The following is a 163,791-nucleotide window of genomic DNA, read 5'->3' as shown; positions in this document are numbered from 1 at the left end:
CGCCCGTGGGCGCTCTCCCGGGGGGCGGGGGGGCCCGCGGGGGCCCGACCCCCGGGGGGGGGGGGGCCCGGGCCGGGGGGGGGGGGCGGGGCGGGCGGGGGGGGGGGGGGGGGGCCCCCCCCCCCCCCCCCGACCGGGAAGGACGCGACGCCCTCAGACCGCCGCCCGCCGGTACTTGCGGACCGCCAGCGTCCGGAAGACCACGGTGATCACCACGGACCAGATCAGCGAGGCCCAGACCGGGTGCTGCATCGGCCAGGCGTCGGACGGCGACACCCCCGGGTTGCCGAACAGCACGCGGCACGCCTGCACGGTCGCGCTGAAGGGGTTCCAGTCCGCGATCGGCTGGAGCCAGGACACCATCTGGCTGGAGTCCACGAAGGCGTTGGAGATGAAGGTCACCGGGAAGAGCCAGATAAGGCCACCGGAGGTCGCCGCCTCGGGGGTGCGTACGGTCAGCCCGATGAGGGCGCCGATCCAGGAGAAGGCGTAGCCGAGCAGCAGGAGCAGGCCGAACGCGCCCAGGGCCTTCCAGATGCCCTCGTGGATGCGCCAGCCGACGAGCAGGGCCACGACCACCAGCACCATCACCGTGAGGGTGGTCTGCACGAGGTCGGCGATGGTCCGCCCGGTGAGAACCGCGCCCCGCGCCATCGGCAGGGAGCGGAACCGGTCGATGAGGCCCTTGTGCATGTCGTCGGCGATGCCCGCGCCCGCTCCCGCCGTGGCGAAGGTGACGGTCTGGGCGAAGATGCCGGCCATGAGGAAGTTGCGGTAGACCTCCGGGGAGGTCGAGCCGCCCACGTTCATCGAGCCGCCGAAGACGTAGCTGAACAGCACCACGAACATGATGGGCTGGATCAGCCCGAAGAGAACCACCTCGGGGATGCGGGTCATCCGGATGAGGTTCCTCTTGGCGATCACGAGGGAGTCGCCGACCGACTGGACGATGCCGCCGGACGGGCGGGGAGCCAGGCTCGTCCGGGCGTCTTCCGTGCGGGTGGTCACCGATGGTCCTCCTTCTTCGTGTTCCCGGACGCGTTCTTCGGGTTCCCGGGCGTGTTCTTCGGGTTCCCGGGCGCGGGGGAGGCCGCCGTCGAGCCGCCTCCTCCGTCGCGCCTCGGTCCGTTCTCCCCTTCGCCGTTCCCGTTCCCGTTGCCGCTCTCCCCCTCGGCCGCGTGGCCGGTGAGCGAGATGAAGACGTCGTCCAGGGTGGGGCGGCGCAGCCCGATGTCGTCGATCTCGACGTTCCGGCCGTCCAGGTCCCGGATGACCTCGGCGAGGAGTTTGGCGCCGCCGGTGACCGGGATGGTGAGTTTGCGCATGTGCCGTACGACGGTGACCTCACCCCTGCCGTACCGGGCGAGCGCCTCGCGGGCGGGTTCGATCTCCTCCGGCGTGTGGACGACGACTTCGACACGTTCGCCGCCGGTACGGGCCTTGAGCTGGTCGGATGTGCCGCGCTCGATGACCTTGCCGTGGTCGATGACGCAGATGTCGTGGGCGAGGTGGTCGGCTTCTTCGAGGTACTGCGTGGTCAGCAGCAGAGTCGTTCCGCCGCCGACGAGTTCCTCGATGACCTCCCAGAGCTGCTGGCGGTTGCGGGGGTCGAGCCCGGTGGTCGGCTCGTCCATGAACATGACCGGCGGCCGGACCACGAGGGCCGCCGCGAGGTCGAGGCGGCGTCGCATGCCGCCCGAGTACGTCTTGGTGGTCCGGTCGGCCGCGTCGGTGAGGTGGAACCGCTCCAGCAGTTCGTCCGCCCGCTTCTTCGCGTCGCGGGCGCGCATCTGGTAGAGCCGGGCGACCATCTGCAGGTTCTCGCGGCCGGTCAGGTACTCGTCGACCGCGGCGAACTGCCCGGACAGCCCGATGGAGCGGCGTACCTCGTTGGGCTTGGCCAGTACGTCGATGCCCGCGACCTCGGCCCGGCCGCTGTCGGGCCGCAGCAGGGTGGTGAGGACGCGTACCGCGGTGGTCTTGCCCGCGCCGTTGGGGCCGAGGAGGCCGAGGACCGTTCCCTCGGGGACGTCGAGATCGACGCCGTCCAGCGCTCGCACGTCGCCGAAGGTCTTGACCAGGCCTTCGGCGTGGATCGCACCTGGCACAGGAGGTACCCCCGTCTGCTGTGGGACCGTCTGCTGTCGGACGGACCGGTTGTCCGTTCACATGCCTACGGTGCGCATCCTAGGGTGTTCGGGAGAATTCACACCCGAGGAGAACAGCCGGGCGCGGCCCTGCCCGGAGGCGGCCCCGCCTCACTCGACGATGAGGTGCCCGGCGGCACGGAGGACGGTGGCGACCTCCGCGCAGTGTTCGGGGCCCTTGGTCTCCAGGTGGAGTTCGACCTCGGCCTCGGTGAGGCCGAGGCGCGGTTCGGTCCGTACGTGGCTGATGTCGAGCACGTTCGCGTCGGCGCCGGAGAGGGTGGCCAGCAGGGCGGCCAGCGCGCCGGGCCGGTCGACCATCCGCACCCGCAGGCTCAGGTAGCGGCCGGCCGCGGCCATGCCGTGGCGGAGGGTGCGCTGCATGAGCAGGGGGTCCACGTTTCCGCCGGAGAGCACGGCGACGACCGGGCCCCGGAAGGACCTCGGGTCGCTGAGGATCGCGGCGACGGGGCTGGCGCCCGCGGGTTCGACGACGAGCTTGGCCCGTTCCAGGCAGAGCAGCAGGGCGCTGGACAGTTCGTCCTCGGTGACGGTGCGGACCTCGTCCACCAGCTCCCGGATCAGGCCGAACGGTACGTCGCCGGGGCGGCCGACCTTGATGCCGTCGGCCATCGTCTGCGGCGTCGTCTCCAGGGCGACCGGGTGTCCGGCGGCGAGGGAGGGCGGGTACGCGGCGGCGCCCGCCGCCTGCACCCCGATGATCTTCACGTCGGGACGGAGCGCCTTGACGGCGACGGCGATGCCGGCGGCCAGTCCGCCGCCGCCGATGCCGACGACGATGGTGCGGACCTCGGGGCACTGTTCGAGGATCTCCAGGCCGACGGTGCCCTGGCCCGCGATGATGTCGGGGTGGTCGAAGGGGTGGATGAAGACCGCTCCGGCCCGCTCCGCGTACTCCTGGGCGGCGGCGAGGGTCTCGTCCACGACCTGGCCGTGCAGCCGTACCTCGGCGCCGTACTCGCGGGTCGCGGCGACCTTGGGGAGGGGGGCGCCGACCGGCATGAAGACCGTGGAGCGTACGCCGAGCAGCGAGGAGGCGAGTGCGACACCCTGCGCATGGTTTCCGGCACTCGCGGCGACGACTCCGCCCGCCCGCTCCTCCGGGGTGAGGCCCGCGATGCGTACGTAGGCTCCGCGCAGCTTGAAGGAGCCGGTGCGCTGGAGGTTCTCGCACTTGAACTGGACGGGGGCGCCGACGAGCTCCGACAGATGGCGGCTTCCCTCCATCACGGTCGTTCTGGCCACACCGGACAGTATTTTCTGGGCGCCCCGGACGTCGTCGAGGATCAGCGGCGGGTGGGGTGCGGACGTACGGAAGCTCATGACCGCCAGTCTCGCAGCTCGCCGCAGTGCCGCCCGCCGAGTGGTCGGGCGGCCCGGCCGCCCCGGCACCCCGCCTGTTCTCGGATGGTCGGATATGCCCACCGTGGACACAGCCGCCCGCCTCGCCGCGTACTGTGTCCTCCACCCATCCGACACCGCACGAAGAGAGCTATTGGCCATGCCCCCTCAGGACATGACGAATGCTGCGTCTCCTTCCGGGGACGACGTCTCCCCTCCACAGGGTTCCGACCCCGTCGTCCTCGACGCGCTCCAGCACCAGGTGGCGGTCTTCGCCCGGCGTGCCGAGCAGACCCGTCTCGGTGGCGTCGGGAAGGTCCGCAACTCGATGGACCGGGCCGCCTACCTGCTGCTGAACCGGCTGGACCGGGAAGGCCCGATGGGCGTGAAGGCGCTGGCCGCGGGCATGGGGATCGACTCCTCGACGGTGACCCGCCAGGTCGCCCCGCTCGTGGACACGGGGCTGGTCAAGCGGACCTCGCACCCGGAGGACGGCCGGGCGGTCGTGCTCCAGTTGTCGCCGCGCGGACAGGCCCGCCTGGACGAGGTGCGCGCCTCCCGTCGCGATCTGATGTCGCAGGTCACGGACGACTGGAGCGAGGAGGAGCGGGCGACCTTCTGCGCCCTGCTGACGCGCTTCAACGGTGCTCTCGCGGTCCGGCAGGCGGCCCACCAGCAGCAGGGCGACTGACCGGGAACTACCCTGGAACCACAGGCCCACGTGAGAAACGAGGAGGCCACCATGACCAGGAAAGTCGCCGACTGCCGTAAGTATCCGAGTGTGTCGGGCTGCTCCTTGACCATCTCCGGCGAGGAGAACGAGGTCGTCCGGGCGGCGGCCGAGCACGCCGTCTCGGTGCACGAGCACAAGGACGGCCCCGAACTGCGTGAGCAGATCAGGGCCTCACTGGACGACGAGGTCGCGAAGTCCGCCGTCTGACCGGTGGAAAGCCGCTCGGACCCGAGAGCCTGCCGGACGTTCTGCGGTGTCTGCGGGTGTCCGGGGGTAACGGGCCGGGGTGCCGGGGAAGGCTCCCCGGCACCGGTCGTAGCGGCGGGCGTCGTACCGGCGGGCGTCGCACACGAGGGCGGAGGGGCGGGCAACAGCCCTCCTCCGCACCGACGTTCGGCGTCAGCCGAGCGCCTGGGCGAGGTCGGCCAGCAGGTCGTCGCCGTTCTCGATGCCCACGGACAGCCTCACCAGGTCGGCGGGGACCTCCAGCGGGGAGCCGGCGGCGGAGGCGTGGGTCATCCGGCCCGGGTGCTCCAGGAGCGACTCGACGCCCCCCAGCGACTCACCGAGGGTGAACAGCTTCGCGCGGTTGCAGACCTTCACGGCCGCCTCCTCGCCACCGCGCACGCGGAAGGAGACCATTCCGCCGAACGCCCGCATCTGCTTGGCGGCGACCTCGTGGCCCGGGTGGTCCGGCAGTCCGGGGTAGAGGACCTGCGTCACCTCGGGGTGCCGGGTGAGCAGTTCGGCGACCCGGCCGGCGTTCTCGGTGTGCCGGTCCATGCGCACGGCGAGGGTCTTGATGCCGCGCAGGACCAGCCAGGCGTCGAACGGACCGGCGACCGCGCCCATCGCGTTCTGGTGGAAGGCCAACTCCTCGGCGAGACCGGCGTCGTCGACGATCAGTGCGCCACCGACCACGTCGGAGTGGCCGCCCATGTACTTGGTGGTGGAGTGCACCACGACGTCCGCGCCCAGCGCCAACGGCTGCTGGAGATAGGGGCTGGCGAAGGTGTTGTCGACGACCAGCCGGGCACCGGCCTGGCGGGCCACGTCCGCGACGGCCGCGATGTCGGTGATGCCGAGCAGCGGGTTGGAGGGCGTCTCGACCCAGACCGCCTTGGTGCGCGGGGTGATCGCGGCGCGTACGGCGGACACGTCCGAGGTGTCGGCCACCGAGAACTCCACGCCCCAGCGCGACGCGACCTTGGCGAACAGCCGGAAGGTGCCGCCGTAGGCGTCGTTCGGGATCACCACGTGGTCGCCGGGGGTGAGCAGCGTGCGGAGCAGGCAGTCCTCGGCGGCGAGTCCGGAGGCGAAGGCCAGTCCGCGGCGGCCTCCTTCCAGCGCCGCCAGGTTCTCCTCCAGGGCGGTGCGCGTCGGGTTGGCGCTGCGGCTGTACTCGTATCCCCCGCGCAGTCCGCCGACACCGTCCTGCTTGTACGTGGACACCTGGTAGATGGGCGGAACGACGGCGCCGGTGAGCGGATCGGCGGTGTTTCCCGCGTGGATCGCGAGGGTCTCGAAGCTGTGCTGGTCGGTCATGAGGCCCGAGCGTAGTTCGTCGCGGGGGCCCGCACCGGACGCTCGGCCGTACGGGGACAATGGGTCCATGGAGATTCTGTGGTTGCTGCTCGTGCTCTGCATGATCACAGCGGTGCTCGGCCCGTTCCTGTGGCGCCGCCGGGGCGGCGGTATCCGGCTCGCGACGCCCGGATCGCCGGACGCGGCCGACCCGGAGACGTACGGCTTCGTGCGGCAGGAGTCGCTGGACGGGCGGCTGCCCGGCCCCGACCGGGATCTGGTCGACGTGCTCCGCGTGGTGCAGGCCACCCAGGACTGGCGGGCGGCGGCCCAACTGCTCGCCGGTACGCCGGAGGAGGGCGAGATCCGGTGGCAGCGGGTACAGGCGTTCGCAGGGGCAGCCGCGCTCGAACTCGGCGAACGGCCCGGTGCCGGCGGTGCCTGGCTGCGCTCGTGGCGTACCGAGGCGCCGGAGGACCCGGGGGCGGCGGCGGTGCACGCGGATTTCCTGGTGCAGCGGGCGTGGCGGTCCTCCGCGGTGGGCAGCGAGGACTTCCGGCTGCTGCTGGACGAGGCGCGCGCGGTCGCCGGTGAGGCGTCGGCGCTCGCTCCGGGCGACCCCGTTCCGTACCTCACGCAGCTGGCGGTGGCGCGTGGACTGGGTTACGCCCCCGAGGAGTTCGACCGGCTCTGGGCACAGGTCGTCGACCGCGCCCCGGCGCACTTCGGCGCGCACCTGGCGGCGCTGCACTACTGGTCCACGAAGTGGCACGGCTCGCGCGAGCTGGCCGACCGGTTCGCCACCTCCGCCGCCGCACTCGCCCCGCAGGGCTCACTGCTGGCCGCGCTGCCGCTGTTCGCGCTCTACGACAACCTGCCCGAGGTGAACCTGACGCCGGGCTTCTACCGGAGCGCGGCGGTGACGAAGGCCGTCGAGGGGGCGCTGTACGCGGTGCACTCGGCGCGCCAGGACGACCCGATGCTCGCCCATGCCCGGCATCTGCTGGTGCTGTTCCTGGTCCGGATGGAGCGCTGGTCCGAGGCGATGCACCAGTTCGTCCGCATCGACGGGTACGTCGGGGCGCTGCCCTGGACCGAGGACGCCGACCCGGCGGGCGCCTACGCGGTCTGCCGGGCACTCGCGGTGGCCGGCTACGAGGCGAACGGCGGCAGCCCGGCGCGACTGCTCGGGTAGGAACCGTCCTCTCTCCCGCGGGTCCCCGCGCCCGTCGGGTCCGTGGCGATCGCCGGGCCGTGTCCCCCACGCCCTCCAGGTCACCGCTGGGACACGATCCACTTGCCCCCACAACCTATGGACCTCGCACTTTGTCGTTGTTCGTGGTCTGTCACATGCATCCGCTGATGCCTGATTCCCGTGGGGGGAACCATTCCGTGGGCGCAACCCTGCGCGCGCTGCGCGCCCTCGTCCTGCTCGCCGGCTTCTACGTCTTCGGGCTGCTGCTCCTCGCGGCGATCCTCGGCGTCGACGTGTCCCTCGCCCTGGCCGGCCTGCGCGGCCCGGGGCTGGTGGAGCTGTACGTCCTCTCGGCGCTGGTGGCCGCGCCGATCGTCCAGGGCTTCCTGATGCTCCGGACACCGCACGGCGAGGACCCCGTCGGACTGGAGGTCTCCGACGCCGACGAGCCGGCGCTCTGGCGTACGGTGCGTGAGCTCGCCGACGCCGTGGGGACCCGGGCCCCGAACCGGATCGTGCTCACCGGCGAGGTCGGCGCCGCCGTCTCGGAGCGCTCGCGCTTCCTCGGCATGCTGCCGGGCCCGCGCGCCCTCCACCTCGGCCTCCCGCTCGTCCAGGGGCTCAGCGAGGCGCAGCTGCGCTCGGTACTCGCCCACGAGCTGGGCCACTACGCGCACGCCGACACCCGGCTGGCCGGGATCACCGTCCGGGGCCGTACCCAGGTGCTGCGTACCATCGCCCGGTTCGAGGAACGTGCCGACCGGACGGCGGACCGCGAGCGCGCACGGCTGCGGGAGAAGTCCGAACGCGCCGTCGCCGAGGGCGAGCAGGGCACGGACGTCGCCCCGGGGCGGGCGGGCGTCACCTACCGCACGATGGCGAAGGTGTACGGGCTGTACGCCCGGTTCTACTTCTGGGCGACGCTCGCGGGCGCCCGCCGCCAGGAATTCGCGGCGGACGCGGCGGCGGCCCGGATCACGGGCCGCGACGCCACCGTGTCGGCGCTGCGCGAGATCCCTGGGCTGAGCGCCGCCCACGGCTTCTACCTCGACCGGTACGCGACGCTCGGGCTGGCTGCGGACCTGCTGCCGCCGCGCGGCGAGGTGTTCGGCGGCTTCGACCGGATGCTGGCGGCGCGCGAACTGGAACTCGCCTCGATGCGCGCCGGGCTGCCCGCCGACGCCGCCTCCCGCTACGACGCGCACCCGCCGGTCCAGGAGCGCGTGCGCCGCATCGAGGCGCTGGCCCCCGACGGTCGCACCGACGAGGGCAAGGGTGCCGCGTCCGGGCTGCTCGCCGGCATGGACCGGACGCTGGCGGACCTGGAGGACGTGGTGCTGTCCGACACGGTGCGCTCGCTGCCGCGCGCGGCCGGCTGGCAGGAGCTGCTGGACGCTTCCATGGACGCGCGGCTGCGCTCGGCGGACTCCCCCGTGCACCGCGCACTGGCCATGTACACGCAGGCGCCGCCGACGCTCGGCGCGCTGCTGAAGGTGATCGAGGACGGCCGGCTCTGGAAACTCGCGCGGCGGTTGCCGCTCTCGGAGCAGGCCGCCGCCGCCCAGGGGCGGGCCTTCCGCGAGTTCGCGCGGCCCGCCCTCCTCGCCGGCGTGAAGGCGATGGCGCTGGCTGAGCTCTCCGCCGAGTCCCGGCTGACCTGGAAGTTCTCCTGGTCGGAGCCGGCCGCGCCGCGTGTCCTCCCGCTTCCGGGCGGCTCCGAGCCCGACGTCGAGGCCGCCGTGAAGGCGGCGGTGGCCGACATCCCCGACACCGCTGCGCTGCGTGCCCTGCTCGCCCCGGTGCCTTCGGCCGCGACCTCGCCGGACGCCCCGGACTCGCCGGACTCGCCGGACCTGCCGGACGCACCGGACCTGCCGGACGCACCGGACTCGCCGGCTGCCGGTACCGCCGGTTGAGCGGCCCCGGTCCCCGGACGGCCGGATCCCGGACTCTGATCACCTATGGATTCACAGAGAGACATGACGTGACAACACTGCTCTGGGTCGTCCTGGCCCTCATCGTCCTCCTCGCCCTGGCCATCGTGCTCTTCTTCGGCAAGGCGATCGCGACGGGAGCCGTCGAGGGCTGGCGCGAGGCGAACGCGAAGGCCGAGGCGGACGCCGACGCGTACGAGCTGCCCGAGGAGTGCGCGGCGCTCGGTCTGCTCCCCCGCGACCAGCTGGACAGGACCGCGCCCGGCCCGGAGCCCGAGGTGGTGACCGCCGCGCTCACCGCCGCGGTGGCCGGCGACTGGAAGCCGGCCGCCGAGCTGATGCGGGAGACGGCCGAGGCCAAGGACTGGGAGCGCCGCTCCGGGTTCGCGTACACGCTGGGCGACAAGGCGGCGGAGGACGACGCGTGGCTGCTGGCGTGGGAGACCGCCCGCCCCGAGGACCCGGACGCGGCGGTGGTGCGGGCGCGCAGCACCGTCTCGCTGGCCTGGAACATCCGGGGCGCGAAACGGGCCGAGTACACGACGGGCGAGCAGTTCCAGGGGTTCCACACCGTCCTGGCCCGCTCCCGCGAGGAGATAGCCCGCGCCGCCGCGCTGAACCCCGCCGACCCCACTCCGTACATCACCGAGATCTGGACCGGGCTGGGGCTGGGCTACCCGCACGCGGAGATGGACCGGCTCTGGGCGGAGATCACGGCCCGTGCACCCCACCACTACGAGGCGCATTTCTCGGCGCTCCAGTACTGGTGCCAGAAGTGGCGCGGCTCGGAGGAGCTGGCCCACGCCTTCGCCGCCGAGGCCGCCTCGAACGCGCCGCTGGGCAGCCTGCTGAAGGTGTTCCCGCTGATCGCGCACTTCGAGCACGACGACACCTCCGACGGCGGCTTCACGAAGACACCCGAGGTGCTCGCACGCGTGGACGCCGCGCTCGTGGACGCCGCAGCCGCCGACCCCGACCACCCACGCCTTGCGGAGGTCCGTCACGTGCTGGCGTACTTCCTCTCGTTCCAGGACCGCGACGAGGCGGCGGTGGAGCAGTTCAAGCTGGTGGACGGGTACGTCGGCTCGCTTCCGTGGTCGTACCGGGGGGACCCGGCGGCGAGCTACTGCCACCTGCGCGACCTGTCCGTGAAGGCGGCGGCACGGGCCTCCTGAGCCGCCCGGCCGTGAGGAATGCGAGGCGGTACCAAGGCGTTGTCCCGATACCGCCCCGCAGAAGGAGGACCGATCATGCTGTTCGGCCGTACACCCGTGCTCCCCACCCCCGAGCAGGCCCTGAAGGGCAGCCCGACCCCGACGTTCACGGTGCCCGACCGTCACATCGTGCTCGGCAACCCGCTGCAGGGCCCGTATCCGGAGGGCCTGGAGGTCGCCGACTTCGCGCTGGGCTGTTTCTGGGGCGCCGAGCGCAAGTTCTGGCAGACCGAGGGCGTCTGGACGACGCTCGTCGGCTACCAGGGCGGCTACACGGAGAACCCCACGTACGAGGAGACCTGCAGCGGCCAGACCGGTCACACGGAAGCGGTCCGCGTGGTCTTCGACCCCGAGGTCGTCCCGTACACCGAACTGCTGAAGCTGTTCTGGGAGTCGCACAACCCGACCCAGGGCTTCCGCCAGGGCAATGACGTCGGTACGCAGTACCGCTCGGCGCTCTACACCCACTCCGCCGGGCAGGCCGAGGCCGCCGCCGCGTCCCGCGAGGCGTACCAGAAGGTCCTGACGGGCTCCGGATACGGGCAGATCACCACGGAGATCCTGCCCGCCGAGGGCCGCACCTTCTGGCCGGCCGAGGGCTACCACCAGCAGTACCTGGAGAAGAACCCGGGCGGCTACTGCGGCATCGGCGGCACCGGAGTCTCCTGCCCGATCGGCGTGGCCCGCGCGGGCAGCTGATCGGAACCGTGCCGGCCCAGGGGCGAACCTCGGTCCGGCACGGCGGAACACCCCGGCGAGGGGCGCCCACCACGGGCGCCCCTCGCCGTCGTTCGGGAGAGCGCCGTTCCGGAAGAGTGCCGTTCCGGGAGAGCGCCGTTCCCGGCGGGCCGGCCGGAACGGATCAGGTGGTGCCGGTGAGCGCGGCGAAGCCGGCGACGAGGCCGACGAGGACCAGCACCCCGAGCAGGCAGAGGAACAGCACCAGCCAGCCCGTCAGGATGGACGCCAGGGCGACCCCGCGCCCGACGCCGCCCAGGCGCTTGCCCCGGAAGCGGGCCACGTGTCCGACTGGGATGGCGATCAGCGCGCACAGGACCGCGAGGGCGATGAAGACAGCCGGGTTCATCAGCGCGATGCCGGTGGCGAAGTTCCCGATGGCACCGACGGCGCCCAGCGCGAAGAACCCGCTGACCGTCGCCGCCCGGTTCCTGGGCGCGGGCGGGGAGGAATCCTCCGGCGCCTGTGCCTGACCCGACACCGATGCCGGTTTCCCAACCTCCGCCGGTATGCCGTCCACGCTGTTGTCCATGTGTCCCGTCCCCCGTGATCTCCGCGCTCGCCCGCCACGGAATTTTACGGTGCCGTCCAGGGCGACCGGCGGCGCGGACGAGCGGACGCCCCGTCAGGCGGCCAGCCGCACCTGCGTCCTGGGTATCGAGCGGGAGGGGACGAGCCCGGTCGTCCGGGCCCCGGCACGGAACGCGCTCCGGCGGGCCAGCTCCGACGCCGCCCGGCCGAGCACGTCGGCGATGCCGAGCCCCAGGGCGTGCGCGGCGGAGGCGAGCACCTCGGAGGACGCCTCCTTGCGGCCCCGCTCCAGCTCGGAGAGGTACGCGAAGGAGATCCGCGCCGCGTCCGCGACATCCTTCAGCGTCCGCTCCTGGGCGAGGCGCTCCTGGCGCAGCACCTCGCCGACGAGGTCGCGCAGGAGCGGCTCCCGGGTCGCGTCCGACGCGGGAGTCCGGGTCGCGGGAGCCGGGCCCGCGGACGGCCGGGTCGCCGGGACCGGTCGCAGGGTTATCACCCGGGCGCCACGCGGGAGGTGGCGCAGGCCGGGTTCGTGCGGGCTGGTGTCCCTCGCTCGGTTCGTCATCGCTCAAGCGTAGGAGCGGCGCCGCGCCCGTGGGGCGTACAGCGCTGTGCCCTCGGCGGATCTGCTGACGGAGAAACAGTGCAACCCCCGGGCCCCGTCGCACCGTCGGCGGACGCCCCCGCCGCCCCGCGGCCCGAGTACCGGGGCCGGTTCCACGCACACGCAGGCGCTGAACCGGCCCCCGGCCGAGAGACGGTCGTCCGTCACCCATCACCAGACAGCCGTGTCACCCGTCACCCGACAGCCCTCAGATGAGGCCCTGGGCCAGCATCGCCTCGGCGACGAGTTCGAAGCCGGCGATGTTGGCGCCGACCACGTAGTTGCCCGGGCTGCCGTAGCGCTCGGCGGTGGTGTGGCAGGAGTCGTGGATGTGCCGCATGATCTCCTCCAGGCGCGCCTCGGTGTGGGCGAAGCTCCACGAGTCGCGCGAGGCGTTCTGCTGCATCTCCAGCGCGCTGGTGGCCACGCCGCCGGCGTTCGCGGCCTTGCCGGGGCCGAAGGCGACGCCGGCCTCCTGGAAGACGCGGACGGCCTCCGGGGTGGTCGGCATGTTGGCGCCTTCGGCGACCGCCTTCACGCCGTTGCGCACGAGCGCGCGGGCGTCCTCCTCGTGCAGCTCGTTCTGCGTGGCGCAGGGCAGCGCGACGTCGACCGGCACGGTCCACAGGCCGGTGCCCGCCACGAAGGTGGCGGAGCCGCCGCGGCGCTCGGCGTAGTCGGAGACCCGGCCCCGGTCCTGCTCCTTGATCTCCTTGAGCAGGTCGAGGTCGATGCCCTTCTCGTCCACGACGTACCCGCTGGAGTCGGAGCAGGTGACGACGGTGGCGCCGAGCTGCTGGGCCTTCTCGACGGCATAGATGGCGACGTTGCCGGAGCCGGAGACGGCGATGCGCTGGCCCTCCAGCGACTCGCCCCGGACGCGCAGCATCTCGGAGGTGAACATGACGCAGCCGTAGCCGGTGGCCTCGGTACGCGCCTGCGCGCCGCCCCAGCCGAGGCCCTTGCCGGTGAGGACGCCGGACTCGTAGCGGTTGGTGATCCGCTTGTACTGGCCGAAGAGGTAGCCGATCTCGCGCCCGCCGACGCCGATGTCACCGGCGGGGACGTCGGTGTACTCGCCCAGGTGGCGGTGGAGTTCGGTCATGAAGGACTGGCAGAAGCGCATGATCTCGGCGTCCGAACGGCCCTTGGGGTCGAAGTCGGAGCCGCCCTTGCCGCCGCCGATCGGCATGCCGGTGAGGGCGTTCTTGAAGATCTGCTCGAAGCCGAGGAACTTGACGATGCCGAGGTTGACCGAGGGGTGGAAGCGCAGTCCGCCCTTGTACGGGCCGAGCGAGCTGGAGAACTCGACGCGGAAGCCCCGGTTGACGTGGATGTCGCCGTTGTCGTCCGACCACGGCACGCGGAAGATGAGCTGACGCTCGGGCTCGCACAGCCGCTCGACGATCCGGGCGTCCACGAACTCGGGGCGCGCGGCGAGCACCGGGCCGAGGGTCTCCAGGACCTCCCGGACGGCCTGGTGGAACTCCTTCTCGCCCTGGTTGCGGCGGAGGACCTCCGCGTAGAGCGGCTCGATGACGCGGCTCTCGGCAGACGACGAGAGAGCGGATTCAGAAGATACCGACATCTGATCAAGACCTTCCATGGAGCAGGGGCAGATACGTGCGCGCCCGTCCCGAGAGCGCACCCGGCCCTCACCACCCGCCCGCGTGCGGACACGTACGGGGGACGAACAGAACCGGTGTATGGCTCAAGTGTCCTCTCGGAAGGCACGCCCCCTCCGGATCATCCACATAGTGGCCACCGTCCGGCGGTCGCACCGGGCCGTCCGAGCCGCCGAACGACCGTACGGACCCGAAGGATCACCGGCCTCCTCCGGCGTGCACGGCCACCCGTCGATGTGGGCGGGATCACATCGCGGCGGGCGCGGAGGAGCGCGTCAGGCCGCGTGCGAAGAGGGCGCGTACGCCGTCGTCGTAGGCCGGACCGGGCACGAACCGCCCGTGCACCCACGGCGAGCCGGTGCCGTCCACCACGATCTCGCCGACAGCCCCGGCTCCGCGCAGAAGCCTCCGGCGGGCGCCCCGGCCACCCGTCCGCGCCCCCTCCCCGCACCCATCCGCGCGCCCTCCCGAGTCACCGCTTCGCTTCCCGTCTCCGCGGGAACGTACCCGCACACGCGGACGCGCCGGCCACCCGGAGGTGGTCGGCGCGTCCGTGGTGCGGGCCGGGCGGGTCAGGCGGCGGCGTTCTCCGTGATGGTGACCTTGCCCTTGCGGATGGTGGCGAGGCGCGGGGCCTTGCGGGCGAGGGAGCTGTCGTGGGTGACCATGACGAAGGTCAGCCCCAGCTCCTTCCAGAGCCCTTCGAGCAGCGCCATGATCTCGTCGCGCATCGACTCGTCGAGGTTGCCGGTCGGCTCGTCCGCGAGGAGCACCTTGGGCTTCTTGACGAGCGCGCGGGCGATGGCGACGCGCTGCTGCTGCCCGCCGGACATCTCGCTCGGCAGGTGGGTGGGGCGGTCACCGAGGCCGACCGACTCCAGCGCCTCGATGGCCCGCTCGCGGCGGAGCTTGGCGCCGATGCCGAGCGGGACCAGGGCGGTCTCGACGTTCTCGGCGGCGGTGAGCGTGGGGATCAGGTTGAAGCTCTGGAAGACGAAGCCGATGGACTCGGCCCTGACCTTGGTGAGCTTGGCCTCGGAGAGCTTGGCGAGGTCGACGCCGTCGAGCTCGATGGTGCCCTCGGTCGGCCGGTCGAGGCCGCCGAGCATCTGGAGGAGGGTGGACTTGCCGCCGCCGGTGGGGCCCTGGATGACGAGCCGGCCACCGTCCTCGATGGTCAGGTCGACCCCGGCGAGCGCGTCGACCTTGGTCTTTCCCCGCAGGTAGCGCTTGGTGACGCCTCTGAGCTGGTACACGTGTGGACTCCTGCTGTACGTACGGAAGGTGAGGTCGTGGAGCCGGTGACTACTCGACGCGGCGCAGGGCGTCGGCCGGGCGCAGCCGGGAGGCGCGCCAGCCGCCGAACGCGCCGGCGATGAGCCCGCCCGCCACGGCCAGTACGACAGCGATCACGATGGTGGAGAGGGAGACCGGCGCGGTCAGCGCGATGTCCAGGGTCTTGGCGGCGGCCTGACGGCCGGGGCCGCCCATCCCGCCGCCGCCCATGCCGCCACCGCCGCCGCCACCGCCGGAGCCGAGCTCCGCGGTGAGGGTGGGGCTGATCGCGGTGACGATGTACGCGCCGGCCAGGCCGACGGCGATGCCGAGGACACCGCCCATGAGGCCGTTGACGAGCGCCTCGCCGACGACCTGGCGGGTGACCCTGCCGCTCTTCCAGCCCAGCGCCTTCAGGGTGCCGAACTCGCGGACGCGGCGGCTGACCGCGGAGGAGGTCAGCAGGCCCGCCACCACGAAGGCGGCGATCAGGACGACGATGGAGAGCCACTTGCCGACGCTGGAGGCCAGGTCGGATGCGGTGGAGAGGGAGCCGGAGACCGTGTCGGCCAGGTCGGCGGAGGTGGTGACGGTGGTACCCGAGATGTTCTTCTGGATGGTCGACTTGACGCTGTCGATGGCGGTGGAGTCCTTGGCCTTCACGTAGACCGTGGTGACCTTGGCCTTCGAGTCCGAGAGCGTCTGGGCCTGCTGGAGCGGGATGTAGACGTTCGCGGCGGCGTCACCGCTGCTGGCGGTGGAGACACCGATGATCGTGAACTTGGTGCCCGAGATGGTGACGGTCTTGTCGACCGCGAGCGACTTCTCCTTGGCGTAGGCGGCGTCGACGATCGCGACCTTGCCGTTCGTCTCGGTGGTCTTGAAGGTACGGCCCTTGGTGATCTCGGAGGAGGTCAGCGGACCGAGGTCCTGGTGCGCGACGTCGGTGCCGTACACGGTGAAGGAGTTGACGTCGAAGGAGGCGCCGCCGCCCTCGACGCGGCCCTGCGGGGCGCCACCGCCGCCGCCCTGGCCGCCGCCGTAGCCGCCCTGGCCACCGCCGGCGCCACCGGACGAGCTGTCCTGCTTGAACTCGCCGCGCTTGAACTGGCCGTCGACCTTCATGACGTTCAGGCTCAGCCCGCCGACCGCGGTCGCCACGCCGGACTGCTGCCCGACCTTGGTGACGGTGGAGTCGGCCAGGGTCTGGAAGCCCTGGACCATGACGCGGTCGGTGCTCTGCGTCGCGTCGTCGTCGCTGTCGTTGGCGTCGAAGTTGAACTTCGGGCGCTCCTGGGCACCCGTGGTGCCCTGGGCGGCGGCGGCCTTGGTCACGGTCATGTCCGTGCCGAGGCCGTAGAGCGATTCCAGGACCTTGTCCTGGGCCTTGCCCATCCCGGCGGTGACCGAGCTGACGACGATGACCAGCGCAATGCCGAGGGCGAGCCCCGAGGCGACGACGAGCGCCGCCTTTCTGCGACGGCGCAGCTCGCGCCGGAGGTAGGTGAAGAACATGCCGCGAACCTATGGACCGGGCGTGATGGTGGGTTAAGGCCCTCATGAGAGCAGGATGAGAACCTGTCGGGCCGGGAACTCCCGGGCCGGTACCCAAGCTTCGCGAAGCACCAGGAACCCCCGCCAACGCCCGAGGGCGGTGGCACCGGCGGTCCGTGCGGACCGGGGTGCCACCGCCCTCGGGTGGGGGAGAAGCGGGGTGGCGGGGATCAGGCCGCCGAGTCGGCGGTCCACTCCGACCAGCTCATGTTCCAGCCGTTGAGACCGTTGTCGGGGGCGATGGTCTTGTCCGGGGAGTTCTTCACGATGACGACGTCGCCGACGATCGAGTGGTTGTAGAACCACGCGGCGGGCTGGTCGGCGTCGCCGGCGCCCTTGACGTCCTGGAGGCCGACGCAGCCGTGACTGGTGTTGGCCGAGCCGAAGATGCTGGAGCTGCCCCAGTAGTTGCCGTGCACGAAGGTGCCCGAGCTGGAGAGGCGCATGGCGTGCGGGACGTCCTTGATGTCGTACTCGCCCTTGCCGTCGTCGTCGGTGAAGCCGACGGTGGCGCCGTCCATCCGGGTCTCCTTGTACTTCTCGGAGATCACCATCTGACCGTTGTACGTGGGGTTGTCGGGCGAACCGGCGGAGATCGGGATCGTCCTGACCGTCTTCCCGTCCTGGGTGACGGTCATCGTGTGCGCCTTCGCGTCGACGGTGGAGACCTGGTTGCGGCCCACCTTGAACGTGACCGTCTTCTGCTGCACGCCGTAGACGCCGTCCGCGCCCTCGACACCGTCCAGCGCGAGCTTCAGCGTGACGGTGGAGCCGCTCGTCCAGTAGTCCTCGGGGCGGAGGTCGAGGCGCTGCGAGTTGAACCAGTGGCCCTCGACTTCCTGGCCGCTGCTCGACGTGACCGTGATGCCGGCCTGGACGGCCGACTTGTCGGTGATCGCCTTGTTGAAGTTGATCGAGACCGGCATGCCGACGCCGACGGTGGAACCGTCCTCGGGGGTGAAGTTCCCGATGAAGCTGTTGTCGGGCGAGACGGTCGTGAAGGAACCGTTCTCGTGGGCCTCTCGGCCCTTGGAGTCCTTCGCCGAGGCGATGACCTTGTACGTGGTCGAGCGCTCCAGCTGGGCGGCGGGCTTCCAGCTCTTCCCGTCCGCGGCGAGCGTGCCCTCCACGGCGTCCCCGTCGGCGGTCGTCATGGTGACGGTGGTCAGCGTCCCCTTGGCGACGGTGACCTTGGCCGCGTTGTTGATGCTGGCGTTGGTGGAGCCGTTCTTCGGCTCGATCGATATCTGGGCCTCGGAGACGTCCTGGGCCGCGGCCTCGTCGACCGCGGTCTGGGACTTCTGAGAACTGCCGGCACCCGTGGGACTCGAATCGTCGCCGCCGCTGCACGCCGAGAGCACCAGCACGCCGCCGAGCAGGGCGGACGCGGCCATGAGGCCCTTGCGCCGCTTGCTGTCCGTGATCACACGCTTCTCCATCGTTGCCAATTCCCCAAAATCCCCGTAACGGCACCGCCAGATGCGGGTCCCCGTCAATGTTCCAGAACCCCGGTCGGTGGCGATCCGTTCCACATCCGCACGGGATGTGGGGAACACCACTCATCGACGCGTCCCCGGCGGCCTTGGTTCCCGCCTCCGCGTGTCCGGCCCGGCGCGGTTCCGGTCCGGGCCGGCGCGCGGCCCGGAAACGGCGTCCTCACTGGTCGGACCGGTCGCCGCGGACGGCTGTCCGCGTGGTCGCCCCTTCCGTTCTCCTCGGCTGCCGGCCTCCCCCGTCCCGGCCCCGGCGCGGAGCCGGGGCCGGAGCCGGGCTATTCCTTCCCGCTCTCCGCGTCGTCGTCCTCGTCGTCGTACTCGTAGCCGTCGTCGTCATAGCCGTCGTCGTCGCCCTCGTCCTCACCGTCGTACGCGTCGTGCTCGACGGCCTCGCTGCTCCACGATGCCTGCGCGAGCTCGATCCCGGGCACGGCCCCGACCAGGTCGAACGGGTCGATCAGTGAAGCGAGCGCCTCTGCGGCGTCTGCCCGGACAAGGGACTCGGCATGCCTGCGCTCCTGGTCGGCCCCGTCGTCGTCGGGGTCGGGGAGCGCGTCCTCGTACTCGGCTGCGACCGCTTCCAGGGCGGTGCCGGTGAGGGCTTCCAGGTCGGTGACCTCCACCACCAGCTCCACCTGGAGGCGGACGAACGCGGGCTGCGGAGCGTCCTCGGCGCCCGGCTCCCGCGCGTCCCGGGCCAGGCCCCGGGCCATGTTCTGTGACGTGCTCTCGGAAGTACTCATGGGCCGGAGCGTAGGGCTCCGGTTCACGTGCGTACCAGCGACCCGCTGCGGGCGGCTCCCGTTCGCGGGGAGGTCCGCGTGCGCGGCGAGCCCCGCGTCCGCCGGAGCGGCACGTCCCCGGGGGCCGTACGCGCCGGGGCCGGCCGGTGCGCCCTGATGAAGGTCGTACCATCGGCCCACGGGGGTCAACTCAAGGTCGTCGTCAGGGGATCGAATCTGTGACCATCACTCGTCGCACACTGCTGACCGTCTCCGCCGCAGGCATCGTGCTGGGCGCGCTCTGCTTCGTACCGTCGGCGAAGACCACGGCCGACACGCACACGGACGCCGCGTCGGCGAGAACCGCGGCCACCGTACCGGTGGGGCGGACGGACGGGTCGTACGGCTCGTCGAGCCGGGAGTTCGCCCAGGCGGACTCCGGGTCCGGCACGGGGGCCACGCCGTATCTGATCGGCGGCACGGTCCTGCTGGGCCTCGGCGCGGGGTACGTCGCCCGCTCGGACCGCCGGTCCTCCTCGCCCGCGTGACATGACGGCCGCCGCCCGGCCGCCCTCCCCCGGTTCCGGAGGGCGGGCGGGCCGGGCGGGGCCGGGTGCGTCAGCCCAGCGGTCCGGTGACCCGCTCCACGGCCCGGACCAGCCCGCCGCCGCGGACGAACGCGTCCGCGGCGGCCAGGTCGGGGGCGAGGAAACGGTCCGGCCCCGGACCCTCGGCGCCCGCCTCGCGCAGCGCCTCCACGGCGGCGCGGGAGGCGAGGGCGGGGAACAGCCCTCCGGCGGCGCGCAGTTCGACGGCGCGCGCCGCCGCGTACAGCTCGACCGCGACGATCCGGGAGAGGTCGTCCACGGCGGTACGGAGCTTGCGCGCGGCCGACCAGCCCATCGAGACGTGGTCCTCCTGCATCGCGGAGGACGGGATCGAATCGGCGGACGCGGGCACGGCCAGCCGCTTCATCTCGCTGACCAGGGCCGCCTGGGTGTACTGAGCGATCATCAGACCGGAATCCACCCCCGCGTCGTCGGCGAGGAACGGCGGCAGCCCGTGCGAGCGGTTCTTGTCCAGCAGCCGGTCGGTGCGGCGCTCGCAGATGGAACCGAGGTCGGCGGCGACGATCGCCAGGAAGTCGAGGACGTACGCCACCGGGGCGCCGTGGAAGTTGCCGTTGGACTCCACCCGCCCGTCCGGCAGCACCACCGGGTTGTCGACGGCGGAGGCGAGCTCCCGGTCCGCGACCGTGGCGGCGTACGCGAGGGTGTCCCGGCCCGCGCCGTTGACCTGGGGCGCGCAGCGTACGGAGTAGGCGTCCTGCACCCGGGGCGCGTCGTCCTGGTGGTGACCGGTGAGGCCGGAACCCTCCAGCACCCGCAGCATGTTGGCGGCACTGACGCCCTGCCCGGGGTGCGGGCGGATGGCGTGCAGCTCGGGGGCGAGGACCTTCTCGGTGCCGAGCAGCGCCTCCAGCGAGAGCGCGGCGGTGATGTCGGCGCTGGTGTAGAGGGCGCGCAGGTCGGCGAGGGCCATCACCAGCATGCCGAGCATGCCGTCGGTGCCGTTGAGGAGGGCGAGGCCCTCCTTCTCGCGCAGCTCCACCGGGGCGATGCCGTGCTCGGCGAGGAGTTCGGCGGCGGGGCGCACGGCGCCGTCCGGGCCCTCGGCCTCCCCCTCGCCCATCAGCGCTAGGGCGCAGTGCGAGAGCGGGGCGAGGTCGCCCGAGCAGCCGAGCGAGCCGAACTCGTGGACGACCGGGGTGATGCCGGCGTTGAGGAGGTCGGCCATGGTCTGCGCGACCTCGGGGCGTACGCCGGTGTGGCCGGAGGCGACCGTCTTGAGCCGGAGGAACATCAGCGCGCGCACCACCTCGCGCTCCACGTGCGGGCCCATGCCCGCCGCGTGCGAGCGGACGATGTTGCGCTGGAGGCGTCCGCGCAGCTCGGGGCTGATGTGGCGGGTGGCGAGGGCGCCGAAGCCGGTGGAGACGCCGTAGACGGGTTCCGGGCGCGCGGCGAGCGCGTCGACGGTCCTGCGGGCGGCGGCGAGGGCGTCCAGGGCCTCCGGGGACAGGACCACGCGAGCGCCCTCACGCGCCACGGCCAGGACGTCCTCGGCGGTGGTTCCGGAGGTCCCCACCACGACAGTGTGCATATCCATATTCAGGACCCTACGCACTGAAACTGGCCATGTCACCAGTGCTCGGCGGGTTGACCCCTTACCGGCGGCCCGCCCCGGCCGCGGCGCGCCCCAGCCGCTTTACCGGCGGCCCGCCCCAGCCGCTCTCACGGCAGGTTCCCCCGCAGCCTCCGGCGGTCGTGGGCCGGGGTGGGCGGAGAGTCGGCGAGCCGCATCACCTCGCCGTCCCGCCCGGCCACCACCGGCCCCACCGCACGGTCGGCCTTCGCGCGGTACTGCGCGGCGTCGGCGAGCCGGAAGAGCCGCCGGGCCGAGTGGACCGGCCCGATCGGGTCGCCGGTCGAGGCGACCCCGCAGGCCACCCCGTCGCCCAGCTCCAGGGCTGCGGCGCGTTCGCACAGTTCCCCGGCCACCCGGATCACCTCGTCCGCCCCGGGCCCGACGGAGATCAGGCAGAACTCGTCGCCGCCGAGCCGGGCGGCGAGGGCGTCCGGCAGCATGGCCCCGCACCGTGAGAGCACCGAGCCGAAACGTTCCAGCAGACGGTCGCCGACCGCGTGGCCGTGGGTGTCGTTGACCGACTTGAGCCCGTTGAGGTCGCAGACCACCAGGCTGACCACGACCCCCTCGGCCCGGTGCCGCTCCACCGCCTCGTCCAGCCGGATGTCCACCGCCCGGCGATTGGCGAGGCCGGTCAGCGGATCGGTGAAGGCGAGCTTGCGCACCTCCTCCAGCCGCTCGGTCTGCGCGATGCCCGCCGCGACCACGGCCGCGAGCACCGTCGCGAAGTCGGCGTCGTCCCGGTCGAAGACGGGTGCCCCGGCCGGGCGGGCCACGTACAGCTCGCCCCAGGCCCGGCCGTGCAGCACGATCGGCGCGACCACGCAGCACCCCCGGCCGCGCCGCTGGAGCGCGGCCACCCGCTGGTGGCAGAACGGGCGGGCCCCCCGGGCCGGCGCGCCGCCGCCCGGGTGCTGCCCCTCCGCGGTCTCCACCCAGGCGTCGGGTTCACCGCCGCCCGCCCAGCGCTCGTGCAGGAACTCGGTGATCTCCGGGAACCGGTGGACGGGGTAGGCCTCCTCCTCGGGGAACTCCTCCTCCCCCTCGGCCCGCTCCCCCGCGTTCACCAGGACGCGGAGCCTGCCCCGGTCGCGCTCCCACACGGAGAGCGCGGCGAAGGAGCCGCCCAACGCCTCGCAGGCGCCCAGGGCCGCGGCCCGCCACGACTCCTTCGCGGTGTAGGCCGCCGCCATGGTCTGCGCCAGCGACACCACCGCTCGCAGTCGCACATCGTCACCATCCATCGCACCAGCTTATGTACGTATGAGCTGGTGCGATCACCCGACAAATTCCGGCCGGGCCGGTGAACGTACCCGGCCGCCCCCCGCCGCCGTCACGTTGCGTCACCCACCCGGAAGGGCGCGGCACGGCCCGGGTCACCCCAGCCCCGGCCACCGGGGCGCGCGCTTCTCGTTGAACGCGGCCACGCCCTCCGCGCGGTCGCCGGAGAAGGCCACCGACCGCCAGGCCGCGTCCTCCACCTCGAGCCCCGTCCGCAGGTCGAGCCCGTGGCCGAGCCGCAGGGCGCGCTTCGCCGCCCGCAGCCCGACGGGGGAGTTGGCGGCCATCCGCCCGGCCAGCGCCAGCGCCGCCTCCCGGTCCGTGCCCTCCGCCACCAGCTCGTCCACCAGCCCCAGGGCGTGGGCCTCGGCCGCCTCCACCCGGCGCGCGGTGAAGATCAGCTCGGCCGCCCGGGCCGCGCCCACCCGGCGGGGCAGCAGCTGGGTGCCACCGCCGCCAGGGATCACCCCGACCGACACCTCGGGCAGCCCCACCACGGCGGTTCGGTCGGCCACGATCACGTCGCAGGAGAGCGCCAGCTCGAAGCCGCCGCCGAGCGCGTAGCCGTGCACGGCGGCCACGGTCGGCATCGGCAGCTCCAGCACCCCGGTGTACGCGGCGCGCGAGACCGGCCGCTGCCGCCCCAGCTCGGCGTCGCTGAGGGAGTTGCGCTCCTTGAGGTCCGCGCCGACGCAGAAGGCGCGCGGGCTGCTGGAGGAGACGACGGTGACGCGTACGTCCGGGTCGGCGCCGAGCGCCTCGCAGGCGGCGGCGACGGACCGGGCCATCTCCGAGGAGACCGCGTTCATGGCCTTCGGGCGGTCGAGCACCAGCTCCGCGACGTACCCGGACTCCGTGTGGCGCCGTACGACGACGAACTCCCCGAACCGCTCCTCGGACGTGACACTCATGGGTTCCATCCCTCCGGTGGTGGTGTTCCGGGGGAGCTTAGGGCGTGCCGGGCGTCGCGGACCCGGTCAGGATCCGCCGGACACGCCCAGGGGGCCGGGGCGCGGCCGGGGCGAACCGGAACGGCCTCAGCGACCGCCCTCGCGCGGGGCGCGCCGGGTCAGCATCCACGGCTCGACCACGCCGAGCCCGCGTACCGGCCGCTGCCACATGGGCTGGAGCTGGAAGCGGTAGGCGGGCAGCGGCGGCTCGTCGGTGAGCGTCCGGCCCTCCTTCTCGGCGATCCGGGCCCGCTCGGCCGCGGCGGCGATCTCCTCGGCTGCCCTGGCCTCGGACTCCGGGGAGTCGCCCGTACGGATCAGCTCTTCGGCGAACGCCCCGTCCACCAGGACGGCGTCCTTCGCGGCTATCGAGGTGAGCCTGCTGGCCAGGTTGACGGTGGTGCCGAAGACATCGCCCATCCGGGTGGTGACGGTGCCGAAGGCGATGCCCACGCGCAGCGCGGGCATGGTCGTGTCGGCGGACATCGCCTCGATGAGCCGGAGCGCGATCTCGGCGGCCGTACCGGCGTCGTCGGCGGCGAAGAGCACCTCGTCGCCGAGGGTCTTCACCAGCCGGCCGCCGTGCGCGGCCACCAGGTCGGCGGCGGTCGTCTCGAAGGCCTCGACGAGTTCGCCGAGCTCCTCCTCCTCCAGCCGCCGGGTGAGCCGGGTGAACCCGACCAGGTCGGCGAAGCCCACCGCGAGCCGCCGGTCCACCATCTCCTCGTCGTCCTGGGCCTGCACGACCCGCCCGGTGGAGGCGGCCAGCTGGCGACGCCACACGTAGACGAGGAACTCCTGGAGCTCCGGCAGCAGCAGTTCGACCAGGGGGTACGTGACCTCGGTGCGGGTCATCCCCGGCTCGGGAGGCTCGGTGAGGCCCTCCAGGAAGGAGTCGATCTGCCATTCGGCGAGGCGGGCGGTGGTCTGGCCGGTGGAGCGGGCCACCTGGATGGCCATCGGCTCGCTGAGCAGCCCGGCCTCCACGAGGCCGGCGAGGCGGCGCAGCGCCAGCACGTCGGCCTCGGTGAGCGCCTTGGCCTGGCCGATGTCGGCGAAGCCCATGGCGCGCCAGAACCGCGACGCCAGGTCCATGGAGACACCGGCGGTACGGGCCGCCTGGAAGGGGGTGTACTGGCGCTCGGCGCCGAGAATCAGCTGTTCCAGCCGGATCGCCAGCGGGTCGTCGGTCGGTTCGGCCGTGTGATCGACCTCGTGATGGGGCGTGGCATGGACCGAGGGGTCCGACGGCGGCCTCGCGCCCGCGTCCGAACCCGTGTCACCGACGGTCACTGCCCGCCTCCTGCCCGTTCCCTGCGCACTGCCCCGGCGATCTGTGATCTGTCGCTGGATCGCCTCAACGATACGGCAGGTGTGCCCTGGCTCACGTCCCCGATGGCCCGGTACGGGTGCGTCGGACGTGACAACTCACGCTTTCGCACCCCGGCGCGCGCCGCGTTCACCCGTCCGGGCGGCGCGTGTTCACTCTCCGTACGCCCCCTCGCGCACATGCGCACGATCCACACACATGCGTGCGCCCTCCTCCGCTCCGGCCGTCCGCCGTCAGACCAGTCCGCCCGCCGCGCCGCGCAGGTGCACGATGTCGCCCGCCGAGACCGGCTGCTGGAGTCCGTCGCCGGTGGAGAGGACGAGACGGCCGTCGCCGTCGATCGCGACGGCCTGCCCGACCACCGAGCGGCCGCCCGGCAGCTCGGCCCTGACGGTGCGGTCGAGCGTGGCGCAGCCGGCCGCGTACGCCGCCTGGAGCCCGCTGCGGGCCGCGTCGCCGCCCGCCGCGCGCCACTCGCCGTACCACTGCTCCAGCGAGCGCAGGACGGCCCGCAGCAGGGTCTCGCGGTCGAGCGAGACGGCCTCGGCGAGGGCGAGGGAGCCGGCGGTGGGGGCGGGGAGTTCGTCGGCGCGGAGCGAGACGTTGATGCCGAGGCCGACGACGACGCCGTCCCCGGCGCGTTCGGCGAGGATGCCGCCGGCCTTGCGCTCCACGCCGTCGACGGTCACCAGCAGGTCGTTGGGCCACTTCAGCGCCATGTCCACCCCGGCGGCGCGGGCCAGGCCGGTCGCGGCGGCGACCCCGGTGAGCAGCGGCAGCCAGCCCCAGTGCTCCACCGGCACGTCGGTGGGCGTGAGGTGGACGGAGAGGAAGAGCCCGGAGCGCGGCGGGGCGGTCCAGACCCGGTCGAGCCGGCCGCGTCCGGCGTTCTGCACCTCGGCGACGAGCACCGCGCCCTCCGCGGGCGGGTTCGCCGAGGCCGCCCGGGCGGCGAGGTCGGTGTTGGTGGAGCCGGTCTCCTCGACCACGTCGAGCGAGGTCCACAGCGCGCCCGGCCGCAGCAGTCCGCGGCGGAGCGCGGTGGTGTTCAGGGGCGGCCGGTCCAGGTCCGACCAGCGGTTCGAAGGCGCATCCGGAGGTGTCATGCAAGTAACCCTAGGTGTGGCAAAGGACGCACTGCCGATCCGTGGGGCCGCCGATACGCTACGGGGCAGTAGCTGTACAGGAACGAGGGCTTCCCGCGGGTGCGTGCCGGGCCCGTCCCCGGGGGCCGGGCCCCGTCATGTCCCGTCACCAGGCAGGGAGCCGCCACCCGATGTCCGAGCCGCAGACCGACATCCACACCACCGCGGGCAAGATCGCGGACCTGCAGCGCCGTATCGGCGAAGCCACCCACGCGGGTTCCGAGCGCGCGGTCGAGAAGCAGCACGCGAAGGGCAAGCTCACCGCGCGGGAGCGGGTGGACCTGCTGCTGGACGAGGGTTCGTTCGTGGAGCTGGACGAGTTCGCCCGCCACCGGTCCACCAACTTCGGGATCGAGAAGAACCGCCCGTACGGGGACGGGGTGGTGACCGGGTACGGCACGGTCGACGGCCGCCCGGTGTGCGTGTACTCGCAGGACTTCACGATCTTCGGCGGCTCGCTGGGCGAGGTCTACGGCGAGAAGATCGTCAAGGTCATGGACTTCGCGCTGAAGACCGGCTGCCCGGTCATCGGCATCAACGACGGCGGTGGCGCCCGCATCCAGGAAGGGGTCGCGGCGCTCGGGCTGTTCGCCGAGATCTTCCGGCGCAACGTGCACGCCTCCGGTGTGGTGCCGCAGATCTCGCTGATCGTCGGCCCGTGCGCGGGCGGCGCGGTCTACTCCCCCGCGATCACCGACTTCACGGTGATGGTCGACCAGACCTCGCACATGTTCATCACCGGGCCCGACGTCATCAAGACCGTCACCGGCGAGGACGTCGGCTTCGAGGAGCTGGGCGGAGCCCGTACCCACAACACCACCTCCGGTGTGGCGCACCACCTCGCGGGCGACGAGAAGGACGCCATCGAGTACGTCAAGTCCCTTCTGTCGTACCTCCCTTCCAACAACCTCTCCGAGCCTCCGGCCTTCCCGGAGGAGGCGGACCTGGAGACGACGGACGAGGACCGCGAGCTCGACACGCTGATCCCGGACTCGGCGAACCAGCCGTACGACATGCACACCGCCATCGAGCACGTGCTGGACGACGCCGAGTTCCTGGAGACCCAGGCGCTGTTCGCGCCGAACATCATCACCGGCTTCGGCCGTGTGGAGGGCCACCCGGTGGGCGTGGTCGCCAACCAGCCGATGCAGTTCGCCGGCTGCCTGGACATCGACGCCAGTGAGAAGGCCGCACGTTTCGTCCGTACCTGCGACGCGTTCAACGTGCCGGTGCTGACCTTCGTCGACGTGCCGGGCTTCCTGCCGGGCGTGGACCAGGAGTACGGCGGCATCATCCGCCGCGGCGCCAAGCTGATCTACGCCTACGCGGAGGCGACCGTCCCGCTGATCACGGTCATCACCCGCAAGGCGTTCGGCGGGGCGTACGACGTGATGGGCTCCAAGCACCTGGGCGCCGACGTCAACCTCGCCTGGCCGACCGCCCAGATCGCCGTCATGGGCGCGCAGGGCGCGGTGAACATCCTGCACCGCCGCACCATCGCGGCCGCCGAGGACCCGGAGGCGACCCGCGCGCAGCTGATGGCGGAGTACGAGGACGCGCTGCTCAACCCGTACGTCGCGGCCGAACGCGGTTACGTGGACGCGGTGGTCATGCCCTCGGACACCCGCAAGCACGTGGTGAAGGCGCTCCGGCAGCTGCGCACCAAGCGCGAGTCCCTGCCGCCGAAGAAGCACGGCAACATCCCGCTGTAGGAAGCGCGCGGGTTCACGAGCACGGAACGGATGGGAGCCACCATGATCAGGGTCGTACGGGGCAACCCGACCCCCGAGGAACTCGCCGCCGCCCTCGCGGTGGTCCGGGCGCGCGCCGCTTCGGCGGCGGCGGTGCCGGACCCCGGGGCCCCCGCGTCGCACGCGCCGTGGTCCGACCCGGCGCGGATCGCCCGCACCGCCCGGCCGTCGCCGGGGCCGGGGGCCTGGGCGCGCACGTACTGGCCCGCCTGAGCGGCCGGGGTCCGGTCGCCGAGGGTGACCGGACCCCGGCGAACGGGTGGTTGAGTACCCGTACTCAGGCAGGACCGCGGCGGGCGGAGCAGGATCGGACGCATGCTCTGGTCCGACCCCGACGACCGCCCGCCGAAGGAACTGCGCGACGCCCAGGAGATGCTGCGGCGCGCGGGGTTCCTGCTCGCGCTGGCCATGGTGGTGGGGATGTTCGTGGTCGGCCTGCGCTGAGCCGTCGGACCGCGCTCAGAGCGTGACGGCCCACAGGACGGTCTCGCCCACGGCCACGGCGCCCACGGCGATCCAGCTCAGCACCGTGGCCCAGCGCGGGAAGCGGTGGCGGTCGGGGGCGGGTGCGCTCCGGTTGTGCCACATCCACCAGAGCGTGCCGGCGCGCACGGCGAGCGAGACGACGCTCAGCGTGAGGCGGATGGCCCGGTTGTCGGTGGCCCCGATCCCGAGGGCGAGAAGCAGGTTCGGCAGCAGGAGCCAGGCCACGGCGATCCACCTGCGCTTCCGGCTCCACCACGGCGACAGGCACAGCGCGACGCCGGCGCCGAAGGTCAGGAGGAAGACGGGGAGGGTCGCCACGGCGGCGGTCTCGTCGCCCGACGGGAGCCGGCTGAGGACGCTCACCAGGCTGCCGGCCGCCAGACCCCCCACGATCAGGCCGGGGCTGCTCCACCAGGGGGCCTCTCCGTCCGGCCGGTCCCCCGCCACGGCGGCCGTGTCGATCTCCTCCGGGGCACCTGGTCCGGCCAGGTCGAGCTGGTGGTCGGCGGCATGAGCCTTCATGGCGGTCTGCTTTCGGTGGAAGAGCACGGAAGTCGGAGGCGCCGGGGGGGGCCGGCGCACGGCCGCTGGTGGTCAGTAGGGGGCGGTGCGGTGGCGCAGTACGCGGAGTGCGGCGGCGGCGAGCAGGGCCGCGGCGGCGAGCACCAGCACGCTGGAGGCGATCTGGTAGCCCCAGTAGTCGCCGGGCTTCAGGGCGTTCATGAGGAAGCTGTCCTGCGGGAGGGCGTCGTAGAACTGGAGGCCGAGCACGCCGCCCAGGTGGAACCCGTCGACCTTGGAGAACAGGGGGAAGTCCACCAGCAGCACCGCCCGGGAGCGGACCAGCGCCCCGGCGACCAGCCAGGTGAGGACGGGCGCCGCGACGAGCGCCGGCAGGGTGCGGCGCAGGAGCGTGCCGGCCAGCGCGCCGGCCGCGACTCCGAGGAGGACGTGGGCGACGGTCACCGGGCCGATCGTGTAGTAGGCGTTCTGCCGCTCGGCGCCGTAGGTGAGCAGGCCGAGGCGGAAGCCGTGCACGGCGCTGATCCGGTACAGCACGACCGGGGGGATGGTCACCGCCGCGAGGATCGCCGCGACGACCGCCCAACGGACGGTGAACCACCGCCGGGGCGTGACCGACTGGGTCAGCGCGAGGACGACCCGCCGGCTCTCCCACTCCCGCGCGGTCAGCACGGCGGTGACGATCGCGGCGAGCAGGGCGGGCTGGAAGGCGAGGGACGCGCCGTCGTTCACGAGCTGCCCGGTCACCTGGTGGGCGTCGTGCGCGTAACGCCCGAAGTGGTACTCCTGGCCGCCGACACGGTCGCGCAGGGCTATGGCGTCGGCCCAACTGCCGTAGTGGTGGAGGACCGTGGCGCAGACCCGGACGGCCGCCAGGGCGAGGACGAGCGCGACCCACCGGTACTGCCGCAGCGCGATGAGCACGAGCGGCAGGCGGCGTCCGGGCGCGCGGGTGGGCCGGGTCGGGGCGGTGGTGGTGGCGCTCATGCGGCGTGTTCCTTGCTGAGGGCGGCCGGGGTGGCGGCGTGGCCGGGGGCGGCGGGGGTGAGGTGGGCGAGGACCAGCTCCTCCAGCGAGGGGGTCCGCGCGTCCCACCCGGTGGGCAGCGGGCCGGCGGAGCGGATGAGGGCGCTGGTGCCACGTCCGGCCGGGCGGGCCTCGACGACGGTGTGACCGCCGAGGCGGTCGGGGCCGCCGGGCACGGTCACCACCGCGTGGGAGAAGGTCAGTTCGTCGATGTCGCCGCTGAGCCGGACCGCGCCCCGGTCGAGCAGGAGCAGGTGGTCGCAGACGTCGGCCAGCTCGGAGATGATGTGCGAGGACATCACCACGGTGGTGCCGGTGTCGGCGACGTGCGCCATGAGCAGCCCCATCACCTCCTGTCGCGCCAGCACGTCGAGGTCGGCCATCGGCTCGTCCAGCAGCAGCAGGTCGGCGCGCTTGCCGAGGGCGAGGGCCAGGGCCAGCCGGGTGCGCTGGCCGCCGGAAAGGGTCCCGACCCGGTCGTCCCCCAGGGGCTCCGCGATCCGCCCGGCCAACTCCGCGTCCCAGTTGGCCTCGTTGGTCGCCGCGCCCAGGCGCAGCGTCTCGCCGACCGTGAACCGGGGGAACAGGGGGCGGTGTTGGGCCAGGTACGCGACCCGCGGGTGCCCGGCCGCCGGCGGTCCGCCCAGGACGTCCAGCGTTCCCGACGTGGGCCGCCGCATACCGGCCGCCAGCTCCAACAGGGTCGATTTCCCTGCGCCGTTGGGTCCCACCAGGGCGGATATGCCGCCTGCGGGCACGTCGAAGGTGCAGTCGTCGAGGACGTCGCGCCCCTTGCGCCCGAATCTCCGGGTGACCCCGCGGGCGGCGAGCGCTGCGTCAGGGCTGCTGGTGGGGAAGGGCATCGGATTCCTTCGGAGGGTAGAGGTCGTCCAGCACGTCGGCGAACAGGGCGGCGAGGTCGTCGCGTTCGGCGCCCTCGGCGGCGGCCCGGGCGGCCACGTCCGCGAGCGCCGCCCGCCAGGGCGAGTCGGCCGAGGACGCGCCGAGGGTGCCGGTGACGAAGGTCCCGTGCCTGCGCCGGGTCTCGACCAGCCCCTGGGACTCCAGCTCGCGGTAGGCCTTGAGCACGGTGTTGGGGTTGAGGGCGGTCGCCTCCACCACCGCCCGGGCGGTGGGCAGCCGGTCTCCCGGCTTCAGCAGACCCAGTCGGAGCGCCTGCTGGACCTGCTGGATGATCTGGACGTAGTTCGGCACGCCGCTGCGCCGGTCGATCCTGAAGGCGAACCCCATGGCGTCACCTCCCGTATGACCAATGAACTAGTTCAATGATGCATTGAAGGGTCCGGGCACGTCAAGGCGACCGGACGGCGGACGGACCCACGCACGGAGGGACGTGCGGCCCGGTGACCCGTCACCGCCGCACGAGGGGCGCCCGGGCACCACGGGCGGCACCCGCCCCGGGACCTACGATGTCCGGCATGACTGCTCAGCGCCGGCTCGTGCTCGCCTCCGCCTCCCCCGCCCGTCTCGGCCTGCTGCGGCAGGCGGGCTTCGCCCCCGAGAAGATCGTCAGCGGGGTGGACGAGGACGCCCTCTCGGCCCCGACCCCCGGCGAACTGGCACTCGTGCTGGCGCGGGCGAAGGCCGACGCGGTGGCGGCGCTCCCCGAGACGGCCGGGGCCCTGGTCGTCGGGTGCGACTCGGTGCTGGACCTGGACGGGGAGGCGCTGGGCAAGCCCGCCGACGCCGAGGAGGCCACGGCCCGCTGGCGGGCGATGCGGGGGCGCGCGGGGGTGCTGCGGACCGGCCACAGCGTGATCGACAGGGCGAGCGGCCGTACGGCGTCCGCGACCGCGTCCACCGTCGTCCGCTTCGGCGAGCCCACCGACGCCGAGATCGCCGCCTACGTGGCCACGGGCGAACCGCTGTACGTCGCGGGGGCGTTCACCCTGGACGGGCTCTCGGGCCCGTTCATCGACTCCATCGAGGGCGACCACTCCAACGTGATCGGGCTCTCGTTGCCGCTGCTGCGCCGACTTCTCGGCGAACTGGACGTCTCCATCACGGAGTTGTGGGCCTGATCACAGGCGGGGCCGGGGGCTCCGCGACAGGGGCGCGACCCTCGGGGCCGCCGGAGCCGTCCACGCCGTCACCCTCGGCTCCACGGGCCCGGCGCCCGGGGTCGTAGCCGATCAGCGTGCCGACGAGCAGCGCCAGCGCGACCATCAGGCAGCCGAAGGCGAACCAGCCGACCAGGCCCACCGCCAGGGCCCCGAGCACCCCGTGCGCAACGGCGGTGAGGATCAGCGCGAGCCGGCCCACCCGGCCCGGGGAGCGGTCGCGCACCGCGGCGGTCAGTGCGACGAGGGCGACGATCACCAGCAGCGCCGCCGAGACGCCGCCCATCACCCGGGCGCCGGTACTCATGACCCCGGACTCCAGCCCGGCCAGGGACATGTTCTGGTTCTCCGCCACGGTGGCGAGGACGGTGTTGACGATCGCCACCCCCGCGGCCTCGGCGAGGAGCACGAGCGCGGTCACGACGGCCACCGGTCTGCGCACCACGGCGCCACCCCCTGTTACCCATAGTTACGTCCGACACCGCGGACCCTACTAACGGGTAATCATCTGGACAAGAGCGTGCGCACGGTCGGGGTCCTTCGGCCGCATGGCGAGGGATTTCTTCATCCATTCGTGGGGACCCGACAAAGAAAAGCCACCGGTCGTTGCACCTACGGACAGAGACCTGAACCACACCTGGTGGCTACTGTGCGGTTAAGGATCGCGGCGTACCGTGGTCCGACAAGGGATTTTGCGACTTCGGAGGCCTCGAAATCACACTCCGTGTGGGCAAGCTCACCACTGGGGACGAGTCGTACGGCCGTGTTGGTAGTCCCTAAACTCAGCTTGTTCCTAGGAGGGAGTCATCGTGCGCAAGGTGCTCATCGCCAACCGTGGCGAAATCGCTGTCCGCGTCGCTCGGGCCTGCCGGGACGCCGGGATCGCCAGCGTCGCCGTCTACGCCGATCCGGACCGGGACGCTCTGCACGTCCGCGCGGCCGACGAGGCGTTCGCGCTGGGCGGTGACACCCCGGCGTCCAGCTACCTGGACATCGCCAAGGTGCTGCGCGCCGCCGCCGACTCGGGCGCGGACGCGATCCACCCGGGGTACGGATTCCTGTCCGAGAACGCGGAGTTCGCGCAGGCGGTGCTGGACGCCGGGCTGACCTGGATCGGCCCGCCGCCGCACGCGATCCGCGACCTCGGCGACAAGGTCGCCGCCCGGCACATCGCCCAGCGCGCCGGTGCCCCGCTCGTCGCCGGCACCCCGGACCCGGTCTCGGGCGCCGACGAGGTCGTGGCGTTCGCGCGGGAGCACGGCCTGCCCATCGCCATCAAGGCCGCCTTCGGCGGTGGCGGACGCGGCCTGAAGGTCGCCCGCACCCTCGAAGAGGTCCCGGAGCTCTACGACTCCGCCGTCCGTGAGGCCGTCGCGGCGTTCGGGCGGGGCGAGTGCTTCGTCGAGCGCTACCTCGACAAGCCGCGCCACGTCGAGACCCAGTGCCTGGCCGACCAGCACGGCAACGTCGTCGTCGTCTCCACCCGCGACTGCTCGCTCCAGCGCCGCCACCAGAAGCTGGTCGAGGAGGCCCCGGCCCCCTTCCTCACCGAGGAGCAGAACGCCCAGCTGTACGCCGCGTCGAAGGCGATCCTGAAGGAGGCCGGCTACGTCGGCGCCGGCACGGTCGAGTTCCTCGTCGGCACGGACGGCACGATCTCCTTCCTGGAGGTCAACACCCGGCTCCAGGTGGAGCACCCGGTCACCGAAGAGGTCACCGGCCTCGACCTGGTCCGCGAGATGTTCCGGATCGCCGACGGCGAGGAGCTGGGGTACGGCGACCCGGCCGTACGCGGTCACTCGTTCGAGTTCCGTATCAACGGCGAGGACCCGGGCCGGGGCTTCCTGCCCGCCCCGGGCACCGTCACCACCTTCGACGCGCCGACCGGCCCCGGTGTCCGGCTCGACGCGGGTGTCGAGTCCGGCAGCGTCATCGGCCCCGCCTGGGACTCGCTCCTGGCGAAGCTGATCGTCACCGGTGCCACCCGTGAGCAGGCGCTCCAGCGCGCCGCCCGCGCGCTCGGCGAGTTCACCGTCGAGGGCATGGCCACCGCCATCCCGTTCCACCGCGCGGTCGTGGTGGACCCGGCGTTCACCTCGGACCCGTTCCGCATCCACACGCGCTGGATCGAGACCGAGTTCGTCAACGAGATCAAGCCCTTCACCACGCCCGCCGAGGCGGACGAGGACGAGGGCAACCGGGAGATCGTCGTCGTCGAGGTCGGCGGCCGGCGCCTGGAGGTCTCGCTCCCCTCGTCGCTGGGCATGAGCCTGGCACGCACCGGCCTGGCGGCCGGCGCGAAGCCGAAGCGGCGCGCGGCGAAGAAGGCCGGCTCCGCGGCCTCGGGCGACACCCTCGCCTCCCCCATGCAGGGCACCATCGTCAAGGTGGCCGTGGAGGAGGGCCAGGAGGTCAAGGAGGGCGACCTCGTCGTCGTCCTGGAGGCCATGAAGATGGAGCAGCCGCTCAACGCGCACCGCTCCGGCACGATCAAGGGCCTCAGCGCCCAGGTCGGCAGCTCGCTGTCGTCCGGCGCCGCGATCTGCGAGATCAAGGACTGACCTGCGGGACTGCCCTCGGGCTCTCCCCTCGGGGCCCCGCCCGGTCCGTACGCCCACCCCGTACGGACCGGGCGGGGCCCCGGTGCGTTCCGGCCCCGTGCGCGGGGGCGAAGGGCCCAGGACCCGGTCCGGGGGCGGGCCCGGGCGGGGGCGGTGGCATCCTGGAGCCGAGGAGACCCGGGAGGACGACCCACCATGGCCAGCGTGACGCCGCCGAGCGCGGCACCGATTCCGGACCCCGACGGGGCAGGTCCGGGTTCGCCCGTGCCCGTCCCCGCGCCCGGACGGCCGATGCGCGCCGACGCCCGCCGCAACCACGACCGGCTGGTCGGCGAGGCCCGTACTCTCTTCGCCGAACAGGGCACCGACGCCTCGCTGGAGGACCTCGCCCGGCGCGCGGGCGTCGGGATCGGCACGCTGTACCGGCACTTCCCCACCCGGCCCGCGCTGATGAACGCGGTCTTCCAGGACGCGCTGAAGGACCTGCTCGACCGCTCGTACGCCCTGGCACGGGCCGAGCAGCCCTGCCACGCCCTGGTGGAGTGGCTCGGCTGCATCGTCCGGCACGCGGGCGAATACCGGGGACTGGCCCGGGCGCTGCTCACCGCCTCGCGGGACGACACCTCGGCCCTGGCCCCCTGTCACATACCGCTGCGGGAGGCGGGGGCCCGGCTGCTGGCACGGGCGCAGGAGAGCGGGGCCGTGCGGGCGGACGCGTCGATCGACGATCTGATGCAGCTGACCAACGCCATCGCACTGGCCGCCGAGCAGAACCCCGAGGACCCGGAGCTGGCCGACCGGTTGCTCCTGCTGACACTCCAGGGGCTCAAGAGCAGGCCGGAGGGGGCGCCGGGGGCCTGAGGCCCGGTACCGCCCCGAGATCCCCGTCGGGCCCTGCGGGCGGCGGTCCCGAACCGGCGGCGGACGGGCGCGTCCGGATCGGCTACGTCTACGTGACGGTCCGGTTCGAGTCCTTCGGGTGTCCGGCCCGCCGCCGCGCGGCACGCACGCACGCACGCACGCACGCACGCACGCCGGAGCGTCGGCGGAACGGCCCGGTGTCCCGCCCCTCAGCGCCGCCGCAGGTCCGCGACGCGGGCGCGCTCCGGGGGTCCGGGGTCTGCGAGCACCGCGGCGCCGCGCAGCTGCTGTCCCAGGCCGCCGTTCTGGGTGCGGCGCTGGCCCGGCAGCGGCATGTCGCGCCGGGGTCTGCCGTTCGGCGGGGCGCTCTCCAGGCCGGTGGGGCCGGAGTCGGCGTCGCCGCCCGCCAGGGTGATCTCCACGCCCTGGTCGGCCAGGGCCTGGATCTCGGCGGCGGCCCGCTCGTCGTGCAGCGGTGGTTCGTCGGTGACCAGCCGGGTGACCAGTTCCGTGGGAACCGTCTGGAACATGGTGTCGGCGCCCAGCTTGGTGTGGTCGGCGAGTACGACGACCTCGGCGGCGGCCTGCACCAGGGCCCGGTCGACGCTGGCCGAGAGCATGTTGGACGTGGAGAGTCCGCGCTCGGCCGTCAGCCCGCTCCCGGAGAGGAAGGCCCGGGAGACCCGCAGCCCCTGGAGGGACTGCTCGGCCCCGCTGCCCACCAGGGCGTAGTTGCTCCCGCGCAGGGTGCCGCCGGTCATCACGACCTCCACGCGGTTGGCATGGGCCAAGGCCTGGGCGACCAGCAGGGAGTTGGTGACGACGGTGAGGCCGGGCACCCGCGCGAGCCGGCGGGCCAGCTCCTGCGTGGTCGTACCGGCGCCGACGACGATGGCCTCGCCCTCACCGACCAGTGCGGCCGCCGCGTCGGCGATGGCCGTCTTCTCCGCGGACGAGAGATGGGATTTCTGCGGAAAGCCGGACTCCCGCGTAAAACCGCCCGGCAAGACCGCACCGCCGTGCCGGCGGTCGAGGAGTCCTTCTGCCTCCAGTGCCCGCACGTCCCGCCGTACGGTCACTTCGGAGGTCTGGACGACGCGGGCGAGCTCACGGAGCGATACCGCCCCGTTGGCGCGCACCATTTCGAGGATCAATTGACGACGTTCTGCAGCGAACACAGAACTGACAGTAACCTGACCCGCGCGCGTTTTCAGCGCATTGGGCCGAATTGCAGAAGTTGGCAACGAAGTGGGTCATCAAGTGATATACGCGAGCCCGATGTTGTCAGACTTGCCCGCGGAGTCGCCGTCCGTCGCCCCCGGATTGACTGGAACGTGCACACAACTGGTCGGGGAGCGGTCAGATGCGATCCGTCCGTTGCCCAACAGCCCCCGTCACGACGGCAGTTGCCGGCGCGCGGGGGCGGTCGCGCGGGGTGACTAGACCTCGCCGTCGAGCTTCCGGGTGTGCAGCTGGCGCGCGACCTCGGCGATCGAACCCGACAGGGACGGGTACACGGTGAACGCGTTCGCGATCTGTTCCACCGTCAAGTTGTTGTCGACCGCGACCGAAATCGGATGAATCAGCTCACTGGCGCGCGGCGCGACGACGCAGCCGCCGACCACGATGCCGGTGCCGGGGCGGCAGAAGATCTTGACGAAGCCGTCGCGGATGCCGAGCATCTTGGCGCGCGGGTTGCGCAGCAACGGGAGCTTGACGACCCGGGCCTCGATCCTGCCCGCGTCCACGTCGGCCTGGGTGTAGCCGACGGTGGCGATCTCCGGGTCGGTGAAGACGTTGGAGGACACGGCCTTGAGGTTCAGCGGGGCCACCGCGTCGCCGAGGAAGTGGTACATCGCGATCCGGCCCTGCATCGCGGCGACCGAGGCCAGCGCGAAGACGCCCGTGACGTCACCGGCGGCGTAGACGCCGGGGGCGCTGGTCCGGGAGACCTTGTCGGTCTTGATGTGGCCGGACTCCCTGAGGTGGACGCCCGCTTCCTCCAGGCCCATGCCCTCGGTGTTCGGGATCGCGCCGACCGCCATCAGGCAGTGCGTGCCGGAGATGACCCGGCCGTCCGCCAGGGTGACCTCGACCCGGTCGCCGACCCGCTTGGCGGCCTGGGCGCGGGAGCGGGCCATGACGTTCATGCCGCGGCGGCGGAACACGTCCTCCAGCACGGCGGCGGCGTCCGGGTCCTCGCCCGGCAGCACCCGGTCGCGGGAGGAGACGAGGGTGACCCGGGAGCCGAGCGCCTGGTAGGCACCGGCGAACTCGGCGCCGGTGACGCCGGAGCCGACCACGATGAGCTCCTCGGGGAGCTCGTCGAGGTCGTAGACCTGGGTCCAGTTGAGGATGCGCTCGCCGTCGGGCTGCGCGTCCGGGATCTCGCGGGGGTGGCCGCCGGTGGCGATCAGCACCGCGTCGGCGGTGAGCCGCTCCTCGCTGCCGTCGGCGGCGGTCACCACGACCTGGCGGGAGCCGTCGGCGGCCTGCAGGCCCTCCAGGCGTCCGCGGCCGCGCATCACCCGGGCGCCGGCCCGGGTGACGGAGGCGGTGATGTCGTGGGACTGGGCCAGCGCGAGGCGCTTGACACGGCGGTTCACCTTGCCGAGGTCGACGCCGACCACCCGGGCGGCCTGCTCCAGGGCCGGGGTGTCGTCGGCGACGATGATGCCCAGCTCCTCGTAGGAGGAGTCGAAGGTCGTCATGACCTCGGCGGTGGCGATCAGGGTCTTGGAGGGGACGCAGTCGGTGAGTACGGACGCGCCGCCGAGGCCGTCGCAGTCGACGACGGTGACGTCCGCCCCGAGCTGGGTGCCGACCAGTGCCGCCTCGTAGCCGCCGGGGCCGCCGCCGATGATCACGATCCTGGTCACGAAATGTCCGCCTCGCGTGGTGTCATCCCGCGGCCGTCTGCCGTCCCGGCCGGGGTCCGGGGGATCGCCCCGGGGGAATGCAGTACGTACTCCATTGTCCCGCACGCGCCAAAGTGCTTCGCCCCGGGTCCCTCCATCCGGGCGGCGGAGCCGTCCTCGCAGCTCGGGCGGGGTGGCCGGAACGCATCCGTGCGGCCGTGCGCCGTTCGCTCTCCCGGGCTGTTCCCGCGAGGAGTCCGGCGCGTCGCTCCGCATCTCCCGTACCCTCGGACTCATGTCGCTCTACGCCGCGTACGCCGGCAACCTCGACGCGCGGCTGATGACGCGCCGCGCACCGCATTCCCCGCTGCGCGGTACGGGCTGGCTCAACGGCTGGCGGCTGACCTTCGGCGGGGAGCAGATGGGCTGGGAAGGGGCGCTGGCGACGGTCGTCGAAGCGCCGCGCTCCCAGGTGTTCGTCGCGCTGTACGACGTCGCGCCGATGGACGAGGACTCGCTGGACCGCTGGGAGGGTGTCGGCCTCGACATCTACCGGCGGATGCGGGTGCGCGTGCACACCCTGGACGGCGAGGAGCCGGCCTGGATGTACGTGCTCAACGGCTACGAGGGGGGTCTGCCCTCCGCCCGCTACCTCGGCGAGGTGGCCGACGCGGCGGAGTCGGCCGGAGCCCCGCACGACTACGTGATGGAGCTGCGCAAGCGCCCCTGCTGACGCGTTCCGGAGCCGGCGACCGCCGGACGCCGGCACGTCGGGGACACGCCCTCGCCGCACCCGCCCGAGGAGCCTCGCCCACCCCCACGGGCCCCTTCCGTTCACCGGTCTGCCGCCTCTCGTCGTACGAAAATACGAAAGGATCGGACAGATGGTGTGCCGGTCCATCTACGCGCGTAGGGATTCAGCGGTTACCCTCGTCCGGTGAACGCATCTGTTATTCCGGACAACATCCAGGACGACCCGCACGCGGTGGCCGCCGAGGCCGCCGCCAGGCTGCGGGAGCTGACCGGCGCCGAGACCCACGACGTGGTCCTCGTGATGGGGTCCGGCTGGGGGCCCGCGGGCGATGCGCTCGGTATCCCGGACGCCGAGTTCCCGGTGACGCACCTGCCCGGATTCCCGCCCCCGGCGGTCGAGGGGCACGGCGGCACGGTCCGCTCCTACCGCATCGGCGGGAAGCGCGTGCTGGTCTTCCTCGGCCGCACCCACTTCTACGAGGGACGCGGCGTCGCCGCCGTCGCCCACGGCGTCCGTACGGCGGTGGCGGCGGGCTGCCGGACCGTCGTGCTGACGAACGGCTGCGGCGGTCTGCGCGAGGGCATGCGCCCCGGCCAGCCGGTGCTGATCGGCGACCACATCAACCTCACGGCCACCTCCCCGATCATCGGCGCCAACTTCGTCGACCTGACCGACCTGTACTCCCCCCGGCTGCGGGCGCTCTGCCAGGAGATCGACCCCTCGCTGGAAGAGGGCGTGTACGTGCAGTTCCCCGGCCCGCACTACGAGACCCCGGCCGAGATCGGCATGGTCCGTGCGATGGGCGGCGACCTGGTCGGCATGTCCACCGTGCTGGAGGCCATCGCCGCGCGCGAGGCGGGCGCGGAGGTGCTCGGCATCTCGCTGGTGACCAACCTCGCCGCGGGCCTGTCCGGCGAACCGCTCAACCACGAAGAGGTCCTGCAGGCCGGCCGTGACTCGGCCGCGCGCATGGGCGACCTGCTGGCCCGCGTGCTCGAACGCATCTGACCGGCCGGAAAACGCGTCCGGCCGGCCCGGTGGCGCTCCGCCCCGCACGACGGGACGGGCCGCCCCCGGGCCGCGCCATCCGCTCCCCCGGCACTCCCCGCACCACCGGCACCCCCGCATTCCCCGAAAGGTGGACCCCGTGCACCACGACGACCTCCTCGAACGGGCCAGGGCCTGGCAGGCCGAGGACCCGGACCCCGAGACGCGGGAGGAGCTGGGGCGGCTGATCGCCACGGACGGTCCCGAGGCCCGCGCCGACCTCGCCGCGCGCTTCGCCGGCACCCTCCAGTTCGGCACCGCCGGTCTGCGCGGGGAGCTGGGCGCCGGTCCGATGCGGATGAACCGGGCCGTGGTGATCCGGGCCGCGGCGGGTCTCGCCGCGTACCTCAAGGCCCAGGAATCGCCCGGGCAGGACGCCGGGCTCGTCGTGATCGGATACGACGCGCGCTACCGCTCGGCCGACTTCGCCCGGGACACCGCCGCCGTGATGACCGGCGCCGGGCTCCGCGCCGCCGTCCTGCCGCGCCCGCTCCCCACCCCGGTACTGGCGTTCGCCATACGGCACCTGGGTGCCGTCGCGGGCGTCGAGGTCACCGCGAGCCACAATCCGCCGCGCGACAACGGCTACAAGGTCTACCTCGGCGACGGCTCGCAGATCGTGCCCCCGGCCGACGCGGAGATCGCCGCCGCCATCGCGGCGGTCGGCCCGCTCGCCGGGGTGGACCGGCCCGAGGACGGCTGGGAGGTCCTCGGCGACGAGGTCCTGGACGCCTACCTGGCCCGTACCGACGCCGTGCTCTCCGCCGGCTCCCCGCGCACCGCCCGGACCGTCCACACGGCGCTGCACGGCGTCGGCACCTCGGTGCTGACCGCCGCGTTCGAGCGGGCCGGGTTCCCCGCGCCGGTACTCGTCGCCGAGCAGGCCGAACCCGACCCGGCGTTCCCGACCGTCGCGTTCCCCAACCCGGAGGAGCCGGGCGCGATGGACCTCGCCTTCGCGACCGCGCGCCGGACGGACCCCGATCTGATCATCGCCAACGACCCGGACGCGGACCGCTGCGCCGTCGCCGTCCCGGACCCGGCGGCCGGGGGCGGCTGGCGGATGCTGCGCGGCGACGAGGTCGGCGCGCTGCTCGCCGCGCACCTGGTGGACCGGGGCGCCGAGGGTGTCCTCGCCGCCTCGATCGTCTCCTCCTCACTGCTGGGCCGGATCGCCGAACGGGCCGGACTCGGGTACGAGGAGACGCTCACCGGCTTCAAGTGGATCGCCCGCGTGGACGGACTGCGGTACGGCTACGAAGAGGCGCTCGGCTACTGCGTCGACCCGGACGGCGTACGGGACAAGGACGGCATCACCGCCGCGCTGCTCGTCACCGAGCTGGCCTCGGTGCTCAAGGAGCGCGGCCGGACGCTGCTCGACCTGCTGGACGACCTGGCCCTCGCGCACGGGCTGCACGCGACCGACCAGCTGTCGGTCCGGGTGGAGGACCTGTCGGTCATCGCCGACGCCATGCACCGGCTCCGCGAGCAGCCGCCGACCGCGCTGGCGGGGCTGGCCGTCACCTCGGCCGAGGACCTTTCGAAGGGGTCGGCCGAGCTCCCGCCCACGGACGGGCTGCGCTACCGCCTGGACGGCGCCCGGGTGATCGTCCGCCCGAGCGGGACCGAGCCGAAGCTCAAGTGCTACCTGGAGGTCGTCGTGCCGGTCGCCTCGGCGGACGGGCTGCCGGCCGCGCGGGCCCGGGCGGCCGAACTGCTCGCCGGGATCAGGCGGGACCTCTCCGCCGCGGCCGGCATCTGACCCGCCGCCCCCGGGCGCACGTACGAGCGGAGCGGGCCGGTACCTCCACGGGGAGGCACCGGCCCGCTCTCGTACGCGTCCCGCGCGACACGCGGGCGTCACGTCGTGGCGAAGAGCACCACCAGGGCGAGACCGCCCGCGACGGCGGGGCCGATGATCTCCCACGCCCAGCGCACCGAGGCAGTCACCTCCTGGGCGCCGGCGGCACCCCGGGTGGCGGCGTCCTCCTCGGCGAGCGTGCGCAGTTCCCCGACCGCCCGGTCGGCCACCGCGGGGCGCACCTGCTTCGCCGCCGCGCCTTCGCGCCGGGCGGCGGACGACTGGCGCACCGCCCGCTTGCGGTCGCGCAGCGAGACGGGCAGCGCCCATACCTGGTACTTCTTCCCGTCCGTGGTGAACAGCTCGGTGGAGTACGCGGCGCGGACGTCCGCCATCCGCGACCACGGCAGCACGATGGTGCGGAACGGGTTGCGGATCAGGACGTGGCGGGCTCCGGCGAGTACGGCGGGGCGCAGCGTGAAGGCGACGACCAGCGGCGCGACCAGCACCGCGCCCGCGAGCGCCAGCCAGGGCGCGCGCCCCTCCCCGTTGACGAGCGCGTCGCCGAGCAGCCAGGCGAGCAGCAGGAGCAGCAGGACGCCTGTCACCGTCGCGGGGGTGGACCGGTAGGTCCGGTCGGCGTAGGTGGGCTCGCCAGGGGGCGTGGAGCTCGTCATGGCCCGATTGTGCCTGACGCCCGGGCGCGGGTGCGGAGTGGCTCCGGTGCGGGGCGGCGCGGATACGCGGTAGCTCAGGTGCGGGAGTGGCCCGGAGAGCGCGCGTACCGGGCGTGCGGGGCGCCCGCGCGGAGGCGTGTGGTGGTCCTTACCCCCCTGTACAGGCTGCTACGCGCGTAGATATGCTCCTCTGGTGACCATGCCCACCACTGCACCCGCATTCTCCGGCGCGACCGCGTCCGACGGTGCGCTGCGCCGCTTCCTGCACGGGCTGCCCGGCGTCGACGCCGTCGGCCTGGAAGCGCGCGCCGCCTCGCTCGGCACCCGGTCGATCAAGACGACGGCCAAGGCGTACGCCATCGATCTCGCCATCTCGATGATCGACCTGACGACGCTGGAAGGCGCGGACACCCCGGGCAAGGTCCGGGCGCTGTGCGCCAAGGCCCTGCATCCCGACCCGACCGACCGGACGACCCCGCGCACCGCCGCGGTCTGCGTCTATCCCGACATGGCGGCGACCGCCGTCGCCGCGCTGGCCGGCTCCGACGTGAAGGTGGCGTCCGTGGCGACGGCCTTCCCGGCCGGCCGTGCGGCGCTCGACGTCAAGCTCGCGGACGTCCGCGACGCGGTGGCGGCCGGGGCCGACGAGATCGACATGGTGATCGACCGGGGCGCGTTCCTGGCGGGCCACTACCTCAAGGTGTACGAGGAGATCACGGCCGTGAAGGCCGAGTGCGGCACCGCCCGCCTCAAGGTCATCTTCGAGACCGGCGAGCTCTCCACGTACGACAACATCCGCCGGGCCTCCTGGCTGGGGATGCTGGCCGGGGCCGACTTCATCAAGACGTCGACCGGCAAGGTCGCGACCAACGCCACCCCCGCGAACACCCTGCTGATGCTGGAGGCCGTCCGCGACTTCCGGCTCCAGACCGGCGTGCAGGTCGGGGTGAAGCCCGCGGGCGGCATCCGTACGACCAAGGACGCGGTCAAGTTCCTGGTCCTGGTCAACGAGACCGCGGGCGAGGACTGGCTGGACAACCACTGGTTCCGGTTCGGCGCCTCCGGCCTGCTGAACGACCTGCTGATGCAGCGCCAGAAGCTCAGCACCGGCCGTTACTCCGGCCCCGATTACGTGACGGTGGACTGATCCCCATGGCATCTGCATTCGAGTACGCGCCCGCCCCCGAGTCGCGGTCGGTCGTCGACATCGCGCCTTCGTACGGCCTGTTCATCGACGGCGAGTTCACCGAGGCCGCCGACGGCAAGGTCTTCAAGACCGTCTCGCCGAGCAGCGAGGAGGTCCTCTCCGAGGTCGCCCGCGCGGGCGAGGCGGACGTGGACCGCGCGGTCCGGGCGGCCAGGAAGGCGTTCGAGAAGTGGTCGGCGCTGCCGGGCTCCGAGCGCGCCAAGTACCTCTTCCGGATCGCCCGGATCGTCCAGGAGCGCAGCCGTGAGCTGGCGGTCCTGGAGACGCTGGACAACGGCAAGCCGATCCGCGAGACCCGCGACACGGACCTCCCGCTGGTCGCGGCGCACTTCTTCTACTACGCGGGCTGGGCCGACAAGCTCGACCACGCCGGTTTCGGCGCGAACCCGCGCCCGCTGGGCGTGGCCGGCCAGGTCATCCCGTGGAACTTCCCGCTGCTGATGCTGGCGTGGAAGATCGCACCGGCGCTCGCCGCGGGCAACACGGTGGTCCTCAAGCCCGCCGAGACGACCCCGCTCTCCGCCCTGTTCTTCGCGGACGTCTGCCGCCGGGCGGGGCTGCCGAAGGGCGTCGTCAACATCCTCACCGGGTACGGCGACGCGGGCGCGGCCCTCGTCGCGCACCCGGACGTGAACAAGGTCGCCTTCACCGGCTCGACCGCCGTGGGCAAGGCCATCGCCCGGCAGGTCGCGGGTACGGACAAGAAGGTCACCCTGGAGCTGGGCGGCAAGGGCGCCAACATCGTCTTCGACGACGCCCCGGTCGACCAGGCGGTCGAGGGGATCGTCACCGGCATCTTCTTCAACCAGGGCCAGGTCTGCTGCGCGGGCTCCCGCCTGCTGGTGCAGGAGTCGGTCCACGACGAGGTGCTGGACGCGCTGAAGCGGCGGCTGTCCACGCTGCGTCTCGGCGACCCGCTGGACAAGAACACCGACATCGGCGCGATCAACTCCGCCGAGCAGCTCGCCCGGATCACCGCGCTGACGGAGACGGGCGAGGCGGAGGGCGCCGAACGCTGGACCGCGCCGTGCGAACTGCCCTCCTCCGGCTACTGGTTCGCCCCGACGCTCTTCACCGGGGTCACCCAGGCCCACACGGTCGCCCGGGACGAGATCTTCGGCCCGGTGCTCTCCGTGCTGACCTTCCGCACTCCGGACGAGGCCGTCGCGAAGGCCAACAACACGCAGTACGGCCTGTCGGCGGGCATCTGGACGGAGAAGGGCTCCCGCATCCTCGCGGTGGCCAACAGGCTCCGGGCGGGCGTCGTCTGGGCCAACACGTTCAACAAGTTCGACCCCACCTCGCCGTTCGGCGGGTACAAGGAGTCGGGCTACGGCCGCGAGGGCGGCCGCCACGGCCTGGAGGCGTACCTCGATGTCTGAGCACGGATCGACCAACGGCTCCGCGTCGCGGCGTCTGAGCGTCTTCAAGACCTACAAGCTGTACGTCGGGGGCAAGTTCCCCCGTTCCGAGAGCGGCCGGGTGTACGAGGTGACCGACTCCAAGGGCACGTGGCTGGCGAACGCCCCGCAGTCGTCCCGCAAGGACGCGCGGGACGCGGTCGTCGCCGCCCGCAAGGCATTCGGCGGCTGGTCCGGTGCGACCGCCTACAACCGGGGCCAGATCCTGTACCGCGTCGCCGAGATGCTGGAGGGCCGCCGGGACCAGTTCGTCCGCGAAGTCGCGGACGCGGAGGGGCTGTCGAAGTCCAGGGCCGCCGCCGTGGTGGACGCCGCGGTGGACCGCTGGGTCTGGTACGCGGGGTGGACGGACAAGATCGGCCAGGTCGTGGGCGGGGCGAACCCGGTCGCCGGGCCCTTCTTCAACCTGTCGACGCCCGAGCCGACCGGTGTGGTCGCGGTGCTGGCGCCGCAGCGCTCGTCGTTCCTGGGGCTGGTCTCGGTGATCGCCCCGGTGATCGCCACGGGGAACACCGCCGTGGTGGTCGCCTCCGCCGACGCGCCGCTGCCCGCGCTCTCGCTGGGCGAGGTGCTGGCCACCTCGGACCTGCCGGGCGGCGTGGTGAACGTGCTCTCCGGCGCCACCGCCGAGCTGGCGGCCCCGCTCGCGGCGCACCAGGACGTCAACGCCATCGACCTCACGGGCGCCGGTGCGGATCTGGCGAAGGAGCTGGAGATCGCGGCGGCCGACAACCTGAAGCGCGTACTGCGTCCACAGCCTGTGGACGGCGACGCGGCCGAAGCCGACTGGACCGCCGACCCGGGTACGTACCGGCTGACGGCGTTCCTGGAGACCAAGACCGTCTGGCACCCCACGGGCGCGCTGGGCGTCTCCGGGTCGTCCTACTGACGGTCGCGCGCCGCTGACGGCACGGTCGTACGCGGCCGGCGGGGCCGGTCCTCACCCATGGCGGGGAGGACCGGCCCCGCCGGCGTGTCAGCGGATCAACGCGCCCCGGTGACCAGCCCGGTGACCTGGCCCACCACGGGCAGGTCACGGAGCGCCCCGCCCTGGGTGAGGTGGTCGGTGACCAGGGCGGTGGAGACCGGCTTGAAGTCGGCGACCTGCGTGCCGACGGCGTTGTCCAATGGGTCGGTCCCGGTCTTGGCCAGCGGATCGAGCTGGAGCGCGGTGACGGGGGCGAGGCTGTTCGACAGCGCGCCGGTCACCGCGGGCAGGGCGGCGTCCGTCACCGCCGACACGGCGGCCTGCGCGCTGTCGCTCGCCTCGGTCACGGCCTCGGGCGTGGCCGCCTGCGCGGACGCGGCGCCCGCGCCGAGGGCGGCGCCCAGCGCGGTGACGGTCAGCCCGGCGCGCAGCAGGACGTGCCGCGAGGGCTTGGTTCGTGCATGACGTGCCATTTTTCCCACCTGATCGACTTCGTATCGGTAGTCGTGCGTGCGCGCAGAGTAGTGGAGATGTGATGCTCGATACCAACAGGACCTCCGAGGGGTCCCCTGCTCGGGTCATGCCTCACACTTTTGTTCTGTGAGTTCCCAACCGATCCCGACGCGCGTCGTCCTGCTGACAGGACCCTCCGGCTCCGGGAAGTCCTCCCTCGCCGCCCGCACCGGTCTTCCGATGCTGCGGCTGGACGACTTCTACAAGGAGGGCAACGACCCGACCCTGCCCCAGGTCACCGGCAGCCCGGACATCGACTGGGACTCCCCGGAGTCCTGGGACGCCGAGGGCGCCGTGGCCGCCATCGCGGAGCTCTGCCGCTCGGGCCGCACCCACATACCGGTCTACGACCTCGCGACCAGCTCCCGTACGGGCACCGAGGTGCTGCACATCGACCGCTCGCCGCTCTTCGTCGCCGAGGGGATCTTCGCGGCGGACATCGTCGCGCGCTGCCAGGAACTGGGGCTGCTCGCCGACGCGATCTGCCTGCGCGGGCGCCCGTCGACCACGTTCCGCCGACGGCTGCTGCGGGATCTGCGCGAGGGCCGCAAGTCGGTGCCGTTCCTGCTGCGGCGGGGCTGGCGGCTGATGCGCTCGGAGCGCCGGATCGTAGCCCGCCAGACGGCGCTCGGCGCCCACCCGTGCGGCAAGGAGGAGGCGCTCGGCCGCCTCGCCGCCGCAGCCGCGGGCCGCTGCCGCCGCACCCCGGCGGGGAGCGGCGCGGCGTAGGACGGCGGGCGGGTGGCGGGAACGACGAACGGGGCCGTACCGGGCCCCCCAGCCCGTACGACCCCGCCGTTCCCCCCGTCGCTCGCCGTTTCCCCCCGGAGCGGCGAGCTCCGTCGTTCCCCCGTTTCCCCCGCGGGCCCCGTTTCCCCCGTGGGCCCCCGTTGTTTCCCCCGTAGCCTCAGGCCACCAGCTCGCCGAAGGACTCCTTCTCGTCACGTCCGAAGCTGAGGACCTCGTCCTCGCGCAGCCGGCGGAGCGACCGCCAGATGCTGGACTTCACCGTGCCGACACTGATGTCGAGGATGGCCGCGATCTCCGGGTCGGTGCGCCCCTCGTAGTAGCGCAGGACCAGCATGGTGCGCTGGAGTTCGGGCAGCCGGGCGAGCGCCTGCCAGAGCACCGCGCGCAGCTCCGTGCCGCGCATGGCGTCCGAGTCGCCGACCGTCTCGGGCAGCTCCTCGGTCGGGTACTCGTTGAGCTTGCGGCGACGCCAGGCACTGATGTGCAGGTTGGTCATCGTGCGGCGCAGGTAGCCGCCGACGGCCGCCTTGTCGCTGATCCTGTCCCACGCCCGGTAGGTCGAGAAGAGGGCGCTCTGCAGCAGGTCCTCGGCCTCGAACCGGTCGCCGGTCAGGTGGTAGGCGGTCGCGTACAGGGAGGCGCGGCGCTCCTGGACGTAGGCCGTGAACGCCGCTTCGGCATCCTCGACCGGCGCCTGGGGCGTCCGCTCCCCCGTGATGCCCTCCCCGTACGCGCTTCCCCCGTGTCCCCCGTACGTGCCCGGTCCGTCCCCCGTGGCGTCGGTGACCGGCGCCTGGGCCGGGTGCTGACGCCCGGTGCCGCGAACGCACCCCCGTCCGTTCACCGCACCGGACTTCTCCGGACCCCGGCCGACATCGTGGAGACGCGTGACAACTGCGCTTGAGCCGGTGCGTTGCAGTTGCAGTGCGTTCATCGTGCGCCTCCCCGTCGTGGAGTCCGTTCGAACCGTGTGCCATTGAGTCTGGCCGGGCAGTTTCTCGGCACTGTCCGCCGACTGTCACAGAGCTGTCACAGGCCTCGTGCGGTCGTAACCGTCACAACTGGGGCCGCTCACGCACAGGAAGTCGCCCCCGGCGGTCGAACTGGGGCACCACCATGGGACAGAATGGCCTGCGTGCCTTTCCTGTTGCTGATCGAGGACGACGACGCCATCCGCACGGCCCTCGAACTCTCGCTGTCACGCCAGGGCCACCGAGTGGCCACCGCGGCGACGGGAGAGGACGGCCTGAACCTCCTCCGGGAGCAGCGGCCCGACCTGGTGGTGCTGGACGTGATGCTGCCGGGGATCGACGGTTTCGAGGTCTGCCGCCGCATCCGCCGCACCGACCAGTTGCCGATCATCCTGCTGACGGCCCGCAGCGACGACATCGACGTCGTGGTGGGCCTGGAGTCGGGTGCCGACGACTACGTGGTGAAGCCCGTGCAGGGCCGGGTGCTGGACGCGCGCATCCGGGCCGTACTCCGGCGCGGGGAGCGGGAGTCGACGGATTCGGCGACCTTCGGGAACGTGGTCATCGACCGTTCCGCCATGACGGTCACCAAGGACGGGGCGGATCTCCAGCTGACCCCGACCGAGCTGCGGCTGCTCCTGGAGCTGAGCCGCAGGCCAGGACAGGCCCTGTCCCGGCAGCAGTTGCTGCGGCTGGTGTGGGAGCACGACTACCTGGGCGACTCACGGCTCGTGGACGCGTGCGTGCAGCGGCTGCGGGCGAAGGTGGAGGACGTGCCGTCCTCGCCGACGCTGATCCGTACGGTGCGCGGTGTGGGCTACCGGCTGGACTCGCCTCAGTGAGTGGACGTGCCGGGCGCGGGGTCCGTGCGGGACTCCGCTGGAGCAGCCTGCGGCTGCGGCTGGTCGTGGTGTTCGGCCTGGTGGCCCTGACGGCAGCGGTGTCCGCGTCGGGGATCGCTTACTGGCTCAACCGCGAGGCGGTGCTGACGCGTACGCAGGACGCGGCACTCGGGGACTTCCGCCGGCAGATGCAGAACCGGGCGGCGTCGCTGCCGTTGCAGCCGGCCAAGGACGATCTCCAGTCCGCCGCCGTGCAGATGGCGGACAGCGGGCCCGGGTACGCGGTGCTGCTGGAGGACGAGCGGGACGGCGGGAAGCCGATCGTCGGCTACTCCGACCTGGATTACTTCACCAAAGTGGACGTGCCGGATTCGCTGGAGCGCCAGGTCTCCGCCCAGCAGCGGCTGACCTCGGGCAACACGTACGAATACCACCTGTTCTGGCAGCGTACGAGCATCGACGGCACCCCGTACCTGGTGGCCGGGACGCGGATCATCGGCGGCGGCCCGACCGGTTACATGCTGAAGTCGCTCGACCAGGAGCGTCAGGACCTCAACTCCCTCGCCTGGTCGCTGGGGATCGCCACCACGCTGGCGCTGATCGGCGCGGCGCTGCTCGCGCAGGCGGCTGCGACGACCGTGCTGCGGCCGGTGCAGCGGCTCGGTGAGGCGGCGCGCAAACTGGGCGAGGGGAAGCTCGACACCCGGCTCGTCGTGTCCGGTACGGACGAACTCGCCGAGCTCTCCCGGACGTTCAACCGGGCGGCCGGTTCGCTGGAGAAGAAGGTCGCGGACATGAGCGCGCGGGAGGAGTCCAGCCGACGCTTCGTCGCCGACATGTCGCACGAGCTGCGCACCCCGCTCACCGCGATCACCGCGGTGGCCGAGGTGCTGGAGGACGAGGCCGACAGCCTCGACCCGATGATCGCGCCGGCCGTCCACCTGGTGGTGAGCGAGACCCGGCGGCTGAACGACCTGGTGGAGAACCTCATGGAGGTCACCCGCTTCGACGCGGGCACGGCCCGGCTGGTCCTGGACACGGTGGACGTGGCCGACCAGGTCACCGCCTGCATCGACGCGCGGGCCTGGCTGGACGCGGTGGAACTCGACGCGGAGCGCGGCATAATGGTGCGGCTCGACCCTCGGCGCCTCGACGTGATCCTGGCGAATCTGATCGGCAACGCGCTGAAGCACGGCGGTTCGCCCGTGCGGGTAGGCGTACGCACCGAGGGCGAGGAACTGGTCATCGAGGTACGCGATCACGGGCCGGGGATTCCCGAGGACGTGCTGCCGCACGTCTTCGACCGGTTCTACAAGGCGAGCGCCTCCCGCCCGCGCTCCGAGGGCAGTGGCCTCGGGCTGTCGATCGCCATGGAGAACGCGCTGATCCACGGCGGCACCATCTCGGCGGCCAACTCCCCGGACGGTGACGGCGCGGTGTTCGTCCTGCGGCTTCCCCACGCCGAGGACGAGAGTGCCACGCACGACGCGAACGACGCCGGTGACGGCGCGGACGGCGAGGAGTCATGAGGCGGTTGAGCCCTGCGGACGGGCGGCGGAACCGGGTGGGCGTGCGGCGCCCGCTCACCGGAGTGGTCCTCGCCGTGGCCGCCGCCGCGCTGGCCGCCGGGTGCGGCATCCGGTCCACCTCGGTGCCGGTCGACGCGGGGGCGGCGCCCTCCCGGGTGCCGTGCCGCACCAGCGGTACGGACTCCGGAGGGCGGGACGCCGATGATCGGGTGCGGGTGTACCTGGTCTGCGCCTCGGAGCTGGTGACGGCCGACCGGGCGATCGCCGGCACCGACCGGGGCAGCGGCCGCCTGGGCCTGGCACGGGCGCTGCTGGCCCAGATCCGGCAGTCGCCGCTCGCCTCGGAGCGGCGGGCCGGTTTCACCACCGCCGTCCCCTCGGACCTGAGCGTCGGGGAGGGCGCCCCGGACGATCCGGCGGGCGCCCTGCGGCTGAGCGCCCAGCCGGAGGACCTCTCCTCCGAGGCGCTGGCCCAGGTGGTCTGCACGTTCGCCGAGGAGAACACGCTCGCCACCGGCGGCGCGGTGCTGCTGGGCGGTCCGAGCGACGACTACGCCCCCCGCGGTTACCTCTGCACGTCGGAGACGAGGACCCGGCCGCAGAACGTACCGACCGTGAGCACGCCGTCGCCGTCGCCGCCCCGCTGAGCACTTCTCCCCGCTGGGCACTCCGGCCCGCCGAGCACTTCTCGCCGCCGGGCACTTCTCGCCGCTGGGCGCTCCGGTGGGGTACGCCGCTGGGGATGCTGGTGCGGCAGGTGGCGGCGTGGCAGGTGGGGCGCGCCGGGGGCGCGCGTCCCGTGGTCTGCGCCACTTCCAGCTGTTTGCCCGGAACCGTTCCCTCAGGACCGGGCGTCTAGGGGGGCGTGCGTCAAGGTCCCGGCGGTAAGGCCGTCACCCTGTTCCGCGTGGTGGGGTTCACGCTTCTCCTCGCGCATCTCGTGCTCGTCGGGTGGCTGACCCTGCGTCCCCTGGACGTCCCCTGGATGAGCGCCGCGAACTTCACCCCGCTGGACGGCATCAAGGCAGACCTCGCACTCGGCCCGGGAGCCGCGGTACGGCGCATCGGCGCGGGGCTGCTGCTGCTCGCGCCGCTCGGGTTTCTGCTGCCGATGGCCGACGCGCGCCTCGCCGTCTCCCCGTGGGCGTCGCTGGTCCGTACGACCGCCGCCGGGGCGCTGATATCCCTCGCCATCGAGCTCGGGCAGACCGGGGTGCCCGGACAGGTGGTCGACATCGACTCGCTGCTGCTGAACACCGTGGGCGTGCTGCTGGCGCACCTGCTGGTGGTGCCGTTGGTGCGGGCCCGGCTGCGTCGTCGGCGGCGCCGGGTCCCCGCGCCGGAGGGCGGGGAGGTGGCCGCTGGGACCCTTCAGGGCGCGACCCCGACGATTACCAGGGTCGGGGTCGCACCGTAGAGGGAGGCCCCGTCCCCGCCGGTGGAGCGACCATGGATACATCGGGAGCGCCACAGCGGCTGCTCCCCCGACGGTTCACCGAGGAGCCATCATGGCCGGATTGGTTCGCCCCGTTGACGGACGCATGATCGGTGGAGTGTGCGCGGCGCTCGCACAGCGCTTCGGCACCTCCGCGACGACCATGCGCGTCATCTTCCTGGTCTCGTGTCTGCTGCCCGGCCCGCAGTTCCTGGTCTACCTGGCGCTGTGGATCCTGCTGCCCGGGGAGAAGTCCTCGTCGGGCACCACGTCCGCGACGGCCTGGTGACGCGGGTACGACGGGGGACAGCGTCTGCGCCGGTCAACAGCACGGAACACGCGGTGGGGCACCCGGCCTGACAGGCCGGGTGCCCCACGGGCGTACGAGCGTCCCTCGGGGGGCGCCGGAGGGTCAGCCGCCGATGGGGAGGCCGTTCGCGGTCAGGCCCTTGGTCGGCAGCCCGCCGAGCAGCTGGGTGACGGGCTTGGCGGCGTCGGTGGCCTTGCCGCCGAGGAGGCTGCCGGTGGTCTCCTTGACCGGGAGGGTCTGGGCCGTGTGACCGAGGTTCGCCAGCGCGTCGGTGGAGATGGGCAGGGAGCTGCCCGCGTCGAGCGGGAGTGCCGTGGCGGCGGACGCGCTGCCGGCGGCGGCAGCGGCGAAGGCGGCGCCGAGAGCGGCGGCACCGATGATGCGGGCGGAGGAGAGCTTCATGACATTCATCCTTGGGGAAAGGGGATGCGAGCGGCTCTGCAAACTAGCCACCCCGCTCCCCGCTCCGCAAATGGCGCGACACACGGAAAAGGGCCGGGACATGTGTTCCCCGGCCCTTTTCCAAAGGCGCTCGCTCAGCTCTGTTCGACCGAGGAGACGCTGGTCGCGGCGGTCTGGTTGAACAGCCATGCGGACTTCAGTTCGGCGTATCCGGGCTTGATCACGTCGTTGATCATCGCGAGACGTTCGTCGAAAGGAATGAATGCTGATTTCATCGCATTGACGGTGAACCACTGCATGTCGTCGAGCGTGTATCCGAAAGTCTCGGTCAGCCGCTCGAATTCCTGACTCATGCTGGTCCCGCTCATCAGGCGGTTGTCGGTATTCACCGTGGCGCGGAAGTGCAACGTGCGCAGCAGCCCGATCGGATGCTCCGCGTAGGAGGAGGCGGCGCCCGTCTGGAGGTTCGAGGTGGGGCAGAGCTCCAGCGGGATGCGCTTGTCGCGGACGTAGCCGGCGAGGCGGCCGAGCTGGACCGTGCCGTCCTCGGCGACCTCGATGTCGTCGATGATCCGGACCCCGTGGCCGAGCCGGTCGGCGCCGCACCACTGGAGGGCCTGCCAGATCGACGGGAGGCCGAACGCCTCGCCCGCGTGGATGGTGAAGTGGTTGTTCTCCCGCTTGAGGTACTCGAAGGCGTCCAGGTGGCGGGTGGGAGGGAAGCCGGCCTCGGCGCCCGCGATGTCGAAGCCCACGACCCCGGAGTCCCGGTGGCGGTTGGCGAGTTCGGCGATCTCCAGCGAGCGGGCGGCGTGCCGCATCGCGGTGAGCAGGGCGCCGACCCGGATGCGCCGGCCGTCCTCGCGGGCCAGCCGTTCCCCTTCGCGGAAGCCGTCGTTGACCGCCGCCACGACCTCTTCGAGGGTGAGCCCGCCGGTCAGGTGCTGCTCGGGGGCGTACCGCACCTCGGCGTAGACGACGCCGTCCTCGGCGAGGTCCTGGGCGCACTCGGAGGCGACCCGGAAGAGCGCGTCGCGGGTCTGCATGACGGCGCAGGTGTGGGCGAAGGTCTCCAGGTAGCGCTCCAGCGAACCGGAGTCGGCCGCCTCGCGGAACCAGGTGCCCAGCTTGTCGGGGTCGGTCTCCGGCAGGCCCTCGTAACCCTGCGCCAGGGCGAGTTCGACGATGGTGCCGGGGCGCAGGCCGCCGTCGAGATGGTCGTGGAGAAGCACCTTCGGGGCGCGGCGGATCTGGTCGGCGTCAGGGACGTCACGGAGCTGGCTCGTCATCTGGGCACTCTAGCGCCTACGCGCGTAGATGACCGAGTGAAGATACGTAACAGTGATGGTGAGGACAGGTGGTGTACACCCGCGCTTCTGACAATGTTCCGTTATGGCCATGCGCGCGCTTCCCCTGCCCACCGCACGGCTCGGACGCTCCGTCCGGGCCGTGGGACCGTCCTCGGAGGTCGGTGGTGTCGTCCTGCTGCTTCCGGACGGAGCCGCCGAGTCCCGTCGCAAGCCGTCCCCGTTCACCTACGCCGGCCAGCTTCCGTTCGCGCGGGCGCTGGCGCGGGCCGGCCGGGACGACGGACTGACGGTGCACGTCCTGCACTACCGCCACCGCGGCTGGAACGCCCAGGACGCCGACCCGGCGGCGGACGCCGGGTGGGCGGCGGACGAGGTGGTACGCCGCTACGGCGACGTGCCGGTCTGCCTCGTCGGCCACGGCATGGGCGGCCGGGCGGCTCTGCGGGCGGCCGGGCACCCGGCGGTCTCCGCCGTCCTGGCGATGGCCCCCTGGCTGCCGGGGCAGGCCGGCCCCCCGGCACACACCGCGCCGGAGACGGCGGCCGAGCCGGTGAAGCAGCTCGCCGGGCGCCGGGTACTGATCGTGCACGGCACCAACGACACCCGCACCGACCCCGAACTCTCCTTCCGGCTGGCCTCCCGGGCCAAGAAGGCCAACCGGGACATCTGCCGCTTCGAGGTCCACTCGGACGGGCACGCGCTCCGCCAGCACCGGGCCGAAGTGATGGCGCTGGCCGCCGACTTCGTCCAGGGTTCGCTCTTCGACCGCTCCTACGCCCGGCCGGTCGAGGACGCGCTGGCCGCGCCGCCGCCGCTGGGGCTGCGGATGCCGCTGGCCGCCGGTTTCGGGCGGTCGCTGCGGCACTGAAGCGGGTCGCGGGACGCCGCTGCCGGTCAGGACTTCTGGTGCACGGCGAGGCGGGTGAGGCTGCGGTCGTGCGGGCGGCTGAGGAGGAGCAGGGCGCAGACGGCGCCGATCAGCGCGCAGAACATGTCCCACTGGGTGTCCCACACGTCGCCCTGGGTGGCGAGGAACGAGTCGGCGGCCTGCCCTCCGACCACGGCGGCCAGCCATTCGAGCATCTCGAAGACGGCGCTGAAGGCGAGGCAGGCGCACACGGTCAGCGGCGGGAGCCAGCGGCTGCCGCGCAGGGGCGAGGTGCGGACGAGGAGCTCCCGGACCAGGATCGCGGGCACGAATCCCTGCATGAGGTGGCCGAGGCGGTCGTACGGGTTGCGTTCCAGGCCGAACCAGTCGCGCACCCAGTCACCGGCGGGAACCTCGGCGTAGGTGTAGTGCCCGCCCACCATGAGGACGAGGGCGTGGACGGCCAGCAGGCCGCAGAGCAGGCCGCTCAGCGGGAACCGCCGGCGCAGCAGGAACAGGGCCGGCAGCCCCAGCATCACCCACACCGTTTCCAGCACCCAGGTGCCGGTTTCCTTGGCCCCCCAGGCGGACACCGCGAGAGCCACGGCGACGGCGGGCGCGAGAACGGCGGGCAGCAGGCGGCCGGTGCGACCGGAGGGCGACAGGGCGTTCGGCGAAAGGTCCTCGGACGGGTGGATGGCGGACATCGGGGGCTCCTCCGGTCTGAGGGCTGTCCCGCGGCCCCTGGCGGGTCCGGATGACGGGACAGCCCTGGGCTGTGCCGCCATCCTCCGGCGCCGCGCGGAGTCCGCACCTGAGTGCGGCTACTCAACGCCCCTGCTTTTCTACCTGGTTGGGCGAGCGGAGGGCAGCGCCGCGCGCCCCGGCACCCCAGGTCGCGCCCGGCACCCCAGGTCGTGCCCGGGGCCCCAAGTCGTACCGGGCGCGCCGGGGTTCAGTCCGGCAGCAGATGTCCGCGCCGGGAGATCAGGAACTGCTTGAAGGCGGCGACCGGTGGGGTGTCCGGGTGACCGTCCAGCCAGGCGACGCCGATCTCGCGGACCGCGCGCGGCGCGGTGACCGTCAGCTCGACGACTCCCGGGCGGGCGACGGCGGGCGGTGGCAGCAGGGCGACGCCGAGCCCGGCGGCGACCAGCCCGCGCAGGGTCTCCGCCTCCTCGCCCTCGAACGCGGTCCTGGGCACGAACCCGGCCTCCGCGCAGAGGTCGTCGGTGATCCGCCGCAGGCCGTACCCCGGTTCCAGGGTCACGAAGGTCTCGTCGGCGGCCTCGGCGAGGCGGATCCGGCGGCGGCCCGCCAGCCGGTGGTCGTCGGGGACGACCAGCCGCAGCCGCTGCTCGTCCAGCCGACGGGCCACCAGGTCGGGCGCGTCCGGGACCGGTGAGGTGAGGCAGAGGTCCAGTCTCCCCGCGCGCAGCCGCTCGATCATCGCCTCGCCGTAGTTCTGCACCAGCTGGAAGCGGACGCCCGGGTGGTCGACGCGGAAGGCGCGGATGAGAGCGGGTACGGTCTCCGATCCCATGGTGTGCAGGAACCCGAACGCGACCTTGCCGGATGCCGGGTCGGCGTCGGCCCGTACGGAGTCGGCCGCCTTCTCCACCTCGGCGAGGGCGCGTTCCGCCGAGCCGAGGAAGGTGCGTCCGGCGGGGGTGAGGGAGACGGTCCGGCCCCGGCGCGCGAACAGGGCCACGCCGAGGTCCTCTTCGAGGCGGACCATGGCCCGCGACAGTGTGGACTGGGGCACCCCGAGCTCGTGGGCGGCCCGGGTGACGTGCTCGTGGCGGGCGACCGCCTCGAAGTACGCGAGCCGGGGCGCGAGAACCGCGCGGATGTCTTCTTCGTAACTGCTCGGTGACAGTCGGGGCTGTGAGCTGCGGTCATGCACCATAGGAACGATTATCGCGGTTTCATGCATTGGACGCATCAAACACTCCGGCCTACTGTCGCGGGTATGCCTCCTGCCGATACCGGGGCATCCACCGTCATGGTGGGTGCCTCCGCACAGCCCGCTCCGCACGCCACCGCCCCGGCCGCCGCGTCGCCCTCGTCCGCGACGTCCGCCCCGGACGCCCCGGCCGCCCCGGCCGCCCCGCCCGCCGCGGCGGGCGACACGCGACTCGATCCCGGTCGCCCCGGCTACCGCCGTTTGAGCTTCGGGCTCTTCGCCGCCGGTGTCGCGACGTTCGCGCTCCTCTACTCCACCCAGGCTCTGCTGCCGTCGGTCTCCGCGTCGTTCGGCGCCACGGCCGGGCAGGCGAGCTGGACGGTCTCCGCCGCGACGGGGGCGCTGGCGTTGGCCGTGCTGCCGCTGAGCGCGCTCTCCGAGCGCTTCGGCCGCCGGCAGATGATGACCGCCTCGCTGACCATCGCCGTCACGCTCGGCATGCTGGTGCCCTTCGCCCCCTCGCTCGGCTGGCTGATCGCGCTGCGCGCGGTGCAGGGCGCGGCGCTGGCCGGGCTGCCGGCCTCCGCGATGGCCTTCCTCGCGGAGGAGGTCCGGCCCAAGGCGCTGGTCGCCGCGATCGGGCTGTTCGTGGCGGGCAACAGCATCGGCGGCATGAGCGGTCGCATCCTGACCGGCTGGATCGCCCAGCTCTGGGGCTGGCGGGTCGCGCTCGGCGCGGTCGGTCTGCTGGCGGTGGGCTGCGCCGTCGCGTTCCACCTGCTGATGCCCCGGGCACGGCATTTCGTCCCCGGCTCGCTCAACCCGAGGGCGCTGGTACGGACCGTCGGCGGACACCTGGCCGATCCACTGCTGCGCCGGCTCTTCGTCATCGGCGGGCTCTTCATGACGGTGTTCGGCGCCGTCTACACGGCCATCGGCTACCGGCTGGTGGAGGCCCCGTTCAACCTCCCGCAGGGCGTGGTCGGTTCGATCTTCCTCGTCTACCTGGTCGGTACGGTCTCCTCCGCCGCGGCGGGCCGCCTGGTCGGCCGGCTCGGCCGCCGGGGCGCGCTCTACCTCGCGGTTTCCACCACCGCCGCCGGGCTGCTGCTCTCGCTCGCCGACCAGCTGGCCGCCGTGCTGCTGGGCCTGGTCCTGATCACCGCCGGGTTCTTCGCCGGCCACGCGGTCGCCTCCTCCTCGGTGAGCCGTACGGCCACCACGGGCCGCGCCCAGGCTTCGGCGCTCTACCAGTCCTCGTACTACCTGGGCTCCAGCGCGGGCGGCACGCTCGGCGCGGTCGCCTTCCACGCGGGCGGCTGGACCGGCACGGTCGGGCTCGGACTGCTCGCGGTGCTCGGTGTCGTCTCCGTGACGCTGTACGGGTCGAAGTGCGCGCGGGCCGAGCGCAAGGCCCACCCGCAGCCCGCGGGGATGGCCGTCGCGCGCTGACCCGGCTTCCTCCCGGGGGCCGGTCTCGTGACGAGACCGCCCCGTCGGACAGCCCCGGCTCCCCTTCGAACGTCCGGCAGGTGAGCAACCTGCCGCGCGCGAAGGGGAGTCGGCGTACACGAAGAGCACAGGTGTGCCAGGAACCACACCCACCACGAGCGCCACTGCCGTAACGGTGACGGGGTCGGTGGCCGTGCGGGGAAGAAGTCGGCTGCGGCGCGTGGCGGCGCTCCCGGCCGCCGGGCTGGTGGCCGCCCCGCGCCACGTCCATGGGGACCCGGCCGGGTCGGGCGGTTGCGTCGACATGCGGCCCGCCGACGCGAAGCCATACTGGAAGCTGCCGGGGAACGGCGACGACGTCCACGTGTACGGGCGCAAGCCCGGGACCTGAGCGTTTGTGCGCTTCCCGCCCGCCTGTCCGTGCGCTGCGGTAGCTTCCTGACGGCGGGGGCGGTGTCACAGCGCGACAGGGGTAGGGCGATGAGTGATCTCAACGTGGCGAAGAGCGCGGCCGGGGACGCGGAGGCCGGGAGCGTCGAGAGCCGACTGGAGGGACACCGGGTCGAGTTGACCGGGTACTGCTACCGGATGCTCGGTTCGGCGTTCGAGGCCGAGGACGCGGTCCAGGACACCATGGTGCGCGCCTGGCGCAACTTCGAGAAGTTCGAAGGGCGTTCGTCGCTGCGCTCGTGGCTGTACCGGATCGCGACCAACGTCTGTCTGGACATGCTGACGGCGGGCAACAAGCGTGCCCGGCCCGTCGATCTGTCCGGCCCGACCCCGCTCGCGCAGGCCGCTCTCAACCCGCTGCCGGAGAACACCTGGCTGGAGCCGATGCCGGACGGCCGTGTGCTGCCGTCGGCCGCCGACCCGGCGGAGGCGGCCGTGGCGCGCGAGTCCGTGCGGCTCGCCTTCGTCGCGGCGCTCCAGCACCTGCCGCCCAAGCAGCGGGTGGTACTCATCCTGCGCGAGGTGCTCGCGTGGAAGGCGTCCGAGGTCGCCGAGCTCCTCGACACCTCCGTCGCCTCGGTGAACAGCGCCCTCCAACGGGCCCGCGCCACGCTGGCCGAGGCCGGGGAGCGCGGACCGGACACCGCCGACCCGCTCGACGAGGAGCAGCGCAAGCTGCTGGAGCGGTACGTCGCGGCCTTCGAGGGGTACGACATGAAGGCGCTCACCGCCCTCCTCCACGAGGACGCCGTGATGACCATGCCGCCGTTCGACCTCTGGCTCCGGGGGCACGACGACATCACCGGCTTCATGCTCTCGATCGGTGCGAGCTGCGCGGGTTCCCGGCTGGTCGCGACCGCCGCCAACGGCACCCCGGCCTTCGCCCACTACAAGCCGGACCCGGACGGTCCCGGGTTCGTGCCGTGGGCGGTGCAGATCATCGACATCCAGGACGGTGTGATCACGGGGATGCACTGCTTCCTGGACACCCCGCGCTGGTTCCCGCTGTTCGGGCTGCCGGACACCCTGGACGCCGACGGGAATGCAGTCGGCGGGAAGTGAGCCCCCGGGAAGCCCGCCGGCGGGCAGGCAGCCGGGGGGACGTGACCGCGCGCCTCAGGGCGCGTCGGTGATGCCCGCCGGGTCGGCCAGCCCCACCAGGTCCAGCAGGGCGCGCAGCTCGGGCGGCACGCCGCGCAGCCGCAGCGGGCCCCGGCCCGCCCGGCGGACGGTGAGGGAGAGCCGGGCGAGCGCCTCCACGACGGTGAGGCCGGGGCGGACCACCCCGGTCAGGTCGCACTCCACCGGAGCGGCGGCCTGCTCGGGGGCGGCCAGCAGCCGGTCGAGTGCGGCACAGAGCTCGGGTACGTCGGCGCGGGCGATGGGGCCCGTGACGACGAGGGTGATCGGGGGTGTGGCTTCCACACCCATGAGACCGCCCCCGACGCCACAACTCATCGGTGCGCGGCGGACGGGCTTCCCCGCACATGCATGACGGCGGCCCGCCGACACGGACCTCTCCGTGCCCGGCGGGCCGCCGTCGGGTGGACCGGACGCGCTACGCGATGCGCTCGCGCACCACGGGGGACGCGGTGAAGTCCGTACCGGCCGGGGCGATGTCGTAGGCACCCGGCAGTGCGTCGAGGGCGTAGGAGAACTTCTCCGGGGTGTCCGTGTGCAGGGTCAGCAGCGGCTGGCCGGCGGTGACGGTGTCGCCGGGCTTGGCGTGCAGCTCGACACCCGCGCCCGCCTGCACCGCGTCCTCCTTGCGGGCGCGGCCTGCGCCGAGGCGCCAGGCGGCGATACCGATGTCGTACGCGTCGAGCCGGGTCAGCACGCCGGAGGACGGGGCGGTGACGACGTGCCGCTCGCGGGCGACCGGGAGGGCCGCGTCGGGGTCGCCGCCCTGGGCGGAGATCATGCGGCGCCAGACGTCCATCGCGGAGCCGTCGGCGAGCGCCTTCTCGGGGTCGGCGTCCTTGAGGCCCGCCGCGTCGAGCATCTCGCGGGCGAGCGCCAGGGTGAGGGCCACGACGTCCTTGGGACCGCCGCCGGCCAGCACCTCGACGGACTCCCGGACCTCCAGGGCGTTGCCCGCGGTGAGGCCGAGGGGGGTGGACATGTCGGTGAGCAGGGCGACCGTGCGGACACCGCTGTCGGTGCCGAGGGCGACCATGGTGGAAGCGAGTTCGCGGGCGTCCCCGATGGTCTTCATGAAGGCGCCGCTGCCGACCTTCACGTCGAGGACCAGCGCCCCGGTGCCCTCGGCGATCTTCTTCGACATGATCGAGCTGGCGATCAGCGGGATCGCCTCGACGGTGCCGGTGACGTCGCGGAGCGCGTAGAGCTTCTTGTCGGCGGGGGCGAGGCCGTCGCCCGCCGCGCAGATGACGGCGCCGGTGGTGTCGAGGACGCTCAGCATCTCCTCGTTGGAGAGGTGGGCGCGCCAGCCGGGGATCGACTCCAGCTTGTCGAGGGTGCCGCCGGTGTGACCGAGGCCCCGGCCGCTGAGCTGCGGGACGGCCGCGCCGCAGGCGGCGACGAGCGGGGCGAGCGGCAGGGTGATCTTGTCGCCGACGCCGCCGGTGGAGTGCTTGTCGGTGGTGGGGCGGGAGAGCGCGGAGAAGTCCATCCGCTCGCCGGAGGCGATCATCGCGGCGGTCCAGCGGGCGATCTCCGTGCGGTTCATGCCGTTCAGCAGGATCGCCATGGCCAGGGCGGACATCTGCTCGTCCGCGACCTCGCCGCGGGTGTACGCGTCGATGACCCAGTCGATCTGTTCGGGGGTCAGTTCGCCGCGGTCCCGCTTGGTGCGGATGACGGAGATGGCGTCCATGGGATTCCTTCCGGCAGGGGAGCTCGATCATGAGGGCGCGGGTCGCGCCGGGCAAGAGGACGGACCCGCCCGACTCTACGCGCATAGAGGCGGGAGACGGAGGTGGCCCTCCCGACGCGCGGGAGGGCCACCGGAGTGGGGAAATGCGGTCGGCCTCAGGCCAGGTTCTGCGGGCCGAAGGCCTGGGGCAGCATCTCGTCGAGGGTGCGCAGCCCGTCCGGGGTCTCCAGGACGAGGCCGGGTCCCCCGAACTCGTACAGCAACTGGCGGCACCGGCCGCACGGCACCAGGATCTCGCCCGAGCCGTCCACGCAGGTGAAGTGCGTCAGCCGGCCGCCGCCACCGGCGACGAGCTCGGAGACCAGCCCGCACTCGGCGCACAGGCCGATGCCGTACGAGGCGTTCTCGACGTTGCAGCCGGCGACCGTGCGGCCGTCGTCGACCAAAGCAGCGGCACCGACCGGGTAGCGGGAGTACGGGGCGTACGCCCGGGACATCGCCTCCCGGGCCGCCTTCCGCAGCCCTTCCCAGTCGGCCTCGGCCGCCGGGGTCGTCACTTGCCCTGGCCCTTGAAGTACGGCACGCCGTCGGCCTTGGGCATCCGCAGCCGCTGCGCGGAGAGCGCGAGGACCAGCAGCGTCGCCACGTACGGGGCGGCGTCCACGAACTGACTGGGCACCTCGTCGGTGAGCGCGTACCAGACGAAGAGCCCGGCGGAGAAGACCGCCGAGACCGCCGCGCCGATGTACTTGCGCCGCACCAGCTGCCAGATCACCGCGGCGACCAGCAGGATCGCCAGGAAGAGCAGCACCGCGTGGACGTTCTCGGCGCCGCCGCGCAGCTTGAGGCTGTCGGTGAAGCCGAAGAGTCCGGCGCCGAGCGCCATGCCGCCGGGCATCCAGTTGCCGAAGATCATCGCGGCGAGGCCGATGTAGCCGCGCCCGCCGGTCTGGCCCTCCTGGTAGATGCCGGTGGAGACGATCGCGAGGAACGCGCCCGCCAGGCCGGCGAGCCCGCCGGAGACGGCGACGGCGATGTACTTGTACGTGTAGACGTTGACGCCGAGCGACTCGGCGGCCACCGGGTTCTCGCCGCAGGAGCGCAGGCGCAGGCCGAAGGCGGTGCGCCAGAGCACCCACCAGGTGCCCGGGACCAGCAGCAGCGCCACCACGGTCAGCAGCGACAGGTGGGTGACCACACCGCCGATGATTCCGGCGAGGTCGGAGACGAAGAACCAGTGGTGGGCCTGGAGGTCGGCCATCCAGTCGGAGAGGCCGGGGACCGTGATGTCGGTGATCTCGTCGATGCGCGGGGACTGCTTCGAGGAGCCGCCCTCCGCCTCGGCGAAGGTGTAGTTCGACAGGTAGCGGGTGACGCCCACCGCGAGGATGTTGATCGCCACACCGGAGACGATGTGGTTGACCTTGAACGTCACGGTCATCACGGCGTGCAGCAGGCCGCCGAGGGCGCCGCCCACGATGCCCATCAGGACACCGGTCCACGGGCCCCACTGGTAGCCGGCCCAGGCACCGAACCAGGTGCCGAGGATCATCATGCCTTCGAGGCCGATGTTGACGACACCGGCGCGTTCGGCCCACAGGCCGCCGAGTCCGGCGAGGCCGATCGGCACGGCGAGCTGGAGCGCGCCGGACACCTGGCCGATCGAGGTCAGGTCGTCCGCGCCACTGATGACGCGGGTCAGGGAGAAGAGCGCCAGACCGGCCGCGGCGATCAGGAGGACGACCGGCAGGCTCAGCCTGCGCCGGCCGCCGCTCTTCCCGGGCGCGGTGGTGGCGGTGGACGTCGTCGGGACGGTGCTCATGCCGCTGCTCCCTCACGGTTCTCGCGGGCCTGGGCGGCGAGTTCCTCGCCGACCTTCTGCTGCTGTCGGCGGAGCCCGTACTGGCGGACAAGTTCGTAGGAGACGACGACGGAGATCACGATCAGCCCCTGCATGATCATGGCGATCTCCTGCGGGTACCCGTACTGGTCCAGGGAGGCGGAGGTCTTCTCCAGGAAGGACATCAGCAGGGCGGCGAAGAACATGCCGACCGGGTTGTTGCGGCCGAGCAGGGCGACGGTGATGCCCATGAAGCCGACCCCGGCGGGGAAGCTGAGGTTGTACGTGTGGCTCTGGCCGAGCAGGATCGGCATGCCGACCAGACCGGCGACCGCGCCGGAGATCAGCATGGCCGTCAGCACCATCCGCTTGGCGTCGACGCCGCTGGCCCGGGCGGCGCTCTCGCTGGCGCCGGTGGCGCGCAGGTCGAAGCCGAAGCGGGTGCGGCCGAGGACGAACCAGTAGACGACGCCGAGCGCGAAGGCGACGAAGGTGAAGCCGTAGATCGTGCCGCCGTCGCCCGCGTCCAGGCCGGGGAACCAGCCGGACGAGGCGATCTCGCCGGTGTTCAGGTCGTTGGAGCCGGCCGCCTGGACACCGAAGTTGTCCGTCAGGATCAGCCAGGCGATCAGGCTGGTCGCGATGGCGTTGAGCATGATCGTGGAGACGACCTCGCTCACGCCCCGGAGGGTCTTCAGGAGGCCGGCGATGCCGGACCAGAACGCGCCGACCGCCATCGCGGTGACGAGGATCAGCAGGATGTGCAGCGGACCCGGCAGGGTCACCGAGGCACCGACCACGGCCGCGATCATCGCGGCGAGCCGGTACTGGCCGTCGACGCCGATGTTGAAGAGGTTCATCCGGAACCCGACGGCGACGGCGAGCGCGGCGAGATAGTAGGTGCCGGTCTGGTTGACGATCAGCACCTGTACGTCGACGTACTGAGCGTTGTCGAACATCAGCCGGAACGGCTCGAAGGGGCTGTTGCCGGAGAGCAGCAGCACCAGCGCGGTGAGCAGGAACGCCACCACCAGGGCGAGCGCCGGACCGGCGACGCCCAGGAGCAGCCGGTCCCTGTCGAACTTCTTCATCGGCTCTCACCGTTCTCGTCGTGCGCGATGGTGTCGTCGTGCGCGATGGTGTCGTCGTGCGCGATGTGGCCGGAGGCCGCGCCGGTCATGGCGGTGCCCAGCTCCTCCGGCGTGATGCTCGCGGGGTCGGCGTCCGCGACCAGCCGGCCCCGGTACATGACGCGCAGCGTGTCGGACAGGCCGATCAGCTCGTCCAGGTCGGCCGAGATGAGCAGCACCGCGAGGCCCTCGCGGCGCGCTTCGCGGATCTGGTCCCAGATCTGCGCCTGCGCGCCGACGTCCACACCGCGGGTGGGGTGGGCGGCGATGAGCAGCTTCGGCCGGTGGCTCATCTCACGGCCGACGATCAGCTTCTGCTGGTTGCCGCCGGAGAGGGAGGCCGCGGTGACGTCGATCCCGGGAGTGCGTACGTCGTACTCGCGCACGATCCGCTCGGTGTCGGCGCGGGCGGCCTTCAGGTCGAGGAACACGCCCCGGCTGTTGGGCTTCTCGGTGACGTGGCCGAGGACGCGGTTCTCCCACAGCGGGGACTCCAGCAGCAGCCCGTGGCGGTGGCGGTCCTCGGGGATGACGCCGAGGCCGCCCTCGCGGCGCTTGCGGGTCGAGACGTGCGAGATGTCGGCGCCGTCCAGGGTGATGGTCCCGGCGTCCGGGTCGCGCAGGCCGGTGAGCGCTTCGATCAGCTCGCTCTGGCCGTTGCCCTCGACTCCGGCGATGCCCAGGACCTCGCCCTTGTGGATGGTGAAGCCGATGCCGTCGAGGACCTCGCGGATCACGCCGTCGGAGTCGGTCGCGGTGAGCCGCAGGGCGTCGACGGTGAGCATGGGCACGTCGGTGACGGTCGACTCGCGGGTCTCCGGCGAGGGCAGTTCGCTGCCGACCATCAGCTCGGCGAGCTGCTTGGTCGTCGCGGTGCGCGGGTCGGCGGTGCCGACGGTGGTGCCCCGGCGGATGACGGTGATCTCGTCGGCGACGGAGAGCACCTCACCGAGCTTGTGCGAGATGAAGATGACGGTCAGGCCCTCGGCCTTGAGCTCGCGGAGGTTGACGAAGAGCGCGTCGACCTCCTGCGGGACGAGCACCGCGGTGGGCTCGTCGAGGATGAGGGTGCGGGCGCCCCGGTAGAGGACCTTGAGGATCTCCACCCGCTGGCGGTCGGCGACACCGAGGTCCTCGACGAGGACGTCGGGGCGGACGCTGAGACCGTAGGCGTCGGAGATCTCCAGGATCTTCTTCCGGGCCGCGCCGCCGATGCCGTGCAGTTTCTCGGCGCCGAGGACGACGTTCTCCAGGACGGAGAGGTTGTCGGCGAGCATGAAGTGCTGGTGGACCATGCCGACCCCGCGCGCGATGGCGTCGGCGGGGCTGCTGAAGGTGACGGTCTCTCCGTCGATCGCGATGGTGCCCTCGTCCGGCTTCTGCATGCCGTAGAGGATCTTCATCAGGGTCGACTTGCCGGCGCCGTTCTCGCCGATGAGCGCGTGCACGGTGCCCTTGGCGACGGTGATGTCGATGTCGTGGTTGGCGACGACGCCGGGGAAGCGCTTGGTGATGCCGCGGATTTCTACGGCAGGAGGGCTGGACGCGTTGATGACGCACTCTCCTTGGCGGGGAAGGAGCGGAGCACGGCTGCCTGGGATGACGGGGCCGTACGAGCAGGGGCCGGGGGCGAAGCTACCGCGCCCGAGGGTGCTCTACACGCGTAGCGTTGCCGAATAGAAAGATCCCGGACGGCGGAACGCGATCCGGGGCCGGGGAGGCCGGCGAGCGCCGATCTCCCTGGTCCCGGAATCATAGGGTTCCGCGTCCGGGCACGTACGGGCGCACCCGTGGGGGGCGGCGGCGTGGAGCGCGCCGCCCTCCCGGGGTGGCCGTTACGGGGTGGTCTTGACCGTGATCTTGCCGGCGATGATGTCGGCCTTGGCCTTCTCGATCGCGGCGGTGACGTCCGTCATCTTGGTGAAGGCCGGGTTGGAGGCCGCGAGGCCGACGCCGTCCGTGTCCAGGCCGGCGCGGATCTCACCGGTCTCCGGCTTGCCGTCCTTGACCGACTTGATCAGGTTGAAGACCGAGTCGGCGACGTCCTTGGTGACCGACGTCAGGATGTAGTCCTTGTAGTCGGCGAGGCCCGCCTGGTTGTACTGGTCGGAGTCGACGCCGATGGACCACTTCTTGGCCTTGGAGGTGACCTCGATCGCGCCGGAACCGGCGAGACCGGCGGCGGAGTAGATCACGTCGGCGCCGGCGTCGAGCTGGCCCTGCGCGGCGGCCTTGCCGAGGTCCGGCTTGGAGAAGCCCGTGAAGTCCGGCGGCTGGGTCAGGTACTGGACCTTGACGTTGACGCCCGCCTTGGTGTCCTTGACGCCCTGGACGTAACCGGCCTCGAACTTCTTGATCAGCGGGGTCTCGACACCACCGATGAAGCCGACCGTGTTCGTCTTGGTGACCTTGGCGGCGGCGACGCCGGCGAGGTAGGAGCCCTGCTCCTCGCTGAAGACCAGGTTCGCGGTGTTCTTGGTGGGCTTCGAGCTGTCGTCGATGATCCCGAACGTGGTGTTCGGGAACTTCGCGGCGACCTCGGCGATGGCGTTGGCGTAGACGAAGCCGACACCGATGACCGGGTTGTTGCCGCCGCGCGCGAGCTCGGTCAGGCGCTGGATCTTGTCCGCGTCGCTCTCGCCCTCGGAGGGCTCGGCCTCGACGCCCTTGTAGCCGAGCTCCTTCGTGGCCTTCTCCAGGCCCGCGTAGGCGGCGTCGTTGAACGACTGGTCGCCGCGGCCACCGATGTCGTAGGCGAGGGCGGTCTTGCCGCTGGAGGACGAGCCGCTGCTGCTGTTGCTGCTGCTGCCCTCGGAAGACGTCTTACCGCCACAAGCCGTGACGGACAGCGCGAAAGCCGCGGACGCAATGCCCACGGTGGCGATCCTGGTGATCCGGCGCACTGGGAGGCTCCTTAAAAACCTGACCGAAAGCGCCACTCCGGCGCTGGGTTCGCCGCGATCGTAACGCGCGTAGATGTCAGTTAAAGACACGTTCACCGGTCGTTATCGGATCGTCGTGAAGAGCTTTGGTCACATCGCGCCACCTGATACACCGACACATTTCGGACGGAAGTCCGTCCCGGCGGGCTCCCGCGGGCCGCTTCGGGCTCCCGCGCGCCCCGGCGAGCAACGAGGGCCCCCTATCGGGACATCGGCGGACATCGGGGAGACATCAGGGGGAAACATGCCGGGAACGACCGGAAACGGGACGTGGGACGACGCGGACCTCACGCCCCTGCGCCCGGGCCACCGCCCCGCCTCCCCCGGGCCCCGGGCCACCGCTCCGCCTCCCCCGGCCGGCATCCCGGGTCCCTACCTCGCGCCGTTGAGCAGGGCGGCGGCGGTGAACAGTTCGACCCCGACGGTGATCGCCTCTTCGTCCACGTCGAAGTCGCCCCGGTGCAGGTCCAGGCCGCGGGTGTCGCCGTGCGCCCGGACACCGAGGCGGGCCATGGCGCCCGGCACGTGCTCCAGGTACCAGGAGAAGTCCTCGCCGCCGAGGCTCTGCTCGGTGTCCTCGATCGCGTACGGTCCGCGGCGCTCGGTCATCGCGGCGTCGAGCAGCCCGATGGAGGCGGCGTCGTTGACGACGGGCGGCACGCCGCGGACGTAGTTGATGACGGTCTTGGCGCCGTGCGTCGCCGCGATCTCGTCCACCGCCGCGTGCACCAGGTCGGGGGCGTCCCGCCAGGCCTTCAGGTCGAGGCAGCGGACCGTCCCGGAGAGCTCCGCGTGCTGCGGGATCACGTTGCAGGCGTGCCCGGTGTGCAGCCGGCCCCAGGTGACGGCGAGACCCGCGCGGGCGTCGACCCGGCGGGCGAGCAGCGCGGGCACGTCCACGGCGACGCGGGCGGCGGCGGTGACCAGGTCGGTGGTGAGGTGCGGACGCGCGGTGTGCCCGCCCGCGCCGTCCAGGGCGACTTCCAGCCGGTCGCAGGCGGAGGTGATGGCCCCGATCCGCAGCCCGATCTTGCCGACGTCCACCTTGGGGTCGCAGTGCACGCCGATGATCCGGCCGACGCCCTCCAGGACCCCGGACTCGATGGCGTCGGGAGCGCCGCCGGGCAGTACCTCCTCGGCGGGCTGGAAGATCAGCCGTACCGCGTGCGGGAGTTCGCCCCGGCGGTCGAGTGCGGCGAGGACCAGACCGGCGCCGAGAACGGTGGTGGTGTGCACGTCGTGGCCGCAGGCGTGCGCGCGGTCGGGGACGGTCGAACGGTAGGGGACGCCCGTCTTGACGTCCGGGATGGGCAGCGCGTCGATGTCCGCGCGCAGGGCCAGCATCGGCGTCTCGCCGTCCCACCGCCCGACGTCACACATCAGGCCCGTGCCGGTGGCGAGCACACGGGGGGCGAGCCCGGCCTGCTCCAGCCGCGCCTTGATGGCGGCGGTGGTGCGGAACTCCTGGTTGCCGAGCTCGGGGTGCATGTGGAGATCGCGGCGGAAGGCGATCAGCTCGGCCCGGAGCTCTTCGGAGAGCGTGCCGGGCAGAGAGGCTGCCCGGACCGGTGAGCCACCGGCCGGTTCACCGTCGGCGTGGACGAGGGACGCGCGGGACTTCAACTGGTTCACCCATCGAAGGGTATGCCTACGGACCCTCCGATCGGACATGGATCAACAAATTTTCAGCACCTCGGATGAATAGGAAACGGCGCGGAAACGTGTGGGACGCACGCACGGTGGGTAGACTCCGCCGTTTTTCCCGTTTGCGCCGTACGGGTGGGTCTGCGGGCCCGTACGGCGTACGGAGGGGCGGGCTTGCAGGGGCGGTACGACGAACGGCGTACGGGCGGTGAGCCGCGTACGCCGTAGGGCCGGGTCTCCCCGCCGGGGAGCATCGGTGGGCCGGGGTCAGGGGCCCGCCGACGGGGCCGGCGGGGCGAAGGCCAGCCGGTGCACGTCCCGGGCGGTCTCGGTGACGCCCGAGAGGAAGCCCTGCGCACGCGGGGAGGCCGTGTCCCGCAGCCACCGGGGGTCGATGTCGCAGACCGCGACCTTGACCCCGGTTCCCGCCAGCGCGAGGGGCAGTGTGTGCACCACGGTGGAGGGGAAGCTCAGCACGGTACGGCCGATGGGGCCGCGCCGGGCGATGAGCTCCAGTGGCAGGTCCGGGCGGACGATCTCCAGGCCGGTGGCGGCTTCCAGGGCGTGGAGCTTGTCGGTCGCCTCGCGGCGGTGGGCGAAGTAGCGGGTGGCGCCGTGGGTACGGGCGAGGGCCGCCACCGCCTCCTGGTACGGCACCGCCTCGACCACACCGGTCTCCACCAGGGAGGTGCCGACGATGTCGGCCCCCTTGGTCAGTCGCGGCGGGCCGAAGCGGGCGCGGGTCCAGGAGAAGGTGTTGGCGGTGACCTCCACCCCGTCGGGGGCCTCGACCGGCATGGCGGTGAACACCTCGACGCGGTGCCGGTGCGAGGGGACGAACCGGCGGCGCGCGGTGGCGGTGACCGGCGCGAGCAGCAGCTCGCGCGGTCCCTTGCTCCCCTTGCGGTGCCAGCGCACGAGCCGCTCGCCGCGGGCGAGCTGGGCCACGAACTCCATCGTGGCGGTGCCGTCGTCGACCACCGTGAGGTTCCCCGTCCGCACGATGCTCAGCAGGAGCTGTACGTAGCGGGAGAACGGATCGCCGATGACGACGTGGTCGGCCCTGCGCACCAGCCCGACGAGGGCGCGCAGCGTCCTGAGCGGGGTGCCCTGTTCGCCGCGCGCCTCCTGCCAGCGCACGGTGATGCCCTCGTCGCGGGCCAGGTCGGCCATCCTGCGCAGCTGGCCGCGCGACATCGGGTCGACCGGGGGGAGGACGACGACCGTGGTGACGGCCGGCGCCTCCTCCCCCATGGCGTGGGTCCACTCCAGGACGTTCAGGAGCTGGACCGGGCTCTCGACGAAGGCGAGATTCACCGGAGGTCGTCTCAGACCGCGGCCGGCTCGGCGGCCGTCGCGCTCTCGGTCTCGGCGACGACGCCCGCGACGCGGCGGAGCTTCTTCATCGGGCCGAGCTCCGACGCGTAGACCTTCTTGACGCCGTCACCGAGGGAGGCCTCGATGGTGCGGATGTCGCGGACGAGGCGGGCCAGGCCCTGCGGCTCGACGGACGCGGCCTGGTCGGAGCCCCACATCGCGCGGTCCAGGGTGATGTGGCGCTCGACGAAGGCGGCGCCCAGCGCGACGGCGGCCAGCGTGGTCTGGAGGCCGGTCTCGTGGCCGCTGTAGCCGATCGGGACGTTGGGGTACTCGGCCTGCAGCGTGTTGATGACGCGGAGGTTGAGCTCCTCGGCGACCGACGGGTAGGTCGACGTGGCGTGGCACATGAGGATGTTGTCGCTGCCGAGGACCTCGACCGCGTGGCGGATCTGCTTCGGGGTCGACATGCCGGTGGAGAGGATGACGGTGCGGCCGGTGGCGCGCAGGGCGCGGAGCAGCTCGTCGTCGGTGAGGGAGGCGGAAGCGACCTTGTGGGCCGGGACGTCGAACTTCTCCAGGAAGGCGACGGCCTCGGTGTCCCACGGGGAGGCGAACCAGTCGATGCCGCGCTTGGCGCAGTGCTCGGCGATGGTGCGGTACTCGTCCTCGCCGAACTCGACGCGGTGGCGGTAGTCGATGTACGTCATCCGGCCCCAGGGGGTGTCGCGCTCGATGTCCCACTGGTCGCGCGGGGTGCAGATCTCCGGGGTGCGCTTCTGGAACTTGACGGCGTCGCAGCCGGCGTCGGCGGCCACGTCGATCAGGGCCAGGGCGTTGTCCAGCTCGCCGTTGTGGTTGATGCCGATCTCGCCGGTGATGTACACGGGCTGGCCGGGACCGGCGGTGCGGGTACCGAAGCTGCGCAGACGGGAGTCGCTCATGGTGAGGGTGTTCCTTACTTGGTGGTGATCGTGGGGGTGTTGACGGTGGGGGTGGTGCCTGTGGGGGTGGTGGTGGCTGTGGGTGCACCGGCCCGGGTGAGGGCCAGTTCGGGGCCGAGGAGCCAGCCCGCGATCTCGCGCACCGCCCCCTGGCCGCCGGGGGTCCGGGTGACGGCGCGTGCCGCGGTCCGTACCGAGTCGTGGGCGCTCGCGACCGCGACGGGCCAGCCCGCCAGGGCGAAGCAGGCCAGGTCGTTGACGTCGTTGCCCGCGTAGAGGACCCGGTCGGGGCTGACGCCCCGCTCGTCGCACCACTGCTTGAGCGCGAGGTCCTTGCGGTCGATGCCGTGCAGCACCGGGACCTGGAGCTTGCGGGCACGGGCGGCGACGACCGGGTTCTGCTCGGTCGACAGGATGAGGACGTCCAGCCCGGCGCGGCGCAGGGCCGCGATGCCGAGGCCGTCGCCTCGGTGGACGGCGACCGTCTCGTGGCCGTCCTGGCCGACCATGACCCGGTCGTCGGTCTGGGTGCCGTCGAAGTCGAGCACGACGGCGTCCACGTCCGCGAGGGTCGGCAGGGGGGAGGGGTCGAGGAGCGGGGCGAGCGCGCGGGCACGGGCCAGGTCGTGCGGGTCGTCGATCTCCAGCACCCGCGCCGGGTCCGTGCGGACCAGCGCGGTGTGGCCGAAGAAGCGGTGGCGGTGGGTACGGAATCCGGCCACGTCCATGGCGTACGCGGCGCCGGTCTCCAGAAGGTCCTGCGGACGGTCCTGGCGGCGGGGGCGGACGGACTTGTCGTGGTTGACGCCGTAGCTGCTCTCCTCCACCGCTTCCCCGTCGCGCCACACGAAGCCGTGGAACGGGGCGACGGTGACGGCGGTGTCGGCGCCTTCGCGGGCGACCGCGCGGGCCACCCCGTCGATGTCCTCGCGGGAGACGAACGGGCTGGTGCACTGGACGAGCAGCACCACATCGGCGGCGCGGCCGTCGAGCGCCTCGAAGGCGTCGAGCGCGTGCAGTACGGCGGCCTCGCTCGTCGCGGTGTCCCCGGAGATGTCCGCGGGGCGCCGTACGACGTGCACCCGGCCGGGTGCGCCCGCGGTCTCGCCGGCGATCCGGGCGGCCTCGGCGATGGCGGGGTCGTCGGTGGAGACGACGACGTCCGTGACCTCGGTGGAGCCGAGGCAGGCGCGGACCGCGCGGGACACCAGCGGGACGCCGCCGACCTGGGCGAGGTTCTTGGCGGGGACGCCCTTGGATCCGCCCCGGGCGGGGATCACCGCGAGGACGGTGGGTGTCGTCATGGATGCTCCTGAAGTGGTGGTCACAGTTCGCCCATCCGCCGGATCACGGGGGCGACGCGCTGGACGCCCTGCCGGTAGGCGCCGCGCGCCGCGTTGCGGACGGTCTCGCGCACCGCGCCCCTGATGCGGCCGGTGGCGACGGGGGCCGCCGCACCGGGCAGCGGACGGCCGTCGGGGCCGAGGTGGTGGCGGGCGAGGATGCCGGGGAGGTATCCCGGCGCGGTGGCGGGGGTGTAGTAGGGGGCGAGCGGCGGCAGTTCACCGGCGGCGAGCAGGGCGCCGACCTTGTCGCGGGCCCCGTCGTACGCGGTGGCGTACGTGCCGTCGGCGGCGACGCCCTGGCCCGCGAGCCACTCGGGGTCGGGGACGGGGTGCAGGCCCTCGTCGAGCCGGTCCCAGGAGGTGATGAGCCCGGAGCCGACGAAGTGGTGGTTGCCGAGCGCCTCGCGGACGCCGAGGTCGCTGAGGATCGCGGTCGGGACGGACCGGTGCAGCGATTCCAGCGCGGCGGTGGAGGAGACGGTGACGAGCAGGTCGGTGCGGTCGAGTACCTCGCCCATGTGCCCGTACACCAGGTGGAAGTTGGGGGGTGGTCCGCCGGGCAGCCGCTCGGCGAGCCGCTGGTAGGGCAGCTCCTCGATGTGCGTGGTGTGCTCGCCCGGCTTGGAGCGGAGCTTGAGCAGCACCTCGCGGTCGGGGTGCTTGCGGGCGTGCTCGACGAGCCGGCGCAGCAGGTACGTACGGTCGGCGCGGGACGCGGGTACGGAGGGCTGCGCGGCGAACACGACGGTGTGACGTCCGGCTTCGGGGGTGTGCGGGGCGCCGCCGAGGAACGGCAGGGCGGCCTCGGTGACGGCGCCCGCGTCGGCGCCGACCCCTTCGTACACGGCGCGGAAGCGTTCCGCGTCGTGGGCCGAGTTGGCGAGGACGACGTCGGCGCCGTGGCGGAGCAGGAGCCCGTCGGCGAGCTTCTCGTACACGACCCCGACGTATCCGGTGACGACCACGGGCCTGCGGGGCAGGCCGAGGGCGGCGAGGCCGTGCAGCATCGCCTGGACGCCGCCGCCGACGAGGGCGAGCACGACGACGTCGTACCTCTCCTCGCGCACGGTGTGCAGGAACTCGACGGCGGTGACCTCGCGGACCCGCCCGGCGTCGACGCCGACGTCGCCGACCTCGGCGAGCTGGCGTGCGGTGGGGGTGGCCCGGCCGCGCAGCAGCAGTCCGCTGATCTCGACCGGGCGCTCCGGGACGGAGGTGTCGCCCGCGGCGGTCAGGCGGCGCGCGGTGAGCGCGCCCCATTTCCACCGGGTGTCGGAGTCGGCGAGGACGGCCACCCGGAGCGCCGCGGGGTGCGCGGCGGCTTCTGCGGATTCGGCCTGGTCATTGGTACGTGGGGGCACGTCCTAGAAGGTAGGAAGCCATTTCGTTGAGCGGCCCAACACGACGGCAACAAAGGGTTAACAGCCCGCTGCCGCTTGGGGTCGGGGCCCCGAATCGGACGAAGTCGCGCGTTCTGCGGGGCCGTTCACGGTTCCGCCGTGCGGAGTTCACCCGGAAGACACCCGGCGGACCGGGAATGGGGCAGGCCTCCGCCTAGCGTCGTCCACGTGGTCAAGCTCTCCGTCATCGTGCCGTTCTTCAACGTCCGGGCCTACGCGCCCGACACGCTCAGAAGTCTGCGGGCCAACGCCCGCGAGGACTTCGAGTTCATCCTCGTCGACGACTGTTCGACGGACGGTACGGCGGATCTCCTGCGCCGGGCCGAGGAGACCGTCGAGGGGGTGGTCGTACGCCGGCACGCGCGGAACGCCGGTCTGGCCACGGCCCGCAACACCGGCCTGGACGCGGCCCGGGGGGAGTACATCGCCTTCCTGGACGGCGACGACTGGGTCGCGCCCGGCCACTACACCCGCCTCCTCGCCCGGACGGAGGCGCTGGGCTGCCAGTTCGTGCGCACCGACCACGTCCAGGTCACCGGGACGGCCCGCACCGTGCGCCGGGTCCCGCACGGTCCGCGCGGGGTGGTGGGCGACCCCAGGGCCGCTGTCCTGCCCGCGACCCGCACGACGTCGGTGGACTACGCCTTCGCCTGGGCCGGTCTCTACCGCCGCGAGCTGCTGGACCGGGGCCTGCTGCACTTCACGGACGGCCTGCGCACGGCCGAGGACCGGCCGTGGATCTGGCGGCTGCACCGGGAGGCGGAGTCCTTCGCCGTCCTGGGCCCCCTGAGCCACTTCTACCGGCGGGGAGTCGCCTCCTCCCTCACCCGGATCGGCGACGAACGCCGGCTGGACTTCATCCGGGCGTACGACCAGCTGCTGGCGGAGACCGCGGCGGACCGGGACGCGGAGACCCTGCTGCCGAAGGCGGTACGGACGTACTGCGCCGTCATCGCCCACCACGTCAAGGACATCGGCGCGTTCGAACCGTCCGCGGCCCGCACCCTGAAGACACTCGGCGCGACAGCGCTCGCGAACATGCCCCAGCCCCTGCTGAACGACGTCCTGAACACCATGGACACCGAACGGGCGACCGTGCTGCGCAAGTTGCGCCGTCGTCCCGCCGGAATCAAGGAGACGACCGCCGCGTGACCGTCCAGATCTTCGCCGCTTCCAGCGCGCACGGCACGGCCGTGCTCGCCGCGGCGGTCGACTCCGGCTGCTTCGGGGAAGCGGACCGCCGCATCCTGCTGCTCTGCGACACGACGGCCGTCCCGGAAGCGGCGCCGCCGCTGCGGACGCTGCCCGGGTTCGAGACGCTGCTTACCCGATTCGGCGAGGTGGTCTCGTGGAACGACACCGTCTCCCCCCTGCACCCGGGCGCGTGGACCCCCCGCCCCGACGACGTACCCCTGTGGGAGCGGCATCTGCGCCGCGCCTGGGATCTGGGGGACGAGGACGTCGAGCTGGCGCTGGAGTCGCCGCACGCCTCTCCGGCCCGGGCGATCGCCGAGATCTTCACCGACAGCCCGCTCACCGTGTACGTGGACGGCCTGACGGGATACGGCCCGACCGGCGAGAAGATCAGCCCGCTGATCGGCACCCGGGTGCGGCAGTTGCTCCACCCGGACCTCGTGCCCGGCGTCGAGCCGCTGCTCCTGGGCGAGTTCGGCGTACCCGTGCGTCCGCTGCCCACCGCGGCGTTGCGCCGAGTCCACACCGAACTGGCCCACTCCGCACCCGCGTTCACCTCCCCACGAGGGGCGGCTCTGCTGCTCCTCCCCGAGCCCGGCACGCTCCCCGCCGCCGAGGAGGAGGAGTTCCTGCTGCGGCTGGTGCGCGGTGCCACGGCTCTCGGCCACACGCACCTCGTGCTCCAGCCGCACCCCCGCACGCACGCCTTCTCCCCCGAGGCACTGCGGGCGGAGGCCGTCCGCCTCGGGGCCGGGCTGAGCGTGCCCGCCTTCGAGGTGCCCGGCGCCCCGGTCCCGGCCGAGGTCCTCTTCGCACTGCTGCGCCCCGCGCTCGTCGTCGGCCGTTCCTCGACCGCGCTGCTCGGCGCGTCGGTCCACTACGGCCTGCCCGTGGCCACGGCCGGGACCGACGCCCTCCTGGAGCGGCTCGCCCCGTACGAGAACCCCGCCAGGATTCCGGTGACGATCGTCGACGCGCTGTTGCCCGGTCTGGACGACGCCGCGGCGGTACGGAACCAGTCGCCGCCGAACCGGGAGACGGTGGCCGGGGCGCTGGGCGGTCTGCTGGAGGCCGTCGCCTTCGCGATGCGTCCGCGCGTACGCCCGGACCTCCGGCCGGCCGCCGAACGCTACCTCTCCACCCGGCTGACCCCACGGACCTGGCGCTACTTCAAGCGGCGCCGGCTCGGTGCACTCGCCCTGCCCGGCGCCGTCCCCGGCCGTCTCGCCTTCGTCCGCCGCAACGCGACGCTGCGTCGGGTGGCCCGTCGCGCCCGCGCCCTCGCGCGCCGCTGACCGGCGGTCGCCGTCCCTCCGGGCAGGCGGGTCAGCCCAGCAGGCGCGCCAGCCCGAGCCGGGTCCACAGGAGCGCGGCGCCGAAGGAGAGCGCCGCGGTCGCGGCGGTGACGGCGAGGGTCAGTGCCGCCGCGGCCGGCAGGCCGAGGCCGGTGTCGACCAGGACGTCGGTGAGGACGCCCAGGACCAGGACGTGGACCATGTACGCGCCGAACGAGGCACCCGACAGCCTGGCCAGCGCGGGGCGCAGGCGCTCGGGAACGCTCACCCGGTGCAGGGAGAAGAGCACGCCCGCGCTGAGGAGGGCGACCAGGACGCTCGCGTAGGGGATCGCGTAGTGCACGTCGTGCTGGTACCAGACGATCGCGGCCAGCGCCCCGCCCGCCAGGAGCAGCCACCACGTCCCACGCCGGCCGAACGTCCCGGCGGGCAGGGCGAGAAGCAGTGCGCCGAGGACCGCGTAGATCAGCTGGTACGGGCCGAAGCCCCAGCCGAAGTGCGGCAGTTCCAGGCCCGTGACCTTGGACAGGTCGCCGGACAGGGACGGGGCCGCGCCGAGCACGAGGAGCGCCGCGCCGAGGACCCAGGGGCGCTTGCCCGCCTTCACCAGGGCGACGAAGGCGAGGACCATGACCACGGGGATGTAGGCGTACAGGTACCAGAGGTGGTAGGCGGGCCGGACCGACGCGAACACGGCGTCGAGCGCCAGGTCGCGGAGCGGGTCGGCGTTGGTGCCGCGCACCTTGCCCCAGGCCAGGTAGAGCGCCGTCCACACCCCGAGCGGCACGATGATCCGCACGATCCGCTGCCACAGCTGCCTGCCGTCGCGGACCGGGGCGCCGACGAGGACGACCCAGCCGGCGATCGCGAAGAACAGCGGCACGGCGAAGCGGCCCGCCGAGTCCGCGACGAGACCGGCCCAGTAGGTGCCGGGTCCGTTCGAGGCCTCGCGGTCCGCGGCTTTCACGAACGCGGAGCCCGTGTGGCAGAGGATCACGCCGACGGAGCAGAGCAGCCTGATCAGGTCGATGTCGTACCGGTGTTCGCGGCGCGGGCGGGCTTCGGAACCGGGCTGCGCGGCAGCGGGCGCACTCGCTGAGGTGACGGAGGAAGACATGGTCAGGGAAGACTATGAACGCCCGGGTGCGGAGTGAACTCCGGCCGGATGAACAGTCGCTACGTCCGGGTGTCGGGAAGGTGTCGGCCGCGTGCGGGCCGTCGGCCACGCGTGGCCGACGGCCCGAGGGACGTGTGGTTTCCGGGACGTGTGGTTTCCGGGACGGGCGGCCTCCGCCGGGAGGTCAGAGGCCCAGGCTGGCGCGGGTGCGCCGCACGGTTCGGCGCAGCCGGATCGCCGCTCCCCGCGTGCCACCGCCGGGGAGCGTGAGCTTCTGCAGGCGGCGGCGCTTGAAGTAGTGCTGGGTACCGGCGCCGAGGTTCTCCCGCAGCCAGGCTTCGGCCTCGCCGCGCAGTGCGGGGTTGAGGTTGGCCTGCATGCAGTAGCCGACCGTCCGGACCAGCGGCGCGAGGGTTTTTGCTGCGGTGGACGGCAGTTCGGGCACGGGACCGTCGCCCTGCTCGTCCAGGTCGGGAACGAGGTGGTCGACGATCGTCAACGGGATGCGGTTGCTGTTCTCGTACGGGGTGATGCGGTCCAGGACCAGCCGGGTGCCGACCCGGGCGACGGGGATGCCGTAGTACACCGCGGCCGTGAACATCGCGGTGGAGAAGCAGCCCACGACGAGCGTGGGCGCGCACCGTTCGTAGAGGGTCTCGGCGAGCAGCGGGCTGTCCAGTGTGGTCAGCCGCACCCCCAGTTCGGCGGCGGCGTCGTCCAGCGCCCTGGTGTAGGCGGCCGGTGCGGTGGGGTGCGGCTTGAAGAGGATGGAGGTGTGGCCCGCCCGCGCCGCCCCGCGCACCATGCGGACGTGCAGGTCCTCCTCCTCCTCGGCGGTGAGGATGCCCAGGGCCGCGAGGTACTGCCCCAGCAGGACGGCCGTGGGCGCGTCGGCGTCGAGCGCCGCGAGCTGCCGGTCACCGTCCGCCGATCCGGCGATCTCGCCGAGCACCTTGCGGAAGGCGTCGTTGGGCACGAGCTCGGGCTCGACCCCGGACTCGGTCAGCAGGAGCGGTCGCAGTCCGGGGACGAGGTCCAGGTGGAGCACCCGCTGGATGCGGCAGGCGATGGAGCGCGGCAGCCTGTTGCGGGTCGGGCCGTAGCTCATCAGGCCGTCCGCGTAGACGTGCACGGCGCTCTCGGCGAAGATCGCGGCGATGGCACGGGCGGGGTTGACCTGGATGGATTCGACGACGAGGTCGACCGGGCCGGTGGGGTCGATGCCCCAGGCGAGGCGGAGGGCACGCTGCCAGAGCTCGGTCTCCTCGGCGCGCGGGCCCCAGGCGCTCGGGTGGAGCGGGCTGATGGCCTCGTTCCAGTCGACGACGGAGTCGAAGCGGGCGGCGATGCCCCCGTAACCGCGCATCTCTTCGAGCCGGAGGGCGGTTTCCGGGATCGCCGCGTTGTTGGAGACGAGAAGGATCCGGTGGCTGTCCTGCCCCGGTCCGAACTGTCCGGCGTCGAGAGCGGCGGCGAGGGTGGCCGCGCCGTACAGGGTCGAGACCTGGAAGATCTGGGTGCGTCGAGTGGGCATGGGTCAGGCGGCCTTCTGCTTGTCACGCAGGCGGTTGAGCACGGCGCTGCGCTTGGCGTCCATCGTCGTCAGGGTGAGGTCGAGTACCTGCTGGGGCATCCGGTGCAGTGCGGCCGTCGACTCCTGGCGCAGGCGCCGGAAGGTCGTGGGTTCGTACTCGTCCGCCTTCTGGTTGTGGAAGGCGATCATCGCGCAGTAGGTGCGGACCGCCTTGGGGAGGAAGAGCTCCGCGTCCGGGTCCTCGCGGATCTCGTCCAGCAGCGTGTCGTACGCGGGGAAGAAGTCCAGTTGGCGCGAGTCCTTGATCTGGGTCAGGGAGGTGGTGACCCCGCGCCGGTAGAAGACGCCGTAGAGGTTCAGCGCCGCGAAGGTACGGGCCCGCAGGTGCAGCTGCCAGATCCACAGCCGGTCCTCGGCGGTGCGCAGCCGGGTGTTGAAGCGGTGGCCGCCGTCCGCGAAGAGCCGCTGGTGGTAGACGCCCGCCCACACGAAGGGGTAGTCGACCATCGTCTCGAACTCGGGCGAGGCGATGCCGTCGCGCGGGTCCAGCACGGTGTCCCGGAGCCGGGCGGGTGCGCGCTTCACGATCCGGCTGGTGCCGGTGGCCTGGACGTGGTCGGTGCGGGCAAAGTCGCAGTCCAGCTCGGCCGCGGCGTGCAGCAGCCGGCCCAGGTGGCCGGGGGCGTACCAGTCGTCGCCGTCGAGGAAGGTGACGAAGTCCCCCCGGGCGGCGTCGATGCCGCTGTTGCGGGCTGCGGCGATGCCCAGGTTCTTCTCGTGCCGGACGACCTCGGCGTTCGGGAGTCTGTCGGCCCAGCGGTCGATGATGGCCGGTGTCTCGTCCGTGGAGCAGTCGTCCACCAGCAGGAACTCGATGTCAGGGCCGGTGTTCCGGGCGAGGCTGCCCAGAGTCGTGTCGGCGAAGGGGCCGACATTGTGGAACGGGACGACAACGGACAGCTTCGGCACGCGGGCCCTCTCCTTCGATCATGGTCCGTACACGCTAGGGACGGGGGCGAAGGATCAGGTGTCGCCCGGCCCAACGGAGGGCGAACTCTGGACGTCTCCTGGGGGGCGTGCCGAAAGTGGCGACGTCCGCCCGGCCGCCCGTCCGGAGGGCCGGAGAGCCGGAGAGCCGGAGGGCCGGAGAGCCGGAGGGCCGGAGAGCCGGAGGGCCGGACGGACGGGACTTCCGGTACACGCGCCTCCGCCAGGTGCGCGTCCTCCTCGCCGGGGACGCCGCGACCGGGCGCCGGACGGGGACGCGGGCGACGGGCGACGGGCGACAGGCGATGGCTCTTCGACGTGTTCCGTGGCCCGCACTTCACCCTGCCGGCGGTCGCCACCGACGCCCCGCTGCCGGTGCCGGACGACATCGTGGTCCAGGTGCACCGCGCGCCGCTCTCTCCGGCGTACGGTTCCGGACTGTTCCTGGTCCGCCCGGACGGGTACGTCGGCTGGGCGGTCACCACCGCCGAGGGCGGGCTTGGGCGCGTACGCCGCACGGCTGGGCCTCGCCCTGCCGGGACCGGCCTCCCGTTGACGCCGGGCGGGACTCAGATGCCGCTGAGCGAGAGTTTCGCGGCGAAGCCGAGGAAGAGCAGCCCCGCCGCCGAGGTGGCCGTCGCCGAAAGCCGCTTGCGGCGGCGGAAGGCGGCGGCGAGGCGGGTGCCGCCGAAGATCAGCGCGGAGAGGTAGAGGAAGCTCGCCAGCTGGAGAAGCCCGCCCAGGACGACGAACGACACCGCCGGGTAGGCGTAGTCGGGGTCGACGAACTGCACGAAGAAGGAGATCAGGAAGAGGATGGCCTTCGGGTTGAAGATGCTGACCACCAGCGCCCGGCGGTACGGCCTCTCCCGTGCCCCGTCCTCCCCGGTGCCCGTCCCGCCGGCGCCCTTCTCCCCGGCGGCCGGGGTGTCGCCGGTGAGTTCGGCGACCCTGAGGCTGCGCTCCCGCCACAGCTGCCGGGCCGCGCGGAGCATCCCGAAGGCCAGCCAGGTCAGGTAGCCGGCGCCCGCATACCTGACCACCGCGAAGAGCAGCGGCGTGGTCTGGAGCAGGGAGGCGGCGCCGAGGGCGGACAGGGTCATCAGGACCGTGTCACCGGTCCAGACCCCGGCCGCCGCGACGTATCCGGTGCGTATGCCGCGCCGGGCTGCGACGGACAGCACGTAGAGCGAGTTCGGTCCCGGCAGGAGAACGATGAGGACGAGACCGACGAGGTAGGTCGGCAGATCAGTGACACCCAGCATGGAACGGAGTTTCGCACGCGTGCTCGACGCGCTGTCCGGGGGCCGGGCCCACCCGCGGCGGTCACGAGTCCGCGCAGCCGTCGGTGGTCGGCGCCGTCCGCGTACCAGGTTCGGCAACCGTGCGGGGCGGGAACGCGTCTCCCGTAACACCGGTACGCGGGGCGTTGCGGGCCACGGGGAGGCCGAAGTGACACGCACACGAGCGACACGTCCACCCTCGACATCGACACCACCACCGGCCCCGGCTCCGCCGGTCCGTACGTACGGACGCGGCCGGCCCGCGCGGAGGCTCGCGGCGACCGCCGCCGTGCTGCTCGCCGGAGCGGTCCTGGCGACGGGGTGCGAACCGGTGGAGGTGACCGGCGGCACGAGCGCCTCGCCCGTACCCGTACCCGGATCGGCCACCGGGGCCGCCACCGCGCAGCCGTCCTCGTCGCCGCGGACTCCGACGCGGACTCCTTCGGCGGCCCGGACCTCCGACGACAAGCCGTCCGCTTCCTCCGCGCCGTCCGCCCCGGCCGCGAGCCACTCCGCCCCGGCGCCCTCGCCGTCCGCCCCGGCCCTGATGGGCATCGGCTCGGAGGGTGCGCGGGTGCGTGAACTCCAGGCCCGGCTGCGGCAGGCCGGGCACTTCGCCCGCAATCCCACCGGCTACTACGGCACCCTCACCGCGACGGCGGTGGAGGCCTTCCAGCGCGAGCGCGGCCTCGCGGTGACGGGCCGGACGGACTCCCTCACCTGGCAGCGGCTGCTGGCCGCCACGCGCACGCCCACCGCGTCCGAGCTCGACCCGCCGACCGAGCGTCCCGTGGCCGCTCCGGACCCGCGTTGCCTCAAGGGGAGGGTGCTCTGCATCAGCAAGGAGAGCCGGACCCTGGCGTGGATGATCGACGGCCGGGTGGTCTCGGTGATGGACGTGCGGTTCGGCTCGGAGTACACACCGACGCGTGAGGGTGTCTTCTCCGTCTACTGGAAGTCGCGCCACCACGTCTCCACGCTGTACGGCTCCGCGATGCCGTACGCGATGTTCTTCAGCGGCGGCCAAGCGGTGCACTACTCGGCCGACTTCGCGGCACGCGGCTACGGCGGGGCGTCCCACGGGTGCGTCAACGTCCGCGACGAGAAGAAGATCTCCGCCCTCTACGCGCAGGTGAAGGACGGCGACAAGGTGGTCATCTACCACTGACGGGCCATCAGTACGCGTCGCGCGCACGCGACGCACTCGGGCCCGGTACGACCCCACGGACCGAGGAAGAAGGGGCGAGGGAGGAAAGGGGCGCGGACGGGACCGGGGGAACGTGTCCCGCCCGCGCCGATGCGCGGAGCCGAAGGTACGGGGGGAACCCCGGCTCGATGCGCCGCCGATGACCAGTCGGCTCACTTCCTACTGCGTCAGCCATCCGAAAAACGTCACAGCTGCGGGCCGGATGTGACGGGACGCACACCAGCCACACGTCGGAGGAGCGGTCAGCCCTACCCGTGGGCGGCACGGCCGGGGGTCCAGGAACCGGGTTCGGCGGCCCCGTCGGATCCGTACTCGGCACCCTGCCCGCCGTACCCGCCCCGGTAGGCCCGCGCCTCCCGTGCGGCCTGCCCGGCCTGCCCGGCCCGCTCGGCCTGCCCAGTCCGCTCGGTCCGCCCGGCCTGCCCGGTTCGCTCGGGCCCGGGGCCGTGGCCGTGGCCCCGGCTGTTCGTGGCGTTCGTCCTCGCGCCTGCCGGCGTGGCCGTCTTCGGCGCCGACGAGGCCGGAGCCGCGGGCGGCGCTGCGGCGAGGGTGGTGGCGGCCGGACCGGTCGCGGGGGCGTTCCGCAGCGGGTAGGCGGACGACTGCCCCTGCCGGTCAGCGTCCTGGCCCCACTCGCCCTTGCCGTCACCGGCGTGGCCGGAGCCGTACCCGGTGCCGTCCGGGGCCGCCCCGTCCGGGCTGTCGCCCGCGACGGAGCCACCGGGGTACGCGGCCGTGATCCTTGCGCAGTACTCCGGAATGTTCTTCTCACCCCGGGCCAGTTCGGCGAGGCTGCGGCGCTCCCGCTCGTCCAGGTCTCCGTCCCGGTAGTCGTGGCAGTCCTCCACGGTCTCGGCGTACCTGCCGGACCCGAAGTCGCCCGAGCCGCCCGAGCCACCTGGGCCGCCGTACGTGCCCCGGTCCTGGGACCCGCCCCCGTCGCCGTGCCCACCGGCGTTGCTGCCCGAACCACCCTCCGCCCCCGTGCCGTTGCCGTCGTCCGGCCCGTCGGTGTCCGGCCCGCCGGTGTCCGGCCCGTCGGTGTCCGGGGCGGCGCCGCCGTCCGCGCCCGGGACGGTTCCGCCGGAGCCCGCGCCGGAGGGGGCGCCGGCCCCCGTCGGGGCGCCGGAAGGGGTGTGCGTCCCGGACGGGTCCAGGGTGGCGTCGTCCGGCGAGGCGGCCACCGACACGGTGCTCGCCGGGCCGTTTTCCGCGCCGCCGAACACCCCGGCCAGCGTGCCCGTACCGGCCGCCACCGCGACGCCGCCGAGCGCGCATCCCGCGAGCGAGGCCGCCAGGCCGATGCGTACCGGCCGGCCGAAGCGGGGCCGCTCCCGGCGGCGGGACGAGGAGGACGGCGTACCGAGCCGCACCGGGTCGAGCATGCCCCCGGCCGGGGCCGTACCGGCCTCCGGGACCGGCCCGACGGGCCGCCGGTGGCGCCCTGCCCCGGACGCCCCGCGCACCGGCCCCACCTGCCGGAAGGCAGCCAACGCCGCTTCCTCGCCAGGGAGTTCACCATCGACCGACGATTCCGGACGGGCCGCGCCGAGCACATCGGAGAGACTCCGTGCGGCGGAACGCGCCTGGCCTCCGGGAGGCACGACCGGTTCGCCGCGGAGCAGTCTCTCCGCCGCTTCCCTGTCGAGCCATTCGTCCCGGTCGTCGGCCATCACATGTCCTTCTGCGTCCACGGACGCGAATGCGTCACTCCGGGAACCACTCCCGCGGGCGCCGCCACACCACCTCGCCCGAGGCGCTGCGCGGGTACGGCGCCGAGTTCCGGACCGGGCCCGCCCAGACCCCCCGCACCGCACTCCGGCCCGTCGTTCATCGGCCCTCCAGGGACCGTACCGGCCCATTCCGCTTCCCGCTGCTCCCCTCCCAGCATCTCCGCCAGTCTCTTCAGCCCACGGTGCGCGGCGGTACGTACGGCACCGGGCCGCTTGCCCAGCGTCTGCGCGGCGCTCTTCGCGTCGAGGCCGACGACCACCCGCAGGACGACCGCTTCGGCCTGGTCCTGCGGGAGCCGGGCTATGAGCGCCATGGCCCGCTCGGTGCCGATGGCCTCGATGGCCTCCCCCGCGGTGTCCGAATCCGCCGGACGCCCCGTCAACTCCTCCTCGTCACCGCCGATCGCGGGCCTGCGCCCGCGCATCCGCAGATGGTCCAGGGAACGGTTGCGCGCGATCCGGGCGGCCCATCCCCGGAACCGGTCGGCGTCCCCGCTGAACCGGCTCAGATCGCGGGCGATCTGGAACCACGTCTCGGACGCCACGTCCTCCGCGTCCGCGTCCCCCACCAGCGTTCGTATGTACCCCAACAACCGTGGCTGCACGGCGCGGTACACAACACGGAAGGATTCCTCGCTCCCGCCCTGCGCCGCGAGCACCGCGGCGGTCAGCTCCGCGTCGTCCCCCAGCACTCCTCAACCGCCCTGCTGTCCCGAATCGCGGCTGGTCACCGCCGCTGCGCCACCCTGCGCGGTCAGCACGCTACGTGCTCGGCGGGTGTCGCGTCCATGGCTTGTACAAGTCGCAACAAACCGTCGGCAGGCCCCGGGTGTGACAGAAAACGCGACCACGGCGCTGAGTGGGGTACGGGGCCGCGCTGCGGCTTCGTGGAAGACGGCCGAGGCCTCTCCTGTGGGGGGTGGCGGCCCCGGCCGTCTTCCTGTCAGAAGTCGCTCTGCCCTGCGGTTGTCGGAGCCGGAGTCCGCCTCTGTGGCCAGCGGCGTGACCAACGCGCCAGCCTCGTTGCGGCTGGCCCCGATGGACGGCAGCGCCTCAAGGTGGGTGGGGCTCCTGGAGCGAGCAGTTGGCCGATGCGACCGACTCCGTGGATCCGTCAAGCATGGCCCGCATCAGGACGTCGTGGTCCATCACACGCCACGAAGCCATCCAGCCGAGCTTGCCATCGGCAACGGCCACGACGGTCACGTGGGTTGCGGCGCTCAGGCTGCCCCGCTCGAACTGCGCGTCCGCTGCGAGCCCCAGACGAGTGGGGATGTCGCTCGCACTGACCGCCTGACTCATGATCCGGACCGACCCCGTCGACCACTTCACATCCGCCGTTCGCGGCTGCATCGTCACGTCCTCTGGCACGTCCGTACCCTCGCAGGCCAGTCCGAAGAACGGGACCGCCGTGGCAGCCACGGGGGTACGGAACACCCGCTTCCCACCCCCGTGATCAGGCTGGCGACGTCTCAGCACGGGCAGGCAGACGATCACCCGACCAGGCACTCGGGTGCGGAATGCCCCGTGCTGCTCGGCCGGGACACCCGGCTGAAGGCCATCGGGTGGGTCGTCGGACGGGGCGCGGGTGGCGCGAAGCGCGCTGGACGGGTGGCGGGGCGCCCTTCGCGGTGGGCAGCCGCCAGGAGTGCGGTGATGGTGGCGGTCTCGGCGCCGGTGATCGTGGCGATCTGATCGGTGGTCAGCAGGAGCCTGTCGTGGAGGAGCGAGACGTCCTGGGTCGGCGTGAGGATGCGGCCGCTTCGGCGCGCGACGGATCGGGTGTGACGGTTCCAGGCCCAGGCGGTCGGGCAGGGCTCACTGACAATGGTGGTCCAGTTGGCGGCGACGAGGTCGAAGAGGTGGGACACGGCCACCTGGGCCTCTTCCGGGGCGAGGCGCGTTTCGGCGTAGGCGTAATAGGCCGGGCGGAGCAAGTCGTAGAAGGCGTAGAAGGCGTTGCTGAGCACTATGGGCGGGGTGGGCGGCATGGTCCGTCTCCTGCGGGTCAGGCGAAAGTCTGAGTGGAGAGGCTCGAGGATTCGGGGTTGCGTTCGCCGGGCGCCACCGTAGAGACGTTTACGGACAGGCTCAGAGGGGCGATGGGACGCTGCTGGGCCCTCGGCCAGGGAGGGATGCGCAGGTCTGGAAGCGCTTCGGTGACGGCAGGGGTATTACGGGACAGCCCCTACGCAGGTTCCGGGCACATCCGACGGCCGGAGCCGCGCACCCTGCGGCGGTGTACCGCGGAGGTTGACGGAAGTCCCGGCTGACTCCGGCTGACTCCAGCTGACACCGGCTGACTCCGGCTGACTCCGCGGTGCAGGAGATCGGGCGGGATCGAGCGGCGAGAAGCCGGTTTCCGTTGTGGCGCGGTGAGCGGAACGCATGTACAGGCCGCGCTCGGATGTCGGAGTCTGACAGGAGCGAAGCGCGCGGTCCGCACGAGTGACTCGGACGGAGTGGCCCCGGTGGCCGGTACGACGTGCGGAGAGGTAGTGCGTCCACAGGAGACGCTCGACGCAGGCGGTACCCACGACTTTGGGCGTATTCACTCAGGCGAGGGTGCGCACCGCTTCGCGGATCAGGTCGGCGACCGACTTCGGCCGGGAGATGGCCACCGCGTGCGAGGCCCCTTCGAGCTCGACGGTCGTGGCGCCGGCCCGCTGTGCGCCGAAGCGCTCCACCTCGGGGTTGATGGCCTGGTCGGCAGCGGCCACCAGCGCCCAGGAAGGCTTTGTGCGCCAGGCCGCCGTTGAGGCCTTTTCGGTGAACGCGGAGACGGCGAGCGGGCGTTGGGAGGCGGCCAGGACCTCTGTGACGGCCGGCGAGACGTCTGCGGCGAACACGGCAGGGAAGGCGTCCCGGCGGATGGTGACCTCGGCCGCCGCTCCACCGCCCTCGATCGGGTACATGCGCTCCTCCAGATGGGAGACCAGGAGCGATTCAGGGAAGCGGCCCTGGAGTTCACCCAGGCTTTCGCCCTCCTCCAGCACGTAGCCGGCCACGTAAACGAGGCCGACGACGCTCTCGGTGGCGCCGGCGACGGTGATCAGCGCACCTCCGTAGGAGTGCCCCACCAGCACGACGGGACCATCGATCTGCGCGGCGAAGGAGGCGATGTACGCGGCGTCGGAGGCCAAGCCCCGCAGAGGATTCGAGGGCGCCACGACGGGAATGCCGGCGCGCTGGAGTTCCTCGATGACCCCCATCCAGCTCGCGGCATCGGCGAACGCGCCGTGAACCAGGACGACCGTGGGCGTGGGGGCGGGCTTGGGCATGGCTGTGTTCTCTTCCTGTGGAGCAGGCGTGGGGTGCCGTGCGCGACGACGCGCGGACTGCTTGGGGAGATGGTTCGGATTGCCGACGGTCGGCGGCGCGGGTCGGTTGTCAGGCTTCCCGGCCCGAGGACTGCCATTCGCGGGGGGACACACCATAGGCCTGGCGAAATACTCGACTGAAATGCGAGCTGCTGACGAACCCCCAACTCTGCGCGACGGCCGCGACGGTCCTTCGGCGATTGAGAGACATCCGGAGTTCTCGACGGCAGGCATCGAGTCTCAGCTCCCGTATCAGAGAACTCACCGTGACGCCCTCTCCTTGGAACATTTTGTGCAGGTAGCGCACAGATATGTAGTGGGCTCGCGCGATGGATTCGGGCGACATCCCCGGATCCATCAGGTTCTCAACTATGTACGCCTTGATTCGGCCGAGTATTTGTTCGCGAACCAGTTCTTCGTCGGAATCATCGTCCTCGACCAGTTCACCCACGAGTGCCGCAATAAGATCCACCGCGTTGACAGCCAGCCGTCTATTGATTTCGGAATGGCGAAACTCCTCTCCGACGAGCGCGCCGAGGAACTGGGAGACCAGAGATGCAATCCCGGAGCCACCGCTGACATGGGTCTCGGCCAGTCGATGGAGGCTCCGACGGGAGACACCCAGGAAGTCGAAGGAGATACGGAAGACCGCGAAATCTTGGTCGAAGGGGAGTTCCCCGCGCGCACCGACCGCGACCACCAGGTCTCCGGAATCCAGCTCACGAGCGACGCCTCTGTGGAAAACCGTCTTCGATCTCTTGACGCAGAGCCCCACGTAGAGGCACTCCGTCTCGCCCGCGACCGCCGGCCAGGGAAGATCTCTGGGGTGCCCGAAGCCGGCATCTCCAGCCGGTTCCTTCTCTGACACGTACGCGTTTTTGAGCATGCCTGATATGACCGTCTCGGTCACGGTGAACTCCAGTCGTACCTACGAAGAACTGAGGAACGGGCGAAGCCGTGCGCGGGCCGCGATTCGGCCGCGGGGCCCGGCCGTCGCCGCACGGGCATCCGACGCCGCGCCACACCGACGCCGCGCGATCGGGCCCGATACGGGATGAAGAAGCGCCTACGGGGCTTCGGTCAGGAACTTGTCCACCACGGCGTTGAAGGCGGGCGGGTTCTCGAGGAACGGGAAGTGGGAACTCGCCACACTCACCGGGAAGATGTGGAGCCGCGCGTCGGGGACAGCGTCGGCGACGAACCGCTGCGAAGCGGGATCCACGTGGCTTCCGTCGCAGCCGATCACCAGGCTCGGTACGTCGATGCGGTGCAGTACGTCCCGCCAGTCCTGCGCACAGTGGTCGAAGAGGAGAGGCACGCCCGCGTGGGCGGGCGTAGACGTGATCTCCTGCGCCACGAAGGCGAGGATCTCCGGGTCGGTGTCACCGGAGAACATGCCGCGTACGAAGTCGTGACGCACCCGGTCCCCGTCCGGGCCTGCGAGTGCGGCACCGAGTTCGAGCAGTCCGGGGACGTCGAAGATCGCGCCGCAGTCGCGCTGTTCGTCCGGCGTCATCCACGGAACGGCGGCGACGGCCGCCGGCTGGTCCACGGCGATGAACCGGCGGATCCCACCGGTTCCGTACTGGTCGATGAAGCTCCACCACACGGAGACGCCCATCGACCAGCCGAGGGCGTCGAACCGTTCGAGCCCCAGATGCTCGACGAGCTCGCGGACGTCGCGAGCCAGTCGGGCGATGCGGTAGCCGTGGTGCGGCTTCTCGGACCGCCCGTGCCCCCGGAAGTCCACGGTGACGACGCGTCGCGACGGGGCGAGGCCCTCGTACTGGTACCGGAACATCTCCTGGGTCTGGCCCCAGCCGTGGAGCATGAGCAGCGGAGTGCCCTCGCCCCCGCTGTCCCGATATGACAGCCGCACGCCGTCGCTCGTCGTCATGTGTTGCACGTCCAGTGCCGCCCTTCTTCGAAGCGTCGCGCCGGGGCATCGCGGAAGGGACCTCCACGATGGGCGTCCTGATGTCCGGCAGGAGCGAAACACGCTGGTCAGCTCCCTGTGGTGACCATTGTCGGCGGGCGCAGCCCTTCACCGCCACCGCGCTCCGTAGGGATCGGCCGAGGAAAGTCACGTCACTCTGTAGCGCCCGCGTCGGTCTTTCATCGTTCTGTAGTGCCCCGCTCCCGGGCGGCGCGACCGTGCTCACGCACGCGCGTCGTCGTCCGGGGACGCGAGGAGGTCCTGGAGGCGCAGGCCCGTATGCAGGACGAGCCGGTCGGCTCCGCTGTCCAGATCGAGCCCAGTGATCTCCTGGATCTGCCGGAGCCGGTAGTAGAGGGAGGTGCGGTGAATCTGTAGTGCTTCCGCGGTCCGGGGAATCGATCCGGCATGATCGAGGAAGGTGCGCAGCGTCTCCACGAGCCGATCGCCGCCCGTGTGCCCGAGAAGGACGCGCAACGCCTTCGGCAGCAGGGACTCGTTGAGCGTGTGGTCCGGAAGCTGGAGCAGCACGGCGAACTCACCCAGTTCCTCCCAGTCCCCCGCGCCCTTCAGTCGTGGCAACCGCCGCGCCGCCCGGGCCGCTACGGCTGCCTGCTCGTAGGAGATCCATGCGTCAGCCAGTCCTGACTGACGCCCGCCCACGCCGATGACGGGGGCTGCGGCGGGGTCCAGAAAGGTGCCGAGCGCCTCCAGGATGCGGGCGGACTGGTCGGCGAGGTCCTGCGGATCCGTCGGGCGGTCGAACGCCTGGAGCAGGACCGCCCGCTCGGGGGCGACGGCCACGATGCCTTGACCCCACCGCGTCTGGCGGTACTTTTCGAGCGCTCCTTGCAGGGCGAGCTCCACCTGCCCGGGAGGCTCGGGGGAGCGGGACACCTGCACGAGGGTGACGACGGTCTCGGCGGTGTTCCGGAGCAGGCCGCTGTCCACGATCTTCTGCTGCGCGGTGGCGCGCGCCGTCGCGCCCCGGCCGAGGAGCGCCGGAAGCAGTTCCCGTTCGCCCGATTCCTCGGCGGTCGCAGCCAGGTGTTCCGCGTACATCTGGGCGGCCATGGCGGGGACGACTCGGGCGATGGCCTCGGTCGCGTGCTCCGGCAACGACCTGCCGGGTGCGACGACCATGAGCAGTCCGAGCAGGAGGCCGCGCTCGCGCAACGGCACGCAGTAGCGCGTGAGCAGCCCGAGATCGTCCCGGCCCTCGATGAAGCCGGGCGCGGTCCACTGGGCGACGCCCAGGTCGAGGATGTACCTGATGGGCTCATTGTCCGCGCGCCCCTGCAGGAGGCTGCGGATGCGTACCGGGTCCTCGTCGCCGAAGTGGCGGCTCGAACAGATCAGCCGGACCAGGGGATCGTCCAGGACGACGGACCGGCGCAGTTCTTCCGCGAGCTCGTCCACCTGCGCTTGCAGCGCTTCGCTGCCCCCGCGTGCCCGCTGGATCCGTTCCGACATGGCGTTCCTCCTGAGTACGCCCTCTTTCTACAAGGAGCGAAACCAGGAGATCAAATTTTCAACATTTTGCGGGTTGCCGCATGTGTCGAAAGGCGTAAATAAACCCTTTTGTATCGGTCTGTACGTGAGTGAAGCGCGGAGCTGCCGCCCGACCGGACGGCGCCGGAACGCCTGCGCCGGGCGATGTCGTCCTGGCGCGCCCGGGGGAACCGGGACGGGCCGCGGTCGTCCGCGAGGAGCAGCGCGACTGGGTGTGCGGCACGGGGTGCTTCCTGCTGCGTCCGGTCGCCGGGCTCGACGCCGACTACTTCGCCGCGTACCTGCGCGGCCAGGAGGCACGCGCATGGCTCGACACCCACTCGACGGGGAGCATGCAGATGAAGACCATCTCCCTCGATGTCCTCAAGGACCTGCCCGTGGTGGTGCCCGATTCGGCAACCCAGCAGGCGATCGCCGGGACGATGAGAATGCTGGACGAACACGAGCGCCTGTTGCTCGAACAGGTCGCTCTGACGCAGAACATCCGCAGCGAGGTGCTCGGCGGAGGCATCGTGCACGCGTCGTAGACCTGCGTGGTGGTGCGGTGAGCCTGTGCTCCTGGGAGCACCCGCCCGCCACTGCCAAAGCCGCTACCGTGAAGGCATGACCGCACTGCCTGACTGGATGCGCCCGCCCCGCGCGGAAGGCTGGTTCGCGGAGGACCTGGATCACCTCCCCGAGGCCCCGCGCCACACCGAGCTGATCGACGGAGTCCTCGTATTCATGATGTCGCCCCAGACCTCCTGGCATGGCCGCCTCATCACCGCCCTGACCACGACGCTCACGGCGCAGGCACCCACGGGTATCGAGGTGGAACGGGAGATGACGATCCGCCTGGACGCCCGGAACCGCCCCGAGCCGGACCTCTTGCTGACGGACCTTCCCTACGACCCGGGCCGCACCTGGTACGCACCGGAGAACGTGAGGCTCGTCGTGGAAGTGGTCTCCCCCGAGTCCGCCCACCGCGACCGTACGGTCAAGCTCCGCAAGTACGCGGAGGCCGGCATCCCGCACTACTGGCGCATCGAGCACGAGGACGGCGAACCAGCCGTCCACGTCTACGAACTCGACGGACCTACGGGCACCTACGCCCCCGCCGGTATCTTCCGGGGCTCACTCCAGCGCCCAGTGCCCTTCGGCATCAGCCTCGACCTCGACACGCTCACGCCCTCCCGGCGCAACTGACCGGGGCAACCGACCGGCGCAACTGACCGGAGCAACCCGGCCGCAGCGTACGGGACGCCGCGGCCGGGCCGGCGTCCTCACCCGTCCGGGTCCGGGACCCGCTCACCGGCAGGCCACCGCCGATTCGGCCGACCCCACGCTCCCTCACCCGCACCCCTCACGCCTGGTTGCGTGCCCGCCGTGACATGACCGCGCGCAGTACCCGGCGGCCCTCCGTCGAGTGGTCGAGGGCCCGCCGCAGTCCCGCGCCGCTGCCGGGCGAGCCGGCGGTCTCGGCGAGGATCTCCAGCAGCTCGCGCTGGCGGCGCAGTTCGCCCGCGACGAGCGGGCCCGCGTCGGCCTCGGCCCCGGCGGAGCCGATCCTCAGCAGTTCCAGGGTTTCCCGTTCGCCGCTCCCCGGCGCCCCGTCCGGACCCACCGCGTCCGCCGCGTCCGCCGCAGGGGTGTCCGTGTCCGGGGTGGACGGCCGGTCGGCCCGCCGGTGGATCTCCAGGGAGAGCAGGGAGCAGGCATCGGCCCAGACCCGCAGGGGACCGGCCTCGAAGGTCTCCGGGGCGGCGTCCAGCATCGCCCGGATGCGGGCGAGCGGTTCCCCGGGGCCGAACCCGGTGCCGGAACCGGGGCCGAACCCGGTGCCGGAACCGGGGCCGGACAGCGGGACCGAGCCGGCCGAGGGCCCCGGGGCTGCCGAGGGGGCCTGGGTGGGGATCACGGGGGCCGCCGGAGGGGCCAGAGCCGCGACGGTCTCGCGTGCGGCGGCGAGTCGGGCCGCCCACGCGGTGCCGTCCTCGCAGCTCGCCCAGAGCGGGCGCAGCGGTTCCGGGCCGTCGCCCTCCGGGGCCGGGGGCAGACAGCGGTCGAGGCAGGCGAGGCCGCTCGCGGCGAGTGCACGCGCGTCGGCGCGGGCGATGAGGTCCCACAGGTTCATGACGTACCCCCAGGTCTTCTGTGTCGCGTACAGCGCCGGACCGGCGTGAATACGTCACCCCACCCCGGCCGGAGAACGCGCGCCAGGGCGCCGTCGGAGGCGCCCCACCAGCCACAACAATCCCAGAAATCAGGAAAAATGGCTCCTGTTCGGCGCGATGTTGATGGAGGAAACCAGAAGCGGATCCCGGCGGCCGACCCGCCCCCCGGCCACCGGACGGCTTGATTCCGCACGCCTCCCCCACGCCTCCCGCACGCCTCCCGGAAGTCACCCCGAGATCTCTCGGAGACCTCCCGGAGCCACCGGGAGCTCCGGGAGGAGCAGCCTCACCCCCGCCCGTCGATCTTCCCTGCCAGCCCGGTGAACGCCGCCCAGCTCAGGGCGGGCTTCCCCGGCACCCAGAGCTTCTGCGCGGTGGCCTTCAGCGGCATCCGGATGCCCTCGGCCACCTGCGCCTGGGTCTGGGCGTTGGGGAAGTCGCCCCAGACGGCGAACCGGCCGCCCAGGATCTGGTCGGAGTACGTGGCCGGGACCGGCCGGGTGCCGCGCAGGACGAGCGGGGTCCACTGCTCGTAGATCCGCTTCCCGGTCGGGTAGACGAACTCGTTGGGCTCGCCGAGCACGTAGTAGAGGAACTCGTCGTTGAGGTTCACCACCGGGCGTCCTTCGCCCAGGTACGCCTCCGGTTCGCGGGCGCCGATCTCCTTGCCCGTCCAGTACTCGATCTCGATCCGCTTGTCCGCCTGTACGGTGCCGCCGCTGAAGAGGCCGTCGTTCCAGGCCTTCGTGGTCATCCCCTTCGGGCGGACCACGGCGGCGCGGTCGTTGAGCCAGCCGGTGGCGAGGTCCTCGATGGTGGCGCCGTCGCCGTACTTCTGCCGGGCGGCGGCCAGGAGTTGCGGGTACGAGGCGCCGGGGTCGGGGACCGTGAGCGCCTGGTACTCGTCGGCGCCCAGGTGCCAGAACTTCCCGCCGAAGAGGCCGGTGAACTCGTCGAGCAGTTCGTCGACCAGCTTCGCCGCTCCCGGCTTCGAGATGTCGAGGGACCCCTTGGACACCGCCCCGGAGACGCTGTGGAGCTGGAGGTCGGGGTGGGCCCGGAGTACGGCGCCGAGGTGTCCGGGCGAGTCGATCTCGGGGACCACCTCGATGTGCAGGCTCTTCGCCAGCGCGAGGATGTGCTTCACCTGGGCCTGGCTCAGGTGGTCCTGGGAGACCACCTCGGGATGCGAGCGGGACTCGATGCGGAACGCCTGGTCGTCGGAGAAGTGCAGGCCGAACTGGTTCATCTTGAGGTCCGCCATCTCGCGGAGCCGGTCCTCGATCCAGTCGACGCCGTACGGCTTGCGCGCGATGTCCAGGTTGAGGCCGCGCTGCGGTCGGTCGGGGCGGTCGTTGACGACGCCCTCGGGGAAGGTGCCGTCGGCGGCGACCGACTGTTTGAGGGTGCGGGTGCCCCAGAAGACGCCGGCCTCGTCGGGGCCGCTGATGGTCACCCGGCCGTCCCGCGCGGTGAGGGTGTACGACTCGGCGCCGGTCTTCGCTCCCTTGTCCAGGGAGAGCTCGACGTCACCCGAACGGGCGGCGGCCTCCCCCCTGTAGCGCAGCCGCAGCTCCTTGGCGAGCAGCCTGGCCTCGTCGGCGAGGGCGCCGCTGCCGTCGGCGACGACCACCGCCCCGGAAGAGGTGGGCTTCCAGCCGGGGCCGCGCGCGGCGGTGTGCTCGCGCACGGCCGGAATGGTGCGGGGCGCCGCGGAGAGGGCGTAGCTGCGGGTGGGTGACGGGGAGGGCGAGGAGGAACCGGCGGCGGGTGTCGACGCGTCGGGGAACGAGGGGGATATGGAGGACGCCGACGAGGCGGCGTCCCCGGTGGGCTCGGAGCCGCCGCCGTCACCCGAACCGCAGGAGACGAGAGCGAGCGCGGCAGCGGTGGTGAGGGCCGCTCCGGCGAGGGCACCGCGTGAGGGGGACATGGGGCGAAAACCTCCGGGGCGTGGGGGGGCGTGGAGGGCGGGTCACAGTGAACACAAGCGACACACAAGGCGTGAGAGGCATGAGGGATGTGTGGGGCCTACGGGATATATGGATGGCGAGGGGTCGGAGGCGTCCGAGGGCCCCGGAAACCTCGGGGGCCGTTGAGGTCTACGGCGAGGGCACACGCCGCAGAGATACGCGCACTGACGCGCCGAAACCTGCCACTGGCCCGCACTTAGCCCGATCGAGGGATGCAACGATCGGACGGGATGTCAGTCAAACGTTCCGAAACTCTCTCGTTCGGGTGGTTTCCTGGATTCCGCCGGACGGGTGTCCTCTGGTCTCGCTACCGTTGCGGCACATACGCCACTCCCTTCACTTTCGTCCCCCGTGCGACTTCGCTGCCCTTCCGGCCTTCCCTGCCTTCGCGGCCTTCCCGACCCCTCTCCAGGGTCCTGATGTTCATTCGTCCGAGGAGTTCACGCTGTCCAGGTCCAGCGAGCCCACCACCGGCGGCGTGCCGGAGCAGGTGCGGCCGACCGGCCGCCGGACGGCCCGTCCGGTCCGCGACCACGGCTCCGCACCCGCCCCACCGCCCAGGGGCCCACACCGCCAGGACCCGATGGACCAGGACGCGATGGACCAGGACCCATTCCTCCAGGGCCCCATGGCCCCGCACGGACTTACCCGGTTCAACACGGCTCCGTTCCCGGTGGCGGAGGCCGCCCTGCTGGAGTGCTGCGGCAGCACCCGCTGGGCGCACCGCGTGGCCTCGTACCGCCCGTATCCCGATCTGGACTCCTTGCTCGCCGCCTCCGACGAAGCGGGCTACGACCTGTCTCCCACGGATGTCACCGAGGCGCTCGCCGGCGAGACGGCACCCTCGCTGCGCGAGGACGCGCCCCACGCGGCGCGTCTGGCGTTGCAGGCGGCGCACGCCGCGTACGTGACCAAGTTCGATCACGCGTTCGTGCTCTGTCTGGACGGCCATCGGCCCTCCCACCACGTGGACCAGGTGCTCGCCGGGATCCGGGCCCGGCTGGCCCACGATCCGGACGAGGAACGCTCGGTCACCGCGGAGGAGATGCGGCGGCTCGCCCGGGAACGCATCATCGAGCTGGTGTCGGCGCCCTCTCCGGGCACGGCGGCGGACACGGTTCCGGGCCCGGAAACCCCTAGCCCGTCCGTGGCTGATCGATTGCCTCTTTGATCACAGCTGGGGCCCCGGCGCGAACGAACCGACAAAGCGTCGCTACCATGGCCGGGGCCGGTGGACCGTACCCGGCCGGGTCAGACCGACAGTCAAGCCGGCCGACCCCAATCCCCGCTCCCGGAGGGTTCTTCCGTGCCGGCTGGAACGCTGTACCGCGGCCGGGAAGGCATGTGGTCCTGGGTGGCTCATCGAGTCACCGGTGTCCTCATTTTCTTCTTCCTGTTCGTACACGTCCTGGACACCGCTCTCGTCCGTGTCTCCCCCGAGGCGTACGACGACGTCGTCAACACCTACAAGACCCCGATCGTCGCGCTCCTCGAGTACGGCCTGGTCGCCGCCATCCTGTTCCACGCGCTGAACGGTCTGCGGATCGTCGCCGTGGACTTCTGGTCCAAGGGCCCGCGCTTCCAGAAGCAGATGCTCTGGACCGTGCTGGGCATCTGGATCGTGCTGATGGTGGGGGCCCTGTACCCCGTCCTCGGTCACGCCGTACGTGAAATCTTCGGGAGCTGAGGCCAATGTCGACCGAGACCTCCTCCGCGATCGGTGACGTCGAAGGCGTGAGCCTGTACGACGTCGACCACCCGGCCCCGGTGATCGAGCCCCCGCGCAAGCGGACCGGCAAGACCCCCAAGTCGACGCGTGGCAACTTCGAGATGTACGCCTGGCTCTTCATGCGCCTGTCGGGCATCGTCCTGGTCGTCCTCGTCATCGGCCACCTGCTGATCCAGCTGGTGCTCGACGGCGGCGTCTCCAAGATCGGTTTCGCCTTCGTGGCGGGCCGCTGGGCTTCGCCGTTCTGGCAGGTCTGGGACCTGGCGATGCTCTGGCTCGCCATGCTCCACGGCTCCAACGGCCTCCGTACGGTCATCAATGACTACGCCGAACGGGCGAACACCCGCTTCTGGCTCAAGATGCTCCTGTACACCGCCACGGTCTTCACCGTCCTGCTGGGCACGCTGGTGATCTTCACCTTCGACCCGAACATCCGCTAGGCGCCGGGCCAGAGGGACCAGAGGAAATCATGCAGATCCACAAGTACGACACCGTCATCGTCGGTGCCGGCGGCGCCGGTATGCGCGCGGCCATCGAGTCCACGAAGCGCAGCCGGACCGCGGTACTGACGAAGCTCTACCCCACCCGCTCCCACACGGGCGCGGCGCAGGGCGGCATGGCCGCCGCGCTGGCGAACGTGGAGGAGGACAACTGGGAGTGGCACACCTTCGACACGATCAAGGGCGGCGACTACCTGGTCGACCAGGACGCCGCCGAGATCCTGGCGAAGGAGGCCATCGACGCGGTCCTCGACCTGGAGAAGATGGGCCTGCCGTTCAACCGCACGCCCGAGGGCCGTATCGACCAGCGCCGCTTCGGCGGGCACACCCGCAGCCACGGTGAGGCCCCCGTCCGCCGGTCCTGCTACGCCTCGGACCGTACGGGCCACATGATCCTCCAGACGCTGTACCAGAACTGCGTCAAGGAGGGGGTGGAGTTCTTCAACGAGTTCTACGTCCTGGACCTCCTGCTCCAGGAGGACCCCGAGACCGGTGTGAAGAAGTCCGCCGGCGTCGTGGCGTACGAGCTCTCCACGGGCGAGATCCACGTCTTCCAGGCGAAGGCGATCATCTTCGCCTCCGGCGGCACCGGCAAGTTCTTCAAGGTGACGTCGAACGCGCACACCCTGACCGGTGACGGCCAGGCCGCCGCGTGGCGCCGCGGGCTCCCGCTGGAGGACATGGAGTTCTTCCAGTTCCACCCGACGGGCATCTGGCGCATGGGCATCCTGCTGACGGAGGGCGCCCGCGGTGAGGGCGGCATCCTCCGCAACAAGGACGGCGAGCGCTTCATGGAGAAGTACGCGCCGGTCATGAAGGACCTCGCGTCCCGTGACGTCGTGTCCCGCTCCATCTACACGGAGATCCGTGAGGGCCGCGGCTGCGGTCCCGAGGGCGACCACGTCTACCTCGACCTCACGCACCTCCCGCCGGAGCAGCTGGACGCGAAGCTCCCGGACATCACGGAGTTCGCGCGGACGTACCTCGGTATCGAGCCCTACACGGACCCGATCCCGATCCAGCCGACCGCGCACTACGCCATGGGCGGCATCCCGACCAACGTCATGGGCGAGGTGCTCGCGGACAACACCACCGTCGTCCCCGGCCTGTACGCCGCGGGCGAGGTCGCGTGCGTGTCCGTGCACGGTGCCAACCGTCTGGGCACCAACTCGCTGCTCGACATCAACGTCTTCGGACGCCGCTCGGGCATCGCCGCCGCCGAGTACTCCGCGGAGAACGACTTCGTCGAGCTTCCCGAGAACCCGGCGCAGATGGTCGTGGACCAGGTCGAGCGCCTGCGGAACTCCACCGGCACCGAGCGCGTCTCGGCGATCCGCCTGGAGCTCCAGGAGTGCATGGACGCCAACGTGATGGTGTTCCGCACCGAGCAGACGATCAAGACGGCCGTCGACAAGATCGCCGAGCTGCGCAAGCGCTACCTGAACGTGTCCATCCAGGACAAGGGCAAGCGGTTCAACACGGACCTGCTGGAGGCCGTCGAGCTGGGCAACCTGCTCGAACTGGCCGAGGTCATGGCGACGTCCGCGCTGGCCCGCAAGGAGTCCCGCGGCGGTCACTACCGCGAGGACTTCCCGAACCGCGACGACGTCAACTTCATGCGCCACACCATGGCGTACCGCGAGGTCGCGGCCGACGGCACCGAGTCGATCCGGCTCGACTACAAGCCGGTCGTCCAGACCCGCTACCAGCCGATGGAGCGTAAGTACTGATGGCTACCCCGACCCTGGAGAAGACGAGCGCCCCCGAGCCCGGCTTCGCCGACACCCCGTACATCACGGCCACGATCCGGATCCGCCGCTTCAACCCGGAGGTCTCCGACGAAGCGGTCTGGCAGGACTTCCAGATCGAGATCGACCCGAAGGAGCGTGTCCTCGACGCCCTTCACAAGATCAAGTGGGAGCTGGACGGCACTCTGACGTTCCGCCGTTCCTGCGCGCACGGCATCTGCGGCTCCGACGCGATGCGGATCAACGGCAAGAACAGGCTCGCCTGCAAGACGCTGATCAAGGACATCAACCCGGAGAAGCCGATCACGGTCGAGGCCATCAAGGGCCTCACGGTCCTCAAGGACCTCGTGGTCGACATGGACCCGTTCTTCCAGGCGTACCGGGACGTCATGCCGTTCCTGGTCACCAAGGGGAACGAGCCGACCCGCGAGCGTCTGCAGTCCGCCGAGGACCGCGAGCGCTTCGACGACACCACCAAGTGCATCCTGTGCGCCGCGTGCACGTCCTCGTGCCCGGTGTTCTGGAACGACGGCCAGTACTTCGGCCCGGCGGCGATCGTCAACGCGCACCGCTTCATCTTCGACTCGCGCGACGAGGCCGGCGAGCAGCGGCTGGAGATCCTCAACGACCGTGACGGCGTGTGGCGTTGCCGCACGACCTTCAACTGCACGGACGCCTGCCCGCGTGGCATCGAGGTCACCAAGGCCATCCAGGAAGTGAAGCGCGCGCTGATCACGCGTCGCTTCTGATCCGGCCGGCCCGACGGGAGGCCCCGCCCACCGCACGCGAACGCGTCGGTGGGCGGGGCCTCTTGCTGCGCCCGCCGGGGCAGAACGGTACGGTCGGGTGCCCCCGGTACCGCACCGGGTCGCCCGAACGAAACGGGGAACGTGGTGAGCGAGCCGAATCCGTACGCGGACGACGCCTACAAGTGGGGTTCGCCCCAGCAGCCGGTCAACCCGCCCACGGTGGCGGACGGTCAGGGGTACGGCTACCCGGCGGGCGGCCCGCCGGCGTACGGCTACCCGCAGCAGCTGCCCGGCCCGGCGGCCCCGCAGGGTCCGGGGTACGGCTACCCGGGGCCGGGGCAGCAGCCGGGGCAGGGCGGCAACTTCCCCGTGCCGCACCAGGGTTACCCGGGTGCGCCGATGCTCAGCATCGGCGACATCACCGTCATGAACGACTCGGTCATCACCCCGTCCGGGACGATGCCCCTCAAGGGCGCGGTGTGGACGGCGACGGACATGTCGCGGACGGAGGAGAAGATCCCGCCGGTGGCGATCGTGCTGGCGATCGTGTTCGCGCTGCTCTGCCTGGTGGGCCTGCTCTTCCTCCTGATGAAGGAGAAGAAGACCACCGGGTTCGTCCAGGTGACGGTGGTGAGCGGCGGGCGGCACCACTCGACGATGATCCCGGCGATGAACCCGAACACGTTCCCCATGGTCATGGCGCAGGTCAACACCGCGCGTTCGATGAGCGTCTGAGCGGCTTCCGTTCCCGCGTGCCCCGTTCCCGGAACGCTCCTCAGGGGCGGGGCGTACGCGGCGTCGGGCCGCCCTCGGCGGCCAGCAGGACGCGCCGCAGCAGGGAGTTGAGCAGGACGCGTTCGTCCGCGTCCAGGGCGTCGATCAGCCGGGTCTCCTCGTGGCCGAGGTAGTCCATGGTGCCCCTCCAGGTGGCCCGCCCGGCCGGGGTGAGTTCCACGACGACCCGGCGCCGGTCGGTGGTGGAGGGGGTGCGGCGCACATAGCCGCGGCCCTCCAGCACGTCGAGCCGCCCGGTGACCGAGGCGGGCGCCAGGTCGAGCGCGGCGGCCAGCTCGGACGGGGCTGCGGCGCCCCCGCGCCCGGCCAGCTCGTGAAGGGTCTCGAACTCCGGGCGGTCCAGGTCGGCGTCGGTGAGCGACTGCTCCCGCACCCGGCGCAGATGTGCCGTGATCTTCTGCATCCGGGTCACCGCGCCCTCGACGTGGGCATCGAGTCCGGGAAGCACCGGCTTCCACCGCTCTATGTGACTGTCGACCCGGTCGCGTGGCTGCATGGCGGAATGGTACGCCCGCGGGAACCCGCTCCCGGAGCCGCCCAGTTCTTACGAGAACCTGTATTTCGGAGGCGAATCTTTCGGTTCCGAACTATGGTGCGCCCATGCCTTCCCACCCCTTACGCACACGCTCCTTCGCGCTGCTCTTCGCCGGACAGACCCTCTCGCTCGCCGGCGACGCGGCCGTACCGGTCGCCCTCACCCTCGCCGTCTGGGCGGCGACCGGATCGAGTGGCGCGCTCGCCCTCGTCCTGACCTGCGCGCTGGTCCCCAAGATGCTGCTGCTGCCCCTGGGCGGGGTGGCCGGCGACCGGTTCGACCCGAGGACCGTCGCACTGGCCACCAACGTCGTACGGGCGGCGGGCCAGGCCTTCGTCGGCCTGGAACTCCTGGGCGGGCACCCGCACCTGTGGCAGATCGCCGCCGCCGAGGCAGTGGGGGGCGCCGCCGGAGCCTTCGCGATGCCCACCACCTCCCCGCTGGTCCGCGGCACGGTGGACGAGTCCCAGCTCCTGCGCGCCAACGCGTTGATCGCCTCGGCGAACGGCGCCGTACGCCTCGGCGGGCCGGCCATCGGCGGCACACTGGTCCTCACCGCCGGGCCCGGCTGGGCGTTCCTGCTCGACGGCGCGAGCTTCGCCGTGTGCGCCGCGCTGCTGGCGGCGATCCGGGTGCGGCGCGTCCGGGTCCCGCGCTCCTCGATCGTCCGGGATCTCAAGGAGGGCTGGAGCGAGGTCCGCTCACGGGACTGGTACGCGTCCACGCTGGTGGCGCACGGGGTCTGGAACGGCGCCGCCGCCACACTGGCCACCCTCGGCCCCTCGATGGTCATCGGCGAACCGGGCGGCCGGGGGGCGTGGGTCGCCCTGATGCAGACCGGCGCGGTGGGCCTGCTCGCGGGCTCGCTGCTGGCCGGCCGGGCACGGCCACGGCGTCCGCTGCTGGCCTCCACCCTCGGCCTCGCTACGTACGCCCTGCCGCTGGCGCTGCTCGCCACCTCGGCCCCCTCCTGGGCGACCGTCACCTCGTACGGGCTCGCCCTCGCCGGCCTCGGTTTCCTCGGCCCGGTCTGGGACACCTCGGTGATGACGGCGGTCCCGGAGCAGGTACTGGCCCGGGTGACCTCGTACGACTGGCTGATCTCGATCGCCGCCATGCCCCTGGGGTACACCCTCGCTCCGCTGGCAGCCTCCGTCACGGGGCCCGGACTCCCGCTCGGGGTGGCCGCCGCGGCGGTACTGACGGTCTGCCTGGCCACGGCGGCACGGCCGAGTGTCCGGCACTTCACGGCCACCCCGACGAGCACGCCCGCCGCCTCCCCGGGCACACCGGAAACCGCGCCGGAGGCCACATCGGGAGCCGGTGGGGGCACCGGTGCCCCCACCGGACGGGCAGGCGGCCCGGACCCCGTCTTGAACATGTTCAAGAACAGGTCTACAGTCCACGACAAGAGCTTTTGAACACGTTCAAGGGGGGCTGGGGCGTGGACCTCACCGTGGTCGCGTACGTCATCTATCTGGTCATCAGCGTGGCGCTCACCGTCTGGGTGGCGCGCACACTGAGCCGCAACGGCCGCATCTTCATCGCGGACGTCCTGCGGGGGAACGAGAAGCTCGCCGATGCCGTGAACCACCTGCTGGTGGTCGGGTTCTACCTGGTGAACCTGGGCTTCGTGACGCTCTATCTGCGCAGCACCGACGACATCGCGGACGCCCGGGAGCTCTTCGACGCGCTGTCGCCGAAGATCGGCGTCGTCCTGCTGGTGCTCGGCGCCATGCACCTGGGCAACGTCTTCGTCCTGAACAGGATGCGCCGCCGGGGCCTGATGGAGCGCGAGCAGACCCCGCCGGTACCGCCGCAGGGTTGGACCGGGCCGCAGGGCCCGTGGGCGGCACCCGCCGCGGGGAGGTGACCGGGATGCCCGGCGAGGAAGCGGACGCGGCCTCGGGGGCGCCGGGCGAGGGGGTGCCCGCCACGGGGGCGGGCACCCCGCCCGCGCGGCTCGCGGTCCACCGGCTCACCGTGCTGTACGACGCGCAGTGCTCGCTCTGCGTCCACGTGCGCCACTGGCTGCGGGGGCAGCGGCAGCTCGTGCCGCTGGAGCTGGTGCCCGCCGCGTCCGAGGAGGCCCGTCGGCGCTTCCCGCAGCTGGACCACGCGGCGACGCTGGAGGAGATCACGGTCGTCGGCGACCAGGGGCAGGTGTACCTGGGGGCGGCAGCGTGGGTCGTCTGCCTCTGGGCGCTCGCGGAGCACCGGCCGAAGGCGCACTGGCTCAGCAGCCCGGCGGCCGTGCCGTTCGCCCGGGGGGCCGTACTGGCCGCCGCGAAGTACCGGTCGATGACGGCCGCATCCTGTGGTCCGGGCCGCGCCTGCGCGGTCCCGGCGCCGGAAACGGGCGGATAGCCTTGGGGCCGTGGCGAAGGACGAGAAGGACGAGGCAGACGCGAGGGACGGGCGAGGCGCGGCGGACGGCCGGACGCCGGACAGCCGGACCCCGGGCGGCCGGGTGACCGGCGGACGCGCGGTACGGAAGACGGCGGCGCCCCGGGAGACCGGGACGACCGCCGCCGACTCCCCCGCTGACCCCGCCGGCCCCGCCGTGCCACCGGACGCCGAGGCCGGCGGCGCCGGCGAGAAGGGCGGCCGGTCCTCCGCGAAGAGCGAGCAGACCCGCACGGTCATCCTGGAGACGGCTCTGCGCCTCTTCCAGGAGCGCGGTTACGACAGGACCACCATGCGGGCCATCGCCCAGGAGGCGGGCGTCTCGGTCGGCAACGCCTACTACTACTTCGCGGGCAAGGAGCACCTCGTCCAGGGGTTCTACGACCGCATCGGCGCGGAGCACCGGGCCGCCGCCCGGCTCGTCCTGGACCGCGAGACCGATCTGGAGGCCCGCCTCGCGGGCGTGCTGACGGCCTGGCTGGACGTGGCCACGCCGTACCACGAGTTCGCGGCGCAGTTCTTCAAGAACGCGGCGGACCCGGACAGTCCGCTCAGCCCCTTCTCGGCGGAGTCGGAACCGGCCCGCGACGCGGCCATCGCCCTCCACCGCGAGGTACTGACGGGCTCGAAGGCGAAGGTCCCCGAGGAGCTGGCGGACGCTCTGCCGGAGCTGATGTGGCTCTCCCAGATGGGCCTGGTCCTCTACTGGGTGTTCGACCGCACGCCGGACCGCGAGCGCACCCGCAGGCTCGCCCTCCGGGGCGCCCGGCTCACCACCCGGGGTGTGGCGCTGGCACGATTCCGGGTGCTGCGCCCGTTGGTGCGCGAGGTGCACGAGCTGTTCACGGACTTCCTGCCCGGGATGGCCTCGGCGGCGGTGGCGCACAAGAAGAGCTGACGGCCGCACGTCCGGCAAACCCCGGGGGAGCGCAGGGAGGAGCGGCGCGCGGCCACGCGCGGAAGAGAGCGGGTGCGTGGGGGCCGGGCAGCCATCTCCTTTGACATACCTATGACACCAGACCTAAGGTTCGGGTCATGCTCGCCCCCGGTACGTCCCCGCAGGACGACGACTCCGCAGCGTCCGCGCTCGCGTCGGTCCTGCCTGCGCTGAACCGGGCTCTCGACCGGCGGATCGCCCAGGACTTCCCGGGCCCCAAGCCGCCGGAGGGGCAGCTCGCGCTGCTGCGCTTCGTGTCGCAGTACGAGGGTTCCACCGTGCGTGAGGCGGCCGACGCGCTGCTGATGCGGCCGAACAACGTGAGCGCCCTGGTCTCCCGGCTCACCGGGTCCGGGCTGCTGGAACGCCGCCCCGACCCCGCGGACAAGCGGGTCGCCCACCTGTACCCGACACCCCGGGCCCGTCGTGAGCTCGCCGAGGTCCGGCGCCTCCAGGGGGTCCACCTCGCCCGTGCGCTGGAGTCCCTCACCGACGGCGAGCAGGACGCGCTGGGGTCCGCTCTCGGCGCGCTGAACTCGCTGACGGACGCGCTGCACCCGGCGCCCCCGGCCGAGTAACCCTCCCGCCCGGGACGTCTCCGGACCTCCCGCCCGCGCACCCCTCGTGGTGCCGCGGGCCCACCCGGCGTTCCCGGCCGCAGCTCCGCCGTACCCCCGGACATCCCGGGGGCGGACGGCGTGCGCCGGACTCCCCGGCACCACCCTCCCCGACCTCTCCCTGCGAAGGACACGGCACACCCATGCCCTCCACCACCGTGGATTCCTCCTCCCTGCCCGCTTCCGCCCCGCCACCGACGACGCCCGCGGTCACGGGCCGCCGCGCGAATCCGTGGCTGACGCTCATAGCCGTCGCCTTCGGCCTGTTCATGGTCCAGCTCGACGCGTCGGTCGTGGCCATCGCCAATCCCGAGATCGGCCGCGCCCTCAAGGCGTCCACGGCGGGCCTCCAGTGGGTGACCAACGCGTATCTGCTGGCCCTCGCCGCCTCGCTGATCCTGGGCGGCAAGCTCGGCGACCGGTTCGGCCGGCGCACCTACTACCTGGTGGGGGTCGTCGGGTTCACGCTCGCCTCGGTCGCCATCGGACTGTCCGGTTCGATCGAGGGGGTCATCGCGTTCCGGGCGCTCCAGGGCTTCTTCGGCGGTCTGCTGATGCCCAACACCCTGGGTCTGCTCCGCGCGGTCTTCCCGCCGCGCAAGTTCGGCATGGCGGTCGGCCTGTGGGCGATGGTCTCGGCCGTCTCCACGGCGCTCGGCCCGATCGTCGGCGGCCTGCTGGTCGAGCACGTGAGCTGGGAGTCGGTGTTCTGGATCAACGCGCCCATCGGCCTGCTCGCGGTGCTGGTCAGCGCGTTCGTCCTGCCGCAGAGCAAGGACTCCACCGGACACCACCGCTTCGACGTCGCCGGGGTGGTGCTCCTCGCGGCCGGGCTGATCTGCGTGGTGTTCGGGGTGGTCAAGGCCGAGACCTGGGGCTGGACTTCGGCCGCGACGCTCGCCACGGTCCTCGCCGGCGTCCTGGTCCTGGTGGGCTTCGCGTTCCACGAGACGCGGCAGGAGCATCCGCTGCTGCCGATGCGGCTGTTCCGTATCCGGTCCCTGACGGTCGGCACGGTCATCACCGCGCTGAACTTCTTCGTGCTGCTCGGCGTGATCTTCTTCGTGATGCTGTACCTCCAGAACGTGCGGGGCTTCTCGCCGGTGGAGGCCGGGGTGCGCACCCTGCCGCTCAGCCTCGCCTCGCTGGTGGCCTCCCCGCTGGGCGCCGCGCTGACGGGCCGTTTCGGCGCACGGCTGACCATGCCGCTGGGCATGGTGCTGCAGGCCGCCGCGACCTTCACCATGCTGACCTGGGACACCGGTTCGTCGTACGCGACGATGTGGCCGCCGTTCGTCGCGCTCGGCCTGGGGGTCGGCATGGTCCTCGCCGCTTCCTCGGACGCGATCGTGGGGCAGGCGCCGGTCAGGGACGGCGGTGTGGCGGGCGGCCTCCAGGCCACGGCGCTGCAGATCGGCGGGGCGCTGGGCACCTCGGTGCTGGTCTCGCTGATCAGCGGCCGGGTCGGCGCCACCCTCGTCGGTGAGCTGACCGGTGCGGGGGTACCCGCCCGGGTCGCGGAGGGCATGGCCGGGGCCGGTGACGCGGTGTCCATGGGCGTCGCCCCGGTGTCCGGCGCGATGTCCGCCCCGCTGCGCGCGGCCGTGGTGGAGGGCAGTGGGCAGGCGTTCATGAACGGTGTGCACACCGCCGTGACCGTCACCGGCGTGCTCTGCCTGTTCGGCGCGGTCGTCGCGGTGGTGGGCCTGCGCCGCGGGCCCACCGCGCACTGACGGGGCCCGCGCCCGGACGCGTACGTACGACGACGGCCCGCCCGCGGAGGGAATCCGCGGGCGGGCCGTCGTGCGAGTGATGTGCGGGTGGCCCGTGAGGGGCCGCCCGCCGGATCAGATGCGCTTCAGTTCCCAGAGGCGCCAGACGCCGGTGGCGTCGGAGAGGTACTGCGAGCCGGAGATCCCGGTCTTGGCGACGACGTAGTCCTTCTTCTGCCACAGCGGGACGAGCGGTACGTCCTCGCCGACGATGTCCTGGATCTTCTGGAAGTCGCTCGCGGTGCGGCTGCGGTCCTCGAACCCCTGGGTGTCGGAGACGAGGGCGTCCAGCTTGGGGTTGGAGTAGCCGTTGTGGAGGCTGCTGTCGGTGCCGACGAGCGGCCCGCCGAAGGTGTCGGGGTCCGGGTAGTCGGGGAGCCAGCCGACGGTGTACGCGTCGTACTTGCCGGACGCGTAACCCTTCTGGAAGTCCTCCCACTTGACCGCCTTGGCGTTGACCTCGAAGAGTCCGTCCTTCTCCAGCTGGCGCTTGATCTCGGCGGTCTCCGCGGTGCTCGCGCCGTCCGCGCGGTACGCGAAGTCGATGTGCAGCGGGGTCTGGACGCCGGCTTCCTGCAGCAGTTCCTCGGCCTTGCTCGCGTCGGGCTGCGGGTAGTCGTCGAAGAACGGCGTCGAGTGGCCGATGGAGCCCTGCGGGATCAGGGAGTAGAGCGGCTCGACCGTGGAGTCGTAGACGTCGCTCACCAGCGGACCGCGGTCGATGGTCCAGGCGATGGCCTGCCGGACGCGCTTGTCCGAAAGCTTGGCGCCCGGACGGACGTTGAAGACGAGGTTGCGGATCTCGGCGCTGTCCGTCTCGGTGACCTGGACCTCGGGATCGGCCGGGTTGATCTTGCTGATCTCGGCCGGCGGCAGCTGGCGGTGGGTCACGTCGAGGCCGCCCGCCTTCCAGGCGGCGAGGAGCTTGTCCGAGGTCTCGTAGTACCGGACGTCGATCGCCGCGTTGACGTGTTTGATCGCACCCCGGTAGCGGGAGTTGGGCGTGAGCGAGACCTTGACGCCGTCCTCGTAGGACTTCAGGACGTACGGCCCGGAGCCGTCCACCTTGTTGTCCGTACGGATCTTGTCCTTCGGGTACGCCGCCGAGTCGACGATCGCGCCCGCGCCGGTGGCGAGCTTCGCGGGGAAGGTCGCGTCACGGGCGGACAGGTTGAAGGTGATGGTGCGGCCGTCGGCGACCACGTTCCGCAGGCTCGGGAAGAGCACCGCCGGACCGACGTCCGAGTTGATCTTCATCATCCGGTCGAAGGAGAACTTGACGTCCTTCGCCGTGACCTTGTGGCCGTTGGAGAAGGTCAGGTCGTCCCGCAGCGTGCAGCGGTACGTGGTGAGCTTCTGGCCGATGAACCCGCAGCTCTCGGCGGCATCCGGCTCGGGGACGATGGCTCCGGACTTGAACGTCATCAGAGTCTGGTACAGGTTGCTGAAGAGGGACCAGGATCCCGCGTCGTACGCACCCGCCGGGTCGAGCGAGGTGACCTCGTCGGCAGTACCCACAGTAATCGGCTTGCCACCCCCCTCGTCGGAGGGGAGAAGCTGCCAGGCCCCGACCCCTGCGATGATCAGTACCGCGCATATCGCAAGAATCCGTACCCGGATCGAACGCATTGCCGTGCTCTCCCTTACCAGCCCCGCCGCGGTCGACGCACGCATACACGCACATCACCGCATGTTCGCGCTCACTCAATCACACGATTTTCGCAACTGGAAGCCCAAACGGGTGACAGACGGGCTTTTGGTTGACACTTGAAACGCACGACGTCAAGAGGCCCATTTCACCTGCCCATTGAGTGGGACAGCCGTCACTCGGGGTGACGAAAACAGGCCGACGAGGGGGTGCGGTCGCCGAACTGACGTATCACCATGTCGACTTTCACGCACCGGGCTTCGACACCAGGAACCTGCACCGAAGGTGCATACCGGAGTTACCGGTGAAAAGTGGATGGATCAGGCCTGCCGGGAGGCGAGTTCCACCACGGTGATGTCGGAGGGCGCTCCGACACGGACCGGCGGGCCCCAGGCGCCCGCGCCGCGCGAGACGTAGAGCTGGGTGTCGCCGTACCGTTCGAGCCCGGCGACGGTCGGGTTGGCGAGCTCCGCGACGAGGTTTCCGGGCCAGAGCTGGCCGCCGTGGGTGTGGCCGGAGAGCTGGAGGTCGACGCCGTGCGCGACGGCGTCGTCGATGACGACCGGCTGGTGGGCGAGGAGAACGGCGGCCCGCGCCGGGTCCCGGCCGCCGAGCGCGCGGTCGAAGTCGGGCCCCTGCCCCTCGCTCTCCCCGGCGACGTCGTTGACCCCGGCCAGGTCGAAGCCGTCGATCTCCACCCGGGCGTTCTCCAGCGGGTGCAGCCCCAGTTCGCGTACGTGGGCGACCCACTCGGCGGCACCGGAGAAGTACTCGTGGTTGCCGGTGACGAAGAAGCTGCCGTGCCGGGCTTCCAGCTGCGCCAGCGGTTCGGCGGCGGACCCGAGGTCCTCGACCGAACCGTCCACCAGATCGCCGACGACCGCGATCAGGTCGGGCCGGGTCGCGTTGACCGCGTCGACCACGCGCCGGGTGTGGGCGCGGCCGAGAATCGGACCGAGGTGGATGTCGCTGACGACCGCGATCCGGAAGCCGTGCGCGGAACGCGGCAGCTTCGCCAGCGGCACGGTGATCCGCTTCGTGCGGGGGCCGCGCAGCACGCCGTAGGTGCCGTACCCGACCGTCCCGAACCCCGCGACGGCCGCCGCACCGCCGACCGCCCGCGCGACGAAGAGGCGCCGCGACGGGGCGGGACCGACGGAAAGCGGGGCGTCGGAAGGCCGGGCGTCGCAAGGCGGAGCGTCCGACGCCGGGGCAGCGGGGTCCGGGGCCGCGGGCTCCGGGGCCGTACGGGCGGGGGCGCCGGACCGCACGAGCGCGTCGGCGCTCTCCCGGGCGGTGCCGCCACCACTCTCAGCGGCGTACTCCGGCCGGCGGCGGCCGAGGAACCGGCGGAGCACCGGCCGGACGACCTCGCCGACGAGCAGCGCGAGCGTGAGGTAGAGCAGGCAGGCGAGCCAGAGGTATCCGGGCCAGGCGAGCACCCGTTGCAGCCGGAAGGGGGCGCCGGCCTGGCCCGAGACGAGCGCGCCGGCACTGAGCACCGGCAGCACGAAGGCGGCGACCGTGCCCAGGTGCCGGAGCGCGGAACCCGGAGCGGTGGTGTCACCGACGAAACGGCGCCACAGATAGCGGTGCACGCCGACGAGCAGCGCCACCACCACGATCAGAACCACCGCGAACACCACGGCCACTGCCACACCCCCGCCCGATGCAGCCGCACACGTGCTCCGTACGGCTCGTTCAGCGCATGCTAAGGGTCCTGGGCGAGGAGGGCACATGACGGCCGGCGGCACCCGCGCGACGGGCGGCGCGGCGGCGGAGCTCCGGGGCGCGCTGCGCGCGACGGCCGATCCGGTCCGGGCCGGGCGGGAGGGAGCGCGCGCACCCGCGCAGCGGGCCGCGCCCGTGGAGGTGCCGGTGCAGTACGCGGGGGCGCTCACCGCCTCCGGCCCGGGGGCGGTGAGCGGCTGAAGACCGCCCGCAGAAAGACTGTGCGGGCCTTCGTCCGGATCGGGAGACGAAAGGCCCTACGCGCGTTCGGTGCGGAGCGCCTTGAGTCCGCGGAACCCGATGACGCCCACAGCCGTCCCCAAGAGGAACGAGGTGATCGCGAGGAGCAGGTGGACCCAGAAGTAGGCGGTCGGATCGCCCGCGTCGTCGAACGCGAGTCCGCTGCCGTCCTTCCACAGGTTCTTGGCGAAGGTGAGCCATGCGAAACTACCCAGGACCACTTCACCCCGCCAAGAAAGCCCAGGTCACAGGCCCAATGACACCGTTCGTCTCCGCCAATGTCCCAGACGACCAACTTGACGTGGTGCGGGTGTACTTGTACGCCCGTCAGTCATCCGGTCGCGCTGACGGCTCCGAGATATCCACCGAAGCCCAGCTTGCCGCCGGTCGCGCGCTCGTGGCTTCCCGCTCCCTGCAAGGTGTGCCCTGGGTCATAGCCGGCGAGTTCGTAGACGTTGGCCGGTCCGGGTGGGACCCGAACGTCATACGCGCCGACTTCGAAGACATGATGACCGGCATCCGCGCCGGCGAAGCAGACGTTGTCGTCGTGAACGAGCTTTCCCGGCTCACGCGCAAGGGCGCACACGACGCGCTTGAAATTGATAAAGAGTTCAAGAACCACGGCGTGCGGTTCATGTCGGTTCTGGAACCGTTCCTTGACACGTCCACGCCTATCGGTGTGGCAATCTTCGCCCTGATCGCGGCACTTGCCAAGCAGGACAGCGACTTGAAAGCCGAACGGCTGCGGGGCGCGAAGGCCGAGATTGCCGCACTGGGTGGCGTGCATTCCTCAACAGCCCCGTTCGGCATGAGGGCTGTCCGCAAGAAGGTTGGCAACATCGTCATTTCGGTACTGGAGCCGGATGAGGACAACCCCGCACATGTCGAGTTGGTAGAGAGAATGGTGACGATGTGCGAGACGGGAATCGCGGATAACAAGATCGCAACAACCTTCCACGGAGAGGGAATAACCCCGCCGGGCGCGACCGAAAAGCGCGCAACGGAAAACCGCCTGAAGTCCATCGCGGCCCGTCGCCTTGACAAAGCAGAAACGCCGATCGTGTGGCGCGCACAAACCGTCCGATGGATTCTCAACCACCCCGGCATAGGTGGGTTCGCGTACGAGCGCGTGAAGCACGGGAAGTCGTACGTGAACGTGATCCGGCGCGACGAAACGGGAAAGCCCCTGACGCCGCACACGGGGATAATCAGCGGTTCGCGGTGGCTTGCCCTAAACGAGCTGCGCTCGAAGAAGGTAAATCCCGCTCGCAAGCCGGGAGCGGACTCCATTCCTTCGCTACTGGCCGGATGGCGTTTCCTGGGGTGCCACATTTGCAAGGGCTCGATGACCAAAAACGCGAGCGGCAAAATGCGTAACGGCTCGCCCGCCAACCCCCAATACATGTGCGCCAACCCGAAGGGGCATGGGGGTATGGCGGTCATCATGTCCACCCTGGACAACTACGTTGCGCAACGCGTCTGGGCACGTCTCGCCACGGTGGACATGGAAGACGAGAACGACCGGGCATGGGTCGCGGTTGCCGCCCAACGCTTTGCGCTGCAAAACAACCTTGCAGGCGTGGCGGACGACCGGCGGGAAACCAAAGCGCACCTTGACAACGTGACGCGCTCGATTAAGGAACTGCAAGCCGACCGTCAGGCGGGGCTGTACCAGGGGCGCGACGAACTTCAAACGTGGCGCGCGACCATGCAGCAGTACCGGACGTACGAAGCCGACTGCAAGACGCGGCTTGACGAACTGGACGAGAAGATCAACAGCAGCACCACCGTGCCAATGGAGTGGTTCAACGGTGAGGACCCGATGAGCAAGGAAAACCCGTGGTCGAAGTGGGACGTGTACGCGCGGCGCGAGTTCCTGAGCTTCTTCCTTGACTCCGTGTCCGTGAGCGGCGGGATGAACATGGAGACGAAGAAGCGCATACCGATAGAAGAGCGCGTCCACTTCAAGTGGGCGGAGCTGCACACGGAAGACGAAGATGAGGCGACCGAAGCAGAGCTAGCAGCCCTGTAACCGCCCTCAGCGAAGGGGCGCCGGCCAACCCAGGCTGGTGCCCCTTTTCGTGCGGCCCATGGTGTTTAGTTAGTCTAACTACTGGTTCCTTCGTCACGACAGCGGACAGCCGAACGGGCCCGGAGCTGGGCGGAGTGATGCAGTGACGGAGTTCTTTAAAATCCTGAATCACACCTACACATACAAGGGACAACCACGATTTCGGGGCACTGCGTCTCTGCGTCACGCGCCCGCTCGCTGCTGCCCGTCAGGTATCTCACTCCCTTCATATAGGTAGAGGGAAAGCGCACCGCGCATCTAGTAGCGGAACGCTCCGGCGGTCTGAGTGCGCTCCCTTATTCCCGGGTTCTCCGTCGTCTCTCCCGACGTTGAGACCCGTTGAGACGGCTCCGGCGGTGGCTTCAATCCCCACTCCGGACCGTCGCGCTTCCGTAGCTCAACGGATAGAGCACTGGGCCCATAACCCGGGGGTTGCTGGTTCAAATCCAGCCGGAAGTACGCTGGGAAGACACGCGTTTGGTCCGTGGGCCTTCGGTCGTTAGACAGGCCGTGTAAGTGACAGTCGGGGCGTGTCGGGTGTGGGTTGGTTGCCCCCACCGCGTCGCAAGATCAGTTCGGCTTGGGCGCAGCTTCGCCCCTCACGCGGCCCCCTCGAAGCATGGGGCGTAAGGCGTGTCGGGCGGGGCTCAGACTTCGTTGAAAGGGGCTGGGCCTATGAGCGGGTACACGTGGGCTTGGCTCGTGTGGTTGGGCGCGTTCGTCGCCATTGAGGGCCGCGCGCTCTTCAACCGGTCAGCCGGCGACACGCTGAGCGAGCACGTGTGGTCGTGGTTCGCGGTGAAGGGTAGTGCTGACCCCACGGGTTGGGTTCGTCTTCGCCGCTTCACGCTGCTTGCGTTCATGGCGTGGCTCAGTGCCCACTTCCTGACCGGCGGGCGCTTCTAAAGGGGTAGGGGGGTGTTCCTCCCTGTATGCCCCCGTTCGGATAGGGGGGGGTGCCCGTGCGCACACGCTGTTTGGACTGCCGGGGGTGGGCCACCCATGAGGGTCGGTGCCGCACCCATCACGCGGACTACAACGCACGGCGCAGCATCAAGGGGCACAGCAAGCGGCGGGCGGCTATCGCTCGTGGCAACAACGCTGCTGCGAAGCTGAGGCGCGCTGTACGTGCGGCGGGCGGGACCAACTGTGCGCACTGCACTGGGTGGTTCGTGGGCAGTGAGCTGGACATCGACCACGTGAAGCCGCTCGCCCTGGGCGGTGAGGACGTGGAGAGCAACGTGCAGCCTCTGTGCAAGCGATGCCACCGCATCAAGACGGCCATCGACTTCGGGAAGCGCCCCTTCTAGGGGGAGAGCGGTCCGGAAGTCCACGGCTCAGGGTCTCAGCGATCCCGGCCCCAGCTCGCCGTACGCGCGCTAGGTGAGGCGCCGGACCCATGCCCCCCAACGACCACGACCCTTGCAGCGACTGGGCAAGCGCCACTTCGGCACGCTGAGAATGGGTCTGTTAACGACCCGTTAAGGGGGTGCTATGAGTCGCGCGAAGGCCCCGGAGCTGCGTACGGGGAACGCCAACACGTCGGCGTCTGCTGCGGCCCCTGTCGTGTACGAGGGTCGAGCGCCCCGGGTGCCCGCTCATCTGAAGAGCACGGGCAAGGACGTGTGGCGCAACGTGTGGTCGGCCGGCATGGGTGCGTACTCCCCTGAGACCGACCGCAACGTCATCTTGCGGTACTGCGAACTGCACGACCGACGCGCGGACTTGCTCGCCCTTGTCGCTGCGGACGGCTACATGTCCGAGGGTTACAACGGTCAGCCCGTCGCGCACCCGATGCTTCGCTACGTGGAGTCCACGGAGAAGGAACTCCGCTCGATTGAGACGGCTATCGGCTTCACGCCGGAAGCGCGTTTGCGCCTGGGCATCGTCGCCGCTGAGGCACGGAAGGTGTCTGCGGGTCCTGAGGACTTCTGAGCACAGCAAAGCGCCCCCAGGTTCCCCCAGGGGCGCGCTCTACCGGATGACTGATCAGGCTCGTTCCGCCATCCAACGTTCGTCTTCCTCGGTGGCTTCCGCCCACTGCTTCACGTGGCTCTTCACCGTGCGTTCCGCTTCCTCCCCGCCGATGTCGTGCGACTGGCGGAGCGCCATCAAGGCAACGTCTGTGTAGGCGAAGATGCGGCCGTTCAGTTCGGCGCGCTTGACGCGGTCAGCCGCCCGGGTGCTGCTGCCGGTCGCCGCTTTCAGTCGGGTATCCCGCGTGGCACTGGCCACCGCAGATACGTAGATGCGGCTGTACCCCTCCGCTTCGAGTTCGCCTCGAAGCCATCCCCTGTGATTCATGCCGCGCCCCTTCGTCGTTCGTTGCCGTGGTCGTGAACATAGCTAATCACGTGATGACACGCAAGGAGTACCGGTGGCTGAGATTGATCCGGTCATCGCCCGGCACATACCCGCCGACGCCGCGTTCCCTTCTGAGGGGTACCGGGTCGCGCGCTGGATTGAAGAGTTTTGTTACCTCACCGGCTCGTTCGCCGGTCAGAAGTTCCGGTTGCTCCCGTGGCAACGCGCGTTGCTCGTGGACGCGTACGAGCTGACTCAGGACACCTTCGGCCGGTGGCGCCGGAAGCATCGGACCGTAGTCGTCTGCGTGGCGCGCAAGAACGGCAAGTCCACGATCGCCGCCGCCATCATGCTTTACCACCTGATCGCGGACCGGGGCGACTCTCAGCGTCAGGTGATCGCTGCGGCAAATGACAGAAATCAGGCGCGGATGGTTTTTGATTCCGCGAAGCAGATGGTGAACGCTTCCCCGAAGCTGTCTGCCGTCTGCAACGTCCAGCGCGACGTGATTAGGTACAAAGACAACACATACCGCGTCGTCTCGGCGGACGCCGGACGGCAACAGGGTCTCAACCCCGCCGCTGTCTCGCTGGATGAATACGCGTTCTCTAAGAACTCCGATCTCTTCGACGCGCTGACGCTCGGTTCCGCCGCGCGCTCTCAGCCCATGTTCCTGATCATTTCGACCGCCGGCCCCGATCCGGACGGGCCCTTTGCCGCCCTGTGTGAACAGGGTGAGCGCGTCAACTCCGGCGAAGCCGATGACCCAACGCTTTTCTACCGGTCGTGGGGGCCCAAGCTGGGCCAGACGGTGGATCACCTTGACCCCGACGTGTGGGCGGCATGCAATCCGTCGTACGAGATTTTGAATCCGGACGACTTCAAAGCTGCTGCTCAGCGGAGTACGGAAGCCTCCTTTCGCATCTACCGTCTGTCGCAGTTCGTTCGGGGTGCATCTACGTGGTTGCCGCACGGCTTGTGGGATTCCCTGGCCGCGCCGGATGACCCGTTGGAGCCGGGCGACGAAGTCGTGTTGGGGTTCGATGGGTCATGGAAGGGTGACAGCACAGCGCTAGTCGCTACCCGCGTGCGGGACTTGAAGGTGTTCGTTCTGGGGCACTGGGAAGCCCCGGCAGATGACGTGCATTGGCGTGTCCCCATGGCGGATGTGCGCGACGCGCTGTACGAAGCGTTGGGCGCCTACCGGGTACGCACCTTGGTCGCCGACCCGTACCGCTGGGAAGAGACGCTAGACAACTTGGAAGCCGAAGGGTTCCCGGTTGAGGCGTTCCCGACTAACTCTTTGAAGCGCATGATCCCGGCGACTCAGGCCGTGTACGACGCTTGCCGTGACGGCCGGCTGTGCCACGACGGTAATCCCGCGCTCGCCCGCCATATCGGCAATGCAGTGCTGCGGGAGGACAAGAACGGCGCGCGCGTTACGAAGGAATACGCGGCAAGCCGTCGAAAGATCGACCTTGCCATAGCAATGATTCTCGCTGTCCACGGCGCGATCATGTGGCGCGAAGACAACGGACTCCGCACAGATACCGCGATTGTCGCGACCTGGGAGACGGGCGGTCAGGTTTTCACTACCGGCCTGCCCGACGTGGACGACTTCTTCTCTGACATCTGAACCTAATCACCGTGATTAGGTCCCGACCCAAAGGGGGCCCACGGTGGGTTTTTGGTCTGCGCTCTTCGGGCGGGGCGGCTCTCCAGCGCTGGAACAGGCACGGAGCTGGGAACCCTATGACCCGTCGATGTACAGCCTGGGGGCGGTGGCAGCGTCCGGCGAGCGAGTTACGCCGCATGAGGCGCTTCAGGTCTCGGCCGTGTTCGGCTGCGTCCGGCTGCTGTCCGAGACGATCGCAACGCTTCCGCTCACCGTGTACAGCAAGCGGGGCGGGGTACGGCGGGAAATCGACTCGCCGGAGTGGATCGACTACCCGAACGCGGAGCCGGGCGGTATGGGCCGCATCGACATTCTGTCTCAGACCGTGCTTTCTCTTCTGCTGGACGGTAACGCCTTTCTGGCCGTGCGGTGGCAGGGTCCGAACGTTGCCGGGCTGGACGTGCTCGACCCCACGAAAATCCATGTGCACATGGTGCAGACGGAGCCGAACGGGTTGCGCCGCAAGGTGTTTGAGGCGTTCGACGTGGACGCGGACGGCAACGAAGTGTTGCTTGGGTGGTTCACGCCACGCGATGTTCTGCACATTCCGGCGATGATGCTTCCCGGCGAGTTCGTCGGGTGCTCCCCCATTACGTACGCACGTGAGTCCATCGGCTTGGCCCTTGCCTCACAGAAGTACGGCAGCAAGTTTTTTGCGAGCGGCGCCATGCCGGGGGCCGTGGTCGAAGTCCCGGGGGCCATGTCTGAGGAAGGTCTCGCCCGTGCTCGTGAAGCGTGGCGCGCTGCGAACTCCGGTGTGGACAACGCGCACCGTGTGGCACTGCTGACCGAAGGGGCGAAGTTCTCGAAGGTCGCCATGTCGCCGGACGAAGCTCAGTTCTTGCAGACGCGACAGTTTCAGGTTCCGGAGATCGCGCGCATTTTTGGCGTGCCGCCTCACCTGATTTCCGACGCTACGAACTCGACTTCGTGGGGCTCCGGACTCGCCGAGCAGAACATCGCGTTTTCCATGTTCTCTCTGCGCCCGTGGCTTGAGCGTATTGAGTCTGGCCTGAATCGGCTTCTGTTCGCGGAGACAGCGGACCGGAAGAAGTTCGTGAAATTCAACCTGGATGAGATCAAGCGCGGGGCGCCGAAAGAGCGCATGGAGCTTTGGTCACTGGGTCTTCAGAACGGCATTTACAGCATTGACGAAGTGCGCGCCGCTGAGGACATGTCGCCGCTCCCTGACGGGCTGGGCGAGTCGTACCGCGTGCCGCTGAACCTGGGCGCCGTGGATGAGGAAGAGCCGGAGCCGGAGCCTACTCCGCCGGCTGTTGAAACACCCCCGACTACTGAGCCGGACGCGGAGCCGGACGAGTCGGATGACGAAGGGCCCACTGAAGATGACGGAGACGCGTGAGCGTCGGATAGCAGTCGGGGCACTCGAAGAGCGCGCGTCAGATGACGGGCGCATTTCTATGCGCGGGTACGCGTACCGGTTCAACGAGCTGAGTCACGACCTGGGCGGCTTTCGGGAACGGATCGTCCCTGGGGCGGGTGGCCCGTCGCTGCGACAGAACGACGTGTACGCGACCTTCAACCACGACGCGCGAAGCCTTCTGGGGCGAACTTCGTCCGGCACGCTGCGAGTTGGGGAGGATCGTGAGGGCGGTTGGTATGAGGTTGATCTACCGAACACGACGGTTGGTCGTGATGTCGCTGAGCTTCTGAAGCGCGGCGACCTGAAGGGATCAAGCTTTACGTTCCGCGTGCTCGACGGCGGGCAGCGTCGGTCCGACGAAGACGACGCGGAAACGGGTCTGCCCGTTCGCGAGATTACCGCCATGGACGTTTCGGAGCTGGGCCCGGTTGTGAACCCGGCTTACCCGACCACGCAAGCATCGCTTCGCAGCATCGAACAGACGCTGTGCATTGGGGAGTTCGCGCCCCCGGCCAAAGAGCGCGATTCCCAGCCTGAGGGCATAGCCCCGGCTTCTCACCTTGACGCGCGTGCACTCGTCCGCGCTCTTTTTCTGTAGGGGGCACTACATGGACGCTACTACCCTTAGCGCCAACTTTGACGCGCGCGAGCGTGCGACCGCCGAACTCCGGGCGCTCACCGACGAGTTCGCGGGCAAGCCGATGGACGCGGATGCGACCGGCAAGGAAGAGCGGCTTCTTACTGCGATTGCCGACTTCGACGGTCGCATCAAGCGCGGTATCGAAGCCATCAAGGCTACGGACGCGGTGACCTCCCTTCTCGCCGGCCTCCCGGGTTCCGGCTCCGGCGCCCAGCGGTCCGCCGACGTGGACGACAACGCGACTCTTCGTCTGGGCAACCTGGGCGAGGCTCGTTCCTTCGAGTTCGCCCCTGAGAAGCGCGACGGCACGAAGGCCGGTAACCCGAACGTTCTGAGCCGGACCCTTTACGGTCAGCTCATCGCCCAGGCGGTGGAGCGGTCCGCGATCATGCGCGGTGGCGCTTCGACCTTCAGCACGTCGGACGCGAACCCGATGGACTTCACGGTCGTTACCGGGCGCTCTTCGGCTGCAATCGTTGGTGAGGGTCAGCCGATTCCGGAGTCCTACCCGACCACGATTCAGCGGAGCATGACCGGCTTCAAGTACGGTCACGGCGCCGTAGTTTCGTACGAGTTCGCGACCGATCAGGTTCTTGACCTTGTCGGCTTCCTCGTGTCCGACGCTGGTCCGGCCATTGGTGACGCCATGGCGCGACACTTCCTGACCGGCACCGGTACGGGTCAGCCGCGCGGCATCCTGACCGACGCTTCCCCGGCCAACGCCACCTTCGCGACGACCGACACCGACACCACCGTTTCCGATGCGCTGATCGATCTTTTCTATGAGGTTCCGTCTTCGTACCGCGCCAACGCGAAGTTCGTCGTGAACGATCTTCGGGCCGCGCAGATGCGGAAGCTCAAGGGTGCTGACGGCCAGTATCTTTGGCAGTCCAGCGTTCAGGTTGGCGCTCCGGACACCTTCAACGGCAAGGCGGTTGAGACCGACGAAGGCATGCCCGTTGACAAGGTTCTGTTCGCGGACCTGAGCAAGTACCGCGTCCGCTTCTCCGGCCCGCTTCGCGTTGACCGTTCGACGGATGTCAAGTTCTCCACCGATCAGATCGTCTACCGCTTCCTTCAGCGCGCTGACGGTCTGCTTGTGGACACCCGGGGCGCGAAGGTTCTGACCGTCGCCTGATCCTGCCGACTGGGGCGGGCCTAATCACGGTGATTAGGTCCGCCCTCCCTGAGAGGGGGCCGGGTGGCGTACGCGACCCTTGACGAAATCCGCTCGCTTGACGGGCTGGACGATGCGGGCTTGTTCCCGGATGAGCTTCTATCGGAAGCCGTGGACTTCGCTGTTGAAACGGTTGAGGTTTACTGCGGACGCAAGTGGGACAGCGTGGAGTCCCCCACGCCGGAAACGATCCGATGGTGCGTGCGCACCCTTGCGCGGCAATACGTGCTCGATCACGTGTCTCGGATTCCGGATCGCGCGCTTCAGCTTCAGAGCGAGTTCGGGTCCATTCAGCTTGCCCAGGCGGGCGGGACGTGGCGCCCTACTTCACTCCCCGAGGTGAACGCACGACTGAACCTGTACCGGGTTCGTCTGCCGTTCATCTTCATGTAGGGGGCGCTCGTGGCTTTGATCTTTGAGGCGAAGGTGGCGCTGTACGAAGCCATCCGGGCAGCAGTCCCGGCGGGTGTTCAGGTCACCTTCGCGGAGACGGGCGATACCGGCCGGCGCAAGCAACTTTGGCTTGGCGCGACCACGGACGATGACCTTACGCCGGTCGCGATGCGGGCGGGGGCCAAGCCCACGAACCTCACCGGCTACGTAGAGGTACACGCCGTGGTGATCGCGGCCGGTAGCCCAATCAACTCTGAGCGCGCCGCGTACGAGCTTCGCGACTACGTGAAGACAGCGTGCGGTGCGTTGAACTCCAACCTTGCCGCCGTTCCTGGGCTGCTCGATGTCCGCCCGGAGTCGGCAAGCGTGGAGTCCACCGAGACAACTGACGGCGCCTTCAGTGCGCTAACCCTTCGCGTCCGGGTTCGTGGACGCGTCTATCAGTAAGGGGGCGCACCATGGCGCTTGACGCGAGTATCGGCATTGGCCGCGAGGATTCTTACGGTGCACTGTCTGCGGTGGTTGAGGGCTACGAAGGGCAGGCTGACTCTTGGAAGACTTCGCGCGAGTTTATTGAGAGCGTCGGCTTTCGTGCGGGGATGCAGACGGCGCGTGCTGACCGCCGGAACGTGGTCAACATGGGCGGAGAAGGTGAGCTTGAATGCGATCTTCTCGACGCGGGCGCCGGCTCTCTACTCACGTCTGCGTTCGACACGGCGACCGTCACGGACACGGGCGGTGTCAAGACGACCGTTCTGAAGACTTCCGACGTGTCTCAGGCGCCGTCGTTCTCGGCGCAGATGGTTCGCCCCGGAACGGACGGAACACGAGTCGCGTACAAGCACGTTGGGTGTGTCGCCACTGAGTGGACGCTGTCCGCCGAAGTGGAAGAGAACGTCAAGCTGTCCGTCAGCTTCGACTTTCAGGACGTGGCGCACACCAGCACCCCCGGGCAGATCGTCGCACCGACATACCCCGCTGAGGCGTACCCGTACGACTGGACGCGCACGACCGTGGAGCTGTCCCGCGCGGGGGCTGCGGTCGAGTTTGACGCAACGTCGGTCGAGCTGACCGGCGACCTGGGCATGAAGACGGATCGTCGGTTCCTGCGGGGCGACGCGCTGAAGAAGAAGCCTGTTCGTAACGCTGTCCCGACGTATGAGGGCACGGTCGAAGGGGAGTTCAACGCGGCGTCCCTGGGGCTGTATGAGGCGTTCATCGCGGGTGAGGTCTGCGCTGTGAAGGTGTCCTTCGTCGGCATCCTGCCCGGCACTTCGCTGACCGTAGAGGCTCCGGCGATCCAGTTCACGGGCGAGTCTCCTGAGGCTGCGACGGACGAAGTCACCACGCATAACCTTCCCTTCCGTGTGCTCGATCCCGGCGATGGTGACGCCGCTATCACGGTGACGTATGTCGAGCCGGGTACCTCCGTGGCGCCGTAGTGGCTCAGCGCTCCGCGTACACGATTGAGGTTGAGGGGCTTCGAGAGTTCCAGCGGGGCGTACGCACGCTGAAGAACAAGGAACTCAACAAGGCTGTCCGTGCAGCGAACAAGGCGAGCGGCGAAGTGCTGCTTCCTCAGGCTGTGCATGAGAGTCCGGACGGTAAGCGCGACGCGAAGTCGAGCAAGGCTTACCGTCCGGGCCGGCTGGACAAGTCCATCAAGGTTGTGGCGTCCGCAAAGGGCGCTGTCATTAAGGCCGGTAGTGCGTCGAGAGTGCCGTACGCCGCTGCCATTCATTTCGGTTACCGCAAGCGGAATATCCGCGCGAACCGATTCCTATTCCGTGCCATGGCCCGTAAGAGCGCCCAGGTCGCCGCGACCTATGAGCGCCGAATAGACGCCGTGGTGCGCGATTTCCTGGAGAGTTGATATGCCCGCCAAGAAGCCTGTCAAGGTCGCGTCCACCGTTATGCCGGATGTTCTTGACCTCAAGCTTGATTCGCTGACCATCGGCGAGATTTGCGCCATCGAAGATATCACCGGTCAGCCGCTCGACTCACTGAACAAGCCGGGCGCTAAGCGCGGTCCGATGCTTAAGGCAATTGCCTATGTCGTGATGAAGCGGAAGAACTCCGATTTCACCATCGCGGACGCGGACAACCTTCAGATCAATTTCGCGGGGAAGTCGAAGGCGGACCCTACCGCGACCAACGCGTAATCGCGTGCGCGCGGCTCATAGGGCACTTCCGGGGCCTCACATGGTCGGACGTGCGCGGTATGGAGCTGCGCGATTTCAACGCGTTGGTAAATCAGATGGTGCAAGACGTTGATGCGGAAAAGCACGCGGCAAAGCGGGCTGGACGCGGCACGGCAAGCGGTAGTGGAGAGCGACGCACGCCGGTAATGACTTAAGGGGTGCGTCGTGGCTAAGCCCATTCAGATCACGATTATGGGCGACGCTGAACAGTTGTCCAGAACGCTTGATGAAGCGTCGGATGAGGTCAGCGCTTTTGGTGAGCACGCGAAGGGCCTGGCGCTCGTGGCGGGCGGGGCTATCGCGGTCGGCATCGGCGCGGGAATCATGGAAGCTCTGTCGCAGGAAGCTGACAGTGACCTTCTCGCGGCGCAGCTCGGTGCCACGCCCGCTGAGGCGAAGCGGCTGGGCGAAGCGGCTGGGGCCGTGTACGCGGACGGCTATGGCGAGTCCGTGGCGGACGCCAATGAGGCTCTTAAGAACCTTTGGCAGCAAGGGCTTATACCCGCCGGTGCGACGGCCGACGAAATGTCGAAGATCAGCGAGAGCGCTATGGACGTGGCGAACGTCCTGGGCGACGAAGTCGGACCGGTTTCAAATGCGGTCGGACAGATGCTGAAGACGGGCCTTGCAAAGAATGCCTCTGAGGCTTTCGACATTATCGTCAAGGGTACTCAGGAAGGTGCCAATAAGGCTGAGGACTTGTTGGACACCTTCAATGAATACGGTGTCCAGTTCAAGGGGCTGGGGCTCGACGGTAAGACGGCAATGGGGCTGCTGTCCCAGGGGCTCAAGGGCGGTGCGCGAGACGCCGACTTGGTGGCCGACTCCCTGAAGGAATTCGGCCTTATCGTCCGGGCCGGCGGAGATCAGGTAAACGAGAGCTATAAGGCTATTGGCCTGTCCGGTAAGGACATGACGAAGGCGATTGCCCAGGGCGGTCCGGCTGCCGCAAAGGCGCTTGACCAGACTTTGGATAAGCTCCGCGCGGTAAAGGACCCTGCGAAGCAATCGGCGCTTGCTGTCTCGCTTTTCGGGACCCAGGCTGAGGACCTTCAGACTTCGCTTTTCGCGCTTGACCCGTCTTCTGCCGTTGCGTCGCTGGGAAAGATTGACGGCGCCGCGAAGTCGGCGGGCGCCACCATGCATGACAACGCCGTAAACAAGGTGAAGGAATTCACGCGCGGGCTGCAACAGGGGGTCGTGAACTTCCTGGGCGGCACGGCTATTCCCGTTGTCGAGCAGCTCGCCGACAAGCTGAGCTGGGTTGGTACATCGTTCTCCGCGACGGCGGGTTTTATCAGCGAGCACAGTACGGTATTCGCGATGGTGGCGGGGCTCATTCTCCTCACGCTGCTTCCCGCGCTCATCGCCTGGGGCGTACAGCAAGCGGTCACGGCTGCGGCGGTGGTCACCGGTTGGGTTACGACGGCGGCTGCGTCGGCCACCTCAGCGGCTACCCAGGTCGCTTCCTCGTGGTCCACGGTCGCGGGCTGGGTGGCGATGGCTGCGCGCGCGATAGCGTCCGGCGCCGTGGTCGTGGCTCAGTGGGTTCTCATGGGCGTTCAGTCGATGATTCAGGCGGCACGGATGGCGGCTGCGTGGCTGATTGCCATGGGCCCGATTGCGCTCGTGATTGCCGCGATCGTCGCCCTGGTCGCCATCATCGTCTTGAACTGGGACACCATCCGCGAGAAGACGATTGCCGTGTTCCAGTTCATCTGGGACTGGGTCAAGAAGATCTTCTCTTGGCTCGTGAATCTGTTCCTGAACTTCACGGGCCCCGGGCTGCTGATAAAGCACTGGGACACGATGGTGTCGGGGACTCAGCGCGCGTTCACGTCTGTCAAGAATCTGGCAAGCAACGCGGTCAACTCGGTTGTCTCGTTTTTTACCAGCCTGCCCAGCAAGATCACGTCACTCAACTCGCGCATGCTGAGCGCCGCAAAGGGTCTCGGCGGAATGATGGTCAACGGGCTGAGCACTGGGCTCTCAAAGCTGGGCGGCTTCGCATCCTCGCTGGGTGCCACGGTGACGCGCGCCGTAAAGGGCGCCGTAAACAACGTGGTGGATCTACTCAACTGGGCAATCCCGAACAAGTTGGGCATGGGCCCTCTGAGCATCGACCTGCCGGATAACCCCATTCCGAAGGTGCGCGCGATGGGCGGTCCGGCCGGCGGACGGGTGCGGGTCGGCGAGCGGGGGCCGGAGGAAGTCATCTTGCCCAACGGGTCAACGGTCGTTCCGAACCATCGACTTGGCTCCGGCGGGGGCGTAACGGTCAACGTCCAGTCGAACGCTGACCCGTTCGCGATTGGCCGTGAAGTGGCCTGGGCGCTCCGCACGGGTCCGGCGTAGACGTAATCACGGTATTAGGTGCAGCCCCTCAGCCTCACCGCTGGGGGGCTTCGCCATGAGGGAGGTAGACCAGTGGCGGAGCTAGGCGACTGGACATGCGAGTTTCGCGGGCTAGTCATGGGTGAACCGGACTCCCCTATCTCGATAGTTGGGGTTGATGGGCTGCTGTCCGCCCCTGAGGTTCGCACGTCGGATCTCACCCTTGTGCAGCGTCATGGGCTTTGGCCTGGGCGCGACTACATGAACGGGCGGACGACGACGCTCACTCTGGAGATTTACGGGTCCACGCGGGAAGAGTTCACCGAAGCCCTGAACGCTGCTCAGGCGGCTTTTCAGCCGTGCACTGATGAACTCCCTCTCCGCTTCCGGTTCCCGGGCGTGGCGGGGGATCAGACGGCTTACACGACGGTCCGCGTACGGCGGCGCAGCGCTCCGCTGGACCTGAGCTTTGCCTACCTCACGTGCACGATGGTGGTTGAGCTGTACGCCACTTCCCCATACATCTTCGGGGATGAGCCCCGGGCGGTTCCCGTGCGAAGTGCCCTTGCGGGGGCGACCCCGGTTGCGCGCTTCACGCAGTACGGGAGTTTTAACGCGCGGCCGACCGTGGAGATTCACGGGGCGGTCTCGCCCACGCTGACGGATGACACCACGGGCGAGTTCTTCGGCGTCAAGTACACGGGCACGGTGCTGATTGACAGTGCCGCCCAGGCGGTGACAGACGGGTCGGGTGCTTCCATCGCGGGGCTCATCACGGCAGGTTCGACGTGGCCGGAGTTCGCCCCGGGTGAGCATCGGTTGCGGCTGCTGAGCACCGACGCGGCGACCCAGGCGACGGCGGTTGTCTCGTGGGTTGATCGATGGGTCTAGGTATCTCACTCCCTTCGCATAGGAAGAGGGGTGAGTCTCGATGCCAGTTTTTGAAGTGCTGCAAGTCGATATGAAATCCGGCAACGTGGTCAACTCGCTGCCAGTCACGGGGATTAGCTACGCGGACACGCTGAACGGCGCGGGAACGTGCGCGGTCGGTATGCCGCTCGATGCTGCGGACCCGGCGACGCTCCAACCCGGGAGTTCCGGACTCGTGGTCACACGCGATGGTCAACCGGTGTGGGGCGGACCCGTCTGGACTGCTACCGCTGACCTTGCCGCCGGGACGCTCGCGCTGAGTGCTTCGGGGTGGCACAGCTACTACGCCGGCCGCGTGCTGCACGACGGCTACAACCGGACGGCTGACCAAGCTCTCTTGCTGTCCGACTGGTTCGCCCTGTGCAACAAAGACGGCGGGATCGACACCGACACGTCCAAGCTCACCACGACCGGCAGAGTTCGAGCGCGCACATGGACTCAGTACGAACTGAAGGTTGTTGCCGACGCGATATCGGAACTTGCCGAAGAAGACGGCGGCTTCAACTTCCGGTATGAGACCTACTGGCGGAGCGCAACGCGTGTCGGTAACCGCGCGCTGAAGTCGGGGTTCGGCGGAAGCTCATTCCCGTTCGTGCTGACACACGGCGTGAACTGCGACGTGACCCAGGTCAGCTATGACTCTGCGGCCATGGCAACGCGGGTGTACGCGGTAGGCGCTGACAACGGCAACGGGACGAAGCTCGTTGGTATCGCGGACAACACCTTGAGCATGCCAACGAAGCACGTTGTCTCGACTTTCAGTGACGTGAAGTCCACTACGTCCCTGCTTGAAAAGGCGCATGCCATTGCCGCCGCTGGGCGTGCCCCGGTAGCTATCCCGACGCTCACCCTGTATCCCAGCGACCTATCACCAACCGCCTTCACGCCCGGGGACTCCGGAGCGGTTCAGATTGATTCCGGGTACGTCGCGGTTCTTGACGACTTCGTGGTTACGGAGCGGCGAACAGACGTGGACGTGAACGGTACTGAGGTCACGTCGCTATCTCTCGCCAATGAGGAGTTGTTCGCCAGTGGCGATTAACGCGAATGCGCTGAGCCCTTCGCTCGTAAACGAGCTGAACGACTTGAAGAAACGGCTTGCCGCTGTCGAGCGAAAGCCGGAAGTCCTCGCGAAATTCGACAGATACCCGACCAACGATTGGGCGGCAGTCCCGCGCGGGAAGGTCTCCGGAAACATCTGGTCATCGGTCGGCATCGCCAACGTAACGGGGCTCGTGTACGACCGGGTCGAGCTGAAGTTCATTACCGATCAGATCATCAAGGGCAAGCGCGAAGCCGAAGTGCGCCTTGCTGCGTTCAAGCACACCGGCAACAACGTCAAGGAATGCGTCAGCGCGTCAACGTCGGTGCTGCTTCACGGCGATTCGACGCGGTCTGTGGACACCTTCGTCATGCGCTGGGTGCACGGCATCCCGTACGGCTGGGACTACGAAGACGGCGCCTCTGTCTACACAATCGAGCTGCAACACAGGTACCTCGCCGGCCCGGATACGTCCCAGCTCACTTACTTCGCCGCACCCATGAAGAAGAACGCGACTACCGACGATGGCATTACCGGTATGTCGGGGACCTTCAACGGTGAGACGTGGTGGCAACTGATTTACAAGTCCACGAGCGGTTGGGGTTGGCAGCGTCGGGCCGTTCCGGGTGACGACGACGGAACGTACTGCATTTCCAACTTCCATTACTGCGTTGGGCTTCCGGCGGACGCCATCCCGGAAGCCACTCCCGAAGGCTGGGGCTGGACATCCATGTCGGGGGCGACCGGCGGCAGCCCCGGCAACATCAACGATCCGTGGATTGGGTAGCGCATGGACTTTTCCGGAGTGGTAAATGCCTCCGAAATCGTCGGGGGCGCCGCGCTCTTTCTGCTGCTGATCTACCGGCAGGTTCGGACGGGCGCGCGGGACGCATGGCGAGACGTGGCGGAGTCACAGACCGCCCGCGCTGACGCACTCGAAAAGAAAGTGACAGAACTCGTCGGCGAAGTACGCGCGCTGCGAGTTGAGAACGAAGCGCTGCGTGTCGAAGTGGCCGAACTTCGTATCGAGAACCGAGAGCTTCGCACGCACATTGACAACCTGATAGGCGGGGGCGAATGAGCATTCCCAGCGCGATACCCACCGTGCGGGTAACCGCTACATACTGCGGCCCGGACGGGCGAGCGCTGAAGGGAACGGTGACGTTCACCGGTCCCTCACTGCTGACGTTCTCGGAGTCGAATCTCTTCATCGCCGGTCCGGTCGCGGTATCGCTGGACGACACGGGCCAGCTCGTGGACGCGGACGGCAACATCGGGGTTCGACTCCCCGCGACTGACGCGCCGAACATGAACCCTTCCGGCTGGACGTACACGGTGAAGGAGAATCTGACCGGCGTTGTCGGAGCGCGCACCTATTCCATGGTGCTGCCGAAGGACACGTTGAACAACGTGGTGGACCTTGCCGACGTTGCGCCGGCTGACCCGTCCAGCCCGAACTACGTGGCGGTTCCGGGCCCGTCCGCGTACGAGGTTGCCCAGGGTGAGGGCTTCACCGGCACTGAGGACGAGTGGCTTGCCTCGCTCAAGGGCCCTCAGGGTGCGACGGGTGCTAAGGGTGCCACGGGCGCGACGGGCGCGACGGGCCCTCAGGGACCGAAGGGGGACACCGGCCCGTCAGGGTCCGGCACGGTCAACTCCGTGAACGCGGTTGCCCCGGACGCAAGCGGCAATGTCGCGCTGACGCCCGGCACCGTGGGGGCTGTCCCTGCCGTGGGAACCGCACTGGGCGCCGCTGCTGTAGTCCGGGGCGACGGCACGTCGGACCCGCTGACCATCTTCGGTAACGGCACCGATTCGAACCGGTTCTTGATCCGCGCGAACGGGTCCATTTACTCGAACTCGCTGCTGAACAGTCTCTACAACGTGGGTATCGGTACAGGAAGCGCCCCGTTCGGCGGGGGCACGTACGTTCTCGGCATGATGAACGCTGCGGTGGTCCCAACTACCGTGCCGACTAACGGTGTTGTCGCCTACGCGGACGCCGGGAAGCTGAAGGTACTTCAGAGCGACGGCACTACCGTGACGGTTGGCACTGGGGGAACGGGCGCCGTTTCCTCGGTCAACTCGAAGACGGGGGACGTGACCCTAGGGGCTGCGGACGTGGGGGCGCTCGCCGCGACCACCAGGGGCGCCGCGTCGGGAGTCGCGGAGCTTGATTCCGCATCGCGCCTGCCTATCTCGCGGGTGCCCACGGCGGTAGCCAAGAACTCGTGGACTCCCCAGGCGCTGGGCTTTCAGGCTTGGTCGTGCGACCCGTACACGGTGGCGAACCCGGTAGCGAAGTATCTGAAGACGGGCCGCTTGTTCCTGACCGGCTTCAACATCACGGAGCCGACCACGGTCACGAAGGCCGTGATGTTCGCGCGCGGGTACGGCGGGGTGACCGCCGATCGCTGGATGGCGGGCATTTACAACGCGTCCGGTACGCGCGTCGTCGCTTCCTCGGCGGTAGCGCTGACGATGGCGGGGCAGGAAACCGGTTCCCTTCCTGCGATGGTGTCGAACCATATTGGCGCCGTCTCGATCGCGCTCACTTCGACCACGCTTCAGCCTGGGCGGTACTGGGTGGCGTGGCTCCAGACCGTGGGCGGCACTGCCGACTTCGGCTTCTTCCACGTCCAGAACGAATCACCGGTGAGCACGGCGAACTTCTGGATGCCGGGAACTCCGTTCGCGCGTGCGTGGTATCTCGACGGCCAGACGACGTTGCCGACCACGGTAAGCCAGACCAACAGCGCCGCACTCGCCGACCACGACATCCCGATCATGGCCCTTGCCTAATCACGGTGATTAGGTTGCCCGCCCCTTCGCTCTCCGCTGAGGGGCTTTTTGCTGCACAGATTTGGAGCATCGCGCATGACTGACATTCTCACCCAGCTCGGTTCGGTCGCTAAGGCCGAAGTCGGCTACCACGAAGGGAAGACTGACGGGCACTGGAACAACAAGGAGAAGTACGCCGCTGAGGTTCCGGGCCTTGCGTGGGCCGACTATCAGGCGTGGTGCGCAACGTTCGTGAGCTGGGTTGCCCTCAAGGCGGGTGCGGCCGACCTCTTCCCGCGTACCGCGTCGTGTGCTGCGGGTGTGGCGTGGTTCAAGGGCAAGGGGCGGTTCAGTGCGTACCCGGCTGTTGGTGCCCAGGTCTTTTACGGGGCCGGCGGTGGCACCCACACGGGTCTCGTGTACGCGTACGACGCGGATTACATCTACACGTACGAGGGGAACACGAACGACAACGGGAGCGCCGAAGGCGATGGCGTGTACGCAAAGAAGCGCGCACGGCGTGACGCGTACACGTACGGCTACGGCTACCCGGCGCTGAGCGGTGGTCTTTCGGCCGACCCTGGCGCGGCGAAGTTCGGGTACAAGGTGGCTGCTTCCGCAAAGATCGCGGAGCCGGTCACGGCACCGGTCGCCACCAAGCTTGAGCCGTTCCCGGGTGCCGCGTACTTCAAGGGCAAGCCGAAGAGCGCCATCATCACGGCCATGGGTAAGCGACTCGTTGCCGAGAAGTGCAGCGCGTACAAGTCGGGTCCGGGCGCTCAGTGGACGGATGCCGACAAGGCGTCGTACGCGAAGTGGCAGAAGAAGCAGGGGTTCAAGGGCGCCGACGCTGACGGTTGGCCCGGTAAGGCGACGTGGGACGCGCTGAAGGTTCCGAAGGTCTAGGGGGCATGGTGGGCGAGCACAGTAAGCCGGCGCGCGCAAAGGTCCGGGCGGCTCTCGCCTGGGTATTGGGGCACAAGCGCGTCATGCTGTCCTTCGTGGTCGGTGCGGTAAGCGCCGTTTCGGCCGTGAAGCCTGACTTCCCCGGTGCGGTGGTGGTGTCCGTGGCGCGTGCGGTGCTGGGCGGCTAGGTATCTGACTCCCTTCCTTGGGGTGGAAACATCAAGGGAGGGAGTCAGGCTATGGCCTATTACAAGAACATTGGGCTCATCGGGCACGCCCAGGCGGGGAAGGACTCCGTAGCGGGGCGACTTCACCAGCGGTACGGCTATCAGCGGGTGGCCTTCGCGGACCGGGTACGCGCCGCCGCGCTTCGCACTGACCCGCTCATCCCCACGTCGTATGGCGTACACACGCGGCTGTCCACCCTCGTTCGCGCGGTGGGCTGGGACTACGCGAAGACGACGTACCCAGAGGTTCGCCGCATCCTTCAGACCGTGGGGCAAACCGTTCGCGACACTGACCCCGAATTCTGGGTGAGGGCGGCACGCCCCGCGATCAGCGCGGCCCACGAGCTGGGTCTACCTGTGGTCGTCTCGGATGTGCGGTACGCAAATGAGGCGCGGTGGCTGCTGGACAACGGCTTCTCACTCATCCGGGTAACCCGTCCGGGTGCCGGTCTCTCCGGTGACGCGGGCAGGCACGAGAGCGAGACAGAGCTAGACAGTTGGGCAACTGACCTCACCATCGGCAACACTGGGTCGCTGGAAGACCTGAACGCGATCGTTGACAGCCTGCTACTCCCCCCGAGCTGAACATAGCCCCGCATCGACTGACCTTCGGGCCGGTCGGTGCGGGGCTTTTCGCGTTCCGGCGCGCGACGTAATCACCGTGATTAGGTTGCACATCCGTAGGTAATCACGTTACCGTCATCGGACCACACGGCAACGAAGGGGCGGGAACATGGGTACGCGGAACGTGGTCAGCATCGGCGGGGGCGCGGTTCACCTGGGCGACGCTGCGAGCACCGCACCCTTCCCGCTGTTTCCCAGCCCGTCATGGGGGCCGGACGTTCAGTTTGAGTACACGGATGCGCCGGTCACGTGCCGCACGTGCTTGCTGAAGCCCCGGCTTGAAGTGATGCCCGATGCTACGATCCCCGCTAGTACCGCTACCGACGAAAGAGGCGACATGCCCGCCAAGCCGAAGCCGGATGTTGACGTTGATGCGTTGACCTCTCAGGTCCACGAGTCCATTGACGCGATCAAGGCAGCAGTCGAGAAGGGGGATGCCCAACTCGCTACGGTGTTCGCCAAGCAAGCTGAGGCGAATATCGTCAAGCTTCCGGCAGGGAAGCGCACGGCCCTGAGGAACGCGGTTCGGTCCGCACAGAAGCCACCCGCCCAGGCGAAGGCGAAGCCCACGGCTGCACCGACGCCGTCTACCGAAGTCGCCAAAAACACCGATGACCCGATGACGTGGGACAACGTCCCCCAGCTCATTGCCGCCGGCGCACAGAAGATGCGGGAAGGGGCTTCGGCTGGGCTTGAGGTTCAGAACGCTGGGGGGTTGGTCGCGAACGTTCTTCTGACGATCCGTCAGAACATCATTGACCCGGAAACCGGTCTGCCTGACCTCACGTGGCGCACGAAGGCTGCACGTTCGGCAGCGGGCAGGGTTTACAGTGATGCGCTCGCGGGAGTCGAAGAGGACAACATTCCCTTGAGGGATGCGCTCGCAGCACTCCAGACCGCCACACACAACAAGGCGAGTGACGTACTCGTGACGTGGCTACGGGGCTACGACCGAGACGACGAGAAGTCGGTGGGGATGCTCGGCGAGCTGCTTCCGGGCGCCGTGGAGATCCTGAAGAAGAGCGACGCGGAGCGGGACGCGAAGCTATCCGATCCTGATGTTGACGGCGAGAACGTCCCTGAACCGATGACCGCTGAAGAGGCTATCCGGGCGCTCTACGCGAGCAAGAACATCACGCTACCTCTTCGGGGGCGCACCGAAGCTATGCGCGTGAATCGACGCGTGGCGAAGATCGAAAAGGCGCGGAAGCAGCTCGAAGGGCACCAAGACGCGGGCAACACGGCGAAGGCCGAAGCGGTTCAGGCAGAGATCAACGATCTTCTCGCTGACCTTCCGCCCGACGCGGTGGCCAAGCTGGGCGAGGGCGACGAGAAGACGGATGCCCAGCGCACCGTGGAAACCGTGGCGAAGGTCCGGAAGATGTTCGAAACGGCCGGCAAGCGTCAGAAGAAGCTGACTGCCGCCCAGAAGCGCAAGACGAAGGCGGAGCTGTACACCCTGATTCGCGAAGTGGTGGACACCTTCGGACTCGACTACAGCGCGCTGGTTCCGGAAGACACCGAGGGTGACGGCAGCGGCAAGTAGCGCGCCCAGCTCGTCTTTGGCGGAGCCCCGGCCAGTCACACAGGGTCGGGGCTCCGTCGTGTCTCTGCTCAGCGGAGCGAGTGACGGAGTGACGGAGTGCTTGATTTTTCAGAATTACACCAACACCTACAAGCCTTAATCCCGGAGCGCCTTCACTGCGTCACCTGCGTCACTCGTCCCACCGCTGGTATCTGACTCCCTTCGTAACCCGTAGAAGCATCTACGGAGGGAGAGACCTTGCCGAAGGTCCAGACAGTTTTCCGTGGCGGGAACCGCCTCTACGTCCACCCGACCGACCGAGAGCGCGTATACCCGGGCGTGACATCTATCCTGGGTCAGCTCGCGAAGCAGAACTTCCTAGCGCCGTGGCAGGCGAAGCTAACCGCTGAACTCGCGCTCGACAGCATCGACTTCGTCCGGGACATGGCTGACCGGGGCGGACGAGACAGCGCCGTTGACTACCTGAAGGGTGCCGCCCGCAGGTACACCAAGATCCGGGCTGACATCGGCTCCGAAGCCCACGACATGTTCGAGCGCATGATCCGGGGTGAAGGTGGGCTGTCCGACCGGCGGGCGGACGGACAGTTCCGGGTGCGCGTTTCCTCCGACATGGAGCCGTACCGCGAGCACTTCGCCCAGTTCCTCGAAGCCGTCAACCCGGAATTCGTCCGCGCTGAGGATGTGGCGTGGTCGGACACCTACCAGTACGCCGGCTCCTTCGACGTGTGGCTGTACGTGTGGCTTGATGAGAGCGGCACCCCGACCCCCGACCGGTCCGGCACCCGGCACCTGATCATGGGCGACTGGAAAACCGGCAAGTCCACCTATCCAGACGTGGCGCTACAGCTCGCCGCGTACCAGCGCGCTGACTACGTCCTTGATGCGGACGGCAACCGAGAGCCGATGCCCCAGTTCGACGGCGCGGCGGTGCTGCACATAACGGATGAGGACTGGGCGTTCAAGCCGGTCGTCACGGATGACGAAGTCTTCGCCCAGTTCCTCAGGCTGCGAGGAACTTTCGAGTGGGACCGGGAACTGTCCCGGAAGGTGATCCTGAAGCCGATTGCGCGGAAGAAGCGTACGCGGCTCGTGACCGGCACCCAGCGAAGGGCGCGATAGTGGCGGAGTTCTGGCGTGTGAAGCGGGGGCAATGGCCACTCAGTGACAACGAATTGCGTGTGCAGCTCCGACAGAAAAGGGTCGTGGGTTCCGTGATGCTCGATGAGCACCGCGTGTACGTCGGGATGCTCTCACCAGCCTTCGCGGTCGAGCGGGGAAAGCGCATTATCCAGCGCCGACGCGCGGAACGGAACGATTTTGCCGCTGTGCTGGGCGACACCCCAGCAGACTGACCGACTCTTCATCGTCTGCCCCTCAGTGCCTTTCCCGGGCACTGGGGGGCTTTCGCGTTCCCAGGTATCTCACTCCCTTACCCCTTCTTGGCAGAGCACACCGGTTGCCCGGAAAGCCTCACACATGAGGGCTATCGGGCGCCCGCACAAAGGGAGTTGTCCTACATGGCGCGTCAGAGCATTTGGGCCCAGGACGAAGAGAACAAGCCGAAGGCACGCGTTGTCTACACGGATGACACCGTTGGCCGGCTGCACTCCGGCTACATGGACGAGAGCGACCCGAAGAAGCCGAAGCCCGTTTCGCTGTCTGAGTGGCGCATCTCTACCGGCGACAAGGTGGTTGCCGACGCGGTGGCCGAACTGTTCGGCGGCACTCCGGTGGAGAACGAGGAATCTCAGTCTGAGAACTTCATCGACGTGTTCACCAGCGCGACGAAGATTCCGGTGATCATCGAGCCGGACGGCATTTACTGGGACATGAAGCAGTGGATTAACGGCAAGCTCGTTCATCACTGCGATGGCTACAACTTCCTGAGCCACCCGCGAGACGAAAGCCTCATCGGCACTCCGTGCGGTTGCCCCGTGCTCTTCGCGGAGCGCCGTCAGGCTGCGAAGGATTATCAGGGTCCGAACCCGTCTATCAAGGTGACGTTCCGTCTCGCGGACGATCCGGAGCTTGGTCTCTTCTCGTTCCAGACGGGCGCGTGGACGCTCTTCAAGGTGCTCCACGAGTCCGAAGGCGCGCTTGAGGACGTGGGCGGCACGGCGACCGGCGAACTTGAGCTTGAGTACGTGGAGTACACGCCCACGAAGGGCCCGATGCGGAACAAGCTCGTGAGCTACACGAAGCCCAACATCCTCATCGGCCGCGCGTACAAGGCGCTCTGATCGTGGCGAAGCTTGACGCGAGTCCCCCGTACAACTGGTCGCGCGCGCTGCGGAACACCGATGACGAGACTGTCAAGGCGCCGCTTTGGGATTTCCCCCCTGAGGCTGCGCGCGCCGTACTGCGTGAGCGCCGTGTGCGCTTCGGTGTCCCGACCGCCGATGACTTTGACCCGGAGTACCGATAGTGGCAGACCGAGGAACGGTCACGGACTACGCGGGTGAGGCGCTGTACACGGGTGACCTCATCAACTACCCCTCACGGCGGAAGAACGGCGTACGTGCGGCCGACGCGATCATTCGCGAAATCTACTTCGACCGTGTGGGGGGTCGGCTCTTCCCCATGCTCAAGGTCGAGCCGACCGGCATGGACAGCGGGCACGTGCCCCGCCGGAGTCTGCGGATGGAGCACGTGGCGACCACGCATGCACGGCTGCTGCGGAGCAACGTGACCGGCGAACAAGACGAGAGCAACTAGCAAGACAACCCAGCCCCGGGCGGAGCAACGAGCTTCGTACCGGGGCTTGTTGTCGTTCCACCTAATCACCGTGATGAGGTCACATGCGGAATCTGATCATTGCCCCTGGGCGCGCGCCGGCCCCGGGTGACGTACGACTTGCGGGCACGGGTGACCGGCTGCTGATCGAAGAGCCGATGCGTGAACGGGCTGAGTGGTGCCGGTACGTGGACGCTGTCCGGCACGCCGTGGGCCGTGGCGCTGACGTTCAGTGGGTGCGCCGTGGCTAGCAGGCTGCGAGTGCTCAAGCGGGGCGTCTGGGTGGTGCTGAGCACAGACCCGCGCCAACCCGCCCTCAAGTTCTGGGACTTCGCCGACGCCATACGACGCGCCCAGGAACTCGCCCGGGAGTTGAGCCATGGGGCATGAGCCGAAGTGCCCGTGCAAGCCATGCCGGGACCGTCGCAGGAAACGACACATACAGAACTACTACCGGAAGCTTCCCCCGGACAAGCGGCACACCCTGACGCACCGAAAGCGCGCCCAGGACTACGGAGTTGCCCACGAGCCGTACAGCCGAACGGAAATCCTGCGCCGCTGGGGTCACCGGTGCGCCTACTGCGACGCTCGCGCCACGCACCTTGACCACGTGCACCCGCTGAGCAAGGGCGGGGCGGACGCCGCCCACAACATCGTTCCTGCGTGCGCCGGCTGCAATCTCAGCAAGGGCGCGAAGACGCTTGCCGCCTGGGCGACGACGTTCTAGGTATCTCACTCCCTTAGGGCTCCACGAGACACTACGAAAGGGGATTCCTCGTGGAGTTCGCAACCCTGCTGGGCAAGTTCGAGCATGTCAGCGAAGAGGCAGACGGCGGTTATCTGGCCGTGTGTCCTGGGCACGCCGACTCGCGGCCCTCACTGCGCATCTGGCGCGGGGACGACAACAAAGTTCGGCTGACGTGCCGTGCGGGCTGCGACACGGGGAACGTGGTTCGCGCTGCGGGTCTCGCGTGGGCAGACCTCTTTGACGCGACCGGCGAAGGGCTGACGGTCCCGAAGGAGAAGCCCAAGCTTGTGTCCGGAGCGCCGGTCACGCGGCTACGCATGTGGCTGGACGCGCTTCCCCTTGCGGCGCTGAACGACGCTGACACTTACGCCGTTGACCGGTTCGGCATCGATCGTCAGACGGGCGAGCGCCTGGGGCTCCGGTACGCCCGTGCGGCAAGCGACCCCGACGCGCACCCCGACTTCGTGTCGAACTCGTTCGCGCGGTTCCCGCGCCTGGTCGTCCCGCTCGACGGCTTCGACGGGGTCACCAGAGGCGCCCAGGGACGCGACCTGAGCGGACGATGCCCGGGGCGGTGGCTGAGCCTGAGCAACCCGGAAGGGCTCCGCTGGGCTCCGTACGGCGTCTTCCGGGGCGAGTCGGGTTACGGAACCATCATCGTCACCGAAGGCCCCGGGGACGCGCTCACAGTGCTTTCCGTGGGCTATGACGCGCTCGCCATCCGGGGCGCCTCACTCGTCAACAACCCGGATCTTATAGCCGAGTTGGCCGAAGGGCTGCGGGGCTTCCATGTGATCGTTGCTGGGGACAACGACACGTCGGGGAACTCGTTCACGCAGCGTCTGTCCGAAGGTTTGGCCGCTCACGGAATCGACGTGTACGCCCTGGGCATCCCCGTGCTGGGCGATGACCTCACGGACTGGCGGGCGCGCGACCCCGAAGCCTTTCCGACGCTGCTGCATGACGCGGTGAAGAGCGCTCGGCCGGTGCGTGATCGCGCGGTGGTCGAAGCGGCACACCGAAAGGCGGAGGTAGCTCAGCGCACGGGTACCGCCGTGGTTTCCGTGGACGAAGGACTTGAAGCGGCGCGCATCCTGGGCGAAGTCGCAGCGACGTACGGCGAAGACGCCGACGCGATGAACGCGTACGCACTCGTGGCGTGGACTGACGGGCGTATCAAGCACGCTCCGGGGCTGGGCTTCTTCGTCTGGGACGGAGTGACCTGGGTGAAGTCCGCGATCCGGGTGCGGCAGGAAATCCACGCCATGGGCGCCGCGCTCGTGCTCGCCGGGTACGTGAAGGAGTCGCGAGGCTTCACATCCACGAGCAAGATCAACAATCTGTTGGAAGAGCTGCGCAGCGTTCCGAGCGTCTACGTTGACGCCGAGGAATTCGACGCGAAGCCGCACCTACTGTCCTTCGCGAACGGCGTGGTGGACCTTCGCACGAAGCAGCTCCGCGCCCACGACAAGGAAGACATGCTGACCGTCTCCCTGCCCGTGGACTACGACGCCGACGCCCAGGCGCCGCGCTGGGAACAGTTCATCTCAGAGGTCTTCCCCGGAAACCCCGACTTGGTGGATTACGTCCGCCGGCTCGTGGGGTACGGAATTACCGGCAACACGAGCGAACAGTGTTTTGCGGTTTTGTGGGGGAAGGGCGCCAACGGAAAATCCGTTTTCACGGAAACCCTGACCGATGTTTTCGGGCGCATCACGCAGACGACACCGTTCGCCACCTTCGAAGACAAGGGGAACGGCGGAGGTATCCCCAACGACCTTGCAGCGCTGCGGGGTTCACGTCTCGTCATGGCGTCCGAAGGCGAGTCCGGAAAGCCTATGTCCGAAGCGGTACTGAAGCGGGTAACCGGCAAGGACAAGGTGACGGCGCGCTTTTTGCGTCAGGAATTCTTCACCTTCGCGCCGACCTTTTTGATTCTTCTCGCGACGAATCACAAGCCACGCTTCAAATCCCAGGATGAGGGTTTGTGGAGGCGCGTGAAGCTCATTCCTTTCTCTCGCTATTTCGCGCCGCACGAGCGCGACTACGACCTTGACAGAAAGTTGCGCGCGGAAGCGGCGGGCATCATCGCATGGGCCGTCCGGGGTGCCGCTGAGTGGTACGCCCAGGGCCTTCGCGACCCGGAGAGCATCACGGCGGCTACACGGGAGTACCGGGCCACGTCAGACGCGTTGGCAGGGTTCTTCCCGGGGGTGCTCGTGGAAGACGAGTCCAGCACGATGCCGGGCGCGGACGTGTACACCACGTACGTGGATTGGTGTGCGGAGGAAGGGTTGAAGCCGTCCGAAGTGTGGTCGCGCAAGGCGCTGTACGGGGCGATGGAAGAGCGCAACGTGACGAAGAAGAAGACGAACAAGGGGATTTCACTCGTCGGCATCCGTCCGGCTGACGCCCCCGCCACCGCTGATACCAACCCTGCCATCTTCCGGAAGGACTAAGCGCGGACCTGGGCCCGGACCTAATCACGATGATTAGGTCCGGGCCCTTCGCGTGTCCGGACCCAGGTATCTCACTCCCTTAGGGCTGGTCAACAAGGGAGAACAGTTGAGCATCCTCGAACTATGCGCAGGGTACGGCGGTCTGGGAATCGCCGTGGAGAACCTGACGGGGCAGAAAGTGACCGTGGTCGCCGAAGTCCACCCGGCGGCATGCGAAGTCATGAAGTTCCGCTTCCCGAACGCCCCGAACATCGGCAACGTTCAGACGGCGCGGTGGGAAGAGCTGCGCGGGCGCGTGCGCACTATCACGGCCGGTTTTCCGTGCCAAGACATCTCAAATGCAGGAAGACGGGAAGGGATTCGCGGTGAGCGTTCCGGAGTCTGGTTCAACATCGCTGACGCCGTACGGGTCATTCGACCGGAATACGTCTTCCTGGAAAACGTCGGAGCGATCCGAAATCGGGGGCTCGGCGAAGTCCTCACATCGCTTCACGAAGCAGGGTATGACGCTGCGTGGAAATCTATACGAGCTTCCGACGTTGGGGCGCCGCACATGCGCGAACGATGGTTCTGCGTTGCCACTCCTTCCGACCCCGACCGTGGCGGACGCCAACCGGGGCCCGGACTTCGCGAAGGCTGACCGCCCCGGAGCTGGGGGCGACGATCTAGTAACGGCGATAGCGAGGCTCTTCCCGCGTGACCGCGCGGACGTGCTCTTCAAGACGCCCACGGCGAACCTGGGCTCGAACGGTTCAGCCCAGCACCCGGACAAGCGCAAAGCCGGCGGACACGGGCCGACCCTCGAAGACGAAGTGTGTTTCCTGCTTCACGTGACGCCGGAAGACACCCTTCCCGACGATGGGCCGCACTCCCCTGCCGAATGGTGGGGCGTCTTCGCTCCGGCCGTGTACCGCTGGGAGTTGATCCGGAAGACAGCGGCACCGGTGCCTGTGATCCGTGGGCCGCGCGGTGGCGTGAAGCTCTCGCCCGTCTTCGCTGAGTGGCTGATGGGATTGGAACCCGGTTGGGTGACAGCCGTCCCCGGGCTGACGCACAAAGAGAAACTGGAGCGCATCGGAAACGGCGTGGTGCCCCTTCAAGCGCTCGTGGCGTTCCGAGAGCTGAAAACCGTTCTAGACGCGCGCAACGGCTGACGGGTATCTGACTCCCTTCCTCCCTTCCAAACGAGGAAGGGAGTCAGAGCATGATCACGTACGCACACGGCGTCAACGGCGAACCGGTCACCATCTTCGTTCCGGAGACGACTGGGGACCTTCGCACCTTCATGGACTGGGCGCGGAGTCAGCCGGTCCTAGCGCTGGACACCGAGACAACGGGGCTCGATGTCTACAGCGCCAACTACCGGCTTCGGACAGTGCAGTTCGGCACGACGCGGGAAGCCTGGGTCATCCATTACGAGCTGGGCGGGCGCTTCGTTGAAGCAGTTCAGTACGTCCTCAAGCGGTGTCCGCGCTTCCTCATCCACAACGCGGCTTTCGATTGGCTCGTACTGGACGCGCACGCGGGGGTGTCCCTCGAATCCCTCGCGCCCAGGACCACGGACACCCGCATCAAAGCGGTTCTGATCGATCCGCGTCAGCCCCACGAAGGCGGCATCGGGACCGGCCTCAAGCCCCTCAGCGCCTATTACGTGGACCCTCAAGCGCCAGACACTCAGGGCGACTTGACCGCCGTTTTCCGCTCGCTGGGGCTGACGAAGGCCACCGGCTGGGCGGGCATCGACCTTCGGCACCCGACATACAACCTGTACGCGGGGCTCGACGTGATCTACACGGCGCGGCTCGACCCTGTGTTGGACGCGGAGCACCAACGGTTGGGGGTCCGGCCGGCGCTCGTGGCGTACGAGCACGAGATAGCCCACATGTGCGCCCACATGCAGCGCGCGGGAATCACGCTCGACCTTGAGTACGTAGACACGCTCCGCAAGATGCTGCGCGAGGAAGAAGAGAAGTACCTCACGGTTGCCGCCCGTTACGGGGTGGACTCCGTCAACTCCGGCGCCCAGGTGGCGGAAGCGCTGCTTGCCATGGGCGAGACGCTGACCCAGACCACGGACGGCGGGGCTCTGAAGGTAGACAAGGCGGTTCTACTCCCGCTTGCTGACCTTGACCGCGACTGGAAGACCATTGGGGCACGCGCGCCAAATCCTCTGGCCGAAGCGGTACTTCGCTCGAAGCGCGCCGGCAAATGGGTCACGTCGTACGCGGACAAATTCGCGGCCAACGTGGACCCGTCCGGGCGGCTCCACCCGACCGTCAACACTCTGGGCGCACGCACGGGCCGCATGACGATCACGGGAGACTTCGCCGCACAGACGCTCCCTTCCTCAGACTGGATGATCCGGCGGGCGGTAGTCGGAGACGCGCCGGACCACGTCTACGGCTCCGTGGACTTTCAAGCAATCGAAATGCGCGTGTTGGCCGCGCTCGCCGACGTGAAGCGCATGAAAGCCGGGTTCTGCGACCCGCACCCGGACCCGTCGCTGTACCCGGACGGCTTCGACATCCACCTGTACACGGCGCGGCTCATCAAGGGTGAGCGGGCGTCGAAGCGGGACCGGAAGGTGTTCAAGGGCTGTGGGTTCGGCTGCGTGTACGGGGGTGGAGTCCCCACCATCGCGAGGCAGACCGGTGCCGAGGAAGTCGAGATTGCGCGCGCCGTCTCGGAGTACAACCGGGTGTTCCCGGAGATCAAACGCGCGTCGTCGCGGTGGCAGCGAGAAGCGCGGGCTACCGGCATGGTCACCGTGTCGGCTACGGGGCGAAGGCTCCCACTTGACCGTCACCGTGCGTACGCCGTCGTTAATTACCAGTGCCAAAGCGCAGCCCGTGACCTCTTGGGTCAGGCCATGCTGTCGATGCGGGATGCGGGGCTTCTGGAGTACATGAAGCTTCCGATTCACGATGAGATCGTGTTCAGCACTCCGAAGGCTGAGGCTGTGGACATCGCGCGCGAGTTCGAGCGCTGCATGACGATGGACCTTTTCGGCGTGCCGATCACGGCCGGTGCTGACATCGGCGGGTACTCATGGGGCTCCCTGTACGGCGCGACCGTCTAAGCGGAACCGGAATTCTGACTTCCCATTAGGTCACACGCCCGTAACGAAGCCACCTAATCACGGTGATTAGGTTCAACCGACCGACCGAAGCCCCGTCGCCTATGTACCAAAGGTAACGGGGCTTCGCGCGTCGCCTGTCTCCGTACCTCTCAAGGATGAGACCGGGGTTACGCCTTGGAATCCACGGCAACCCCTTACCTCCCGTGCGGGTCTCCGCAGGTGTCCGAACCCAAAACGAAGGTAATCACGTGATGACCTTCGATGTATGTTCGGACTGTTCGACGGACCGGAACTGATCAACCCCCGTCAGCGAGTCAGCGACCTGTGATTGGTTGCTCCGCCATGCCCTCAGGGCTAAGCGGAACTTGCTGGTGATCAGTACGGCTCATGCCGGGCGCTCCCAGGTATCTGACTCCCTTCGTGCGATTCAGACACCCCAGGGAGACACCCAATGCTTACTTTCGCGACCCTTCAGCGCGCCCAGAACCACGACCTTGCCGCCTGTGCCGAAGTCATTCAGCACGGGGAAGAGCGCGTAATGCTCCTCGCTTCGAAGGCTGCTACCCGCATGGCGCCGCACGGCGGGGCAGGCTTCGCGAACTACCGGGAAGAGTTCGCACAGATAGGCCGTGTGGCCGTGTGGGACGCGCTGAGTCGCTTCTCGGACGACACGGTTGAAGCGTTCGAGCGCTTCACCTTCACGACCATAGAGACGACGCTGAAGGACGCAGTACGGGCGGAGCGCAACGGGGGCGCCGGAGCGGATGAGAACGCCGTGAAGACGTTCGCCGCGATGGTGGAAGCCGCCGAAGGCGACGTGTACGCCGCAATGAAGATGTGCCAGACGCTCCCCCCGGCGGGTCGCCGGCTGAGCCCCGACCGTGCCGACGCCGCGCGCCTTGCCTGGCAGGGTTCCGTTTCGCTGGACAAGCCGCTTGGCGCGGGAAGCGATGAGAGAAACGTTTCTCTTGCTGACGTTCTCCCCGGGGTTGCCGACGAAGAGCCGGACGGCGAGATTCGCCCGAAGGTGGGCCACGGTGCCGCACTCGAAGCCCTCAGCGTGCTCGCCCGATACTGCGGGATCAGCGTCAGCCGCTCGACACCCTCAGAGTTCGCCGCGTCCCTGCCCGCTCTCGTGCAGACGCTCGAAGACACCGTTGCCGTCCCGCGTGACCCGCAGACGCGGCGCTACGTGCTCGACGCGATGGCGGTTCTTCGCTCCGCTGTCTCCACGGCTTCCGAGAGCGCACTCACTGAGGATCTCCGCAACGTCAGCGATGCCCGTATGGCCGAAGGCTCCGAGAAGCGCAACCGCGTACACGGCGTACTCGATTCCATGGGTGCCGCCCAGCGGACCGTACTCAAGCACTCTTTCGGTATCGACGGCTTCGCGGAGTTCGGCCACGGCGACGAGACGGACAAGGAAGGGTTCGCCGAAGCCATGGCAACGACTTGGTACAACGTGAAGCAGCACCGCACGAAGGCGTACAAGTCCTTCGCGAAGCGGTTCGTTGCCGCGCTGAGGCTCGCCGGGGCTGAGGCGAAGGCGGACGCCTATGAGGCTGCTGCTGCCGCGAAGCTCACCAATCAGGGACGGAACGGTACGGGCGTCTGAGCCCAGGTATCTCACTCCCTTACTGGCGTCCGAAGAAGGAACCACCAACCGGACGGGGCGCACGATGCGAACTTTCAATCTCCCTACTGGCCACACGGTCACCACTCAGCGGGCAGGCAACGCGGTTGAGTTTGTGACACGCGGCGCGTCGGGCGACGTGATCAGCAGCGTGCGCCACTCGTTCGCCGAATCAGTCCCGCTCATCAAGCGCATGATGCGCACCGCCTGACCTAGGAGAAACCCAATGCAGTTCTTCTCGGACATGTGTCAGAACTTCGGAATTCTCTGCCTGGGTGTCGCCCTCGCGTCCCTCACGGCACGCCGATAGCACGTAGGGGCTTCGGCCCTGAGCCCCGGTAGCTCAACGGTAGAGCGCGGATTGATCAACCGGACACGAGCGGGTTCGACTCCCGCCCGGGGCACGCACGAACAAGCGACGACAGAGGGGGCGCCGGATGCGCGTATGGAGAGTCGCCCACGAGATTGCGCGGGTCATGAGCTTCCCCGCCGGCCCTTACGCCTACGGCACATCGCTGGGCGAAGACACCAATGAGCGAATCGACCCGATGCGCTGGGAGCACACCGACGAACGGCACCCATGCCCCAGCTTCGACAAGACCTTGCGCACCATTCGCCCCGAAGAGCGCTGCGGGTTTGACTCCCGCGAGGCACTAGACGACTGGTTCGACGGCTGGACGACAACTCTCGCCGAGTGCGGGTTCCGCGTCTACACGTACGACGTACCCGACTGGGCCGTGCGGGTCGGAGCCCTGGGGCAGGCACTCTTCCTCGCTGACGAAGCCATGGAAGTCGGCACGGAGCCCTTCGCGTGAGCAACACGACCACCAAGCAGACCGACCCGCACAAACATCCAAGAGAGGCAGCAACCATGCAGATTACGAGCGAGACGAAGGCTGTACTGAAGACGGAAGGTGTAGGGCGGGTCATCGGCTTCGTGAAGTCCAACGAACCCGGGAAGATCAGCATTGCCGTCCCGAACGATCGCGCCGTCATGACCCCGGCTCAGGCTCGACAGCTTGCGGCGTGGCTGACCGAGGAAGCCGACAAGGTTATCCCGCGAGAGACGCCGGATGAGCGCGCGAAGCGCATGTACGACCGCACGGAAGCAATGCGGCGGGATGCGCTGCGGAACGCGATGGGGCCGACCCGCTTCGCCCGTGGCTACTGAGTCGAAGCCGCCGCGTCCCAGTGCCTCACAGAAGCGCGCCGAAGCCATGGCACATCGCCACGACGCATGGCGAGCGGCACAGGCACTGCTTCGCGGGGGCGACTGGTACGAGGGTGTGAACCCGGACGACGCCCTTGCACTCGCCCAGTGGCTTGCCGGAGACGACAGCAACTAGCCGTACGGCCCGAACCTAATCACCGTGATTAGGTTCGGGCCCTTGCGAGAGAGAGCGCGCATGACACCCGACGACGTACCCACGGAGATCACCCGTCGCGCACACGCGCTCCCCGGAATATCCCAGAACGCCTATGCCGCCGTGGTCGCGGACTGGGAATCGCTGCGCACGGGGAATGCGCTGCTGACTCTGAGTCCGGCCGCAATAGACGTACTGGACGACATGGCCGACACGTGGGCCGACAAGGATCGTCACGGCGAGTTGGTCAGCGAGCAAGGTTACGGCCCGAAGAAGATCGCGGCGTTCGATGAGCTACACAGGCTGATCACAGACGCATGGAAGCTCCGCGTGAACTTCGCAGACATTGAGGAGTCGAAGTGAGTCGAACCGCCGCAACCATCCTTGGCGTGGCACTCGTTGGCGCCGCGCTCACCGCGTGCGACCCGGGGCCGGCGTGCGCTGACTACGCGACAACTACGCATCTAGTCACGGCCGTTGGCGTGAACGGGAAGGTGACGACACATCTCGTGACCGACACCGTGTGCGTCCGGTACGAGGAAGCGGAGCCGAAGTGATCCTTGCCGTTCTCGTGGATCTCCCGGAGCGCAACACGCGAGTTCAGCGGGTCAAGTCAGTGTTCGATGACGCCTGTTGGGCGCTGGGCGTGGAGCCGGAGTTCGTGGATGTCACGTCGTACGACTGTCGCGCCGGAGCGGTCGAGACGGTTCCAACCGTGTTTGTCTACGACGACGCCGACCCTTACGGCGAACCGCTCGCGGAGCATCGGGGAGGCTTCACCGCTGAGGACATCACGGGGCTTCTCGAACGGGGCGCCGCTCTCGTCGCTTGACCTAATCACGTGATTACCTTAGATTCTTCCTTGTCAGAACGAACGGCAGCGAAGGGCAGGAATCATGTTCCGTCACCAGTGCGGCGAGTGCGGCAAGACCGACTACCGGCACATAACCGGGTCGCTCTACGGGTGCCCCGCCTGCAACAAGCGAGTAACCGCCGGGGACTTCGACCTTGAGGACGGCGAGAGCATCGCGACCGACGATGCCGGGTATCTCGTGATCCTGCTAGCCGCCTGAGCAACACCCCAAAACAGCACAAGCCCTCACCTAATCGCACAGATTGGGTGAGGGCTTTGCTGTTTGCTGACGCGTCCCCAGTGATCGTTAAGGGGTGGCGTCTGTCAGCCCCTGGGCGTAAAGTCAGTGACTCGTTCGGACGACTGTTCGAACGATGTGTACGGAAAGTACATAACTCCACCTGGGGGCGTACACGCCTGACGGCTTCTCCACCCTGAGTAGGGGGCCGCCCACACCCGACGGCGGAGTCGTTTTCGTCACGCAGCGTGCAACATAGAGATCCACGTTCCGACCTTTGGGGGGTCACATGCATTCCGCGCCGTTCACGCTCTCGCTGTCCGTCTGGGTGCCCACGGGTGAGCTGCGGAAGTGGTCACTGTGCCCAACCCTTGGGGGACTCATGTCCGAGGAACTGATCCAGTCATGCGAAGAGCTTCGACAGGTGCTGCGGGCGCAAGGGCGCCTGGTAGCAAAGCTTTTGAGCGCTCCCGGAGTCCCCCGATACGACGGCTTCCGGGTCGTGGGTCGGCGGAAAGATCGTGGCGCGCTGGTGGGTGCCGTGGAGTGGACGCGGAGCGCCGAGACGTGCGAACTCGTCTGGTACCCCGTGCTTTGGACTTCCTGTGAATACGACCACCCGGGTACCCCCGAACTCGTTGCGTGAGCGTTACAGAGTGTGGCCCCTCTCAGGTCGTTCGGTGTGTAAATATTCAAGTTGTAAGTAGTCCGGAAATAAACAAGATCATCGATCGGATAGCAGCATGGCGGGCATGACCACCACGGCAGTAGCAGCCGCAACTTCAGCAGTGTGCGCCTTCGGGCTAAGCGCGCTCGTATTCGCCGGAAGCTCCAACACGGCGTACGTGGGTTCGGGCAGTCCCGCCACCATCCCCGCCACCACTCCCGCTGACACCGCCACGGAGACGGCGACCGTACCCGTGGCTGCTGACGGAAGCCTTACCGCCGTGACTGCACCCCCGAAGAGCACCGCCAAGCACGCGAAGCCGTCCAGCGGGGCGGAGACGAAGAAGAAGAAGCCCACGTCCGCACCGAAGCACGCGAAGCCCACGGCAGGCAGCAAGGGCCTTGCCACGGACGCGGAAGGTGACGGCAAGATCCTTGACGACATCGGGGCCGCGCTCGCCCCTTCGCTCCCCCACGTGCCGGACGCGTACCTTCCCTTCCCGGACGACGCGAACAACCCCGGCATCGAAGCGGACGGCGAAGGAGTCGGAGCCGACGTTGACCCGACCGACCTGACCGACCCGAGCAACTGGGGCGACCCCACGTACAACGCTGACCCCGGCGCCGTGTGCAGCGCTGAACTCGCCGAGCGCCTGGGCGTGCCGCTCTCCGACTCGTGCGCGAGTGACGCCACCGCGTCCACTGAGCCGGCGGACACCTGGGATGCGGAAACCGTCGTTTCGCTCTTCTAGGTATCTCACTCCCTTAGGTGATCTTGAAAGAGGAACTACCAAAGGGAGTAAGCGAGTTGGACGCGAAGACGATCACAAGAACCCGGCGAGTGCTGACCGGCGGGCGGTGGTTCCTGATCATCGGGCTGGTCTTTTACTCCGCGATGACGACGACACCGTTCGTCGCGGGACACAGCGCGTGGTCGTGGTCCGGCTGGGTCCTGGGCCTCATCGTGGACGTGGCGTTCATCATGGCGCTGTCGGCTGAGTCCACGTTGGCGAAGTACGGCGTAACGGGGCTGGGGGCGTGGCCGGTCGCGTTCCGCTGGATCACGGGCCTTGCGTCCGTCTTCCTGAACACGTGGCTGTCCGTAGCTGCACGCGACTGGGTCGGGGTGGCGGTACACGTCATCGCGCCCGCGCTCGTGATGCTGCTCGCCGAAGTGGGGCCGCGCTACATGGCGGCACTCGCCGAAGTCGAGCGCGAAGCACCGTTCGCCCTGACCGCCGAGGAACGAGCGCAACACCCCGCGTTCAACGTTCAGGCGTTTGAAGAGCTGCTTGACGCCCAGCCGGACCCGATCGACGTAGCCCAGGACTTCGCGGCCGAGGAAGCCCCTCAGGGCCTCATCCGGCATGAGCGCATGCCCAACGCGGAAGCGAACAAGATCATTGAGGAAGGGTGGCGCCACAAGCTCGACCCGGTAGAAGTCGCCGCTGCTGCCGGTCGGCACCCCGCCACCGTTCGGAAGCGCTTCAAGCAGCTCGACGCGGAGCTAACCGTGTAGGGCGCTACCACATCCCCCGTGCTTCTCGCCAACTCGGCGCGGAGTACGGGGGTTTCTGCGTATGGTCGGCCCGTTCCTCGCTCGTGAACTCCGTGGGGCGGAACATCCGGAAGCCGCCGTGTGTGCCGGCAGATGACACGGTGGCACTTGCCCCCGGTACTGGCCTTCGCGGGCGGTACCGGGGGCTTTGTCGTACCCACACGCTACGATCACGGTTCCTGTACAGCGCAACCACTTTCGGGGGACCACCGTGCGCCGCTTCGCCATGCTCACCACCACCGCCGCAATAGCCGTTCTCGCCCTTGCCGGGTGCAGCGGGGAGGAAGCGGCCCCGAAGGCTGCTGAGGCGCCCAGCTCCGCCCCTGCCGTCTCGTCCATCCCCTCACCGGACGCGGGGCAGACAGCGGCGCTCATGGACGCACTGAAGGGCATCAAGCCGGAGCTTGCCGCCGACGAAGACCGCGCCGTGAACCGGTCCCGGAACGTGTGCAGCGATCTTCAGGCAGGGAAGGACTCCGCGACCGTCGCCGCGAACGCCAACTCGCGCTTCTCCGGTGGCACGGCCGGCGAACTCACGGACGCCCAGGGGCAGCAGATCGTAGACGCGGTGAAGGCAGCGTTCTGCGCGTAGCAGCAGACACACGTAGGGGACCCTCAGGCCACTCGCCCAAGGGTCCCCGATGTGCGCGTTCTGTCAGGGGCTGAACGTACCGTCCACGGCGGCAGCCACGAAAGCCGCCCACGGACCCGACGAAATAACCAGCGCGGGACCCGTGGGCGCCTTGCTGTCGCGGACCGGCACGGAGCCCATGAGGCCGTCCAGAACCTCAAGGCAGGACCCTCCCTGTGCGCCGCTGTACGACGACTTCCGCCACCCCGTCCGCGTGGACGAGTCAGCGATCCGGCGTTCTGTCATGATCTTCAAATTCCTTCGCTTGTGCCCTCAGTAGGGCGATCGACGCATGAAGGGGCTGGGCCTCACTCAGGGCAAGATCGTAAGCCCCTTGAATCTCCGTCACCATCGACGGCGAGTCATGAACTGTGCCTGTACGCATGCCTTCGGCGTACGCAACCGGCGGTTGGTCATCGAACCAAAGCAGGGTCACTTGCCCGTCTAGCAGCGGATGCGGCAGGGCCGCGAACAGCAGGACGTTGACCCTGATCCGGCCCGACTCAGCGAGACGCACGATGTGGTTCAACTGCTCAGCCATGACCGAGCGTCCACCGATGGGGCGCCGTATGACCGCCTCATCCAACAGCGCCCAGACTTCGGGCGCGAGCGGGTTTTCGAGAAGTTTTCCCCGTTCGAGTCGCGTTGCAACGTCCGTGCGCCGGTCCTCTTCGCTCCGCCGGGGGTAGCTCGACTCAATGACCGCCGTTGCGTACGCCTCAGTCTGGAGGATGCCAGGCACGTACGACGGGGCGAACTCGTGGATCTTGTCTGCCTGCTGCTCAAGTTCCAGCGCTTGTTCGAACCAGGTAGGAACGTCGCCGACCGGCTGACCGGGGCGGAACGTGGTCAGCACGTCGCCCGTGCCCAGTGCCCCATCAAGGGCCCGCGCGTCGTGTTCGGTCGGGTGCCGCCGGCCGCTTTCGTAGTTCGCAATCTGTGAGCGAGACAGGTACGACTTCGTCGCTAAGTCTTCCTGGCTCCACCCCTTCGCCTCCCGCGCCGCCTTCAACCAGGACCCGTAACCGTTGGCCATAGGTTAACTCCCCCTTGTGTCAAAGCACTTGACACAAGAATGCCAGTAGCCAACTTGCGCGCGAACCCCGTTATCTGTTTCCAAGCAAACGCTTCGGACGGACGGCGGTCCTGATGTTCGACAATGAGCTTGACCCTGCCCCCAGGCTGGGCTACCTCCCGGAAGCACCGGCCCCGGTTGACGAGTGCGCCACCTGCGCCGACATCACGTCGGAACGGGCTGACGCCAAGGATGACGGGTCGCGCCGGTCTGACTGCAACGTGAAGCTTCGGCGACACCTGAGGGAGGATCACCCGTGACAGAGCTACAGCGGCGCCGCACACGGCCGCTCCCGGACCCGGAGTTGGTTCGGGTCGAAGAGGCGCCGGTTGCCCCGCAGAGCCACCCTGAGGCCCCCTGGTGGGAGCTTGCGGGCGGAGTGCTGGGCGCGGATGGGCTCGTCACCATGCCGAAGTTCGCCATAGACGACCGGGCGTACGAGCTGGCCTACTCCGTCCCGGAACGCACACTGCCGTACTCCGCCCCGGGCCACTCGTGCAGCTACCTGTGGTGCTCGACCTGCAACGGGGGCGCGTGATGGCGACCGTCGAGAAGCCTCTCAGCCCCGGCGACCACGCATACCGAGTGTGGATCATCCACACCCAGCAGTGCCCCCGCTGCCGCAACAGTCTTCGTTGCGACACGACGCGCCGGCTGGGTCGGGCGTGGCGGGCGCTGCGGTAGCGACAAGACCCCCGTCCGGCTGTCTCTCCCGTGGGGGGTGGCGGCAGTCGGGCGGGTCTCACTCCCGGTAGGCGGTCGAACCTTCGTTCCCCCCGTTCCTGCCTACCGGGTTCCAAACGCCCGACCGGGTGCACTACGGACAGCGGCACCCGGTCGGGTCTCAAGAAAAGAGAGACGAAGTTGATCAACAGGGATGTCCCCTACCTGACTGAGGACTGGGTTCCGCCCACCACGGAACCTGAGCGGCAGAGTGACGCCCAGGACGAAGGCCCCGACGACCCGGCGGACGCCGCGTGAGCCCCGCACCGCGAAAAACGGCGGAGGAACGCCGGATCGCGCGGCAACACTTCATCAACCGTAGAGAGACCGTGGTGCGGGAGTACGACGCCGGTTTCTCCATGGTCGCCCTGTGCGCGCGGTGGGGGGTTTCGCGGGACTTCGTTTGTGCGCGACTGGACGAGTGGGGCGTCAAGCGACGCGACCGCAGCGCCTCCCGTAGGGCGAGCACCGCCCGTCTCAACCGTGGTGAGGCCGAGTCGGCCCCATAGACCCCCGTCCGACTGACCCCGTAGTCGGCGGGGACGGTTGCAGTCGGACGGGCCCCACTCCCGGTAGGCGGTTCACGCCCCCCGTCCCGCCTACCGGGTTCCAAGCCCCCTGTATCCGCAGGGTGTACAACCCCGTCCGGGCTGTTGAAACGGACAACCGCCCGGACGGGTAGCAAACGGCAAGTCGCAAGTCGCAAGTGCACGACGGTTCGGGGACAGTCCTCGGGCCGGATACCTAGGAGGTCAACGGTGACCCTCAAGGAAGCACTCAAGCGCACGGCCACCCTTCGGGGTGACGACGACGGACCCGACAACACCGATATCGAGGAAGGCGACGGCAACGGCGGTTCCGGCTCCCCGGGCCACTGACCGACGCAGGTGAAGTAGTGATTTCAGGGCGGGTCTCCGGTTCCGACCGGGGGCCCGCCCGCTTCTGGATAGGGTCTTTTCATGCCGTCAGAGATCAAGGGCACGTCCCGTCTCATCATCCGCAAGTTCCTGCATGACTGGCACAACTGGGAACACATGCTGCTGGTCTACGCCGCCCGGGGACACGAGGGAATGGGGCTTGTCGGCACGATGCCGGACCACGAAGGGCACGTGCCGGACCTTTGGTCTATCGCAGCGCGTCACTCGTCCCCCACATCGTCCGTTGAAGAGATTGGCCGTTGGTGCCTCAGCTCAGGCTGGGCGAGCACAAACGCCCCAGCCGACATGCGCCTAACGGTCGAAGAGTGCGACTGGACTTTTTCGGTGCGCAACACGCTGTCTGAGATCCGCCCCCATCAGTACGGGAACACTGCCTACGGATGGCGTGGCGGGTACTTCGGAACCGTCCACATCGAGAACGCCGACGTTGTTGCCCAGGCACACGCGTTGATGCGCACCTAAAACCCCCTGTGGCGGGTACGCCGCAACCCGGCTACAGGGTGACAAGAGCCCCGTTCGTACCGCTCCCCCCGGGCGTGCGAGCGGGGCTCTTCCTGGTCACGGGTACTTGCCTTTGGATAGTCACCCAGATCACCCACGACCACGCACCGAACGCGAGCAGGAACCAGGAGACGGGACGGCTGAGCTTCATGGACCCAGTATCGCCGCCCGGCACTCCCTCCCCCGCCGGGGGTGCCCCTCCCCCGGCGGACCGGACGACCGACCGGACGACGGACCGGACGACCGACCGGACGACGGCCCGGACGACCGACCGCGGGGCGTCTCGTTCCTGGCGATTCGTCGGGAACGGCGGCCCCGGCCGGGCCGGTGCCGGGGGTGGGCTGTCCTGGCGGTGCGCACGGCGGGTCAGGGGCTCCGGGTCCCCATTCACACGAACGCCCTGTACGTTTCCGACCGTGCCTGCTCTGAAAAAGACCGCGCTGACGGTCATCTGCGCCACCTTGATGTCCACTTTTGTGCTGGGTCCGGTGGCCTTCGCCGCGGACAAGGACAAGGACGACGACAAGCAGCCGAGGCCCACCCTGCCGATGTCGAGCATCGGCGGGCCGCAGCTCGCGAAGGAGGGCACCCAGGTGAACCTGGGGCCCGGCGCCCCGGTGCTGCCCGCGGAGCTGACCGGCCGCTCCTGGATCGTGGCGGACGCCGAGAGCGGGGACGTCCTCGCGGCGCACAACGCCCACTGGCGGCTGCCTCCCGCGTCCACGCTGAAGATGCTCTTCGCGGACACCGTCCTCCCGGCTCTCCAGCCCTCGACGCTGACCCACAAGGTGACCGACGCCGAACTGGCCGACCTCGGTGACGGCAGCAGCCTGGTGGGCGTCAAGGAGGACCAGACCTACACGGTCCACGACCTCTGGCTCGGCGTCTTCCTGCGCTCCGGCAACGACGCGGTGCACGTCCTCGCCTCGATGTACGGCGGTCGACAGGACGGCGGCGGTTCGACCGGCGGGGAGAACGGCGCCGAGGAGCCCGGCGGCGAGGAGGCCGCCGTCGCGAAGACCGTGGCCGCGATGCAGCAGCACGCCGACGAGCTCCAGGCCCTCGACACCACCGTGGTCACGCCGGACGGCTACGACGCCCCGAACCAGGTGTCCAGCGCGTACGACCTCACGCTCTTCGCCCGCAGCGGGATGCAGAAGAAGGACTTCCGCGAGTACGCGGCGACCGCCACGGCCGACTTCCCTGGCGAGGAGAAGGACGGCAAGCGCGAGTCCTTCGAGATCCAGAACACCAACCGGCTGCTCACCGGGGACGTCGGCATCGACCCGTACAAGGGCATCGCGGGCGTCAAGAACGGCTACACCACCCACGCGGGCAACACCTTCACCGGAATCGCCGAGCGCGACGGCCGGGTGCTGCTGGTCACCGTCATGAACCCGTCGTCCGACGCGGGCCACGCGGTCTACAAGGAGGCGGCCTCGCTGCTGGACTGGGGCTTCGCGGCGAGCGGCAAGGTGACGCCGGTCGGCGAACTGGTGGCGCCGAAGTCGGCGGACACCGGCAGCGGTACGGACTCCGGATCGGACACCGGCACCAGTACGGGCAAGGGACCGCAGGCGGCCGCCGGGGCGAAGCCGCAGCAGACCGCGGCGAAATCGGCCGCCGCCGACGCGCCGTCCGGCGGTGTCGGCATCGCCCTGGCCGTGGTCGGCGGGGTCCTGGTGGCGCTCGCGGCGGGCGTGTTGCTGGTCAACCGGCGCTGGCCGCTGCCGGACCTGGTCCGGCGTCGCCCCCGTCCGTAGCGGGCTCACCCTTCTTCTCCTCCGCCTTCCCCTCCTCGGCCTTCTCCTCCTTGCTGCCGGTGGCGGTCCAGGCGGCGCAGACCAGCAGCAGCTTGGCGGTGAGGTTGATCCACAGGAGCAGGGCGATGGGCACGCCGAAGGCGCCGTACATGCTCTTGGACGCGACGCCGCTCATGTAGCTGCCGAGCAGCAGTTTGAGGAGTTCAAAGCCGACCGCGCCGACCAGGCAGGCCACCACCAGCCGGCGGCGCGGCGGCTCCACTCCGGGCAGCAGGGTCAGCAGGTAGAGCAGCAGCAGGAAGTTGGCCACCACCGCGACCGCGATGGCGGCGGCCTGGAGCAGGACGCCGCCCGCGCCGTCCTCGGGGATGCCGATCCGGTCGGCGGTCCAGCCGACCGCGGTGGAGCCGACGGTGGAGAGGACGAGGGTCAGCAGAGCGGCGCCGCCGAGGCCCACCAGCAGCCCGGCGTCCTTGAGCTTGCGGACGACCGGGTTGCCGTCGTCCTGGTCGTCGATGCCCCAGACCGCGCGCAGGCAGTCGCGGAGCGAGCCGACCCAGCCGACGCCGGTGAAGAGCAGCAGCGCCCCGGCGACGACCCCGACCGTGCCGGCGTGCGCGACGAGGTTGTCGATGCCGAGCTGGTCGGAGATGCCGGGCACCTGCTCGGCGGTCTTCTGTTCGATCGTGTCGAGTTGGTCGTCGGTGAGGAGCGCGGCGCCGACGGCGGCGCCGACCGCGATCAGCGGGAAGAGCGCGAGGAAGCTGATGAAGGTGATGGCCGCCGCGAGCCTCGCCCAGTGGACCCGCTCCAGAGTCTCGTAGGAGCGCCAGGCGTGCGTCTCCATCAGGCGGGCGAGCAGCGGGCCGACCACGGGGAGTCTCTTCAGCCAGTCCATGACGTACGCGTACCCTCCGGGCCCCCGAAAACCTGCGGACGGGACGCACACTTCCGTGCGGCGGGAGAAGTTCGACGCCCGCGCGGGCTGACACTCGCTCCACCACCCGTTCCGGTGAGTCCTGTAACAAATGCCCCAAAGAGGTTTTCTCGGGCGATACGGTCATCCGCATGTCCGTCGACACGGTGTCCTTGAGCGGCTCCGGCCGCACCGCCCCGACCACCGCCGTACGGTTCTGTCCGCGTACGTACGAGGAGGCGGCCGACGTCGTGCGCGGGCGCGGGCCCCGGGGTGCGATCGCCCGGGGGCTCGGGCGGTCGCCGGGGGACGCCGCGCAGAACGCCGGCGGCTCCGTCCTCGACATGGGCGCGCTGGACCGGGTCCGCTCCTTCGACGCGGTCACCGGCACCGTGGTCTGCGACGCCGGTACGCGGCTGGACCGGCTGGCCGAAACCCTGCGCCCGTCCGGCTGGTACCTCCCGGTGGTGCCCGGCGACCGCCGGATCACGGTGGGCGGGGCCATCGGCTCCGACGTGCACGGCCACGACCACCGCACGGCCGGGTCCTTCACCCGGCACGTGACGTCGATGGAGCTGCTGACGGCGGACGGCTCGGTCGTCACGGTGCTGCCGGGCACCCCGCTCTTCGACGCCACCGCGGGCGGCCTCGGGCTGACCGGGATCGTCCTCGCCGCCACCCTGCGCTGCCGCCGGATCGCCACCTCGCTGATCGCCGTGGACACCGAACGGGCGGCGGACCTCGACGACCTGCTCGCCCGGATGGCGGGGAACGCCACCCGCCCGCCGTACGAGAGCGCCTGGATCGACCTGATGGCGCGCGGGCGGGCCACCGGCCGCTCGGTGCTGGTGCGGGGCGCGCACGCACCGCTCGCCGCGCTGCCGGCCCGCGACCGGCGGGCTCCGCTCGGCGCGCCCGCGCTGCTGCCGCCGCTGCCGCCCGTGCCCGCCTTCGCGCCGACCGGTCTGCTCGGCCGCACCGCGGTGGGGCTGGTCAACGAGGTGCGCCACCGCGCGGCGCCCCGCGCCCGTACCGGGGTGCTGCGGAGCTTCGACGCCTTCTTCCGCTCCCCCGAGGCGCTGCCCCGGATGCCCGCGCCCGCCGGGCGGGGCGGTTTCGTGCGCTACCAGTTCACGGTCGGCCCCGGCCACGAGGAGACCCTGCGCCGGGTGGTGCGCCGGCTCTCCACCCGGGCCTGCCCGTCCTCGGTCGCGGTGCTGGAACGGTTGGGGGCCGGCGGGCCCGGCTGGCTGTCGTTCCCGGCGCCCGGCTGGTCCCTCGCCGTGGACGTACCCGCCGGACAGCCGGGCATCGGCCGCTTCCTGGACGGGCTGGACGACGAGGTCGCCGCCGCCGGGGGCCGGGTCGGCCTGGCCCGCGACTCCCGGCTGCGACCGGAGCTGCTCACCGCGATGTACCCGCGGGTGGCGGAGTTCCGCGCGCTGCGGGCCGACACCGACCCGACCGGCGCGTTCCGCTCCGACCTCGCGCGTCGGCTCGGGCTCTGAGACACCCGCCCGTCGGGCTCCGAGACACCCGCCCGTCCCCGTCCCTTCCCGACCAGCCAGGAGTGTTCCCGTGAAGGACGCCTTCGGTGCCCCGCAGTCCCTGCTCGTACTCGGCGGCACCTCGGAGATCGGGCTGGCCACCGCCCGCCGGCTGATCGCCCTGCGCACCCGTACGGTCCGGCTGGCCGGGCGCCCGTCGGCCGCGCTGGAGGCGGCGGCGGACGAGCTGCGCGGGCTGGGCGCCCAGGTCTCCACGGTGGAGTTCGACGCGCTGGCCCCGGAGTCGCACGCCCCGGGTCTCGGCAAGGTGTTCGCCGAGGGGGACGTGGACATGGTGCTGCTGGCCTTCGGCATCGCGGGCGACCAGGCGCGCGACGAGGAGGACCCGGCCGCCGCCGCGCTGGTCGCACGTACCAACTACGCGGGAGCGGTCTCCGCCGGCCTGGTGTGCGCGGGGGCGCTCCAGGCGCAGGGCCACGGGTCGCTGGTGGTGCTCTCCTCGGTCGCCGCCGAACGCGCCCGGCGCGAGGACTTCATCTACGGCTCCAGCAAGGCGGGCCTGGACGTCTTCGCGCAGGGGCTCGGTGACGCGCTGCAGGGCAGCGGGGTACAGGTGCTGGTGGTGCGGCCCGGGTTCGTGCGTACCGCCCGTACGGCCGGGCAGCAGGAGCCGCCGCTGGCCACCACCCCGGAGGAGGTCGCCGAGGCGATCGTCACGGGGGTGCGGCGGGGCTCGGAGACGGTCTGGGTGCCGGGCGGGCTGCGGGTGGTGATGGCGGCGCTGCGCCATGTCCCCCGCCCGCTCTTCCGCCGGCTCCCCGCCGGGCTGTGAGGGCCCGGGGGCCGGTCAGTAGCCCTGTCTGCGGGACCAGGAGAGCATACGGGCCGCGCCGACGAGGAAGGTCGCCGACCAGGTCACCACGAAGGCGACCACCACCCAGAGGTTTCCGGTGATCATGCCGGCGCCCAGCAAGACGAACGAGACGACGGCCAGCACGGCGAACGTCCGGCGGGACCTGATCAGCCGGCCGAAACGACCGGGGCGGTACGGGGCGCGGGTGCCCGGGATCCCGGTGCGTCCCCCGGGCGCGTCCGCGGCGGACGGTGCGCCCAGCGGTTCGCGGTGGGCGTTCCCGGCGTCTTCGCCGGGGACGCCCCCGCGGGGGCTCCCTCGGCCGGGGGCGGTGCCGGGGCCCTCCCCCGGCGCCTTCTTCAGGAGGTCGCGCTCGCCTCCCGCGCCGCGCCCGCCTCCCCCCTCGTGTTCGCCTTCGACGTCGCGCCCGAACTGGACGGCGGGATCGTCGGGGAAGTCCCGCGCGAGCGAGGCTTCCAGTTGCGCCAGTATCTGGCGTTCACGGCTGGAGAGCGGGACCACGCGGACCACCTCCGCGACAGTGACGAATGACGGAACGGCGGCCGGGCCGTCGCTCCTCCCTGTGCAAAAATTTTCCCACTCGAACGGCCCACTGTCCCTCCGGCGCCGGAGGCCCCAGGTCAGGACGGCTCGGGGCGGGCCGTGGAGGTCAGGACAGGCCGTGGAACGAGGGCTCGTCGGCGGAGAACCCGCTCTGGACGGGTACGGCGGGCGTGCCGCCGCCCGCGCCGAACGGAAATTCGTTGATCTTGCGCCAGACGCTGTCGGCGCCCTGTTCGTACAGCGCGAAGGAGGCGCAGGTCCAGGCCGCCTCGTACTCCGCGAGCTCCTCGTAGGCCCGGTCCATCGCCGCCTCGTCGATGGCGTGCGCGACGGTGACGTGCGGGTGGTACGGGAACTGGAGCTCCCGGGTCAGCGGTCCGGAGGCGTCCCGGACCCGCTTCTGGAGCCACGCGCAGGAGGAGGCGCCTTCGACGACCCGGACGTAGACGACGGGCGAGAGCGGGCGGAAGGTCCCGGTCCCGCACAGCCGCATCGGGAAGGGCCGGCAGTCGGCGGCGATCCGGGCGAGGTGCGCCTCGGCGGCCGGCACCTCGTCCGACTTCGCCTCGGTCGGCGGCAGCAGGGTGACGTGGGTGGGGATGCCGTGCGCGGCCGGGTCCCCGAAGCCGGCACGTCGCTGCTGGAGCAGGGTGCCGAAGGGCTCCGGGACCGCGATCGAAACGCCGAGCGTTACGGTCCCCACGTCGTTCTCCTCTGTCGTCGATCGATGGTGCTCGATGACCGCGCGCGCCGGGCGCCGCGGCACCGGCGGTCGCACGGGGCCGTCGGCGCAAGTGTGCCGCGCGTCCCCGTGCTCCCGCCAGGGTCCTTCGACTCAGTGCTTGGCGGGCAGGAGGCCCATCCGGTCGTACGCCTGCGCCAGCGTCTCCGCGGCGACCGTCCTGGCCTTCTCCGCGCCCTTGGCCAGCAAGGAGTCCAGCGTCTCCGGGTCGTCCAGGTACTCCTGCGTGCGGGTACGGAACGGCGTGACGAACTCCACCATGACTTCGGCGAGATCCGTCTTCAGCGCGCCGTACATCTGGCCCTCGTACTTCTGCTCCAGCGCCTCGACGGTGGTGCCGGTGAGGGTGGAGTAGATGGTCAGGAGGTTGCTGACGCCCGGCTTGTTCCCGACGTCGTACCGGATCACCGTGTCGGTGTCGGTGACGGCGCTCTTCACCTTCTTGGCCGTGGTCTTCGGGTCGTCCAGGAGGTTGATGAGGCCCTTCGGCGTGGACGCCGACTTGCTCATCTTGATCGACGGGTCCTGGAGGTCGAAGATCTTCGCCGTCTCCTTGAGGATGTACGGCGCCGGGACGGTGAAGGTGTCGCCGAAGCGGCCGTTGAAGCGCTCGGCGAGGTCACGGGTGAGCTCGATGTGCTGGCGCTGGTCCTCACCGACCGGGACCTGGTTGGCCTGGTAGAGCAGGATGTCCGCGACCTGGAGCACCGGGTAGGTGAAGAGGCCCACGGTGGCCCGGTCGGCGCCCTGCTTGGCCGCCTTGTCCTTGAACTGGGTCATCCGGGAGGCCTCGCCGAACCCGGTCAGGCAGTTCATCAGCCAGCCGAGCTGCGCGTGCTCGGGGACGTGGCTCTGCACGAAGAGCGTGCACCGCTCGGGGTCGAGACCGGCGGCCAGCAGCTGGGCCGCGGCGAGGCGGGTGTTGGCCCGCAGCTCCTTCGGGTCCTGCGGCACGGTGATCGCGTGCAGGTCCACCACCATGTAGAAGGCGTCGTGGGACTCCTGCAGCGCCACCCACTGGCGCACCGCGCCCAGGTAGTTGCCGAGGTGGAACGAGCCTGCGGTGGGCTGGATTCCGGAGAGCACGCGAGGTCGGTCAGAGGCCATGTGCCCATTGTCTCAGGTGCGCAACCGATCCCGGGCAGCCGGTACTCGGAATCCCGGACGGCCTCCCGGGCGGCCCTGCTCAGCGGTGTACGTGCCCGGCGGGACGGGCGGTGAGAGGAGGAACACGTTGCCGGGGGCGGCCCGGGCGTGCGGGGCGCGGCGGCCACGCCGGTGCCGCGCGGGTTTCCCGGGTGGCGGCGCGACGGAACGATACAAAGTGGGCGGGACCCGCCCGCAGCCCTCGACCGGGGCGCGACCCGCCCGGTCCGCATCGCGTCCACCCGCGCCGCACGACGAACGGAGACCCCGTGTCGACCACGGAGAACACCCTCGCCTCCACCGAGGCCCACAGCGCGCACAACTACCACCCGCTGCCCGTCGTCGTCGCGACGGCGGACGGGGCCTGGATGACCGACGTGGAGGGGCGCCGCTACCTCGACCTGCTGGCCGGGTACTCGGCGCTCAATTTCGGCCACCGCAACCGTCGGCTGATCGACGCGGCGAAGGCGCAGCTGGACCGGGTGACGCTCACCTCGCGGGCGTTCCACCACGACCGCTTCGCCGCGTTCTGCACCGAGCTCGCCGAGTTGTGCGGCATGGAGATGGTGCTGCCGATGAACACCGGTGCCGAGGCGGTGGAGACCGCGGTGAAGACCGTGCGTAAGTGGGGGTACACCGTCAAGGGCGTCCCGGACGGCGTGGCCAAGATCATCGTGGCGGCGGACAACTTCCACGGCCGGACCACCACGATCGTCAGCTTCTCCACGGACCCGGAGGCGCGTGCCGACTACGGGCCGTACACCCCCGGGTTCGAGATCGTGCCGTACGGCGACCTCACCGCGATGCGCGACGCGATGACGGAGAACACCGTGGCGGTGCTGCTGGAGCCGATCCAGGGCGAGGCGGGGGTGCTGGTGCCGCCGCCCGGCTATCTCGCCGGGGTCCGTGAGCTGACCCGCGAGCGGAACGTGCTCTTCGTCGCGGACGAGATCCAGTCGGGCCTGGGCCGCACCGGGCGGACCTTCGCCTGCGAGCACGAGGGCGTGGTGCCGGACATGTACGTCCTGGGCAAGGCGCTCGGCGGCGGGGTGGTGCCGGTGTCGGCGGTGGTGTCCTCGGCGGCGGTGCTGGGGGTGTTCCGGCCCGGCGAGCACGGTTCGACGTTCGGCGGCAACCCGCTGGCCTGCGCGGTGGCGCTGGAGGTGCTCGCGATGCTGCGGACCGGCGAATACCAGGCGCGGGCCGCGGAGTCGGGCGCCCATCTCCACCGCGAGCTGAACCGGCTGGTGGGCGGCGGCGCGGTGGAGGCGGTGCGCGGCCGGGGGCTGTGGGCGGGGGTGGACGTCGCCCCGGCGCTGGGCTCCGGGCGGGAGATCTCGGAGCGGCTGATGGAGCGGGGCGTGCTGGTGAAGGACACCCACGGCTCCACGATCCGGATCGCGCCGCCGCTGGTGATCGAGCGCGAGGACCTGGACTGGGGGCTGGACCGGCTCCGCGCGGTGCTGAGCGGGAAGTAGGGCTCCCGGCACCGCCGCCCGGAAGCGGCGGTGCCGGAGCGCGGTCAGCCGGTGGAGCAGGCGCGTCCGCCGAGCTTGAACACGGCCGGGTCGGGTCCGGTGGCCGTTCCCCTGGTGTTGAACCCGAAGTCGGCGGTCGCGCCCGGGGCGAGGGCGCGGTTCCAGTCCAGCGGTTTCGCCGTGACCGTACGGCCGCTCTGGGCGAGGTCCGCGCTCCAGGTCTGGCCGATCCGCTGTCCGCCCGGGAAGAGCCAGGTCAGCTGCCAGGCGGGGAGCGGGGCGGTGCCGGTGTTGCGGACCCGCACGGTGACGGTGGAGCCGCCGGACCAGGCGTGCGAGGCGTAGGAGACCCGGCAGACGCGGTCGGTGCGGTCGGCCGCCGCACGTCCGTCGCCCGCGTCGTCCAGGTAGGAGGCGACGTAGGCGAGCGGGGCGTTCCAGTTGATGGCGACCTCGTTGGTGGCCCAGGAGCCGTTGTCGTCGAGGTAGCACATGGCCGGGGCGCAGCCGCCGAGCTTCTCGGCCGCCGCCGGGTCACCGGCCGCGACGGCGGTCAGGTTGGGGCCGCCCGCGACGGAGCCGGGGGGCGGGTGGGGCAGGTCGGGGTTGCTCTGGTGGGCCCAGAAGCGGTGGTGCTGGTTCTCGGAGTACCGCTCGCCGTAGCCGGTGACGTACGACCGGTTCAGCGGGTTGCGGCCGAAGAGGTAGTCGGCGCCGCGCAACACGGCGTCCTGGTAGACGGCTTGGCCGGTGAGGTCGTGGGCGACGGCCAGCACCACCATGTTGTTGAGCACCTGGCTGTTGGAGCCCCAGACGTAGTCCTCGCCGGCCGGGGAGTAGGGCAGCCCGTAGAGCTCGGCGCGCGACTGGGCGGCGTAGCGGTCCGCACCGGCGGTCACCACCGCGCGCACGCCGGCGAGTTGGGTGGCGGTGAGGTCGTTGGGGACGGTGGCGAGAGTGAGGACACCGAGTCCCGCGGTGGAGCCCCAGGAGATACCGCCTCCGACGCTGAAGATCTTGTCGGCGTCGCCGTGCAGCGGCGAGGCGAGCAGCGCGGTGCGGTAGGCCGACTCCCCGGTGGTGGTGAAGAGTTCGGCGGCGGCCCAGTAGAACTCGTCGGTCACGTCGTTGTCGCTGTACGTCCCGCCGCCGGTGCCGTCCGCCGGGTCGGCGTAGACGGCGGGGTGGGCCACGGCGGCCTTCCAGGCGGTGGTGGCCGCCCGCAGGCAGCGGTCGGCGAACTCCTGGTCGTACGGGGCGAAGAGCCGGGCGCACTGGGCGCCGGTCGCGGCGAGGTTGAGGGTCGCGGCGGTCGACGGGGCGTGCAACTGGCGCGGCTGGGGGTCCTGGTCGGGGCGGGTGGGGATGCCGGTCCAGGCGGCGTCGTGCACCTTGTGGTGGACCATGCCCGCGAGCGGCTCGCCCGCCGGTACCTGCATGCGCAGCAGGAAGTCCAGCTCCCAGCGGGCCTCGTCGAGGATGTCGGGCACGTCGTTGCCGCGTTCCGGGACGCGGAGGGTGCCGTCGGCGAGTTGGGCGCCCTCGGCGTCGGCGGCGGTCAGGGTCCGCTCGTACGTGTCCATCAACTGGGCCACCGCGATACCGCCGTTGACCACGTACTTGCCGTGGTCGCCGGCGTCGTACCAGCCGCCCGGGACGTCGAGGCGGTAGTCGCAGACGCCGGGGACGCAGGGCACGTCGGTGTCGCCCTGGTTGGGGGCCGTACCGGCGTGTCCGGCGGGGCGCGCGTACTCCTCGCCGACGAGGTCCGCCTCGATCGGGATGCCGCTGCGGTTGTGGTAGAAGTACGCCAGCGCGTCGGAGCGGAGGCCGTCGTAGAGGTCCGCGCGTACCGAGAAGGGCTCGCTGACCTGCCCGTCGACGTCCACGGTGTAGCCGTCGCCGACGGTGGTGAGGGCGCTGAAGTCGAAGGTGTGGACGCGCTGGTGGGAGGTCGGGTCCTCGCCGCCGGGGACGGTCGCGCCGGTGGCGGCGGTGGTTCCGTCGGCGGTCTTCACCGTCCAGGTCAGCGGGTCGTCGGCGTCCGTCACCACGGTGCCGGCCTTGGTGCCGTGCGGGAGGTAGCCGACCTGGTTGACGCGGACCGGCGAGCCGGTGTCGGGGACGTACACGGGCGGTTCGGCGCCGCCGCGCAGGGACACGTCGTCGAAGCAGAAGGTGGTGGCCCGCTCGCCGCCGCCGATCTGGAGCGCGACCTGGGCGCTCGGCCGGTCGGCCGTGGCGGTGAACGCGTGGGTGACCGTGACCGGTTCGGCGCCGACCGGGTCGGCGGTGGCGAGCTCGGTGGTCCAGGGCTCGACGGCCTCCTGGACGCGGGTCTGCACGGTCAGCGGCGCGGTGGAGGTCGCGGTGTAGCTCAGCAGGTATGTCTCCCCCGCCACGAGCGGCACGTCGTTCTGGCCGACGATGACGTCCCAGGCGTTGGCGGTGCCGGCCGGGACGTCGGCGCACAGGCGGCCGTCGACGACCGTCCCGGAGGTGTTCGCCGTCCACCACCAGGGCGCGGTACCGGCGGAGAAGTCGCCGTTGGTGATCTGCTCGGCGCCCTCGGCGGGCGCGGGCTCGTCGGCGGCGGCAGCGCCGGGGGCGGCGAGGCCCACCGCGAGCAGGGCCGCGACGGCCGCAGCGACGGACAGGCGCGAGGCGGACCGGGCGCGGGGGCGCGGCGGGAGAAGGCGCGGGGTACGGAGGCGCGGGGGCGGGGCGTTCACCGGGACACCTTTCGTCATGCGTCGGCGGGGTGCGGATACGTGTACGGGGCGCGCGGAGGGAACCGGGATGGGAGCGCTCCCACGAACGCGGCCCATTGTGGAGCCGGGCGGCCATGTTTCGCCAGGGTCATGACAGGACCAAGTCGCCGGTGGCGCGTATCCGCCCCCTCGGGCACGGGGTCGCTCCGGCGGGGCGGGCCGTGGGCGTCGCGCTGCCGGACCCCGGCGCGATCATGGTGGGCGCGCGGGCAGACCGTGTCGGAGCCGGTGGTGAGGGGCGCGTCGGGTACGCCGGCGCCCCTCACCGCCGGGCCCGCG

The 163,791-nt window shown here is 70.2% G+C and carries 163 protein-coding genes, 2 tRNA genes and 1 pseudogene; 96 read left to right on the top strand and 70 right to left on the bottom strand.

Annotation, left to right across the window (positions count from 1 at the left end):
- Positions 1-153: 153 nt before the first annotated feature.
- The 3 genes from ACFZAX_RS10045 to ilvA form a co-directional block, all read right to left on the bottom strand.
- Complete coding sequence (locus tag ACFZAX_RS10045) at positions 154-1,008, bottom strand: ABC transporter permease (protein WP_390960490.1); 855 nt, start codon at positions 1,006-1,008, stop codon at positions 154-156.
- The gene (locus ACFZAX_RS10040; RefSeq protein WP_390960489.1) at positions 1,005-2,108 is read right to left on the bottom strand and encodes an ATP-binding cassette domain-containing protein; all 1,104 of its coding nucleotides are present in this window, start codon (positions 2,106-2,108) and stop codon (positions 1,005-1,007) included. The genes ACFZAX_RS10045 and ACFZAX_RS10040 overlap by 4 nt, the downstream gene beginning before the upstream one ends.
- A gap of 150 nt (positions 2,109-2,258) precedes the next feature.
- Positions 2,259-3,491: a threonine ammonia-lyase gene (gene ilvA, locus ACFZAX_RS10035; RefSeq protein WP_390960488.1), complete on the bottom strand. Its 1,233-nt coding sequence runs from the start codon at positions 3,489-3,491 to the stop codon at positions 2,259-2,261.
- Positions 3,492-3,669: 178 nt separating this feature from the next.
- Here ilvA and ACFZAX_RS10030 point away from each other — a divergent pair, with 178 nt between their 5' ends.
- Positions 3,670-4,200 carry a MarR family transcriptional regulator gene (locus ACFZAX_RS10030; protein WP_390960487.1) on the top strand — a complete coding sequence of 177 codons (531 nt, stop codon included), beginning with the start codon at positions 3,670-3,672 and terminating at the stop codon, positions 4,198-4,200.
- 51 nt (positions 4,201-4,251) lie between these two features.
- Positions 4,252-4,449, top strand: a complete 198-nt coding sequence (locus ACFZAX_RS10025; protein ID WP_390960486.1) for a DUF1059 domain-containing protein — start codon at positions 4,252-4,254, stop codon at positions 4,447-4,449.
- Positions 4,450-4,641: 192 nt separating this feature from the next.
- Here ACFZAX_RS10025 and ACFZAX_RS10020 read toward each other — a convergent pair whose 3' ends face one another.
- Positions 4,642-5,787 carry a cystathionine gamma-synthase gene (locus tag ACFZAX_RS10020; protein WP_390960485.1) on the bottom strand — a complete coding sequence of 382 codons (1,146 nt, stop codon included), beginning with the start codon at positions 5,785-5,787 and terminating at the stop codon, positions 4,642-4,644.
- A 67-nt stretch (positions 5,788-5,854) separates the two neighbouring features.
- Here ACFZAX_RS10020 and ACFZAX_RS10015 point away from each other — a divergent pair, with 67 nt between their 5' ends.
- The 4 genes from ACFZAX_RS10015 to msrA all read left to right on the top strand — a co-directional run bounded on the left by ACFZAX_RS10015 (position 5,855) and on the right by msrA (position 10,808).
- A complete protein-coding gene (locus ACFZAX_RS10015; protein ID WP_390960484.1) occupies positions 5,855-6,961 on the top strand; it encodes a hypothetical protein in 1,107 nt (368 codons plus the stop codon).
- Positions 6,962-7,158: 197 nt separating this feature from the next.
- Complete coding sequence (locus tag ACFZAX_RS10010) at positions 7,159-8,877, top strand: M48 family metalloprotease (RefSeq protein WP_390960483.1); 1,719 nt, start codon at positions 7,159-7,161, stop codon at positions 8,875-8,877.
- A gap of 68 nt (positions 8,878-8,945) precedes the next feature.
- Positions 8,946-10,070, top strand: a complete 1,125-nt coding sequence (locus tag ACFZAX_RS10005) for a hypothetical protein (protein ID WP_390960482.1) — start codon at positions 8,946-8,948, stop codon at positions 10,068-10,070.
- Between the two features lie 72 nt (positions 10,071-10,142).
- A complete protein-coding gene (msrA, locus tag ACFZAX_RS10000; RefSeq protein ID WP_390960526.1) occupies positions 10,143-10,808 on the top strand; it encodes a peptide-methionine (S)-S-oxide reductase MsrA in 666 nt (221 codons plus the stop codon).
- 163 nt (positions 10,809-10,971) lie between these two features.
- On the opposite strand, the gene ACFZAX_RS09995 is transcribed toward msrA, so the two are convergent.
- The 8 genes from ACFZAX_RS09995 to ACFZAX_RS09960 all read right to left on the bottom strand — a co-directional run bounded on the left by ACFZAX_RS09995 (position 10,972) and on the right by ACFZAX_RS09960 (position 18,675).
- Entirely contained in the window at positions 10,972-11,379 is a 408-nt protein-coding gene (locus ACFZAX_RS09995) for a hypothetical protein (protein ID WP_390960481.1), read from the bottom strand.
- Positions 11,380-11,472: 93 nt separating this feature from the next.
- A complete protein-coding gene (locus tag ACFZAX_RS09990) occupies positions 11,473-11,943 on the bottom strand; it encodes a helix-turn-helix domain-containing protein (RefSeq protein ID WP_390960480.1) in 471 nt (156 codons plus the stop codon).
- 247 nt (positions 11,944-12,190) lie between these two features.
- Positions 12,191-13,570, bottom strand: a complete 1,380-nt coding sequence (gene gdhA / locus ACFZAX_RS09985) for an NADP-specific glutamate dehydrogenase (RefSeq protein WP_390960479.1) — start codon at positions 13,568-13,570, stop codon at positions 12,191-12,193.
- 283 nt (positions 13,571-13,853) lie between these two features.
- Entirely contained in the window at positions 13,854-13,979 is a 126-nt protein-coding gene (locus tag ACFZAX_RS09980) for a hypothetical protein (protein WP_390960478.1), read from the bottom strand.
- Between the two features lie 200 nt (positions 13,980-14,179).
- On the bottom strand, positions 14,180-14,863 hold the full coding sequence (locus ACFZAX_RS09975; protein ID WP_390960477.1) for an ATP-binding cassette domain-containing protein: 684 nt from the start codon (positions 14,861-14,863) through the stop codon (positions 14,180-14,182).
- A gap of 49 nt (positions 14,864-14,912) precedes the next feature.
- A complete protein-coding gene (locus ACFZAX_RS09970; RefSeq protein WP_390960476.1) occupies positions 14,913-16,397 on the bottom strand; it encodes an ABC transporter permease in 1,485 nt (494 codons plus the stop codon).
- 209 nt (positions 16,398-16,606) lie between these two features.
- On the bottom strand, positions 16,607-17,875 hold the full coding sequence (locus ACFZAX_RS09965) for an Ig-like domain-containing protein (RefSeq protein WP_390960475.1): 1,269 nt from the start codon (positions 17,873-17,875) through the stop codon (positions 16,607-16,609).
- A 332-nt stretch (positions 17,876-18,207) separates the two neighbouring features.
- Positions 18,208-18,675, bottom strand: coding sequence for a hypothetical protein (locus ACFZAX_RS09960; RefSeq protein WP_390960474.1), 468 nt, complete (start codon positions 18,673-18,675; stop codon positions 18,208-18,210).
- A gap of 218 nt (positions 18,676-18,893) precedes the next feature.
- Here ACFZAX_RS09960 and ACFZAX_RS09955 point away from each other — a divergent pair, with 218 nt between their 5' ends.
- Positions 18,894-19,202 carry a hypothetical protein gene (locus ACFZAX_RS09955; protein WP_390960473.1) on the top strand — a complete coding sequence of 103 codons (309 nt, stop codon included), beginning with the start codon at positions 18,894-18,896 and terminating at the stop codon, positions 19,200-19,202.
- A gap of 70 nt (positions 19,203-19,272) precedes the next feature.
- On the opposite strand, the gene hutH is transcribed toward ACFZAX_RS09955, so the two are convergent.
- The 5 genes from hutH to ACFZAX_RS09930 form a co-directional block, all read right to left on the bottom strand.
- On the bottom strand, positions 19,273-20,817 hold the full coding sequence (gene hutH / locus ACFZAX_RS09950) for a histidine ammonia-lyase (protein WP_390960525.1): 1,545 nt from the start codon (positions 20,815-20,817) through the stop codon (positions 19,273-19,275).
- Between the two features lie 131 nt (positions 20,818-20,948).
- Positions 20,949-22,106 (bottom strand): diguanylate cyclase domain-containing protein, encoded by a 1,158-nt coding sequence (locus ACFZAX_RS09945; protein ID WP_390960472.1) that lies wholly within the window; start codon positions 22,104-22,106, stop codon positions 20,949-20,951.
- Positions 22,107-22,238: 132 nt separating this feature from the next.
- A complete protein-coding gene (locus tag ACFZAX_RS09940) occupies positions 22,239-23,054 on the bottom strand; it encodes an enoyl-CoA hydratase-related protein (RefSeq protein WP_390960471.1) in 816 nt (271 codons plus the stop codon).
- Positions 23,055-23,180: 126 nt separating this feature from the next.
- The gene (locus tag ACFZAX_RS09935; RefSeq protein ID WP_390960470.1) at positions 23,181-24,386 is read right to left on the bottom strand and encodes an adenylate/guanylate cyclase domain-containing protein; all 1,206 of its coding nucleotides are present in this window, start codon (positions 24,384-24,386) and stop codon (positions 23,181-23,183) included.
- A 270-nt stretch (positions 24,387-24,656) separates the two neighbouring features.
- On the bottom strand, positions 24,657-25,529 hold the full coding sequence (locus ACFZAX_RS09930) for a biotin--[acetyl-CoA-carboxylase] ligase (RefSeq protein ID WP_390960469.1): 873 nt from the start codon (positions 25,527-25,529) through the stop codon (positions 24,657-24,659).
- A gap of 170 nt (positions 25,530-25,699) precedes the next feature.
- On the opposite strand from ACFZAX_RS09930, the gene ACFZAX_RS09925 reads away from it, so the two are divergent.
- The 3 genes from ACFZAX_RS09925 (at position 25,700) to mmpB (ending at position 27,763) form a co-directional block, all read left to right on the top strand.
- The gene (locus tag ACFZAX_RS09925; RefSeq protein ID WP_390960468.1) at positions 25,700-27,280 is read left to right on the top strand and encodes a carboxyl transferase domain-containing protein; all 1,581 of its coding nucleotides are present in this window, start codon (positions 25,700-25,702) and stop codon (positions 27,278-27,280) included.
- A gap of 42 nt (positions 27,281-27,322) precedes the next feature.
- On the top strand, positions 27,323-27,532 hold the full coding sequence (locus ACFZAX_RS09920) for an acyl-CoA carboxylase epsilon subunit (protein ID WP_390960467.1): 210 nt from the start codon (positions 27,323-27,325) through the stop codon (positions 27,530-27,532).
- Positions 27,533-27,634: 102 nt separating this feature from the next.
- Positions 27,635-27,763, top strand: coding sequence for a morphogenic membrane protein MmpB (gene mmpB / locus ACFZAX_RS09915; protein ID WP_390960466.1), 129 nt, complete (start codon positions 27,635-27,637; stop codon positions 27,761-27,763).
- Positions 27,764-27,778: 15 nt separating this feature from the next.
- Here mmpB and ACFZAX_RS09910 read toward each other — a convergent pair whose 3' ends face one another.
- The 4 genes from ACFZAX_RS09910 to ACFZAX_RS09895 form a co-directional block, all read right to left on the bottom strand.
- A complete protein-coding gene (locus ACFZAX_RS09910) occupies positions 27,779-28,327 on the bottom strand; it encodes a hypothetical protein (protein WP_390960465.1) in 549 nt (182 codons plus the stop codon).
- Positions 28,328-28,399: 72 nt separating this feature from the next.
- Positions 28,400-29,314: a hypothetical protein gene (locus tag ACFZAX_RS09905; RefSeq protein WP_390960464.1), complete on the bottom strand. Its 915-nt coding sequence runs from the start codon at positions 29,312-29,314 to the stop codon at positions 28,400-28,402.
- Complete coding sequence (locus ACFZAX_RS09900; RefSeq protein ID WP_390960463.1) at positions 29,311-30,216, bottom strand: ATP-binding cassette domain-containing protein; 906 nt, start codon at positions 30,214-30,216, stop codon at positions 29,311-29,313. Before ACFZAX_RS09900 ends, ACFZAX_RS09905 begins: the two co-directional genes overlap by 4 nt.
- Entirely contained in the window at positions 30,191-30,604 is a 414-nt protein-coding gene (locus ACFZAX_RS09895; RefSeq protein ID WP_390960462.1) for a GntR family transcriptional regulator, read from the bottom strand. Before ACFZAX_RS09895 ends, ACFZAX_RS09900 begins: the two co-directional genes overlap by 26 nt.
- A 179-nt stretch (positions 30,605-30,783) precedes the next feature.
- Here ACFZAX_RS09895 and ACFZAX_RS09890 point away from each other — a divergent pair, with 179 nt between their 5' ends.
- Positions 30,784-31,395: a Maf family nucleotide pyrophosphatase gene (locus ACFZAX_RS09890; RefSeq protein WP_390960461.1), complete on the top strand. Its 612-nt coding sequence runs from the start codon at positions 30,784-30,786 to the stop codon at positions 31,393-31,395.
- On the opposite strand, the gene ACFZAX_RS09885 is transcribed toward ACFZAX_RS09890, so the two are convergent.
- Positions 31,376-31,876 carry a hypothetical protein gene (locus tag ACFZAX_RS09885; RefSeq protein ID WP_390960524.1) on the bottom strand — a complete coding sequence of 167 codons (501 nt, stop codon included), beginning with the start codon at positions 31,874-31,876 and terminating at the stop codon, positions 31,376-31,378. The genes ACFZAX_RS09890 and ACFZAX_RS09885 overlap by 20 nt on opposite strands.
- A 367-nt stretch (positions 31,877-32,243) precedes the next feature.
- Between ACFZAX_RS09885 and ACFZAX_RS09880 the strand changes: the two genes are divergently transcribed.
- Entirely contained in the window at positions 32,244-33,995 is a 1,752-nt protein-coding gene (locus ACFZAX_RS09880; RefSeq protein WP_390960460.1) for a biotin carboxylase N-terminal domain-containing protein, read from the top strand.
- A gap of 291 nt (positions 33,996-34,286) precedes the next feature.
- Positions 34,287-34,856: a TetR family transcriptional regulator gene (locus ACFZAX_RS09875; RefSeq protein WP_390960523.1), complete on the top strand. Its 570-nt coding sequence runs from the start codon at positions 34,287-34,289 to the stop codon at positions 34,854-34,856.
- Between the two features lie 209 nt (positions 34,857-35,065).
- Here the strand turns inward: ACFZAX_RS09875 and ACFZAX_RS09870 are convergent, their stop codons facing one another.
- Together ACFZAX_RS09870 and ACFZAX_RS09865 are read right to left on the bottom strand one after the other, a co-directional pair.
- Complete coding sequence (locus tag ACFZAX_RS09870; protein WP_390960459.1) at positions 35,066-36,034, bottom strand: DeoR family transcriptional regulator; 969 nt, start codon at positions 36,032-36,034, stop codon at positions 35,066-35,068.
- A 261-nt stretch (positions 36,035-36,295) separates the two neighbouring features.
- Positions 36,296-37,735: an NAD(P)H-quinone dehydrogenase gene (locus ACFZAX_RS09865; protein WP_390960458.1), complete on the bottom strand. Its 1,440-nt coding sequence runs from the start codon at positions 37,733-37,735 to the stop codon at positions 36,296-36,298.
- A gap of 274 nt (positions 37,736-38,009) precedes the next feature.
- Here ACFZAX_RS09865 and ACFZAX_RS09860 point away from each other — a divergent pair, with 274 nt between their 5' ends.
- The 3 genes from ACFZAX_RS09860 to ACFZAX_RS09850 all read left to right on the top strand — a co-directional run bounded on the left by ACFZAX_RS09860 (position 38,010) and on the right by ACFZAX_RS09850 (position 41,277).
- Entirely contained in the window at positions 38,010-38,447 is a 438-nt protein-coding gene (locus ACFZAX_RS09860; protein WP_275492381.1) for a gamma-glutamylcyclotransferase, read from the top strand.
- Between the two features lie 204 nt (positions 38,448-38,651).
- A complete protein-coding gene (locus tag ACFZAX_RS09855) occupies positions 38,652-39,476 on the top strand; it encodes a purine-nucleoside phosphorylase (RefSeq protein WP_390960457.1) in 825 nt (274 codons plus the stop codon).
- Between the two features lie 139 nt (positions 39,477-39,615).
- Complete coding sequence (locus ACFZAX_RS09850; protein WP_390960456.1) at positions 39,616-41,277, top strand: phospho-sugar mutase; 1,662 nt, start codon at positions 39,616-39,618, stop codon at positions 41,275-41,277.
- Positions 41,278-41,375: 98 nt separating this feature from the next.
- Here the strand turns inward: ACFZAX_RS09850 and ACFZAX_RS09845 are convergent, their stop codons facing one another.
- Positions 41,376-41,993, bottom strand: coding sequence for a PH domain-containing protein (locus ACFZAX_RS09845; RefSeq protein ID WP_390960455.1), 618 nt, complete (start codon positions 41,991-41,993; stop codon positions 41,376-41,378).
- A gap of 199 nt (positions 41,994-42,192) precedes the next feature.
- On the opposite strand from ACFZAX_RS09845, the gene deoC reads away from it, so the two are divergent.
- From deoC to ACFZAX_RS09830, 3 genes are read left to right on the top strand one after another with little or no spacing between them, the layout of a single operon-like run.
- Positions 42,193-43,140, top strand: coding sequence for a deoxyribose-phosphate aldolase (deoC, locus tag ACFZAX_RS09840; RefSeq protein WP_390960522.1), 948 nt, complete (start codon positions 42,193-42,195; stop codon positions 43,138-43,140).
- Positions 43,141-43,145: 5 nt separating this feature from the next.
- Entirely contained in the window at positions 43,146-44,582 is a 1,437-nt protein-coding gene (locus tag ACFZAX_RS09835; protein ID WP_390960454.1) for an aldehyde dehydrogenase family protein, read from the top strand.
- Positions 44,575-45,510: an aldehyde dehydrogenase family protein gene (locus tag ACFZAX_RS09830; RefSeq protein WP_390960452.1), complete on the top strand. Its 936-nt coding sequence runs from the start codon at positions 44,575-44,577 to the stop codon at positions 45,508-45,510. The genes ACFZAX_RS09835 and ACFZAX_RS09830 overlap by 8 nt, the downstream gene beginning before the upstream one ends.
- Positions 45,511-45,605: 95 nt before the next feature.
- Here the strand turns inward: ACFZAX_RS09830 and ACFZAX_RS09825 are convergent, their stop codons facing one another.
- Positions 45,606-46,022, bottom strand: coding sequence for a hypothetical protein (locus ACFZAX_RS09825; protein WP_390960451.1), 417 nt, complete (start codon positions 46,020-46,022; stop codon positions 45,606-45,608).
- 127 nt (positions 46,023-46,149) lie between these two features.
- Here ACFZAX_RS09825 and ACFZAX_RS09820 point away from each other — a divergent pair, with 127 nt between their 5' ends.
- Positions 46,150-46,791, top strand: coding sequence for a uridine kinase (locus ACFZAX_RS09820; RefSeq protein WP_390960450.1), 642 nt, complete (start codon positions 46,150-46,152; stop codon positions 46,789-46,791).
- Between the two features lie 178 nt (positions 46,792-46,969).
- Here ACFZAX_RS09820 and ACFZAX_RS09815 read toward each other — a convergent pair whose 3' ends face one another.
- Entirely contained in the window at positions 46,970-47,746 is a 777-nt protein-coding gene (locus tag ACFZAX_RS09815) for a SigE family RNA polymerase sigma factor (RefSeq protein WP_390960449.1), read from the bottom strand.
- A gap of 201 nt (positions 47,747-47,947) precedes the next feature.
- Here ACFZAX_RS09815 and afsQ1 point away from each other — a divergent pair, with 201 nt between their 5' ends.
- The 5 genes from afsQ1 to ACFZAX_RS09790 all read left to right on the top strand — a co-directional run bounded on the left by afsQ1 (position 47,948) and on the right by ACFZAX_RS09790 (position 51,878).
- Positions 47,948-48,625, top strand: a complete 678-nt coding sequence (gene afsQ1, locus ACFZAX_RS09810) for a two-component system response regulator AfsQ1 (RefSeq protein WP_266708396.1) — start codon at positions 47,948-47,950, stop codon at positions 48,623-48,625.
- Positions 48,622-50,154, top strand: a complete 1,533-nt coding sequence (locus tag ACFZAX_RS09805) for an ATP-binding protein (protein WP_390960448.1) — start codon at positions 48,622-48,624, stop codon at positions 50,152-50,154. Before afsQ1 ends, ACFZAX_RS09805 begins: the two co-directional genes overlap by 4 nt.
- The gene (locus ACFZAX_RS09800) at positions 50,151-50,801 is read left to right on the top strand and encodes a hypothetical protein (protein WP_390960447.1); all 651 of its coding nucleotides are present in this window, start codon (positions 50,151-50,153) and stop codon (positions 50,799-50,801) included. Before ACFZAX_RS09805 ends, ACFZAX_RS09800 begins: the two co-directional genes overlap by 4 nt.
- A gap of 218 nt (positions 50,802-51,019) precedes the next feature.
- Complete coding sequence (locus ACFZAX_RS09795) at positions 51,020-51,571, top strand: VanZ family protein (protein ID WP_390960446.1); 552 nt, start codon at positions 51,020-51,022, stop codon at positions 51,569-51,571.
- A 91-nt stretch (positions 51,572-51,662) separates the two neighbouring features.
- Positions 51,663-51,878, top strand: coding sequence for a PspC domain-containing protein (locus ACFZAX_RS09790; protein ID WP_390960445.1), 216 nt, complete (start codon positions 51,663-51,665; stop codon positions 51,876-51,878).
- A gap of 123 nt (positions 51,879-52,001) precedes the next feature.
- Here the strand turns inward: ACFZAX_RS09790 and ACFZAX_RS09785 are convergent, their stop codons facing one another.
- Both ACFZAX_RS09785 and ACFZAX_RS09780 read right to left on the bottom strand, forming a co-directional pair.
- The gene (locus ACFZAX_RS09785) at positions 52,002-52,301 is read right to left on the bottom strand and encodes a hypothetical protein (protein ID WP_390960444.1); all 300 of its coding nucleotides are present in this window, start codon (positions 52,299-52,301) and stop codon (positions 52,002-52,004) included.
- Positions 52,302-52,435: 134 nt separating this feature from the next.
- Positions 52,436-53,590, bottom strand: coding sequence for an adenosine deaminase (locus ACFZAX_RS09780; RefSeq protein ID WP_390960443.1), 1,155 nt, complete (start codon positions 53,588-53,590; stop codon positions 52,436-52,438).
- Between the two features lie 103 nt (positions 53,591-53,693).
- Here ACFZAX_RS09780 and ACFZAX_RS09775 point away from each other — a divergent pair, with 103 nt between their 5' ends.
- Complete coding sequence (locus tag ACFZAX_RS09775) at positions 53,694-54,479, top strand: alpha/beta hydrolase (protein ID WP_390960442.1); 786 nt, start codon at positions 53,694-53,696, stop codon at positions 54,477-54,479.
- Between the two features lie 26 nt (positions 54,480-54,505).
- Here the strand turns inward: ACFZAX_RS09775 and ACFZAX_RS09770 are convergent, their stop codons facing one another.
- Together ACFZAX_RS09770 and ACFZAX_RS09765 are read right to left on the bottom strand one after the other, a co-directional pair.
- A complete protein-coding gene (locus tag ACFZAX_RS09770; RefSeq protein ID WP_390960441.1) occupies positions 54,506-55,186 on the bottom strand; it encodes a DUF2238 domain-containing protein in 681 nt (226 codons plus the stop codon).
- Between the two features lie 248 nt (positions 55,187-55,434).
- Complete coding sequence (locus tag ACFZAX_RS09765) at positions 55,435-56,388, bottom strand: LysR substrate-binding domain-containing protein (RefSeq protein ID WP_390960440.1); 954 nt, start codon at positions 56,386-56,388, stop codon at positions 55,435-55,437.
- A gap of 63 nt (positions 56,389-56,451) precedes the next feature.
- Between ACFZAX_RS09765 and ACFZAX_RS09760 the strand changes: the two genes are divergently transcribed.
- From ACFZAX_RS09760 to ACFZAX_RS09750, 3 genes and pseudogenes are all read left to right on the top strand, one after another.
- Entirely contained in the window at positions 56,452-57,837 is a 1,386-nt protein-coding gene (locus ACFZAX_RS09760; RefSeq protein WP_390960439.1) for an MFS transporter, read from the top strand.
- Between the two features lie 274 nt (positions 57,838-58,111).
- Positions 58,112-58,228, top strand: a pseudogene (locus ACFZAX_RS09755) (murein L,D-transpeptidase); the annotation flags it as partial.
- A gap of 89 nt (positions 58,229-58,317) precedes the next feature.
- Positions 58,318-59,349 (top strand): RNA polymerase subunit sigma-70, encoded by a 1,032-nt coding sequence (locus ACFZAX_RS09750; protein ID WP_390960438.1) that lies wholly within the window; start codon positions 58,318-58,320, stop codon positions 59,347-59,349.
- A gap of 54 nt (positions 59,350-59,403) precedes the next feature.
- Here the strand turns inward: ACFZAX_RS09750 and ACFZAX_RS09745 are convergent, their stop codons facing one another.
- The 12 genes from ACFZAX_RS09745 to ACFZAX_RS09690 form a co-directional block, all read right to left on the bottom strand.
- The gene (locus ACFZAX_RS09745) at positions 59,404-59,718 is read right to left on the bottom strand and encodes an STAS domain-containing protein (RefSeq protein WP_390960437.1); all 315 of its coding nucleotides are present in this window, start codon (positions 59,716-59,718) and stop codon (positions 59,404-59,406) included.
- A gap of 127 nt (positions 59,719-59,845) precedes the next feature.
- Positions 59,846-61,123, bottom strand: coding sequence for a thymidine phosphorylase (locus tag ACFZAX_RS09740; protein WP_390960436.1), 1,278 nt, complete (start codon positions 61,121-61,123; stop codon positions 59,846-59,848).
- A 155-nt stretch (positions 61,124-61,278) separates the two neighbouring features.
- Positions 61,279-61,680, bottom strand: a complete 402-nt coding sequence (locus ACFZAX_RS09735) for a cytidine deaminase (RefSeq protein ID WP_390960435.1) — start codon at positions 61,678-61,680, stop codon at positions 61,279-61,281.
- A complete protein-coding gene (locus ACFZAX_RS09730; protein ID WP_390960434.1) occupies positions 61,677-62,945 on the bottom strand; it encodes an ABC transporter permease in 1,269 nt (422 codons plus the stop codon). Before ACFZAX_RS09730 ends, ACFZAX_RS09735 begins: the two co-directional genes overlap by 4 nt.
- Complete coding sequence (locus ACFZAX_RS09725) at positions 62,942-64,054, bottom strand: ABC transporter permease (RefSeq protein WP_390960433.1); 1,113 nt, start codon at positions 64,052-64,054, stop codon at positions 62,942-62,944. Before ACFZAX_RS09725 ends, ACFZAX_RS09730 begins: the two co-directional genes overlap by 4 nt.
- A complete protein-coding gene (locus ACFZAX_RS09720) occupies positions 64,051-65,646 on the bottom strand; it encodes an ATP-binding cassette domain-containing protein (RefSeq protein WP_390960521.1) in 1,596 nt (531 codons plus the stop codon). Before ACFZAX_RS09720 ends, ACFZAX_RS09725 begins: the two co-directional genes overlap by 4 nt.
- A 282-nt stretch (positions 65,647-65,928) precedes the next feature.
- Positions 65,929-66,996: a BMP family ABC transporter substrate-binding protein gene (locus ACFZAX_RS09715; RefSeq protein WP_390960432.1), complete on the bottom strand. Its 1,068-nt coding sequence runs from the start codon at positions 66,994-66,996 to the stop codon at positions 65,929-65,931.
- Positions 66,997-67,407: 411 nt separating this feature from the next.
- Positions 67,408-68,658, bottom strand: a complete 1,251-nt coding sequence (locus ACFZAX_RS09710) for an amidohydrolase (RefSeq protein ID WP_390960520.1) — start codon at positions 68,656-68,658, stop codon at positions 67,408-67,410.
- Positions 68,659-68,946: 288 nt separating this feature from the next.
- Positions 68,947-69,996 carry a hypothetical protein gene (locus ACFZAX_RS09705; RefSeq protein WP_390960431.1) on the bottom strand — a complete coding sequence of 350 codons (1,050 nt, stop codon included), beginning with the start codon at positions 69,994-69,996 and terminating at the stop codon, positions 68,947-68,949.
- An 11-nt stretch (positions 69,997-70,007) separates the two neighbouring features.
- Entirely contained in the window at positions 70,008-70,940 is a 933-nt protein-coding gene (locus tag ACFZAX_RS09700; protein WP_390960430.1) for an N-acetylneuraminate synthase family protein, read from the bottom strand.
- Positions 70,941-70,954: 14 nt separating this feature from the next.
- A complete protein-coding gene (locus tag ACFZAX_RS09695; protein ID WP_390960429.1) occupies positions 70,955-72,244 on the bottom strand; it encodes a cytidylyltransferase domain-containing protein in 1,290 nt (429 codons plus the stop codon).
- A gap of 20 nt (positions 72,245-72,264) precedes the next feature.
- The gene (locus ACFZAX_RS09690) at positions 72,265-73,647 is read right to left on the bottom strand and encodes a DUF6716 putative glycosyltransferase (RefSeq protein WP_390960428.1); all 1,383 of its coding nucleotides are present in this window, start codon (positions 73,645-73,647) and stop codon (positions 72,265-72,267) included.
- A 207-nt stretch (positions 73,648-73,854) separates the two neighbouring features.
- Between ACFZAX_RS09690 and ACFZAX_RS09685 the strand changes: the two genes are divergently transcribed.
- Both ACFZAX_RS09685 and ACFZAX_RS09680 read left to right on the top strand, forming a co-directional pair.
- Positions 73,855-74,838: a glycosyltransferase gene (locus ACFZAX_RS09685; protein WP_390960427.1), complete on the top strand. Its 984-nt coding sequence runs from the start codon at positions 73,855-73,857 to the stop codon at positions 74,836-74,838.
- On the top strand, positions 74,835-76,175 hold the full coding sequence (locus tag ACFZAX_RS09680; RefSeq protein ID WP_390960426.1) for a polysialyltransferase family glycosyltransferase: 1,341 nt from the start codon (positions 74,835-74,837) through the stop codon (positions 76,173-76,175). Before ACFZAX_RS09685 ends, ACFZAX_RS09680 begins: the two co-directional genes overlap by 4 nt.
- 31 nt (positions 76,176-76,206) lie before the next feature.
- On the opposite strand, the gene ACFZAX_RS09675 is transcribed toward ACFZAX_RS09680, so the two are convergent.
- The 4 genes from ACFZAX_RS09675 to leuE all read right to left on the bottom strand — a co-directional run bounded on the left by ACFZAX_RS09675 (position 76,207) and on the right by leuE (position 81,078).
- Positions 76,207-77,292 carry an acyltransferase family protein gene (locus ACFZAX_RS09675; protein ID WP_390960425.1) on the bottom strand — a complete coding sequence of 362 codons (1,086 nt, stop codon included), beginning with the start codon at positions 77,290-77,292 and terminating at the stop codon, positions 76,207-76,209.
- A 184-nt stretch (positions 77,293-77,476) separates the two neighbouring features.
- Positions 77,477-78,826: a polysialyltransferase family glycosyltransferase gene (locus ACFZAX_RS09670; protein ID WP_390960424.1), complete on the bottom strand. Its 1,350-nt coding sequence runs from the start codon at positions 78,824-78,826 to the stop codon at positions 77,477-77,479.
- A 3-nt stretch (positions 78,827-78,829) separates the two neighbouring features.
- Complete coding sequence (locus ACFZAX_RS09665; RefSeq protein WP_390960423.1) at positions 78,830-79,795, bottom strand: glycosyltransferase; 966 nt, start codon at positions 79,793-79,795, stop codon at positions 78,830-78,832.
- A gap of 587 nt (positions 79,796-80,382) precedes the next feature.
- A complete protein-coding gene (leuE, locus tag ACFZAX_RS09660; protein WP_390960422.1) occupies positions 80,383-81,078 on the bottom strand; it encodes a leucine efflux protein LeuE in 696 nt (231 codons plus the stop codon).
- 187 nt (positions 81,079-81,265) lie between these two features.
- On the opposite strand from leuE, the gene ACFZAX_RS09655 reads away from it, so the two are divergent.
- Complete coding sequence (locus ACFZAX_RS09655; RefSeq protein WP_390960421.1) at positions 81,266-82,264, top strand: peptidoglycan-binding protein; 999 nt, start codon at positions 81,266-81,268, stop codon at positions 82,262-82,264.
- 287 nt (positions 82,265-82,551) lie between these two features.
- Here the strand turns inward: ACFZAX_RS09655 and ACFZAX_RS09650 are convergent, their stop codons facing one another.
- The 8 genes from ACFZAX_RS09650 to ACFZAX_RS09615 form a co-directional block, all read right to left on the bottom strand.
- A complete protein-coding gene (locus ACFZAX_RS09650) occupies positions 82,552-83,976 on the bottom strand; it encodes a hypothetical protein (protein WP_390960420.1) in 1,425 nt (474 codons plus the stop codon).
- A complete protein-coding gene (locus tag ACFZAX_RS09645) occupies positions 83,976-84,728 on the bottom strand; it encodes a sigma-70 family RNA polymerase sigma factor (RefSeq protein WP_390960419.1) in 753 nt (250 codons plus the stop codon). The genes ACFZAX_RS09650 and ACFZAX_RS09645 overlap by 1 nt, the downstream gene beginning before the upstream one ends.
- A 361-nt stretch (positions 84,729-85,089) precedes the next feature.
- The gene (locus tag ACFZAX_RS09640) at positions 85,090-85,458 is read right to left on the bottom strand and encodes a hypothetical protein (RefSeq protein WP_390960418.1); all 369 of its coding nucleotides are present in this window, start codon (positions 85,456-85,458) and stop codon (positions 85,090-85,092) included.
- A 71-nt stretch (positions 85,459-85,529) separates the two neighbouring features.
- Positions 85,530-86,027: a hypothetical protein gene (locus ACFZAX_RS09635; protein ID WP_390960417.1), complete on the bottom strand. Its 498-nt coding sequence runs from the start codon at positions 86,025-86,027 to the stop codon at positions 85,530-85,532.
- Positions 86,028-86,591: 564 nt separating this feature from the next.
- Positions 86,592-87,317: an alpha/beta fold hydrolase gene (locus ACFZAX_RS09630; protein WP_390960416.1), complete on the bottom strand. Its 726-nt coding sequence runs from the start codon at positions 87,315-87,317 to the stop codon at positions 86,592-86,594.
- 109 nt (positions 87,318-87,426) lie between these two features.
- Positions 87,427-88,266, bottom strand: a complete 840-nt coding sequence (locus ACFZAX_RS09625; RefSeq protein WP_390960415.1) for a helix-turn-helix domain-containing protein — start codon at positions 88,264-88,266, stop codon at positions 87,427-87,429.
- Positions 88,267-88,422: 156 nt separating this feature from the next.
- Entirely contained in the window at positions 88,423-89,253 is an 831-nt protein-coding gene (locus tag ACFZAX_RS09620; RefSeq protein WP_390960414.1) for an alpha/beta fold hydrolase, read from the bottom strand.
- Between the two features lie 261 nt (positions 89,254-89,514).
- Entirely contained in the window at positions 89,515-90,765 is a 1,251-nt protein-coding gene (locus tag ACFZAX_RS09615; protein WP_390960413.1) for a helix-turn-helix domain-containing protein, read from the bottom strand.
- A 128-nt stretch (positions 90,766-90,893) separates the two neighbouring features.
- Here ACFZAX_RS09615 and ACFZAX_RS09610 point away from each other — a divergent pair, with 128 nt between their 5' ends.
- Both ACFZAX_RS09610 and ACFZAX_RS09605 read left to right on the top strand, forming a co-directional pair.
- Positions 90,894-91,331, top strand: a complete 438-nt coding sequence (locus ACFZAX_RS09610; RefSeq protein WP_390960412.1) for a restriction endonuclease subunit S — start codon at positions 90,894-90,896, stop codon at positions 91,329-91,331.
- A 76-nt stretch (positions 91,332-91,407) separates the two neighbouring features.
- Entirely contained in the window at positions 91,408-91,989 is a 582-nt protein-coding gene (locus ACFZAX_RS09605) for a Uma2 family endonuclease (protein WP_390960411.1), read from the top strand.
- Positions 91,990-92,146: 157 nt separating this feature from the next.
- Here the strand turns inward: ACFZAX_RS09605 and ACFZAX_RS09600 are convergent, their stop codons facing one another.
- Complete coding sequence (locus ACFZAX_RS09600; RefSeq protein ID WP_390960410.1) at positions 92,147-92,917, bottom strand: hypothetical protein; 771 nt, start codon at positions 92,915-92,917, stop codon at positions 92,147-92,149.
- Between the two features lie 326 nt (positions 92,918-93,243).
- A complete protein-coding gene (locus tag ACFZAX_RS09595; protein ID WP_390960409.1) occupies positions 93,244-94,890 on the bottom strand; it encodes a family 20 glycosylhydrolase in 1,647 nt (548 codons plus the stop codon).
- Positions 94,891-95,528: 638 nt separating this feature from the next.
- On the opposite strand from ACFZAX_RS09595, the gene ACFZAX_RS09590 reads away from it, so the two are divergent.
- From ACFZAX_RS09590 to ACFZAX_RS09565, 6 genes are all read left to right on the top strand, one after another.
- The gene (locus ACFZAX_RS09590; RefSeq protein ID WP_390960408.1) at positions 95,529-96,101 is read left to right on the top strand and encodes a 2-oxo-4-hydroxy-4-carboxy-5-ureidoimidazoline decarboxylase; all 573 of its coding nucleotides are present in this window, start codon (positions 95,529-95,531) and stop codon (positions 96,099-96,101) included.
- A 135-nt stretch (positions 96,102-96,236) separates the two neighbouring features.
- On the top strand, positions 96,237-96,617 hold the full coding sequence (gene sdhC / locus ACFZAX_RS09585) for a succinate dehydrogenase, cytochrome b556 subunit (RefSeq protein ID WP_327177610.1): 381 nt from the start codon (positions 96,237-96,239) through the stop codon (positions 96,615-96,617).
- A gap of 5 nt (positions 96,618-96,622) precedes the next feature.
- The gene (locus ACFZAX_RS09580; protein ID WP_327177609.1) at positions 96,623-97,099 is read left to right on the top strand and encodes a succinate dehydrogenase hydrophobic membrane anchor subunit; all 477 of its coding nucleotides are present in this window, start codon (positions 96,623-96,625) and stop codon (positions 97,097-97,099) included.
- Positions 97,100-97,128: 29 nt separating this feature from the next.
- Positions 97,129-98,889 (top strand): succinate dehydrogenase flavoprotein subunit, encoded by a 1,761-nt coding sequence (sdhA, locus tag ACFZAX_RS09575; protein ID WP_390960407.1) that lies wholly within the window; start codon positions 97,129-97,131, stop codon positions 98,887-98,889.
- Positions 98,889-99,656 (top strand): succinate dehydrogenase iron-sulfur subunit, encoded by a 768-nt coding sequence (locus ACFZAX_RS09570; RefSeq protein ID WP_390960406.1) that lies wholly within the window; start codon positions 98,889-98,891, stop codon positions 99,654-99,656. Before sdhA ends, ACFZAX_RS09570 begins: the two co-directional genes overlap by 1 nt.
- A gap of 144 nt (positions 99,657-99,800) precedes the next feature.
- Positions 99,801-100,391, top strand: coding sequence for a hypothetical protein (locus ACFZAX_RS09565; protein ID WP_390960405.1), 591 nt, complete (start codon positions 99,801-99,803; stop codon positions 100,389-100,391).
- 40 nt (positions 100,392-100,431) lie between these two features.
- Here ACFZAX_RS09565 and ACFZAX_RS09560 read toward each other — a convergent pair whose 3' ends face one another.
- Positions 100,432-100,947 (bottom strand): MarR family transcriptional regulator, encoded by a 516-nt coding sequence (locus tag ACFZAX_RS09560; RefSeq protein WP_390960404.1) that lies wholly within the window; start codon positions 100,945-100,947, stop codon positions 100,432-100,434.
- Between the two features lie 104 nt (positions 100,948-101,051).
- On the opposite strand from ACFZAX_RS09560, the gene ACFZAX_RS09555 reads away from it, so the two are divergent.
- The 6 genes from ACFZAX_RS09555 (at position 101,052) to ACFZAX_RS09530 (ending at position 106,679) form a co-directional block, all read left to right on the top strand.
- Complete coding sequence (locus tag ACFZAX_RS09555) at positions 101,052-102,407, top strand: MFS transporter (protein ID WP_390960403.1); 1,356 nt, start codon at positions 101,052-101,054, stop codon at positions 102,405-102,407.
- A gap of 23 nt (positions 102,408-102,430) precedes the next feature.
- Positions 102,431-102,859, top strand: a complete 429-nt coding sequence (locus ACFZAX_RS09550) for a hypothetical protein (protein WP_390960402.1) — start codon at positions 102,431-102,433, stop codon at positions 102,857-102,859.
- 5 nt (positions 102,860-102,864) lie between these two features.
- On the top strand, positions 102,865-103,353 hold the full coding sequence (locus ACFZAX_RS09545) for a DCC1-like thiol-disulfide oxidoreductase family protein (RefSeq protein ID WP_390960401.1): 489 nt from the start codon (positions 102,865-102,867) through the stop codon (positions 103,351-103,353).
- Positions 103,354-103,549: 196 nt separating this feature from the next.
- Complete coding sequence (locus ACFZAX_RS09540) at positions 103,550-104,290, top strand: TetR family transcriptional regulator (RefSeq protein WP_390960518.1); 741 nt, start codon at positions 103,550-103,552, stop codon at positions 104,288-104,290.
- Positions 104,291-104,427: 137 nt separating this feature from the next.
- A complete protein-coding gene (locus ACFZAX_RS09535) occupies positions 104,428-104,907 on the top strand; it encodes a MarR family transcriptional regulator (RefSeq protein WP_390960400.1) in 480 nt (159 codons plus the stop codon).
- A gap of 182 nt (positions 104,908-105,089) precedes the next feature.
- Positions 105,090-106,679 carry a DHA2 family efflux MFS transporter permease subunit gene (locus ACFZAX_RS09530; protein WP_390960399.1) on the top strand — a complete coding sequence of 530 codons (1,590 nt, stop codon included), beginning with the start codon at positions 105,090-105,092 and terminating at the stop codon, positions 106,677-106,679.
- Between the two features lie 114 nt (positions 106,680-106,793).
- Here the strand turns inward: ACFZAX_RS09530 and ACFZAX_RS09525 are convergent, their stop codons facing one another.
- Together ACFZAX_RS09525 and ACFZAX_RS09520 are read right to left on the bottom strand one after the other, a co-directional pair.
- Complete coding sequence (locus tag ACFZAX_RS09525) at positions 106,794-108,347, bottom strand: ABC transporter substrate-binding protein (protein ID WP_390960516.1); 1,554 nt, start codon at positions 108,345-108,347, stop codon at positions 106,794-106,796.
- A 339-nt stretch (positions 108,348-108,686) separates the two neighbouring features.
- A complete protein-coding gene (locus ACFZAX_RS09520; RefSeq protein ID WP_390960515.1) occupies positions 108,687-110,012 on the bottom strand; it encodes a metallophosphoesterase in 1,326 nt (441 codons plus the stop codon).
- 91 nt (positions 110,013-110,103) lie between these two features.
- Here ACFZAX_RS09520 and ACFZAX_RS09515 point away from each other — a divergent pair, with 91 nt between their 5' ends.
- Positions 110,104-110,298 carry a hypothetical protein gene (locus ACFZAX_RS09515; RefSeq protein ID WP_390960398.1) on the top strand — a complete coding sequence of 65 codons (195 nt, stop codon included), beginning with the start codon at positions 110,104-110,106 and terminating at the stop codon, positions 110,296-110,298.
- Positions 110,299-110,354: 56 nt separating this feature from the next.
- Here ACFZAX_RS09515 and ACFZAX_RS09510 read toward each other — a convergent pair whose 3' ends face one another.
- Positions 110,355-110,558: an SCO4848 family membrane protein gene (locus tag ACFZAX_RS09510; RefSeq protein WP_390960397.1), complete on the bottom strand. Its 204-nt coding sequence runs from the start codon at positions 110,556-110,558 to the stop codon at positions 110,355-110,357.
- A gap of 35 nt (positions 110,559-110,593) precedes the next feature.
- On the opposite strand from ACFZAX_RS09510, the gene ACFZAX_RS09505 reads away from it, so the two are divergent.
- The 5 genes from ACFZAX_RS09505 (at position 110,594) to ACFZAX_RS09485 (ending at position 114,343) form a co-directional block, all read left to right on the top strand.
- Entirely contained in the window at positions 110,594-112,369 is a 1,776-nt protein-coding gene (locus ACFZAX_RS09505; RefSeq protein WP_390960396.1) for a recombinase family protein, read from the top strand.
- 425 nt (positions 112,370-112,794) lie between these two features.
- Positions 112,795-112,867: transfer RNA gene (locus tag ACFZAX_RS09500), tRNA-Met, on the top strand.
- 216 nt (positions 112,868-113,083) lie between these two features.
- The gene (locus tag ACFZAX_RS09495; protein ID WP_390960395.1) at positions 113,084-113,314 is read left to right on the top strand and encodes a hypothetical protein; all 231 of its coding nucleotides are present in this window, start codon (positions 113,084-113,086) and stop codon (positions 113,312-113,314) included.
- Between the two features lie 50 nt (positions 113,315-113,364).
- Positions 113,365-113,718: an HNH endonuclease gene (locus ACFZAX_RS09490; RefSeq protein WP_390960394.1), complete on the top strand. Its 354-nt coding sequence runs from the start codon at positions 113,365-113,367 to the stop codon at positions 113,716-113,718.
- 256 nt (positions 113,719-113,974) lie between these two features.
- Positions 113,975-114,343 carry a phage terminase small subunit P27 family gene (locus ACFZAX_RS09485; protein WP_390960514.1) on the top strand — a complete coding sequence of 123 codons (369 nt, stop codon included), beginning with the start codon at positions 113,975-113,977 and terminating at the stop codon, positions 114,341-114,343.
- A gap of 54 nt (positions 114,344-114,397) precedes the next feature.
- On the opposite strand, the gene ACFZAX_RS09480 is transcribed toward ACFZAX_RS09485, so the two are convergent.
- Positions 114,398-114,712: a hypothetical protein gene (locus tag ACFZAX_RS09480; protein ID WP_390960393.1), complete on the bottom strand. Its 315-nt coding sequence runs from the start codon at positions 114,710-114,712 to the stop codon at positions 114,398-114,400.
- Between the two features lie 73 nt (positions 114,713-114,785).
- Here ACFZAX_RS09480 and ACFZAX_RS09475 point away from each other — a divergent pair, with 73 nt between their 5' ends.
- From ACFZAX_RS09475 to ACFZAX_RS09335, 29 genes are all read left to right on the top strand, one after another.
- Positions 114,786-116,348 (top strand): terminase large subunit domain-containing protein, encoded by a 1,563-nt coding sequence (locus tag ACFZAX_RS09475; protein ID WP_390960392.1) that lies wholly within the window; start codon positions 114,786-114,788, stop codon positions 116,346-116,348.
- A 127-nt stretch (positions 116,349-116,475) separates the two neighbouring features.
- Positions 116,476-117,750: a phage portal protein gene (locus ACFZAX_RS09470; protein ID WP_390960391.1), complete on the top strand. Its 1,275-nt coding sequence runs from the start codon at positions 116,476-116,478 to the stop codon at positions 117,748-117,750.
- Positions 117,734-118,369 carry an HK97 family phage prohead protease gene (locus tag ACFZAX_RS09465; protein WP_390960390.1) on the top strand — a complete coding sequence of 212 codons (636 nt, stop codon included), beginning with the start codon at positions 117,734-117,736 and terminating at the stop codon, positions 118,367-118,369. Before ACFZAX_RS09470 ends, ACFZAX_RS09465 begins: the two co-directional genes overlap by 17 nt.
- A 10-nt stretch (positions 118,370-118,379) precedes the next feature.
- A complete protein-coding gene (locus tag ACFZAX_RS09460; RefSeq protein WP_390960389.1) occupies positions 118,380-119,549 on the top strand; it encodes a phage major capsid protein in 1,170 nt (389 codons plus the stop codon).
- 63 nt (positions 119,550-119,612) lie between these two features.
- Positions 119,613-119,981, top strand: a complete 369-nt coding sequence (locus tag ACFZAX_RS09455) for a hypothetical protein (RefSeq protein WP_390960388.1) — start codon at positions 119,613-119,615, stop codon at positions 119,979-119,981.
- Positions 119,982-119,990: 9 nt separating this feature from the next.
- The gene (locus tag ACFZAX_RS09450) at positions 119,991-120,428 is read left to right on the top strand and encodes a hypothetical protein (RefSeq protein ID WP_390960387.1); all 438 of its coding nucleotides are present in this window, start codon (positions 119,991-119,993) and stop codon (positions 120,426-120,428) included.
- An 11-nt stretch (positions 120,429-120,439) separates the two neighbouring features.
- Positions 120,440-121,423, top strand: a complete 984-nt coding sequence (locus ACFZAX_RS09445; RefSeq protein WP_390960386.1) for a phage tail tube protein — start codon at positions 120,440-120,442, stop codon at positions 121,421-121,423.
- Positions 121,423-121,854, top strand: coding sequence for a hypothetical protein (locus ACFZAX_RS09440; RefSeq protein WP_390960385.1), 432 nt, complete (start codon positions 121,423-121,425; stop codon positions 121,852-121,854). The genes ACFZAX_RS09445 and ACFZAX_RS09440 overlap by 1 nt, the downstream gene beginning before the upstream one ends.
- A gap of 1 nt (position 121,855) precedes the next feature.
- Entirely contained in the window at positions 121,856-122,143 is a 288-nt protein-coding gene (locus ACFZAX_RS09435) for a hypothetical protein (RefSeq protein ID WP_390960384.1), read from the top strand.
- A 204-nt stretch (positions 122,144-122,347) separates the two neighbouring features.
- Positions 122,348-124,537 (top strand): phage tail tape measure protein, encoded by a 2,190-nt coding sequence (locus tag ACFZAX_RS09430; protein ID WP_390960383.1) that lies wholly within the window; start codon positions 122,348-122,350, stop codon positions 124,535-124,537.
- A 240-nt stretch (positions 124,538-124,777) separates the two neighbouring features.
- On the top strand, positions 124,778-125,407 hold the full coding sequence (locus ACFZAX_RS09425) for a phage distal tail protein (protein WP_390960382.1): 630 nt from the start codon (positions 124,778-124,780) through the stop codon (positions 125,405-125,407).
- Between the two features lie 40 nt (positions 125,408-125,447).
- Positions 125,448-126,488, top strand: a complete 1,041-nt coding sequence (locus ACFZAX_RS09420) for a hypothetical protein (protein ID WP_390960381.1) — start codon at positions 125,448-125,450, stop codon at positions 126,486-126,488.
- Positions 126,478-127,275, top strand: coding sequence for a hypothetical protein (locus ACFZAX_RS09415; protein ID WP_390960380.1), 798 nt, complete (start codon positions 126,478-126,480; stop codon positions 127,273-127,275). The genes ACFZAX_RS09420 and ACFZAX_RS09415 overlap by 11 nt, the downstream gene beginning before the upstream one ends.
- Before the next feature lie 3 nt (positions 127,276-127,278).
- A complete protein-coding gene (locus ACFZAX_RS09410) occupies positions 127,279-127,569 on the top strand; it encodes a hypothetical protein (protein ID WP_390960379.1) in 291 nt (96 codons plus the stop codon).
- A complete protein-coding gene (locus tag ACFZAX_RS09405) occupies positions 127,566-129,290 on the top strand; it encodes a hypothetical protein (protein ID WP_390960378.1) in 1,725 nt (574 codons plus the stop codon). Before ACFZAX_RS09410 ends, ACFZAX_RS09405 begins: the two co-directional genes overlap by 4 nt.
- A gap of 75 nt (positions 129,291-129,365) precedes the next feature.
- Entirely contained in the window at positions 129,366-130,175 is an 810-nt protein-coding gene (locus tag ACFZAX_RS09400; protein ID WP_390960377.1) for a peptidoglycan-binding protein, read from the top strand.
- A 5-nt stretch (positions 130,176-130,180) separates the two neighbouring features.
- Positions 130,181-130,363: a hypothetical protein gene (locus ACFZAX_RS09395; RefSeq protein ID WP_390960376.1), complete on the top strand. Its 183-nt coding sequence runs from the start codon at positions 130,181-130,183 to the stop codon at positions 130,361-130,363.
- Between the two features lie 51 nt (positions 130,364-130,414).
- Positions 130,415-130,987: a hypothetical protein gene (locus ACFZAX_RS09390; RefSeq protein ID WP_390960375.1), complete on the top strand. Its 573-nt coding sequence runs from the start codon at positions 130,415-130,417 to the stop codon at positions 130,985-130,987.
- A 376-nt stretch (positions 130,988-131,363) separates the two neighbouring features.
- On the top strand, positions 131,364-132,572 hold the full coding sequence (locus ACFZAX_RS09385) for a hypothetical protein (protein WP_390960374.1): 1,209 nt from the start codon (positions 131,364-131,366) through the stop codon (positions 132,570-132,572).
- Positions 132,573-132,809: 237 nt separating this feature from the next.
- On the top strand, positions 132,810-133,691 hold the full coding sequence (locus ACFZAX_RS09380) for a hypothetical protein (protein WP_390960373.1): 882 nt from the start codon (positions 132,810-132,812) through the stop codon (positions 133,689-133,691).
- A 398-nt stretch (positions 133,692-134,089) separates the two neighbouring features.
- Positions 134,090-134,812: a hypothetical protein gene (locus ACFZAX_RS09375; RefSeq protein WP_390960372.1), complete on the top strand. Its 723-nt coding sequence runs from the start codon at positions 134,090-134,092 to the stop codon at positions 134,810-134,812.
- A 184-nt stretch (positions 134,813-134,996) separates the two neighbouring features.
- Positions 134,997-135,287 (top strand): hypothetical protein, encoded by a 291-nt coding sequence (locus tag ACFZAX_RS09370; RefSeq protein WP_390960371.1) that lies wholly within the window; start codon positions 134,997-134,999, stop codon positions 135,285-135,287.
- 261 nt (positions 135,288-135,548) lie between these two features.
- On the top strand, positions 135,549-135,695 hold the full coding sequence (locus ACFZAX_RS09365; RefSeq protein WP_390960370.1) for a hypothetical protein: 147 nt from the start codon (positions 135,549-135,551) through the stop codon (positions 135,693-135,695).
- Complete coding sequence (locus tag ACFZAX_RS09360) at positions 135,685-136,032, top strand: HNH endonuclease (protein WP_390960369.1); 348 nt, start codon at positions 135,685-135,687, stop codon at positions 136,030-136,032. The genes ACFZAX_RS09365 and ACFZAX_RS09360 overlap by 11 nt, the downstream gene beginning before the upstream one ends.
- Before the next feature lie 50 nt (positions 136,033-136,082).
- Positions 136,083-138,512 carry a phage/plasmid primase, P4 family gene (locus ACFZAX_RS09355; RefSeq protein WP_390960368.1) on the top strand — a complete coding sequence of 810 codons (2,430 nt, stop codon included), beginning with the start codon at positions 136,083-136,085 and terminating at the stop codon, positions 138,510-138,512.
- A gap of 106 nt (positions 138,513-138,618) precedes the next feature.
- A complete protein-coding gene (locus ACFZAX_RS09350) occupies positions 138,619-139,152 on the top strand; it encodes a DNA cytosine methyltransferase (protein WP_390960367.1) in 534 nt (177 codons plus the stop codon).
- A 70-nt stretch (positions 139,153-139,222) separates the two neighbouring features.
- Complete coding sequence (locus ACFZAX_RS09345) at positions 139,223-139,666, top strand: DNA (cytosine-5-)-methyltransferase (RefSeq protein ID WP_390960366.1); 444 nt, start codon at positions 139,223-139,225, stop codon at positions 139,664-139,666.
- 50 nt (positions 139,667-139,716) lie between these two features.
- On the top strand, positions 139,717-141,591 hold the full coding sequence (locus ACFZAX_RS09340; RefSeq protein WP_390960365.1) for a DNA polymerase: 1,875 nt from the start codon (positions 139,717-139,719) through the stop codon (positions 141,589-141,591).
- 451 nt (positions 141,592-142,042) lie between these two features.
- Positions 142,043-143,206 (top strand): hypothetical protein, encoded by a 1,164-nt coding sequence (locus ACFZAX_RS09335; protein WP_390960364.1) that lies wholly within the window; start codon positions 142,043-142,045, stop codon positions 143,204-143,206.
- A 105-nt stretch (positions 143,207-143,311) separates the two neighbouring features.
- On the opposite strand, the gene ACFZAX_RS09330 is transcribed toward ACFZAX_RS09335, so the two are convergent.
- The gene (locus ACFZAX_RS09330; RefSeq protein WP_390960363.1) at positions 143,312-143,470 is read right to left on the bottom strand and encodes a hypothetical protein; all 159 of its coding nucleotides are present in this window, start codon (positions 143,468-143,470) and stop codon (positions 143,312-143,314) included.
- A gap of 86 nt (positions 143,471-143,556) precedes the next feature.
- On the opposite strand from ACFZAX_RS09330, the gene ACFZAX_RS09325 reads away from it, so the two are divergent.
- The 9 genes from ACFZAX_RS09325 to ACFZAX_RS09285 all read left to right on the top strand — a co-directional run bounded on the left by ACFZAX_RS09325 (position 143,557) and on the right by ACFZAX_RS09285 (position 148,495).
- Positions 143,557-143,628: transfer RNA gene (locus ACFZAX_RS09325), tRNA-Ser, on the top strand.
- A 33-nt stretch (positions 143,629-143,661) separates the two neighbouring features.
- Positions 143,662-144,039 (top strand): hypothetical protein, encoded by a 378-nt coding sequence (locus ACFZAX_RS09320; protein WP_390960362.1) that lies wholly within the window; start codon positions 143,662-143,664, stop codon positions 144,037-144,039.
- Positions 144,036-144,395 (top strand): hypothetical protein, encoded by a 360-nt coding sequence (locus ACFZAX_RS09315; protein WP_390960361.1) that lies wholly within the window; start codon positions 144,036-144,038, stop codon positions 144,393-144,395. The genes ACFZAX_RS09320 and ACFZAX_RS09315 overlap by 4 nt, the downstream gene beginning before the upstream one ends.
- Positions 144,396-144,630: 235 nt before the next feature.
- Positions 144,631-144,951, top strand: a complete 321-nt coding sequence (locus ACFZAX_RS09310; protein ID WP_390960530.1) for a hypothetical protein — start codon at positions 144,631-144,633, stop codon at positions 144,949-144,951.
- A 190-nt stretch (positions 144,952-145,141) separates the two neighbouring features.
- Positions 145,142-145,420 carry a hypothetical protein gene (locus ACFZAX_RS09305; protein WP_390960360.1) on the top strand — a complete coding sequence of 93 codons (279 nt, stop codon included), beginning with the start codon at positions 145,142-145,144 and terminating at the stop codon, positions 145,418-145,420.
- A gap of 64 nt (positions 145,421-145,484) precedes the next feature.
- Entirely contained in the window at positions 145,485-145,661 is a 177-nt protein-coding gene (locus ACFZAX_RS09300; protein WP_390960359.1) for a hypothetical protein, read from the top strand.
- 965 nt (positions 145,662-146,626) lie between these two features.
- Positions 146,627-147,097: a hypothetical protein gene (locus ACFZAX_RS09295; protein WP_390960358.1), complete on the top strand. Its 471-nt coding sequence runs from the start codon at positions 146,627-146,629 to the stop codon at positions 147,095-147,097.
- A gap of 56 nt (positions 147,098-147,153) precedes the next feature.
- Positions 147,154-147,864: a hypothetical protein gene (locus tag ACFZAX_RS09290; protein ID WP_390960357.1), complete on the top strand. Its 711-nt coding sequence runs from the start codon at positions 147,154-147,156 to the stop codon at positions 147,862-147,864.
- 250 nt (positions 147,865-148,114) lie between these two features.
- The gene (locus ACFZAX_RS09285; protein WP_390960356.1) at positions 148,115-148,495 is read left to right on the top strand and encodes a DUF732 domain-containing protein; all 381 of its coding nucleotides are present in this window, start codon (positions 148,115-148,117) and stop codon (positions 148,493-148,495) included.
- Between the two features lie 63 nt (positions 148,496-148,558).
- Here ACFZAX_RS09285 and ACFZAX_RS09280 read toward each other — a convergent pair whose 3' ends face one another.
- Together ACFZAX_RS09280 and ACFZAX_RS09275 are read right to left on the bottom strand one after the other, a co-directional pair.
- Positions 148,559-148,780 carry a DUF397 domain-containing protein gene (locus ACFZAX_RS09280; protein ID WP_390960355.1) on the bottom strand — a complete coding sequence of 74 codons (222 nt, stop codon included), beginning with the start codon at positions 148,778-148,780 and terminating at the stop codon, positions 148,559-148,561.
- A complete protein-coding gene (locus tag ACFZAX_RS09275) occupies positions 148,758-149,570 on the bottom strand; it encodes a Scr1 family TA system antitoxin-like transcriptional regulator (RefSeq protein ID WP_390960354.1) in 813 nt (270 codons plus the stop codon). Before ACFZAX_RS09275 ends, ACFZAX_RS09280 begins: the two co-directional genes overlap by 23 nt.
- A gap of 295 nt (positions 149,571-149,865) precedes the next feature.
- On the opposite strand from ACFZAX_RS09275, the gene ACFZAX_RS09270 reads away from it, so the two are divergent.
- The 3 genes from ACFZAX_RS09270 to ACFZAX_RS09260 all read left to right on the top strand — a co-directional run bounded on the left by ACFZAX_RS09270 (position 149,866) and on the right by ACFZAX_RS09260 (position 153,534).
- A complete protein-coding gene (locus ACFZAX_RS09270; RefSeq protein ID WP_390960353.1) occupies positions 149,866-150,147 on the top strand; it encodes a hypothetical protein in 282 nt (93 codons plus the stop codon).
- 1,144 nt (positions 150,148-151,291) lie between these two features.
- Positions 151,292-151,732, top strand: coding sequence for a hypothetical protein (locus tag ACFZAX_RS09265; RefSeq protein WP_390960352.1), 441 nt, complete (start codon positions 151,292-151,294; stop codon positions 151,730-151,732).
- 455 nt (positions 151,733-152,187) lie between these two features.
- The gene (locus ACFZAX_RS09260) at positions 152,188-153,534 is read left to right on the top strand and encodes a D-alanyl-D-alanine carboxypeptidase family protein (RefSeq protein WP_390960351.1); all 1,347 of its coding nucleotides are present in this window, start codon (positions 152,188-152,190) and stop codon (positions 153,532-153,534) included.
- Here ACFZAX_RS09260 and ACFZAX_RS09255 read toward each other — a convergent pair.
- Complete coding sequence (locus ACFZAX_RS09255; protein ID WP_390960350.1) at positions 153,482-154,432, bottom strand: YhjD/YihY/BrkB family envelope integrity protein; 951 nt, start codon at positions 154,430-154,432, stop codon at positions 153,482-153,484. The two genes, ACFZAX_RS09260 and ACFZAX_RS09255, sit on opposite strands and share 53 nt — an antisense overlap.
- Before the next feature lie 170 nt (positions 154,433-154,602).
- On the opposite strand from ACFZAX_RS09255, the gene ACFZAX_RS09250 reads away from it, so the two are divergent.
- Positions 154,603-155,958: an FAD-binding protein gene (locus ACFZAX_RS09250; RefSeq protein ID WP_390960349.1), complete on the top strand. Its 1,356-nt coding sequence runs from the start codon at positions 154,603-154,605 to the stop codon at positions 155,956-155,958.
- 70 nt (positions 155,959-156,028) lie between these two features.
- Positions 156,029-156,790 (top strand): decaprenylphospho-beta-D-erythro-pentofuranosid-2-ulose 2-reductase, encoded by a 762-nt coding sequence (locus tag ACFZAX_RS09245; RefSeq protein WP_390960348.1) that lies wholly within the window; start codon positions 156,029-156,031, stop codon positions 156,788-156,790.
- Positions 156,791-156,805: 15 nt separating this feature from the next.
- Here the strand turns inward: ACFZAX_RS09245 and ACFZAX_RS09240 are convergent, their stop codons facing one another.
- The 3 genes from ACFZAX_RS09240 to trpS all read right to left on the bottom strand — a co-directional run bounded on the left by ACFZAX_RS09240 (position 156,806) and on the right by trpS (position 159,224).
- Positions 156,806-157,333: a hypothetical protein gene (locus tag ACFZAX_RS09240; protein WP_390960347.1), complete on the bottom strand. Its 528-nt coding sequence runs from the start codon at positions 157,331-157,333 to the stop codon at positions 156,806-156,808.
- A gap of 148 nt (positions 157,334-157,481) precedes the next feature.
- Positions 157,482-158,078, bottom strand: coding sequence for a 2'-5' RNA ligase family protein (locus tag ACFZAX_RS09235; RefSeq protein WP_390960346.1), 597 nt, complete (start codon positions 158,076-158,078; stop codon positions 157,482-157,484).
- Between the two features lie 132 nt (positions 158,079-158,210).
- Complete coding sequence (gene trpS / locus ACFZAX_RS09230) at positions 158,211-159,224, bottom strand: tryptophan--tRNA ligase (protein WP_390960345.1); 1,014 nt, start codon at positions 159,222-159,224, stop codon at positions 158,211-158,213.
- Positions 159,225-159,532: 308 nt separating this feature from the next.
- On the opposite strand from trpS, the gene rocD reads away from it, so the two are divergent.
- On the top strand, positions 159,533-160,741 hold the full coding sequence (rocD, locus tag ACFZAX_RS09225; RefSeq protein WP_390960344.1) for an ornithine--oxo-acid transaminase: 1,209 nt from the start codon (positions 159,533-159,535) through the stop codon (positions 160,739-160,741).
- A 44-nt stretch (positions 160,742-160,785) separates the two neighbouring features.
- On the opposite strand, the gene ACFZAX_RS09220 is transcribed toward rocD, so the two are convergent.
- Positions 160,786-163,491 (bottom strand): glycoside hydrolase family 9 protein, encoded by a 2,706-nt coding sequence (locus ACFZAX_RS09220; protein WP_390960343.1) that lies wholly within the window; start codon positions 163,489-163,491, stop codon positions 160,786-160,788.
- Between the last annotated feature and the right edge of the window lie 300 nt (positions 163,492-163,791).

The sequence above is a fragment of the Streptomyces sp. NPDC008125 genome (assembly GCF_042957125.1).
In the GTDB taxonomy this organism is placed as follows: Bacteria; Actinomycetota; Actinomycetes; order Streptomycetales; family Streptomycetaceae; genus Streptomyces.
This window is presented reverse-complemented; position numbering and strand designations above follow the sequence as displayed.

Excerpts from the sequence above, each read along its gene's own strand:
- ilvA (WP_390960488.1), bottom strand. The coding sequence starts at position 3,491 with ATGAGCTTCCGTACGTCCGCACCCCACCCGCCGCTGATCCTCGACGAC.
- ACFZAX_RS10030 (WP_390960487.1), top strand. The coding sequence starts at position 3,670 with ATGCCCCCTCAGGACATGACGAATGCTGCGTCTCCTTCCGGGGACGAC.
- ACFZAX_RS10025 (WP_390960486.1), top strand. The coding sequence starts at position 4,252 with ATGACCAGGAAAGTCGCCGACTGCCGTAAGTATCCGAGTGTGTCGGGC.
- ACFZAX_RS10020 (WP_390960485.1), bottom strand. The coding sequence starts at position 5,787 with ATGACCGACCAGCACAGCTTCGAGACCCTCGCGATCCACGCGGGAAAC.
- ACFZAX_RS10015 (WP_390960484.1), top strand. The coding sequence starts at position 5,855 with ATGGAGATTCTGTGGTTGCTGCTCGTGCTCTGCATGATCACAGCGGTG.
- ACFZAX_RS09995 (WP_390960481.1), bottom strand. The coding sequence starts at position 11,379 with ATGGACAACAGCGTGGACGGCATACCGGCGGAGGTTGGGAAACCGGCA.
- ACFZAX_RS09990 (WP_390960480.1), bottom strand. The coding sequence starts at position 11,943 with ATGACGAACCGAGCGAGGGACACCAGCCCGCACGAACCCGGCCTGCGC.
- gdhA (WP_390960479.1), bottom strand. The coding sequence starts at position 13,570 with ATGTCGGTATCTTCTGAATCCGCTCTCTCGTCGTCTGCCGAGAGCCGC.
- ACFZAX_RS09970 (WP_390960476.1), bottom strand. The coding sequence starts at position 16,397 with ATGTTCTTCACCTACCTCCGGCGCGAGCTGCGCCGTCGCAGAAAGGCG.
- ACFZAX_RS09965 (WP_390960475.1), bottom strand. The coding sequence starts at position 17,875 with ATGGAGAAGCGTGTGATCACGGACAGCAAGCGGCGCAAGGGCCTCATG.
- ACFZAX_RS09960 (WP_390960474.1), bottom strand. The coding sequence starts at position 18,675 with ATGAGTACTTCCGAGAGCACGTCACAGAACATGGCCCGGGGCCTGGCC.
- hutH (WP_390960525.1), bottom strand. The coding sequence starts at position 20,817 with ATGCACACTGTCGTGGTGGGGACCTCCGGAACCACCGCCGAGGACGTC.
- ACFZAX_RS09945 (WP_390960472.1), bottom strand. The coding sequence starts at position 22,106 with ATGGATGGTGACGATGTGCGACTGCGAGCGGTGGTGTCGCTGGCGCAG.
- ACFZAX_RS09940 (WP_390960471.1), bottom strand. The coding sequence starts at position 23,054 with ATGAGTGTCACGTCCGAGGAGCGGTTCGGGGAGTTCGTCGTCGTACGG.
- ACFZAX_RS09930 (WP_390960469.1), bottom strand. The coding sequence starts at position 25,529 with ATGACACCTCCGGATGCGCCTTCGAACCGCTGGTCGGACCTGGACCGG.
- ACFZAX_RS09925 (WP_390960468.1), top strand. The coding sequence starts at position 25,700 with ATGTCCGAGCCGCAGACCGACATCCACACCACCGCGGGCAAGATCGCG.
- ACFZAX_RS09920 (WP_390960467.1), top strand. The coding sequence starts at position 27,323 with ATGATCAGGGTCGTACGGGGCAACCCGACCCCCGAGGAACTCGCCGCC.
- mmpB (WP_390960466.1), top strand. The coding sequence starts at position 27,635 with ATGCTCTGGTCCGACCCCGACGACCGCCCGCCGAAGGAACTGCGCGAC.
- ACFZAX_RS09910 (WP_390960465.1), bottom strand. The coding sequence starts at position 28,327 with ATGAAGGCTCATGCCGCCGACCACCAGCTCGACCTGGCCGGACCAGGT.
- ACFZAX_RS09905 (WP_390960464.1), bottom strand. The coding sequence starts at position 29,314 with ATGAGCGCCACCACCACCGCCCCGACCCGGCCCACCCGCGCGCCCGGA.
- ACFZAX_RS09900 (WP_390960463.1), bottom strand. The coding sequence starts at position 30,216 with ATGCCCTTCCCCACCAGCAGCCCTGACGCAGCGCTCGCCGCCCGCGGG.
- ACFZAX_RS09895 (WP_390960462.1), bottom strand. The coding sequence starts at position 30,604 with ATGGGGTTCGCCTTCAGGATCGACCGGCGCAGCGGCGTGCCGAACTAC.
- ACFZAX_RS09890 (WP_390960461.1), top strand. The coding sequence starts at position 30,784 with ATGTCCGGCATGACTGCTCAGCGCCGGCTCGTGCTCGCCTCCGCCTCC.
- ACFZAX_RS09875 (WP_390960523.1), top strand. The coding sequence starts at position 34,287 with ATGCGCGCCGACGCCCGCCGCAACCACGACCGGCTGGTCGGCGAGGCC.
- ACFZAX_RS09860 (WP_275492381.1), top strand. The coding sequence starts at position 38,010 with ATGTCGCTCTACGCCGCGTACGCCGGCAACCTCGACGCGCGGCTGATG.
- ACFZAX_RS09845 (WP_390960455.1), bottom strand. The coding sequence starts at position 41,993 with ATGACGAGCTCCACGCCCCCTGGCGAGCCCACCTACGCCGACCGGACC.
- deoC (WP_390960522.1), top strand. The coding sequence starts at position 42,193 with ATGCCCACCACTGCACCCGCATTCTCCGGCGCGACCGCGTCCGACGGT.
- ACFZAX_RS09835 (WP_390960454.1), top strand. The coding sequence starts at position 43,146 with ATGGCATCTGCATTCGAGTACGCGCCCGCCCCCGAGTCGCGGTCGGTC.
- ACFZAX_RS09830 (WP_390960452.1), top strand. The coding sequence starts at position 44,575 with ATGTCTGAGCACGGATCGACCAACGGCTCCGCGTCGCGGCGTCTGAGC.
- ACFZAX_RS09825 (WP_390960451.1), bottom strand. The coding sequence starts at position 46,022 with ATGGCACGTCATGCACGAACCAAGCCCTCGCGGCACGTCCTGCTGCGC.
- ACFZAX_RS09815 (WP_390960449.1), bottom strand. The coding sequence starts at position 47,746 with ATGAACGCACTGCAACTGCAACGCACCGGCTCAAGCGCAGTTGTCACG.
- ACFZAX_RS09800 (WP_390960447.1), top strand. The coding sequence starts at position 50,151 with ATGAGGCGGTTGAGCCCTGCGGACGGGCGGCGGAACCGGGTGGGCGTG.
- ACFZAX_RS09790 (WP_390960445.1), top strand. The coding sequence starts at position 51,663 with ATGGCCGGATTGGTTCGCCCCGTTGACGGACGCATGATCGGTGGAGTG.
- ACFZAX_RS09785 (WP_390960444.1), bottom strand. The coding sequence starts at position 52,301 with ATGAAGCTCTCCTCCGCCCGCATCATCGGTGCCGCCGCTCTCGGCGCC.
- ACFZAX_RS09780 (WP_390960443.1), bottom strand. The coding sequence starts at position 53,590 with ATGACGAGCCAGCTCCGTGACGTCCCTGACGCCGACCAGATCCGCCGC.
- ACFZAX_RS09775 (WP_390960442.1), top strand. The coding sequence starts at position 53,694 with ATGGCCATGCGCGCGCTTCCCCTGCCCACCGCACGGCTCGGACGCTCC.
- ACFZAX_RS09770 (WP_390960441.1), bottom strand. The coding sequence starts at position 55,186 with ATGTCCGCCATCCACCCGTCCGAGGACCTTTCGCCGAACGCCCTGTCG.
- ACFZAX_RS09765 (WP_390960440.1), bottom strand. The coding sequence starts at position 56,388 with ATGGTGCATGACCGCAGCTCACAGCCCCGACTGTCACCGAGCAGTTAC.
- ACFZAX_RS09760 (WP_390960439.1), top strand. The coding sequence starts at position 56,452 with ATGCCTCCTGCCGATACCGGGGCATCCACCGTCATGGTGGGTGCCTCC.
- ACFZAX_RS09750 (WP_390960438.1), top strand. The coding sequence starts at position 58,318 with ATGAGTGATCTCAACGTGGCGAAGAGCGCGGCCGGGGACGCGGAGGCC.
- ACFZAX_RS09745 (WP_390960437.1), bottom strand. The coding sequence starts at position 59,718 with ATGGGTGTGGAAGCCACACCCCCGATCACCCTCGTCGTCACGGGCCCC.
- ACFZAX_RS09740 (WP_390960436.1), bottom strand. The coding sequence starts at position 61,123 with ATGGACGCCATCTCCGTCATCCGCACCAAGCGGGACCGCGGCGAACTG.
- ACFZAX_RS09730 (WP_390960434.1), bottom strand. The coding sequence starts at position 62,945 with ATGAGCACCGTCCCGACGACGTCCACCGCCACCACCGCGCCCGGGAAG.
- ACFZAX_RS09725 (WP_390960433.1), bottom strand. The coding sequence starts at position 64,054 with ATGAAGAAGTTCGACAGGGACCGGCTGCTCCTGGGCGTCGCCGGTCCG.
- ACFZAX_RS09700 (WP_390960430.1), bottom strand. The coding sequence starts at position 70,940 with ATGAGCGACTCCCGTCTGCGCAGCTTCGGTACCCGCACCGCCGGTCCC.
- ACFZAX_RS09695 (WP_390960429.1), bottom strand. The coding sequence starts at position 72,244 with ATGACGACACCCACCGTCCTCGCGGTGATCCCCGCCCGGGGCGGATCC.
- ACFZAX_RS09675 (WP_390960425.1), bottom strand. The coding sequence starts at position 77,292 with ATGTCTTCCTCCGTCACCTCAGCGAGTGCGCCCGCTGCCGCGCAGCCC.
- ACFZAX_RS09670 (WP_390960424.1), bottom strand. The coding sequence starts at position 78,826 with ATGCCCACTCGACGCACCCAGATCTTCCAGGTCTCGACCCTGTACGGC.
- leuE (WP_390960422.1), bottom strand. The coding sequence starts at position 81,078 with ATGCTGGGTGTCACTGATCTGCCGACCTACCTCGTCGGTCTCGTCCTC.
- ACFZAX_RS09650 (WP_390960420.1), bottom strand. The coding sequence starts at position 83,976 with ATGGCCGACGACCGGGACGAATGGCTCGACAGGGAAGCGGCGGAGAGA.
- ACFZAX_RS09635 (WP_390960417.1), bottom strand. The coding sequence starts at position 86,027 with ATGCCGCCCACCCCGCCCATAGTGCTCAGCAACGCCTTCTACGCCTTC.
- ACFZAX_RS09630 (WP_390960416.1), bottom strand. The coding sequence starts at position 87,317 with ATGCCCAAGCCCGCCCCCACGCCCACGGTCGTCCTGGTTCACGGCGCG.
- ACFZAX_RS09620 (WP_390960414.1), bottom strand. The coding sequence starts at position 89,253 with ATGACGACGAGCGACGGCGTGCGGCTGTCATATCGGGACAGCGGGGGC.
- ACFZAX_RS09615 (WP_390960413.1), bottom strand. The coding sequence starts at position 90,765 with ATGTCGGAACGGATCCAGCGGGCACGCGGGGGCAGCGAAGCGCTGCAA.
- ACFZAX_RS09605 (WP_390960411.1), top strand. The coding sequence starts at position 91,408 with ATGACCGCACTGCCTGACTGGATGCGCCCGCCCCGCGCGGAAGGCTGG.
- ACFZAX_RS09600 (WP_390960410.1), bottom strand. The coding sequence starts at position 92,917 with ATGAACCTGTGGGACCTCATCGCCCGCGCCGACGCGCGTGCACTCGCC.
- ACFZAX_RS09595 (WP_390960409.1), bottom strand. The coding sequence starts at position 94,890 with ATGTCCCCCTCACGCGGTGCCCTCGCCGGAGCGGCCCTCACCACCGCT.
- ACFZAX_RS09590 (WP_390960408.1), top strand. The coding sequence starts at position 95,529 with ATGGACCAGGACCCATTCCTCCAGGGCCCCATGGCCCCGCACGGACTT.
- ACFZAX_RS09580 (WP_327177609.1), top strand. The coding sequence starts at position 96,623 with ATGTCGACCGAGACCTCCTCCGCGATCGGTGACGTCGAAGGCGTGAGC.
- sdhA (WP_390960407.1), top strand. The coding sequence starts at position 97,129 with ATGCAGATCCACAAGTACGACACCGTCATCGTCGGTGCCGGCGGCGCC.
- ACFZAX_RS09570 (WP_390960406.1), top strand. The coding sequence starts at position 98,889 with ATGGCTACCCCGACCCTGGAGAAGACGAGCGCCCCCGAGCCCGGCTTC.
- ACFZAX_RS09560 (WP_390960404.1), bottom strand. The coding sequence starts at position 100,947 with ATGCAGCCACGCGACCGGGTCGACAGTCACATAGAGCGGTGGAAGCCG.
- ACFZAX_RS09555 (WP_390960403.1), top strand. The coding sequence starts at position 101,052 with ATGCCTTCCCACCCCTTACGCACACGCTCCTTCGCGCTGCTCTTCGCC.
- ACFZAX_RS09545 (WP_390960401.1), top strand. The coding sequence starts at position 102,865 with ATGCCCGGCGAGGAAGCGGACGCGGCCTCGGGGGCGCCGGGCGAGGGG.
- ACFZAX_RS09535 (WP_390960400.1), top strand. The coding sequence starts at position 104,428 with ATGCTCGCCCCCGGTACGTCCCCGCAGGACGACGACTCCGCAGCGTCC.
- ACFZAX_RS09530 (WP_390960399.1), top strand. The coding sequence starts at position 105,090 with ATGCCCTCCACCACCGTGGATTCCTCCTCCCTGCCCGCTTCCGCCCCG.
- ACFZAX_RS09525 (WP_390960516.1), bottom strand. The coding sequence starts at position 108,347 with ATGCGTTCGATCCGGGTACGGATTCTTGCGATATGCGCGGTACTGATC.
- ACFZAX_RS09515 (WP_390960398.1), top strand. The coding sequence starts at position 110,104 with ATGACGGCCGGCGGCACCCGCGCGACGGGCGGCGCGGCGGCGGAGCTC.
- ACFZAX_RS09505 (WP_390960396.1), top strand. The coding sequence starts at position 110,594 with ATGACACCGTTCGTCTCCGCCAATGTCCCAGACGACCAACTTGACGTG.
- ACFZAX_RS09495 (WP_390960395.1), top strand. The coding sequence starts at position 113,084 with ATGAGCGGGTACACGTGGGCTTGGCTCGTGTGGTTGGGCGCGTTCGTC.
- ACFZAX_RS09480 (WP_390960393.1), bottom strand. The coding sequence starts at position 114,712 with ATGAATCACAGGGGATGGCTTCGAGGCGAACTCGAAGCGGAGGGGTAC.
- ACFZAX_RS09470 (WP_390960391.1), top strand. The coding sequence starts at position 116,476 with ATGTACAGCCTGGGGGCGGTGGCAGCGTCCGGCGAGCGAGTTACGCCG.
- ACFZAX_RS09465 (WP_390960390.1), top strand. The coding sequence starts at position 117,734 with ATGACGGAGACGCGTGAGCGTCGGATAGCAGTCGGGGCACTCGAAGAG.
- ACFZAX_RS09460 (WP_390960389.1), top strand. The coding sequence starts at position 118,380 with ATGGACGCTACTACCCTTAGCGCCAACTTTGACGCGCGCGAGCGTGCG.
- ACFZAX_RS09445 (WP_390960386.1), top strand. The coding sequence starts at position 120,440 with ATGGCGCTTGACGCGAGTATCGGCATTGGCCGCGAGGATTCTTACGGT.
- ACFZAX_RS09435 (WP_390960384.1), top strand. The coding sequence starts at position 121,856 with ATGCCCGCCAAGAAGCCTGTCAAGGTCGCGTCCACCGTTATGCCGGAT.
- ACFZAX_RS09425 (WP_390960382.1), top strand. The coding sequence starts at position 124,778 with ATGAACGGGCGGACGACGACGCTCACTCTGGAGATTTACGGGTCCACG.
- ACFZAX_RS09420 (WP_390960381.1), top strand. The coding sequence starts at position 125,448 with ATGCCAGTTTTTGAAGTGCTGCAAGTCGATATGAAATCCGGCAACGTG.
- ACFZAX_RS09410 (WP_390960379.1), top strand. The coding sequence starts at position 127,279 with ATGGACTTTTCCGGAGTGGTAAATGCCTCCGAAATCGTCGGGGGCGCC.
- ACFZAX_RS09405 (WP_390960378.1), top strand. The coding sequence starts at position 127,566 with ATGAGCATTCCCAGCGCGATACCCACCGTGCGGGTAACCGCTACATAC.
- ACFZAX_RS09400 (WP_390960377.1), top strand. The coding sequence starts at position 129,366 with ATGACTGACATTCTCACCCAGCTCGGTTCGGTCGCTAAGGCCGAAGTC.
- ACFZAX_RS09395 (WP_390960376.1), top strand. The coding sequence starts at position 130,181 with ATGGTGGGCGAGCACAGTAAGCCGGCGCGCGCAAAGGTCCGGGCGGCT.
- ACFZAX_RS09390 (WP_390960375.1), top strand. The coding sequence starts at position 130,415 with ATGGCCTATTACAAGAACATTGGGCTCATCGGGCACGCCCAGGCGGGG.
- ACFZAX_RS09385 (WP_390960374.1), top strand. The coding sequence starts at position 131,364 with ATGCCCGCCAAGCCGAAGCCGGATGTTGACGTTGATGCGTTGACCTCT.
- ACFZAX_RS09375 (WP_390960372.1), top strand. The coding sequence starts at position 134,090 with ATGGCGCGTCAGAGCATTTGGGCCCAGGACGAAGAGAACAAGCCGAAG.
- ACFZAX_RS09360 (WP_390960369.1), top strand. The coding sequence starts at position 135,685 with ATGGGGCATGAGCCGAAGTGCCCGTGCAAGCCATGCCGGGACCGTCGC.
- ACFZAX_RS09340 (WP_390960365.1), top strand. The coding sequence starts at position 139,717 with ATGATCACGTACGCACACGGCGTCAACGGCGAACCGGTCACCATCTTC.
- ACFZAX_RS09335 (WP_390960364.1), top strand. The coding sequence starts at position 142,043 with ATGCTTACTTTCGCGACCCTTCAGCGCGCCCAGAACCACGACCTTGCC.
- ACFZAX_RS09330 (WP_390960363.1), bottom strand. The coding sequence starts at position 143,470 with ATGTCCGAGAAGAACTGCATTGGGTTTCTCCTAGGTCAGGCGGTGCGC.
- ACFZAX_RS09320 (WP_390960362.1), top strand. The coding sequence starts at position 143,662 with ATGCGCGTATGGAGAGTCGCCCACGAGATTGCGCGGGTCATGAGCTTC.
- ACFZAX_RS09310 (WP_390960530.1), top strand. The coding sequence starts at position 144,631 with ATGACACCCGACGACGTACCCACGGAGATCACCCGTCGCGCACACGCG.
- ACFZAX_RS09300 (WP_390960359.1), top strand. The coding sequence starts at position 145,485 with ATGTTCCGTCACCAGTGCGGCGAGTGCGGCAAGACCGACTACCGGCAC.
- ACFZAX_RS09280 (WP_390960355.1), bottom strand. The coding sequence starts at position 148,780 with ATGACAGAACGCCGGATCGCTGACTCGTCCACGCGGACGGGGTGGCGG.
- ACFZAX_RS09275 (WP_390960354.1), bottom strand. The coding sequence starts at position 149,570 with ATGGCCAACGGTTACGGGTCCTGGTTGAAGGCGGCGCGGGAGGCGAAG.
- ACFZAX_RS09265 (WP_390960352.1), top strand. The coding sequence starts at position 151,292 with ATGCCGTCAGAGATCAAGGGCACGTCCCGTCTCATCATCCGCAAGTTC.
- ACFZAX_RS09255 (WP_390960350.1), bottom strand. The coding sequence starts at position 154,432 with ATGGACTGGCTGAAGAGACTCCCCGTGGTCGGCCCGCTGCTCGCCCGC.
- ACFZAX_RS09250 (WP_390960349.1), top strand. The coding sequence starts at position 154,603 with ATGTCCGTCGACACGGTGTCCTTGAGCGGCTCCGGCCGCACCGCCCCG.
- trpS (WP_390960345.1), bottom strand. The coding sequence starts at position 159,224 with ATGGCCTCTGACCGACCTCGCGTGCTCTCCGGAATCCAGCCCACCGCA.
- ACFZAX_RS09220 (WP_390960343.1), bottom strand. The coding sequence starts at position 163,491 with ATGACGAAAGGTGTCCCGGTGAACGCCCCGCCCCCGCGCCTCCGTACC.